A 224,407-nucleotide genomic window follows, 5' to 3' on the forward strand; every position below is an offset into this window, starting at 1 on the left:
TCAATGCCTTCTCCGACGTGTGCCTGCGTGCACTGATGCTGCTTTCGGCGGCGCCGGAAGGCGAATTGATGACCACCCAGGCCATCGCCGATGGCGTGGGCACCCCCTACAACCACGTCAGCAAGGCGGTGCTGAAGCTGCGCTCGCTCGGACTGGTCGAGGCGGTGCGCGGTCGCTCCGGCGGCATCCGGATCAGCCCTGCCGGACGGCTGGCGACGGTGGGCGGACTGCTGCGGACCCTCGACGGGCGGGAGGACCTGGTGGATTGCGAGTCGCCCAGCGGGGATTGCCCGATGAACAACAACTGTGCGTTGCGTGGAGCGCTGCGCCGGGCCCGCGAGGCCTTTTACCGCGAACTGGATCCCCTCGTCGTATCTGCCATGCCGCACCAGTCGCAGATGGAGCCCGTCTTTCTGGCGTTGCTCACGCGCCGCCCGGCGTGATGCACGCCGGGCCACGCCACCTTTGACCACTGCGGCGGCCGGTGATCTGCGGGAACCGCCGGCCGGTGTTCAGGTGGAGTGGCCTGCCCGCCGGCCCGCCCTTGTCCCGGGTCGCCTCAGCCGGTTTGGCGTCCGGAGAGCTTGTCGCGCAACCGGTCCACCATGCCGACGCCGGGTCCCACGGTCTTGTGGAACAGCTCGGAGTGCGGGGCGCTGGGATGGGGCCTGGTCGGCGCGACCTTCTTGGCGCTCTGGACCTTTTGACCCAGATCGACGAGCTTGTCCTGTGGAATGTGTGCGCGCAGCTTCGGGAACTGATCCGTTTCTTCGTCGTTCGCGTGGTGGCGCAGCTGTCCTGCCAGTTCCCTGACCAGCTCCATGAAGGTCGGATCGGAAGAGTCGACGTCCTCCATCCGCTTCATGAGCCGGACGATCTCGTCGTGCTCCTTCTTGTCGTGCTCAACCTCTTCCTTGCCGTTCGGCACGTGTTCTTCTATCACGGGGTAGACAAGCATCTCTTCGGCGACGGCGTGGCGCATAACCTCGGCAATGACGGTATCGGCCAGGTCCCGGCGCTGGCCGGGGTCGGCGGTCTGCTCGATCTGGCTGAGCAGTTCGATCATTTCGCGGTGATCGGTCGTGAGGATATCGATGACATCCCCGCCCTGAGTATCGGCCATGGAACGCCCTCCTTTGGGTCGTGGCTCCTGAGCGTGCGTGGGAGGCCTCAACATACCAATGAGCGGCACCCGAATCCACGATCCGAAGCGCTTTCAGGGTGCATGAGCGCGAAATCGTGGCCGCCGGTCTAGACCGGATGCCGACCGGGTCATCCGGAAACGAAGATTGGCCGTTAAGCGGATGAGGCCCCCGCGCAGCTGCGCGGGGGCCTCATGTCGGGAGCCTGTGGTGGCGTCCCTTCTTCAGTCAATCAGGCGAAGCGAACCTGGAGCTGCTTGAGTTCGGCATCCAGTTCCTCGGGCAGGGAATCGCCGAACTGTGCGTACCATTCCTCGATGCCCTTGAGCTCTTCCTTCCACTCCTCCGGATCCACCTTGACGGCTTCTTCCACCTGCTCTCGGGTCATGTCCAACCCGGTCAGGTCGATCGAATCGCCGGTCGGGATGTAACCGATCGGGGTTTCAGTGGCGTCCGCGGTGCCCTCGATGCGTTCGATGGCCCACTTGAGCACGCGGGAGTTCTCCCCGAAGCCGGGCCAAGCGAAGCCGCCGTCGGCAGTGCGGCGGAACCAGTTGACCAGGAAAACCTTGGGCAGGCGGTTCGGGTTGGCCTTGCCCTCGATGGTGCCCCAGTGCTTGAGGTAGTCGCCGGCGTTGTAGCCGATGAACGGAAGCATGGCCATCGGGTCGCGGCGGACCACACCGACGGCGCCGGAGGCTGCCGCGGTGGTCTCGGACGACAGGGTGGAGCCCATGAAGATGCCGTTGGTCCAGGAGCGGGCCTGGGTAACCAGCGGGATGGTGGTCTTGCGGCGGCCGCCGAAGAGGATCGCGTGGATCTCCACACCGTCCGGGCTGTAGTACTCCTGGGCCAGCATGTCGATCTGCGAGATCGGCGTGCAGAAGCGGGAGTTCGGGTGGGCCGCCGGCCGGCCGGACCCCGGCGTCCAGTCGTTGCCCTCCCAATCGATCAGGTGATCCGGCACTTCGTCGGTCATGCCCTCCCACCAGACGCCGCCGTCGTCGGTCAGTGCCACGTTGGTGAAGATGGAGTTGCCCTTGGCGATGGCGCGCATGGCGTTGGGGTTGGTGCTCCAGCCGGTGCCCGGTGCGACGCCGAACAGGCCGTACTCCGGGTTCACGCCGCGCAGTTCACCCTCCTTGCCGATGCGCATCCAGTTGATGTCGTCGCCGAGGGTTTCGGCCTTCCAACCGTCGATGGTCGGATCCAGCAGCGCCAGGTTGGTCTTGCCGCAGGCCGAGGGGAAGGCGGCCGCAATGTTGTACGCCTTGCCCTGCGGGCTGGTGAGCTTGAGGATCAGCATGTGCTCGGCCAGCCAGCCTTCGTCGCGGGCGATGACCGAGGCGATGCGCAGGGCGTAGCACTTCTTGCCCAGCAGCGCGTTGCCGCCGTAGCCCGAGCCGTAGGACCAAATGGACCGCTCTTCGGGGAAGTGCACGATCCACTTCTCCTCGTTGCACGGCCAGACCACGTCGGCCTCACCGGGCTCCAGCGGGGCGCCAAGGGAATGCAGCGCCGGGACGAAGAAGGCGTCCTCGGCCTCCATCTTGCGCAGCACGTCGGTGCCGATCCGGGCCATGATGCGCATGGAGGCGACCACGTAGGCCGAGTCGGTGATTTCCACGCCGTACTGCGGCTGCTCCGCGTCCAGGGGCCCCATGACAAAGGGGATCACGTACATGGTGCGTCCGCGCATGCTGCCGGCGAAGCGCTCCGTGAGGATCGACTTCATCTCAGCGGGGTCCATCCAGTTGTTGGTGAACCCTGCGTCTGCCTCCTTCTCGGAGCAGATGAACGTCCGCTCTTCGACCCGGGCGACGTCCTTCGGGTCGGAGAAGCCGACGAAAGAGTTCGGGAACAGCTCCGGGTTCAGCCGCTTAAGCGTGCCGACCTCGACCAGCTGGTCGGTCAGGCGCGCGTACTCCTCTTCGGAGCCGTCCACCCAATACACAGAGTCGGGCTGCGTCAGCTCTGAAACTTCGGCAACCCAGGCCAGAAGCTTTGCGTGTGTAGTTGGGGCATCCATAAGTGTTTCCTCAAGAACCGGCTGACGCGTGATATCGCCCATGACTCATCCCTTTCCTGGGCCAGTGGTGTTTCTAGATGCTATGGGTCGATGGCTAGACCAGCTGGCTGCCGAAAAAGCGGATTTACCTGGGCCGGATAAGACCGGCCCGGAATTCCGGGCTTTTTCTACGTGTCAAGGCCCACAGGTGTGATTAAGGTCATATAGACCGGTCTAGTTCATGTGTCCTTTGATGGGTCCGTCACACCGACTTGGCAAGCCCGGCAGGCCGTCCTCGGGGATGAGACCCGACCCCCAAGAGCCGGGATGCGCGGAATTCCGGGGCGTAGGCGGGCGGGGCTCCCTCGATTTGGCGACTGTCCGGCAAACACGCTACAGTTGTATCCGGCCGCGAGGCCAAGCGCCCATAGCTCAGCTGGATAGAGCGTCTGTCTACGGAACAGAAGGCCGGGGGTTCGAATCCCTCTGGGCGCACCAACGAAATGCAGTCCGGTCACCGACCGGGCTGCATTTTTCTTTGCCGCCAATGTGCCGCGGCCCCGGCGGTTTTCCGGCCCGGACGTCCCTTTGGGCCTCATGTCACACCCGCTGCTTCCGCAGAGTCGCCGAGCGGACACACGGCTACCGTCTACACTCAGCTGGAACGCGATGTGCTCGGTTACGCGGAGGCCATGACCGCAACCCCGCCCGCCGTCGCGGATGACCTTGTGGATAGGCTGAAGCAGCATCTGGAGCCGGCCCAGCTGGCGGAGCTGACCTATCTGATTGCGGTCGAAAACCTGCGGTCGAGGGTTAACGCCGCGTTGGGCCCGGCCAGCCAGGGCTTCACGGGAACCTGCAGCGTAGGAGGTTTGAGATGACGACGACCCAGGCAAACCTGGCCGTGTTCCAGCAGCACCGCGGGCTCCTCTTCGGAGCGGCGTACCGCCTCCTGGGCAGCGCCGCCGATGCCGAGGACGTCCTCCTAGAGGCGTGGCTGCGGTTCTCCGACGTGCCGCCGGACCACGTCCGGGAGCCGCGCGCCTTTCTCCTGCGGACGGTGACCAATCTGGCGCTGAACCAGATCCGCGCCCAGCAACGCCGCCGCGAGAATTACGTCGGGCCGTGGCTGCCCGAGCCGGTCAGCTCCCTGCCGGGCGCCCCACCTCCGGCGCCGGACGACGCCGCCGTGCTGGCCGACGATGTCTCGCTGGCCATGCTGGTGGTCCTGGAGCAGCTCTCCCCCTTGGAACGTGCGGCCTACATCCTGGGCGAGGTCTTCGGCTACCCGGCACCGGAGATCGCCCGGACGCTGGGCCGCTCGCCCGCGGCGGTGCGGCAACTGATGTCGCGCGCCCGTGACCACGTCGCCAGCCGGCAGGCCCGGAACCAGGTGGATCCGGCCCTGCACCGGCGGATCACCGAACAGTTCCTGCACGCGGCCAAGACCGGGGCCATCGAGCCGCTGCTGGGCCTGCTGGCTCCGGACGTCGTACTGACCAGCGACGGCGGCGGCCAGAAGTCCGCGGCGCTGCGGCCCATCTTCGGGGTCGAGAAGGTGCTGCGCTTCCTGCTCGGCATCACCAGCAAGCCGGACGCCCCCTTCCAGCTGCACGTCGCCGACGTCAACGGCCTGCCCGGGTTGGTGGCCGTGGACGCGGACGGCGCGGTGGACACGGTGGCGGGCTTCAGGATCGATGAGGGCTTGGTCCGGGAAATCTTCCTCATCCGGAACCCGGACAAGCTTGGCCGCATCAGCATCTAGCTGTACTGACCTCGTGGCGGTTATCACTGCCGGCCGAACCAGCGGGCATGAGACGGTTGAAACAGGCATCCGCTCCGTCGTGTGTGTGCCTGTTATGTGTTGGTCCCGGATTTAGGAGGAGTACCCATGAAGGTCACCGCCGCCGTCGTGCGCGAGACGGGCGCACCGCTTTCAGTTGAAGAGCTGGAGCTCGCCGAGCTTCGGCCCGATGAGGTGAGGGTCCGCATGGTCGCCACCGGTATCTGTCACACGGATTCGACCGCCCGCGATGGGGCTTATCCCCTCCAGTGGCCGGCGGTGCTCGGTCACGAGGGCGCCGGTGTTGTGGACGGTGTGGGAACCGCGGTGACGAGCGTCGCGGTCGGTGACCACGTGGTGATGGCGCCGGCATCGTGCGGTACGTGCAAGCAGTGCCGCCGCGGGGAGATGGCGTACTGCGAGCACTACATCGCCATCAATCTCAGTGGTCGCCGCACCGCCCTCTCGTCCGACGGCGAATCCGTGGCCTCGCACTTCTTCGGCCAGTCATCCTTCTCGTCCTACGCGAACGTGCTCGAGCGCTGCGTGGTCAAGGTCGATCCCGAGGTTCCGCTGGAGATGCTCGCCCCGCTGGGCTGCGGGCTGCAGACCGGGGCCGGGGCCGTGCTCAACGATCTGCGGCCGGAGGCGGCGACATCGCTGGCGGTGATCGGTGCGGGCGCGGTCGGCTCGGCCGCGATCATGGCCGCCAAGATCGCCGGCTGCACGACGGTGGTCGCGGTGGATTTGCACGACAACCGCCTGGAGACGGCGCTTGAACTCGGCGCGACCCACACCATCAACTCCGCCAAGACGGACATGGGCGAGGAACTGAACCGCATCACCGGCGGGGAGGGCGTGGATTACATCGTCGACACCACCTCCGTGCCCGCGGTGCTCAACCAGGCTGCCCGGGCGCTGGCGTTCCGCGGCACGCTGGTGGCCGTGGGCAACACGACCTTCGGCACCGAGGCACCGTTCGAGATCGGCGAGTCCCAGGTCAAGGGATGGACGTTCAAAATGAACGTCCAGGGCAGCTCGGTGTACCAGGTCTTCATTCCGCGCCTGATCGAGTTGTGGAAGCAGGGACGGTTCCCCTACGACAAGCTGGTCAAGACCTACTCCTTTGCCGACATCAACCGGGGATTCGAGGACTCGGCCAACGGTTCCACGATCAAACCGATCCTTCTCTTCTGACCGGCGGAGTCCGCGCCCGGGCAGGCGTGGCCGTGGCCGGTCCGGGCCGCTGAACTTTGGGCCAGGGCGTACCGCTCGGGCACGCGCTGGATGTGCGTCAGCGCAGCACCACGAAATCGGTGACCGCGGCGTCGCGCCCGTCCAGCTCCGCCCAGCTCTTGCCGTGCTGGAGCACGGTCAGGCCTGACGTTGGATAGTGCGTGGCCATGTCCACCACGGCCTCCTCGTCGGATTCCACGGACGCCAACCGCATCGCCAGGTCCTGCACCGCCGGCATGTGGGCCACCACCAGCAGGGACGTGATGGTGTCGGGCAGTTGGTTGATTTCGGACAGGACCCGCACGGCCGGCGCGTCGTAGAGTTCGTCGGACAGCATGGGCGTCGGCGCCTTCTCCCCCAGCTCGCTGCACACCCAGGTGCAGGTCTGGCGGGTGCGCAGTGCCGACGAGCACAGGATGAAGTCCGGGATGCAGTCGTGCTCCACCATCCACCGTCCGATCTGCGGCGCCTCGTCGTGGCCGCGCTGGGCCAACGGGCGCTCGTGGTCCTCGACGCCCAGCGGCCACGCGGCCTTGGCGTGGCGCATGATCATCAGCTTCTTCAGGTGGTGGTCGTTCACACCACGAGTGTAGTGCGGGCCCTTGCCTCCGCCTCCGCGCGGTGCAAGGCTCGGGACATGGCAGAGCGGACGCTGGAAGCGGATGTCGTGGTACTCGGGGCAGGGGCGGTCGGTGAGAACGTGGCGGAGCGGACCACCCGCGGCGGGCTCAAGACCATCCTGGTGGAATCGGCGCTGGTCGGCGGCGAGTGTTCCTACTGGGCGTGCATGCCCTCCAAGGCACTGCTGCGTCCCGGCACGGCCCTGCAGGCCGCACGCAGCGTCAAGGGCGCGGCCCAGGCCGTGACCGGCGGCCTGGCGGCGGAGGCGGTGCTGGCCCGCCGGGATTCGTTCACCTCCGGCTGGGACGACGCCTCCCAGGTGGAGTGGGTCAAGGGCGCCGGCATCGAATTGGTCCGCGGCACCGCCCGGCTCAGCGGTCCGCGCGAAGTGACCACGGACGACGGCGGGACCGAGACCCGCATCACCGCACGGCACGCCGTCGTGCTGGCCACCGGTTCCGCGCCGAACGTTCCGCCGCTCGACGGGCTGGACGGCATCGATTATTGGGGAACCCGCGAAGCCACCTCGGCCCGGGAGGTCCCGGAGAGCCTGCTGGTGCTGGGCGGCGGTGTCTCCGGCTGCGAGCTCGCGCAGGCGTATGCCCGGTTGGGCACCGAGGTCACCTTGGTGGCACGCGGGGACCTGCTCACGAACGTCCCCGACCCCGCACGGCGGCTGGTGGAGGCCGGGCTGCGCCGCGACGGCGTGCGGATCCGGCTTAACACGCCGGCGGCACGGGTGGATGCGCACGACGGCGGCGTCACCCTCACCCTGTCCGCTGCGGGTGCCGACGGGGAGACAGGTGCGGCTGACACCGTCACGGGTGCCAAGCTGCTGGTCTCCACCGGACGGCGGCCGGCCCTGTCTGGACTTGGCCTGGAGGAGCTGGGACAGGATCCGAAGCGGCTGGAGGTGGACGCCAGCGGGCGCGTCGTCGGAGTTGACGGTGGCTGGTTGTACGCGGTGGGCGACGCGGCCGGCAAGGCCTTGCTGACGCACCAAGGCAAATACCAGGCGCGGGCCACCGGGGATGCCATAGCCGCCCGGGCAGCCGGCGAGCTGGACGGCGACCCGGAACCGTGGAGCCGCTTTGCCAGCACTGCCGACGAGGCGGCGGTTCCCTCGGTGATATTCACCGATCCGGAGGTCGCCGTCGTCGGCCTATCCGAAGGCCAGGCCAAGGATCGCGGGCTCAATGTGTCCGCCACCGAGCTGCCGATCGCCGTCGCCGGATCGTCCCTGTATGCCGATGGCTACCAGGGCTGGGCCCAGATGGTGGTGAACGAGGACCGCAAGGTCGTCGTCGGCATGACGTTCACCGGGCCCGGCGTCAGCGAATTGCTGCACTCGGCGACCATCGCCGTCGTCGGCCAGGTCCCGCTAAACCGCCTTTGGCACGCAGTGCCCTCCTACCCCACCATCAGCGAAGTCTGGCTCCGCCTGCTCGAAGAATACGGGCTCTAGCCGAGGCAGCGCAGGCAGGTAGAACCTAGATGGAGTACTCCGGGGCGGCCCAGACCACTACTTCCGGGTGCTCGTAGAACCGGTAGCCCTGGCCGCGTACGGTGCGCACCGTGTTGGCCAGGCGGCCCAGCTTGGAGCGGAGCCGGCGGATGTGCACGTCGATGGTGCGTTCGTTCGGAACTTCCTCGGCGTTCTTCCACAGCCCGGAGAGCAGCTCTTCACGGCCGACGGTGCGGGTGGCGTTCTCCACGAGGTAGTTGAGCAGCTCGAATTCCTTGAACGTCAGGTTCAGGGTGTCCCCGTCCAGGTGCACCTCGCGGCGGGAAAGATCGATCAGGACGCCGCTGGGGCGGTTGGCGTGCGAGGCCGGCTGCGGCTGCCGCTGGATCTCCACGGCCGGGGTCCGCGGACGGCGGCTGACGGTCGGATCGCCCAGGGCCTGGCGCACCACGTCAATGTTTTCGCCCGGGGCGTCGGCCGGAGCCAGGGCCACGGCCCCGTGGGTCTGGGCGTCCGGAGCCAGCGACTGCACGTAGGCGCGCACCTGGGAAGCCAGTTTGCTCAACGTGGTTCCCTGGGCGGCGGCGGCTTCCTCGTCCAAGCCCACATAGAGAACAAACCCGCGGGCAACAGTGTCATTCGACACCGCCTGCGGGCCTGGAATCCCATTGGGGGTGACCACGGGGGTCGGGGCAGTGGTCGGGTTGGAGGCAGCGGCGTCGAACTGGCCGGGAACAGCGCGCAACACGCGGTAGGCCTGCTGGTCCCCCGGGTAAGCCGGCTGCCCGGCGAACTGCGGGTGCTGTCCGGCTGCCTGCCGCTGGGCGGCGGCCGCCCGGTTCTGGGCGTTGCGGACGGAGATGTGGACGTATCCGGATGAAACTGACATTAGAACCTCATGTGTGAAAATGGCCGTCATCGCGGCGCGAATGCATGGGTGTGCCCGCACGGGATGTTTCTGGTGCCCGCCATTGGACAGATGAATTGCCTGAATAACTCGAGGGGTGGTGAGTTAGGCCTGCATTCGGCAACAGTCCGCCAGTCCGCCGGGATACGTCCCGTAACTGAAGGCTGCGGCTGCAGATGCTGTTGCGTTGTTGTTCACAACCATGAGTTTGCTCGTAACAAAGCTTACGTGCAAGTAATATAAGCCTGCTTGTCTCACATAGTGAGAAGAAGTAGTGGTTTTGTGCCACACATCACACCATCGATGTGCATAAATATCAGCCAACGACCGGCCTTGCGGGCCACTCCTGAATAATTATTCATCGAGGCGTTTGGCTCGGCCTCGGACGCGTCAGGTGCAAATCGCGGGGATTTGCAAGCCGTCCAAACTGTGGACACCCCTGGTTCTTGCGGGCCACCGTGTGGCAGCCCACAAAACCCCGTCAGAGCTGCCCCTGGTCGGCAGCGTCAGCCGGCAACGCCGTAGAGCCGGTCGCCCGCGTCGCCCAGGCCGGGCACAATGTAGGCCTTTTCGTTCAGCCGCTCGTCGATGGAGGCCACCACGATGGAGACGTTCCGGTCCTCAAGCTCGTCGCGCAGGGCCTGCAGCCCTTCCGGTGCCGCAAGCAGGCAGATGCAGGTGACGTCGGCGGCGCCGCGGGCGAAGAGGAACTTGATGGATTCGCGCAGCGTGCCGCCGGTGGCGAGCATGGGGTCGAGCACGAACACCTGCCGGCCGGTGAGGTCGGCCGGCAGCCTCTCGGCATAAGTAATGATGTCCAGGGTTTCCTCGTTGCGCGCCATGCCCAGGAAACCCACTTCGGCGGTCGGCACCAGCTTGGTCATGCCCTCGAGCATGCCCAGGCCGGCGCGCAGGATCGGCACCACCAGCGGGGTGGGCTTGGTGAAAGCGGTCCCGATGGTCCGGGTCACCGGGGTTTCGATCTCCACCGGTTCAGTGTGGACGTCGCGGGTGGCTTCGTAGGCCAGCAGGGTCACCAGTTCTTCGGTGAGTTGGCGGAAGACGGGCGACGGAGTGGTCTTGTCGCGGAGAACGGTGAGTTTGTGGGCAACAAGGGGATGATCCACTTCGAGTACGCGCATTCCACAAAACTACCGGCAGCCGGATAGCAGGGACAAACACCGGGCCTGCCAGAATGATGGCATGGGCCCGATTGATCCGCAGCACCACCAGTGGATGGGCCTTGCCCTGGACCAGGCCCGCTTGGCCTTGGAGACCGCCGATGTGCCCATCGGCGCCGTGGTGATGGGGCCCGACGGCGAGGTGCTGGGTTCCGGGCGCAACGAACGGGAGGCGCTGCACGACCCGACCGGCCATGCCGAAATGGTGGCCATTCGGGAGGCGGCCCGCAAGCTTGGCTCCTGGCGTCTGGACGGCTGCACGCTGGTGGTCACGCTGGAACCCTGCGCCATGTGCGCCGGTGCCATTGTGCTCGCCCGCATCCCCAAAGTGGTCTTCGGGGCATGGGATGAGAAGGCAGGCGCCGCCGGCAGCGTTTTCGACGTCCTGCGCGAACGGCGGCTGAACCATTGGGTCGAGGTTTACCCCGAGGTTCGCACCGACGAGTCGGCAGCCATGCTGCGCGCGTTCTTTGCGCGCCACCGCGGCGAACTTCCGGAGGACTAATCCCTACTTCCCCGGGTTGCACGTGCTCGGCTGCCCCGCCCGATTCGTTGCGGCTCCGGGCTCACGCCGCTCGACCAGTGAGGCCGCCCCGCCGGACCGTTTTGGGGCTCAGGGCCAACAGCGGGTAAAGTTGACGCGTTGGTGACGTGTCCGAGCGGCCGAAGGTGCAACACTCGAAATGTTGTTTGGTGAAAGCCAACGTGGGTTCAAATCCCACCGTCACCGCCAACTGAGAAGGCCCTAGATCCTTGCAAACACAAGGGACTAGGGCCTTTTTTATTTCCCCGAAGCGGCTTTTGGGCTCATTTTGGGCACACCCGACAGTGAGATGGCGTTATCCAGGGCATCCGAAATCGTGTCTAGATCCCCGTCAAACAGGTCCGCGTACACGTCCAGGGTCATAGCTGCCGAAGCGTGCCCAAGCATCCTTTGCACCGCCTTGGCGTTGGCATTGGCGCTAACGGCCATGCTCGCCGCCGTATGCCTCAGATCGTGCGGAGTGATCCGCGGAACCCCCGATGCGTCGATAGCTGAAGCGAACCAGGAATAGTTTTCGGAGTGGACCCGCGCCGTCCGCAGATGTCGGCCGTCAGGTCCAGGGAACACCAAATCGTCACGGTGCTTCCCCTCGCAAGCCTTCGCCAGATAATCCACCAGGTAGCGCGGGAACGGGACCGAACGCACTTTATGACTCTTCGGCGTCCCCACGACGATCTTCCCCGACACTTCCACAGCGTTCTGCTCGATGTTCAACCGGCGCCGTAGCATGTTTACGTCTCGCACCCGCAGAGCCGTTGCCTCGCCCCAGCGAAGCCCGCAGTAGGCCAGCACGAGGACTAACGTCGGGTACTTCGATGCTTCAGCCAGCGCGTGCACTTGCTCATGGCTCAGATAAACATGCGGCTTCTTCATCTTCCGTGGGAGATCGACACCACGAGCAGGGTTTATGAGTAGCCGGCGGTCACTTATGGCGTCGTCAAGGATGGCAGCCAGGACACCATAGGCGCGGATCACCGTCGTCGGGGATTTAGGCTTTCGTGGAGGGTCCATCTTCGGATCTCCAACTGTCAGGCTAGTTACCCATGCTTGAACTTCGGTGTGCTTGATCTCGGACACCTTGCGCCCGCCCCACGCGGGCTCCACATAGAGCCGCCAGGCTATCTCTAGCGGCCTGTAAGCGGACGGCTTGAGTTGACGCTTGCGGTCCAGCCAACTCGGTCCTAAATCGGCCACTGTGGCGCGTGCCGCCGTAGCGTCGATGAACTCCCCGCGCTGCTTGGACACCTCAACAGTGTTGGAAAAGGCCTCGGCATCACGTTTCGTCTTGAATCCCCGTTTTTTCGTGGGAGTCCGATCGGGCTTCCGATACCGGACCATGTACCGCTTGCCCGCCTTGGTGTCGTAGGGCTCAATCGTCGCCATATTTGAATCCTTGTGCATCGTCTGCCTTGCCGAACCCGACCTGCCGGAGCATGTCACGAGCATTCCGATCAAGCTGAGGATTATTCCCAAAGTCCTCGGGGGCACGGGGGTCAACCTGAGGTCTTGCCCGGTTGCGGAACGTAGCTATTTCGCCTCGTGAAACTTCTTCGTCGTTCACGGTCATATCCAGAGGCTCTTGGCAAAGGGCCCAAAGCCACTGCGTATTGTGAGAAACTTCCCGGTCTGCCACACCTGTGAGCGTTGAGCGCGTAAACCTGCTCCCATCTTCCGGCAGCAGAAGTGTGAGCGGTGAAACTCCGAAGACTACGGCTAGCGCCATCAGGTCATCAACGTCGACCCGCCTCTCCCCTGCCTCAATTCGACGCAGCCCCAGCGTAGGTATTGTTCGGCCAACCGCTGCCAGCTTTTCCGCCAGTTCCTTATACTGCATGCCGCCGCGAAGGCGTTTCACGTTGGCGCGCACGGTTTCTCCAGTGCCACCCAGTCCTACTTTTTTCTCAGCCATAGTGACACTCTACAGCTCAAAATGATCTTTGGTAACCCATTGTTGACTTCCACGCGATCTTTAATCTAGAGTGATACACGAGAGATCAAAAGGATCTTTCAAAGGTCAAGGAGGGAAAGCATGGAGGACACGCTCCATAAGCCGTCAGATGTGGCGGGGTTCCTCGGAACCACCGTCGGAAGCCTGGCCCAGATGCGCTACCGGGGCATCGGCCCTAGGTTCATCAAGCTGGGGGCAAAGGCAGTGCGCTACCGGGATTCAGATATTCGCGAGTGGCTGGACAAGAACACCAAGGACCAAACCTAAGAACTCCCATCGGGCCAAAGCTCGGGGATTAGCGAGAGGGGCAGACGATGCCCGCTATTGAAGACAAGCGATTTCTCGATATTCGAGAGATCGAACGCTATCTACGCGAGGACCGCGGCCATTCAAAGCGCGTAGCCCGGTACTTGGCACGCGAGGTCTACCGCGACTGGGAAACCTCGCTGCTGGAACTGCCGACCGGATGGCATGAAGTACTGCACCCCCCCAAGGTCAGCTTCGTCCGCCGAACCCGCTGGAGCCCCTTCGAATCAGGAGGCGGCAAGCGCATCACCGATTCAGACAAAGAGAACGGCCCCGGAGCCGAATCCGCCAAGACACGCTCCGAAGCCGCCTAACCACCCCCATAGGAATGATTACTTTGACCAAGCATACCGAATCCCCCAGCCCGCTCAAAGCATCTAGTGAAACGGTTACCCAGCTTGCCAACATGGAACGTGCCGGGATCCTGACCGTACGGGAGTTTGCAAGTAGGGCGTTCGCCATGGGCATCCAGCCTTCCGAACTGTTGGCACACTTCAGTGTGAACGCACCTGAAGGCTTCGCCATGTCCGACAACGACCCCGAGGTGTGGCACGGGCCCACCGAGTACGGCGAAGTCTGGCAGATCGAATCCGACTGGACAGCCACCGAAGGCATCACCTTCACGGTAGAAGGACTAGCCGGCACCCGCTGCTGCTCGCTCACAGCGGACCAAGCCGCCGAACTGGCTAAAGCCCTTGCCGGAGCTGCTGAGAAGGCCGCCAAGTGAACGCGCAGACTTCAACGCACCTCCATCCGTCCCAAGCTGGACAGCGTGCCAAAGTGGCGCACCACATCAATGGTTGGGACAGGGCGGCAGCTATTGTCGACGGGCGAAAAATTCCCACCCGCTGCGGACGCATGATTCACGTGCAAGCCGTACCCGGCACAAACGGACAGTGCGCCCGTCCAGAGACTCCAGAGTGCCCCAACTGTCGGCTACTGGCAGACATAGGAGCCAGCCTGCCGGTAGGCGCTACACCCGAAGGCTAGGCACCCTCCATGACCCAGCTCCCCCAACACGCTGGGCCAGACCCCGAAACCGAATACCTGGAAAAGCTCCTACGCACCGACCGGACAGCGTGGGAGCTTTTCCGTTACGGCTACGAAACAGGTCTCGCCCACTCGATCGACCACGAGCGACTAGCCCGAATCATCCGGGCGATGGAACTCGAATACGCAGAAAACAAATCCCTTGCAAAGTCCGCCGCGGGCTTTGTTGACGTTCTGGCGCACCGGAGAAAAACCGATGCCGCCTATGTACCCATGAGGAGGTCCGCGTGACAGAAACCATCGTCACGAAACGCGTTGTCCTGACGCCCGCCAGCATGATCCGCACGCGCCGCCAGAAATGGTTCTGGGAGCCCGCCAAGGGCAGCGGAGTCATCCCGTTGGGAACCGCCACCATCGCGGCCGGCAAGGGCGGTGAGGGTAAGACAACGTTCATGCTCGACCTCGCAGCCCAGGGCAGCCGGGGAGAACTGCCAGGCGACCTACAGGGCCACACCGTAGCAACAATCATCATCGGCCCAGAAGACGACTGGGAAACCGTGATGATCCCCCGCCTGAAGGCCGCACGAGCCAACCTGGATCTCATCTACAAGATCGACGTGGAAACCACCGTTGACGAGTTCACCCGTCAGCGGTCCATCAAGTTCCCGATGGACGTAGACATGATCGCGGAAGCCATCCACGGCACCGGCGCCAAGATGATCGTCGTTGACCCGGCCCCGTCCTTGATGCACGGCGACATGAACAAGGTCCAAGACGTTCGAGCCTCATACGAACCACTCATAGCCCTTGCTCAGCGTGCAGAACTCGCCCTCATTCTCATCAATCACTTCGGGAAGGGTGCCGGGAGCGTGTCGGCCAAGCTCTCAGGCTCCCACGCGTGGCGCGACCTCACCCGCTCCTACCTGGCTTTTGCCACTGACGACGAGACGGGAGAGCGGATCTTCAGTCAGGACAAGAACAACTATGGCGAGTCCAAAGGGTCCTACAGGTTCACCCTTGAATCCGTGAACGTCACCACCGACGACGGCGACACAGCCAACGTCGCCAAGGTCAACTTCCTAGGCGAAACCGACCAGACCGTAGGCGAGATCATCAACCGGGAAACCAGCCCCGAGCAGGACGATGGAACGACCGGGAACGAGTACGACGAGTTCATTCGGGAATGCCTCGAAGACGCTGGCGGTGAAGCGCCCGCCAAGGAGATCGAAACCGCTGCCAAAGCTGCTGGCCTGGACATCACCAAGCTGCGAAAACGGCGCGGGCGGATGTCAGGGCCGGCGGTCAATTCCCAGCGCGTGGGATTCGGCAAAGGCTCCAAGGTCATGTGGTCCCTCGCCATAGATTCCCCCATAGATGCCACAGATTCCCGTACTCAGGACACGGGAACCTATGGAACCTATGCGGAATCTATACCCGCTTGCACCCTGCACCAAACGCCCCTGGACGGCTGCTACACCTGCGATCTAACAAGGAGCGCAGCATGAGCCACAAGGCAGGTTTCAGGCCCCAAGCCCAGCTTCGGAAGCGCCCATGGCTCGACAAGGACGGGACAAGAACACCAGGCATCGCAATAATGCACGGCGCCAAAGTCCTCGCCCACCTCACCCCAGAAGAGGCGCGCCGAATGGCAGATCAACTACACGACTACGCAGACCAGACAGAACAGGAGAAAGCAGCATGATCAACGTCGTCTACGGAACGAAGGCCGCGACTGCCCCAGCGAGCATTCCTGCTGAGGGGGTCTCCCCGGAATGGGTCCGAAAGTTCGCCAAACACGAACTCGAATGGCTCGCCGCACACCTCCACAAACAGGCGCAGGAAGCCCACCAGGACGCCCGCGAATGGCAGAACCGGGCGACCCTCGCTGAAGCCCAACTGGCGACCCTCAGGGCCCAATACGAACCCCACGGAACGGAGTAGAACCATGACCAGCAACGCCAGTAAGCGCTACGGGGAAGCCCTCGAACGTCTGAGGAACAACAACCCCACCGACTACCGCGCCGTCAAAAGCAGGGTGGAGTCCTGGAAGAGCATCGCGGACAAGTGGCGTGCACGAGCCGAAGAACTCGAAGCGCAGATTGGCGCGCCAACTCAAAGCACGAAACACCCATAAAAGCAACTGCGCGGGCGGATTAGGTGGTAGTCTGTTGGTAGAACGAATCACCAGACGCGATAGCAACGACAAGGTACGAGGAACCCGGCGGGGTCAAGTACCAAGGATCGAAGCTAAGCGTGAGTGAAGGTTCAGGCACAGACGGCCAACGGTAACCAGTCCGCCCGCCAGTCTCACCGACCGGATGGAAGCTCCGCACCGCATCGCAAGCGGCCCGCGTAGAGCGTAAACCCCGGTTCAACTGATTCGATTCTGTGGCACCTCTTCCAAGGGATCTATACCCCCACGGTGCCGCTCCAAACCATTGGAGAAACATCATGTTTGAAACCAAGACAGCCGGCCTGAAGATGGCCGAAGAACGCGCCGAACTTCTCGCCCGCGTAACCACCGTGACCGACAACGCGAAGGCCGCAGCCCGCGACCTCACTGCCAGCGAAAAGACACAGGCAGAAGCTGATCTGGCCCGCGTCAAGGAGATTGACGATTGGGCTGCCAAGGCCAAGGAAGCCGACGACCTCATGGCTGCCATGGGCCGGAGCTGGGTACCCGGCAGCGACCACGACCGGGAAAACACCAAGGGCACCGGATTCGACGCGGAACAGGTCAAGACCGGCCTCGCCTCCGCCATCCGGCAGAAGGGCGCCTACGCCTTCAACATGCCCTTCAAGAAGGAAACCATCACCGCTGCTAGCGTCGGCCAGCCAGCCACCGGCAACACCATCGTCAACGTCCCACCCGGAACCTCAGCAACAGCCCTCCGCGACGTGTTCGACGTGCAGTCGACCGCTAACGCGAACATCAAGTACTACGTCATGGGGCAGGGTTCCGGCGCCGCCATCGTTCCCGAAGGCGGCCTCAAGCCCGAACTGACGTATGACCTGACACCGAAGGAACTGTCGCTCGACAAGATCGCCGTGCGCTTCACCTACACGGACGAGCTCAGCCAGGACGCGAACTTCCTCCTCTCGTACATCCTGCGGGAAGCAACTAGGTCCGTCCTCCTAGAGGAGAACCGGCTTGTCCTCGCACAGCTCGCAGCCGTAGCCGGGGCCCTCACCAGCACCGGCACGAAGGCGCAGGCCATCGACGTTATTGCCGGCGCAATCGGTGCGGCCGAGGCTTCCAACGGACTCAGCCCTACCAGGATCATCGCGAACCCGCTCGACATCGCAGCGATCCGCACGCTCAAGGCCTCAGGGTCCGGGGAGTACACCATGGATCCGCTGAGCAGCACGCCCAGCAGCGTTCACGGCGTCCCGCTGACCTCTACGCCCGCCATCCCCGCTGGCACCATGTACCTCACCACCCCCGGCCTCGGTGTGTTCTACACGCACACGTCCGGCCTGCGGGTCGAATCAGGATTCGCCACCGGGGACTGGGAGCACAACAGGGTCAGCACCCGAGTCGAGGAACGCGTTCACCCGGCGATCATTCAGCCGAGCTACCTCACTAAGATCACGCTCACCGAAGCGTAAACCTCAACACCCCGTGGTCCGGTCCCTCACTCAGTAGGGGCCGGGCCACACCCTTTCTCAGCCCACTACGCCCACGCGATGGGGGGGGGTGGGCTGAGGGAGAGAGGAAGCTCACCGGGCGAACCTTCCCGCCGCGCCTATCGGATGTGATTGCTACGCCCCCTGGGTAGGGGGTCGCAGCCACTAGGAAAGGTGAAGCTCCCTGACTCCGCCCGGTAGTCACTTACACACACAGCATTTTTTCCACTTCGAGCAACACTGAGCCACCTTCACGGGTGGTTCTCCTATTTAAGGAGCATCATGCCTTATCCGTTCAAGCAGATTTTTGCCGCTGACCCATTCCACCCGGACGTGGTGGCGACGACTGGCGCCGAGGTGACGATCTTCGCGCCTGGTGACACAACCAAGAAGCCCCTCAGCATTACGGATGCGTCGGGCCTTCCGTTGCCTAATCCTGTCAAGGTCAACGAGCACGGCTTCGGCCCTGCCTTCATCGCGGATATCCCGCAGGTTGCATGGGAGGGTGCGGGCCTGACCGGGTTCATGGAGTCGTTCGAGGGCATGCGGGTGGAGGCCGCTGCTGCTGCGTCGTCCGCTGTGTCGGCCGAGCACTCGGCGTCTACGGCAGCCGAGAACGCCGCCGCACAGGTGTCCGCGGAACTAGCCGGCGCACTGTCCGCCGTGCAGCAGGCAGCCGCCGACGCAGCCCATGCAGCCGAACTCGTGGACGCACCCGCAGACACCGCCGTGCGAACCCTCATCGAAGGCGACACGCAGACGAAGGCCGCAGTGAATGCCTTGATAGACGATCAAGGCTCCGGCCCGTATTCGAGCCTCACTTCTCGCCTTCAGATCCTTGAACCAGCGCTCGACGCTCGACGGTTTATCGGTGACAACCCAACAGATAACGCTGACTACACAACGCAGCTTCAGGGCTGGCTAAATGCGCTAAGTGAGCCATCCCCAGGAAGGCCCGCCGAAGGCATCCTCCCGGCTGGAACATTCGGGATCAGTTCGTCTCTCAACTTCCCCAACTTTGTGAAGCTCATTGGGCAGGGTTCAAGCTTCGGCGGTCAGGATCGGATCGGGACACGCATCCGAGCCCTTCCCGGTTTCGTCGGTGATGACATGCTACGGCTGTCCACCGCTGGCGTTGTGGGTAGCGCTGGCCGCTCATGGCACTGGGGTGGCATTGAACGTTTCTGCCTGATCGGGTTGGGTCGCACTGGCCCGAACGGAATCAACCCCGGCAGTATGGGCGAGAACTCCTACATCCGGAACGTCGGCATCCGGGACGCCAAGGATGGGTTCTATGTCCGGGGCGTGCAGGCTACAGCGCACCTGGAGAACATTGCTGCACACGGTTGCCGGTACGCGCTACACCTCGACGAGATCCAGTCTACCGTCCGAGTGCTGGGCATCTCAGGGGATAATAACGCGAGTCTGATCCGGGTTAGTGGTGGCGCCAGCGCGAACGTGCTTGTCCTGAGCCCGAAGGTCGAAAACTTCTCAACCTCGACCTTCAGCACGAATAGGGAAACCGGAGACGGCAACCCAGTGTTCCTCATCGATGACCTGGACGGCGGGTTGTTCCATGTCATCAGCGGCTGGGCCGACACAGACGGCGCACTCGCTGATGTTGTGCGTATCCAGAAGACAACCGCAACCCATCGGGCCAAGGTTGTCCTCGATGGATTCGGGGCGAACACGCTCTACACGAACCTCATCAATGACACAATCGACAACAAGGTTCTCCCGTTGCAGCCGCAGGGGCAGACCCGCCCTACCGTGCACTGGAATGTCGGGCAGGTTGTTGGTGGTGCCCAGTCCAGCATCCTCCTTGAGAATGGGCAGGTCATCCGGGGTAGGCAGACTGACGGAACCTACCAAGCGATCATGCATGTCACCTCCGGCAACCTCACCGAGGTCCGTGGGGTAAGTGGTGGTGGTGCTATCCGTGGCGTCAGTGGCGCTGGATCGATCATGTCGTGGGACTCGACTGGGAGCCAGGTCGGCTTCCTTGGTGCAGCCCGAGTTGGGAAACGAACCCTCCCTGCGGCGGCGACTGACGCGACAACCACGCAGGCATTAGCTAACGCGCTGCGCCAAGCCCTGATAGATTTCGGCTTCGCCCAGTAGCCCCGGCTTAGCAGTGGCCCGCCACACCTCGTGGCGGGCCACTGCTAACGGGGCTCTGTGGGCACATTTTGGGCACATTCCCCTGTAATCATGTGTCATCCTGCGTCATTCATGTGACCAATAATCCGCGTAAATCCAACGGTCCGCTGTAACGCCACGGTGCTGGATAGAATTCAAATCCCACCGTCACCGCCACAGAGAACCCCCGGAAATCCGGGGGTTTTCTTCATTCTCAGGTCTTCGTGGTGCACATGTGGTGCATGTTTCTTAGAATCAGGGCCTCTCCGAGGTGCGGAGGCCGCGCGGGCGGTACGTTTTTTCGGTGTTCTCGATCGCGGTGTTGTTCGCCTCTACCTCAGTGACCACCACCATGACTGCGCCTCAGAGCTGGATCATGCTCTCAAGTCTCCGCCATCAGATGCGACAGCTGGACTGAGATTCCCGGTGCAGGGAGCCGTCAACGGCGCTGCGCGCTGCGAGCGGATGAAAACCCGAAGGCAAAGACGCTGCCGACAATCGCCTGTCGCTTCTTAGCTGTAGTGGAGCGGCGCATGGCTGATGCTACCAATCTCCTGTGCGGGCATCTTGATGCAGGTGGAGGAAGCCCCCGTATCCAAACCCGCCACGCCACCCCCATAGCTCCCAAACGTGTACGGGGTACTGCCTCCTGTGGGGACACACCTCTGGGGATGGGAACTTGGGCCGGCACCCGCCTGACCGGTCGTGATGGACAACGCTCCGATAACGAATGCCCATTTTACGACTGACTTCTCAGCCGGCCTGCTAGCTTCAGCAAATGAAGCAACGACTATTGCCGACTCTAGCGATTGGAGGGTCGCTGTCGGCTGCCCTGCTCATCGGATGCGGGGCGGAGAGTGATGTGGAGGCTGGAAGCCAGCCACCGCCCAGCTACCCAGGTAGTACTGCTACAGCAGTCGCAGATCCGGTCTTCGGCACATTCACGGGCACGCAGACTATCGAGCTTGGTGCTCCGCCCGCGGAAGCTACCCACATCTATATAGAGCTGACTTGTCTCAGTGCTGGAACTCTCCTGTTGCATGACACTGACGAAGTAACCTGCACTGATCTGAATGAGGGTACAACCCGCGCATTCTCGTCATATCCGCTGTCACCGGACCAAGTCTTTTTCGAGGTGACGAGCGATCCCGATGTCAGCTACATGGTGAGGGCCGTTTACGAAAACGGCGCATCTGTCCAATGGCTTCTTCCGTCGCGCTCTAAATTGGCGTTTTCAAATCCGTTAAAGCCGTCATGAAGATGATGGCGAACGCCGCAATGCACAGACCTCCGGTAAGGCACAGGGCGAGCATCATCTTTCGTTGCGGCCCGAACGGCTCCCCTTCTCGTCGGGGATGTGCAATGGCGAAGACGGAGGAGATCCCAACCAGTATCAGGCCGACGGTGAGCAGGATCAGCGCTTCCGGTTGCATGGCCCCATACTCCCATCGTTTGTGAGAAGGAGCAGGGTCAGCGCTGCTTAACGGTTGCGTTCCCGTTCCAACCGCTCTCGTCGTGCCGCTAACCCCATGGGCAATGTGACGAGCATCAGAACGCGGAAAGTCCTCCCATCACCAAAAGCGGACTCAGCCCTGAAGGAACAGCAATCAGTCCACGGATGAAGAGCGAAGCGAAGACGCCGATGCAGGTAACCCGGATGTACCGCCTTGCTGCTAGCCCAGGCATGAATGCCCCTTTCACGTGCTAAGCATGTGACCGCTACGTATTGGTGGAGCGGCGGCGATCGGTTCCCAGCCATTCCGCCCGCGTGCCCTCCGGCCGATACATCTGCCCGATCAGCCCGCCGACTATCAAGGGAAAGTACGCGACGGAGAGCAGGTCGCCGGAGTCAATCAGCAGCTGCCATGCAACCGCCGTCGCTGCGACGGCCGCGACTAGGCCGGTGATGATCAGCTGCCACCGAAACGGTTCGAACGCCAGCGGCCGGCCCTTTTGCGTTCCTCGCAGCAAAGACAGGACACCAAATACCCCCATGGTCATAGCGAAGACCACCCAGACAATCCGGAATGCAATCTCCGCTCCGTCATCAGGGCTGGAGACCAAGGCCATCACCAGCGTGGCAAGAGAGAGCAAGCCAATGACCAAGGCGCCCGCCGCCAGCTGACGCCTTCGCTTCGATGTCCCCATCTGCCCATAAAAGTTCATCCGCAAGTGGCCGTCAACGCATGGGTTATGAGGCTGTTGGCAGTTCCACGGCACTCTAAGGGTTGGATCTTCAGTCGAGTTTGCTGCGTCGCCGTTTCCGCTCGATAAAGAGAACTAACCCTGGAGCGATAATCGCCAGGACGGGAAGGGCAAACATCAATGGCCGGAGAGGGTCGGGAAACACGATGGCGAGGACCGCCATGACAATTCCAAGGGCCATGGCAGGAAGACCTATGGATAAGCGCAGCTTCATGTCAATGCTGTTTTGGGTTCCCATTCTGCACGCTCACCCTCTTCTTTAGCGGAGGATTAAAGTGTCAGGCGCTACATCCCAGACGGTTAGGAGAACGGAACAGCCACACTACCGGAACTATGTCGAAGCCGTACTCCAAAACCCAAAAGCTCAAAGCGGGCCGGATGGCAGCTCCGCCTCTGGTCACTTCACGCGTTCGATGAATTCAGCCAGGTCCTTGCCGCACTGACCGTAGTCATAGACCGTCGTTTCCATACGCGGTGAGCACTGCACGTCAATACGTGCAGGCGTGTTCTCGGGCAGGCGAATTAAGATGACTTCTCCCCAGGTCCAGATATTGGGGCGGATGTATACCTTGATCATTGAATGCTGGGTCTGGACCTTGGCGTATTTCGCATAACTCTCGGCAATCGTGAAGATCTTATGGCGCAGAGCATCGTGATCGCCGTGCCATTCGAAAGAACCGACTGCCGATGCCCCTCTCACAGATACCCCTTTGCTGCGCGAGGCTTCGTTCGTTATGCGAGTCCGGCGGCCCAGAAACATCACCAATCCCACGCAGACGACAGCACCAGCGGCCAACAGAACCGGAACGTAAACCGGGATCCCCATGTGTCATATCAAACTCGATGGGGTCGCATAGCGCCAGCGGAGCGGCGCGCCTGATGATGTGCGCATTCCCAATGGGGTGGGTGCAACACCACTCCTCGCTTACTTCTTCCTCTTGCGATCTCCAGGAGCCAAAGCAGCTAGAGAGATCAGCAGCAAGACCATGCCAACCGCTGTGCTCCATAACGCCACGCTGCCACCAGATCGGAGAAGTTTGAAAGGAAAGGTTGCAGCCCTATCTCTTGGCGTAAATTTAAGCTCTGCAATATTCGCGATCGTCACCACGACTCTTGTAACTCTATCGCCGAGCGCGCGCTACAAGTGATGATTTCGGCCCGATCGCCCTCGTTATCTTTTACCTGGCTCTAGGGTTCGTCCTCTGACAACACATTCTTCAGTAAATCTGAAGGCTAAGGGACGAGAATGAAGCATGGTCGCGCCCGAAGCACCGACACGCGCTCCGAAGAGCAAGTTGGAGCGCATCTCTGACCACGCCACTTGGTGGGTACCTATAGTGGCTTTGCTGCCTGCCAATATTCTGCTGCCGAACGCGGACTTGGGCGCCCGAATCTTATCCGGGCTCGTAGTAGTCGTCCTCGTCGAGGCCCTGCTGCTCGTCGGCGTGAGACGCGACAAGCGCAAGCGCCTGACCGCGGATATCGAAGAACACGGGATCATTGACTGCCTCCTCCGCTATCCAAATGCTGTGCCCGGGTCACTGCGCGACCGGTGGGCACCCGGGTCAGCTCAGCTCAAACCAGGCACGATCGTTTTCCGGGAGGGCAACATCATTGACCCCTTTGGCTTAAACAAAGTCATAGGAGCGCCTCGAATCCTCGAAGTGCAGTCATCCCCCGAGCAACGGGCGCTGCCTCCGCAGAGGCGGAAGGAGCTCCGAAGGAACCAGCGGGTGGTGAGTATCCGGACCAAAGACGGTGACGTGGAACTGGCAGCGGATGAGATGAGCCTCAAATCCTTGGACAAGCTCGTCTACGGAACAGACCATGGCTATTAGGTCGACTTCCGCCAGCGGGTGCAGCACTGTGGCGTGGACCGCCCGTCTTGACGACCACCTGTACAGGCCGAGCGCCTTGAGCACCACGCTTTAGGGGCTAGCGACGAGCTCCACCGAGTAGCCTTCCGCTTTTTCATAAAGCTGCCTCAGGTGTCCGCCATGCCATTCCAGCCACAACGCGTCCGCTGCCCGCGTCACCTCTTCCACACGGCCTTCCCTGACTGGCTTCCCATCCTTTCGGATCTGAACGTGCTGGCCCGTCAGCTCTTTCCAGTTGTCTACCGTCATGGGAGACCTTTCCTCAGTCTTGTGCAGTTTTCTTGACTCATAGCGGGTTATAGGAGCGGCAGACCAAGGAATGTCCGTCGCTTAGGAGATGTCGCCCTCGTTCGGCAACATCCCCTGCTGGCTTCGTCCCTGATGCGGGGGGTGCCGGACCCCGCCGACAATTGCGCGCAGTAAGGATCAGGGGTAGAGCCCGCGGGTCAGGTGCGCCTGTGCCACACGCTCGACGGCCGTCACTGTAGCGGCTTCGCGTAGGTTCAGGCCGCGCTTTGACGCAATGGACAGGACGTTCTCCCACGCCGCCAACATTCGGCGTTCCAGCTTTTCTTCAACCTCGGCGGCAGTCCACCAGTAGGCTTGATTGCCCTGCACCCACTCGAAGTAGGAGACAATGACGCCGCCGGCGTTGGCGAGAATGTCCGGGACAACGAGCACGCCCTTGTCCTGCAGAATGACGTCCGCAGCCGACGTGGTGGGGCCGTTGGCGCCTTCCACGATGACCTTGGCGCGCACCTTGTCGGCGTTTCCGCCGTGCAGCACGCCTTCTACTGCTGCGGGGACCAGCAGGTCCACCTCAAGCTCCAGCAGCTCATCCGAAGCGATGGCACCTGCGCCGGCGAAGCCGACGACGCTGCCCGTCTCCTTAACGTGGTCTTGCAGGGCACGGATGTTCAGACCGTCAGCATTGTGGATGGCCCCATACTGGTCGCCCACAGCCACTACCCTGACTCCGGCATCGGCAAGGAACTCTGCAGTTCCGGCTCCCACCTTGCCAAAGCCCTGAACAGCCGCGGTGCTCTGCCTCGGATCAAGCCCGGCGTGGGCAAGCGATGCCAGAGCGACGTGCACGACGCCCTTGGAGGTGGCGCTCGAACGGCCGAGGGAGCCGCCAACGCTGACAGGCTTGCCCGTCACTACGCCTGGAACCGTGTAGCCGACGTTGACCGAATAGGTGTCCATCATCCATGCCATGGTCTGCTCGTCCGTGCCGATGTCGGGCGCCGGCACATCCTTCTCAGGGCCAATGATGGGCAGAATTTCACTGGTGTAGCGGCGCGTTACCCGCTCCAGTTCCTGCTGTGAGTAATTCCGTGGATCAATAGTGATGCCACCCTTGGCACCGCCGTAAGGGACGTCCAGCAGCGCGCATTTCCATGTCATCCACATCGCCAGTGCACGCACCTCATCCAACGACACGTGCGGGCTGTACCGCAGTCCCCCTTTGGCGGGTCCGCGGGAGAAGTTATGTTGCACGCGGTAACCGGTGAGAACCTCAACGCTGCCGTTGTCCCGGCGCAAGGGAATGCTGACGGAAAGCTCCCTGCGAGGCTGGGCCAGCAGTCGGTGCAGCCCTTCGCTGTATCCCAGCGTTCGGATTGCTGAAGCAAGCTGCCTATGGGCGTTCTCCAGTGGTCCCGCGTCCTGGCTGGGAGCCGGCGCGCCTTGCCCGGATTGTGCGGTTGATGGAGATAAGACAGGCGTCGTCATTGACAGATTCTTTCTTGGCGTAGGTGTTCGAAGAGTGCGTATGTGACGCTACAAGGGCACGCGGGGGCCGTCAGTGTGCGACTGCACAATGCAGCGTGACGCAACTAGCAGCTTCGACAGCGCCCACTGCCTTACGACTGGACTGAACGGTGAAACGATGCCCACACCGCTTCACCGCCTGCCTGAACCAGATCAACGGCGCAGCCAGGACAAACCCACATTTTCTCGACCTCAGCACCCGCCGATGCAATCGTCATCTTGCTAGCGGGCAGCCCATGGTGGTCGTCGCCGGAGAGTGAGAGGGGTTGGAGGTCCGCTCATCCAACCCCACTCAAATCCGGGGTCACTTGCCGGAGGTGGTTATGGATGTGTTGGTGCAACAGGAAAGGCACAGCGAAGGCCCGGCAAACCTGGGCGTCCATTTACCGGGTGCATCCTCGGACCGTGTCACTGATCCGGGCTCGGATTGGCGTGCGAAACTCTGGGAGTTGCAGCCTGTCAGGGGGAACTTGGCCGTTTAGATCTTCGGGAGCTCCGGCGGTCGGTGCAGTCAGCGACTGTCGCGGGTTTGGAATTCCTCATCGAGCTCAAAGTGCCGGAACTCCGTCTCTGGGTTGGGTTCACCGTCAGCAATGACCTCGTAGTCGAGCTGACGCTGGATCTGGCTGTCCAGGACCTGTAGCTGCCGATCCATGACCACGGCCAAGTCCTCGGGAAAGTGTTCCTCTGGGGTTAGATGCAGCTTGTCAGTCATGGTGCCTCCGTGCCGGGGTGTGAGATCTGGGCTGCACTAATACTACGGGTGGCGGAACGGCCCGCCCCCCTGCCGGCGGCACGGAGGATGGTGGCGGTGACGGCGTGCTCGTTCGTCAGTGAGGTCTCACTGCTAGCGGAGGAGGGCGTTCTTCTGTCGGGACTTCGTTTTGGAGCTCTGTCCGCAGTTTGTGCAGGTGATGACCAAGTTCTTGGATGTTGTGAAGACGGGAATGAAGAACAGGGTGAGTTTGGTGGCGCGTTCCTGCAGGTGATGGTGGACGAACCGGCCGCAGTACTGGCACGTCGCCATCCGTCCGGGCAGATCGCGAAGGGCGGTCTTAAGACCGAAGAGAAGAAACATGGTGTGTGCCTTTCAAGGTTGTTCCCGGTCTGTCCCGGGTGGTGTGGGCACCGCGAGGTGGTTCTCCTTATCTCCTGGCGAGATCAAGCCGCCCTTCCCAAGGTAGTAAGCATACTTGCTGATTGCCTGCTTAACGCAGAGCGAAAAAATTCGAGGGCACTTAGGTCTGGTCGTTAGCCGCTGCGTGCAACCATCGAAATCGTCGCCGTCGGCCGTCGCCGGGACCCGACCCCCGTGGCCGACAGACTCGTGGCCGTGTCCCTGCAGCACAGCTGCTGCCGAGCCGTTCGCATTCGGCCGCAGCACCAAGATGACAGCGAAGTGTTGACGCGCCCAGCCCAGGGCGGTTCGCGGTCGGCTATATGGCAACGCCCCGCACCTTCGGAGTGCGGGGCGTCGGTTTGAGCAAGTGTTAGAGCGGGTGAATGTTCTCGGCCTGCAGTCCCTTTTGTCCCTGGACGACGTCGAACTCAACTTTCTGGTTTTCTTCCAGGGAGCGGTAGCCGCTCGCGGCGATGGCCGAGAAGTGTGCGAACACGTCCGGCCCGCCGTCGTCCTGGCTGATGAAGCCGAACCCCTTTTCGGCGTTGAACCATTTGACGGTGCCTGTTGCCATGCTGATCTTTTCCTTCTGGAACGGCTGCGCCGACTCCCCCAACGGGAGCTGCCCGCGACCGCCCACCTTTAACCTAAGTGAGCGCTGGACTCGCAGCAAGAGCAAACGACGGGCCGGCAACTGCCATCCGTATCTTTCGAGATCCTGGAAGTGAACCCGAGCCACTGACCCCCGGGACAATGAACCGCCCCGAAGACGATCACCTGAGCCGATAAAGCCCCGTCAGTACACGCCTCCGTCCACAACTAGTGCTTGGCCGGTCATATAGGTGGAACCGTCCGAGGCGAGGTACACCACGATGGGCGCGATTTCCTCCGGTGTTCCCTGACGGCCCATGGGTACGACCTGTTTGACGATGCGTTCCTGCTCCTCCGCACCACCCATAAACTCGATTGCGGGCCGGTTGAACGGAGTGTCGATCCATCCAGGGCAAACACTGTTAACTCTGATGCGGTAAGGCGCGAGCTCCGGGGCTAATGCCTTCGTGAAAGCCACTATGGCGCCTTTGGAGGCGGAGTAGGCAGTCAAGCCAGCACCTCCCTTCACTGCAGCCAGCGACGCCATGTTGATGATCGACCCGCCTCCCTGGTCGCGAAGGACAGGTACGGCATGCTTGACTCCGAAGAAGCAGGAACGGGGGTTGACCGCCATGAGCAGGTCCCACTGATCCTGCTCGAAGCCGGTGATAGCCCCCGAGCGCTGGGCCCCTGCATTGTTGAACAAGACGTCGAGACCACCCATCGTCTCTGCGCCTTGCTTTACGAGCGCCTCTACGTCGCTCTCTCTGGTGACGTCAGTGCGGACGAACTCTGCTGTGCCGCCCTGACTACGGATTTCCTCGACCACACGCCAGCCGTTGTCCTCGTTGATGTCGGCCACAACGACGGCCGCACCTTCTTGAGCAAACGCTCTGGCGGTGACCGCCCCAATGCCCGTTGCTGCCCCTGTGATGATCGCCTTTTTCCCCTGGAGCTGCATGCATTCCTCCTACGAGGTGAGGGCCGCGAGCGCGGCGGCGGCAATCTCGTCGTCCTGGTCAACGGTTCCCCCGGCGACTCCGACGCCACCTACGACGTCCCCCGCGATCTCCAGGGGCCGCCCCCCACCGAAGGTAACGAGTGGGCGCTGGTGTGTGTACTCGAGCCCGTAGAGGGGTTGACCTGGCTGGGTCAAAGGTCCGATGTCCTTCGTTGCCATCTTCATCGAACACGCTGTGTAGGCCTTCCCCACCGAAATCTCGGTGCTAGCCAGGAGGGCTCCGTCCTGCCGCGCGAACGCAACCAGTTCACGCCCGGAGTCGACGATGGCCACGCTGGAGGGGGACCCGATCTCCGTGGCCTTGTCAAGCGCCGCTTCCAGCGCCTGCCGTGCTTGCTCGTAACTCATTCCCATCGGTTTCTCCTTGTCATCGATTGAGATCACTGCCATGGGCCGCAGCCCGAGGGCGAAAGGATGACGTCTTACTCCTGGGGCAGTCCAGGACGCACATGGGTGCGCTCACGGGAGACCAGTGCCCGGTCACGGTCCTTAAACCGACCCACCGTCTCGCGCGTGAACAGCGCAATGATGATTGCCGAAATGATAGCGACCGCCACCAGGAAGTAGAGGCCGTAGAAGTACCCGGTTTCACTTTCAAACCCGCCGCCGAGTCCAATCAGCCATCCGAGGACGAGCGGGGAGACGCCTCCAATGTAAAGGAAGAACAGAAGAATCGAATTCGCCGTCCCCATGGCACCCGGCTCTGCCGAGTCCGAGCCGAAGGCGTAAAGGACGGGGAAGATGGCATTCGTCGCAAGCCCTGCGATGAGCTGCACCACGATCAATACGGTCAGGCTCACCGCCGAAAAACGCAGAAGATAAAGGCCGATCGCCAGCCACACAAATGCGATGATAAGGCTCAGCTTGCGGCCGATGTAATCGGAGACAACACCCCAAAAAATCTGCCCAATACCGCCGGTGATCGTGAACACCGCACTGTACGCGGCGGCTTCCGCGAAACTGAAGCCCCCTACGAAGGCGATGTACTGCGGCAGCCAGAAGCTGATCCCGGTATAGATCATGATCCCGAACATCGATGCCAGCGCGGGAACCAAGATGTTCGGATTGGCCAGGCTTCGGCGCAGCGCACCGGGTTCGGCGTGACGCTGCTCGGCGCCGGCCCCACCTGCCAGAGGCTTCGTCAGCCCGGCGGCCTGGGTGTCGTTTTCGAACTTTTGGTAGCGCTTCGGAGAGCTATACCACCACCAGCCGATCCAAATGGGGATCATTGCCAGCGGAATGATGAGGAATACATACCGCCAGTTCTCCGGACCGAAGGTGGCCAGAATCGCGCCGGTGGCGATGGCACCCAAGCCGGTGCCCCAAGGATACGCGGCATGCTGTATCCCGAGCGCCAGGCCCCGTTTTTCCACGGGGTACCACTCGACCATAGACGTGACCTCGACCGCTTCGCCAGCACCGCCGAAGGCGTTCTTGATTGACTGGATGACGACAACGTGCCAGATCGTCTTCGTGAGGGCGACTATGCCCGTGAGAATGGAGAAAACGAAGTAGCCAGCCGCGACGATCGCGTTGCGGTACTTGCGTGCCCAGCCATGCCCGCCCCGATCAAACCAGGCGCCCGCGGGAATCGCGACCAATGCCACAGCTACCGTCACGATCGTACTGACGACGCCGGCCTCCTCCGGTGTTAGGTCGAACTCTTCGACCATCGGGGGCAGGACGTAGTAGAAGATTTGGCGCGTATTCGCGTTCATCGCATATACGAGCCACAGGAAAATCAGCGCTCCAACTGCGGTTGCGGGAACGCGGCCCCGATTCCTGGGACCTTCCTGCGCCGGCCGGGTGGCCGACTGGTCCTTGTCTGCCATTTCGCCTTCTCCTCTCCAATCAGGCTGTCACCGTAGTGATTTAGGCGCTTTCCAATGGCCTTGGTCCTGGGAGGCCGCCAAGGCAGCGGACGTGCAGGGGGTAGCCTCGGTTTGCGGCAGATAGCGGGCCGCAAGGCTGCTCCGTCTGGGATTGCTGTTCATGCCGGCACCAGAGCCAATGGGCGGACCGGTGATCCTGTCACGCCGACCATCTTGAGCGGGAGGCACAGGAAGATGAATTCCTGATGGCCGGAGGCAGCGAGCTCCTCGAGCTGCAGGTTCTCGATGATGTAAATCCCGTTGTGGACAATAAGGACCACGTGTCCCGGCAGGCTCCCGCGCTGAGGGTCCGGTTGCACGGTGTCCCACGCAACGTTGTCAGCTCCTACAGCCTGCACCCGATGATCCGCGAGCCACTCTGAGGCTTCAGCGGAAAGGCCGGCGCTTTGGAGATATTCCTCCGGTTCGTTCCATAGAGACCCGCCGCCCGTGCGGACGAGGACGATGTCGCCCGCACTCACCCAAACATGCTGCTCTGAGGCGGCCGCCTCCAGCTCATCCGCCGCAACGACTGTGCCGGCCGGAAGCCGATCCACTCCGCGATGCCGCGGGATGTCGACCAGCACGCCGCGGGCGATCATGGGGGCTATTGTCTCCACCCCAAGTTCCGTGAAACCGGTCGAGGTCTGCGTCGTGGCGTCAGCCCGCTGGCCTCCGAACATTCGCATGTCGACCGCCTGGTGGCAGAGTGCATCGATATGTGTGCCGGCGTGCTCTGCGGTGATGATCAATCCGGAGGCACTGGTCCTGGCCTCACCCAGCCCGGTTTCATGGCGTCGGTGGAGTGTGTAAATGAATCCGGGACGGTGCGCGGCAAAAATTGGCGCACCGGCATAACGGGGCTGTTCAAGGTCGTAGAACGTGGCCTGATCAAGCGTCGCCAGCAGCGAAGCCACCGCGGAAGCAGTCATGTCATCGCCCGCCTTGTGCCAGGTTTCGAGCTACGCGGCCGTGCCGGAAAATCGTTCACCAGACAGGACATGGGAGCCACCCATCACGTCTTCTCCGATAACTCGTCCGCGAGAAGCCGGCCCCCCTGACCCCAGCTCCCCGGATCGATCTCATCCAAGAGGACCACTACTCTTTCCCTCTTTGAGCCCAAAACATCTACCACGGCGTCGGTTATGGACTCGATGAGCCTGCGCTTGTCCTCCGCGGACCGGCCCGCCCGCATATGGACCTGTACGACCGGCATCTTTCCCACCTTTCAGCGATGAGGAACTTCGGCGCCCGCCTTCACCCCGGTCCCCGCCCGAAGATGATCAGCAGCCATGTAGGCGAGCGCATAGATCGTCAACGTGGGGTTATAGGCGCCGTACGTGGGGAACTGTCCTCCACCGAGAACGAAGAGGTTGGGCACGGAGTGGCATTGGCCGTAACGGTCCACAACCGAGGTGCCCGGATCGTCGCCCATCCGATGGGTACCTACCTCGTGGGTGGACACATGGTAAGGCGGCGCGGTCGGTGCCTCCCACCATTCAAGCATTCCCATCTCACGTGCGATTTCGCGCTTCTTGCCGATGATGAACTCCACGTCCTGTTCGTCGCGCGACGTCCAGTCGTGGGTGATCCGCAGCGCCGGCTGACCGAACGCGTCCTTAACCTTCGGATCCAGGTCGCAAAAGAACTCTTCGCGGGGGAACGTCGCGGTCTGGTGGTACATGCTGAAAGTACGCCGGTAATTGTCCCGCATCCAGTCCTTGAATCCCTGCCCGAATTTCGGTGCCGAGTCCGGCATATTCCGGGTGGCTTCCACCGGCTGCACATCCCCGCCAAAGCCGATAATCGGGCTGCCCCAGACCGCACCGTGACCGGAGACGAGCTCGGAGGTGTAGTCATCAACCACGCTGGTCGCAACCGCCGGACCGGCGAACGGGTTAGTCCAGTCCGGAAGCGTGCCGGTAAACCAGCCGTAGTTATGCGTCATGAAGTACTTGCCGACGACGCCGTTTCCGTCGATGCCCGAAGCCAATAGCAGCCGGGTGTTCTCCAAGGCGTATGCCGAGAGCACGACGTAGTCGGCGTCGATTTCGCGTTCCTGTTCCCGCACGAGATCGATGTATCGCACACCGGAGGCCCGCCCGGTCGCATCCCGCTTTACCTCAAAAACCCGCGAATACGGGCGGATCTCGAGGTTACCCGTTTCGAGAGCCTGCGGAATGAGGGCGACCGCACTGCTGGACTTTGCGCCAACGTGGCAGGGGTAGTCCCGGCAGAATCCGCAGTACACGCAAGCGCTTCTTCCCTGGTACTCCACGGAGTTGACTGCTGCAGGAGCAGGGAAGGGGTGCAGGCCCAGCCGCTTCGCTGCCTCCGAAAATGGTTTGTCGCCCGCCGTCATGCGCAGCGGCGGCATGGGATACTCCCGCTTCCGCGGCGGTTCGAACGGGTTGCCACCCTCCTGAATTTCCCCGTTGAGATTACCTGCCTTCCCCGCGACTCCGATCTCGTACTCGGCGCGCTCGTAATACGGTTCAAGTTCGTCATAGCCCATCGGCCAGTCAACGATGGCGGTGTCCGCCACAGCTTCCGCGCCTAAACGCTCGGTCAGCGTAGTCCGCAGGCGCAGCTCCGCGTCACGGAACCGCCACGCCCACGCGGCCCAGTGGATCGTCCCCCCGCCCACTCCGATGGAGGGAGGCACGAACAAAGGGCCGATCGCGAGTGGTCCGGCCGACCATGGTAAAACGCTTGCGGTACCGTCCTTGGTGGGCCGCCACGTCACGGGGTCGCTGACCATATTGGGGGAAATTTCCTGCCGGACGAAGTACCGCAGCTCGTCGTGCTTGACCTCGACATCTTCATCCACGTAGCGCGGACCCTTATCAAGGGCCACAACCCTCATGCCGGCTTGCGCCATCTCTTTCGCCATAACCCCGCCGGCTGCACCAAGGCCGACGATCACAATGTCCGCATGCTCAGCCATGGTCCGGCTCTCCTTTACGCTGCTCTCGCTCATGCCGCAGGTCCTGAAGGGTTACGACAGGCAGGGCCGAGGCATCAAACCCGTATTCCATCTCGCCTGCGCCGTACCCCCAATGGGCGCCAGGAAATCCCAGTAAACGCCACCCGACGGCGTTCCTGTTGCCCCCGTAGACAGGGTCTCCGAATGTCCCCTCGACCACATGCTGCCTCACCACCGCGAAAAAATACGGCAGCAATCCGAGGTCGGTCGTCTCCGCCCCGTCAGATTCCGCGCGTTCGGCACCCACCGCGCTATCCAGCCCGCTCCCTGCAAGCTGTTCCAGGACGGCATTCTGCTCTCCGTCGTCAAGCTCGACAAACGTACGCCCCTGTCGCTGAACGCAACTGTCATCAAGGGCAGCCAGGCCCACACGGTACAACTTCTGCAGGTTCCGGTAAGGGCCCGCCAGAGCGCGGTCAATATAGATAACCGCTCCGGCTTCCTGGGCCCCTGGATCGTCCTCCGACCCCGGTATTATCAGTCCGGCCAGCGCATCGATGGTCTCCGCCTCATGCGTGTTGAGGAAGGTAACCGCGCCCCGAGATCCATCCTTCGCGTCCATAGAACGCCTCCTTCGGCGTCGCCCGCGTCGAATCGCGAGATGCGCCGACGCGATGGTTGCCTCAGCGCTACCAGGGAAGACCCGGACGAAGGTTTGCGCCGCTGCAAACAACATCCCCGCAACTGCGCACCTATCGGTATGTCCAGAATTTTCCACCCGCTAATTACCCAGTGTCAACGGGAGCGCGTCGGCTCCTCAAGGTGCCCGCGTAGCGGCGCGGCGGCGGAGTCTACGCTCGGCTTTTGCAGCGGCGGGAAGAGGGCAAAGGAGATGGAACGCCGAGTGGCTTGTCCGGGTCGGCGCCTGTCATCAGTCGTGCTCGGGCTGCCCGGGCGTGGTGTGGCCAGCGTGGTTGACGGCTTCCTGAATCAACCGGTTCAGGTGGTTGTCGCTGATCGAATAAATGACTTTGCGCCCTTCCTTGCGGGCATTGACAAGGCCGCTGAGGCGCAGCTTTGCCAAGTGTTGGCTCACGATGGTGCGGGCAGATCCCGTCGCCTCAACCAGCTCCGCAACACACGCTGGTCCGGCGGTCAGGACCAACAGCAGGTGCAACCGCGTGGGTTCTCCAAGCATCCGCAGTGTCTCAGCGGCACCCTCAAGCTGGTGCCGGTTTAGTGCGACCGGGTGCCCGTGACTCGGTGCCCGCACGGAGTCGATCATGGTGCTTGCTTTCCTCAACACCTACCGGAGGGGGCAGGCCCGCGGGTTGTCGGCGCGAGATTGGTCGCCGTGGCTCCGCGCTGCAGCTATTAGGGCTTGCTCGGCCGTCCCTCAGCGTGCCGCAGGTTCTTTACGGAGAGTCGCCGGGTCCTTCGTCCTGCACCCGGTCGCGGGATTCATCCGCCCGATCGTCGTCCTCGTCCGCGGCGACGGCGTTGGCAATGAGGTCCATGCGGTCGGCCGGGGTAAGACTGTCATCCTGCTGATACTCTTCGATGTTTTCGCTGACGTCGCCTTCGTCGGCAGGCTGAACGTTTTCAGTCATTACTGCTCCTGATCCGGAGATTCTTTGGTTACGGATTACCAGGGAATCGTCAGGGGGTCCTTAACATTGTCCGCGTCGTCGGCGTCGACGGCCAGCACTTCCCAGGCGCCCTCATCCGGCGCGTACGGATTCCTATCACTGTCGCCTATCTGGCACACGTCCACAACCCCTTTGCCGCGACCCCACACCAACCCGGACTCCGCTGGGCCGTTGTCGCGCTGAACGCCATGCTGCGGCGGGACAGCGGGCGTAGCCTTGGTCCATACACTTCCCTGGCTTCAGAAGGTAAGACAATGGCCATTCCTGCCAAGACGTTGAAGCCCGCCGCCATTGGCCGGGTCGTTTCAGTGACCACGGCGGACGGGGACGAGCATGTCGGCGTCCTGACCGCATTCCACCGGAAGCAGGACGGCGAGCATTTCCTGGTTTTCCTGCAGGGAGTTCCGCAACCGGTGTTAGTACACGCCGAAGGGTCGGTCTCGGTTCACCAGCGGGTGCTCTAGCAGCGCCCCTGCGAACAAGCGGCGCCGCGACCAGGGCCTACCGTGGGGCGCGCTCCTTTCGCGCGGCGGCACGCCCGTAACTCCCGCCCAAGCGCCCCGACGGGACAGCTTTTATTAGTGCCGGACAGCGGTCCTGTCAATGCTTTTGGGCGCATTCCGGCCTTTCACATCCATCACAAAACGATGCCCGTGTCACATTTTGACAGCGATCGAAAAGCGTCGGAAAAAGGGGTTGAGTCGTGCCCGATTAGCCGTACGCTAAGACCACCTCACTGGTCGCGGCGGCGTACGAAAGCTGCCTCCTTGAGGTAATTCGTCTGCAGGTTTCCAGTGGTGGCGTCGGGGGACGTCCGGGCCTGCTGAGGGGGACGGGGGCTACGGGTGGAGCAAGTGGGTCGTGATCCAGGGGGCGGCGAGATCCTCGACGTCCGGATACCAACTGCCGGGCAAACGCCGGCTCCTCCGGGCCGGGCCGCCGCTCACATGCGGAGCAGGGCGAAACCGTGGTGGCGCCGTCGGAAGGATACGGTCGGGCTGGATGACCTGCTGCAACAGACGGGCCAACCGGAGCGCATGCCCGGCGCCGTTGTCCGTTTCGCCGGGTGGATCGGTGCGGTCGCGGTCGTTGCGCTCAGCGCCGGATCCTTGATAGCCCCGGGAGCCATCGCCTTCTCGGCAGCGACGGATTCCGTGCTGGACCTGTGGGAAGGCCTGCCCGCCGAGCTTCCGTTGGACACCGCCTTGCCGCAGCATACGGTCCTGCTGGACAGGGACGGCAAGGAGTTCGCCCGCTTTTACAGCGAGAACCGGATCGACGTGGGCCTGGACCAGGTCTCGCCGACGTTTTTGGACACGCTGCTCTCCACCGAGGACTCCCGGTTTTACGAACATCACGGCGTGGACCCCCTGGGCGTCACCCGCGCGATGGTGAGCAACTCCGTGGGCGGCGAGCGCCAGGGCGGCTCCACCATTACCCAGCAGCTGGTACAGAACATCCTGGTCAACAATGCCCGGGATGAAACCGAACAGTCGGTGGCGGTGGGCGAAACGTATAACGCCAAGATCCGCGAGGCGAAGTACGCCGTCCAGCTGGAGAAACGCCTGGACAAGGACCAGATCCTCAACATGTACGTCAACGCCGTTTACTTTGGCAACCGCGCGTACGGAGTCCAGGCGGCGGCGCGGATCTATTTCAATACGACGGCGGCAAAGCTCACCCTGCCCCAGTCGGCCCTGCTCGTGGGACTGCTCAAGGGACCGGTTCACTACGATCCGGTGAAGTACCCGGATCGGGCGCTCGACCGCCGCAACACGGTGCTGAATGTGCTCGAGCGGCACGGCGCGATCACGGCGGAAGAAGCCGCGGAGGCCCGCGAAAGCGGGCTCGGCCTTGACCTGGGATCGGTGCCCTCGGGCTGCGGCGGCTCCGAGTACCCGTTCTACTGCGATCTGGTCCGGGATGAAATCCTCACCGATCCGGCCTTCGGCAAGACCCCGGAAGAACGCGGGGACCGGCTCTCCCGCGGCGGCATGACCCTGACCACGGCCTTGGACCGCAAGGCCATCGACGCGGCGGAAAAAGCGGTGCGCAAAGCGATGGGCAACAAGAACCGCGCGGCGCTGGGCACCGCCGTCGTCGAACCCGGCACCGGGCATGTTACGGCAGTTGCGCAGAACCGTTCATGGGGCGAGGGCAAGGGCAAGACCGAGGTGGTCTTCGCCGACAGCGCCTTCCAGGTGGGGTCGGCGATGAAGCCGATCGTGCTCGCCACGGCCCTGTCCCAGGGGATTTCCCCGAGCCAGAAATTGCTGGCCAACGGCCCCTTTTACTCAGCGCTGGATAACCCGCCGGGCGGTTTCCACAACTACGGCTACCAGAACTACGGCTACATCAACGCCTATCAGGCCGTGCGCGCTTCGGTGAATATCTACTTTGTGCGGTTAATCGAGCGCACCGGTGTGAAGGAAGTCGCCGAGTTCGCGGAAACCCTGGGCATCACCTCGATTCCCGTCAACAAGCTGCATGGGCGGGAGGCATCGCTGGCGCTCGGCTCCTACGAGATTTCCCCGCTGGAGATGGCCAACGCCTACTCCACCTTCGTCAGCGGCGGGGTGCTGTGCCGGCCGGTCACCATCACCGCCGCCATCCGCAGCGATACCGGGGAGAAGCTCCCGGTCCCCGCCTCGAACTGCCACCAGGCCATCGATCCCTCGGTGGCGGCCACGGTGGCCGACGCGCTCAAGGAACCGTTCCACCCGGCCGGCACGCTGGGCGCCTTGGGCATGCCGAAGGGCCGCCCTGCCGGGGCGAAGACAGGTACCACCAATGACTTCGCCGCGAACTGGATTGTGGGCGTCACCCCGCGCTATGCGACGGCGGTGTGGCTCGGCGACCCCCGCGGCGGGGCCCAGTACCCGCTGAAGAAGGTGCATGCCTACGGCAAAACCTTCTACGACCTCACCGGTTCCGAACTGGCCGGCCCGGTGTGGAAGGACACGATGGAAGGCCTGCACAAGGGCCTGCCCGCCGAACCGATGCCCGAGGCCGACCCGCTGACCACCAGCACTGCCGCGTCCCGGTCCATGCCCGACCTGCGCGGACTGGGCGTCAACGAGGCGATCACGGTGCTGCTGCGCAACAATCTGGTGCCGGTGATCGGGAAGGAAACGGCCAAGCCGGACCCCCGGGTGGGCAAGGACGTGGTCACCGCACAGTCGGCACCGCCGGGCAGCAGGTTGACGTTCCGGCAGGAAGTGACCGTCAGGCTCAGTGCCGGCAGCAACACCGCCATCACCGTTCCCGACGGGTTGTAAGGAGCCACGATGTCTACTTTTGAAAAACATCCGGCTCTTGCCCTGGCCACCGGTGCAATCTGCCTGGCTTCGCTCACCGGGTCCGGGCTGGCGGCGCTGCAGGCATCCGGCATGCCGATGTTCTTTACCGAGGAGCAGGCTCCGGCGGTTGCCGAACCTGCCTCGCCGGCGGCGATCAGCGCGGTGCTCACCGATAGCCCTGCCTCCACCTCATTGACCGGGCTGCTGGCCGAACCTCCCAAGAAGTGGAAACCGGAGGGTCCGCTGGAGCGCGGAGTTGCGCTGCCGGTGCCCTATGCGTGTGATGTCGGTACGGCTCCCTCGGTGGCGTTGTCGCGTTCATTCAGGGTGGGCAACGAGAGCGTGCAGGTGCTCGCCGCTGCCTACACCGCCGGCCTTGGCGCCGAAGCGATGGACAAGGTGGTGGAGAACGCGGCCGACTGCGCCGGGCCGGCGATCGGTGTCCGCGGCGAGGAATTGGAAGGCCCAGGGGTCCAGGCCCACCTGGCCTACACAGCTAAGAACGGCCGCGGCGCCATGCAGGTGCTCACCTTCCGGCGCGGGGACGTGCTGGCCTTCGTGGTGGGAGAGGCAGCCGCGCCGCTGGAGAAACTGGCCAAGCAACTGGACAAGAAGCTGGCGGGAGCGCTCGCGGATGTCTGTGCCGACCAGGAATCCACAGCCGGCGACGCTGCCCGGTCCCCCTGGTCGACGGCCGGTTACCAGCCGCTCACGGTCACCAGCACTGTGTCCATCCGCGCCGTCCCGCTGCCGGAGGCACCGGCCGACGCCGACTACGAAGCCGTCTCCTTCCCGGCGCCCGATCTGAAGGTCAAACCGGCCAAGCCGGCGGCAGTGCCGGTCTATCCGGTCTGGCCGCTGATGCCGGAGGCGCGGGAGCTCCCCCGGCCGCCGAAGAGCCCTGCGGAAGAGCCTGCCAGGTCGGCGAAGGTCCACCTGCTGACCGAGGACGCCACCGGGCCGGGCTGCGGCTGGGAGTTCACCGGCATGTCCCCGGTGCCTTTTGACGCCATGGAAGCAGCCGCCGCCAACCGGGAGCGTGTCCACGCCACGGAGTCGAAACTCGCCGCCGGCGCCAGGAAATGGCAACAGAGCGTGCTGGACTATTGGGCCGCCTACGACCGATACCGGACCGATGTGAAGGAGTACAAGGACTACGCCGCCGCGGTCGCCAAAGTGAACAAGGAGTGGGACAAGATCGCGGCGCGGTGGAACGACTACTGGGCCGAATACGCCGTCTACCAGCAGGCGCTGGCGGAGCGCTCGGCATTCTTTACCCAGCAGGACAATGCCCGGGCCGAATATCGGAACGCGCTGGCGCAGTGCGAAGCGGACAACCGGAACGCGGAGGAGGAGTACAAGAACGCGCAGCAGGAGTACAAAATGGCGCAACAGGAGTACGAGAAGGCGCTGGAGGAGTACCGGAAGGCGTTGGAAGAAGCTGAAGAGAACAGGGGCAACGAAGACAAGGAGGAGCAGCAGCCGGAAAAGCCCACGCCGCCCCAGGAGCCCTCGCGGCCCGAGCCCGCGGATTGTGACGCGATAGGCGCGCCCGCCATCCTGAATTGGGCGCCGCCGGCCAAGCCCGTCGCCCCGACACCCCCGGCCGATCCCCGCCCTGCGGGCCAACGATGATCCAAGGGGCAGCGGTCCCGGCGTGGCCGCGTGGAGCCCGCTGTGCCGGAAGCCAGGGCTCCCGCTGGCTTTGGCTAGAGTGGTGGCATGGTTGATTCCACCGCCACCACCGCCACTGCCGACGTCACCGCCGCCACGGAGCACCTCGGCGCCGATGGACGTGCAGTTCCGGACGCCTACTACGTCCGCCTGGACGGCGGGCGCTTCCATTCCACGCTGCATTCCCAAGGCGCGTGGAACGACCACGAACAGCACATGGCACCGGCCTCCGGCCTGATCGTGCATGAACTGCTGCGCAACCATCCCCGCCCCGAGATGGTGATGAGCCGGATCAGTTTCGAGATCCTGGGCATCATCCACGGCGGCGAGTTCGAGATCCAGACCCGGGTTCTTCGACCCGGCAGGACGATCGAACTCTTGGAGGCCACCTTCACCGCGCAGGGCCGCACGGCCATCCGCGCCCAGGCCTGGCGGCTGGTCACCGGCAATACCGCCGATGTCGCCGGCACCTTCAGCCGGCCTCTTCCCGGACCCGATGGCTGTCCCCCGGCGCCCATGACCAGCGTCTGGGACGGCGGCTTTATCCGGGCCACGGAGTTCCGCACCGCGGCCGACCTCGGTCCCGGCAACCGGACAGTCTGGGGACGGACCCTGCACCCGCTGGTGCAGGGCGAGGACAGCGACCCGCTGGCCCGCTTCGTCAGCATCGTGGACACCGCCAACGGCATTGCGGTGCGGCAGGATCCGCGCGAGTACATGTTCCCCAATCTGGATCTGACCATCCACCTGTTCCGCCAGCCGCAGGGCGAGTGGACCGGCCTGGACACCCGCGTGACCTTTGGCGCCGACGGCGTCGGCCTGACGGATACCGAACTGTTCGACGAACAGGGTGCGGTGGGCCGAGCCGCCCAGATCCTGACCGTCCGCAAGGTTCCCGGAACAACCGGATGAGCCTGCGCATCCTGACCATCGGGCGCAAGCACGAGTCATGGGTGGCGGAGGGAATCGACCGCTACGAAAAGCGGATGAAGAAGCCCTTCGACGTCACCTGGCAGCCGATCCCCCATTCATCCCGCGAGCATGACGCGGCGCGCAAGGAAGAATCCGAAACCCTGCTGGCCAAGCTCAGCGGCAAGCACGCCAACGACTTCGTGGTGCTGCTGGATGAACGCGGCAAGAACATCGATTCGCCCACGCTGGCGCGCACGCTCCAACAGCCGCTGGACAGCTCCCGCAACGTCACACTGATCATCGGCGGGGCGTACGGGGTGGACGACTCGATCCACCAGCGGGCCGACTTCGTCTGGTCCCTTTCCAAGCTGGTCTTCCCGCACCAGCTGGTCCGGCTGATCCTCATGGAGCAGCTCTACCGCGCCCAGGAGATCGCCGGCGGGAGGCCCTACCACCATGAATGACCGGCGAGCGCAGTGCCCTTTGGCCGGTGGACGGCAGTCGCCGCGACCCTCCCCTGCGAATCCGGCCGCGGCCCGCCGCCTCCTGAAAGGCACTCCAGTGACTACCATTCCCCGCACTGCCCTTCGCTCCGTACTGGCCGTCGGCGCCATGGCGGGCCTGTTGCTTGTTGGCGCCGGCGCAGCCTCCGCGCACGTCGGCGTCACGCCCGAGGACAACGCCGCCGGCAGCAGCTCGGTTCTGACGTTCTCCTTCGCGCATGGGTGTGAGGGTTCGCCGACCACGAAGGTTGCGATCACGCTGCCCGAGCAGTTGGTGGACGCCACGCCGACCGCGCACCCCAACTGGGAGGTTGAAAAGGTGACCGAAACCTTGGATGCCCCCAAGACCTTGGACAGCGGAGCCACCGTCACCGAGCGGGTCAGCCAGATTGTTTACACGGCCAAGGAACCGGTGGCGGACGGGCTGCGCGACACGCTGCAGCTCCAGGTGCTGCTGCCCAATGCCCCCGGCGAGAGCCTGTCCTTCCCCACGTTGCAGACCTGCGAGAAGGGGGAGACCGACTGGGCCGAGCTGCCCGCGGAGGGCCAGGATCCCCATGAGCTGGACTCCCCGGCTCCGTCGTTCGTGATCGGCGAAGCATCCGTCAACAGCCACGGAGGGCACGACGACGGCGGTGCGGCTCCCGACGCCGGCGCGACCTCGGCATCGGGCAACGGCGCGGCAGCGGTGGCCGGTTGGGCCGGGCTCGGCGCCGGGGTGCTGGGTCTGGCTGCCGGCGTGACCGCGCTGGCCAGAACCCGCAAGAAGGCCTGAGCTTACAGCCCGGTATCGACGGTCCAGCCGGCCGGCAGGAGTCCCACGCGGGAACCGCCCGGCCGGCGGTGTTTAATATGACCATGATGAATCGTTTCCTGATCCGCCCCGCCGCCGCGGCCCTGTTCGTCGGATCCGCCCTGCTGCTGGCCGGATGCGGGCAATCGGCTCAGGAATCCGGCACCCAACCTGCGTCTTCTGCCCCCGCGCCCAGCGCGCCGTCGTCGTCCGCTGCACCCGCCCCGGAAACCGGAAGCGCCACCGAAACCGGAAGCGCCACTCCGTCCCCGGAGGCCGGCGGCAGCGCCGGCGACGGTTCCTGCCGGGCTGGCCAGCTGGAGGCGGCCATCGAAACCAAGGTTGGCGCCGGGGCCGCCGGCAGTGTCTACCGCACGCTGGTACTGACGAACACCGGCGGCGAGTCCTGCACGCTCCAGGGGTACCCGGGCGTCTCCTATCTCGACGCCGACGGTGGGCAGGTGGGGGCACCGGCCGACCGGGACCCGGAGGCAGAGGCGGTGGCCGTCACGCTGCAACCGGGCGGAACCGCCGAGGCGCAGCTCCAGCAAACCAACGCGCAGAACTACGGCGAGGAATGCGGACTGACGGATGTGGCGGGAGTCAGGGTCTACCCGCCGAACCAGAAGGAATCGGTCGTCGCGAAGCAGGAGACGGTCGGCTGCTCGGACGACTCCGTGGTGCTGATGACCGTGGGCACCTTCCAGGCCCCGTAGCCGCCTCTCCACTCTTCGAACTGCACGCCGGGAACTGCACACCGTCGGTGCCGGCCGCTAGGCTCATGACATCGGTATGACGACGTCTGTGCTCGAACGCTTCAGTCCGGCCACCCGCGAGTGGTTCGCCGGTGCCTTCGCCGCGCCCACCAACGCGCAGGCCGGGGCGTGGAACGCCATTTCCGCCGGCTCCCACGCCCTGGTGGTGGCGCCCACCGGTTCCGGCAAGACCTTGGCCGCCTTCCTCTGGGCGCTGGACACGTTCATCTCCAGGGCCCAGACGCAGCCTGAACTTCCCGTCGCTGTTCCGGAAGCGGCCCCCAAGCGGGGACGAGCCCCCCGCGAGGAGTCCCGCGGCACCCGGGTACTGTACATCTCGCCGCTGAAGGCGCTGGGTGTGGACGTGGAGCGGAACCTGCGCGCGCCGCTGATCGGCATCACGCAGACCGCCAAACGGCTCGACCTGCCAGCCCCGTCCATCACCGTCGGCGTCCGTTCCGGAGACACCCCGGCCAATGAACGGCGCCGGCTGCTCACCCACCCGCCGGACATCCTGATCACGACGCCGGAATCGCTGTTCCTGATGCTGACCTCCAGGGCGCGGGAGACCCTGGCGTCGGTGGACACCGTAATCATCGATGAAGTGCACGCCGTGGCCGGTACCAAGCGTGGTGCACACCTGGCGGTCACCCTGGAACGGCTGGACGCCCTGCTGCAGCGGCCCGCCCAGCGGATCGGCCTGTCCGCGACGGTCGAGCCGCTGGATACCGTGGCCCGGTTCCTGGGCGGCAACTCCCCGGTGGAGGTCGTCGCCCCGCCCGCCCGGAAGTCGTGGGACCTGACGGTCACCGTGCCGGTGGAGGACATGACCGCGCTGGCCTCGCCGAGCCAGGAGGAATTGGGGCCCGGCGCGCAGCCCGCCTCCATCTGGCCGCACGTCGAAGAGAAGATCGTGGACCTGATCGCCGAGAACCGGTCCACCATCGTCTTCGCCAACTCCCGCCGCCTGGCCGAACGGCTCACCGCCCGGTTCAACGAGATCTGGACGGAACGCGAGTCCGTCCCGCTGCCCGGCGAAGACGTCTGGGGCCCCGCTGCCAATGACGACCCTGCGGAAAACGGTCCCGCTTCGGGTTCCGGCTCCCGCACCCAAACCAAGCCGCCGGCCCAGATCATGGCCCAGGCCGGTTCGGTGTCCGGCGCGGATGCCGTCCTCGCCCGTGCCCACCACGGCTCGGTCAGCAAGGAGGCCCGCGCCCAGATTGAAGACGACCTCAAGTCCGGGCGTTTGCGCTGCGTGGTCGCGACGTCGAGCCTGGAGCTCGGCATCGACATGGGTGCCGTGGACCTGGTGGTGCAGGTGGAATCCCCGCAGTCCGTGGCCAGCGGCCTGCAGCGGGTGGGCCGTGCCGGGCACCAGGTCGGCGAGGTCTCGCAGGGCGTGCTGTTTCCCAAGCACCGGCAGGATCTGGTCAACACCACGGTGACGGTCGAGCGGATGCTCGCCGGCCGGATTGAGCCCCTGTACATCCCGACCAATCCTCTGGACATCCTCGCCCAGCAGACCGTGGCCGCCACCGCCCTCGGCGCCGTCGACGTGGAGGAATGGTTCGACGTCGTGCGCAGATCCGCGCCCTTCGCCACGCTGCCGCGCTCCGCTTACGAGGCCACCCTGGACCTGCTGGCCGGGCGCTACCCGAGCGACGAATTCGCCGAGTTGCGCCCGCGGATCGTCTGGGACCGGATCGCCGGGACCATCACCGGCAGGCCCGGCGCGCAGCGGCTCGCCGTGACCTCCGGCGGGACCATCCCGGACCGCGGGCTGTTCGGCGTCTACCTGGTGGGCTCCGAGGACGCGAAGAACCGCGGCGGCCGCCGGGTGGGCGAGCTGGACGAAGAGATGGTCTACGAGTCCCGCGTGGGCGACGTCTTCGCGCTGGGCGCCACCAGCTGGCGGATCGAAGACATCACCTACGACCGCGTGCTGGTCTCCCCCGCCTTCGGGCAGCCGGGCAAGCTGCCGTTCTGGAAGGGCGATTCACTGGGCAGGCCGGTGGAACTCGGGCGGGCGCTGGGCCGCTTCGTCCGGGAACTGTCCGGCACCGCCGAGCAGCCGGCCCGCGAGCGGCTGGCCGCCGCCGGGCTGGATGACTGGGCTGCGGGGAACCTGCTGGCCTACCTGGCCGAGCAGCAGCAGGCCACCAACGATGTTCCCAGCGACCGCACCCTGGTGGTGGAGCGCTTCCACGACGAGCTCGGCGACTGGCGCGTGGTGCTGCACAGCCCGTTCGGCATGCCCGTCCACGCACCCTGGGCGCTGGCCGTCGGTGCCCGGCTGCATCAGCGGTACGGGCTGGACGGTTCCGCCATGGCCGCCGACGACGGAATTGTGCTGCGGGTGCCGATGATGGAGGACGAGCCTCCCGGCGCCGAACTGTTCCTCTTCGATCCCGAGGAACTGGACCAGATCGTCACCGCGGAGGTGGGCGGTTCCGCGCTCTTCGCCTCCCGCTTCCGGGAATGTGCCGCCCGCGCCCTGCTCCTGCCGCGCAAGAACCCGGGCAAGCGCAGCCCGCTCTGGCAGCAGCGCCAGCGCTCCGCCCAGTTGCTGGACGTGGCACGCAAGTACCCCACCTTCCCGATCATCCTCGAGACGGTGCGCGAATGCCTCCAGGATGTCTACGACCTGCCCGCGCTCAAGGAGATTGCCGCCGGGATTGACCGCCGCGAGCTGCGCCTGGTGGAGACCACCACCCAGCAGCCGTCGCCGTTCGCCCGCTCGCTGCTCTTCGGCTACGTGGCTAGCTTCCTGTACGAAGGCGACTCCCCGCTGGCCGAGCGCCGGGCCGCGGCGCTGTCGCTGGACCCGGGCCTGCTCAACGACCTGCTGGGCCGGGCCGAGCTGCGCGAACTGCTGGACGAAGGGATCATCGAACGGACCGAGCAGGAGCTGCAGCGGCTGACCGAGGACCGCAAGGTGCGCGGCGCGGAGGGCATCGCCGACTTGCTGCGCCTGCTGGGACTGCTGACGACGGCGGAGATCGCCGCCCGTGTCCTGCCCGCCGAACCGGTGAATGGACCGGTGAACGGACCGGGGAACAAACCGGTGACCGGACCGGTGACCGGTTCGACGGACGAATCGGCAAACGGATCGGTCCCCGCGGCCGGCGCGCCCGTTGCGATCGCCGACGTCGAACCCTTGATCGCCGAACTGGCGAGGGCCAACCGCACCCTGAAGGTGGGCGTCGCCGGCGCCGAGCACTGGGCGGCGGTGGAAGACGCAGCCCGGCTCCGCGACGCACTCGGCGTGCCGCTGCCCGTGGGCGTGCCGCTGGCGTTCATCGAGCCGGTGGCCGACCCGCTCGGCGACCTGGTCAGCCGCTATGCCCGAACCCATGGCCCCTTCACCGCCGCCGAATGCGCCCGGCGGCTGGGCCTGGGCACCGCCGTGGTGCATACCGCGCTGCAGCGGTTGCTCAAAGACGGCCGGGTGGTCGAAGGCGAGTTCCGCCCCGGCGGCGCACCGGCTGCTCCAGAGGGCGGCGCCCAGGGTACGACCGAGGTGGCTTCTCCGATCCCGGCGGATCAGCGCCAGACCGAATGGTGCGACGTCGAGGTGCTGCGCAAGATCCGCCGTCGGTCATTGGCCGCCCTGCGCAAGGAAGTCGAACCGGTTGATCCCGCCACCTATGGCCGGTTCCTGCCGACCTGGCAGAACGTCGGAGCGAAGCTGCGCGGACTGGACGGCGTGGTCACGGTGGTGGACCAGCTGTCCGGGGTACCCATCCCGGCGTCGGCTTGGGAGCCGCTCATCCTGGCCTCGCGCGTGAGCGACTACGCCCCCGCCATGCTGGACGAGCTGACCGCCACGGGCGAAGTCCTGATCGCCGGCGCCGGGTCGATGCCCGGCAACGACGGCTGGATCAGCCTGCATCTGGCCGACGCCGCGCACCTGACGCTGAATCCCCAGCCGGATTTCGAACCCAGCGTGCTGCAATACGAAATCCTCAACGCGCTCTCCGGAACCGGGGGCTACGGCGGCGCCTACTTCTTCCGGCAGCTCACCGACCTGCTCGCGGCCAACGGCACCCAACCGGGTGACAACGCCGTCAGCAGCGCGCTGTGGGACCTGCTCTGGGCCGGACGGATCACCAATGACACGTTCGCCCCGGTGCGTTCGCTGCTGGCCGGCGGGACAACCGCGCACCGGCAGCGCAATGCGCCGCCGCGGGCACGGTCGGCGCGGCTGGGACGGATCGGACGCCTGCACGGACTGCACGGGACCGGGCTGCAACCCGGCGCCGGGGCGGGTGCCGGCAAGGGTCCCGGCCAGCCGCGCAGCGCGCCCCCGACCGTTGCGGGGCGCTGGTCGCTGCTGCCTGCCCCGGAGGCCGATCCCACCGTGCGCGCACATGCCACCGCCGAACTGCTGTTGGACCGCTACGGCGTGGTCACCCGCGGCTCGGTGGCCGCCGAGTCGGTCCCGGGCGGCTTCGGCCTGATGTACAAGGTGCTGGGCAAACTGGAGGAAACCGGCCGCTGCCGCCGCGGCTACTTCATCGAACACCTCGGGGCGGCCCAGTTCGCGGTCTCCCCCACCGTTGACCGGCTGCGTTCCTTCAGCCGCGACGCGCAGCTCGGTGAGCAGCCGCCGGCGGCCGTGGCGCTGGCGGCGACCGATCCGGCCAATCCGTATGGTGCCGCCCTGCCGTGGCCGCCGCAGGACTCCGGCCACCGGCCCGGCCGCAAGGCGGGGGCGCTGGTGATCCTGGTGGACGGAGAACTTGCCCTTTACGCGGAACGCGGCGGCAAGACGCTGCTGGCCTTCACCCAGGACGAGGAGGCGCTGGCGTTGTGCGCCCGGGCCCTGGTGCAGGTGATCCGTCGCGGTGCCGCGGACAAGATGGCCGTCGAAAAAGTCAACGGCTCCACCATCCTGGACACGCCGCTGGCCCGCGCACTGATGGACGCCGGTTTCTATTCCACCCCGCGCGGGCTGAGGTTCCGTGCCTGAGGGCGACAACGTCTGGCGGGCGGCCCGGCGCTTGCACGGCGCGCTGGCCGGGCGGCAGCTGACCCGCAGCGATTTCCGGGTGCCACGCTACGCCACCCTGGACCTGTCCGGGCAGACGATTGACGACGTCCGGTCACGCGGCAAACACCTGCTGATGCGGGTGGGCGCGCTGACCGTGCACTCTCATTTGGGCATGGACGGCAGCTGGCAGATCTACCAACCCGGCGAGCGCTGGCGCAAGCCCGCCTTCCAGGCCCGCCTCGTCCTGACCACCACGGCGACGACGGCCGTCGGCTTCTTGCTGGCGGCGCTGGACGTGGTGCCGCGGGCCGACGAGGACACGCTGGTGGGGCATCTCGGTCCGGACCTGCTCGGGCCCGACTGGGACGCGGCCGAAGCGCTGCGGCGGCTGCGGCAAGAGCCCGACCGCCCGATCGGACTGGCGCTGCTCGACCAGCGCAACCTCGCCGGGATCGGCAACATCTACCGCTGCGAGGTCTGCTTCCTCGCCCGGGTGCACCCGTCGACCCCGGTGGCCCAGGTGCCGGATCTGCCCGGCATGGTGCAGAAGGCCAAGCAGCTGCTGGAGGCCAACAAGGACCGCGGCATGCGCAGCACCACGGGCGCCCCCGCCCGGGGCGGTTCGCTCTGGGTCTACGGCCGGGCGCGCCGCCCCTGCGCGCGTTGCGGCACGCCTATTGCCCACGACCTCCAGGGCAACACGGCCGCGGATCTCCGTGACGTCTACTTCTGCCCGCACTGCCAGCCGCTGACTCCCTGACCGACTCTTCGCCACCGCAGCCCCGCCCCCGAGGACTCGGCCCGACATGACCTCTTGGCGGCCGGGTCAGGGGTCCTCGCGACCTGCCCGCCAGGTCCTCGCAGGCCTGCCGCGACGGCGGTCGGGCAGCACAAACCGTAATATGGTGACGATAACCGACGAAGGGGGCCCATGAGCTGGCTGCAGACGATTCCGGCCGCGCTGCTGGCCATCGTCCTCGTCTTCGGACCCGGCCTGCTCTGGGGCGCAGTGCTTGGCCTGCGCCGGTTATCCCTGGTCGCACTGGCCGGCCCGTTCGGCGTCACCGCCATCGTGGTCGCCGCCGAGCTTGGCCGCCTGCTCGGGCTGGATTGGGCCTGGCCCCAACTGCTGGCCGTGACCGTGCTGGTGTCCGTCATACTCTGGCTGCTCCGCCGCAGCGTTGGACACCGCCTGCACCGCGATCCGGAAGCACCGGACCTTCCGGCGCCCTGGCGGTCGGTCGTGCCGGCCTGGGCCGTGTCGGCGGTGCCGCTGGCGGCAGCCATGATCTGGATCTTCGGCGCACCGGACAACATCGCGCAGTCGCACGACAACATCTTCCACCTCAACGCGCTGCGCTACATTTCCGACTCGGGCAACGCCTCCTCGCTGACGCTGGGCTACCTGGGCACCACGGACCGGGGCACCTTCTACCCCGCGGGCTGGCACGATGTGGTCTCCCTGGTGATGATCACCGCCGGGCTGCAGCCCGCGGCCGCCATCAACATCACCAACCTGGTGCTGATCACCGGCATCTGGAGCAGCGGCTGCCTGTTCCTGGTCAGCCGCATCACCGGTGAACGAACTATGCCGCTGCTGGTCGCCGCCGTACTCTCGCTCGCCTACAGCAGCTTCCCTTACCTGCTGCTGGAGTTCGGCGTCGTCTATCCCTTCATGCTCTCCATCGCCATGCTTCCGGCCGCCCTGGGGGTGGTGCTTCAACTGCTCCGGGTGGGCGTTCACACGCGAGTGTCAACGGAAGGCAACGTGCTGCTGCTGATCGGGCTGTTGCCTGGCATGGCGTTGTCCCATCCCGCCACCATCATGGGACTACTCGCGCTCTCGGTGCCGCCGGTCTTCGCGGCCGCCCACCCGGCACTGCGCTCCGGAGAACAACGACGGCGGCGGCGCGCCTTGGCGGGCACCGCCGCCTACCTGGTGGTGCTGGTCGGGCTCTGGATTTCGCTCCGGCCCGCCCGCAGCAGCAGCACCAACTGGGACAACCTGGGCAACGCCGCCGCGGCCCTGGGCGATGTGGTGCTGCATTCGCCGCTCGAGCGCCCCATCGCCATCCTGCCGACGGTCCTGACAATCGTGGGCGCCGCGGTCGTCTTCAATCTGCGCAAAAACCGCTTTGCGCTGGCAATGTACGCTGTTGCCGCCGCCCTCTACGTGATCGGCAACTGGCACCAGATGCCCGGCCTGCGCTGGTGGGTGACCGGCATCTGGTACAACGACTTCTTCCGTATCAGCGCCATGCTTCCGGTGGCCGGACTGCTGATCGCGGCCATCGGCGGCGTCGCGCTGGCCGGGACTGCGCGGTCCTTCTTCCGCGCCTCGCTGGCCCGCCGCGAGAAGAAGCAGCCGGCGTGGTTCCGGCCGGCCGCCACCGCTGTGCTGGTGGTCGTCATCCTGGCGGTGGTACCGCTGTTTGCTGTGCAGCGGGGCATTTCCGAAGCCGCCGCCAAGTACCGTTTTACGGACAGCTCCCACTTGCTCACCACAGACGAGCTGACGCTGATCAAGCGGATTCCTGACCGCGTTCCGGAAGACGCGGTGATCGCCGGCGACCCGCTGACCGGAGCCTCGCTGTCCTACGCCTACACGGGACGTCCCGCGCTGGTCCCGTCGGGGACCACTTCGCCGCGGGTGGATGGCAAGCTCATCATGGACAAGCTGGACGAGATGCGGACGGATCCGGCGGTCTGCGCGGCCGTCGAGGCGCAGAACGTGCAGTTCGTGCTGGACTTCGGAAACCGCTCGGTGCATCCCGGCGAGACAACCTCGGTGCCGGGCCTGCAGGAGCTGACCGAGGCCAACGGATTCGAGCTGGTGGACTCCGAGGGTGAGGCAAAGCTCTACCAGGTCACCGGCTGCCCCTGAGGGTTGCGGTTCCGGGTGGCGGTCAACCGGTACCCTTGATGGGTGATGGAATCCCCGCTACCGGTGCGCGACGGCGTCAACGCCACCCGCCTGCGCCTGCCCGGGGAGGGACCCTGGGACACGGCGCTGGACTACATGCTGCATCGGTGGGGCCATGTGGATCCGGACGGCATCAGGGACCGGTTCGACCGCGGCGAGATCGTCGGCGAAGGCGGAGCGGTGCTTGACCGGACCACGCCGCTCGATGCCCACACTTTCATCTGGTACTACCGGACCTTGCCCCGTGAGAAGCGGTTGCCAGTCGAGATCAGCATTCTCCACCAGGACGAGAACATCCTGGTGGTGGACAAGCCCCATTTCCTTCCCACCACCCCCGGCGGCACCTACATCCAGGAGTCAGCGCTGGTCCGGCTCCGCCGCCGGCTAGACCTTCCGGATCTGATTCCCATGCACCGGCTGGACCGGCTCACTGCCGGTGTCCTGCTGTTCTCCACCAACCCGGCGAGCCGGGGCCGATACCAGGTGCTGTTCGAAAAGCGCCAGGTGCACAAAGAGTACGAGGCCGTAGCCCCGGTGGATCCGCGGCTGCAGTTCCCGCATACGGTGCGGAACCGCATGGTTAAGTCCCGCACCTACCTGCTGGCCGAGGTCGTCGATGGAGAACCCAACGCGGAGACCCGGATACAGCTGCTGGAACAGCGCGGAAGGTTGGGCCGCTACAAACTGGAACCGCACACCGGGAAGACCCACCAGCTGCGCGTGCACCTGGCGTCGTTGGGTATCGGGATCCTGCACGACCCGTTCTACCCGGTGCTGCTGGACCAGGCTCCTGACGACTTCGAGCGTCCCCTGCAGTTGCTGGCCCGCGGCATCTCTTTCACCGACCCGATCAGCGGGCGCCCGGTGGAGTACCGCAGTCAACTGGAACTGTCCGAGTGGGCAGCGCCAAGCGCCGCCGGCGCGAGTTACGCCAGCGGCGCCTGAGCGTCCACGCGGGCCTAGTGGGCCACGGCCTAGGGCGCCATCAGGCGCAGCCTAGGCTGTTCCGCGCGCGCTGGTGTCCCGCCGACGGTCGAGCAGCAGGCCCAGGGCAATCATGACCACGCCCAGAACCAGATGGAGCCAGTTGGCGGCCGTGTTCACCGGCACGAAGTTGGCTGCGCTCTCCTGGTCGATGAACAGGCCGTACAGCCAGATGACCAGATAGATAGCGCCGCCCCAGATGAAGTAGTTCCGGGCAGTCGGAACACTTCGGGCCAAGACGATACCTGCGATGCCATACAACAGATGGACGAAGTTGTGCAGAATCGAGACCTGGAACACACCCAGCAGCATTGCTTCGGACTGATGGCCGGCGAATGCCATTTGGCCATAGTTCGAGGTGACGCCAGGGATGAATCCCAGGATTCCCACCAAAACAAGAATGGCACCAAAAACAAGCGCCGCCGTCTGGATCGGAGCCCTTGCGGTGCTTCGGGCCTGGATGTTGCCTTCTCGTGCCATGGCGATCTTCCCATCTGACGCCTCGGCAGGTGCGTGCCTCGGCGCCGTTCGATATGGACCCTGATCAAATCACTCTACAATAAGCTTGCTTACTAGTTAACCCCCGCGGCCAGGCTTCAGCCGAATTAGGACCGTCTTGGCTCCGGCGGGCGATTCGGCCACGTCCGGCAGCTCATTGCCGGCCAACGGTTCCGGCCCGGCCGGGCGCCTGAAAGGCCAAGCGGCCGCCGGTTGCATGCTTCGGCTCCTAGCCAGACCAGATGCCGCGGTCTACGCTGATGCCACCTCCGATGGAGGACCAGTTGAGGAGGACCCTTGGCAGAACAATCGCCCCGCGGCCGGGCCACCGGCCCGGTCACCGTGATCACCGGAGCCTCCAGCGGAATCGGCAGGGCCACGGCCCGAAGCCTGGCCAAGCGCGGAGCGTCCCTGGTGCTCGCTGCGCGCAGCGCTTCCAGCCTGGACGAAGTGGCAGCTGACTGCGCACGGGTGGGGGCACAGGCGATCGCGGTGCCCACCGACATCACTGATGAGGGCGGCCCCGAGAGGCTAATCCAGGCTGCGCTGGACCGGTTCGGGCGGATCGACGTGTGGATCGGAGCGGCCTCCGTTTATGGCTACGGGACGTTCGAACAAACGCCGGCCGACGTCTTCAGGAAGATGGTCGAGACGAATCTGCTGGGCCAGGCAGCCAGCATCCGGGCCGTGCTGCCGCAATTCCGCCGGCAGCGGCACGGAGTCCTGATCCTCGTCGGCTCGGTCTACTCCAAAATCAGCACCCCCTACGTGTCCGCGTACGTGGCCAGCAAGTCGGGGCTGCTGGGGCTGGCCAACGCGCTGCGGCAGGAGCTGTTGGGCGAGAAGGACATCCACGTGTGCACCGTGCTACCGGCGACCGTGGACACGCCCATCTTCCAGCATGCGGCCAACTACACCGGGCGCAGCGTCCACCCCCTCCCGCCGGTCGTCAGCCCCTACCGGGTGGCCCGGGTCATCACCCGGATGGCCTTCAAGCCCCGTCGCCAGGTGGTGGTCGGCCGGTTCCAGCATGTGTTCATTCCGTTCCAGCGCTGGTTCCCGGGCCTGCACGACCGCGTGTCGGGACCACTCATGGACACCTTGGCGCTTCGGGGCAAAGGCGTAGCACCGTCGGCAGGGACGGTTTTCGCCCCGGATCCGCCGTCGAACAGGGTTAGCGGGAAATGGCGTTCGGGAAGTGCCCGAGTGATGGCCGGAGGACTGGCCGGGCTGGCGGTGGCCGGTTACCGGAGCGCCCGGAAAGCGCCCAAGCAGCGAGCCAACCGACTTCGACCACGGCGTCGAAAAGATAGATCCTGCTGATGCGCCCGGGCACCGCGGTGAACACGTCGACGGCTGCAAAGGTGGCAGCCGAGCCCATGCCGATCCGCCGGGCAGCGGCGACGCCGCCGGCAGTCCGTGCGCCCCTGATCTGTGCGTGCCCCGCCGCCACCATCAGGCCGCCCACGGTCTTGACCAGCCAGGGCTCCGCTTTCGGCCCTGTGACTGCTTCGAAGCTGCGGTAGTGCAGCAGCGGCCACATCCCGAAGGCCGCATTAAAGGCGCCGTGGGCGATGGCCAGACCTGCCGGGCGCATAGGGGATACCTTTCGCCGTCGGGGTGATCCTGGGCAGTGGATCTGGGGCAATTGTGCCGCACGGGACACTGGAAAACCATGCCTGGGCGTCGCAACCCGCCTGCTTCCGGAGCATTGTTCCCAATCAGAGTCGGGACGCCCCAAGGCCGGTCAGTAAGGTTGCTTATTAAATCCCGCGTGCCTAGCGTGGAAGGCATCCGGCCCGCACGTGGGCCAACCCAGACCGATGAGTTGGCAGTATCGACGGCGGGCCCTTCTCGCGGAGGTCACCGCACATGTTCTTCCATAAACAAGAGCTCCAGTACAAGGCCGAACCAAACCAGCCGGACGCCGTCTACGCCAGGAAACTGCAGGAGGTCCTGGGCGGGCAGTACGGTGAAATCACGGTCGCCCTGCAGTACAGCTTCCAGGCCTGGAACATCCACATCCCGGGCAAGTACAAGGACCTGCTTTTCGGCATCGCCGCGGAGGAGTTCGGCCACGTGGAAATGCTGGCCAAGATGATCGCGCAGCTGCTGGAAAAATCCCCGCTGGGCATCACCGACGAAGCGGTCCAGTCGGATCCGACGATCGCCGCCGTCGTGGGCGGGACGGACGTCCAGCACGCCATCGTCGCGGGCGCGGGCGCCCGGCCGGTGGACAGCAACGGAAACCCCTGGTCCGGAAGCTACATCACCGCCAGCGGCAACTTGCTCGCGGATTTCACGTCCAATGCCAACGCCGAGATGCAGGGCCGGCTGCAGGTGGCCCGCCTCTACCACATGACCGACGACCACGGCGTTCGCGACCTGCTTTCCTTCCTCCTCGCCCGGGACACCATGCACCAGAACCAGTGGATCGCCGCGGCTCGCGAACTCCAGGAGGAGGGCTCCGAGACCCTGCCGGTGCCGAGCAACTTCCCGCTGTCGAAAGAGAACCGGGACGTGGCCTACCAGTACCAGAACTTCTCCGACGGCGCCGCAGCGGCGGAAGGCTCCTGGGCCAGCGGACCTTCCCCCGACGGCAAGGGCGAGTTCACCTACCACGACTCGGCCACCACCAGCGCCCCGATGCCCAAGCCGACCCACCCGGACACCCGCTTTTACGGGACCACCGAGGTTCCTAACCTGGTTGAAAAGACGGCCGGAGCAGTACAGGACAAGCTCCGCAAGGAATAGCAAGGCCACGGATCCCCGCGGCCGCTACGCCGCGGGGATCCTCACTCTGCGAAAGGAAAACATGTTCCAGCGCAACGTCGCCGAAAACATCCACCGCGTCGCCCATGCCGATGTGAACCTTTACATCGTCGAGGACGGCGATGGGATCATGCTGGTCGACGCCGGACTGCCGGCGATGTGGAAGATGACCGTGGCAGCCATCCGGGAGCTGGGCCGTTCGCCCCGCGACATCAGTTCCCTGGTGCTGACGCACGCCCATTTCGACCACGTGGGGTTCGCCGCCCGGCTGCAGCACGACCTCGACGTCCCGGTGTACTGCCATCCGGGCGACTACTACATCGCCGCCCACCCGTACCGGTACAAGCACGAGAAAAGCCGCCTGCTCTACCCGGTCAAATATCCCCGGTGCATCCCGATCCTGAGCCGCATGACCGCCGCCGGCGCGCTCATGGTCAAGGGGGTCAAGGACCTGCGGACGCTCGACGACGGTGCAGCCGCAACGCTGCCCGGCTCACCAACAATCGTGCCGACTCCCGGGCATACCGCCGGGCACTGTGCCTTGCACTTCCCGGAGCGCGGAGCCTTGATCACCGGCGACGCACTGGTCACGCTCGATCCTTATACCGGCACCCGCGGCCCGCACATAGTATCTGCCGCGGCCACCGCCGACACCCGGCAAGCGCTGCAGTCGCTCCAGGCCCTGGCACAGACGGATGCACGAATCGCCCTGCCCGGCCACGGGGAGCCGTTCGCGGGCGGCATTGCTTCCGCGGTGCAGCAGGCCATCGAACGCGGACCCTCCTGATGGCCGCAACCGGCCCTGCGCCTGCGGGAGGCGGACAGGAGTCCGTCGTCCACGCGGACGGCGACGACCTGTTTGGCCTGATCGCCGCCTTGACCGAGAGCCGCTGGCAGTCCTCCCAGGGGAAGTTCAGGCCGACAGTTGCCTACCGCGGCCACACCTCCGCCGCCCGGAAGCTTTCCACCGGGCTGGTCCGGCTGCGCGGGGAGTCCGAAACCGCCGTGGAACGGCATATCCTGCGCAACTTCCGCAAGTACGCCCACCGGGACACCTCGCCCGGGGACTCGGACTGGAATTGGCTCAGCGTGGCCCAGCATCATGGCCTGCCGACCCGCCTGCTGGACTGGTCGCATTCGCCCTATGTGGCGTTGCACTTCGCCACCCGGGACACCAGCAGATATGACGAGGACGGCGCCATCTGGTGCGTCGACTATGCGGCGGCCCACCGCACGCTGCCCGAGGAACTGCGCGCCGCCGTCGAGTCATTGGGCGGCGGCCTGTTCACCACCGACGTCCTCTCCCGGGCGGCCTTCACCCTGGATGAGTTCGACCGTTTCACGGACGCGGACGGGCGAAGCGTGCCCTTGTTCTTCGAACCGCCGTCGCTGGACGAGCGGATCGTGAACCAGGCGGCCATCTTTTCCACCATGTCGGATTCATCGGCGGGCCTGGACGAATGGCTGGAGCGCCACCCCGGCATCTACCGCAAGGTCATCATTCCGGCAACGCTCAAGTGGCGCATCCGGGACCACCTCGACCAGGCGAACGTCAATGAACGGGTGCTCTTCCCGGGCCTGGACGGTCTTTCGCTGTGGCTGCGCCGCTACTACGGCCTTCGCGATAAAGGCTAAGCGCCCAGTTCCGCGTGGACGCTGCGGAAGGTCTCGGCCAGCCCGGCAGAGAACAGGACAAATTCGACCACCCGGATCCCGCCGCCGTCGTACTTTAGAACCTCGCCGATGCCGCGCCGGGCGACCGTCTCCGCATCCCAGCCATAGACGCCGGCACCGATCGCCGGGAACGCCAGCGTTTCGGCCCGCAGTTCATCGGCCACGCGGAGGGATTCCCGGAAGCAGCTGGCCAGCGTCTCCGGATCGGTCTGGCCGGCGCGGCGGTTGGGCCCCACGGTATGGATCACCCACTTGGCGGGCAGGAAGTAGCCCTCGGTGGCCGCCGCGTGGCCCGGCGGCAGCCCGTCCGGCAGTTCGGTGGCGCGCAGCCGGCGGCAGGCTTCCAGCAGCTGCGGTCCCGCGGCTGCGTGGATGGCCCCGTCCACTCCCCCGCCGCCCAGCAGGCTGGAGTTTGCGGCGTTCACTATGGCGTCCACCTGGCGCTGGGTGATGTCCCCTTCAAGGATGCGTATTTCCATCTTTTCCAGTCTGCCACCGGGCCTGAATTCCCGATAGATTGGGCGAATGGAGATTCCCGAGGGGCCGCTGCAGTGGGTGTACTACCCCATGACGCTGCTGCTGGTTATTCTCGATGCCGCGATGCCGGCATCTCCGTCGGAAGTGATGGTGATCGGCGGCGGCACCCTGCTGGCCAACGGCGAGCTGATCCTGCCGCTGGTGGTGCTGGCCGCGGTGCTGGGCAGTTGGCTGGGCGACCTCCTGCTCTTCCTGCTCTTCCAGCGGGGCGTCAACGCCTGGCTTAACCGTTACAGCTGGGGCCGGATGATTGACCGGGGCGTGACGATGGCGCTGAGTAAAGCGGGCGAGTCCTCCACCTATGCCGCGGTGGTGGCAGCCCGTTTCATTCCGGGCGGCCGCACGGCGGCGGTGGCGGCCTCCGGACTGGCCGACGTACCGTTCAAGCCGTTCCTGCTCGCGTCGGCCGCCGGCTCGGTGCTGTGGGCCGCATGGATGATCGGGCTGGGCTATGTCGCGGGCAGCGTGTCCGCCTTCCCGTTCTGGGTCAACATCCTGATCGGGACAGGGGTGGGCGTCCTGGTGGCTTCGGTGACCGCGGCGGTCATCGGCCTCCGCCGGCGGACCTACCGGCCTGCCGGGGGCGCTGCCGGGGGCGCTGCCGACACCGTTGTCCCGCGCCCCGCCGCGTCCCCCGCCGCCGATCTGGGAGCAGAGTGAAACCTGCGCCTGTCCTGGAACCCTTGATGAATGCGGCACTGCCTCCGGCCCGGCAGCTCCGTTCCGTGCTGGCCACCGATCTGGCACGCCAGTGTGCGGTGACCGCCGCTTTGGTAATTTGCCTGCTGGCAGGCTTCAGCAGCGTGGGCCTGCTCGGCGGCACTCCGGCCCATGATGCGGCCGGCGGCTCGCTCTACCCCGACGTGACCCTGCTGTCGCTCGATGCCCGGGCAGCCGAGATCTGGTCGCTGATCTACCTGGGCCTCTTTGGCTACACGATCTTCCAGTGGTGGCCGGCAGTGCGCGAGTCCGCGCGGCAGCGCTCCACCGGGTGGCCGGTCGCGGCGGCGATGCTGCTGAACGCGGCCGGCGTCGTGGCCGGGCAGGCCGGACACACGGGGCTGACGCTGATTTTTACCCTGCTGGTGCTGGCATCCCTTGGCCTGGCGGTCTACGGACTGACGCGCCATCCCGCCCGTGAACCGGCGGAAGCCCTCCTGGTGGATGCTCCGATCGGCCTGTTCACCGGCTGGACACTGCTGGCAGCGGCGGTCAACGCCGCGGGCTGGCTGACCGGTCGCGGCGCCGATTTGTTCGGCTGGGGCGCCGAGGCCTGGGCCGTGCTGGCGGTGGCGGCGGTGTCCTTTGCGGCGGCTGTGGCGGCCATGACCGGCCGCGGTCGGATGGCGGTGGTATTGGCAGTCTGCTGGGGCCTGGGCTGGCTGCTCTACGACCGTTTCCTGGGCGATTCGCCGTCCGCGCCCGTGGCCATGGCGGCCGGCTCCGGCCTGTTCTTCGTGCTCGTGTGCGGCATGTCCCGCCGGTTCCAGGTGGGGCATGCCGAGCGCCTCGCGATCCGCCGGGGCCAACCGCTGGACTGACCCGGCGCGGCGGAGGTTTCCGTTAGCGGATCGGGCCCCACTTGCCGCGTGAGCGGCGCAGTACGGCCAGTCCGGTGGTGCTGGCGACTTCTTCAACCGCGTGGCGCATGTTGGCTCCCGCCTGCAAGGCCTGGCGGTTCTCCACGGCGTAAGCGTTGGCGTCCACCGTGAAGCGGACGGTGATCCGCGGGACGCCGGCCACCACATCCAGCTGGTTTGCTTCCACCACGTGGGCGGAACCAACGGCTGCCGTTGCGGCCTCCATCACCGTTTCCGGACGGTGACCCGGCCGCAGTCCGGTGATGTTCAACTGGGCGCGGAAGGACGGCATCCCTCAACTTTAGCTGCGTCCGGGCCTGCCGAACCGGCGGTCAGCGGCACGTCTTCCGTGTGGCGGACAGGCGTCACGGCGAACCCAGTTCGATCAAAAGCACGCCGGCGCCGATGCACACGATTCCGGCCGCCATCAGCTTGGTGAGCGGTTCGTCGAAGAGGAACTTGCCGGCCACCGCCGTCAGGGCAACGCCGCAGGCGGTCCAGATGCCGTAGGCAATTCCGATTCCCAGCCCGTGCCGGAGGGCGAAGGACAGGCAGGTAAAGGCGACGAGGTAGCCGGATACCACGGCCACCAGCCACGCTTTGTGCCCGTCGATGCTGGCCCGCAGCGAGAGGGTCGCGGCTACCTCTACAACGATCGCGATGGCGAGGAAGATCCAGGCCGTCACGTACGCGCCTGCTCTGCCCGGCGCACCGCGGCCCGGTGCCCTCCCCATTGCACGAGCACCACTCCGGCCACGGCGAGCGCCATGCCGGCAACCATCATGGTCGTCAGCGGTTCCTGGTACAGGACTGCCGCCAGGACAGCCGTGAGGGCGACGCCGAGCGCGCCCCAGATCCCGTAGGCGACCCCGACGGGCACTCCCGCGCGCAGGACGGCGGCGAGGAGCGCGAACGACGTTACGTAGCCGACGACCACCACCGCGTACATCGCCGGCGCTTCCAAGGCTGCCTTCAATGACAGGGACGCCACCACCTCACACACAATCGCGCCCGCGAGGAGCAACCAGTTCTTCATCCATCGACCTCCCCCACCAGCACAGCAGGTTCCTCGGGCCATTGCACGCTCGGAGCAAGGATCGGCGGGGGAAATGTGACGCACGCGGTCCGGGTCATGTGGCCAAAAGGCACGGGGAACGGGAATCCTGGAGCCGCCATCTTGACGTACTAATCCGGCAGAACATCAAATAAAGAGAAACCGCTGGAGGCGGGCTGCCGGGAGCAGCCTCTTCAGCAGCCGGTTTCAGCACCAGGGTTCCGCTGTGCGCAGTTCAAGAGGGTCAACTGTGAAAAAGCAATCGATCACCCCTGCATCCCCCGAACAAGAAAGCGCCTCGCCGGACCAGGCGCAGTCCAGCAGTGGCTGGAATGCCGATACCGCGGCCGGGCCGATGGCTTCCGGCGGCGCGGTAACGGTGGTGGAAGGTTCGTCCTTCTGTATCTCCTCGGCCGGCGGCGACATGTATCCCGGCCTGACACAAGGCGCCTTTTACCAGGACACCCGGATTTTGTCCGGCTGGTGCCTGACCGTCAACGCGCTTCCTCTCGAGCCCCTTCTTTCCCGCGTTTTGGAGCCGTACCGTGCGCTCTTCGTCGGGCGGGCCCGCCGCGCGGACGGGCTCGCCGACTCCCAACTGGTGGTGGAACGCGAACGGCTGGTAGGGGCCGGCCTGCGCGAGGACCTTGTGGTGACCAATCACTCGGCCCTGCCGGCGAAGTGCGTCCTGGAGCTGCGGGTGGAGGCCGATTTTGCCGACCTCTTTGACGTGAAAGGCGGGCGGGTGGCGCCTGCGGCGCAGCTGGTCAGGCAGGTCCACGGTGATGAGCTGCAGCTCGAAGCCGTTCGCCGCGGCCGACGGCGCGGCATCCTCGTGCACGGGCGCGGCGCAGCTGTGAACGAGGATGTGCTCCACTTCGAGGCAATCATCCCGGCGCGCGGGAAGTGGTCCACGAGCGTCGTCGTCACCCCGCTGGTGGAACAGGACCGGCCCGCGGAGCCGTTCGCCGCCACCGGCTCGGTCGCCGACCTTGAAGCGGCACGCCGCCACCGGGCCTGGGGGGAATCGACGCCGCAGCTGGACATTGCCAATACCGCCATCGAGGCGGTGCTCCGGCGAAGCCACGAGGATCTCGGTGCGCTGCGGATCTTCGACCCCGCCCATCCGGGACGCGCCGTGGTTGCCGCCGGAGCCCCATGGTTCATGGCGCTCTTCGGCCGGGACTCGCTGCTATCCGCCTACATGGCGCTGCCCGTCGACCCCTCACTGGCACGCGGGACGCTGCAGACGCTCGCCGCGCGGCAGGGTAGCAAAATCAATCCCGACACCGAGGAGGAGCCCGGACGGATTCTCCACGAGGTGCGCCTGGGCGTGGCGGCCGGAGTGGTTCTCGGCGACCACGCCGCGTACTACGGGACGGCGGACGCGACTCCCCTCTTCGTCATCCTGATGTCCGAGCTGAACCGCTGGGGGATGGAGCAGGACATCCTGCAGTCGCTGCTGCCGCACGCGGACCGGGCGCTGGACTGGATCCGGGACTTCGGGGACCGGGACGGTGACGGTTTTGTGGAATACGACCGTGCCGTTCCCCACGGCCTGCTCAACCAGGGATGGAAAGATTCCTGGGACGGCATCAACTTCGCCGACGGCAGGATGGCCGAGCCGCCGATCGCCCTGTGCGAGGTGCAGGGGTATGTGTACAGCGCCTACATTGGCCGCGGTCTGCTGGCCGCAGCGGCCGGTGATCAGGACCTGGCCGCCGAGTGGGGGCGCCGCGCGGAAAGGCTGAAAGAGGAGTTTAACGAGCGCTTTTGGCTCCCCGACCTGGGGTACTACGCCGTTGCACTGGACGGGAAGAAGCGGCCGGTGGACGCCTGCGCTTCCAACATGGGGCACTGTCTGTGGTCAGGGATCGTCGATGACGACAAGGCACCGCAGGTGGCCGCCCGGCTCATGTCCCCCGAGATGTTCACGGGCTGGGGGATCCGGACGCTGGCATCGGACATGGGCGCCTACAACCCGGTCAGCTACCACAACGGCTCCGTGTGGCCCCATGACAGCACCCTGGTCGCCAGCGGGCTGATGCGCTACGGGTTTGTCGAGGAGGCCCGCAAGGTGGCCGGCGGGCTCTTTGATGCGGCCGCCCGCTTCGGCGGACGGCTGCCCGAACTGTTCTGCGGTTTCGACCGGGATGAATACGACGTGCCGGTGCCCTACCCCACGTCCTGTTCTCCGCAGGCCTGGGCCGCCGCCTCGCCGGTCCACCTGATGCGCATGCTCCTGCGCCTGGACCCGTATCTGCCGGCGGACGAGCTGTGGCTCGCTCCTGAGATTCCGGAAGACTTCGGCTCGTTCCGGGCGGACAACCTGCTGCTCGGCAAATCCCGGGTGTCCCTGGCCGCCACAGGGCAAACCTTCACGGTGGAGGGTCTGGCTCCCGGTGTTAGGGTGCGTCACGGCGCGCGGTCGCCGCTGGCGGAGCTGCTGGTGCTCGGCGGCCGGGAGTCCGAAGGGTCGGAAAGCTCCGCAGGCGACAGATGAGCTGCCTTCGTCGCCGGCTCTGGCGGCCGCGCCGCCCGCGGCTGCTGACCGGCCGCCGCTGGGCAGGTCCGCAGGCGTCGCAGATGCTCCTCGCCAACCCGCGCTGCCCTGTCGTACGCTGGACCTCCTCCGGGAGAAAAGGCCAACGATGCGTATCGGGCTGATCGCGCCACCGTGGTTTCCCATTCCGCCATACGGCTACGGCGGTATCGAACAGGTCGTTGACATCCTCGCCCGCGGCTTCGTGGACGCGGGGCACGACGTGCTGCTGGCCGCCGCTGCCGACAGCAAATGCCCCGTTCCCCTGGTGCCCGGCACGGAGCCGTCTGATCCGGACGCCATCGGAACGAGCTGGTCGGAGCTAAACCACGTCATCCGGGCCTATGAGGGGCTTCACGGGGTGGATCTCATCCACGACCACACCCTGGTGGGTCCGTTCTACGGGGACCGGCGGGCCGGGGTCCCGGGGGTCATGACGATCCACACCGGGCTGACCGCGCAGCTCACCGGCATCTACCGCGCCGCCGCACGGCATGTCTCCCTCGTCGCGATCTCCCACCAGCAGGTCGCCGGTACCGGCCTCGACGTGGCCGCCGTCATTCACCACGGCATAGATACCGCCGCGGTGCCGGTGGGCGGGGGCCGGGGCGGCTACGCCTGTTTCCTGGGCCGGATGTGCCGGGACAAGGGCGTCGCCGAGGCCATCAGGATCTCCCGCTTGGCGGGGATGCCGCTGAAAATCGCCGCCAAAATGCGCGAGCCCGAGGAGCTGCGGTATTTCCATGACGTCATCGAACCCATGCTCGGGCCGGATGAGGAGTTCGTCGGCGAAGTCGCCGGCGGCGACAAATACCGGTTGCTGGGTGAGGCGGTGGCCCTCTTAAATCCCCTCCAGTGGGCCGAACCTTTCGGCCTCGTCATGATCGAGGCCCTGGCCGCCGGGACCCCCGTGGTCGCCACACCGCGGGGAGCCGCCCCGGAAATCGTCGAGCCGGGCGCCACCGGGCACCTGGCCGAGGACCATCGGGAGCTGGCGAAGCTGCTGCCCCAAGCGGCCTCGTTGGACCGCCGCGCCTGCCGCGCCGCCGCCGAGGATCGCTTCAGCGCGGCACGCATGACGGCGGACCACCTGGACCTCTACGCCCGACTGCTGGCCGGACAGTCCTAGCGGCGGTGGATGGACTTGTAGCTGACGTAGGCGTTGAGTCCCTCAATTCCGTACTCGGTGCCGAGGCCCGAGTCGTGCCTGCCGCCGAACGGGGCGGAGTGGTTGGAGGCGAAGAAATTGATGCCCACCGAGCCGGTGTCCATCCGGTCGGCCACGGCGAGCGCGGCATCCTGGTCCTGGCCGAACACGAGTCCGCCCAGGCCGAACCCGGTGTTGTTCGCGAGCGTCACAGCTTCGTCCACGTCCGTGTACTGCAACACGGCCAGGGCCGGTCCGAAGACCTCCTCGCGGGCAATGCGCATGTCCGGTGACACGTCGGCGAACACGGTGGGCTCCACAAAGTAACCGCCCTCGAGCCCGCCGCCGAGCCGCGCGGCCCGCCCGCCGGTGGTGGCCCGGGCTCCCTCGGCCCTGGCCGCCTCCAGATGCTCGAGCACCGTCCGGTACTGCGACTCGGTGGCGGACGGGCCGAAATCGGTGGCCGGGTCCAGCGGGTCGCCCTGGACGCCGGCGGCGATGGTCGCCGTCACCATGTCCACCACCTGGTCATAGCGCGAGGCCGGGGCGAGGATGCGGCTGGAGATGTAGCAGGTCTGGCCCGTGTTGCGCATGCTGGAGCGGATCAGCACCTTCGACATCTCGTCCAGGTCGGCGTCCTCGAGCACCACCGCGCTGGACTTGCCGCCGAGTTCCAGCGTGACGGGACGCAGCAGCTCGCCGCAGGCCGCGGCGATCCGGCGTCCCACCGGAGTGGAACCGGTGAAGGCGACCTTGTCCACGCCGGGATGCTTGACCAGGGTGTCGCCGAGCCTGCCGGATCCGGTGACCAGGTTGACCACGCCTGCCGGCACTCCGGCGGCGGCCACGGCGTCGACGATGAGGCGGAAGGACAGCGGCGTGGGCGAGGCCGGTTTCATCACCACGGTGCAGCCGGCCAGCAGCGCCGGCGCCAGCTTGATGACCATGAGGTTGATCGGGAAGTTCCACGGCGCGATCAGCCCGCACACCCCCACCGGATCCCGACGCACCACTGATTCGCCGCCGCCGAGCGGGAACGGGCGCACATCTTCATGTTCCAGATAGTCGGCCAAGGTGGCGAAGTACCGGAAGATTCCCGCAGCGTTGCCGGCGGCACGGGAGGACTCGGACACCGGCGAGCCGTTTTCGCGGGTGTTGGTCAGCGAGAGCTCCTCGGCCCGCTTCTCCACTTCGTCGGCAATCCGCAGCAGATACGCCGCACGTTCGGACGGCGCCAGCGTCGGCCACGGACCGGAGTCGAAGGCCCGCCGCGCCGCGGACACGGCAGCGTCCACGTCTTCGGGGGTGCCGTCCGGCACCGATCCCCAGACCTCGCCGGTGGCCGGGTCGGTCACCGGGTTGCGGCCGGTGCCGCGGGCGGGGACCCACGCGCCGTCGACGAAGACGTCGTCGACGTGCGTGTAGGGCAGGTGCAACGCCGCGCGCGCGGCGACGGCAGGCGGAGCGGACGACGTCGGTGCTCCCCCCGGTGTGGGGGATGTCGTGCCTGGGGTGGTGGTCATCGGATGACTCCTGTCTTCAGCAGCGCCCTGGAACGCTCCAGGTCGGCCGTTCCCATGGCAAGGGCGGCCTCGGTGATCAGTTCCGGAACGATCTCGGCGCCGAGCCGGTCGGTGTAGACGGCCGGCGTCATGCCGAACCAGGACGACGCCACCGCGATGCCGGCGTGGTCGAACCGCCACAGCCGGTCAGAGTCGCGGACCAGTGCGTCCTCCAGCGAGTACGGCACGTGGCGGGTGTCGTGGCCGTCGATGATGTCGCAGACGCGGTCGATGAACTCCTCCGGATACCCGAGGCCGGGCAGCACCCTGCGCGCCACCTTGCAGCCCTCGGCTTCGTGCTCGAACCGGATGGCCGCCTTGCGCCAGTCGCCGGTGAACCCCTCGGAGAGGATCCGTTCCTCGTCCACATGCGCCCAGCCGGTGTCGTGCAGCAGGACGGCTACCCGGACCAGTTCCGCGTCGGCTTGCGGGTAGGCCCGGCATAGCCGCTCGGCGAAGGCCAGCGAAATCGGCAGGTGAATGTCGTTGGCGCGGGTGCGTGTCTCCTGCACCACGGCCTGCCAGATCGGGTCCAGGTCGGCGGCGGCCGCCGGGGTGGTGGAAATGGGCGCGGTGTCGATGTCGCCCGTGGCCGGCAGCGGCCGCACCGGGTAGGCGGCCGCGAAGGCAGCGGCGCGCGGATCGTCGGCGGGGTTGGGTTGGCCGCCGGTCGCCCACGCTGGGGCTTTGCCTTTGGCCTCCGGGGTCTGCGTCTCGGGGGTGCTCATGGGGTGGGTCTCCTTGTCGTGCGGCCGCGCACGGCGGGCGGTCAGGCGTCCGTCGCGATGGTCTTGAGGACGACGGCGGGGTCAGCCGCGGCGTCCGCGGGAATGTTCTGGCTCTTGGCCAGCGCGTTTTTGACCGCCATGAAGTCCAGCGGGGAATTCACGCAGTCGGCGGCGATGATCCGGCCGCCGCGGTAGTAGAGGACGGAGAACTTGCCGCGCTCGTCGTCGCGGCGGACGACGGTCCGGTCGTAGCCCAGCGTCAGGCCGGCGATCTGCAGCTTCAGGTCCGCCTGGTTGGACCAGAACCACGGGATTCCGGCGTAGTCCTCCCGCCGGCCCATCAGGGAGTAGGCGGCGACCTTGGCGTGTTCGATCGCGTTGTTCACGCTTTCCAGCCGGATCCGCTCGCCCTCCGGTGAGCCGGGCAGCGGGTTCGGCATGTTGGCCACGTCGCCCACCGCCACCGTGGTCCCGTCGGAGGCCAGCGCATGCCGATCGACCACAATGCCGTTGTCCACCTCCAGGCCCAGCTGCTCGGCCAGCTCGGTGTTCGGCACGACGCCGATGCCGACCAGCACCAGCTGGGCGGCGACCACGGTGCCGTCTTCGAGTCCGACGCCGCCCACCCGGCCCCCGCCGTCCGCCGGCACCAGTTCCCGGATGCGGGAATTCAACCGGATGTCGAGGCCCCGTGCACGGTGCGCGGTCAGGAAGTAGTCGCTGGTTTCTTCGCCCACGGCCCGGCCGATCAGCCGCGGGCCGTACTCGAGCACGGTGACGTTCTTGCCCATCTTGTGGAGGCTGGAGGCGGCCTCCAGCCCGATGAAGCCGCCGCCGATCACCACCGCGTCCCGCACGTCCTCGAGCTGGGCCTTCAGCGCCAGCGCGTCGTCGGCGTTGCGCAGGTAGACCACCCCGTCCAGCTCGGCCCCGGGGACCTGGAGCTTGCGGGCGCGGGCGCCCACGGTCAGCGCCAGCCGGCGGAACGGGAACTGCGCCCCGGAGACCGCGTGGGCCACCCCGGAGCCGTCCGCTTCCTTCTCGATCCGCTCGATCCGCTCGCCCTTGACCAGGGCCACATTGTGGTCCTCCCAGTACTGGTTGGACCGGAAGATCAGCGACTCGCTCTCCACCGTGCCCTGCAGGAACTCCTTGGACAGGGCCGGGCGCTGGTAGGGCCGGTGGTTTTCCTCGCCCAGCAGCGTGATGTGCTCGGTGAAGCCGAGCGCCCGCAGCGAAACGGCCAGCTGGACTCCCGACTGGCTGGCACCGATGATCAGCAGCCCGGTTTGCACGGCGCCGTCCGCTGCCTCGGCAGGGACCGCCGTCGTCGTCGTGGTGGTGGTGGTTTCCATGATCAGATCTGCGTTTCGGGAGTGGTGACGTAAACGTCCTGGCCCTCGCAGAGCTTGAGCTGGCAGGACAGGCGCGAATTCTCCTGGCGGTCCACGGCCGTTCCGTAGAGCATTTCGTCTTCCATGTCTTCCATCGCCGGAAGCTGGTCCAGGGTGTCCTCGCGGACGAACACGTGGCACGTGGCGCAGGACAGCGAGCCGCCGCATTCGGCGACGATGCCCGGCACGCCGTTGCGCACCGCGGTTTCCATGACCGAGTCGCCGGGGTTGCCTTCGACGTCGCGGACGGCGCCTTCAGCGTCGGTGAAATGTACCGTAGGCATGGTTCTCCTTCGGGTTGCAGTGGTTCAGATGAACTGGCGGCCGCCGTCGACCACCATGGTTTGTCCGGTGATGTAGGAACTGTCCGGCCCGGCCAGGAACAGCGCCGCGCCCACGATGTCCTCGGGCTGGCTGGCGCGCTTGAGCGCGCCGCGGTCCACGCCGTAGTTCTCGGCGTTCTCCATCAGCCCGTAGCTGGCCTCCGTGAGCGTGAAGCCGGGGGCGATCGCGTTGACGGTGATGTTGCGCCGGCCCAGTTCCTTGGCCAGCACCCGGGTCATCGACACCACCCCGCCCTTCGAGGCGACGTAGTGCAGCCACTGCTCCGAGCCGGAGTAGATGGTGGCGGAGGAGAGGTTGATGACGCGGGCGCCGTCGGGCAGGTAGGGGCTGGCGGCGCGGGTCACCAGCCAGGGGCCCTTGAGGTTCACGTTCATCACCAGGTCCCATTCGGCCGGGTCGATCTCCTCGAACGGGGTGCGGGTCACCGTGGCGTAGATGGCGGCGTTGTTGAGGACGACGTCGATGCTCCCCTGCCCGAAGTCGGCGCACCGCCGGGCGAGGGCCTCGGTGGAGGCCACGTCGGTGACGTCGGCCTCGAAGGCCTCGGCCTCCGCGCCGGTTTCGCGGACCAGCGCGGCTGTCTTTTCGGCACCGGCCAGATTGGTGTCGGCCGCTGCCACCCGGTACCCGCGGGACGCGAAGCCCAGGGCGAAGGCGCGGCCCAGACCGCCGGCGGCTCCGGTGATCAGCACGGTCCTGGTGCCGGCCCCCTGGTCGGGGTTCAGGAAGCCGGGGCCGGCCGTGGCGTCGGGGGGAGGCTGTGTCATCGTCACGCTTTCATGTTGGGGGTGTGCCGGGCCGGGACCCTCTTGGGAAACGGGCTGCGCCCGGCCCGGCACTGAATTCGCCTGAGGCTGCTCAGATACCGAGTGCTCAGGTGTGGCTGTGGGCTCCAGGCCCGGCGACGGCCGGTTCGGCGGATTCTTCGGCATCCAGGATCTGCACGGTGCCCTTGGTGCCGTCCACCCGCAGCCGCTGGCCGGTCTTGATGGTGGTGGAGGCCGAACCGGTGCCGGTCACCGCCGGCAGCCCGTACTCGCGGCAGACGATCGCGGCGTGGCTCATCATGCCGCCGATGTCCGTGACGGTGGCCTTGATCTTGCCGAAGATCGGCCCCCAGCTCGGCGCGGTCACCGTGGCCACCAGGATCTCGTCCTGCTGGACCTCGGAAAGCTGGTCCGAATCGTGGACCACCCGTGCGTACCCTTCGACGACGCCCGGGGACGCGGCCATGCCGCGCAGTCCGCCGCCTTCCACCTCTTCGCCTTCGCCCAGCCACTGCTGGACCTGTTCGGTGGTGATGCCCCAGAGCATCCGGGTGAACGGTTCGGTGATCGAGGCCGGCGGGGTGTTCAGCGCCGGTGCCGGACGCGCGGTCTTTAGCGCGTCCACGATCTTGCGGCGGCGCTCGATTTCCTCCGGCCAGTAGGTTGGGCCGATCGGCTCGGCACCCACGCCCCAGCCGGTGACCAGGTCGAAGAGCGCGTCGCGGACTTCGTTCCGGTTCAGGTACAGCAGGTCGTCCGGTTCGGTCCAGAATCCCTCGGCGTGCATCATCCGCGAAAGCTCGCGGATCTTGCGCCAGAAGACGCCCATGGTCCAGTGCTCGATGTAGAAGTTGTGGTTTTCCACGTACGGGTAGGCGGTGGCGGCCAGCTGGCGCTTGGCATCGAAGACCGCCTGCGCGTCGCCTTCCAGCAGTTCGCGGTATTCCTCCACGATCCGTTCCTTCTCCGCCACCAGCTCCTCGACCGGCCGCATGATCTGCTGGCCTTCGTCCAGCCGGCGGATGTAGTCGGCGATGTAGCCCAACGGGATTTCCTGGTATTCGTTCCAGTACTTGTCGTGCCCGTAGAAGCCGTTGCCCACGGTGAAGTTGAACCACGGGTCCTTGGCTTCCTCGTAGCGGGCGATCCAGCGGTCGCCGCCCGCGGAGGCGCGGACCGCGGCCAAGGTGGCATCGACGTCGTCCGTGTTGCCGAAGGCGGACTGCAGGCCCAGCTCCACGGCCAGCACGGCGAGGTGCTTGAGCTCGTCGTCCGGGCGGAAGAGCTCCATGTCCACGCCCTGGACCATGGTGGCGATCGACTGGTCCGGGATGTTCGGAAAGACTTCCTTGCAGAAGTTGAAGAAGTCCAGGTAGGCGATGTAGCCCAGGTTCAGGAATTCGAAGTGGTACTGCCAGTTCTGGTAGGCCAGCTGGATCAGCCGGTCGTAGTTCTCCAGCAGCACCTCGGAGCCGTCCATCGCCTTGCCCGTGGTGATGTCGTCCATCGGGACCATGTCCGGCAGCTTCTTGAAGGAGAGGGTCTCCATCTCGTCGATGGTGCCGCGGACCTTCGCGTGCCACTGCTGGAGCAGTTCCTCCCAGTTCTGGAAGTAGTGGCCCACCCGCTGCTCGAAATGCGGGACGCGCGCGGCGATCTGGTCCTCCGGAACCGGGATCGGGGACATGTACAGGTACCCCAAATGCACGCGGAACTCGATGCCGTTGGCGTTGGGAATCATCAGGTGGCGGGCGTTGTACTGGCCCAGGCACTTGACCGCGAACTCACCGCCGATCGTCTCGAACGGCTTGTAGACGGTCGGCCAGTGCTGGCTGTCGCAGAACCAGAACTTGGCGTCTTCCTGTTCCTTGAGCTTGTCCTGGAACACCAGATAGTACGGGTAGATCTTCTCCCAGCCCTCGGCGCCGGCTGGCACCGGCAGTTCGGAGGGCTTCGGGAAGGACTTCATAGACATGGCGGTCCTTTCGGTGGCGGCTCTGCGTTGAGCCTGCGGTGGGCGGTTCGGTGGAACGGTGGATCCTTGCGGTGGAGCTGTTGGAACCTTGCTACCTTGCGGTGGAACGGTGGAACAGTTCAGGGCAGGAACGGTCAGGCGGAGGGCTTCAGCAGCGAGGCAGTGATGCTGCCCAGGCTGAAGCTTCCGGTGGCGGGGCTTGAGGTCCCGGCTCCGGTGTTCCCGGATCCGACGGGTGCCGCCGTCGTCATGGGAGCGGCGCCGAGGGCCGCGGCGTATCCGCCGCTTCCCGGTACCGCGGACGAAGATGCCGTCGGCTTCTTGGACGAGTGCACGGTTTCCGGCCGGGACTGCAGCAGCAGCAGGTTTTCGCCGTCGGGCAGGTCCCTGTCCAACGCCCACTCGATGTCCTGCGGGCACTTGTAGTGTTTCTCGGCCCGCTTGGCCATCCGCGCCACCGCGAGCAGTTCGTCGTCGTTCAGGCTGCGCCGGGCCCGCCGCTCGGCGTCGACCTCCCGCTCCACCAGGGTGCGCGCGGCGGCATCGGGCACCAGCTCGGCGTGCTTGTCGCCCAGGTGTTCGGCGACCGGGGCCAGGGTGACCTTGTCCAGCACGATGTTGTCCGGCGTGACCTGCCCCGACACCACCATCTCGCCGACGCCGTAGGACGCGTCGATAGTGATCTTGGAGCGGTCGCCGTTGGCCGGGTCCAGGGTCATGGCGACGCCGGAGACCCTGGCGTTGACCATCTTCTGCACCACGACGGCCATCGACAGGCCCTCGTCCGGGATGTTGTTCTTCAGCCGGTAGATGATGGCGCGCGACGTGTAGAGCGACCCCCAGCAGCTGCGGATGTGTTCGCCGACGGCGGCGAAGCCTTCCAGCCAGAGGTAGGTGTCCTGCTGGCCCGCGAAGGAGGCATCGGGCAGGTCCTCGGCGGTGGCGGATGAACGCACCGCCACCGGAACCGGCGCGTCGAAGCGGGACATCAAGGCGTCGTAGGCCTCGACGGTCTGGGCGCGCATGTCGGCCGGAACCGGGCGGGAGCAGATGTCTTCGCGGATTGAGGCGGACACTGCGTCCACTTGGGCGATGTCTTCCGGGTCAAGGCCGGCCAGCAGTTGGTTGATGTGCTCGGTGATCCCGGCTTCCTGCATGAAGCGGTCAAACTGGGCGGTGGTGACGACGAATCCCGGGGGCACCGGCATGCCCGCGGAGGTCATGGTGACCAGCGAGGCGCCCTTGCCGCCGAGGTTCTCGAGCCTGGGCTCGATGCCGCCGTCGAAGAACTGGATGAATTCGTTGCTGCGCATGGGTTCAGGCCTCCCAGCTGACGGGGACGGTTTCGGGGACACGGAAGGAGATGTTCTCGCGGAACTCGATGTCCTCGGGGTTCTCCAGTTTCAGGTTCGGTGCCAGCCGCGCCACCTCTTCCAGCGCGATCTTGGCCTGCAGTTTGGCCAGCATGTTGCCCAGGCAGTAGTGGATGCCGAAGCCGAAGGACAAGTGTTCGCGGGCGTTGCCGCGCGAGATGTCGAACTCCTCGCCGTCTTCGAAGCGGGCGGCATCGCGGTTGGCGGAGCCCATCAGCAGCAGCAGTTCGCCGCCCTCCGGGATTTTGACCCCGCCGACTTCGGTGTCCTTGAGCGCCTTCCGGCGCCATCCGACGATCGAGCCGGAGAAGCGCAGCACCTCGTCGATGGCCGCCGGGATTTTCCGGGGTTCCTCCACCAGTTGCTGCCATTGGTCCGGACGTGCCAGCAGCACGCGCAGGGAGTTGGCGATCAGGGTGGTGGTGGTTTCGTGTCCGGCGAACAGCAGGGAGTAGAGGATCGAGGCGATCTCGTGGTCGCTAATCTCCGCCCCGTCCTGCTGGGCCTTGACCAGGTCGCCGGTCAGGTTGTCGCCGCCTTCCTCGTGGGCGACGCGGACCAGGCGCAGGCATTCCTGCCAGTACTCCACCAGGTTGTGGGCGTGCGGGATCTGCTCCTCGTCGCTGAGGTCGCCCCAGGTCATCGCCGCGCGGGAATCGGACCAGCGCTTGAACGTGTCCACCTGAGACACATCGGCGCCGATCAGCGTCAGGATCGTGACGGTCGGGACCGTGTAGGCCAAGTCCTTCACCAGTTCGCCGCGGCGGTCCGGGCGGGCCAGCATGGCTTCCAACTGGTCCACGACATTCTGCCGAATGAACGGCTCCAGCGCCTTGTAGCGGCGGGGGGTGAAAGCCTTCTGGGCGACTGCCCGGATCCGGGTGTGCTCCGGCGGGCGGCGGGCCGAAAGCCCCGAGTAGGCGGTGAAGCCGCCCTCTTCCATGATCTTGGTGGCCTGCGGGCCGCGCTTGCGCACCGGTGCCTGGGCGTTCTCGCTGGAGAAGGTCTCCCAGTCTTCGAAAACAGCCTTGATGTCGTCATAGCGGGAAACCACGTAGTAGCCGACGCGCTCGTCAAACATGACGGGCTGTTCGTTCCGCAGCTCGGTGTACGCCGGGAACGGGTCCTTCATTTGGAACGGCTCATAGCCATGGTGTCCTGCGGGGGCCTCGGCACCGTGGCCGAACGGACAAGCTGCCGTTTCGGTCGAAGATGACATCTGGAACTCCTTGGGGTTTGCTCCCGCCGGTGGCCGGTGTCGGTCGACGGGTTGATTAGACTCCAGTGTTGCCCACGTCACTCTCCGAAGCCTAAAGGGTTCTTCCACTGAGTGGAAATGAATAGTGCTTAGCATCTCTTGGCTTGCGCGGGGCGCTTAGGCACTTGAGCGTACGGCGTGGTTGCCCGGGCAAGACGCCACCAGGCATACGCCGCTGCGCCTGTGTGTGAGCGCCCGCCAATTAACCCGGGCGGCGGGCTGTGGCGCGCAGGCTTTTGCGCGCAATGTGGCTGCCCAGCAAGACCCCACCGGCCGCCGTAGCGCGTGGTGCGGCTGGCCGGCAATATGCCCGGGCGGCGGGCTGTGGGCCGGGCACTCAGGCCTTGCGCGCGATGTGGCTGCCCAGCAAGGACTCGAGCGGGATATGCGCGGTGGCGCGCTCGATCTGCGTCGAGACGCCGCGCAGTGCCGGCAGGTGCCGCGTCATCGTCGCGGCCTGCGACGTCAGCAACACCAGCCCCAGCCCGGCTCCGACCCGACCGGTGTGGAAGACCGGCACGGCGATGGAGCAAGAGCCGAGCCGGACTTCCTCCAGCGTGGTGGCGTAGCCCTGCTCGCGGATCTGGCCCAGTTCCTCCGCCAGGCGCCCGGGAACAATGTGGGTGTGGGCGGTGGGACGCTCCAGCTGCCGGTTCAAGTAGGCGGTGCGCACCCACTCCTCCTCGTACGCAAGAATGACCTTCCCGACGGCGGTGGCGTGCATCGGCAGCCGGCCGCCGACCCGCGAGGCACGGGGCACGCGCTTGGTGCCGTAGATGCGCTCGATGTACAGCACCTCATGGCCTTCCCGGACCGCCAGTTGTGACGTCTCGCCGGTGAGCGAGAACAGGTCCTGCACGAACGGGCGCGCGGCATCACGCAGTTGCCGGCCGGCATTCTGCGCCAGCTCCCAGAGGCGGATACCCAGTTGGTAGCGGCCGTTGGCGCCGCGGGAGAGGAAGCCCCATTCCGTCAACTCCGAGACCAGCCGGTGCGTGGTGCTCAAGGGCAGGCCGGAACCCTCGGAAATCTGGGTCAGGCTCAGCGCGCTGCGGGATTGTTCGAAAGCTTCAAGGATGGCCAGCACACGGGACGTGACCGTGCGTCCCGGATCTCGGCTACCGCCGGCCATAGCTGCCTCCCACATTCCGCCGGCGGTCTCGTGAAGCCGGGCGTCGTCGTCCGGGCAAAGCCGGGCACCGCCGTCGTCCCGGCAAAGCCGGGCACCGCCGCCGTCCGGGCGAAGCCAGCACCGCCGCCGTCCTCCGGGCAAAGCCGGGCACCGCCGCCGTCCTCCGGGCAAAGCCGGGCACCGCCGTCGTCAGTACCCCGGTGCTTCGCAGCCGGTACCCTCGCGCACCGGCCGAATCCGAGTCTAGCCGTCGGCAAGCAGCGCCCGGCGCTGGGGCCACAATGTCACCGATTCCAGCGCGGACAGCGCGCGCGCCATGGCCTTGGCCTCCTCGGTGAAGAGATGGCCCAGGACGCGCTGGCTGCAGAGCCGGAGGGCCTGGCCGCGGTCCAGCCCGAACCACTCCATCACGGTGTCGACGCCGTGCGGACTGAGCCGCCACGTTTTGTCTGCATCCTTGACGATCGCGTCCTCGATCGAGAGGGACTCCTTGCGCGAGTCGTGCCCGTCGATGATCTCCAGGATGCGCGGAATGAGCTCCGGCTCGTGGCCGGCCTCTTCGAGGATCCCGGCTGCCAGGCGGGCGCCTTCCTTCTCGTGCAGCAACACGAGGTCGGGCCGGCCGCTGCCCGGGGCGATCGCCGAGAGGACCTGGTCCGGAGGCACCTGGGACCAGCCGATGTCGTGCAGCATGATGGCCGGAAGGACGACGCCGGCGTCGGCCTCCGGGTGGGCGGCCAGCATGGCCTGGGCCAGGCCGTAGGCGTAGAGCGTGTGGGCGTCATTGTCGCGGACGGCCAGCAACGGTGCCGCGTGTTGCCAGATCCGGTCCAAGTGCGCGTCCAAGTGCACCACGCCGTCCGGCTCGGCCTCGATGGCGGCGGCGACGTCGTGGCCGAACAGGTTGGCGGCGGGCAGCAGCTTGGTCATGCCCACAGCATGACGAGCAATCGCCGGCCGGGCAACCGCCTGGTTCCGCTGGACGGAAGGTCTGCGCTGGTGCGCTGGTGGGAGCTGGGTGCGCGGGTCGGTCGGTGGGGTGGGCGGGTTGCTTTGCGGGCCGAGGCCGTCGCGGCGAAGCACCGCCCGGCGTAGCCGGAGGGCGCACAGTCCCCGGTGGTGCGGTTTAGAAACGGCACGGCACCAGACTGTCCATATCTAACCGGATGCTTAAGCATCATGCCTAGTCAGACGCGGGTGGGTCGGGTGAAACATGGACAGTTATGGCTAAACTCGGACAGCTGTGCACTAGGGAGTGCGCTCGCCGGGCTCCGCGCGGCCATCCGACCCCCGCGACGCCCCGCGGACGGCCATCCAACCTCCGCAGCCAGCCATCCGACCCCCGCGGACGCCTCGCAGACAGCCATCCAACCCAGTGACGCTCCGCGGACGGCCATCCGACCCCCGCGGACGCCGCCCGACGGCGCAGACAGGCATCTCAGACGCCGCACTCACCACGCACGCGCGCCCGGCCACCAACACCGGCCCGCGCTAGCCGGTGTTCCGCAGACCCGCGGCGATGCCGTTGACGGTGATCAGCATGGCCCGCTGCAAGGCTTCATCCGGCTCCGACGTCCGGATGCGCCGCAGCAGTTCCACCTGCATGTACGAGATCGGGTCCAAATACTGGTCGCGGACGTGCAGCGAGCGCTGCAGCACCGGCTGGTTGTCGAGCAGTTCGTTTTCGCCGGTCAGCTTCCGGATTTCGGCCACGGTCAGCTCGAACTCGGCGCGGATGTCGTCGAACAGGTGCCGCAGCTGCGCAGGCACCAACGTGGAGACGTAGTGCGCCGCGATCTCCAGATCGGTCTTGGCCAGCGTCATCTCCACGTTCGAGATGAAGGACTGGAAGTAGTGCCAGTTGCTGATCATCTCGCGCAGCTGCGGCTGCAGCCCGGCGGCCCGGGCGGCCCGCAGCCCGCTGCCCACGCCGTACCAGCCGGGAACGATCTGCCGCGACTGGGTCCAGCCGAACACCCAGGTGATGGCCCGCAGCTTGCCGAGTCCCGGACCGGCGGCCGTGTCCGCGTCGGCGCGGTCGGCCGGGCGCGAACCGAACTTCACCGTGCTCAGCTGCTCCACCGGCGTCGACGTCCGGAAGTACTCCGGCAGGTCCGGATGCTCCACCAGCAGGCGGTAGCGCTCATAGGCCGCGCCGGAGATCACCTCCATCGCCGCGTGGTACCGGCCGCGTTCGGCCTCCGAGGTCCGCGGCTCCTGGTGCAGCGCGGAGGCCTGCAGCACGGCCGCGAGCGCCAGCTCCAGGTTTTCCCGGGCCAGCTCCGGCAGGGTGTATTTGTCGGAAATGACTTCGCCCTGCTCGGTGAACTTGATCTCGCCGGCCAGCGCACCGTTGGGTTGGGCGAGGATCGCGTCGTAGGTGGGCCCGCCGCCGCGACCGACCGACCCGCCGCGGCCATGGAAGAAGCGCAGCCGCACCCCGTGCCGGGCGGCCACGTCGCGCAACACCAGCTGGGCTTTGTGGATTTCCCACTGGCTGGTCGCCACGCCCGCTTCCATGTTCGAGTCCGAATAGCCGAACATGACCTCCTGCAGGTCGCCGCGCAGCCGCACAATCCGGCGGTACTGCGGGTCCGAGAGCAGGTCGTCCAGGATCCGCCCTCCGCTGCGCAGGGCTTCCACGCTTTCCAGCAGCGGCGCGAACCCGATCAGCGCCTTCGGCTCGGGCCCATCCAGCGCCAGCAGTCCCGCCTCGCGCGCCAACAGGGCGGCGGCCAGCACGTCGTCGGCGCCGCGTGCCCGGGACACAATATAGGTCTCCACCGCATCCGGGCCGTACTGGCGCAGGGCCTCGGCGATCGCGCCGAATACCTCCAGCGTGCGCGCGCGCTTCTTTTTCAACGACGACGGCGGTGCCAGCGGTCCCGGCGAGAGCAGCAGCGAGGAAAGCAGTTGTTGCCGCGGACCGCGCGCCAAGTCGAGGTAGCCTTCCGGCGCCGAAGCAGCAGTGTCTGCCGCAGCGTCAGTGCCGCCCTCGGCTGTCGCCACACCCGCCGGCGCAGCACCCCCGGCCGCCGGCCCCAAGTGCACCACCGCGCCACCACGCGCGGCCCCCAAGGACGCCGCGTTCCCCGCCGCGGCCCCCAAGGCCGCCGTCGCACCCGCCGGCATCCGCGCCGCATCGCGGGCAGCCAGCAGCGCCGCGACCGCCTTGTGGTGCTTTCCCGCGTTGTCCCGGAAGTCCAGGGTGGCCAGGTGAAGTCCGATGGTCGAGACCGCCCGGCGCACCGCGGCCAGCGAACCGTCCGCCACCAGCGACGCGGTGTGGGCGCGCAGGGACTGCTCGATCGGCGCCAGGTCGGCCAGCACCTCCGCCGTCGAGCTGTAGTCCCGCCCGGGCTCGTGCGGGAGCCGGCGCTGGATCCGGGCACTGGTGTTGAGCAGCTTCGCCTTGATGCAGGTCAGTTTCAGCCGGTAGGGCTCGTTCGCGTTCAGCTCGCGCACCCGGGTGTCCAGGCCCGGCAGGTTCTCCAGGTCCCTGGCCACGGAGTCCAGCAGCTCGTCGCTGGCGGCCACGATCGTCGTCGAGTTGGACAGCACCGCGATCAGGCCGTCCACAAAGCCGATGTTGATCCGCACCGCGTGCTGGTTCTGCAGCTGGAAGACCTCATGCGTCACGTCCACGGTGACCAGCGGATTGCCGTCCCGGTCGCCGCCGATCCAGGACCCGAAACGCAGCGGCGCCCCGTCGGCGGGCAGCGTCACGCCATGTTCGGACAGCAGTTCGGCCAGGTCCCCCATCAGCTCCGGCATGGTGTTGTTGAGGATGTTGCCCAGGTAGTAGACGGCGTTGCGCGCCTCATCCACCGGGCTGGGCCGCACGTGCCGCAGCTCGTCCGTCTGCCACATCTGGTCGATGATCTCGGCCAACCGCCGGTCCTGCCGCCGCCGCGCGGTGCTGCCCTCCGCCGTCGTGGTGGACAGCAGGTCGGAGATGGCGCGCAGCTTGTCCAGCACGGTCCGCCGCGACGCCTCGGTGGGATGCGCGGTGAAGACGGGGCGGACGTCCAGCTGGTTGACGGCGAGCTGCAGCGCCTCGGGCCCCGCTTCCTCGGCAATCTGCGCCACGGTGCGCAGCAACTGCCCGTCTTCCTCCGGCCGGGCACGCAATTGGCGCACCCGGTGCACCTGTTCGGCGGCGTTGGCCAGGTGGAAATAGAAGGCAAAAGCCCGCACCAGGTCGGTGGCCTCGCCCACGTCCAGCCCCGCGAGCAGTTCGCGGACCTGGTCGATCACCTCGCGGGCCGTCCACGGCCCGGTGGCCTCGCCCTCGCCGCGGGCCGCTTCCTTGGACTCCTTGGTCAGCAGCCGCACCTGCTCCACCAGGTCCAGCAGCTCCGGCCCATGCTGGCGCGCCAGCGATGCCCCCAGCAGCGTGCTCACCCGGCGCACGTCGGCGCGCAGGCTCGCGTCGAGGTCCCGGTCGCGGGCGGAGTGCGGCATGGGTGCGTCCTTTCGCGTCCTGCGGGCGGCTGCGGCGGGCGTGCCGTTCCCGGGGACTCCAAGCTTCGGCACGGTCCACCTCAAGCGTACGACGGCGGCGCCTCGCCTTTCGCCGAGAGCGTCCGGGAGGCGCCGGTTACCTCGGCGCCGCCCGGGACCCGTCGGTTGCCTCGCCGCCTGCGGGACCGCCCCGCCTAACGGGACCGGATGTTACTGGGGGGGGCGGTGTTCGCCCGCCTACCGGACCGTTCGGTTACTTGGGCGCCATCCGGATCGCGCCGTCCAGCCGGATGGTTTCGCCGTTGAGCATCGAGTTGGCCACGATGTGCGCTGCCAGCTCCGCGTACTCGGCCGGCCGCCCCAGCCGGGACGGGTGCGGCACCTGCTGGCCCAGCGAGTCCTGCGCCTGTTGCGGCAGCCCGGCCATCATCGGCGTCTCGAAAATGCCCGGCGCGATGGTGACCACCCGGATCAGCGAGCGCGCCAGTTCCCGCGCGAGCGGAAGCGTCATGGCCGCCACTCCGCCCTTGGAGGCGGCGTAGGCGGGCTGGCCGATCTGGCCGTCGAAGGCCGCCACGGAGGCGGTGTTGATGATGACGCCGCGCTCGGGCCCGCCCAGTTCGGTTTCCACCGGTTCGGTGGCGGCCATGGCAGCGGCGGCCAGCCGGATCACGTTGAAGGTGCCGACCAGGTTGATCTGTACCACCTTGGTGAACGCTTCCAGCGGCAGCACCCCGTCGCGGCCCAGCACCTTGCCCGGCGTGGCGACGCCGGCGCAGTTCACCACGATCCTCAGCGGTCCCAGCGCCGCGGCCTGGTTTACCGCCGCCTGCACCTGGTCCTCACTGGTCACGTCCGCGGGGGCAAACACGGCCCGGTCTCCGAGCCCCGCGGCGAACTCTTTCCCCTTCGAGCCGGGCAGGTCCATCAGCACCACCGACGCTCCGGCAGCATGCAGCCGGCGGGCCGTCGCGGCCCCCAGCCCCGATGCTCCGCCCGTGATCAACGCTACGGTTCCGGCAACCTCCACTGAATCCTCCTCAGGGTCCTCAACGCTCGTCCCGACCGCCGGCCTCCCGGCGGCACTGCACACCTCAGCCTAGTGTGGCCCGGCGCACAACTCAGTCACCGGCGGGCCCGTCGGCCAGATTCCCGGCCTGCGCCACCCCCGATCCGCCGCTAGGCTGGTCCACATGCCCACCCTGCCCGGCGGCGGAGCCTTCCGCCCGCCCAACTCCGCGTTGGCGGCAGGACGCGCGGACGAGGCCGCCATCGCCGTCGTCCGTCATTTCGGCCAGCGCTTGCTGGGCCTTCCGTTCACCGTGCTTGGCGCGGTCCGCCGGCCCTCCCCCGGCCAGTCCGGGCCATGGCACTACTGGTGGCAGGCCCACTTCCTGGACTGCCTGGTGGATGCCGGGTGGCGGGAACTGCACCGGGACCAGCATTACGACGGCGGCAACGGGCCGAGCGCCGGCCGCCTCGCGGCGCGACTGCTGCGCACGATCCGATGGCGCAACGGTTTCCGCTTCCCCAACTCCTACTACGACGACATGGCCTGGCTGGCCTTGGCCGCGCAACGGCTGGACACGCTGGCCGCCGCAGCGCACAAACCGCGCTTCCGGAACAGGGCCGCCGCGCGCCGCCTGCTGCCCGAGCTGGAATCGGCCCATACCGCGGACCTGGGCGGCGGCCTGTTCTGGAACACCGCCAAGGACTTCAAAAACACACCCGCCACGGCACCGGCGGCCCTCTATCTGGCCCGCGCGGGCGACCGGGAGGAGGCCGCCCGGCTCCTGGACTGGCTGGACGTCACCCTGTATGCGCCCGGGCAGCGGTTATACCTCGACGGCGTCCGGGTCTCGGGCGGGCAGCCGGTCTTGGTGGACGACATCTACACCTACAACCAAGGGCCGGTGCTCGGGGCACTGCTGGAAACGGGCCGGGACACCGATCTGGGGCGGGCCGCCGAACTGGTGCACGGGATCGCGGCCGGTCTGGTCCAAGGGCCTTCGACACTACCGGATGCAGGCCAGGCCACCGCAGACCAGGACGCCGACAGCCCGGCCGCCGCAGGCTCGGCCACCGCAGGCCAGGCCGCCGCAGGCCAGGCCACCGCGGGCCCGCCCGCCGCGTCCTCAGGGAAGGCCGCCGGCTCCGGCGGCCAACTCGTCCTGCGCACGCACGGCGCCGGCGACGGCGGCCTGTTCACCGGGATCCTGGCCCGTTACCTGGCCCTGGCCGCCCGGTCCGAGCGCTTGCCGGACCCGGCGCGCGAACTGGCCGCGCGAATGGTCTTGGACACCGCGCAAGGCTTTTGGGACGGGCGGGCCATCGAAAACCACCGCAACTGGGAGGTGCTGGTCTTCTCCCCCGACCCCGCGGTTCCTGCCGCCGCGGCTCCCGGGCCCGGCGCCGGCGTCGAACTGTCCACCCAACTGCAAGTCTGGATGACCTTGGAGGCTGCCGCCACGCTGGCCGAATGACGGGCGGCCGGCCCACGCGTTCGGCCGGCCGTCAGGACGGTTTCTTCTGCTGCGGATACGGTGCTTCATGCCGGGCCAGCATCTCCACGAAGCCGGCGATCTTGCGCTGCCGGCCGGCATCGGTCTTCAGCTGGGCCAGCCGGTGGATCAGCGCAAAGCGGTTTTGCGACGTGAGCACCTCGAACATCGCCTGCGCTTCCGGGACGGCGGCGATCGCCGCGGCCAGGTCCTCGGGCACCTCGGCCGTGGCCGGACCGGCGTAGGCCTTCTCCCAGCGGCCGTCGGCCTGCGCCGCGGCCACCGCCGCCCGGCCGGCCTCGTGCATCTTGCCGGCCTGCTCCAGCCGCTCGATGTACCCGACGTTCCGCAGTGACCAGATGCTGCGCTTCGTCCGCGGGGTGAAGCGTTGGAAGGAGCTTTCCGCGTCTCGCCGTCGGGCCTGCCCGTCGATCCAGCCAAAACACAGCGCCTCGTCCAGCGCCGCAGCATAATCGAGGGCGGTCACCGTGCCGCCCTTCTTGCTCAGGATCAGCCACACGCCCGCCGACGAGGCGTGGTTTTCCTCCAGCCAGGCCCGCCACGCGGCGGCGTCTGGCACCAGCAACTCCTGAAGCTCAGCAGGCATGCCCTTATGGCAGCACGGCAGCGCCGCGTCGTCCAGTAGTTTTTTGGTATCGCCGCGTGCCGACCCAAAGGAGAACCCAGATGCTGCGCGTCCGCCCCGTCTTGACCACCTCCCGCATCGGTCCGTGGCGGGACTTGCTGACAGCGGCAGGGCTGGCCTGCGTGGCCGAACACGGCGGCGCCCGACCGGAGTTCGACGCGGGGTCGGGGCGGCTGGACCTGCGCCCGGCCGACGCCGGCGACGCCGCCGACGGCCGCGTGGAACTGGGCTTCGAGGTCCGTGATCTCGACGAGTTTGTCCGCCGCACCGTGGCCGACGGCACGCGGGCGGAGATCGAGGAGGGCGCCCACGGCCGGGCCGCGCGGGTCACCGCACCCTCGGGCCTCAGCTTCCTGGCGAAGGCCGCCGCGCCGTCGTCCGGGCACCTTGCCGGGCAAAACCCGCCGGATCCGGCGCTGTCCGTCATGCCCGTCTGGGTGACGCCGGACGAGCGGGGTGCCGCGGCGACCCTCCGCGGGATCGGCGCGCGTCCCCGCTTCGGCGGCGATGCCGGCGACCGGGCGGACTTCGCGGCGAAGAACGGTGGGCTGGTCGCGGTGCAGCACGGCGGGGCGGAGCAGCTGGGGCTGGCTTTTGAGTACGACGACGACCTGCCCGCCTTGCGGGAACGCCTCACCGCGGCCGGTTACGGCTGCTCCTTGGCGGACGAGGCTGGCCGGCACATCCTTCTGGTGGAGCATCCGGACGGCGCGAATCCTGCCGGCGGAGGCTGCCTGCGGTTCAGCGCCCCGCGAAACGACTCGGCCTGAAACCGCCCGCTGCCGCCGACGCATCGGTCGTGATGGGACCGGCGGTTCCGCGGTTCGGGCGGGTCCGGCCGCGGTTGCCCCACAGTGGAATGGACGCGCCGGGGAGGGCGGCCGGCGTGACTGGCGTCGCAGCGGTGCGGTAGAACAAGTACATGAGCGTACGCACTCCCGACCCGTATCCCGGCTGGCTGTCCCACGAGGATCTGCACGAGGCGCGGCAGCGCCTGCCGATGCTCTATGTAGAGGCAGTGCCGGTACGGCTGGACTCGCTGGGGTACGTAACGGAGATCGGCCTGCTGCTGCAGGCGTCGGACGAAGGCGAGATGGTGCGCACGTTCGTCTCCGGACGGGTGATGTACCGCGAGACGGTCCGTGCCGCCCTGGTGCGCCACCTGGAGAAGGACCTGGGGCCGCTGGCCTTACCGCAGCTGCCGGCCAGCCCGGTGCCGTTTACGGTGGCGGAGTACTTCCCGTCGCCGTCCGAAACCGGGCTGACCGATGACCGGCAGCATGCCGTGGCCCTGGCCTACGTCATCCCGGTCACCGGAGAATGCAACCCGCGCCAGGATGCCCTGGAACTGAGCTGGATGACGCCGGAAGATGCGCTGAGCCAGGCGGTCCAGTCCGAATTCATCGGCGGCCGCGGCAACCTGCTGCGCCAGGCGCTGGCGCACGCGGGCTGGTGCCGCTGACCGCCGGTCCTGCCTCGGCGGGGACGGGTTGACCGTCGACGGTGACGGGTTGACCGCCCCCGCTACTTCGGCAGCATCCAGGCGTACATCTGGGCGGCCAGGTCCCGGGACTGCTCCCGGTGCTGGTCCTGGTAGCGCAGCCGCTTCAGCGGGACCGGCCGCTGGCTGCGGCGGTTGGCAAGATCCGTCAGGACCGTGCCCGCGGCCCGCAGCAGAACGGTCAGACGGCTCCTGCTGCGGAACTGCTCGGGATGAACGGGGGCGTGCGTCGGCACTTCGCCTGGGTGGGCCTCCGGGGCAAGAATAATGCTCATGGCTGTATTCAGCTTTCACAAGATGTAGGGCTGCTGTGCGTGAGGTTCTTCGTCGGAAGAACTGACGAGGGACGGTTCCGGAAGGAACTTTTCGATATCTTGGACGCTATCGGCGATCGCGGTCATCTTCGGTCCTCGATCCCGAGCCGGATACCGATTTTTTTGGGCCCGCGGTACCCGATGCCGAAACCAACGCCAGTGCGCAGCATTCCTATTCCCGCGATGGGAAGCGCGTGAGACTCCGCTCACAATCCATCGTTTCATCACGTCGGCATACTGGACACCGGGCCTAGCCTCCCCCCGGAAAGATAACGGATTCATATACTGTTCAGACGATCGCGAGCGTGACTAAGGATTTACCCATGACGGAACAGCAGGCCGAGACATACATCCACCATGTCAAGGCCGAGGCAGTAGCCGCCGGCTCCCGCTTTCTGACCCGTTCCGGCGAGCACTCGGCGCCGGTGGCAAGCACCGCCGTCGTACCCGACGATTTCGGCACGCCGGCGCTGGTGGTGGCCACGCTGGAAGACGGCAGCAAGGTGCGCATCGCCCACGGTTCGCGCATCCGCGTCGCTTCCTCCCGCAGGCCCGCCCCGTTGCCCGGCGCGCTGGCACTGGCTGAACTGGAACTGATTCCGGCCGAGGACGGTACTCCCGAGGCGGTGGTGGTCGAGGTCGCGCGCGCACACGCACGCAACGCCCGGGTCCAAAGGCTGGCCGCCCGCTTGAGCCGTGGCCTCAACACCAAGGCCGGCAGCCACCTGCAGGATGTGCGGGACCTGGCCCATATCTTGTTCGTGGAGCTGGACGACCGGGAACGCGCGCTCACGGTCTGCCGGCTGATCATCGACCAGCCGTTCGACGGGAACTTCGGCCGGTGGAAATGGATCGAGTCGACGCTGGCCATGGCCGCCCACATGCTGCGGGAGTCCGGCGACGAGGATGACCAGCAGGAAGCCCTGCGGTTGGCCGAGGCGCTGCGCACCCCGGACGACTCCGACGAGGACCCCTTCCGCGCGAAGGTCAACGCGGAGGTCCGCCAGCGCCAGCTGAACGAGCCGAACCTCTATGACAAGGAGATCCACCGCGCCATGGCCGCCGCCGACCGCGACCTGGAGCGGGAGTGGCGCGAACTCCGACTGAGCTCGTTGTTGTACCTGCGCGCGCACGGCGGATCCGAGACCCTGGAACCGGTCGAATTGGACCGGCGGATCAGCAACGAACTGGTGGCGATCCGCGCGCTGGACGCCCAGCAGCGGAACTCCTAGGTACGCAGGGCCACACTCTGGCCACCCCTGCGGCCCGCGGGTAAAGTCGGCCGCATGACGGATAGCGGTGTTGAACCGGCGACCGATCCCCTGAGCGTCCACATCAATGCGGACGCCCGCCAAGTCTGGGTCATGCTGCGCGAGCCCAAGTCCATCGCGCAATGGCACGGCTGGGACATGAAAGGCCTGGACGAGGAGATCCGCGAGATCTACTTCACCGGTGCCACCGAATCCGAAGACCACAAACGGCTCACCCTGAGCAACGGCGATGCCTTTATCCTGGACCCGGTGGGCGACGGCGTGCGGCTCACCCTCGAGCGTGGCCGGGAGTCCGGCGAGAAGTCCGACGAATGGTGGGAGGACGTCACCGAAGGCTGGCTGACCTTCCTGCAGCAGCTGCGGTTCGCGCTGGAGCGGCACCCCAACGACTCCCGCCAGACCACCTACCTCGGCGCGGACTCACTGCCGCCCGACGGCCTGCTCGCCAGCCTGGGACTCGACAACCTGCCGGAGCCGGACGAGCCGTACTCCACGACGCTGGCCACCGGCGAGGCTTTGTCCGGCAAGGTGTGGTTCCGGTCGGAACGCCAGCTCGGACTGACCGTGGATTCCTACGCCGACCATGGCGGCGGCCTCCTGATTGTTGCGACGACGCCGCCGCATCCGGAGGGCCGGCCGGAGGGAGGCTGCCAGGTGCTGATCAGCTGCTATGGCTTGGGTGCCCGGCGGCTCGCTGAAATCCGGGATGCCTGGGAGAGCTGGCGCAGCGCCGCGCTGCCCGGCGCCGACCCGCTGGTACCCGGCAACACCGCGGGGCCGGTCGTCGAATAAACCACCTGCCCCCGGCCGGACGGCGGCCGGGCGAACCGCTCATCCCTCGCCGCGGTGCTTGCGCTGGAACCGCCGCCGGTTCTTCATGCGCACGGTGCGCTGGTGCATCAGGTACACCAGGCTCAGCCCGACCAGCGCACCGATCGCGGTCTGCAAGGCCCGGTCCACCATCAGCTCCTGCGGATCCGTGGGGGCAGCGAGCTCGGTCATGATCAGCGCCAACGGCGTGATGAAGATCAGCGCGAGGGCATAGTGGCGCAGCACGAACATCTCGGCCCCGAACTGCAGCACCACCACCATCAGCACCAGGACCCACGGCGCCGGATGCGGGGCCAGCAGCACCCCGGCCACCGCCACGCCCGCAAAGGTGCCCAGGATGCGGTGCACGCCCTTGTTCACCCGCTGGGCCAGGCTGGGGCCGGCGATCGGGGCCACCGCGGCCACCATCGCCCAGTAGTTGTGCCCCAGCCCCACGATGGTGGCGAGGGTCCCGGCCGCCAACACCGCCACGGCATTCGCGGCGGCCTCCACCCCGAATTCCCGCCAGTGTTCGGCCGTCAGCTCCTGTTTCGGCGGCGGCGCCATGGACGTCCGCCAGGACGGCACCAACCGGCTGCTGATCCCGATCAGCATGGCAAGCACCACGCTCACCAGTCCGGTCAGCATGGCCTGCCACAACGGCGCCGTCAGCGGAATCGAGCCGATGGCGGCATAACCGAAGGTGAAGAAGATGACCCCAGCCGGCCGCAGCCGGAAGTAGTTGACAGCCAGGGACCACAGCCCAGCCACCGCGGTCGTGCCGAACACGATCCCCCACGGCCCGGGGTCGGCCCGGGCAGTGAGCGCGCCGAGGAACATGACCAACAGGATCAGGACGCCGAACTGGCTTTGATGCCGCAGCCTGGAGCCGTGTGCTTCGCCGCGGCCGTAGATCCCTGTGAAGGCGCCGAAGGCGGCGAAAACCATCAGGTCAAACCGGCCGAACGCCAGCAGGGCAAGCAGCGGCAGGCCCACGCTTAGACCGCATCGCGTGGCCACGATATGGTCCTGGCGTGCCGGGCCCACCCGGAAGAACTCGCGCACGTGCTGCTTCAGCATTCTGTCCGCCCCTTCGGTTGCCCACTGTATCTACGTTGCAGCAAGGCCTCTTCTCAAGCCTAGGACGCTTGCCCGAAGCAACCGTCATCCTGTGGGAGACCCGACTTGCCGGTGTTGGCCCGGCCACACGGCCGAGGATCCCGGCGCGGACGGCGGCGGAGGCTCGGAGCAGCCATGCCGCCGCCCCCGCACCCAGCACCCCGGCCCCCGCACGCTGGGCCCCGGAGTCCGGCCGCCGCCCGGTAAGGCAAAATGGTGGGGTGCCCCAGTCTGATTTTTCCTTCCGCGTCGGCAGCCGCCTGTCCGACACCTCCAGCCCCTCACCCGCCCAAGTGGAGGACAACGGGGGCGAATTCCAGGGCCGCACCGGAACCATCACCACCCCGCACGGGGAGATCCAGACCCCGGCCTTCATCGCCGTCGGCACCAAAGCCACGGTCAAGGCCGTGCTCCCCGAGTCGATGAAGGAGCTCGGCGCCCAGGCGCTGCTGGCCAACGCGTACCACCTGTACCTGCAGCCCGGGGCGGCGGTGCTCGATGCCGCCGGCGGGCTGGGCAGGTTCATGAACTGGGACGGACCCACCTTCACCGATTCCGGCGGCTTCCAGGTGATGAGCCTGGGCTCCGGGTTCAAGAAGGTCATCAGCATGGACGCGGCCGCGGCCGGCAGCGGCTCCGATGACCGGGTGGCGCCGGGCAAGGAACGCCTGGCCCACGTGGACGACGACGGCGTCTGGTTCAAGTCGCATCTCAACGGCGACAAGCACCGCTTCACGCCGGAAATCTCCATGCAGGTGCAGCACCAGCTGGGGGCCGACATCATGTTCGCCTTCGACGAGCTGACCACGCTGATGAACTCGCGCGGCTACCAGGAGGAGTCGCTGGAACGCACGCGGCGGTGGGCCGAGCGGTGCGTCACCGAGCACGAGCGGCTCACCGAGGAACGCTCCCACCGGCCGTACCAGGCGCTCTTCGGGGTGATTCAGGGCGCCCAGTACGAAGACCTGCGGCGCAAGGCCTGCCGCGACCTCGGAGCAATGAACTTCGACGGCTTCGGCATCGGCGGCGCGCTGGAGAAGGAAAACCTGGGCACGATCGTGCGCTGGTGCACCGAGGAGCTGCCCGAGGACAAGCCCCGGCATCTGCTGGGCATTTCCGAACCCGACGACATCTTCACCGCGATAGAAAACGGTGCTGACACCTTCGACTGTGTCTCCCCCACCCGGGTGGCGCGCAACTCCGCGTTCTACACGCCCGACGGGCGCAAGAACCTGTCCAACCGGCGGTTCAAGTTGGACTTCACTCCCTTGGTGGACGGCTGCGACTGCTACACGTGCGCGAACTACACGCGCGCCTACATCCACCACCTGTACAAGGCCAACGAGATGGTCAGCCACACGCTGATTTCCATCCACAACGAGCGCTTCACCGTGAAGCTGGTCGACGATGCCCGGCTGGCAATCGACAGCGGTTCCTTCTTTGATTTCAAGGCCGAGGTGCTGGGCCGCTACTACGCCTGATCTGCCCGGACGTGCCCGGGACAGGGCCCCGGCAGGCCCGGGGCTGGGACAGGTCCCGGCACGCGGAAGGCCGCCGTCGTTTCCGTGAGAACGACGGCGGCCTTCCGCGTCTGGGCGCGCGCCTGTGTCAGGCAGCCAACGCCACGTCGGCCAGCTCCGTACTCGGAGCCAGGATCCTCAGCCGGCAGTCGGCCTGCCCGGGATCGGCATGGGCGGGCAGTGCTCCGGCCTCCGCGCACTCTTGCAGGCATGCCAGGACTGCCCCGTCCACGGAGGCGTTTTGCAGGTCAATGGTTATCTGGAGTCCCGCGGCCAGCGAGTTCGCCCGCTTGGCCAATGAGTAGACGGCCAAAACGTTCCGCTCGTCGACGCGCCCGCGCACCTCGATGTGCGCGGCTGAACACTCCAAGTCGACCCGGACCGTGACCTTGAGTTTGCCACTCATCGGGCCGCAGCCTTCGGCGCCGTGGAACTTCGGAGTGCGCCGGTGGAGGCCCGGCGCCGACGACGGTCGGCCTTGCCCTCCAGGGCCCATGACTTGTGGAACCGGCTCCGCTGTTCCTGCGGTACCAGCCGGAGGAATACGGGGTGGTTGAACACTTGCTGCCTGGCTTCCTGGCAGAACGGCAGCACCCGGAGCCGGCGGCGGTGCGCTTCAACGAGTGCCCGGCGCACCAAGTCGCCGGCGAGGCCCAGTCCGCGGTGCCAGCGGTCTTCGTCAATCTGGAGGAGCCACATCTCGCCGTCTTGGATCTTGTACTGCAGCGACGCCGCCACTTCCCCGTCCACATAGGCGTCGAAGCGTGATGCGTCGTAGTTGTTGCGTATTACCTGCATGCCTCTCCTCACTTAGCGTCTCCAACCGAAGGTGCGGTCGTGACGCGACCGGCTCCCTGGCTGGGAACCACAGACCCGGCGGTGCCGGCCTGAACGGTAATCATGCTTACGATGTAAGCAAAGCATGCTTATTATCAATCTGCAAAGTGGCGCAGCTAAATTGCTTCACCGCGGAGGGAATGAAGCACGACGCCGGAAGCGCGGCAGCGGCAAGGTGCGGGCCGTGTCCGCGATCAGGTCAGCTGACTGTCCAGGCGCTCAAGGAGCCAATCCAGCGAAGCTTCGAATTCCTGCTTGGCGCGGTCCTGGGACAGCAGGCCCTGCAGTTTCTGCAGCAGCGGATAGTCGGTCAGGTCGGTTTGTCCGGGCGGCGGTGGCGTACCCTCCTCGACCGGCCCTATGTCGGCACCGAGCGCAGCCACCTCCAGCAGCAAGTGGCCAATGAGGAAACTGCTGAAGGCCCGGTAGGCCTCCACGGCCTGTTCGTTGCTGAACCCCGCGCCGGTCATGGCCTTGAGGAACGATTCCACCCACTTCAGGCTGCGCAGGGGCGGCTGCACCCAGGGGGCCTCGGTCGGGCGCGTGGCAATCAGCGGGAACACCTGCGGATGCTGAACGGCAAGCCGGCGCAGCCCGTGGGCAAGCCGCAGCAGGTAGTCCTGCCACCCGTGGCGGGGTTCCACATACACTTCCGGGTCCCTGTACAGCTCGTCGACCACTATCTCCACGATGCCGTCGAGCAGGTGCTCCCGCGACGGGACGTAGCGGTAGAGCGACATGGCCTCGACATCCAGCTCCGCACCGAGGCGCCGCATACTCAGTTGACGGACCCCGTGCTGCTCAATGAACGCTGCGCCAGCCTCCAGGATCCGCTGTCGATCCAGTCGCTGCCTGTCGTGGCCGCCGTGGCCCGCATCAGCCGCCGAAGATTGTTCGGGTTCGACCATTGACCGCTCCCTCCTGCATTCGCGCCCCAGCCTACGCGCCGGGCTTCACTGTGTCCTCCCGGCCGCCGGCCCGAGCCCCTGGGCGGGCCGGATAATTCGGTACCGGAAGTACCTGATTTTCCGCGGTAACCCGCGGTTTTGCCGCCGTTGGCCGAAGTATGAAAAGTTTTGGGCAGGAGACGCCGGAAAATCGGCGGCGGGACTCGATTCCCAAGGCCTTACATTGTAAGCTGGGCCTTCCGGGGCCCCGGACTCCGCATCACCGATGCTGACATGCCCTGCGGGCGGGATTCGTCCCTCGGCAAGATAGGAAGTAGAGCAATGGATGAGCACTTGAAACAGGTCTGGACCGCCTCGGCCGCGGTAGAAACGCTGCAGGGCGAAATGGATCAGGCTGAGACGGTTCTGGACTCTGCCATCGACGAAGCGCTCAAGGCCGGGGCTGCCCCGGAGGAGATCGGCGGAGCAGCGAACTTGTCTCCGACGGAGCTCAGTGAACGCGTCCCGGCGCTCGCCGCCGAGGATCAGCCTGCGGAAGAAGACGGCGCACCCGTGTAGGACGGTTCGCGTTTCTTCACCCGTCCGATGACGGCGGAAGTGACGGGAACGAAGAGGAATTCCACCGCTGTCTTGTAGATGAAGCCGACGGCCACGTAGTTAACGAACGTGGGAACATCGCCGATGCCGATCACCGAGGCGGCGATGGAACAAAAAATCAGCGTGTCCGCGAATTCGCCGACACCGGTCGAACCCATCAGGCGCGCCCACAGCCGGCGTTCACCCCAGCGCTCCTTCATGCGCACCAGCACCCAGGAGTTCAGCGTCTGGCCCACGAGGAAGCCCAAAAGGCTGGCCAGCACGATCAGCGGCACCGGGCCGAGCGCACCTTCCAGAGCCTCTTGTTTCATCTGCCCGAACTCGTCGTCAAAGCCGGGCAGCGCGATGATCACCCAGTAGCACAGCGAGGCGAAGACCGATAGCGCGAAGGTGGTGAGGATGGCTTTCCGCGCCACCTTGAAGCCGTAGACCTCGCTGATCACGTCGCCCAGAATGTACGCCAGCGGGAACAGGAAAAATCCGCCGTCGGTGACGATGGGACCCAGCGCAACGCCCTTGGAAGCGCCGATGTTGGACAGGATCAGGACCACGGCCATGACGGCAAGCATGATGCCGAAGTAGGGGCTGCCGATCGAGGCAAAACGGGCAGGCGCGCGGGATTGCAGTTCAGTCATGGTGGTGTTCACCCTCGTAGTAGTGGTTCGCGCAACGTTTCGCACCTCCCGGTGACTTGGTGAAACGTCCGCTGTATTAGCACTAGTGGTCCGTCTGCCACCCGGACCGCCAACCATTCTCCCATGCGCGCGGGGCTTTTCTGCACGAGCCTGTTCCCCTGGCGCATTCTCCCGCGCCTGCGCCGCCCGGCTGCTCCACGGCCGCCGCCGTCCTATTCTGGCTGTATGAGCGAGGACCCCGAACCCGACGACTTCGAGGACAACAACCCGCGCCACCGGGTGACGTTCGGGTTCGCGGCCTTCGTGGTCGGATTCCTCGTGGCCGTCTCCGTGTTCGCGCTGGGCGCCCTGCTGCTCACCCTGGCCGGTGGTCCGCTGAGTTGGCACCAATTCGCCTCGGCGGCACTCCTGGCGCTGGTCGTCGGGTTGTACGCCGGCGGCGTCGGCCTGGTCATCGGCGCGCCCATCGCCTTCGTGCTGGGCATGTTGCTCCGGCCGGTGGCCAACCAATGGCTGCACGTGCTGGCGTTCTTCGCGGTCATGACGGCGGCTTCGTTCCTGATCCTGGTCTCGCTCTCCAGCGGCGACCCGCTAGGAACGCTGGAACTGGCGGCACTGATCGGGTTGGCCGCGGCGATCGGCCGGTTCAGCGTGTGGCGGATGGTGGACATCCGCTGAGCCGGCGCGAACCCAAGGGCGTCCCCCTGCTCCCCGTCAGCGCCCCGCTGGTTCACCCCGGCGGTGAGCGCCGCCGTCGTTATTAGGAGCCTGAGGGCGTGTCAGTGGAAAATGGGCGCATGTCTGTTTCCACTACCGAAACCAAGCGGCCCGCCATCACGCTGACCATCGCCGGCTCCGAAGCCACCGGAGGCGCGGGAGCTCAGGCGGACCTGAAGACCTTCCAGGCTTTAGGTACCTACGGCATCACCGCCCTGACCTGCATCGTGTCCTTCAATCCCAAGGACAACTGGAACCACCGCTTCGTCCCGGTGGACGCCGGCGTCATCGCCGATCAGTTGGAGGCCATCCAAACCTGTTATGAAGGGTCGCTGAAAACGGTAAAGCTGGGCATGCTCGGCTCGCCCGCGACCATCGACACCGTCGCGGCGGCACTGCAGAACCAGGAATGGGACAACATCGTGCTGGACCCGGTACTCATCTGCAAGGGGCAGGAACCCGGCCACGCGCTCGACACGGACCAGGCACTAAAGGCGCAGGTGCTGCCGCTGGCCACCTTCGTCACCCCGAACCACTTCGAAGCCGAGTCCCTCTCCGGGATCACGATCACCGACGTCGAGGACCTGAAACGGGCCGCCAAAATCATCCACGAGGCCTCTGGCGCCGCGGTGCTGGCCAAGGGCGGGGTGCGCCTGGCCGGCCCGGACGCGGTGGACGTCTTCTACGACGGCGAGACGCTCGAAGTGCTGTCCGCGCCGAAGGTCGGCGAAGTGGCCGTCTCCGGCGCCGGCTGCTCCCTGGCCGCCGCGGTGACGGCCGAACTGGCCAAGGGCGCCACCCCGCTGCAGGCGGCCAAAACGGCGAAGGACTTCGTCACCGAGGGCATCAAGGCCCGGGTTTCCTCCAACGCCCCGTTCGACGCACTCTGGCAGGGCGGCGCCGCGCTGTCCTGACCTGCGCGCCCCGGCGAGCGCCCCGTTTCCGGGCCAGGTGGCCTTCTTAAAAGCCGACGGCGGCGCCCTCCCCGGGAAGCCCGCAAGCCTCCGGTGGGTGGGCACCGCCGTCGTCAGCGGTTGACGGAGTCAGACCGTCTGGACGGCGATCTCCGCGTCCAGGCGGGGCAGCCGCGGGAACCAGGGGTTCTCGCCCGGGGTGCCGACGTTGACCACCATGAAGGTGCGGTGGGAGGTACCGGCGTTGAAGTCCTCGTCGATGCCAGCGGCGTCGAACGCGCCCATCGGGCCGGCGTGCAGGCCCACGGCGCGGATGGCCATGATGAAGTAGCCGGCCTGCAGCCACGCGTTGTTCTTGGCGACCTCTGCACGCATTTCGGCGTTGTCGTCGAACATTGCCTTGCGCTCGGGAGCGTGCGGGAAGAACGTCTCAAAGTGCTCGTGCCAGTCGGCGTCGTAGCTGAGCACTGCGACCATCGGAGCCGTCAGCGTCTTGGCGCGGTTGCCTTCCGCCATGCGGGCGCCCAGCTTTTCGCGGGCCTCGGCGGAGCGGACCCAGGTGATGCGCAGCGGCTGGTTGTTCATCATGGTCGGGCCCATCTTGGCCAGCTCATAGATGGCCGCGAGCTGCTCGTCCGAGACCGGCTCGGTGGAGAAGGTGTTCGCGGTGCGGGCTTCCAGGAACAGCTGGTTCGCGGCCTCGCGGTCCACGGACAGCTCGTTCTCCAGGCTGACGTCAACGGTTTCGACGCTCATGTGACTCCTTAGTTGAGGGATGGGTCTACAGGGTTGAACACCGCCTCTCCACGCCGGAATTTCCTGCCTGCCTGTGAGGTTCGTTACGTCTCCGGCCCCCTGGGCCGCGGCATGGCATGCCGACACGCCTGGATGGTGGCCGCCTGCGGGAGCTCATGCCCCGTTCCGTGCGCCCTTGTTGCATCGGCAAGACCGCAGCCCACCACTAGGGTGGAGCGAAACAGGAAGGCGGCATTCGTTGGTTAAGACCATGCAGGCCATGACCTACTCCCGTTACGGCGGGCCGGAGGTGCTGGAGCAGTCGGAGGTTTCGCGGCCGAAGGTGGCACCGGGTTCGGTGCTCATCCGGGTCAAGGCAGCCAGCGTGAACCCGGTGGACTGGAAGGTGATGTCCGGCGGACTGGACTCGATGCTGGACGTCCACTTCCCGGTGATCCCCGGCTGGGACGTGGCCGGGGTCGTCGAGGAAGTAGGACCGGATACCCCCGAATTCACGCCCGGCGACGAGGTCTATGCCTACGGCCGCCGGGACACCGTAAGCGGCGGCACGTACGCGGAGCTCGTGGCGCTGCCGGTATCCATGGTGGCGCGCAAGCCGGAATCGCTGAGCTGGGAGCAAGCAGCCGGCCTGCCGCTTGCAGGCATGGTGGCGCAACGGACCCTGAACGCCTTGGCCCCCGCAACCGGCGAGACGCTCCTGATCCACAACGGTTCCGGCGGGGTCGGTCGAATTGCCATCCAGCTCGCCGTCGAGCGCGGCCTCCGGGTCATCGCCACCGCCTCGAAGCAACACCACCAACGGCTCCGGGACCTGGGGGCCGAGCCAGTGGAATACGGGGACGGGCTGGTGCACCGCGTGCGCGGGCTCGCCCCGCAGGGCGCGGACGCCGTCGCGGACTTCGTGGGAGGCGTCCTGGAGGACACATTGGCCGTGCTGCGCAACGGCGGACGGCACGCGTCGATCGCCGATCCGACCGCGGCAAAACGCGGCGGCCACTATATCTGGGTACGTCCCGACGGTACCGAGCTCGCGCGGCTGAGCGAACTGGCCGACGCCGGCAAGCTCACCGTGGACATTGCTCGCACGTTTTCGATGGACCAGGCCGCGGACGCGATGCGCTACAGCCAGGAAGGCCATGCCTCCGGCAAGATCGTGCTGACAACGTTCGCGGGACACGCCGGCTAAAGGGCAACGCCGAATAAGGGGTCACGCCGTAGAAGGCGGCGCGGCCACGACACGGACGCCTGGACCCCTCACGACGACGGGCCCGCCTGCAGCGGTTAAGCTGCGGGCGGGCCCGTCGGCGCAGTCGGCGCAGTCAGTCCTTCTGCGACGCCCGGCCCTGCGGCGCCAGCTCGGCCAGCAGTTCCTTGAGCCGCGCGTCCGTCAGGTACGTCATGCCGGTGAGGACGTCGGTGATCCGGCGTCGGTCTTCGGGCCTGAACCGCGTGCTGTCCAGCATGTCGGAGACCCACAGCCCGTCCATCGCCAGCCTGACGATGATCCCGATGATGCCAACGGGCTCGCGCGGGTCAAGATCCTGCCGATCCAGCCGCTGGTTCAGGTAGACCAGCGATTCGGCCAGGTTCGGTTGCCGTATCGCCGTGGACAGCAACGCCGTCTGGTTGCGGTCGTTGTTGGCCTGGGCGTCGGAAAACGCCGCGATGTAGGCGCGCTCCTCGGCGCCCAGCGGCTCCGGATCGGCGTCGGCACGCTCGCCCAGCTCGTGCACCAATTCCATGATGATCGCCTCGACGTCGCGCTCGACCTCGTCGATCGGCGCCCCAGGTTCGAACATGTTGCCCTCCCGTAGTTCCCGGCGGGTTTGCCGCCTTGGCCAGTCTATCCACCGCGGCGCGGCGCTGCCGCCCCTCGGTTTTGTCCGCCGCTCCTGCCCGGCTCCGCCCACATCGTAGTCAACTATTACGACGCCGAAGCCCGTCTTACGTGCCGCGCGTCACCCCGTCACGCGCCGCGGATAGTCTGTACAGGCAACTAATCAACTCCCGCGGGGAAGGAGCAGCGTGGCCACCACCAGCGCCGTCCGGCCGCGGGCCGACGCGGCATGGATCGTCGTCGTTCTCGCCGGCGTTACAGCCGCGATGCACATCTGGAAGCTGCCTTCCGCCATTCCCGTCATCCAGGACGAGCTCGGCATGTCCCTGGTGCAGGCCGGAGTGCTGCTGGGAGTGGTGCAGGTGGCCGGCATGGTCGGCGGCCTGGCGGTATCCCTGCTCGCGGAGATGATCGGCGCGCGCCGCTGCCTGCTCGCCGGCCTCTGGCTGCTCATCATCGGATCGGTCATCGGGGGCTTCGCCGACTCGGCCGCCCTGCTGATGGCCTGCCGGGCCCTCGAAGGCGCGGGCTTCCTGCTGACCACGGTGGTGGCGCCCGGGCTGATCCGGGCGAACACTCCCGGCGTCCGGGTCAACCTGGCGGTCGGCTTCTGGAGCGCGTACCAGGGCTTCGCGACCTTCGCCGGCCTGGTGGCCAGCGCGCTCATCCTGCAGGCCACAAGCTGGCACACGTGGTGGTGGATCATGGCCGCCCTGACGCTCATACCGATCCCGCTGGTGCTGAAGTTCGTGCCGCAGGACCCGGCGCGCGGCCGGTCCGGCCTGCCTGCGGCCACCCGTCGCATCGGCCGCACCGTCCGGTCCGGCAAGCCGTGGATCGCCGGCGTGGTGTTCGCCTGCTACACCGTCCAGTGGATGGCCGTCGTCGGCTTCCTGCCCACCATCTACGAGCAGAACGGGGTCACCGGCATCTGGCCGGGCATCCTGTCCGCGGTGGTGGGCGGCCTCAACGCGTTGGGGGCCATCGGTACCGCTCCCCTGCTGCAGCGCGGCGTCCCTCCGCGTCTGCTGATCATCCCCACCTTCATCCTGATGGGCACGACGACGGTGCTCACCTTCGGCATCGACTGGACCGTGGCGCCGGGCGGCATGGCCATCCAGTTCGCCTGTGTGGCGCTGTTTTCCATGGTGGGCGCGGTGATCCCGTCCACCCTCACCCGCATGGCCGTGGACCTGGCGCCGGCGGACGGGTCGCCCCCGGCCGCCATGGGATTGATGCAGCAGATCTTCAACGTCGGCAACTTCACCGGCCCGGCCATCGTCGCCTGGCTGGCCACGGTCACCGGCGGCTGGCAGTCCACCTGGTGGATGACCTGCACGTTCGCGGCCCTTGGCATCGGCCTGAGCCTGTACTTGAGCGAGAAACGCCTCGGGCTCAGCTTCGCCCACCGGTAAGGTCCGCGGCCGGCGGCCGGGCAGCGGGGTCCGGGCAGCGGGGTCCGGGCAGCGGGGTCCGGGCAGCGGGGTCCGGGCTGCGGGGCCGGGTTACGGGGGCCGGCGTGGACCTCGGGTCCGGGGGCTTCGCTCCCAGGTATCGGACTATCTGCCCATCTTTGGCGACCGGTAAAGCGCGCTGACTAGGCAAAACGCCAGGAGCCGCCGCCTATACGTGGGAGCGAGGAACGCCGGGGGCGCGAATCCCAGCCATTCCCAGCGAAGTCCAGTGGGCCGCCTTCGAACCCCTGCCACCCTTGCCACCCGACGCAGAATTCGCCCTGCGGTGGCGCACCGCCGTCGGACTCTTGCCCTCGCCCCTGCCGAGGAGGAAGCTGGAATCACGGCAAGCGGCCATCCCCTTTTCCACAGGAGTGATCAGTCATGACCGATGCGGCCCAGTCCCCGGACCAGCCCCTGACCAACCGCCAGGGCCACAAGGTCTACGACAACCAGAACACGCGAACCGTCGGCGCCCGCGGCCCGGCGACTCTGGAAAACTACCAGTTCCTGGAGAAGATGAGCCACTTCGACCGCGAGCGCGTGCCCGAACGCGTGGTGCATGCGCGCGGCATCACCGCCTTCGGCTACTTCGAGGCCTACGGCAAGTGGGGGGACGAGCCGATCTCCAAGTTCACCCGCGCCAAGCTGTTCCAGGAAGCGGGCAAGCGCACCGACCTCGCCATCCGCTTTTCCACCGTGGCCGGCGGCCGTGATTCCTCGGAGGTAGCCCGAGACCCGCGCGGGTTTGCCGTGAAGTTCTATACCGAGGACGGCAACTGGGACATGGTGGGCAACAACCTGGGCGTGTTCTTCATCCGCGACGCGCTCAAGTTCCCCGACTTCATCCACTCCCAGAAGCCGGACCCGGTGAACTTCGAGGCGTCGGTGCCGAACCGGGCAATGGACTTCTTCAGCCAGTCCCCCGAATCCATGCACATGGTCATGTTGGTCTTCAGCCCCCGCGGCATCCCTGCGGACTACCGGCACATGCAGGGCTTCGGCGTGAACACCTACAAGTGGGTCAACGCTGCCGGCGAGACGGTGCTGGTGAAGTACCACTGGATGCCCAAGCAGGGCGTGAAGTCGCTGACCGCCGAGGACGCCGCGAACGTGCAGGCGCAGACCCTCGGCTCACACACCAAGGACCTGTACGACGCCATCGAAGCCGGTAATTACCCCGAGTGGGAGCTCGTGGTGCAGATGATGTCCGACGACGAGCATCCCGAACTCGACTTCGACCCGTTGGACGACACCAAGGTCTGGCCCGAGGAACAGTTCCCTCCCCAGCCGGTCGGCCGGATGGTGCTGGACCGCACCGCCCAGAACTTCTTCGCCGAGAGCGAGCAGATTGCGTTCGGCACCGGCGTGCTGGTGGACGGCCTGGACTTCTCCGACGACAAGATGCTGGTGGGCCGCACGTTCTCCTACAGCGACACCCAGCGGCACCGGGTAGGCCCGAACTACCTGCAGCTGCCGGTCAACAGCCCGAAGGTGCCGGTGGCCACCAACCAGCGGGACGGCCAGTTGACCCACTTTGTGGACACCGTGCCGGGCCAGAACCCGCATGTGAACTACGAGCCCACCATCACCGGCGGACTGCAGGAGGCGGAGAAGGATTCCGGCTACCACCACGCCATCGGGCCGGAGATCAGCGGCCGGCTGACCCGGGAACGGATCGAGCGGACCAACGACTATCTGCAGGCCGGCCAGCGGTTCTACCTGCAAGAGGGCTGGGAGCGCGAGGACCTGATCACCAACCTGACCAACGCCTTGTCCCAGTGCGACAGACCCGTTCAGGAACGCATGCTCTGGCACCTCTACATGATCGCGGACGAGCTCGGCGCGGGCGTGGGCGGCGGCATCGGCATCTCGCTGGACGAGGTGAAGGACCTTGGGCCGCTGGCCAGCCAGAACCTCTCCGAAGCGGAGCAGCAGTGGATGGCCAACCTCGGCAAGAACGGGCCGCGGGACGTCTCCGGGCTGACCATGACGCACTGCGTGCCCAACGAACGCGTAAAAGTGGAGCGGTAGCCTTCACCCCGCAACTGCAGCATCAGGCGGCCGTTGACCTGCGGCGATGTTTGAGGCAACTTCCGAATCCCGCACGGATTCCCGGGCGGCCACCACCGCACCGGCCCTCGCCAAGCCGTGGCATCCGCGGTAGCGTCTGTGCATGCGAGTCGCGGTGGTCGGAGCCAGCGGAAACGTCGGTACAGCAGTGCTGCGCCGGCTGCAGAAGGCGCGGGGCGAACGTGCTGACGACGTGGAAATCGTCGGCATTGCGCGGCGCGTGCCCGATGCCACGACGGAACCGTACGACGGCGTCACGTGGGTGTCAGTGGACATCGCCTCCCGTGATGCCCGGGAAAGGCTCACCCAGGCTTTCAAGGGATGCGACGCCGTCGTCCATCTCGCGTGGCTTCTGCAGCCGAACCACGATGAATGGCAGTTGCGCCGGGTGAACGTGGACGGCACCTCGAACGTGCTTGCCGCTGCCACCAGCGCCGGCGTCGGGCAAGTGGTCTGCGCATCGTCGCTCGGCGCGTACAGCCCGGGTCCGAAGCACTCCCGTGTCCGCGAGGATTGGCCGGCCAGAGGCATCGCCAGCTCGCACTACAGCCGGTTCAAGGGCCAGCAGGAAGCGCTGTTGGACCGGTTCGCCGACGACCACCCGGAAATCAAGGTGGCACGGCTGCGGCCCGGCCTGATATTCCAAGCCGAGGCAGGCAGCCAGATCGGCCGCTACTTTGTGGGCCGGTGGATCCCCAAGTTCTTCATCAATCGGCTGCGGCTGCCGCTGTTCCCGTTTCCCGAGGAGTGCATCTTCCAGGCATTGCATGCCAATGACGTGGCGGACGCCTATTGGCGGGTGCTGGACCAGGGCGCGAGGGGCGCCTTCAACGTTGCGGCCGAGCCGGTGGTAACGCCCGGCCTCGTCGCCTCCCTGTTCGGCGCCCGGCGCTGGCTGCCCGTTCCCGTGCCGCTGGTGCGACAGTTGGTCGGCGCCGCGTGGTCCGTCCGGCTGCTGGCCAGCGACCCCGGCTGGGTGGACATGGCCCGCTACGCTCCGGTCATGGACACCAGCCGGGCCAGGGACGAACTCGGCTGGGTGCCGCAGGTGGATTCGTTGTCGGCGATCCGTGAAGTCCTGGCGGGAATGGCCAAGGCCGGAGGGGTTACGGAATCCCCCGCGATGCGCCCGCGCAGCCGCTGGACCCGTGCGAAGCCGAGGACCGGCGCGTAGTGTGGCCCCATGGGCATGCCGCGCGATGAGCGCAATGCCCGGTCTGATCCCACAGGACGACCCGCTCGAGAAGGAGAACCTGATGAATCCGAATGAGAATCCGCGCCCGGAACACCCGGACGACCTGAATGAAGAAGATCCGAGCCAGCCCGCCGGCGCAGGTGGCCTCGACGACGGCGACGACAAGGAAGCCGACGAGGCCCACATCCCGGTCCACGGCGACGAGAAGGTCGCCGACGACTTGGTCAAGAAAGCGTACGGAGAGGACGCACCCAACGCGCCTTTCCCCGGCTGACCTGGCAACGCCCACCAACGGTCTACCTAGCACCGCCCACCAACCGTCTACTGACAGGAGCACGCTGTGAAAGGGAAACTCACATTCGGCACCGGCATCGCCCTCGGATTCGTCCTCGGCTCGAAATCCGGAAGGTCCGCCTACGATTCGCTGAAGGCCAAGGCCCAGGAGTTCTGGCAGAATCCGGCGGTTCAGGAAAAAGTCCACGAAGCCACCGGCATGGTCAAGGAGAAGGCCCCGGGTGTCGCTGACCGTGTCACCGAAGCGGCCAAGAAGGCCGGGTCTGCGGCATCCGCCAAGCTGCCCGGCAACCACGGTTCGGGGAAGGACGGCGGCGGCACCACTGCCACCACCGGCCCGACGACCACCCTCGGCGACACCGTCTCCGATCCGGCGCACAGCGACGAACTCGGGCAGAGCTGGACGGGCGAGGGAGGCGCCATGCCAGGGGGACCCGCCACCAGTAACAGGGACGACGACCTGCGCCCGCCTGGCGTGTGACCTGCTCGGGACTTGGGCAAGCGAGTCCCTCTCCGGGCTTGGCTTGCAGCAACGGCAGAAGGAAGGACTGGCATGACCGAGAACGACAACGGCCAGGTCAAGGGTCCGCGGGACCAGTCGGGAACCGGGGCAGATCCGTCGGCGCCGGACACTCAAGAGGAGACGGTTGATTCCGCCCCCGAGCCCGAGGGCAAGGAGGGCATGAACATCGCGCCCGGACCGGCCGAAGAGAAAGACCGGGAAACCCCGGACGACCGCGGGCTTACGACCGACACCAGCCCGAGCGACTGATCAACCGCGGGCATGGCAGCGGCCGCCGAGATTCCGGCCGCTGCCATGCCCCGTTTCGTTCGTGGATCAATCCGCCTTGACCACGGGCAGGTCGCTCCACTCGGTGGTGTAGCGCGGCGAGGAGAACTCACGTTTCATTGACCACGCCGCCGGGGCGGCCAGCCCGCCCTGACCGAGACCGATCGCGGCTTCGCCGAACTTGGAACGCACGGCGCCCAACAGGTCGCCGATGTTCCGCTGTTCCAAATCGCTGACGAAGGGGTCGAAGGTCTGCTGCCCGGCGGCAGGCTCCAGCCCCGACAACAGCACCCCGGCCCGGACATAGTGGGCGCCGGGCACCAGGCAACCGCGCATCGCAGCCACGGCAGCCTTGGTCAGCTGGATTGGGTCCTGCGTAGGCGTCGACAAGTGGACGCTGGCCGCGGGAAACGCCGCCTCGCCACCGGCGAACCTGCTGGTCCCCGCCGTCACCGTCAGCACCGAGGCACGCAGTCCCTCGGCTGCCATCCGGGCCGCCCCGCGCTGGGCGTAAACCGCCATCACTTGGTCCATCTCCTCGAGCGTGGTCACCGGCGTGGAGAAACTTCGCGAGAACATGATCTGCTGCTTGTCGGCCCGCTCCTCCGTGTGCGGGATGCAGGGCGTCCCGTTCAGTTCCAGCACGGTTCGCTGCAGCACCACGGAGAACTTCTTGCGGATCGCCTGCGGGTCCGCGGCCCTCAGGTCCGCGATCGACTCGATCCCGAGGGCGTTCAGCCGTTTCCCGGTCCGCCCGCCCACGCCCCACAGCCCGGTGACCGGCACCCGCGACTGGATCCATGCGATGTCGGAAGCGGGCATCGAGCCCAGCGAGCACACCCCGGCCATCTGGGGATTCCGCTTGGCAACGTGGTTGGCGAACTTCGCCAACGTCTTGGTCTGGGCCACGCCAACGCTGACCGGCACGCCCACCTGCCGGATCACGGAGGCCCGGATCCGGCCGGCAGTTTCCACCAACTGGTCCTCATCGCCGGGCAGGCCCAGGAAAGACTCGTCGATCGAATAGACCTCCTGCCACGCCCCGAACCGGCCTAGCACTTCCATCACCCGGGCGCTCAGGTCCCCGTACAGCTCGTAGTTGCTGGAGCGCGCGACCAGCCCCCAAGCCTTGGCCCGCGGCGCCACCTGGAACCACGGCGTCCCGGTCTTCAGCCCCAACTGCTTGGCTTCCTCGGAGCGCGCCACCACGCAGCCGTCATTGTTGGAGAGCACGACGACGGGGCGCCCCTCGAGGGATGGATCGAAGACCCGCTCGCAGGAGACGTAGAAATTGTTGACGTCCACCAGCGCGATCCGTTCGCCGGGCCGGGATCCGGGCGGCTGGCCGGAGGTTACGCCGGACGCAGGCGGTTGGCCGGGGGCCGCGGCGCCGGACCCCAATGCGGGGCCGCTAGACATGGTGCAGGCAACGGGTGGCGACGCCCCAGATGCTCAGCTCCGCGAGTTCGCCCACCTCGGTGGGGACACCGCCGTCGTCCGCCTGCAACCGCACGCCGTCCGTGGTGAGATGCAGGCGCCGCACCACCAATTCCCCGTCCAGCACCGCGATCACCACCGAACCGTCGCGCGGGGTCAGCGAGCGGTCCACGATCAGCTCATCGCCGTCGCAGATCCCGGCGGCCGCCATCGAGTTCCCGGCCACCCGCATCACAAAGGTGCTGGTCCGGTCGCGGATCAAGTGCCGGTTCAGATCGATGCCGCCGTGGAAGTAGTCCCGCGCCGGCGACGGGAAACCGCGCGCGTCCTCGGGCGTTCCGGTGCCCGTTTCGGGGCCGGCCGACGCATTCCACGGCTGCTCCAAACCGAACATCCCGGACCCCCGTCTTCGAACAAAGCTTCGAAGACAACACTAGCACCGGCCCTCCGCCGGGCCCATCCCCCGCTGCCCGAACCGCCCGCCCGTTGCATCGCTCACCGGGAACGTCGCACGAGGTGGACGGGGCCACCAGCCCCGCGCAGGTGAGTCGCCTTCGCTCAAGTTTGCGGAACTTCTGGAATAATCATCACTCGAAGGCGTTAACATGAGTCGAAGGCACTCACGTTCACAGGAGGATTATCCATGCCACTGTTCTTCGGACCAGCTTCCGGCAACGGTTCATTCGACGAGTTCCTGGCCCGCTACCTGCAGGGCCAGCGGGCGGCCCAGTCCCGCACCGTTGACCTCACCCGCCTGCTCAGCCGCCGCACCCACGAAGTGCTGGCACAGTCAGCCCGGTTTGCAGCGGGCCTCGGCCACATCGAGGTGGACGCCCTGCACATTTTGCACGTCATGGCCCGCCAGGAGCCGGCCGCCAGCCAGATCAAGCTGGCCGGCGCCGACCCGCAGGCCATCGCGCGCTCCGCCGAGCAGGGTTTGCCGGAAAAGACCGCCCCGACCCGTGAAACGCCGTCGCTGACGCCGTCCGCGCAGCGTGCCCTGCTGGACGCGCACCAGGTGGCCCGCGCGTTCGGCTCCACGTACATCGACCCCGAGCACCTGTTCGGGGCTTTCGTCCTGAACCAGGAAACCCCCGCCGGCCAGCTCCTGGCCGGCGCTGGCGTGACCCCGATGGCGCTGCAGCAGGCGGCGGAGGAAGCTGCGGCGCAGGCCGTCGGCCCCACCACAACCGCCGGGCCGCAAACGGGCGCCAATCCCCAGGCGGAAACGCCCATGCTGGACCAGTTCGGCACCGACCTGACCGCCCAGGCCCGGGAGGACCGGCTGGACCCGGTGATTGGCCGCGCCGACGAGATCGCCCAGACCATCGAGATCCTCGCCCGCCGGACCAAGAACAACCCGGTATTGATTGGCGAGGCCGGCGTGGGCAAGACCGCCATCGCCGAAGGCCTCGCGCAGGCCATCGTGGCCGGCGACGTCCCGGAGCAGCTGCGCGGCAAACGCGTGGTATCGCTGGATCTGCCGGGCATGCTGGCCGGCACCCGCTACCGCGGCGATTTCGAGGAACGCCTGACCAAGACCCTGGACGAGATCAGCGCCGCCGACAGCGAGCTGATCGTGTTCATCGACGAACTGCACACGGTCGTCGGCGCCGGCGGGGGCGGCGAGGGCGGCATGGACGCCGGCAACATCCTCAAGCCCCGGCTGGCACGAGGTGAGCTGCACCTGGTCGGCGCCACCACGCTGGGCGAGTATCGCAAGGTGGAGAAGGACCCCGCCCTGGAGCGCCGCTTCCAGCCGGTCATGGTCGGCGAGCCCTCGGTTGAAGACGCCGTGCAGATCCTGTCCGGGCTGAAGGACCGCTATGAGGAACACCACCAGGTGGCCTACACCGACGAAGCGATCCGCGCCGCCGTCGAGATGTCCTCCCGCTACATTACCGACCGGTTCCTGCCGGACAAGGCGATCGACCTGATCGACCAGGCCGGAGCGCGGCTGAGCCTGCGGCGCGGCCCGCGCGTCGACGTGGAGGCTTTGCGCGGCCGGCTGGCAGAGCTCGAATCGGCCAAGAACGCCGCCGTCGCCGAGGAACGCTACGAGGACGCCTCGAAGCTGCGCGACGAGATCGAAGAGCTGCAGGCCAGGCTGGAAGCCGCCTCAGCCCACCAGCCGGCCTCCGAAACCGCCGAAGACCACGACGGCGGGGCCCGCCCCGGCGTCGCGCCCACCGATGTGGTGGGCGAGGCCGAGATCGCCGAGATCATCTCCCGCGCCACCGGCATTCCGGCCGCCCGGCTGACGGAGGGCGACCGGCAGCGGCTGGCCCGGCTGGAGGAGGACCTGCACGTCCGGGTTATCGGTCAGGACGACGCTGTGACCGCTATCGCCAAGTCGGTGCGGCGCAACCGCACCGGGATGGGGGACGAGGGCAGGCCCGTCGGCAGCTTCTTGTTCCTGGGTCCCACCGGCGTGGGCAAGACCGAGCTGGCGAAGGCACTGGCGGAGTCGCTGTTCGGCGACGAGGACGCCATGGTCCGCTTCGACATGAGTGAATACGGCGAGCGCCACACCGTCTCGCGGCTGGTCGGCGCGCCTCCGGGCTACGTGGGCTACGGCGAGGCCGGCCAGCTGACCGAGCGCGTCCGCCGGCGCCCGTACTCGGTGGTGCTGCTGGACGAGGTGGAGAAGGCCCATCCGGACGTGTTCAACCTGCTGCTGCAGGTCCTCGACGACGGACGCCTCACCGACGGGCAGGGCCGCACCGTGGACTTCCGCAACACCGTGGTGATCATGACCTCCAACCTCGGGTCGGAGTTCCTGGCCAGCAAGGGCGGAGCGCTGGGCTTCACCGCCAACAACGGCGTGAACGGCTTCGGGAGCGCGCAGGATCTGCGCGCCCGGGTGATGGGCCGGCTGCGCGAAACCATGCGGCCGGAGTTCCTGAACCGGATCGACGAGATCGTGCTGTTCCGCAAGCTGGAGCAGGAGCAGCTGCGTTCCATCGTGCGGCTGCAGTTGCGAAAGACCGAGGCCCGGCTGGCGGCCCAAGGCATCGAGCTGGAGGTTGGCGAGGACGCCGTGGCGTGGATCGCCGAGGCCGGCTACGAGCCCGAATACGGCGCCCGGCCGCTGCGCCGAGTGATCCAGCGAGAGCTGGATGACCGGATCGCGGACCTGCTGGTGGCCGAGGCCGTTACCGAAGGCGGGCGGATCCGCGTCGCCTCCGGCGACGATGGGCTGCGGGTCGCAGCGGACAGCATGGCCGCGGCGGCGTAGCTGCGGCGACCGCACGACAGGGGCTGGCCGCGATGGGGCGACGGCGGGGCACTCCACCGGATGGGGTGCCCCGCCACCGCTGCCTCCGGCTCACGCCAGCGACAGTGCGTAGGACAAAACGAACCCTGCGGCCGTGCTCATGGCGACCGCCGGGCCACCGTGTTCGTAGGCCTCGGGCATAAGGGTGTCGGCCAAGGAGGCAATCACCGCCCCGGCCGCGAAGGCCAGCGGCAACGAGATGGATTCCGGGTCGGTGGCGGACAGCGGGCCCGCACCGATGATGACGGCGATGACCAGCAGGACTCCGCAAGCGCTCCAGAGCCCGATGACCGCGAGCGCCGACTTGCCCTGGCTGCGCATGGAAGCGGCTCCCACCAGCGCCTCGGGCAGGTTGGAGACGAAGATCGCAGCGAGCAGGGCCAACCCGCCGGTACCCTCGCCCAAAGCCACACCCATCGCGAGGTTCTCCGGCACGCCGTCGAGCGTGACCGCGGCCAGCAGCGCCAGGCCTGCAGTGCCCCGGGTGGTCTCGGCCGTAGGTGCATGCTCCGCGGCAGCCGCATTGGTATCCAGCTTGGCGCTGCCCTGGTACTCGGCGGCCGGCGTGGAACGGGACGAGGGCTGCGCCCATCGGTCCAGCAGCGCGCTCAGCGCTGTGAACACCGCTGCCCCAACGCCCAGGCCGATCACCGCGCGCCAGATGCCGCCACGCTCGTAGGAGTCTTCAAACAGTTCAAATGCCAACGCCGTAATCAGCGCACCGGCCGCAAACGATAAAAGGATCGCCAGCACACGTTTGGGCAGCTCGAACTTCACACCGATGAACGCGCCCAGCACCAATGCGCTGGAAGCCACGACGCCGAATAGCACCGGCATTCCCATCCCGCCAGTATAGGAAAACGGCAGCAGCCGCGGAACATTGGCGGGGCACCGGCGGCTCTTCGACCCCGGATCCGGATTCCCCGGTGCCAGCCGCTACGGCTTTCCCCGCAACCCCATGGTTCAGGGCGAGGGCGCTTCGGCCCTCTCTGATGATTCTTCGCCGGGCCCGGAGCCGTGCAGGGACGCTGCAAGGCCGCCGATTATGAGGTCGAGGCCGAAATCGAACTCGTCGCTGAATTCGTATCCGGGCTGCAGCACATGCTCCACGGCCAGCTCGCGCAGGTGTGGATAGTCCTGGGCGGTGAACATCTCCACCATTGGCCCGGCGACCTCCGCCAAGCTGTCCGGGCCGTCGAAAGGCAAGGACGCCTCCTGAAGAGCCGTCCCGTAAACGTATGCATCCAGCAGCGCATAGGCGTGGGCTGCCAGCGGCAGCGAGAATCCGGCGGCTCGAAGGGTGCCCAGGGTTGCATCGTGGTGGCGCAGGTTTGCCGGTCCGGGCGTCGTGCGCGATTCCATCAAGGCGATGGCCCACGGATGGCGTCGCAGCACGGCGCGGGCCGAGGCTGCGCGCCGCCTCAACTCAGCCTTCCATTCCCTCCCGGCGACCGGCAGTTCTATCTCTTCGAAGACGGCATCGACAATGCCGTCGAGGATCTCGTCCTTGTTGCGGACGTGGTGGTAGAGCGACATCGGCTTGGCGTCCAGCGCCTGGGCAAGTGAGCGGATCGTGAGGCGGGCCAACCCGCCGCCGTCGGCGATCTCGATTGCGGCGCGGAGCACCCGTTCCCTGCTGAGCGGAACGCGTTCTGCGGGGGCGCTGCCTGGTTTTTTGATCATTGTTCCCGCGACTATAGCATTCCCGTACTTTGTACGGTACCTTCGTACTTTGTACGGCAGTACTTGGGCTCCACGTCATCCACATCCTCGAGAAGGAAGTCCCATGGAACCAGCAGAATCCTCCCCTTCGGCGGCCAACACGGAGCCGCTGCGTGACAGCGTCTCCCCCGCCCCGGCACGACCCACCATGCGCGCAATAGTGCAGACCCGGTACGGAATTACCGACGCCTTGCACCCGGCCGATATCGCCGTACCGGAGGTCGGCGAAAGCCAAGTCCTCATCAAGGTTCGCGCCGCTGGTCTGGACCGCGGCACGTGGCACATGGCCACCGGCCTGCCGTATCCGGTCCGCGCTGTATCCGGGTGGAAGTCCCCCAAGAATCCGGTCCCCGGGCTTGACGTCGCGGGAACGGTAGCGGCCGTAGGCAGTGCCGTCACGAAATTCTCGATCGGGGACGAGGTCTTCGGTTTCGGCAAAGGCTCCTTCGCGGAATTTGCGCTGGCAGCGGAGTCGTTGCTGGCCCCCAAGCCCGCAGAACTCACTTTTGAGCAGGCCGCGGCCCTTCCGGTCTCCGGCGTGACAGCACTGCAGGCGCTGCGGGACATCGGCCGTGTCCAGGCTGGGCACCGGGTACTGATCACCGGAGCCTCCGGCGGCGTCGGCACCTACGCCGTGCAGATAGCCACGGCCCTGGGCGCGACGGTAACCGGCGTGTGCAGCGCCGCCAAGGTGGAGCTAGTGCGAAGCCTCGGCGCCGAGACCGTCATCGACTACGCCCGCGAAGACTTTGCGGCAGGAGGACACCGGTACGACGTGATCGTGGATATAGCCGGGAACCCGTCCCTGTCGCGCGTGCGCCGGGCCCTCGCCCCTGCCGGCACGGCGGTTATTGTCGGCGGCGAACACGGCGACCGGTGGACCGGCGGCCTGTTCAGGCCGCTGGGCGGAATGTTCCTGTCCCTCTTCAACCGGCAGCGTGTTGTCATGTTCATGGCGCGCCAGACCTCCTCCGATCTCGAACGGCTGAGTGAGCTGATCGACTCGGGGCAGCTGAAACCAGTGCTCGACCACACCTATCCGCTGGAGCAGATGCCGGAAGCACTACGCCGCCTGGAGGCGGGCGAGGTGCGGGGCAAGGTGGTCATCACGTTGTAGCCGGAGCGTCAGGGGGCTAACCTGCCAATGCTCCGGGCCGCCGGCTCCGGTTACGGCGAGCTGCACGCTTAGGGGAGCCGACACACAACGCCAAATAGTGGTGCTCGGCGTGGACGGGTCGCAGACTGGGAGCGTCACCAGTTCCGGCAGACCGCGAAGGAGCCACGGCCATGCTCAAGACCCATCTGCGTCTCAAACCTGTCCTCGAGATTCTGGCGGCCGCAGCCGCGACCGGCACCCGGCCGGACGCCAGGGAGGTCATCAGCGAGGCGCTGCGGCGCGTGCCGCCAACCGCGCACGAACAGGAGTTGCTCAGCGGCGGCGTGCCCCGCGGGTTTAAAAACCTGACGACGGCGACCGCCCGGCTGGTGAAAGCCGGCTGGATGGCCAAGGGCCGCGGCGGGTGGGCCATCACCGAGGAGGGACTGCGGGCGGTCACCGCGTTTCCCGACGCGGCAAACCTGGCCACGGCCCTCGCCGCGGGAACCCCGCTGCCGGAACCGTCGCCGCCGGCAGCGGAGCCCACGCTTCCAACCGGGCAGCCTGCGGGAGTCGCCGTAGTTGGCGACTTTGGCGTGCTGCTCGGCGCCGAACGCGATTGGGAGCCGGCCGACGGGGCGGTGCAGATGCTCTTTGATGCCTCCGACGGCCTGTGGAAGCTGGACGCCGAGCTGCCCGCCGGCCGGTATGCCTTCAAGTTCGCGCTGAACGGCTCGTGGGAGGAAAACTACGGGGCGTATGGCCTCCCGGACGGCGCCAACCACGAGTTCGAGCACGACGGCGGCGCGCTCACCATCGCGTACGACCACGCCACTCATGACCTGGCTGCGGCATCCCGGCTGGTCCGCGCCTGACGCCGTCGTAACCCGCGCCTGACCCGTCGCGAGTCGCATGATCCGCGGCCGGTCGCACCGTCGTCGTGCGCCGTCGCCGTGTGCCGTCATGCGCACCGCCATGCGCGCCGTCGTCGTTCAAGCGCTGGCGGCCAGCTCCTCCGCCGCCGGCACCGGGCAGGTCGCCACGGCAACGAGGATCTCTTCGGCTTCCTGCGGCTCAATGCCTTTGGACAGGGCAATCTCCGTGACGAGCGGCTTCTTGGCGTACTGCAGCATGTCCTTCTCGGCGTGGGACATGGTGCCGTTGGCGTGCAGCCGCCGGGTGAGGTCGCGGACCAAGCCGGCGATCACAAAGATGTCGCCGGTGCGGAGCCGTTCCTGGTTGTCCTTGAAGCGCCGGGACCACTGCGGATCCTCCTTCTGGGAGGGGGCGCGCAGCACGTCGAACAGTGCTTCCAGCTGTCCCTCGTCGAAGACTGCCCGCAGGCCGACTTGCTCGGCTTTCTCGACCGGAACGCCGACCGTCAGGTTCGAGTTCTTGACCTCCAGCATGACGTAGCGGCATTCCGCGTCCTGCCGCGAGGCCCGGGTCCTGATGCCTTGGACAATGGCCGGACCGTGGTGTGGGTGAACAAGGGTTTGACCTTCAGCAAAATGCATTCAAGAGTCCTCTGATTCGCACGAGCGCCACACTCGACATCAGTGGACGGAGGGCAGCAGAGGCCCTCGCGCCAGACGGTCGTCCCACCTCCGAACCTGCGGTCCGTAAACCGGGGATTCGGCATCAGTGAGCACGCGGACCGGATCGAGACCATGCGGATGGACCCGCCCCGAATCCGCGAGCTTGGCTGTCTTAATTATCTCACGCGTGCCGCCTATGTACCCGTGGATCCCGGCTGGTGGAGCCCCTCGCGGGGCCTGGGTCGCGCGGGGGGATGGGACGCTGCGGCGCGGGCAGGCGGTCGGGGCTACCCCTTGACTCCCCGGTGGCACGACTGCCACGATGGCAGTCTCACATGGCGCAAAGTTGCGCACCATGCGCAACTTACTTCAGGTCCGGCTGGCGCCAGAACCTCGAAGGAGGAAGCCCACATGTCGGAGATTCTCGATTCTGGCTCCGCCCAGATCAACGGCACCGATTCATCCCGCGTCAATCCCAACCCGGCCGTCACGCTTTACACCCGGCTGCGCAAGTCCCCTTATTTCTGGAAGTCGCGGGAGCACGGCGTCGCGGCGTACAGCGTCTACAACCACACGTACCACCCGCGCCACTACGGCGACCCGGTCAGCGAGTACTGGTCACTCCTGAATGACGTCACCCTGTGGGACGTCGGCGTGGAGCGGCAGCTGCAGATCAGCGGCCCCCAGGCCTTCGACTTCACCAACATGCTCACCCCGCGGGACCTGACCAAGTGCGAGGTGGGCCAGTGCAAGTACGCCTTCATCACCGCGGCCGACGGTGGCATCATCAACGACCCCATCCTGCTGCGCGTCGAGGAAAACAAGTTCTGGCTCTCGCTGGCGGACAGCGACGTGCACCTATGGGCCATGGGCCTGGCGCACGCCGGCGGCTGGGACGTCACCGTGGAGGAAGTGGATGTGGCCCCCGTCCAGATCCAGGGCCCCAAGGCCAAGGGGTTGATGTCCGACCTGTTCGGCCCGCAGATCCTGGACATGCCGTACTACTACATGCAGCACCACACCCTGAACGGCATGGACGTGGTGGTCAGCCGGACCGGCTACACCGGCGAGGTCGGCTACGAGATCTACCTCTACAACGCCACCGAAAATGCCGGCCGCCTCTGGGACACCATTTGGGAAGCGGGCCAGGCGCACGACCTGCGGGTCATCGGGCCCTGCCACATGCGCCGGATTGAGGCGGGCATGCTGGCCTACGGCTGCGACATCACCCTGAAGACCAACCCGCTGGAAGTCGGCTACGACTACAACTGGATGGTGGATCTGGACCAGGAAGCGGACTTCGTGGGCAAGGAAGCTCTCGGCCGCATCCGGGAAAAGGGCATTGACCGGCTGATGGTCGGCGTGGAGATCGGCGGCGAACCGCTGGGCAGCTACAACGACGGCTCCATGATCGAGCCCTTCCCGGTCTCGATCGGCGACGGCTCCCCCGTGGGCGAGGTCACCAGCGCCTGTCACTCCCCGCGTCTGGAACGCAACATCGGCCTGGCCATGGTGCCGATCAACCTCAGCAGCGAAGGCACCACGCTGTCCATTCACACGCCCCAGGGAGTCCGCGAAGGCCAGGTCGTCCAAAAGCCCTTCGTCGACCCCGCCAAGGCCACGCCCAAGGACTGAAACAGTAAAGCCACAACGACGGCGGAGCCCACCTCCCAGAGGCGGGCTCCGCCGTCGTTCGAGGCTACGTCCAGGCGACGGCGCGGACCGGAGCGCCATCTGTTCCGGTCAGCTTGAGCGGGAAGAAGCCGACCCGGCAGCGGGCGGGCAGCGTGGTGGCGTGCCGAATGTTTTCCACGATCAGGCCGTCTGATCCCAGCACCAGCTCATGAACCGGGAGGCTGAACGTCTCGGCAGGCTGCAGGGTGCGATCGGGATTCAGCGTGTCCACGGCCAGCACGCGCATGCCCCGGTGGCTGAGTTCATCCGCTGCCGCCCGGGACAGCACCGGGTGGTCCAGGTAGGCCTCGGTGCCGAAGTGGCGGTCCCACCCGGTAGCCACGACGACGATCGCGGGCACGTTGCCCGGCACCTGGCTGGCCAGCTGGTGCCAGCGGATTTCTTCCCCCGCGGCAAGGCCCGGAACCTGCAAAACCAGGGCTTCACCGACAAGTTCGTCGAGCGGCACCTCGGAGGTGGTCCGGCCGCCTTCGATGCTGTGGCACGGTGCATCGAAGTGGGTGCCGGTGTGGCTGCCCAGCTGCAGTTCGGAGACTTCCACTCCGTTCTCCGTGATGGTCAGCGCACGCGCGATCTTCACCTGCGGGTCCCCGGGGAAGACCTGCATCCCCGAGGAGACGGGATGGGTCAGGTCCACGCACCTCACGGCCCGCTCAGTCTCCCCCGGCGCTGGGCAATTCGGCGCCGGGCACCGCTCCCGGCTGCTCAGCGAGGTGGCCGGCCCGTTCGCCGGCGAAGCGTTCGCGGCTCTTGATGGACAGGGCCAGGTACAGCAGGAAACTGAGCAAGAAGGCAGGGATGGTGGCACCGACCGGGCTGGGCCACAGGTAGGTCAGCACGTAGGAGGCCGCGGCACCGATCACCCATACCGCGATGGCCGCCCAGTTCACCCCGCCCGTGTACCAGTACCTTCCGCCCCCTTCGCTCAGGATGTCGCGGCTGTAGCTCCGGCGCTTGATGATGTAGTAGTCCACGATCATGATCGCGAACACCGGCACGAAGAACGCGCTGATCGTGACCAGGAAGTCGGTGAACTGGTTCAACAGGGCCAACCAGGTGGAACCGGCTATCGAGGTGACGCCGACCACCAGGGCTGTGGGCAGGAACCGGAGCTTCCACCGGGACTGGGCGTTCACGATCGTGGTGACCATCCCGTAGACCACCATCGTGTTGGTGGCCATGACCGACATGAAGATCACAATGGCCAGCGGCGTGCCGAAGGCAGCCACGATGACAGTGGGATCGAACTCGGCGGCCGGCTCGCCGGAGAGAATCACGTAACCAATGGCGGTGGCGCCCAGCGACATGGCCAGAACCGTGGAAACGGTGTAGCCGATGCCGGAGCCAAGGATGCCCGCGCTGCTGGACTTGGCCAGGCGGTTGAAGTCCGCGGACAGAACGGTCCAGGAAATGGCCGTCGCGATCACGATGTCCAGCACCACGAAGCTGGTGTAGCCGAGCGACGCGTCGACGCCGATGCCGCCGAACTCTGCCGGGCCGAACGTGGTGAAGGCGGTGGTGAAGACGTACACCATGATCGCGAGAATGACGACGGCGAGCCACGGCTCTACCTTCGCGATTCCCTCGTGCCCGAGGATGGCAAGGCAGACGACCAGGGTTTGGCACAGCACGGCGAACAGGATGGGGTTTGAGAAGCCGGTCAGCTGCGCCACCACGTAATTGACGGTGACTCCGGCAAGCATGGCCTGCACCCAGCTCCAGCCCATCAGGATGATCACGTTGGCGGCCACCGGCAACAGGCTGCCGCGGGTGCCGAAGGCGCCGCGGGTGATGGCCATGGTGGGCAGGCCGGTCAGGGTACCGATGTTGCCGATCAGCGTCAGCACAACGGCGCCGGCCAGGGTGCCGATGACGATCAGCCAGATGGCGGCGCCGAAGTCGATGCCGGGGATGAACAGCGTGCCGGTCAGCAGGGTGGTGACCACGAAGTTGGCGGCCAGCCAGATCATTCCGATGCGGGGTGTCGACAACGTGCCGCGGATGGGACCGAAGCCGTCCGCATTCTGCTGCAGGTGGGTATCGAGGCGCTGGTAGAGGTTCATGATGGTCCTCGGACGAACGAAATTAAGGTGGCGGGGCCTGGACTTGCTCCGCGGGCGGCATGGGTGAGAGGTGCTCGTGCACCGCGATTAGACCGCCGTCGCCGTAGCGGAAGACGATCGTTTCACGCTCAAGGTACGAGTCCTCGCCGTCTGGCAGGGCAACGGTCGTTGCCACATCGTGCACGAAGACCGCGCCGCCGGGGAAGGCCGTCACGTGCTGGTTCGTGGATCCGCAGGCGAGCACGCGCCACCCCTCGGCGAGCCACCCCGCCCACAGCACCTCGTACCTGTCGCGACTGTCCAGGCGCGCGGGTTCCGTGTGGAAAACGAAGCTGGCATCCGGGGCGAACGCCGCGAAGTAGCGGTCGGTGTCGGTAGCTGCGAAAGCCCCGACAATGCCCGCCGCGGCCTCAAGGACCTGATCATCGGAGGGAGTATGCGGTGCGGCGGCGCCCATGGCGGCCTCCTTGTTGCAGCATGGCCAACTGCGACGGGGAGTTTCCCCGGTGAAACAAGTGTTGCCAAGAGTGAACTCCGACGCAAGGGGCAGCGGACGCTCCCGAAGGGGTCACGGCTCGTGCCGGGCGCCAACGGTGGTGCTTTGGTCGCTGGCGTCAGCGGCTTCGAGTTCATTTTCCCGGGGCGGTCCGGCGACGGGCAGCGCAACAGTGAACACGCTCCCAACGCCGCGCTTACTCTTGCACGTAATCGTGCCGCCATGGCGTTCCACGATGTCCTTGGACAGCGCAAGCCCCAGGCCCAGCCCAGGAATGGAACTGCGGCGCGCCGCGGCGCTGCGGAAAAAACGTGTGAAGACGTTGTTGCTTTCCTCAGCGTCCATGCCCATGCCCCGGTCCGCCACCCTGCACTGCACCACTCCGTCGACTCCGGTGCAGCTGACCGTGACGTCGCCGCCCTGCGGGGAATACTTAATGGCGTTCGAGATCAGATTGTCCAACACCTGCCGGATGCGCGCCGGATCGCAGACCACGTCCATGTTCCGCGGCAAGTGGGCGGACAGCTGGACTCTGCCGGCCGCAGCCCGGGGTTCTGCCGCCGCCACCGCCTGACCGGCAATTTCCCCAAGGTCCGCCAGCACCGGCTGCAGCTCCGACACGCCTGCCGCTGTGCCCAGCAGATCGTTGACCAGTTTAAGCAGTTGGTCCGAATTTCGGATGATGGTTTCCAGCCCTGCAACCATTTTTGGCGGCAAGTCCGGCCCCATGGCCAGCAATTCGGCATACCCCTGGATGGAGGTCAGCGGCGTCCTCAGCTCGTGGGAAACGTTGGACAGGAATTCGTTTTTCGCGTCCATCGCTGCTGCCAGCTCGGTAACGTCGCTGAAAGCCAGGACGGTTCCTTCTCGCCGGCCGCTGTCGTCAACCATTGCTTGGGCGGACGATGAGAGCACGCGCTGCCCGGGCGGCCGGCCCATCCACACGAGGTACTCGGAGAACGATTCGCCCCGCACTGCGCGGGAGATGGGCCGATCCTGGGCTGGGATGACCGTAGTGCCGCCGTCGGTGTAGAGCTCGAGCCGGGACTCCGGCGCGTCCTCGTCGCCATGCGGCAGCACCAGGCGGCGCAGCTCTTCCTGCCGGCGGTTGCGCAGGATCGTATTGCCGTCTTCATCGACCGCGAGGACCCCCACATCCACCGCTCCCACGACGGCGGAGAGGAGCCGTTCACGCCTGCCACTGGCTTCCAGCAGACTGCGCAGCTCGGCGTCCTTGGCCTCGACCACCCGCTGCTGTTCCATCATGCTCGCCGTCATCATGCGCACCGTGATTCCGATGGCCAGCATCATGAACGGGATGAGCAGCGGGTGGATTAACGCTTCGAAAGTGACGGCAGGCTGCTTGAGGAACACTGGAATCCACACCATCGCCAGGGCGGCCAGCGCACCGCCGATCACGCACAGCCGCGGGAATTGACCGGAGGCTGCCAGCCAAATCACGGGGAACGCGGCCAGCAGCCCCACCCCGGTCAGGAGCGACCCGGCGCTTTCGCGCAGCAGGCCGATGGGAATGAAATCCAGCAGCGGAATGATCAGGAAGGACGGGTGGGGCAGCTTCTCCCACGGAACGAGGAAACAGGCCGCCAGCAACACGGCGTTGCACACCATGCTGAGACCCAACAGCGGGTTCGCCAAAAGCGACGGAGAAAAAAGCCAGATGCCGATCCACAGGAACAGCATCGTGGCCGACAGCGGCAACTGGCTCATCACGACCCGCCCGCGCAGTGAGAGGGCGTGGAACTTCACCCGATGCAGGGTCAGCAGGTCGAGGACTTTATCCACGGCGGCGAAACTCCAATGTGTGGTCGCGGACGGGTTTCTGCAGTGATGGATGTGACAAATGGGAGGATTGACGCCTTAATGAAAGCATGTCTGCAGTCCCCAGCAACCGCCGCGCCGTCATAGTCGAGGACAATCCCGACATTCGCAGGCTGTTGATCGAAATTGTAGCCGACCAGGGCTTCACCGTCGCGGAGGCGGAAACCGGGCAGGACGGGCTTGACCTCATCCGAGACGGCGGGGCCGACCTCATCACCTTGGACCTGAATCTGCCGGATCTCGACGGCATCGACGTCTGCAGGCGAATCCGCACGTTTTCGGACGCCTACATTCTGATGGTCACCGCCCGCGTGGACGAGATCGACCGGCTCAAGGGGTTGGAAACCGGCGCCGACGACTACATCAGCAAGCCGTTCAGCCCTCGTGAGCTGCAGGCGAGGATCGCAGCGCTCTTCCGCCGTCCGCGCTCCCAGCCTGCCGACGCGGCTCCAAGCAGCGCCGATCAGGAACGCGCCGCCGAGGTCCAGCGCAGCCTGCTGCCCGGTGAGCCGCTCCGCCTCACTGACTATGAAATGGATGGCCGTTGCCGGCCGACCCGGAATGTGGGCGGTGATTTCTTCGACTGGTGCGCCACGGAAAACGGTTTGCAGGTCACCGTTGCCGACGCGATGGGCAAGGGCATGGGCGCTGCCCTCATCGCGGCCACAGTGCGCGCGGTCTTGCGTTCCTCCAATCGGCATGCGGACCTCAATCGGGCTTTCGAAGCGGCCAGTCAAGCGCTGGAGTGGGACTTGGGGCAGTCATCCTCGTTCGTGACCATCTTCCACGCCCGGCTGGACTCCGACAGCGGAACCGTGGAGTACGTGGACGCCGGCCACGGCCTCGGGCTCCACCTGTACGACGGCGGACTGCGTCGCCTGCCCTCGGGCGGTCCGCCGGTGGGTGCTGTGCCTGGCAGCACGTGGACCGCGGGCACCCTAATGTTGGCCCCCGGGGATTCGCTCCTGGTTCTCAGCGACGGGCTCTTGGACGCCTTCGATTCGGTGGATGCGGCCATGAACGCTGTGGCCGACGTTGCGATGGTGCACGACTCGCCACACGATGTGTGCGAGGCAGTGCTGGACTTGGCGGGCACCGCCGTGGCCGACGACGTCACTGCAGTGATGTTGCGCCGCTGCCCGCCAATCAGCGCCGAAGTTGGGCCATAGTGAAAGCTTTCGCCACGCGGGTTCTGGTCGTCCTGACGGTCATCTTGGGCACCAATTATCTGATGTGGCGCTGGCTGGAATCGCTCAACTGGTCTGCCTGGTGGATTGCCGTCCCCTTGGTTCTGGCCGAAACGTTCAGCTTGATCGACGTCGCCCTCTTCGGCCTGACAGTCTGGCGGGTCCGAGAGCGCAAAGCGCCGCCGCCACCTGCGGACGCCACCGTCGACGTTTTCATCACCACCTACAACGAGCCGCTGGACCTGGTCATGGCTACCGCGCTGGCGGCGCGGGACATCCGTTACCCCCACAGCACCTGGATTCTGGACGACGGCGCCAGGCCGGAGCTCGGCGAACTCGCCGCCAGTCACGGGCTGGGGTACCTGACCCGCACCGGCGACTGGTCGGACAAGCCGCGGCACGCCAAGGCCGGCAACCTAAATAACGCGCTGATGATGACCCAGGGGGAATTCCTCCTCATCCTGGATGCCGACCAGGTCCCCCGGCCCGACATCCTGGACAGGACGCTGGGGTATTTCAACCGGCGCCGGGTCGCCCTCGTCCAGACCCCCCAGTACTTCAGCAACGTTCCGGCCGACGACCCGCTGGGCAGCCAGGCCCCGCTGTTCTACGGGCCCCTTCAGCAAGGCAAAGACGGATGGAACGCAGCATTCTTCTGCGGCTCCAATGCCCTGCTTCGGCGCGAAGCCCTCATGCAGCTGGGCCTGGCCGGTTATGTGACCGAAGTGGACCGCGGCGTCCACCGCGCCTTGACTGGGGCCCGAAGAGCCATCCGGAAGGCCCGCAAGTCACCGGAAGCGGCCGATCCGCTGGTCGCCCGGCTGCTCGACGACGTGGAAGGCGCCACCGATACCGCCCGCATCAGACTCCGCAACGGCGGCTCCCTGAGTGAGATCACTTACGAGCTCCGGAACAAGGTCGACAGCGCGGTGCGGACCCTTGTTGCCGAAAACTTCGCCGCGGTGGAAGCGGATTTGGCCGAGATCGCCGCCATGGACCTCGGGCGCACGTCGGGTACCTCTGAACCGGATGAACTGGACGGGGCGGTCGAGCGAATGTCACGGCGGGACTGGTCCCCGCTAGGGGCGCTGGGATCGGTGCAGGCTGTGCTGGACGCCGTCTCCGTCGAACGCCCCGACGAAGCACAGCCGGTGATGCCGCTGGCCACTATCTCCGTGACAGAGGACATGGCGACCTCGATGCGGTTGCATTCGATGGGCTGGGAAAGCGTCTACCACCACGAGGTCCTCGCGCACGGCCTGGCCCCGGAGGACCTCAAGACCATGCTCACCCAGCGGCTGCGCTGGGCCCAGGGCACCATCCAAGTCATGCTGCGCGAGAACCCGCTGGTCCAGCGGGGGCTGAAACTTGGTCAGCGGCTGATGTACTTTTCCACGATGTGGAGCTACCTCAGCGGGTTCGCCGCCGTGGTCTACTTCGCCGCGCCGATCATCTACCTCACCCTGGGCATCCTCCCCGTCAACAGCCTGAGCACGGACTTCTTCATCCGGTTCATCCCGTTCATGGTGGTCAACCAACTGTTGTTCGCCGTCGTCGGCAAGGGCGTGAGCACCTGGCGCGGGCAGCAGTACAGCCTCGCCCTTTTCCCTACCTGGATCAAGGCATGCACGACGGCGGCCCGCAACGTCTGGCTGGGACGACCCCTCGGATTTGCCGTCACCCCCAAGGCCCGTCAGTCCGAGGGAAGCAGCTGGAACTTGATCATGCCCCAGTTGGTCACCATGGCATTGCTGGCGGTTGCCCTCGTGGCAGGAGCGGCAAGACTGGCCGCCGGACTGAATGAACCCTTGGGCACGCTGGTGAACGTGGCCTGGGTTATCTTTGATTTGCTGATTCTGAGCGTGCTGGTCAAGGCCGTCAGGTACAAAGGGTTCAAGCCCGACGAAAGGAACTTGGATGCAGTTCACCGTTGAGACCACGCCCGCCTATGCCGAAGTCAACGGGAGCGGCCGGCTGAACATGGTCGCAGCACCCCGCCTCCGCGAAGTCGTGGCGGCTGTTGTGGCCGAAGGGAACCACCATGTGGTGGTGAACATGGCCGGCACGGAGTTCATGGACTCCTCAGGTCTCGGGGCCCTGATCGGCTGCCTGAAGATCGCCCGCCAAGCCGGGGGCGACCTCCGCATCGCCAACGTGCAACCACAGGTCAAGATGGTGCTTGAGCTGACCAGCATGCACCGCGTCTTAACCCCGTACGAGAGCGTCGACGCGGCGTTTTCCGATGACTGAGATCCTGGCCCGAAGCTCCCGCCAGGGGTTGGCCACTGCCGAAACCGTCGATGCATTGCATGAAGATTTCGAGGCCCTCTGGGCCAAGGCCGGCTTCGTTCCGGAGATGGACCGCATGGCCTTCTCGACAGCCGTCATCGAGGCCGCCACCAACGTGGTCCAGCACGCCGTCCCTGCTTCCAATGCGCCGCTCCAGCTCGGCGTCGACATCACCATCTGGTCCCGCCGGTTGGAGGCACGCATTTCCGAAATCGGAGCAGCACCATCCAGTCCGGACATCACCGACCCGCAAAGGCAAAGTATCGACGCAGAGTCGGAGTCCGGCCGGGGGCTCAACCTGATCCATGCCCTGGTCAGCACTGTCACCTTCGAGCGCCACGGCGAGGACAACGTCTGGGTTCTCCGCCGCAATGCTTCGGAGGACAGCCCCTAATCGCGCCGGAGTGCTATTGCGTCGTGAGCTCCCCGCTAGCCAGCCGCCGCGCGACTTCGGTCAGCAGCTCCACGCCGCGCAGGGCGTCGTCGTCCCGGGTGTATTCGGCTTCGTTGTGCGAGATGCCCTCGACGCTGGGGACGAAGAGCATGACCGTCGGCACGACATCCTTCATGTTGGTCGAGTCGTGCCCGGCCACGGTCATGATGTCCGTGTGGCTGAACCCGAGCCGCTCGGCGCTGGCGATGCCGAGCGCCACGCCTGCGGGCTGGTAGGACACCAGTCCCCACCGGTGGGTCAACTCGAGGGCGACCGTCGTGCGGGAGGCCGCCTCCGCCTCGGCGATCCTTTTGTCCAGCAACTCCATGGCGCGGGCCAGGACGCCCTCGTCCGGCGACCGCAGGTCCAGGTTCATGACGGCCTGGCGCGCAATGGTCACCGGCGAGTTGGGCAACACATACATCTCGGAGACCGAGGTGTGCAGCTGCCCGGGGGCGAACTCCGCGGCGAGGTCACGGGCGGCGGAGATGACCAGCGCGGCCCCGTAGAGAGCGTCCCGGCGGTCCTCCATCCGGGTGGAGCCGGTATGCGACTGCTCCCCGTCGACCGTGACGCGGTACTTGCTGGCCGCCCACGTACGGTCCACGATTCCGACCTGCGTGCCGGTCTCCTCGAGGCTCCTGCCCTGTTCGATGTGGATTTCGGCGTACCGGGCCACCTCGGCCAGCCGGGGGGCGCCGTCATCGGCAGTGCGGTGGCCGGCGGCAAGGGCCGCGGCGACCGTCGTCCCGGCCGGATCCGTGGTGGCGAGCGCCTGTTCCAGGGGCAGCTTCCCGGTGTAGACGGAGCTGCCCATCATGCTGGGCGCGAAGCGGCTGCCTTCCTCGTTGAACCAGTTGACCACGGCCACGTTGTAGACCGGGTCGATCCCGCCGGCGGCAGCTTCGGCCGCCACGCGGGCCGCGGCGTGTGCACCGGCCAGCACACCGTAGGCACCGTCGTACCGCCCGGCCAATGGCTGGGAGTCCAGGTGCGATCCGAGCAAGACATAGGGAGCACCGGGAACAAGTTCGAGGGTGCCGAACTGGTTTCCGGCGGCGTCTACCTTTTCGGTGAAGCCATGCCGTGCCAGCCACTCGCCGAACCACCGGCGGGTGGCGTGGTCCGCCGGCGTTCCGGCCTGCCGGTCCACGCCGCCGCCGTCGGTCGCGCCGAACCCGGACATGGCGGCGAAGTCGTCAAGAAATTCCTGGCCGGTCGTGCTCATCGGGTTTCCTCCCCGGTCGATGCCATGGCCGCATCCGCGGTTTTCTGGGGCGGGAAGTTCTCCGCGCCGAAGCGGATCTCGCCGCCCACCATGGTGGCGAGCACCTGCGTGGCGCCGATGCGCGATGGCTCGACGGCGGTGGGATCCTGGTCCAGGAAGACGAGGTCGGCCAGCATGCCCGGCACCAGCCGGCCTTTGGTGTCCGCGGTTCCCGTTGCCGCCGCGGAACCAACGGTGTAGGCGGCCAGCGCCTCGGCCGCGGTGATCCGCTCGTCGGGGCCGTAGACCTCGCCGGACGGGGTCAGCCGCTGCACGAACGACTGCATCACGTCGAGCGGCCGGCCGTTGGACACCGGTCGGTCCGAGCTGCCCGGCAGCGTGGCGCCGCGCTGCAGCAGGCCCTTGGCCGGGTAGGACGTGGCCGTCCGTTCCGGGCCAAGCAGCTTGGCCATGCCGTCGCCGAACTCGGTGATGAAGTGCGGCTGAGGGACCAGGACAATACCGGCCGCGGCAATGCGGTCCAACTGCTCCGGCCGGATCACGCCGCCGTGCTCAATCCTGTTGGGCACGGCCTTGCGGCCGTAGGTTTCCTGGGCTTCGGTAATGATGTCGATTGCGTGGTCGATGGCGTGGTCGCCGATCGCGTGCATGGCAATGGACCAGCCGGCCCGGTACGCCTCAAGCGACGATGCGCGCAGCACCTCGGCGTCCATTTGCAGGTAGCCGTGGTTATGGGGACAGCCAACATACTCTTCGGTGACGTAGGCGGTGCTGCCCAGCAGCGATCCGTCGCTGAAGATCTTCACCGGTCCCAGCCGGAGCCAATCGTCCCCCAAACCGGTGCGGATGCCGGCGTCGAGCCCGCGCGAGACCGGGTCTGCCGCGTGCCCGGGCACCTGATGCAAGGCGTCCAGCACCAGCATGGGTTGCATCCGGACGCTCAGCAGCCCCTTGTCGCGCGCGCTCTGGTAGGCGGCGAACTCCCGCGGCGAGTACCCGATCCAGCCGCCGGCGATGCCTGCGTCGGTGACGCTGGTGATGCCCTCGCTCAGATAGTGCGTGGTCGCAAGGTCCAGCGCGCGTTCGATGGTCGCCAGCGGGTAGGGCAGCATGATGTCCTGCACCAGCCGCATGGCGTTCTCTTCCAGCAGCCCGGTGGGCCGGCCCTGGGCATCCGTGACCACGACGCCGCCATCAATCGGCGCGGCAAGGTCGGCACCGTGTTCGGCGATTACCTCGAGTGCGACGCCGTTGACGTTGCAGGCGTGGCCTGAGGAGTGCTTGATCCATACCGGGCGGCCGCCGGAGGCAGCATCGAGCCGGTCACGGTCAGGCTGGGCGCCGCCGTGCAGCAGCGGGCTGTACCCGGAGGCCACCACCCATTCGTCCTCCGCCAGCGTGGATGCGGCGTCAGCGATGACAGCGTAGGCCTCTTCGAGGCTCGCGACGGTCCCCAGGTTCGCTTCCATCAGGCCGAGCCCGAACCATACGCTGTGGGCGTGCACGTCATTGAAGCCGGGCACGATGACCGCACCGGCGGCGTCGACGACCCGCCGGGCGCCGGGGATGGACTGGGGCTCGACGTCGAGGGCCAGCACCTTCCCGTCGTGGATCAGCAGGCTTTCAGCCACCGGTTGTCCGGGGTCCTGGGTGAGAATGCGGGCGTTGCGGATCAGGAGATCGACGAGCATGAGTCCTCTTCGTGCTTTCGCTGCGGCGTGCCCGGAGCGGTAGATGGCGCACCGGAAGGTGCCGGGGGCCGTCTCCATTTCAACACTGGAGCAATGTCACGCTCAATCGACAAAAGACGCCATATTCTTCAGAAGAATTAGGCGATTGCATAAGATAGGTAGATGAGCGAGCCGCGCGTAGAACCCTTCCCCGACAGCGCCAGCCAGCCGCGGAACTTCGATCCCGACCCATCTGCCGAACCCCAGTGGACCGGCCTTATCCGGCGCTTGTGGCAGGAGCGCGATCTACTGGTCCGCGACTTCCTGGAGCGCTTCGCCACCATCTCCTATGACGGAGCACTGGTTCCGGACGAGGACGTCCGCCGGACGGCGGTCGACACGATGGAGATGTTCCTGTTCCAGATGGCCGGCCTGGAGCTGCCCCCCGATCTTCGGTCGCTGCCGAGGGACGTTGCCGCCCGCCGGGCGCGCCAGGGGGTTCCGCTGGAGGCCTTTCTCAGCGCCGTGCGCAATGACTTCAGGGTTTTGTGGAAAGGGCTTGAACGCGTTGCGCGGGGGGATGGCACCGATGTCCTCGTTGCCAACATGGACCGCGTCCTGGACACGGTGGAGAGATACGTCAGCAGCGTCCAGCAGGCTTTTTCGGAGGAGGAAGCCCTGCTGGCCCGCGACAAGCAGCTGCACCGGCAGCGGCTCCTTTCGCGGCTCTTCAATACCGACACGCGAAACACCGGCGAAGTCTCCGACATCGCTGCCGGCCTGGAAGTAGAGAGCTCGGACGTGTTCGAACTGATTGCAGCGACCAAGGAGACCGTGGCGAAGTTGCAGCTGCAGCCCGCTGCCGACGGTCAGACGTTTTCCTACGAACGCGCGGGCGCCCTTTATCTTTTCCGCGTAACCCGTGCGGGACGAACCTGGCAGGACGATCCGCCCGAGTTTCCGGCAGGTTACATGCCCGGCGTGGAAGGCCTGGCCGCGATTCCGCAGGCGGCAGCGGCGGCCCTGGTGCTGGCCGCCAAGCACGGGGCCGAGACGGGGCTGGCCACGATCGCCGGCACCTGGATGTCCATTGCCCGGGACCTCCTGGAGAACGCGCTCCCCGGGTTCTCCCTGCCCGTCACCACGGCACTGGACCACTGCACGCCGCATGAGCGCCAGCGGTTGCTGCAGGTGGCGCAGAGCTACGGCCGCACGGGGTCGATCAAGGAAACGGCGGAGGAACTGTACTGCCATCGGAACACGGTGGTCAACCGGTTGCATTCGCTTCAGGAAGTCATTGGACTGGATATGACGGTTCCGGCGCAGGCTGCGCTGGCACTGGTCGCGCTCGCGGACTACCAAAACGGCCACAAGTTGTGAAAAAGCACAAGTGAGCGTTGTCAAGCCGGTGTGTATTGTCATTGTTCAGGGGAATGGCACTACCTTACAGTCGAGAGGTACTTCACAGCTCTACCTCGGGATGTCCTCCGTTCAGGGCCATAGGAATTACGGGCTGCCGCTGCCTCCTCCAACGGTGCCGGCCCCGCACAGCTTGAAAGGCAACACGTGACGACGCCGCAATCTCTCAACACCCCCGGTGCCCCGCCCAAAGTCTCCGGCAAGGACGCAGGCAAGATCGCCCGGGCCGCCTTCGTCGGGACGGCTCTCGAGTGGTACGACTACTACCTCTTCGGCACGGCCGCAGCTTTGGTGTTCAACCGCCTGTTCTTCACGGAACTGGATCCCACGGCCGCGTTGCTGGCTTCGTTTGCCACCTTCGGTGTCGGCTTCGCCGCCCGTCCGATCGGCGCAATGCTCTTCGGCTACATCGGCGACAAGTACGGCCGCCGGCCCGCCCTGCTGACCACCATCGTCATGATCGGCGTGGCCACCGGCCTGATCGGTTTGCTGCCTGACTTCGGCAGCATCGGCCTGGCGGCCCCGATCCTGCTCGCCGTCCTGCGGCTCGTCCAGGGACTGGCCGTGGGCGGCGAATGGGGTGGCGCGGTCACGATGGCGGTCGAGCATGCCCCGGCCGAGAAGCGCGGCCGTTATGCCGCCTTGGTCCAGATCGGCTCGCCGGTGGCGACCCTGCTGGCCTCCACAGCGTTCACCCTCGTGCTGCTCTTCCCCTCCGACTTCTTTGACGCCTGGGGCTGGCGCATTCCCTTCCTGCTGGCCTTCCCGATGCTCCTGATCGCCCTGTGGATCCGGCTCAAGGTGGAAGAATCACCGATCTTCAAGGATCTCCTGGCCCAGGAAGAGACCTCCAAGGTCCCGGCCTTCGATGTCTTCCGCAATGCCGGCGGCCGCCTGGTGGTTGCCGTGCTCGCCGCCCTGCTGGGCGTGGGCGGCTTCTACATGATCACCACCTTCGTGGTCAGCTACGGCGTCAACACCTTGGGTGTGGACCGCAACGTGATGGTCAACGCCACCTTGATCGCCGCCGTCGCGCAGATCATCGTCACCATTCTGATGGGCCGGCTCGCGGAAAAGATCGGCCCGGGCAAGGTCACCATGTGGGGCGGCATCCTCACCGCCGCCCTGGCCTTCCCGCTGTTCGCCATGATCGACACGAAGTCCCCGCTGCTGATCACCCTGGCCATCACGCTGGGCATTATGCTGATCGCCGTGGCGTACGCGGTCAACGGCGCGCTGCTGACCGAACTGTTCCCGGCGAAACTGCGCTACTCCGGCGTGGCCCTGGGCTACAACATCGCCGGCGCCACCAGCGGCTTCATGCCGATGATCGCCACCGCAATGCTCGGTGTCTCCGGCAACCAGTCCTGGGGCGCGGCCATGATCCTTGCCATCATCGCGCTGCTCACGGCCGTTGGCGGATTCCTCGGCGAGCGGCTGCGCGTCCAGGACAAGCAGATCGTCGCCGACAGCTAAACCCCCATGCCCGCCCCAACCCGGGGCGGGCTCCGGCCTCCGGTGGCACCGCCGTCGGAAGCAAGACTCTCCAACACCTCGCGGGGGAGCCGTCCAGCCGGGCGGCTCCCCCGCGCCATATCAAGGAGCATTCGGATGATCAATGACGAACAGTCCCAACGTATTCTCGATGCCGTCGACGCCGCGTTCGACGCGCAGCTGGCCTTCACCCAGGAACTGGTGAAGCACCCGTCGCTGCGGACCCGGGAGGGCAGCGCCCAGGACCTGCTGCACACCGCGATGGCGGCACGCGGGCTGGAGATGGACCGCTGGCAGCTTGACCCCGACAAGCTCGCGACGCACCAGGGCTTCGGCCCGGTCACCGTCTCCTACGACGACGTAACCAACGTCGTCGGCACCTACCGGCCGGCCGCCGAAACCGGCCGCTCGCTCATCCTGAACGGTCACGTCGACGTGGTGCCGGAAGGGCCGGAAGAGGCGTGGTCGCGCTCCCCCTGGGATGCCCCCATCATCGACGGCTGGATGTACGGCCGCGGCGCCGGAGACATGAAGGCCGGCCTGGCCGCCAACCTCTTCGCGTTCGACGCCGTCAAGGCCGCCGGTCTTGACCCTGCCGGCCGCATCCACTTCCAGTCCGTCGTCGAAGAGGAATGCACCGGCAACGGTTCCCTGTCCGCACTCATGCGCGGTTACCGGGCGGACGCGGTCATCATCCCCGAGCCCGAAGAGGACATGCTGGTCCGGGCCAACGTCGGGGTCCTCTGGTTCAAGGTACGGGTCACCGGCAACCCGACCCATCCGCGCGAGATGGGCACCGGCTTCAACGCCATCGACGCCGCCTACACGGCCATCACCGCCCTGCGCGAGGTCGAGGAGAAGTGGAACGCGGACCGGGGCCGGCACCGCTACTTCGAGGACCTGGAACACCCCATCAACTTCAACTTCGGGCAGATCGTCGGCGGCGATTGGCCCTCCAGCGTGCCCGCATGGTGTGAATTCGATGTGCGGGCGGCCATCTACCCCGGGATTCCGGCGGAGCAAGCCTGGACCGAACTGCAGGAATGCCTCGCCCGGCTGGGCACCGGACCGGCGTCGATCCACGCCGTCGCCACCAAGACCGGATTCTTCTCCGAGGGTTACGTGCTGGAACCCGGCAGCGAAGCCGAGTCCCTGCTGGAGAGCACGCACCAGCAGGTCTTCGGCAAGGAGCTTGGCAGTTTCACCACTCCCGGCTACCTGGACGGCCGCGTCTTCGCGCTCTACGCCGACACGCCCGCACTTGTTTACGGCCCGGTCTCCGAAGCGATCCACGGATTCGACGAGCGCGTCTCCATCGAGTCGGTCCGCCGGATCACCAAGAGCATCGCGCTGTTCATCGCCAACTGGTGCGGCGTGGAAGAGCGGGCCTGACGCCCTGTCGCCGGCACTTGCGCTTTGGCCGGTGCCGGCGGCCGCCTACTGGCCCCGCTTCTAAATGGACACCGTCCGATGCCGGTTGTCCCACCACGTCACCGTGTGGTTGATCAGTGATCCCAGCACCAAGGACACGGCGATGGCGAGCAGCACCGCGAACTCGGTGGACAGCTGCGGCCAAACACCCGACACGGCGCCGACGCCCACCGAGTAGGCGGACCACAGCACACCGGCCAGGGCGGAGTGCGCCAGGAACCGGCGGCCGGGCTGGGGAATCATCGCGGCGGCCACGTTGAGCGTCACCCGCCCCATGGGAACAAACCGGGACGTCAGCACGAGCGGCAGCCCCTTGCGCCCCAGCCCGGTGCGGGCCTTGCGGAAGCCCGACTGCCAGTGTCGCCCGGAGAACAACTTCCGCTCCGCGAGATTGAAGCGGCGCACCAAGAAGAACGTGCCGGCGTCACCCGCTACCGCGCCGGCCAGCATGGCGGCCGCCAACACGTAAGGGTCGAGGTGGTCCGAGTGCACCGAGAGCGATCCCAGCGCGACGAACAGCGTGGTGCTCGGCACCGGAGGAACCAGCGCGGAGACGGTCACGAAGAGCGCACCGGCAGGATAGATCCACCAGTAATCCAGGCTGCGCAGCAGTTCGCCGAGTTCGTCCATCCCTCCATCCTCCCCGATGCACCGTGGCGCTGGTGCAACGGTGCATCCGGCGGCACGGCGTTGACGCCCGTCTAAACTTGGGCCATGAGCAACTTGGAGGCTGCACCGAGGGAAGTTGTCTGCTCACTGGAAGCAGAATCCGCCGACATGGAGGTCCTGACGCCGCGGGACGTGCCGCTGGGCGGCGTCCGGGCCATGAACGTCCGCCGCACCCTGCCGCAGAAACGGCGCAGCCTGATCGGCTCCTGGTGCTTCTTGGACCATTACGGGCCCGACCTGGTGCCCGGTACCGGCGGCATGCAGGTTCCCCGCCACCCGCACACCGGCCTGGCCACGGTCAGCTGGCTGTTCTCCGGAAAAATCGCGCACCGGGATTCCGCCGGGTTTGAAGCCATCGTGCGGCCGGGGGAAGTGAACCTGATGATCGCCGGCCGCGGCATCTCCCATCAGGAATTTTCGACGCCGGACACCACCGTCCTGCACGGCGCGCAGCTCTGGTTCGCCCTTCCCGACTCGACCCGCAACATGCCGCCGACCTTCGAACATTACGCACCGGAACCCGTCGTCGGCGACGGGACCGAGTTGCGCGTCTTCTTCGGTTCGCTGGCCGGCTCCACGTCGCCGGTCAACACTTACACACCTCCGCTGCTCGGCGCCGAAGCGACGCTGCGTGCGGGTTCCCGGCTGGAACTCGACCTGGACCCCGATTTCGAACACGGAATCCTGCTGGATACCGGCGATCTTCGGCTGGACGGGGACGAGGTCCCCGTGGACCACTTGGTCTACCTCGCCCCCGGACGACGGCATCTCGTCCTCGAGGCCGGGGACGGGCCGGTGCGGCTGCTTCTCATCGGCGGCCAGCCTCTGGGCGAGCAGATCATCATGTGGTGGAACTTCGTGGGCAGGAGCCATGAAGAGATCGTGGCGTACCGCGCCGCCTGGCAGGCGGAGATCGACGTCGACCCGGCGCCGCAGCCCGCAGGCGGCACCTATCCGGACGGTGCCCCGTATCCCCGGTTCGGCCCCTTCCCCGACGGGATGCCCGCGCCGCTGCCCGCCCCAACGTTGCCCACCGTCCAGCTGAGACCCCGCGGCTGAGCACTGCCAGGCCGACCACACCCAGGAGGATCCGTGGAATCCGACGCACCCATCACCGTCCGCCTCAATACCGAACGGCGCCGTTACGAACTGGTGGACGGCGGCAAGGTCATCGGCAAGGCCCACTGGCTTCCATCCGAGGGGCCGGCCGGACCCGAACGGATTTTCTTCCACACCACCGTCGACGAGGCGTACGCCGGCCAGGGACTGGCCGGACGCCTGGCCCGCTACTCGCTGGATGACACCGCCGCCGCCGGGGTGTCCGTGGTGACCGTCTGCCCGTATTTCAAGGCCTACGTCGAAAAGCACCCGGAGTACCAGGCCCGGACCACCCCGGTGCGGCCCGAACACGTGCAAGCGGCCGAACGCGTCGCCGGCTAGGGAAACCGCCGGAACTCTCTGCGGTCGCCAACAGTTCTTAACGGGGAGAGATAACCCGTGCACCGGCTTCCACCGGGCAGGCAAGGAGCGCAACCGTGGGAATGTTCGACAAGCTGGTCCAAAAGGGCAAGCAAAAGGCGGTCCAGTACGCCAAGGAGCAGTTGGCCCAACGCACCGGGCAACAGCGCCAGCCGCGGCCCCAGGACTCCGGCCGGGAGCCCGGCTACGGCCAGGACGCGGGCTACGGATACGGCCAGAACCGCGGCTACGGCCAGGACCGTGGTTACGGACAAGATCGCAACTATGGCCAGGACCGTGAGTACGACGGCGGGTACAACTCCGGCGGTCGTGACGGCAGCCAGCGGTATCCGTCCCGGCCGCAGCCCCGTGACGGCAGGCCCGGGCAGACCGCCGGGCGGGACGCCGACCAGGCGGCCATCGCGAAATACAAGTACATGCTGCAGACGGCACCGCCCCAGGACATGGAGCGGGCCCACGCCGAAGCCTTCAACCGGTTGACGCCGCAGCAGCGCGCGATGCTCCGCGACGAGCTCAACAGCCAACTTCCCGCCGCCGAGCGGGCCGCCTCCGACCGGCCCGAGACGCTGGCCAGGACCGCCACCCGCGCCGAGCTGGCGCAGCCGGGCTTCATGGAACGAATCCTCGGCCGGACCGGAACGGGCCGGGGCGGCGGTCGCCTGGCCGCCGGAGCCGCCGGTGCCGCCGGAGGTTTGGGCGCCGGGCTGCTGGCCGGCGTGGCTGCCGGCTTCGTCGGCTCGGCCATCGCCGGTCCCCTGCTGGAAGGGTTCTCCGGTATCGGGGAAGGACTGGCCGGCGCCGCCGAAGGATTCGGCGATACCGTCGCCTCCGCCGGTGAGGGCTTTGCGGAAGATGCAGGCTTCGGCGGCTTCTTTGGTGACGGCGCCGAAGGCCTCGGCGACTGGGAGATTTAGTACCCCGCGCGCCTATCCGATGGGCGGGCCCCCCGGTTAGGACGCGGAGTAGACCACTTCACCGCCGATCACGGTGGTGATGACAGTGGTGCCCCGGATGCGGGCGGGAGCCAGCTCGAAGAGATCGTCGCTCAGGGCGATAAAGTCGGCCAGCATGCCGACCTTGATGGCCCCCTTGTCCGCCTCCTGACCCACGGCGTAGGCGGAGCCGTAGGTGTAGGCCCGCACTGCTTCTTCCACTGTGAGCCGCTCATCCGGGCCGAGGATCCGGCCACTGGCCGTGGTGCGGTTGACCATATCGTGGATGGACGTCATGGGGTTGCCGTCGGAGACCGGCGAGTCCGTGGAACCGGGAAGCACCATGCCGGCGTCCAACAGCGACTTCATCCGGTAGATCAGTGGTGCCAGCTCCGGTTCAACGGCGTCCATCATGCCGTCGCCGAAGTCGGAGATGAATACCCCCTGCGGCACAGCTGTCAGGTTCAGGGCCGCCGCCCGGGCGATTTGATTGTCGGAGGCCAGGGCAAAATGCTCGATGCGGTGCCGCACGTCCGGCCGTGGCGAGCGGCGCTGGGCTTCCTCGACTGCATCTATCACGTGGTCGATCGCGGCGTCGCCGATAGCATGCGTCGCCACGGTCCATCCTGCTTCATGGGCGCCGATGATCATGTCATTCAGCTGTTTGGGTGCGAAGGCCAACACGCCGTGGTTATCCGGCTCCCCGTGGTAGCAGTGGTGCATGGCCGCTGAGCGGCCGATAAAGGAACCGTCGGAAAGGATCTTGACCGGCCCCACCCGCAGGCGGTCATCACCGAGGCCGGTGCGGATGCCCAGGTCCAGCCCCAGCCAGGTGCGGTCGCGGAAACCTTCCAGCTCGTGCAGGGTGGAGCAGTACGGCATGAGCGTGGTCCGGGTTTTCAGCACACCGGCCTCCACAGCCTGCTGGTAGGAGTGGAAGTCCGCCGGGGTGTTGCCCAGCATCGTGTATTCGCCGATGCCGGGCTCGGTCACCGACGTCAGGCCGTACCGGAGGGCCTGTTCACTGGCCAGGCCCAGGTTTCGCTGGACTTCGTCGAGGCCCATCGGCCGGACCAGCCGGTAGACCATCTGCATGGCCGCTTCCTGCAGCAGTCCAACGGCCCGGCCATCGGCGTCACGCAGCACTGCCCCGCCATCCACCTCCGGCACGCCGGTGCGACCCGGATACCCGGCCAGCTCCAATGCCCTCGTATTGGCCACTATCATGTGCCCGGAAACGTGCTCCAGCAGCACCGGCCTTCCGGCGGCTGCCTTGTCCAGAGCGTCTGCCGTGGGATGGCCCTCCAGGAAGTTTTGGTCGTATCCCGAGCCGCGCACCCATGCGCCTTCCGGCAAGGTTGCGGCGTAGCCGGCTACGGCCTCGTAGAGCTCCGCCAAGGAGGATACCTTGCCCGGCCGCAGATCCAGCGCGGCCAGCCTGGCCCCGGTCAGGGAAAGGTGGTAGTGCGCGTCATGGAAACCAGGCAGCACCGGGGCGTTCCCCAGGTTCACGGTCCGATCGGCGGCAATCCCGTCCAGTTCTTCGTCCAGCCCTACAATGCGTCCGTGCAGGACACCGATCCGGCTGGCTGTCGGGCGCTGGGGATCCAGGGTTCGGACGCGGGCATTGGTGAAGATGGCATCGATACGCATGTTGATCCTGTTCGTGAGTGGGTGGAATGTGAGCGGGTGCCTGGAATCGCCGGGCAGGGAACGCAAGCACCGCCGTCGTCATGGGGAACAGAGGCGACGGCGGTGCCCGGTGCCGGCGTCAGACGGTCGGTAACAGCGCTGCCTCTTTGGCGGCCCTGCGGGTGCTCACGCGGTTGAGCCCCAGCACGCCCGCGACCGTAGCCAGCAGCATCACCGCGTAAAAGATCGCAACGCCCCAAGGGCTGCCGTTGGAGTTGTTCAGGATCCACTGGGCAACCAAGGGAGTGGAACCGCCGATCAGTGAGGAGCACAGCTGATAAGCGAGGGAAACCCCGGTATACCGGATGTTTGCCGGGAAGGCAGCAGCGAGGGCGTTCGCCAGCAAGGCGTAGTAGGCGGTGCCGCCCAAGCAGGTCATGTAGAGGGTGATGGCGATCAGCACTGGGTTGGCGGTGTCGATGGCCAGGAAGAACGGGACGGTCATGACCACCGCCAACAGCAGGCCCCAGACCATGACCTTGGTGGCGCCGATCTTCTCCGCAACGAGCGCGGCCAGCGGCTGCCACAGGAACTGCAGGATGGCCATGCCCAGCAGCACATTGAGCATCACCTGGCGGTCAATGCCCAATGACCCGGTCGTCCAGGAGAGCAGGAAGGTGTTGGTGAAGTAGGCCAGCGAGATGCCCATGATCGAGGCGACCAGTCCTACGGCCACCAGGCCGGGGGCGGTCTTGAACACCTGGACGATCGGAGCCTTGACCACCACGGCCGACTTCTTGACCTCCATGAAGTCCTGGGACTCCTCGACCTTCAGCCGGATCACCAGTCCGACAATGACCAGCACCGCCGACAGCAGGAACGGGACCCGCCAGCCCCAGGCGAGGAACTGATCGTCGGGCAGTTGGCCCACCAACATGAACATCAGGGTCGACAGAATGGCGCCGGCGGGCGAGCCCTGCTGCACCCAAGCTCCGGCGATGCCCTTCTTCTTCTCGGAAGCGTTCTCGGTGGCCATCAGGACGGCGCCGCCCCATTCGCCGCCGACCGCGATCCCCTGAAGCGCGCGCAGCAGGATGAGCAGGACCGGGGCCATGACACCGATCTGGGCATAGCCGGGCAACACGCCAATGAGCGTCGTGGCAACGCCCATCATCATCAGCGTGATGACCAGGATGTTCTTGCGGCCCAGCTTGTCACCGAAGTGGCCGAAGATCGCCCCGCCGAGGGGACGCGCCAGGAATCCGACCCAGAAGGTGGCGAAGGAGGCCATCAGCGCTGCTCCCGGCGCCGCCCCGGGATAGAACACGTGGCCGAAGACCAGTGCAGCGGCGGTGCCAAAAATGTAGAAGTCATACCATTCGATGGCGGTGCCCACGAAGGCGCCGACTGTCGAACGCCGTTGACGGGCTGCCTGGGCAGCGGTGGCTGTCTGTGACATGGGGGATCCTTTTCCAGCTGTTCATCGAGACGTCGGAACAAATTCGCCTCCCAGAATGTGGGATGCAACCTATGCGCGTCTAATGACTTTTTGGCAGGGAGGTATAAAATTCGCTTATGTTTGACGCCCGTGCCCTGACTTACTTCCTAGCTGTAGCGGAGACGGGGTCAGTGAGCGCCGCCGCAGAAAAGTGTTTTGTTACGCAGCCGGCAGTCTCCCGGCAAGTCGCTGCCTTGGAACGCCAGTTGGGCATCCGGATTTTCCGTCGGGTAGCCTCCGGTATGGTGTTGACGCCGGGCGGGGAGCGCTTCCTGGAGCTGGCCCAAGACATACTGAACCGGCACCACCGGGCTACGGAGGTCATGAACGCCGTACGTTCGGGCCACCAGGATTTCACCGTCGCCTGCCCCGAGACCACCGGAAATTTCTTTTTGGCGCCATTCGTCGCCTCCGGCGGAGGCATCGCAGACATCGTGCCGGCCGCCCCGGACGAGGTCTACGCCCTGCTGCGGCGCGGCGTAGACATGGCAGTCAATACGTCGGCGCCACCGCCGCAGCTGGCCTCGCGGATGGTCCTGTCCGTGCCCATAACGTGCCAGGCTGTTCCCGACCTGTTTCCGCTCCCTGAGGCCGGTACGGTGGAGCTGCGGGAGGTGGCAGGCTCCCCGCTGCTGTTGCCCGGCGCCGGGAGCGCCGTAACCCGGGCGGTGCAACGCGAGGCCGGCCGTTACGGTATTGAACTGAGCCTTGGCACCCTCACCAGCAACGGAACCTTGGCCCAGGCCCGGGCGGCCGCCGGCTACGGGAGCGCCCTGGTGATCGAACCTCCACAGTACGGCCTGGCCTCAGCCACGCTGGTCAACAACGGCAGGCCGATGATCATCGACCTTCATGCCGCATGGGAGCCGGACCATTACGCCGCCGACCGGCTTGAGGAGATCGCCTTCGAATTGGGCGATTGGATGCCCAGGATATTCAAGGAATCGGCTGTACGCTAACGCCGGCCCTACGCCTCGGTGCCGGCGCCCGCGGTGGAGGCAGCGGCGTCGTCCTCCTCTGCGACCGGCGGGGTGACCAGCAGGGCGGTGCCGGCGTAGGGTCCCAGGTGGAGATAGAAGCTGTGCAGGTCATCCACCGTCCCGATGGTCTCGCCGCTGAATGCGTCGGTCACCTCGGAGCCCAGCTCCAGTGCCTCGGAACGGACGGTACCGGCGATCTCCTGGCCGGAGAAGTTCAGGACCGTGACCTCCTGCCCGCCCGAGACCAGCTGATGGACCATCACCAGCATGCCCCGATGGGAGACATCGGGAACATCGATCAGGGCGCTCTTGGCGATGCCATGCTCTTCCCGGACGGCCAGGATCCGTGCCAGCTGCCGGGCGAACGACGATTCGTCCTCGAGCTGCTCGGGCAGCGTGCCGTACAGCGCCTTGGCCATGGGCATGCCGGAGGTTGACGTCTCGGCGGTCGGATCGAATCCCATCAGGTCGTGGGCGCTGCGGTTGATCCAGCGGGTGTCCCCGCGCGACATCAGCCGGGCCACCCGGCTGCGCTCCAGCGGCAACATCCCGCACAGATCCCAGCCGGAGAGCGCGAAGACCCCCGGCTGCAGCGCGTTGTACATGGCCAGCAGGAGGTGCACCCGGCGGATCTCCGCCGACTGCTCCTCGGTGATCGTGTCCAGGTCGGTGATGCCCAGCACCGCGGTGATCACGCTGGCCGTGGTGCAGGCGATGCCGTTGGCGGTGAAGACCAGGTTGTATGGGGCGGCTTCCCCGGTGATCCCGTCCCGCAGGGTCTGCTGCACCTTGTGGGCCAGCTCCGCGCCGGTGAGTTCCTCGCCGTCGAGCTCGTAGACGTCGTCCTTGTGCTTGGTGGTGAAGTGCACCAGTTCATAGGTCAGCTCGTCGTGGTTCTGCAGCGCGTGCACCAGCGATGCCTGGTCCACACCGATCTCCATGGCCAGGCGCAGCGTCAGCCGGAGGAACTCGGTGTCGGCGGTGACCAGGGCGTGGTGGTACGCCGGACGCGTCACGAAGTCGTAGGACAGGTCCGGACCGGTTTCGGAGGTGGCCTTGATGTCGTCGATGCTGAGGTTCAGCTCCTGGAAGGTGAAGCCGCCGACCTTGCGGACCATGCTGCCGATGATCTGGTTGGCGGCCGCCGAGAGCGGATGCCCCTCGGACCAGCCGGGCGTTTCCTCGGCACTCTTCTCCACGCCCAGGAAGCCGTTGGCGTCCAGGCGGAGCGCCCCGGTCCCCAGGTCGACCAGCGAATGCAGGGCATCCCCCATCACCAGGCGCATGCCGGAGAACGTGGGATCCAGCCAGTTGATCGACGGCTGGCCGGCCTTGAAGTAGTGCAGATACACCCAGCGGTGGGCCTTGCCGTCTATGTCCAGAACCGGCGGGGTGGCGCTCCAGTTGGTTTCCTTCACGCCGGGTTCGTAGAAAATGACCCGCTGGAGTTCGCCGATGATGTAGCCCGCCTGCTGGAGCCGGCGCTCGGTCGCGACGTCGATGTTGACCGCGTCCTCGCCCTCGGGGACATCCGGCAACAGGTCCCAGTCGGACTCCGGGATGTCGATCATGTGGTAGATGCCCGGGTAGTCGCGGAAGTTCATCTCCGCCAGCCGGAAGTCCGCGCCCTTGCCCGTGTGGCCGGGCACAATATCGTCGACGATCGTGCCGCCGTGTTCGGCGGCCACCTCGCACATGCTCCGGAACTCGTCCTCGGTGCCGAACAGCGGATCGATCGCCATGCTGATGCGGTCGAAGTGCCCGTCCACGCTGGGGGTATGGTTCCAGCCGGTCAGGCCGCCGGCCAGCTTCACCGGCCCGATGTGGATGGCCTTGATGCCGATCTGCTGGAAGGCCTCCCAGAGCGCGGCATCGCCCAGCGCCGCCAGGAACGTCTGCCCCGGCCTGGTGATCAGCGACAGCGGGTAGGCCGTGAACCACACCGAGGCCCGCTCCACCGCCGCCCGCGGGTTCGGATACGCGAACGGGTTCTGCCACATGCTGGCCTGCCCGGAGAGCTGGCGGCCCAGCACCTTCGCGTCGCCGAGCATGGACTGGTTGCGCAGCCACTCCACATAGACCTTGTTGCGGGCGTCGGGCTCGAACGGCGGGTGGCCGGGCACAAAATGGCGGCGGCGGGCCCGCGGCCGCAGCGAACGGGGACGAGCCGGGTAGAACTGCTCGTCAAAGCTGATGTCCGGCACCGGGGGTTCGGCGAGGGGCTCGACGGCGGCGCTCCCGCCGTCTGCGCCTGCGACAGCACCGCCGTCGTCGCCCGCGGCAGCACCGTCTGCGCCCGCTACGGCACTCCTGTCCGCGCCCGCGGCAGCACCGCCGTCGTCATAGTTGGTGCGGTCAAGGACGGGCTCGTGCCCCAGAACCGAATCGTTCATGGCGTCATCTCCTTTGTGCTCGACAACTGGAATTTTCCAGACGGGCTCTACCCCCAACATTGCCAGACCGCCGGGGCCACCACTACCCCGCACCACGGTCAGCCGGGCAGTTCCAGCTCTTCCACCCGGCGCTGCAGGTGGCGGCGCTCCACCTCGTTCCGGCAGAGTTCCAGTGCCAGCCTGTAGTGTTCGGCGGCTTCGACATCGCGTCCGCAGCGGCGCAGCATTTCGGCGCGGACTCCCGGCAGCCGGTGGTTTCCGCGCAGTTGGGCGTCCAGCCCGCCCAGCAATTCGAGGCCGGCCAACGGTCCGTCCGCTTCGGCGGCAGCCACCGCCCGGTTGAGCCGGACCACGGGTGAACCGGTGAGGGCGTCAAGCCTGGCGTAGAGGCCGGCGATGCTCGTCCAATCCGTTTCTTCGGCGGTGGCAGCCGAACAGTGCGCGCCGGCGATCAGTGCCTGCAGCCGCAGTTCCTCGGCATACCCGCTGTCCGGCGGCTGGTCGATCAGCAGTCCGAGCGCCTCCGCAATCTCCCGGTGGTGCCACCGGCTGCGGTCCTGGTCCGGCAGCAGCACCAGTTCCCCGTCCCGGATGCGTGCGTCCCGCCGTGCATGCTGCAGCATCAACAGCGCCTTCAGGCAGCGCAGCAGCGGCGTGTGCGGCATCAAGTCGTCCAGCAGTCCCGCCAGGCGCACCGCCTCCCCGGCTTCTTCGACGCGCAGCAGGTCCGCGCCGTCGCCCGGGAGGTAGGCGCTGGTGAAGGCCAGATAAACCGTTCGTGCCGCGTTTTCCAACCGGCCCGGAAGGTCGCCGGCGTCCGGCAGGGCGAATGGTAGGCCGGAGCCGGCGATCTTCTTCTTTCCGCGGGTTATCCGGGCTGCCATGGTGGCGTCGCTGACCAGGAACAGCCGCGCAATCCGCGCCGTCGGCAGGCCCATGACGAACCGCAGGGCCAGCCCGGCCTGCACCTCGGGAACCAGGGCCGGATGCGTGGCCAGGAAGATCATCGGCAAGCGCTCGTCCGGATACTCCACGAAACCGGCGCCGCCGGCGGAACCCGCGTCATCGGCCGCCCGTGGCCGGAGCCGGTCGGCCACGAGCAGCGGCAGTTTCCGGCTGGCCACCTGCTCATGCCGCAGCCCATCCAGCACGGTGCGCTCTGCGCTGCGGTAGAGCCAGGCGGGCGGGTTCTCAGGGGTGCCCTCGGCCGGCCACCGGGCAGCAGCCCGGGCGAACGCCTCGGCAAGCGCATCCTCGACCAGGTCCAGCCGCTGGAAGCGTGAGAAAAGCAGCGCCAGCAGCCGGCCCCATTCGTCCCTGTGGATCTGCTCCAGCCGCTCCATGGCTCAGGCCGAGTCCGGGGCCACCATCGCGCGGACCTCCACCGGGGCGTCACCGGCCAGCAGGCCGCAGATCGACATCAGGTCGTCCAGGTCGTCCGTCTCCACGGTGTAGAAACCGCTCAGCTGTTCCACCGACTCCGCATAGGGCCCGTCCGTGACCACCACCCCGTCCGGGGTCGCCCGCACGGTCTTCGCCGTCCGTGAATGCCGCAGCTCTGCGCCGCCGGTGATCGTGTGCCCGTGTTCCTTCAGCAGGGCGGCGAATTCCCCGTGCCGCGCATAGGCAGCCTCGCGCTGCTCCGGCGTGCTCTGCTCCCAGCTGTCCTCGTTATCCGGCAACAGCACCATGTACTCGGTCATTTCAGCGTTTCCCTTCGCCGGCCGCGCATCCTCTGCGCGGCGCCCGTGTCGACGTGATCGGTTCGACACTATGATGACGCGCGGCCTGCTGCGGTTTCGACAACCCTGCCGCGTCACGTCCCGTGACGGCACACGACGGCGGGCCGCCTGCGAACCTGTCAGCTGGCGCGGACGTTGCGGTTCTCGTCGACGTATTCCGCCGTCACCAGGATCGGCAGGTGGTCGGACTGGCCCCGCGGCAGGGTTTCCACGCTCTGGATGTCCAGGCCAAGCGAGGTGGCGAAATCGAAGTGGCCGCGGAAGAGTTTGTAGCGCGTGTAGGTCCGGCGGTTGCTCAGGGTGAGTTCGTAGCCCGTTTCCTTGAGGTGCTCGATGAGGTTCTTTGTGAAGAAGGGGTAGTTGAAGTCCCCCACCATCAGCGTCATCTGCTCGCCGTTGCCGCCCATGCCCAGCAGCGCTTCGTGGCCGGCCTTGATCTGGTGCCGGCGCAGGGAGTTGGTGGCCGTCAGCGGCGCGGCGTGAAAATCACCCACGACGATTTCGTGTTTGCTCTCGTTGTCCACCATTTTGACTCCGAGCAGCCGCTCGTGGGCCGGCGCCAGCACGTAATCGTGCAGCGACTTCTTGAGTTCGAAGGTGTTGGTATCGAGGGCGGAGAACCTGTTCTCGTCGTAATAGACGGCCAGCCCCAACCTGTTTCCCTTGGTCGAATTAGCCAACCGCAGGTGTCCCAGCGTGTGCGGAAGTTTCTCAGTGTCCGCTTCCTGCAGGCACATGACGTCGACGTCGTAGCGGTCGGTCAGGTCCTCAAGTTCCGCGCTCGCACTGTGTTTCCGCAGGTTGTAGCTGATGGCTCTCAACAAAGAATCACCCTTCCGTCGCGGTCGCTGTAGCCTGCGCCCATACTACAGAGCCAGCCTTGCGGTTACAGACGGCTGCCGCAGGCCGGGGCGGCCAAAAAGGCGGATTCGCCCTGCAATGACGTCCGAAAGCCAGGAGCGGATTTCCTGCGACGGCGGGTGCCGCCCGCGACCACCGTGGGTGTGTCACGGGCCACGGCACTTGTCCCGTCGTGGCCTAACGGGGCGTGCGTCCTCAGGTTCCGCAGAACGTCCGGTAGCTGCCGAAGTCGTCCGGCGCGGCGACGGCGTAGCGCTCCAAACCGGGACGCTCGTCGTAGGGGCGGGTCACCGCGTCCAGCAGGCGGTTCAGCGGGTCCAGGTCTCCGTGCGTGGCGGCGTCGAGGGCCTCCTCGACCAGGTGGTTGCGGGGAATGTAGACGGGGTTGACCCGGTCCATTAAGCCGGCATCCGGTTCGAGTGGAAGCCATCGCGCCACCCAGTCATCGAACCCAGCGGGGTTCGGAAACAGGCGCCGTGCCGCTTCGCTCTGGCCCCGGGCGGCCGCTCCGAGGCTGCGGAAGAACGACGTGTGGTCTACCTTGCCCTCCTGGAGCAGTGCCAGCAGGTCATTCACGAGCGGCGAGGCCGCGGCGGGATCGACTTCGCCGTCCAGTCCGATCTTGGCCTTCGCGCCGGCCAACCAGGCGGCGCTGTACTCGCTCCTGAAGGCGCCGAGCGCTTCCGACGCCAGTGCGCCCGCCTGCTCTTGATCGTCGTGCAAGAGCGGCAGGAGGGCCTCGGCGAGCCGGGCGAGGTTCCACTCGGCCGCAAGCGGCTGGTTGGCATACGCGTAACGTCCGCCGTCGTCGATGGAACTGTAGACGGAGGCCGGGTCGAAGGCGTCCATGAAAGCGCAGGGCCCGTAGTCGATGGTTTCACCCGAGATGGTCATGTTGTCTGTGTTCATGACCCCGTGCACGAATCCTACGAGCATCCACTGCGCCACCAGCGAGGCCTGGGCGCGGATCACGGCCTGGAACAGCGCCAGATAGGGTTGCTCGGCCTCGGCAGCGGCCCGATGGTGACGGGCGATGGCGTGGTCGGCAAGGCGGCGCACAAGGCCCGTGTCACCCGTGGCCCGGGCGTACTGGAAGCTTCCCACGCGCACATGGCTCTCGGCGACCCGCACCAGAACGGCTCCCGGCAATTCGGCGTCGCGGTAAACCGAAAGCCCCGTGGCGACGACGGCAAGGGAACGCGTCGTGGGAATGCCCAGGGCGTGCATTGCCTCGCTGACCACGTATTCGCGGAGCATCGGGCCCACCGCGGCCTGGCCGTCACCGCCCCGGGCGAACGGCGTGGGCCCCGAGCCCTTCAGGTGGACGTCGCGAAGGCGGCCGCCCGCATCGGTAACCTCGCCCAGCAGGAGGGCCCGCCCGTCGCCCAGCCGGGGCGAGTACCAGCCGAACTGGTGCCCGGCGTAGGCCTGCGCCACCGGGGTGGCGCCACCCGGGACCAGGTTGCCCGTCAGCAGAAGCAGACCGTCGGGACTGCGCAGGGCGGCCGGCTCGATTCCCAACTCGATGGCCAGCGGCTCGTTGAGGACCAGCAGCCGCGGGTCGCGGACCTCCTGTGCGCGCCAGGGGACGGCCAACTCCGCAAACTCGCGGGCGAAGCGCCCATCAAAAGCGACGGTTGATTGTGCTGGAGCACTCATCCTCCAAGAATAACTAGGACACCATGGTCGGCGTCACCCCCAACCGGCGGGTGCCCAGAACCCCCAAGGAAAGACCACGATGAGCACGCACATCCACAACATCCTGAACCGGGCCGGAGAAGAGATGGTGTACATCGGACCGGACCACCCCTCGTACGAGCTGCTGGCCGGGCTGGTGGCTTCCGTGCATCAAGCCTGGCAGGAAGGCTATGACCAGGGTCGGGGCGGCGGCGCCGACGAAAACCCGTATCGCGGCTACTGAAGCCTTGGACCGTGGCAGCCGGCAGCAGCAGCCCCGGCCATCCCGCACACGGTGGGCCCACCTCGGGGCGGCACACCAGCCGGAAAATTAGGCGCACAACCCCTAGCACTCCCTCCGCGGATAGGCAAAGCTGAAGGCAGGGGGAAACGGGCGCCCGCCATGCTCATCCGGTTGTTCACCGTGAGCCGGCCGGGGCGCCGACGCTGAAGAACGTCGCTCCTGCAGTTCCGGCATGGGACCGGAACGGTCAAAACACAGAGAGGTGTTGCGAGATGACTGACGTAGCAAGCACTACCGGCGAGACCGGCCAGGTCACTACCGGGCTCTATATCAACGGCGAAGTCCGGGATTCCGGCGAAAAATACGCGGTAGCGGATCCCGGCAAGCCGGATTCAGTGGTCGGCTACGCGGCGGCCGCCACCAAGCAGGACGTGGCAGACGCCGTCGCCGCCGCGAAGTCCGCGTTCCCCGCGTGGGCGGCGATGGGCGCCAAGGAACGCGCCGACAAGCTCGCCGGGGCCATCGAAGGCATCGCCGATCTCCGTGACGAGGATGCCGCGATCCTGTCGCAGGAAAACGGCAAGATCCGGATGGAGGCCTGGGTGGACGCACTGGTCTTCGAGATCCGCTTCCAGCTCGCCCTGGCGCTCGCGGACGAGGTGGACCAGGGCAAGGTCCTGGAACCGGCGCCGGGCATCCCGGTGACCACCTCCGTGGCGTATCAGCCGCTGGGCGTGGTCACGGTGATTGTTCCGTTCAACTGGCCCATCGCCATCCTCGGCGCCTCGCTGCCGCACGCCCTGCTGGCGGGCAACACGGCGATCGTGAAGCCGCCGCCCACCACGCCGCTGGCGATCACCCGGGTAGTGCAGCGCGTGGCAGAGAAACTGCCGCCGGGAGTGCTGAACATTGTCACCGGCCAGGACAGCGAGATGGGCGGCCTGATCCAGAACGACGACGTGGCGAAGGTCTGCTTCACCGGCAGCGTTGGCGGCGGCAAGAAGATGATGGAAATGGCGTCCAAGAGCCTGACCCGGGTCACCCTGGAGCTCGGCGGCAACGACCCGGCGGTGGTCCTCGAAGACGCCGTCCTGGACGACACGCACCTGGACCGGCTGTATGCCGCGGTCTTCGACACCACCGGGCAGATCTGCATGGCCGCCAAACGCATCTACGTGCACCGCTCCCGGCTGGACGAGCTGGTCGCGGGGCTGTCCGAGCGGCTGGAGAAGGCCGTCGTCGGCTACGGCTTGGACGAGGGCACGACCATGGGCCCGCTGCACCAGCCCGCGCAGAAGACCTTCGTCGAAGAACTCATCGCCGAGGCAAAGGCGGCCGGCGCCGACGTCCGGGAATTCGGGGAACTGCCGGCGGACCCGGAGCTGCAGGGCGGCAACTTCCTGCGGCCGGCGCTGGTGGTCGATCCGGACCCCCAGCTGCGCGTGGTCACGCAGGAACAGTTCGGGCCGGTCATCCCGATCCTCCCCTTCGACACCGAAGAGGAAGCGCTGGCCCTGGCCAACGACACCTGGGCCGGCCTCTGCGGCTCGGTGTGGACCGCGGACACGGACAAGGCCAACGCCGTCGGCTCGCAACTGGTCTGCGGCTACGTCTGGGTCAACGACCACGGCGCCACCCGGCTGGACCTGCGCGCGCCGTTCGGCGGCATGAAGCACTCCGGCTTCGGCCGCGAACAGGGCATCGAAGGCGTCCGCGCGTTCCAGGACACCCGCTCCATCGCCCACCTGGATGAAGCGGCGGCGGCCGCCGGCCACTGACAACGATGGCGGCGGGCCGGCTCAGACCGCCTGGGCCGTCCGCCAGCCGCCGCGGTATTCCTTGCGGGCGGTCACGGAGTAGGGCGCGGGGCTGACCACGGCCCGGACTTCCAGCTGCCGGTGCGGTTCCACGGTGGTCTTGCGGGTGCCGCCGTCGGGTTCGCCCCAGACCACGTTCACCTCGGTGCCGATCTCGACGTCGGGGTTTACCGTGGCCAGGGACAGCGCCCGCCGTTCGTTGGCGCTGTAGCCGGTGAACAGGGACAGGCCCACGTTCGTGCCGCCGGCGTCGACGATCGAGTCGTAGTTCGAGGAGCCGTAGTTGGCGTTGGGCAGGTCGAAGTACTTGTAGGGCGTCCCCTCCGTGTCGAACAGCGAGGCGAAGATCTTGGTCATGTCCTCGGCGTTCCAGGCCAGCGTGACCTTCTTCCGCTGCGCCTGGGGGTCGATCTTCTCCAGCGCCTCGCGGCCGATGAAGTCGTGGTCGAACTTGACGAAGGATCCGTAGCCCAGCTCCCACGGGTTCAGGTAGTAGTCCTCGATGTTGCCGGAGACGAAGCTGCCGGCCACGGCGTTCACGGCCTCGTAGCTGTCCGCACCCAGCCATTCCCGGTACGGGCGAAGCTCTTCCCCGGAGTAGATGGCCGGCAGCGGGGACGGAATCCAGCCCGATTCCAACGTATTGGACGAGTAGGCCCGGGCGCCGACGGCCAGCAGGCCGAACTCCCGGCCGGCGTCCAGGATGAACTCGCGGACGCGGTCGTAGGACTCGTACGGCCCCCAGAGCTCCAGTCCCGGAGCCCCGGCCATGCCGTGGCGCAGCGTGCGCACCTGTGCCCCGGCCACCTGCATGTGGTCCATGCTGAAGAATTTCAGCTGCTCCACGGTGCCGCCGTTGAGCTTCTCGATGACCTGCCACGCGTTGGGACCCTGGATCTGGAACCGCCAGTACCTGCGCTGTACCGGCTTGCCCATCGGCCGCGACGGCGACCGCCGGTCCACCTGAAGCTCCACGTCGTACCCGCCGGTCTGCCCGTGGAAGAGCAGCCAGTTGGCCGCGGGGGAACGCCCCACGTAGACGAACTGGTCCTCGGCTTCATGGAAGAGGATGCCGTCGCCGATGACATGCCCGGACGGCGTCGTCGGGACATACTGTTTGGCCCTGTTCACCGGAAAGGTGGCCACCGAATTGATCGCGGTGTCGGAGATCAGCCTCAGCGCATCCGGGCCCTTGATGAACAGGTTGTCCATATGGTGCGACTGGTCGTAAAGGACGGCGGTCTCCCGCCAGGCCCGGACCTCGCTGCGCCAGTTGGTGAATTCGGGTGCCACCACCGGATAGACATAGGCGCCGAGCTGCGAATTGCGCAGCAGCTCCACCGTGTTGCCGGCCTGGTCCAGGACGTCCTGCAGGTTCTGTGCACTCATGATTCCCCTATCCCCGCCGGCCGGGGCCGGCGTCTCTTCCATGCCTCCGTTGGCGGAAGGCATGCTGTTCGATTGCGGGCGGCAGGGGAACCGGCGTTTCTTAGCGGCCGGGGTCCTCGGCTGCCCGCATGATGGCATTGGCGACGCTCTTGAGGTGCTTTTCCATGGCTGCGGCGGCCCGTTCCGGATCCTTGGCGCAGACCGCGTCCACAATCTCCAGGTGTTCGGGCAGCGATACGGCAGGCCGCCCCGGCTGCATGGCCAGCCGGAACTGGAAGCGGACGCTCTGGCCGCGCAGGCGCGCGATCAGTGCCGCCGCCGTTTCGTGCCGGCTCAATTCGACGACCCTGCGGTGCAAGGTCTTGTTGAGGTCCGAATACTTCAGCAGGTCGCCGGCGTCCACGGCCTGGCTCATGGCCTCGCCCAGGGCCTGGAGTTCCTGCACGTCCTCGTCGGTGACCTGTTCGGCGGCCTTGGCCGCACAGATGGCTTCCAGGGCGGCACGGACCTCGGTGATCTCCACCGCTTCCTCCACCGCGACCGCGCGCACCCGGGCGCCGCGGTTCTGGATGCGCTCCACGAGCCCCTCCAGCGTCAGCTCCGCCAGCGCCGCCCGGACCGTGGCCCGGCTGGCATGGTACTCGGCGCAGATATCCGCCTCCACCAACCGCTGGTTGGGCACGAGTTCGCCCCGGTCGATCGCCCTCTTGAGCCCGGCGACGACGGCGGCCGAGTCGGTTGATCGGGGTATGGCAGTCTGGCTGGCGGTGCTCACGGGAGGTTGCTCCATGCTGGATAGTGTGCTGACAAAGTTGTTGCCAATAACCTAGCCCATCGGTTCTCAGTGGGTGTCCGGCACCTCGACGGGCGGCGTGCCGTGGGTATGGAACGTCGAGATGGTCTGCATGCCCCAGGCCTGGCCCTTCTTCCGTTCCGTCTCGGTCCAGACCACCGGCTCCCAATCCGGCGCCAGCAGGAGCCGCGCGCCGGCATTGGCGAACTCGATGCGGTTTCCGCCCGGCTCGTAGACGTAGAGGAAGAACGTCTGGTTGATGGTGTGCTTGTGCGGGCCGGACTCGATGTGGATGCCGTTCTCCAGGAAGATGTCGGCGGCCTTGAGGATGTCTTCACGGGTGTCCGGGGCGAAAGCGATGTGGTGCAGCCGGCCGGAAGCCCCCAGGTTGTCGGCCGAGTAGACCAGGTCATAGGACTTCTGGCCGAACCGGAACCAATGGGCCGCGATGCGTCCGTTGTCCAGCCGGATCAATTCGCTGTCCTTCAGGCCGAGCACTTCGGCGGAGAACTTCGCGTTCTCCTCCACGTTGGCGGCCAGGTAGTTGATGTGGTCGAGCCGGCGGGCGTTGACCCCGTGGCCGGGGAAGCGGGAGGCCTGGTTCTTCAGGGCCGGCTTGTCGTCCGTGGCCCGGTACCACTCGGTCTCGTAGTAGACGGACATCGGGTGGCCATCCGGGTCCGCGAAGTGGAACGACGGTCCGACACCGAATTCCCCGTCCCGCCACTGACCGCCCTGCCCGGACTCCCGGATCGAAGCGACCAGCCGGTCCAGCGCCTCGGGTGAGGCCGCCCGGTGCGCCACCAGCCCGACGCCGGAGGCCTGGCGCGGGGTGAGCTTGATGCTCCAGTTCTCGTAGTCGTCCCACGTGCGCAGGAAGACCGAGTCCCCGGCGCGGCCGATCTCCCGCATGGCCAGCAGGTCGTTGAAGAACCAGTAGCTCTGGTCGAATGTATCCGTGAACAGTTCGATGTTGCCCAGGTGGGCGATATCGCGGTGGTGGGGTGTCATGGTCTTCCTTCACGTGGTTGCGGGGCCACCCGGTCTCGGGGGAAGACGGTGCCGTCGAACAGTTTTCGCGCCGTCCGCAGCACCGTGGAGGAAGTGGTGGTGATGCCGGCGGGGCCTTCGGCCAGTTCCGCGCCGACGTCCAGGTAGCCGGTCGGATGTTCCAGCCGCAGCGGCCTCCCGTCCGCGGGCAGCCGGGCCAGTTCGTGTCCGACGGCGTTCGGCAGCTGGATGCCGGCCGCCACGGTGGTGCCGCCGAGCACGCCGATGGACGTGTGGCAGCGCACCGGCAGGAAGCTGCGGGTGTTGACCGTGCCCCCGTTCCGCGGTGCGGAGAGCAGCACCAGCTTCGGCACGGTCTTGCCGGACACGTCCCCCATGCCCATCAGCTTCGCCGCCTCAAACCGGATTCGGGCCAGCCGGTCCGCCAGGGCGGCGTTGGCTTCCAGCTCGGCCGGGTCCTCGTAGCCGGTGACCCCGAGATCGGCCGCGCGCAGCAGGACCGAGGGCATGCCGTTGTCCACGCAGGTGACGTCGACGCCGTCCGCCACGTCCGTCTCCTGCCCGGTGGGCAGCAGCGCCCCGGTGGAGGAGCCGGCAGTGTCGGCAAAGTCCAGGGTGATCGGGGCGGCGGTACCGGGCACGCCGTCGATGGCCGCGGCCCCGGCGTAGTCCACCCTGCCGCCGGGCGTCGCGAAGGTTGCCGTGGCCATGCTGTCCGAATTCACCATCCGGATGCGCACCGCCGTCGTGCTTCCCTGTGCCGGAAGCAGGCCTCGTTCGACGGCGAAGGGGCCGACGCCGGCGAGGATGTTGCCGCAGTTCTGGCTGTCCGTGACCGTCGCCTCGTCCACGGCAACCTGCAGGAACAGGTAGTCCACGTCGGTCTCTTCACCGGCCGACGGCGAAATGACCGCCACTTTGCTGGTCAGCGGGTGCGCCCCGCCGATCCCGTCGATCTGGCGGGCGTCCGGGCTGCCCATGATCCGCAGCAGCAGGTCGTCGCGCTGGGCAGGATCGGCCGGCAGGTCAGCGGCCAAAAAGTAGGCGCCCTTGGACGTGCCGCCGCGCATCAGCATGCAGCGGACGCCGTCCCCGTGGTCCCCGCCGGCGCCGAAAGGTGCAGCCGCGCCCGTCGGCCGGGCATCGCCGTCGTGATCAGCCGTCATAGTCCTCGGCCGCCACGTACTGAACGCCGAGCTTCTCCAGCAACGGCCGCAAACCGTAGTAGTCCAGCCCCAGCGTCCCCTCCTGGAACCTGGACCGGGTCTTCTCTTCCTTGTCCAGGCGTGCCTGCGAAGCCTCGATCGCTGCCCGTGCTTCCAGCCGCGGCACGCAGACCACGCCGTCGTCGTCGGCCACGATCACGTCGCCGGGCCGGACCGTGACCCGGCCCAGGGTGATGGGGACGTTGACCGCGCCGGCGCTCGCCTTCACCGTGCCTTGGGCGTGGACGGCCGCCGACCAGGCGGGGAAGCCCATTGCCTGCAGTTCGGCCACGTCGCGCACCCCGGTGCTGGTGACCACGCCGCGGACGCCGCGGTACTGCAGGGCGGTGGCGAACAATTCGCCGAACAGGCCGTCGGTGCATTCGGACGTGGTGGTGACCACCAGGATGTCGCCGGGGCGGCACTGCTCAATGGCCGCGTGGATCATCAGGTTGTCGCCTGGCCAGCACAGCACGGTGACGGCGGTGCCGGCCACCCGGCTGCCGGACTGGATCGGCCGGAACTGCGGGCCGGCCAGGCCGGTGCGGCCCATCGCTTCGTGGACCGTGGCGACGCCGAAGCCGGCGAGCGCGTTCGCGTCGGCCAGGTCGGCGCGGGGCGGGTTGGTGACGATGACGTTTTTCATGCCAGCGTGCCGGTCACTTGGGGGTAGTAGCGCATGTAGGCCTCGCCCTTGGTGTCCGTGGTGAGGCCGAGGTTGGGGCCGGCGTTGCGCTTAACCTGCACTCCGCGGCGCGTGGCCAGGTCCGTGTAGTAGTCCCACATGTGCTGCTGCGCCGGCAGGCATTCCATCGCCTTGCGCTTGGCCGGGAAGGCCTCGGTGATATCGAGCAGCACGTTCGGCTTGAAGTCGCTTTGCTCCGGCTGGTGCGGTTCGAAGAAGAACACCGGCGGGGCGCCCAGTGGGTCGCCCGGGGCGTCGTAGCCGATGGCCTGCGCCAGCACCCGGGCGTCCAGCGCCATCCGGGCCGCGGCCGGGTGGTCCCCGTTGTACGGGTCGGCCAGCGGATGGGTCAGCACGACCGTGGGCTTGACCTCGCGGTAGATCTTCACCAGCTCGTCCACCAGTTCCCGCGTGGGCACCAGCGGATAGTCGCCGGCGTCCAGGAACCGGACCTCGGCCCCCAGCGCGGCGGCGGCGTTCTCCGCCTCCTGCCGGCGGATCGCCTTGATTTCTTCAAGCTTCTTTCCTTCGCGCCAGGCCTTGGCGGACTCGCCGCGTTCGCCGTAGGACAGGCACACGACGACGGCGCGCTCGCCCCGCTGTGCAGCGGCCGCAATGGCCCCGCCCGCCCGCCACACAAAATCTCCGGCGTGCGCGCTGACCACCAACAGGGCCGGCTCGGTGTCGCTCAAAAGTCCTCCCGGAGTGGTTGTCCTAGGGGAAGTCAACCACCGGGAACCAGAATCGTCAACAATTCTGGTTCCACTTCCCGCACACACCCAGCATCGGCAAAATCGTCCCCTTTTGGCCTCCGCCTCCGGGGCGCGGGCCTGCTAAGTTATTGGCAACAAATTTGTCGCTGCACCGGCCGACGAATCGAGACGCAATGAGCACCTACCCGCAGAAGCCCCCGGGGGCAGGCGCGCCGTCGGCAGAGGACCAGGGTCGACTGATCGTTCAGGGCACCGACCGGCCGGGCATCGTCGCCAGCGTTTCCACCCTGCTGACCGAGGCCGGCGCCAACATCGTCTCGCTCGATCAGCACTCCACCAATCCGGAAGGCGGCCGGTTTTTTCAACGAACGGTCTTCCATTTGCCCCATCTCACGGCCCGGGTGGAGCAATTGGCGCACAGCCTGGACCAGCAACTGTCCGGCGACCCCGACCTGTCGTGGCGGCTGGTGGAAGTCAGCCGCCAGAAGCGGGTGGCGATCTTCGTTTCCAAGTCCGACCACTGCGTGCTGGACCTGCTCTGGCGGCAGCGGCGGGGCGAGCTGCCGGTGAACATTGCCATGGTCGTCTCCAACCACCCCGACCTCAGCTCCGATGTCCGCCAGTTCGGGATCCCCTACTTCCACGTACCGGTGGACAAGGAGGACAAGGCCGCGGCGGAGCGGCGCCACCTCGAGCTGCTGAAGGGGAACGTCGACCTGGTGGTCTTGGCCCGGTACATGCAAATCATCTCGCCGGGCTTCCTGGAGGAGGTGGGCGTCCCGGTGATCAACATCCACCACTCGTTCCTCCCCGCCTTTATCGGTGCGGCACCCTACCGGAAGGCCAAGGAACGCGGCGTCAAACTCATCGGAGCCACGGCCCACTACGTCACGGAAGACCTGGACGAGGGGCCGATCATCGACCAGGACGTCATCAGGGTCTCGCACAGCGATTCCGCCGAGGACCTCGCACGGCTGGGCGCCGACGTGGAACGCAGCGTCCTGTCCCGAGCGGTGATGGCACACTGCGAGGACCGGGTGCTGCGCGACGGCAACAGCACCATCGTGTTCTAGGAGGCGCCGGCGCAGCCCGGCTCCCGTTGCCGCCTCCGATGGCCCGTGACCATCGACGGCACGGCCGCGCATCCGGGTCAGGAGCGGTAGGCCTTCCGCGCGAAGTCGGAGTACGGCACCGGGGCGACCGTCGCCCGGATCTCCACCTGGCGGTGCGGCTCGACCTGGGGCTTGCGGGTGTTGGGCTCCTCGCCCCAGAGCAAGGTGACTTCCGTGCCCGGCGCGCTGTGCCGCTTGTCGAGGGTGGCCAACGAGAGGAAGGCCTGCTCGTTGGTTGCATAGCCGCAGTCGAAGGACAGGCCGGCGGGCTCTCCGCCTGCCAGCACCTGGTCCACCTGGTAGAACGCGTAGCGGGCCTTCGGCATGTCGAAGTACTTGGCCGGCAGCCCGTCTTCGCCGAGCGACTTGAACACGTTGGCCACGTCGTCGCTGTTCCAGACCAGGGTGACCTTTTCGCGGGCCGGGTTCTCCCGCATCCGCTCCAGGGCCACGCGACCGATGAAGTCATGGTCGAAAGAGACCACGCGGCCGTAGTTCAGGTCCCATGGCGTCAGGTAGTAGTCCTGAATGTCCGGGGAGGCGAAGCTTCCACCGAGCGACCCGGCGGACGCGAGCGGCAGCCACTTCCGGTAGTCGGCAAGCCGGTCCCCGCTGAAGATGGCAGGCACCGGCGTCGGCACCCACCCGGAGCCGAGCGGGGACGTGGAGTAGGCCTTCGCCCCCACTTGGCGCAGCTCGAGCTCTTCGCCCGCGTCGAGGATGGCCTGGTGGACGCGTTCGCCCTCCTCCCACGGGCCGAAGACCTCGAACCCGGCCTGGCCGGCGATCCCGTGCCGGATCGCCCGGACCCGGCAGCCCGCGATCGTGAAGTCGGTCATGTGGAAGAACTTCACGTCGGGAACCGGTCCACCGATGAGTTTCTCCACTAACGGAAGCGCCTGCGGCCCCTGCAGCTCATACCGGTAGATCTTCGGGTTGCCCTTGCGGACCAGGGAGTTGCCATCGCGCTCGGCGGTGGCGTCGTAGCCGCCCTTCTCCAGGTGGAACTGCACCCAGTCCAAGACCATGTGGTGGCCCACCAGGTTGAAGCTGTCCTGGGCCAGGTAGGCCAGGATGGCGTCACCGATCAGGTGGCCGTCCTCGTTGACCGCAACGAACTGCTTCGCGGTGTTCGGCCTGAAGTTCGCGAACTTGTTCACGCCCAGGCCGCTGAGCAGCGTCAGGGCGTCCGGCCCGTTGAGGTACAGGTCGGTCATGTGGTGGGACTGGTCCAGCAAGGCGACCGACTGGTCCCAGGCACGTTGCTCCGACCGCCAGTTGGTGAACTCCGGCTGGATCGGAAAGACGATGGGAAGCGCGGGCAGGTTCCGCAGCAGCTCCACCGGGTTTCCGGTGCGCCGGATGGCATTTTCGAGGTTTTCGGCAGGCATGTTGCTCTCCATTCCGTGATCTGGTTCTGCAGCCGGGCCGCCGGCTCGCGGCGAGGGCGGCGGGCCGCCTGTTTCGTTTAGCCGGTGGTTTCGGTGAACACAGGGATCACCAGGTGCGAGGCGGACTGGCCGCCGGTGTGGATGCGGTGCTCCCCGCGGTTGACTAAGTCCTCGTGGCGGGCGTAGAGGTCGGGCTTGGGATAGCGCATGACGTCGGACCCCTGCACCACCAGGACCAGGGTGTCCCCGGCCTCGAAGCGGGTACCGGAGGGCAGGATCTCGATCTCCAGCCGGACCGGGCCCTCCTGGGGCAGCGGCAGTGCCCGCCGGTGGGCCAGCACCGGCAGGTAGTCGGTGGAGCGGTCCGGATCGAGTTCGCGGTGGGAGGCGCGCTGCCAGCCCACGGCGACGGGGCCGTCGTCGAAAATGGCGTAGTAGGGGAAGCCGACCACCGTGCCGTCCCGGTCCTTCTTGAACAGTGCGACGAAGACGTCCATGTCCTCGGCATCCGGGGCCGACAGGAAAAGCACGGCCTTGGCGTGGCCCACGAGCATGGTTTCCTCGTGGAAGGCCAGGCCAAATTCCGCCCGGTGCGGCCGCAGCCCGCTGGCCAGCGAGTCGTAGCCGGCGGTGCCTTCCGCCGCGGGCGGCTCGTCCGCGAGCGCACGCCCGGCGGCATCCAGGTAGAGGGTGCGGTACCGGGTCTGCGGCGGCGGCCAATGGGCGGCAGCATGGGTGCTCCCCTCGTAGTAGCGGTCCCGCACCTCCAGCCGCACCGGCGGCCAGTCCGCCAGGCCGCCGTCCCGCCCGTGGAGGAAGTGGTCGAAGAAGATCCGCTGCTGCTCCACCATGTCGGGTCGGTAGTACTCGGCCCACTTCTTCCGGCCGTGCACGTAAAGCCATTTCTGCGCGGAGGCGATCCGGCGGAAACCCTCCAGGGTCCCCCGCGTGTGCAGCCCCTGGTCCGACCAGCTGGCGACGACGAACGCCGGGACGGTGACCTTCTCCAGGTCGGCGCTCTTGGACTCCCAGAAGGCGTCGTAGAACGGGTGCGCGGCCGTTTCGGCTTCCAGGTCTTCGATGGGGCCGGTGGCGTACCCCCAGCGTTCCCAGATGTAGGGCCAGAACCATGTTTCCGGGATGCCGCCGTGGCGCGCCACTTCCCGGTAGGTGTCGGTCCAGCCTTCCCAGGGGTTGATCGCGGCAAGGTGCGGCGGGTTCAGCTCCGCCACGCGCCACTGGGACACGGTCAGGTAGGAGACGCCGGACAGCCCGACCTTGCCGTTGCTCCATTCCTGCCCGCCGGCCCACTCGATCAGGTCGTAGAAGTCCCTGGCTTCTTCCGGAGAGCAGTAGGTTGCCGCGCCTTCCGAGTACCAGGTGCCCGGGATGTCGGCCACGACGACGGCGTAGCCGTGCGGCACCCAGTAGGCGGGATCCGGCGCCTCGAAGGTCGTCAGGTCGCTGGTGTAACCGGCCTGCACGCCGCTGGTGGGGCGGACCGCGCCCAGCTGCTCGGTGATGTGCTTTCCGTACGGCGACCAGCTGACCAGCGGAGCGGCGGGCTCAGCGCCGTCAGGCCGGTACACATCCACGCGGATCACCGCGCCGGACGACGCGGCCACTGCGACGTCCCGCTCGATGACCATGCCCGGCAGACGTTCGATCCGCGGCTGTGGCGGACGGCCGCCGCGCTCTTCGGGAGCGTGGCGGTGTCCCCTGAAGAGATACGGGATGGAGCCAGACATCGTGTCTGCCTTTCCGCGGTGCAGCCTTGGCGGCCGCCGAACGCCTGTTGTTTCCCCTGCCTTGCGACGGCGGCCATAACGTTCCCGTAACCGCCTTGACATGAGATAGATCACATCGTTAGCTTCAATGTCAACATTCTTGTTAGCAGCAGCCGGCCAACGGCGCCGGAATTGAGCAGTCTCCCGCCTCCAGGAAGCGTTAAGTCCATGTGGCGTATGGCAGAGAGTGTGCGGCCATGACGGCCAGGCTGACCGTCGAGGATGTTTCTCTGCACTTTGGCGGCATCAAGGTGTTGGATTCAGTTTCGTTCGAGGTGGAACCGTCGACGGTTTTCGGGCTCATTGGCCCCAACGGCGCCGGCAAGACGTCGTTGTTCAACTGCGTCAGCGGGCACTACAAGCCATCGTCGGGGTCCATCGGCATCGACGGCGCGGACGTCCTCTCCCGGGCACCGTCCGCCCTGGCGCGGATGGGGCTGGCCCGCACGTTCCAGCATCCCGCGCTGCAGTTGGACAAGACGGTGCTGGACAACGTTCTCCTCGGCGGCCACTCAAGGTTGTCCGGCGGCGCGCTGTCCTGGGCGCTCCGGCTCCCGCACGCCGTCCGCGGCGAGCGCACGCTCCGGCGGCAGGCGCATGACGTTCTTGCACGGTTGGACCTGGACTGGGCCACCCGCCTGCCGGCCGGCGAGCTGGCCCACGGCTTCCGCAAGCGCGTGGAGTTGTGCCGGGCGCTGCTGAGCCAGCCCAAACTGCTGCTGCTCGATGAGCCAGCCGCCGGGCTTTCCCACGCGGAAGTCGAGGACCTGATCGGCTGGATCAGGAACCTGCGCGCGGAATTCGAGCTGACCATCGTCGTCGTCGAACATCACATGGGCCTGATTTCCGCGGTGACGGACCGCCTGGCGGTGCTCAACCAGGGGCGGAAGCTGGCGGAGGGCACGGCGGCCGAGGTCCGGCAGGACCCGCGGGTGATCGAGGCTTACCTCGGGCAGGGGGCGGCGTAATGGGCCTCCTCGAACTGACCAACGTGCGCGCCTGGTACGGCCGGGCCATGGCGCTGCACGGCATCAACCTGAGCGTGGCCGACGGCGGTGCGACCGGCATCCTGGGTGCCAACGGCGCCGGCAAGACCACGACGTTGCGCACCATCAGCGGGATGGTCAAGACCAGCGGGGACATCACCTTCGAGGGCCGCAGGATCACCGGGATGCGGCCCGACCAGGTGGCCCGGCTGGGCATTGCCCACGTGCCGCAGGACCGCGGCACCCTGGCCAACCTCAGCGTGCAGGACAACCTGCTGGTCGGTGCTTACCGGCGCAAGGACCAACGCGGGGTCGCCGCCGACCGGGACCACTACTTCGATCTCTTCCCGCAGCTCGCGGCGCGGAGCAAGACCCCCGCCGCCGCGCTGTCCGGCGGTGAGCAGCAGATGCTCGCGATCGGCCGCGCCTTCATGTCCGGCCCCAAACTCGTGCTGCTGGACGAGCCGTCCCTGGGGCTGGCGCCCAGCACCGCCAGCCAGGTCTACGCAGCGATCACCAAACTGCGCACCGAAACGGGGTTGTCCATGGTGGTGGTGGAACAGAACGCCGCCCTGGCGTTCTCCATCGTGGACGAGGCCACGGTCCTGGAAACCGGGCACACCGTGCTGTCCGGACCGCGCGAAGAGCTCATGGGCATGGACGCCATCCGCAAAGCGTACCTGGGAGGGTGAGCCGTGGATTCGCTGTTCCTGCAGCTCATCATCGACGGCCTGGGCAACGGGGCCATCTACGCCGCCCTGGCGCTGGCCATCGTCCTGGTGAACCGGGCCACCGGGCTGATCAACTTTGCGCAGGGCGCCATGGCGGTGTTCTCCACCTTCCTGGCCTGGACCCTGTGGCAGGCTGGCGTCCCGCCGGCGCTGGCCATTCCGCTGGCCATTCTGGTCTCCGCGCCGCTGGGCGCCGGGGTGGAGCGCCTGATCATGCGGCGCTTCGAGCGCGGACTGCCCGACACGGCCATCATCGTCACGGTCGCCCTGCTGGTGCTGTTCACCGGGCTGGCCGGCCTGTTCTGGGGCTACAACTCCCAGCAGTTCCCCTCGCTCTTCCCGCTGGGCACCTTCCAGGTCGCCGGGGCCTTCATCAGCTATCAGTCGCTGGGCAACATCGTCGTGCTGCTGCTGGTGGTGCTGGTGCTGCAGCTGCTGTTCAAGAAGACCAAGCTCGGCCTGGCCCTGCGGGCGGTGGCGGACAACCCGGAGTCCAGCGCCCTCTCGGGCATCCCGGTGGGCCGGCTGCTCATGGTGGGCTGGGCCCTGGCCGCGGTGCTGGGCGCCATCGCCGGCGTGCTGATCGCGCCGAAGGTCTTCCTGTCCCCGCACATGCTGGACCAGGTGCTGGTCTACGCCCTGGCCGCCGCCATCCTGGGTGGCCTGAACAGCCCGCTGGGCGCGGTGGTCGCCGCCGGCCTGATCGGCGTGGTGGAGAACCTCGCCGGCGCCTACATCGGCTTCATCGGCGACGACCTGAAGATCGCCGTGCCGCTGGTCGCCATGTTCATCGTGCTGCTGGTCAGGCCCCAGGGCCTCTTCGGACAGAAAGAGGTGGTGCGGGTATGAGGCGCCAGGTGTTCGCCTCGCGCTGGTTCCGGATCGCGGCCACCGTCGTCGTGCTGGTGGTGGCGGTCCTGGCACCGCTGCAGCTCATTCCGTACGTGAACTACCAGCTGACCGTGGTGGCCGCCTTTGCCGTCGCGATCCTGGGGCTCAACCTCGTGACCGGTTACGCCGGGCAGATCTCGCTGGGCCAGAGCGCGTTCGTGGGGCTGGGCGCCTACGTCACCGCGTACGGCGTCACCGAGGGCTGGCCGGTGCTGCTGACCTTCGTCCTCGCCGCCCTGATCCCCGCCGTCGTCGGTTTCCTGGTCGCCCTTCCCGCGGTCCGGCTGCGCGGCGTGTCACTGGCCATGGTCACCATCTCGCTGCCGATCATCGCGGACCGGCTGGCGAAGCGGCTGGACGATTTCACCGGCGGCTCCGTCGGCATCACCGTGCAGTGGATGAACGCCCCGGACTGGACCGGCCTGGCCGACGACCAGTGGCGGTACTACGTAGTGCTCGGCATCGCCGCCGTGCTCTTCCTGCTGGCGGCCAACCTGACCCGTGGCCGGATCGGACGGGCCTTCGCCATCGTGCGCGAGAACGAGGCCGTGGCCACCGCGATGGGCGTCTCCAACTACCGGTACAAAGTTCTCGCGTTCACCGTCGCGTCCCTGTACGGCGGGGTCGCGGGCTTCCTCTACCTGGCCGCCGTGCAGTACATGTCCCCCGCCACCCTCAGCTTCGTGGTTTCCATCAACATGCTGGCGGCCATGATCATCGGCGGGTCGGCCAGCATCGTCGGATCCCTGCTCGGCGGGCTTTTCTTCGTTTTCATTCCGGTCCTGGCCGGGCAAATCGACCCCTCCCACACGCCGATCATCTACGGCGCCGCCCTGCTGGTCATCCTGTTCCTGGCCCCCGGCGGGCTGGTGACCCTGCCGGCGCTGCTGCGGCGGATGCGCCGCAAACGCACCGAGCCGGAGGCCGGAACCAAGGCTCCGGACACCGGCCCGGAAGTCCATACCCCGACCACCACAGCGATGTGAGCCGGCAGGGGGCCGGCTTTTCCACCCAGCACAAGGCCCACAAGGCTAAGGAGAAAACAATGCGAACACGGCAGATCGGACGCGGCGCCAAGGGTGCCGTGGCCGCCGCGGCAGCCCTCGCCATCGCGCTCAGCGGATGCGGCCGGGGCGACGGCGGCAACTCGCCCGAGGGCAGCCCGGGCGCCACCGAAGGCGGCGGCGCAGCCCAACAGGGCATCACCGACACCAGCATCCTGCTCGGCAGCACCACCTCGCTCAGCGGTGTGGCCGGAGCGCCGGGCAGCTGCCTGGTCGCGGGCATGGAGGCCTACTTCGGCGCGGCCAATGCCGACGGCGGCGTGGAATTCGGTGACGGCAAGACCCGCAAGGTGGAGCTCAAGGCGTACGACGACGCCTACGATCCCGGCCGCGCCGTGGCGAACTTCCGGCAGATGATCGCCGAGGGCGTCTTCGCCAACGTCAACGGCCTGGGCACCCGGACCAACCTGGCCGTCATGCCAGTGGCCACCGAGGAAGAGTTCCCGCAGGTGTTCGTGGCCTCCGGAGACTCGGTGTTCAGCGAAGACCCCGAGGCCAACCCGTGGACCATCGGCTGGATGCCCACCTACTACGCCGAAGGCAACTCCTTCGGCAAGTTCCTGGTGGATTCCGGCGACGCCGTCACCGTCGCCGTGCTGGAACAGAACGACGACGCCGGCAACGAGTTTGTCGCCGGGCTCGAGGACGCCATCGAAGGCTCGGAGGTGGAGATCGTCCAGCGGGCCACGTTCGAGCCGGGCGACCCGACCGTGGACGCGCAGATGGCCCAGCTGGCGGACAGCGAGGCCGACGTCTTCTTCTCGGCCAACACGGTGCCGGCGCTGACGGCGTCGTCGATGGTCCGCGCCCAGGACCTTGGCTGGACCCCGTCCATTTTCCTGGCAGCCGTCGCCGCCAACGAGCGGGACGTCCTGGAACCGGGCAATGCCAGCGCCTTCCCGAACGTGTACAGCACCGGCTTCACCAAGCAACCCACGCAGACCGACGACGAGGAAGTGAAGCAGTTCCTGGCCGACATCGAGGAGTACGCCCCGGATACCGCCGACCAGATCATCCCGCATTGCCTCTGGGGCTACGCCACCGCGGCCACCCTCGAGGAGGCGTTCAAGAACATGGCCGAGCCGACCCACGAGGCCCTGATGGAAGCGGTCCGCAACGTCAAGGGCTTTGAGCCGCCGCTGCTGCTCGACGGGCTGAGCGTGGACACCACCACCAACATGGCCCCGATCTCCGAGGTACAGGTCCAGGAGCACACGGGCGAGGGATACGTGCCGGCGGAGTCCTACACGCCGTAACGCAAGTCCATGCGCCGGGACAGATCGGCGGTTTCCCGCGGTAGGGCCGTCCGCTGAACAGGACACGCCACCGGCAGGGCGGCGTTTCCCGTTCAACAGTGGCGCGGCGTAGATGCGATATGCATAAATTCGGTTTGCCTAACCAAACCAGTTTGGATAGGCTTGTGGTGTCCCGCCCGACGTGGAAGAACCTGGCATCGAACGTATTTCGGTATGCACCCAACACGTTCTTGGACGAACGCTTAATTTTGTCAAAAGGAGTATTGATTGGCGGTTAACTTCTCTCAGAATCAGTTTGGACCCCTTCGTGAAGCACTGAGGCGCACACGGTCGGAGAAGCGGTTCAGAACGCCCTTCGAAGCCGCGTTCCTGGCGCAACTGGCGCCAAGTGATGCACCAGGCTCAGTATTTGGACAGTTCAAGGGGCAAAGCGCCGAGGAAGTTGGTTCAGAATTTGACGCTGCCGGGCTGACACACCTCTGTGGTTTCTTGCGGCAGCCTCGGGCAAGGACTGCGTCGCACTAAGCAGTGCTTTTGCCGACAGATGAATCACCCGGGCAGCCAAGCCCGCTGGGACGTGCGACCGCTTGGCCCTGCCTGCCTGAGCGCCACCGGCAAACGCAGTGATGTGCCCGGCACCCCCAAGGTGTGAACCGTCCCGCCGAGCAGTCGACAGAGCACTGCGGGTACGGAGCGTGACTCCCTTCTGTGGCCAGACCGAGTCAGGAGAGGATGCTTATGAACGGAACGGATGCGGTGGCTACTTCCATCCCCGAGGACCCCGTGGGGCAGCTGAACTACGCGATGCAACTGGTCGGCCAAACGCTCGTGGGAACCCTCATCGCGGTCGCTATAGTCCACCTCTTGAGTGCACTCCTCGTGCTGACAGTCGCCGGAAGGGGGCGACCCTTCATCCGGATTGGCCTCACAGCCGCGGCATTACTGATCCCTGTACTGGGCCCTGTGGCGGCAGTGATGGTCCTGTGGGACAGGATCGGCGGCAGCCCTCACCTGCGCTGACCGCAATATATCCGAAACGCTAAGAGCGTCTAGGCCGGAAAATTCGTTGCCGCCGCAGTCGGCCCCGGGTAGGCTCGCGCTTGTTTCCACCCACCCCGCGGAACAGGAGCCAGCCATGCCCAAGCCCACCATCGCCCCCGGTGCACCCTGCTGGGTGGACCTGATGACCTCCGATCCGGAGAGAGCCAAGCAGTTCTATACGGAGCTTTTCGGCTGGACCTATGAGACCGGCGATCAGGAGACGGACGGCGGCTACACCATGGCCTTTAAGGACGGCAAAACCGTTGCGGGCATCATGCAGAGCCAGGAGGCCGGCAACCCGGATACGTGGAGCACCTACCTGCGGGTGGACGACATCGACGCCATCACCCGCATCGCCGCGGCCCACGGCGGCCAGGTATACATGGAGCCGATGGATGTCCCGGAGCAGGGCAAGATGGGCATGATCGCCGATCCGGGAGGGGCCGCCGTCGGCCTCTGGGAGTTCGCCGGCCATACCGGCTACCAACTGGCCGCCGAGCCTGGCTCCCCCGCCTGGCACGAACTCTTCACCCGCGACTACCCCGCCACCGTGAAGTTCTACCAGGACGTGTTCGGCTGGGACACCGACGTCATGAGCGACACCGACGAATTCCGCTACACCACCCTCGGCTCCGGCGACACAGCGGCGGCCGGCATCATGGACGCCGGCGCCTGGCTGCCCGAGGGCGTCCCCGCGCACTGGCGCATCTACTTCGCGGTCGAGGACACCGACGCGGTCGTCGACAAGGCCACGGCCCTGGGCGGGAGCGTGGTCCAACCCGCCGAAGACACGCCCTTCGGCCGCGTCGCCACCCTGACCGACCCGACCGGCGCCATGTTCCTCGTTGTCCAGGCGCTGCCGCAACAGTAGCCCTTTCGCGTGGTTCTGCCCCTCAGCCCAGGCGCGGGGTCCGGGGCGGCTCCGTGCGGCGGGCGCCGGTCGCCTCGAAGGCGGCCGCCACGGCCAGCAGGGCGTTGTCGTCGTAGGCCCGCCCCGCAAAGGTGAGTCCCACGGGCATGCCGATGTCCGCCGTCGTGCCCATGGGCACGGTGACGGTGGGAATGCCCAGGTGGCGCGGGACGAGGTTCCCGTTGGCCACCCAGACGCCGTTGCGCCAGCCGAGGTCCGCCGAAACCTGGTTGACGTCCATGTCCGCGGGGCCGATGTCCGCCACCGCCGGGAAGACGACGGCGTCCAGCGCGTGCTGGTCCAGCCAGGCTTCCAGGTCCACCCGGCGGGTTTCCTCGAGTCCCCGCAGCCCCTCCTCCAAATGCGGGATGTCGGTGAACGAGGCAACGCCGTGTTCCCGCACGTGCGCCGGATAGGCGGCGATGTCGTCGAAATCGTCGTAGGGGTCCGGCAGGGCTCCGGGCGGGTGCGGAAAAATCTTCGACCCGTCCACATCGGCCAGGGTCCGAAGCGCCGGGTCCCCGTTGGCCTCGAGGAAGTCATCCCATGCCCACGCGGAGAGATCCATGATCTCCCGCCGCAGGTACTCCGGGCTGACCAGGCCGCGGGTGCTGATTTTCGCGGCACCGGGCCGGTCGCCCTCGTAGTTGGAGACGACCGGGAAATTTACGGGAACCACCTCGGCCCCCGCGGCCTCGAGGTCCCGGCGGGCAGCTTCCCACAGCTCGATGATGGAGGCCCGGGTCTCGATCCGCTGCCCGGTGGCACCGCCGATGCCGGGGTCTTCGCCGGTGCCGGCCTCGGGGTCGGCGTTGATGTACATCCGGGGCACGCCGAACCGTTTGCCCTGCAGCGCGTCCCGTGCCTGCTGCAGTCCGCGGGGCGCCAGGGCCGGGTAGGAGGCGGGCCGGACCGATGAGGCGGCGGGGATGGGCACCCAGGGCTGCAGGCGCCAGAAGTCGCCGCGGGTTTCGGGGTCGTCCGCCACGATCACGTCCAGCACTTCCAGCAGGTCGGCCATGGTCCGGGTGTGCGGCACCACCACGTCCATGGTGGGAACCAGCGGCCAGTTTCCCCGCACCGAGATGAAGCCGCGCGACGGGGTGTAGGCGCACAACGCGTTGTTCGACGCGGGCGCCCTGCCGCTGGACCAGGTCTCCTCGGCGAGGCCGAAGGCGGCGAAACTTGCCGCCGTCGCGGTTCCGGATCCGTTGGATGAACCGGAGCCGAAGGCGGCCGTCAGGAAGTCGGGGTTGTAGGGGCTTTCGGCACGTCCGTAGAGACCCCGTTGCATGCCCCCGTTGGCCATCGGCGGCATGTTGGTGAGCCCCAGGAGCACTGCCCCTGCCGCGCGCAGCCTTTCGATGGCGAACGCGTCACGCCGGGCCACCAGGTGCTCGAAGGCGGGCGAACCTGCGGCGGCGGTGAGGCCTTCGGCCAGATAGCTGTCCTTCGCCGTGTAGGGAATTCCGTCCAGCGGTCCGAGGGTTTCTCCGCGGGAACGCCGCCGGTCGGAAGCGCAGGCGTCCGCGAGTGCCGCGGGATTCATGACGACGACGGCGTTCAACCGGATGCCGCCGTGGTCGTAGGCGGCGATGCGTTCCAGGTAGGCGTGCGTGAGTTCCTCACTGGTCGCCTGCCCCGTTTGCAGCGCCTCGCGCAGCTGCGCAATCGAGGCCTCCACCACGTCGAACCGGCTCATACTGCCGCCTTCGCGCCGGGCTTGGGTTGCTGCTGCGTGATGCAGTGGATTCCGCCGCCGCGGGCCAGGATCGGCCGCGCGTCCACCGTGACCACGCGGCGGCCGGGATAGGCTTCGGCGAGGATTTCGGCCGCCAGCGCATCCGCGCGTTCCTCGCCGTAACCGCAGGCAATCACGCCGCCGTTGACCACCAGGTGGTTGACGTAGCTCCAGTCGACGAATCCCTCCTCGTCCTTCAGGGTGTCCGGGGCTGGCAGCTCAACGATGTCGAACGGCTTTCCTGCCGCGTCGACTTGGGTCTCGAAGAAGGACCGCAGGGACCGGCTGACGTCGAAGTCGGGGTGTGCCGGGTTGTTTTGCATATGCAGCAGGATCCGTCCGGGCGAGGGCAGCGTGGCCACCATGTCTATGTGCCCGCGCGTGCCCAGGTCCTCGTAGTCACGGGTCAGTCCCCGCGGTACCCACACGGTATGCGTGGTGCCAATGGTGCGGGCCAGTTCCGCCTCAACCCGTCCCTTGTCCGCATACGGATTCCGATCCGGATCGAGCTGCACGGTTTCGGTCACCAGCACCGTCCCCTCGCCGTCAACCTGGATGGCGCCGCCTTCGTTCACCAGCAGGGAGGTGACGAGTTCGGCGTGGGCCTGCGCGGCGACAAAGCTTCCGATGCCGCGACTCTTCTCCCACCCGGCCCAGGCCGGCGCGCCCCAGCCGTTGAAGGTCCAGTCCACCGCTCCGAGCACGTCCGGCCGTTCGTCGTCGACCACGAAGGTCGGGCCGATGTCCCGCATCCAGAACTCATCCAGCGGCGCCTCGAGCCGTTCGATGCCGCTGTCCAGCATGCGGCCGGCGCGCTCCCGCTCCGTCGGGTCGACCACCATGGCAACCGGCTCGAACTCCGCGACGGCGTGCGCCACGGCGACCCAGGCGCCGTACGCTTCCTCGGCCGACGCCGCATCCGCGCCCAGCGTCAGGCCGGCCCGGGGAAAGGACATCCAGGTGCGCTCATGGGGATCGGTTTCCGCCGGCATTCTCCAAGCCACAGAGGCCTCCGTCTCGTCAGGAACAGGAAGGGACGTCCGCCCGCCTTGTTGATCGCATGATCAATAATGCAGCGAAAGCTACTCTAGACTGTTCTGTGATGTCAAGCACACCCAAACGGACCCCGCGCAAGGCGCCCGCCGAGCGTGCCGCGGAAATCGCCGAAGCCGCCCGGGCCATCGGGCTCGAGCAGGGCCTTTCCGCGATCACCCTGCGCAACGTGGCGGGCAGGGCCGGGGTAGCCCCGGGCCTGGTGGCGCACTACCACCCCACCATCGACGTCCTGGTGGCCGGAGCCTTCACCTCCATCGTGGCCGCGGAAATCGATGAGGTGCAGGCCATGGTGGCAGGGATGCCCGCGCCGCGGCAGGGCCTGGGCCTGCTGCTCGACACGCTCCTGGACGACCGCCGGCTCGATGTCACGGCGGTGTGGGTGGAAGCGTGGTCCTTGGGCCGCCGCAACGAGGCGCTGGCAGTCAGCGTGCGCGCCCAGATGGATGCGTGGCAGGCGGTGATCCGGGAGCTGCTCGAGGCGGGCGTCGCCGCCGGCGAGTTCACCACGCCGGACGCGGAAACAGTGGCCTGGCAGGTTCTGGGCATGATCGACGGGCTGAATGCCCAGGGCCTGGTGCGGTGGAACGGGGTCAGCGACCGGAACACCCACCTCGCCCGCGCCGTGGAAGTGATGGTCGGAGCGGCGCCGTCGTCGTTGTTGCCCCACCCGGCGCCCGGCGCGGACAAGTGACGCGCGGGTGCCAACGTGCGGGACGACGGCGGCACCCGGCTTCTGCTCTTTGCGTCGGAAGGCTTGGGGAAGGTTTCTACGCCATGGCTGCGTCGGGCACCAACCCGTGGTTGGGGAGAGTCTGATTACGCGTCAACCTGGGCATGGTCGCGGACCACTTCGATCCAGCGGTCTGTGACGAGCGACCATTGTTCACGGAGCGCGGGTTCGGCTTTCACAAACCGCTCAATTATTTCCGATTCCGGGTTGATACCCAGATCGGCCAGGATGTCCCCGCTCTCCAGACTCCATTGACTCGCCGTGCGTGCGACTGCTTCGAGGTGGAATTGCACACCCCAGGCATTCCGACCGACCCGGAACGCTTGGTTGCGGCATCCGTCGCTTGAGCACAAGGAGACAGATCCCGCCGGAAGCATGACCACCTCAAGCCAGTGCCATTGGAGCGCTTGCAGCGGCCCGTCGAAGCCGTAAAGGAGCGGGTCTGCGGCCCCCTCGGGAGTCAGTTGCATCTCCACAAGCCCAATCTCCGGCCCAGCGGCGATCGCATCAACACGCCCCCCGGCCACATGAGCGAGCAACTGTGCTCCGAGGCAGATCCCCAAGAGCGGGACCTCCCTCACCAAGGCGTCGTTAACCAGGGTGCGAACCCCAGGCAGCCACGGGGCGGTCTCGTCGTCGACGGGCCCGGGAGTACCACCGAGCACTACGATCCCGTCCCAGCCGGCGCTGGAAATGGGCACTGAATTCGTAGTTTCAGGCCCCACGACGGTCGTTTCCACCTCAGCCCGAGCAAGTCGTTCTCCCACCAGCGCTGCGTCGGCGCTGCGTTCGTGTTCGACGATGAGGATTTTGAGCTTGCCGCCTTCGGCGGCTTCCGGCATTTCAGAGCCTCCCTGCTGCGATAATTTTCTTGAGGAATTCCTGAGTCCTGGATTCCGCTGGATTGCCGAAGATTTGCTCGGGCGGCCCAACCTCCAAGACCTGCCCCTCATGGAGAAATGCCACCCGGCTTGAGACTTCCCGGGCGAATGACATCTCATGGGTGGCCATGAGGATAGTCAGCCCATCGTTGGCCAGATCCCGGACGATGTTCAGCACCTCGGCGACAAGCTCCGGATCAAGGGCGGAGGTAATCTCGTCCAGCAGCAGCACGTCCGGGTTCATTGCCAGCGCCCGCACGATGGCCACGCGCTGCTGCTGGCCACCTGAGAGCTGATCCGGAAAGGCCTTGGCCTTGTGATCCAAACCCACCCGTGCCAGCAGTTCATGTGCCTGGTTTTCCGCTTCCGCTCTCGGCATTCCCAAAACCCGGATCGGGGCGAGAGTTATATTGTCCAAGGCCGTCATGTGGGGGAATAAGTTGAAGCTCTGGAAGACGATGCCCACCCTGCGCCTCAAGGCATTGACGTCGATGCCTTCCCCGGACACCACGTCATTGTCCAAGGAAATTTCCCCGCCTTGGATTGTTTCCAACGCGTTTACGCAGCGCAGCAGGGTCGACTTCCCGCAACCCGAGGCGCCGATGAGGCAAACAACCTCGTGCTTGTCGATGTGAAGGTCGATACCACGCAAGACAACGTTGTCTCCGTACGCCTTAACCACACTGTTCATTTCAAGAAAGGGCATGATTATCCTTGCAGCCTTTGTTTTTTTTCGTCCCGTTCCAATAGCCGGTCAACAAACCGGGTTTGCGGAATAGTGATCAGGATGAAAAGAATCGCCACGACGGTGACCGAGGACAGGTTGAAGTAATTGCTCGCGTACGTTTTAGCTTGCGTGAATGCGTCCACCGTTCCGATGATCGTGACGAGTGCGGTATCTTTCTGCAGCCCGATGAAATCGTTGAGCAGCGGCGGCGACACGCGCCGGAACGCTTGCGGGACGACCACGAAACGCAGGGTTTTGCCGTAGCTGAGACCGAGCGACCGGGCGGCCGAAACCTGCGACCAATGAATGCTCGAAATGCCAGCCCGATAGACTTCCGCCACGTACGCACTGTAGGTCAAGGTCAGCGCAAAGATGGCCGCCCACATGGGACTCATATCGCTGAGCAACGGCACATTGGCCAGCGGCAGACCGAACCCGATGAGGTAAATGACGATGATCGACGGGATCGCACGGAACACGTCCACGTACATCATCGCGAGCCAGCGGATGGGCCTGCCGGCCTGGCCGGGCGCCATCCTCGCGATGGCAATGACCAGACCGAAAATCAGGACGAACAGCTCAGCCGTCACAGCAATAATGATGTTGTTGGTAAAGGCCCTGGCCACGTCGCCCAGGCTCTGTGCCATGAAGGAGATATCGAAGAAGGTGGACTGGACTGCATGATCGTTCGCCAGAAGGAACAACACGAAGACGCTGACGATGCTGACCGGCATAGACGAACCGAGCGTGATCCAGCCGCAGTTGGCTCCCCGGAACCGTAAGCGCCGTCCCTCCACCAGATCGCCGGCCCCCAGCGCCGCCGAGCCAGCCCTGGCGAAACGGTGCCCGCGCACGAGCGGGATTCCTGTCGCAAGGGCCAACGCTACGAGTACGGCCCCGACGCCGGTCAGGATGATGGTCCAGAGCCCTTCTGTCGCAGCCGCGTTCAACATAGCCGCGGTGTACGCGGTCAGGCCGAGCGCCAGAAAGAAGATGACGGTGGCGGCCAGCAAGACTGCACTGGTCGCATCGGCAGGCTTGGCCTCAGTCCCCTTTCCTGTCCTTGACGCGGAAGTTATGGGCGGGAAAACACCCGTCATTTGATGTCGTCCCAGATTGGGATCGTGGCCGGGTCCACTCCGTAGGCGTCGGCAAGGTAGGTAGAGCCCAGCTTGTCGAGGGTGCCGTCCTCGCGGAGCTCAGCAAGTATCTCATTGACTGTGGCGACGTTTGTTGATCCCTTGGGCATCATCACTCCGTACGACTCGTCTGTCGGGATCTGGCCAGCCACCTTTAACGCGCCACCGGAATTCGCCGCCGCTCCCAGCACAATGCTGAGGTCCTGAATACCCGCATCGATCCTGCCTGCTGCGACGGCTGCCTGCTGTTCGGGGTCTCCGGGGAAAACAGCCACTTCAGTCTTAGGCTTGATCACATTCGCGACCAGCATCTGGCCCACAGTCCCCTGCTTAACTCCGATCATGGAGTCGGCAAGGCTCTGCTCGTTGACGGAAGAGTCCTTCTTGACCAGCACGCCGGCTGTGGACTGGAAATAAGGTTCGGAAAATTCCATGACCTGCTTGCGCTCGTCGGTGATCGTGATCTGATTCAGCGTCATATCGAAGTCACCCGCCTTTCCTGCCACGAGACCGTCAAACGAAGTGTTCTGCAGGACGATATTCTCGACTCCAGCCCTGTGCGCGATGTTGGCAAGCAAACAGAAATCAAAGCCGCTTGCAATGCTCTCGACGGTGTCGCCGTTGTACCAGCCCGGCGACGGGAGGTCCGCCTTAACCGTGATGGTCCCCTCCTTTATCAGGTCAAGCTCGTGTGTGCCTGCTGGGCCGGACACAGCGCAGTCGCCGTAGGAAGCCGGATTCCCGTCAGCGGCAGCATCCTCGGAATCAGCACCGGCGCCCCCTGCAGAGCTTCCGCAAGCCGCCAAGACGAACGCCAGTGCCACAGCACCGGAGGTTGCCACCATGTCAGTCAGTCGCATATCGAGTCCTTTCGCGCCGTGCCTAAATCGATTTAGGCCATCGCTTAGAATTGTAGGTGCACATGCATGGAAAGTGTCAACTACGTCACACAAGAGAGAGATCTGGATCGCATGAACGGCAGGGCGGGCACCGGCGCTGCGGCACCGCGCGTTCGCATCAAGGACGTTGCTGTTGCTGCCGGGGTTTCGACGGCGACGGTCTCGAACGTCTACAACAAGAAGGGTGAGGTGGCGCGGACAACGCGTGCAAAGGTCCTGGCGGCCGGCAAAAGCCTCGGGTACCAGCCGAACCCATCGGGCCGAGCGCTGCGGATGGGCCGGACCCGGGTCTTAGGTGTCCTCGTGAGCTACCGGAACTCCCCTGTGTGGCGCTACACGTACCTGCCCTATTATCGGGGCATTATCTCCGACGCCGCCATTGAGGCAATGGACCATGGCTACTCCGTGGTCGCAGCGTCACCGAAGGCAGACGATCTCGCCGATTCCTTCCCGCTCGTCGACGGGGTAATCGTAGTCGACCCCTTGGACAACGACCCTATAGTTGCCTTCTGCGCCGAACGCGGTATTCCGCTGGTCGCCGACGGTGGCTTCGTCGAGGGCCTCCGAGGCGACCTGCAGATGGCGGTCTTGGACAACGTGCATCGTTCTGTGCATGACATCCTCGACCTCACCGCCCGGCAAAGCCAAGCCATGATCGGGCGTGCACCCTCCCACATGGCACTCTTCACCGGATCCATCATTGACCGCTACACGGCAGAAACAGAAACGGCATTTTCCTCCTGGTGCGATTCACATGGAATCGAGGCGCAAATTGCGGCTCTCGGGCCTAACGGAGATGCGGGGCAAACGGCCCATCGGCTACTGTCCAACAACCGGCCGGATGCGGTCTATTGCCTCAACGAAAGTTACTCCGGGGCCATCATCACAGCGGCAGCAGTGCTGGGAGTGAAAATCCCCGGGGATGTAGTCGTCTCCTCCGCGGCGACCTCCGAGCAAACCATTCACGACCCGAGGGTCAACTACATTGAATCTGCAGACCCCGAGGGTCCCGGACGAAGTGCCGTCCGCCTTCTCGTCAATTTCCTGGAAAAGGGAGTCCGGGAAGATGCCCATCGCGCATTCCGGCTGCGGCCCGCGGAACAATGGACCATGCCGCCGCACAGCTAGGCCCGCATCAGGGGCAATGGCTCATACGACGGGCGCACTATTATAAGGATTCCCCCGCGATCCGACGGGAAGCCCCGTCTCCCGGCCGTGACCAGGCGGCGCCGTCGTCGCTGCTGCCGCGCCTTGGCAGGTGAGCCGCCGCCGTCGTTCTGTTGGGGTTACTTGCTCTGGTTGATGCGGATCATGTTGCCCGAGGGGTCCCGGACGGCGCAGTCGCGCGGCCCCCACGGCTGGTCCATGGGCTCCTGCAGGACCTCCGCCCCGATCGACACCAGCCGTTCGAAGGCGGCGTCCAGGTCATCCGTGCGGAACACGAGCATGGGCAGTACGCCCTTAACCAGCAGCTCCTGCAGCTGGTCGCCGTCGGCCTGCGAGCGCCCGGCGTGGGGTGCGGACAACACCAGCTCCAGTTCGGGTTGGTCGGGGCTGCCCATGGTGATCCAGTGGAAGCCGTCGTTGGCGACGTCGTTGCGGACCTCGAGCTCTAGGCCGTCCCGGTAGAACGGGATCGATTCCGCGGGATCGTTCACGGTGATGTTGCAGTACTGAAGTGAAATAGTCATGCGGCCAAGCTACGCCCGGGCCGGCGCGGCCGCTTCTTCGATCCTGCTCGATCTCGGGTCCACGGGTCGGGTGAGCAGCTTCGCGATGCACGGCGGCAAGGCCTCCGCCGCCGGATGCTCCCGGGCCCGATAGGCGCTGGGGGTTTCGCCCACCAGTTGGGTGAACCGCGTGCTGAACGATCCCAGCGACGTACAGCCCACCTGCATGCACGCGTCCGTGACGCTCGCGCCGGCGCGCAGCAGCGCCATTGCTCGTTCGATCCGGCGGGTCATCAGGTAGTTGTACGGCGTCTCCCCGTAGGTGGCCTTGAAGCGACGCGAAAAATGCGCCGGCGACATCAGCGCCTTCGCCGCCATCACCGGCACATCGAGCGGCCGGGCAAATTCCCGGTCGATCAGGTCCCGCGCCCGGCGCAGATGCGCCAGATTGGCCAGCTCCTCAGGAGTCACACGTCGAGGTTAGCCCCTGTCTGCATCGGCGGGTAGCCGTGCCGCGACGGCAGGCAGCCGGCGCGGGCTTTCCGGCCCCCGGAGGGCAGCCATCGCGGGCAGTTGGACGTCGCTGCCGCAATTTCGGATCGGTACACCCGAATCCGACCCTGGACTCTGGCGCAATCCCGGGAACCACGGCTAGCGTCTCGTTACCGGCAGTTCTCTCGAGCTGTCGATCCCGCCAGCTCAGCCGCATTACCCGGCTGCGCTGGCGCATGAATCGCTCAACCTTTGGAGGACATGCAGTGACGCACCAGCCCAAGAGCAGCACCAACCACGGTTCGACCAAACCCCGGCGCTACCGCAGCCTGGCCGCGGCGGGGGCCCTCGCCGTCGTTATTCCCTTCAGTGCAGCCACCCCGGTCCTTGCCGATGCCAACTTTCCTTCTACCGAGGGCAAGACCAATACCGCCAGCATCCTGACCTACGACGACCTCGTAAAGGAACTGCGGAAGCTGGACAAGAACAGCCGCTTCGGCGTGGACGCCTTCACGCTCGAAGAAGCGGGCACGCAGGTCAACAAGTCCGAGCAGGGCCGGGACCTCTGGGTGGCCACCGTCGGCACCGGCGCCGAGCATGTGTGGATCCAGGGCCGCATCCACGGCAACGAACCCTACGGCACCGAGTCGATCCTGTCGCTGCTGAAGGACCTGGGCACCAACGGTTCGGCGGACTATCAGCTGCTCCGCGAGAAGTTCACCTTCCACTTCATCCCGATGTACAACCCGGACGGATCAGAGGCCAACATCCGCCACACCGTTCTCTGGGACCAGGCAGCCGATCTGCCGGAGTTCGGCGCCAATGGGCGGGAACAGCGGATCGACCTGAACCGGGACTGGACGCCCACCGGATTCGTGGCCAACGAGTCGCTGGCCTTCTACGAGTACTGGACCGACGTGAAGCCGGCCTACGGTATCGACATCCACCACCAGGGCCTGAAGAAGGAATGGGGCACCGGCGACGATGTCACGCTGTCGTTGGGCATCTCGCTCGCCCCGGGCGGCCCGACCCTGCCGGGGATCAAAGACGGCGCCTACGACGAACTGACCCGCCAGATGCACGTCCACGTCTACGACGAACTCTCCAAGTACGGATTCATCAACATGGACCGCTACCAGGTGGGCAACGGCCTGGAGATCGACATCAAGGGCGGCGTGGTCTCGGCGATGATGCTGGGCCTGGACTATCAGGGCCTGAACCCGGAGGGCCACTCCAACCCGGTGGTCTTCTTCGAGACTTCCGGCAACACGTCGGACGGCAGCCTAGGCCAGAAGGCAAGGGGCAAGAGCGTCAAGCAGAATCTGCTCGCCATGAAGGAACTGCTCCTCGGCCTGGCCACCGGCGAAGTCCAGCAGGAGGACGCCGACCGCTGGGAGGAGATCCCACATCAGCCGGTCACCGGCTACAACACCGACTACGCCGGGACCATCCCGGTCCCGTAGCCGGCCTCGCCAGCAGTGGCGCGGTGCTTTGCAGCGCTGCGCCACTGCGCCAACAACGACGGCGGTGCGAGCGCACCAGCGGGCCGCAGTCCCGACCAGAGGCGGGCGCCGCCGTCGCGCCTTGCACCCATCGCATAGTGTCCACGGTTTGCGCCACGCTGATCTCGTGGCACAACCCCGGGACGACGAACCGCCCGCACACGGCGCGGGCACCGAAGACTCGGCGGAACGTTCCGAACCGCTGGAACGCAATTCCGCCAGGTTGGCCCGGGAGTCCAGCGAGTTTGACCGCGGCATCGGCTTTTACCACGGAATCTACGGATTCGCCATCACGCTGCTGATCACCAACCTGGACGCTTCTTCGCCGGAGGCATGGCAAGACCTCCGGTCGCTGGCGGGCTCCGGCCTCGTGCATCAGCTTGCCGGTTTCGTCCTGAGCTTCGTGGTGATCGCCGTGTTCTGGCGGACGAACCTCCGCCTGATACAACGGCTCTCGGCTCTTGATTCCGCAACGACGACGGCGAACCTGGTGGCTGCCTCATTCGTCATCCTGATTCCGTTCACCACGCAGGGCATCAGCGACCCCGAGACGTCGTCCTTGGAACTGTCGACTGTGCTGTACGCGGCCAACCTTGGGTTGGCGGCCTTGGCCCAGCTCGCCATGTTCGAGATCGCCCGCCGGAACCGCCTCGAGATCGAGCCGATGCACCGCAGGCAACATCGGGCGTTCGTGCTCGATTCCCTCGTCCCGCCGCTGGTCTTCGCGATTTCGATTCCGGTGGCCTTCGCCGCAGGCGGGACAGCAGGAAAGCTCACCTGGGCCTCGCTCATCGTCCTGGGGCCGCTTTCGGGCAGGCTCGCCGCGCGGGGAAGCCGGCGGCCAACGGCTGAGACACGGCGGAAGGAGCGCCGGTGACCAAGAATTCCTCCACGGACAAGCGGAACTCGCCGAACCTCGGCCCGTGAACCTGAGGCGGGAGGGCTTTAAAGGTGAAGGGACGGACGAGCTTGTGCCCGTCCGTCCCTCCCCGCTTCTTCGCTGTGGCGAATCCGGCCGGCTACGCCTCCACGATGATGACCGTGACCACGGGCTTGCGCCGCAGCGCGCGGTCGGACCAGCGGATCAGGGCCTGGGCGATCGCCTTCTCGGCGTCCGGGCCGGTCTTGTCGCCGCGCAGTTGCATCAGCGTCTTCTCCACGATGCCGGTGGCCTTCTCCAGCTGCTCGACCGCCGGGGCGAAGCCGACCGGGAAGAACTCCGGCTCTTCCTCAAGCCGCCCGGTGTCCGGGTTGACGATCAGCAGCGCGGTGACGGCGCCATCTTCGGCCAGCCGCAGCCGGTCCTGCAAGGAGGCTTCGGTGGCCGCCCCGGCCACCATGTTCTCCACATAGACGTAGTCGGCGGCGATCTGCCCGGAGACCCGTGCCACGCCGTCCTTGAGGTCCACCACTATGCCATCTTCGCCGATCAGCGCCCGCTTCGGGTCCACGCCGGTGCGGACGGCCAGTTCGGCGTTGGCCTTCAGGTGCCGGTGCTCGCCGTGCACGGGCAGCACGTTCTTCGGGCGGACCAGGTTGTAGCAGTAGACCAGCTCGCCGGCCGAGGCGTGGCCGGAGACGTGGACCTTGGCGTTGCCCTTGTGCACCACGTTGGCGCCGCGCTTGGTCAGGTCGTTGATCAACCGGTAGATGGAAGATTCGTTGCCCGGCACCAGCGAGGAAGCCAGCAGCACGGTGTCGCCTTCGGTCAGGTCGATCATGTGGTCGCCGCCGGCCATGCGGGCCAGCGCCGCCATCGGCTCGCCCTGCGAGCCGGTGCAGATCAGCACGGCCTTGGTGGGCGGCAGCTTCTCCAGTTCCTTGAAGTCCACCAGCACACCGCGCGGGATGTTCAGGTAGCCGAGCTCGCGCGCCGTCGTCATGTTGCGCACCATGGACCGGCCTACGAAGGCGACCTTGCGACCGTACTTGTGTGCCACGTCGATGACCTGCTGGATGCGGTGCACGTGGCTGGCGAAACTGGAGACGATCACGCGGCGCGGGGCGGTGCGCATGACCGTATCAATCGCCGGCACCAGATCGGCCTCGGCAGCGAGGAAACCCGGAACTTCGGCGTTGGTGGAATCCGGCAGGAACAGGTCCACGCCCTCGTCGCCCAGCCGCGCGAAACCGGCCAGGTCGGTGATCCGGCGGTCCAGCGGGAACTGGTCCATCTTGAAGTCGCCGGTTGCCAGCACCAGCCCGGCGCCGGTACGGATGGCCACGGCCAGTCCGTCCGGGATGGAGTGGTTGACGGCCAGGAATTCCAGGTCGAACGGACCGAACTTCTTCCGGTCGCCTTCCTTGACCTGCACCATCTTGGCGTTCAGGCGGTGTTCCTGCAGCTTGGTCTTCACGAAGGCCAGCGTCAGCTTCGCGGAGATCACGGGAATGTCGGCGCGTTCCTTCAGCAGGTACGGCACGCCACCAATGTGGTCCTCGTGCCCGTGGGTGAGGACAATGCCGACGACGTCGTTGAGGCGTTCGCGGATGTAGGAGAAGTCGGGCAGGATCAGGTCCACGCCCGGGTGCTGCTCCTCGGGGAACAAGACGCCGCAGTCCACGATCAGCAGCTTCCCGCCGAACTCGAACACCGTCATGTTCCGGCCAATCTCGCCCAGTCCGCCCAAGGGGACTATGCGCAAGGCGTCCTTGGCGAGTTTCGGAGGAGTTTGCAACGGCTTGGTGTTCATGTAATCCGATCTGTGGTGCGGTGTGTTGCCGGGCGTCAACGCCCGAAGCCGGAGTTGCCGGCACTGAAGTCTTGGGTGGCCGAGGCGCCCAGGGCGCTTCGACGGCGTTCCGCGCAGCGGGTGCGGGCGGAAAGCATACTTGTCCCGACTTTACCACCGGGCAGAAGGAATGCCGCCCCGGTTCATGCCTGCCAGGAATAATGACGGCACCGGCAGCCTCCAAGCCGGCGGAGGCACCGATCGCTTCGGCTAGGGTGGCTGGGGAGATTTCCCGTTGCCGCCCTACGACCCGAAGGAGCCAGCCACGGTCCGCGCATTCGCCTCCCGGCCGGCGTTGCCGTGGGTGATCCTGGGCATTGTCGTTCTGGCTTTGAGCCTGCGCGCACCGATCATCGCGCCGACCGCCGTCGTCGGGGACATCCGTGCCGACACCGGCCTGTCGGCCGCGGGGGCGGGCCTGCTCACGGGACTGCCGGTGCTGCTCTTCGCCCTGGCCACTCCCCTGGCGACGCAAACGATCCGGCGCTGGGGCCCGGAAGCTACCGTGGTGCTGTGCCTGGGCGGCGTCCTGGCCGGCACCGTCATCCGATCCCTGGGCCCGGTGTCAGTGGTGCTCGCAGGCACGGCAATCATCGGTGCGGCACTCACGCTCGGCAACATCGTGGTTCCCGTGCTGATCCGCCGCGATGTGCCGTGGAATCGGGTTTCCGCTGTCACGGGCGTATACACGGCCACGATGAACGTCGGGTCCATGGCAACCCTGCTGGGCACCGCACCGCTCGCCGCGCTCGTCGGATGGCGGTGGGCACTGGCGGCCTGGGGTGTGTTGGCCGTCCTCGGCCTCGCCTATTGGCTGCCGGCGGCGCGGCGGCGGCGCGCCGCTTTTGCACCCGGGCCGAACGGCACGTCCGATGAGCCGCCCGCCGACAACGCCGCAGCCAGCCCCGCTGGCGCCGATGGCTCCGGGGCGGTGGCGGTACCGCGCCCGAAGACCGGTGGGCGCGGCGACCGGTGGGTCGTCTGGCTGCTGACCCTGGCTTTCTGTGGCCAGTCTGCCGCCTACTACGGAACGACCACCTGGCTGCCCCTGCTGCTGTCCGAGGTCCGCGGCCTGTCCATTGCCGCCTCCGGAGCCACCGCCTCGCTCTTCCAGATTGCCGCGATTGTCGGCGCCTTTGGGGTGCCGCTCCTGGCAGCACGAACCCGGCTCTGGGTGCCGACGGCTGGCATCGCCATCTTGTGGATGTCACTCCCCATCGGCCTGCTCTTGGCACCCGACGCCTACATTCTCTGGTCGATTACGGGCGGCATCGCCCAAGGCGGTGGATTTACGGCCATCTTCTCCGTCATCCCGCGGGTCGCCAGCAACGACCAGGAGGCCGCCTCCGCCTCCGCCCGGATCCAGACGGGCGGATACCTTGCCGCCACCTGCGCCCCGCCGGTGGCCGGATGGCTGAACACGGTCACCGGCGGCTGGACCGCTCCCCTGTTCCTCGTCCTCGCGTGTACGGTGGCGTTCGCCGCGGGCGGGCTGCTGGCCGTGCGGGCGTCCGAGCCGCAGTAAACGCCGCGGGATTTATTTGCGACGGAAGCACCGGCAGATGCCGCACCCTATGGTCGATCTCCTTTGATGAATCGTATAATTACGTGGTCGTTCGGCGAGGCCGAATCGGGGTAATTGGGGGAAGCAGATGCAGCACCGGGCAGAGGGACTGGCAAGGGACTCGTCCCCCGGCGCGAGAACCCCGCCAAGACAACCGGACGTCAGGCGCTCACCTAGCGGGCGAATTCCTCAATGGGCCTTGGACGAGGCACTCGGGACCCAATCCCCGCCCTGGCCTGACGAAGGCCTCGCCGCGGGCAGGACGCGGCCACAAGCAAAGACACGGCACCGAGCAACATGGCGCCGCACTTCCTCGCAGCGCCGCACCTCCTCCCAGCGGCGCACCTCCCCGCACCGCGCCGGCCGCCTGTCGACCGGGCTCGCCATCGCCTTCGTCATCGCTCTGTGCTTGGCCCCGGGTGTGTTCAGCCGGCACGTCATGCCGGCGGTTGCCCCCTATCTTCCCGGTGCGGAGATTCCACCCCGCGGCGTCGAAGCCGCCGACAGTCCCCTGGGCCAACCGCCAGCCGTCGAGGAGTCGGACGCCTACGAGTTGTACGCGCCACCGCCGGGGTCCTCGCAGCCCTTCCTCGCCTATGACCCCTGCCGCCCCATCCACTACGTGGTCCGCCCGGACAATGCACCGCCGGGTTCCGACACGATCATCCACGAAGCCATCGCCGAGGTCTCCGCGGCCAGCGGACTGCAGTTCCTTTACGACGGACATACCGACGAGGCATTCGCCGAGGAAGGCCGCGAACGCTTCCAACCGGACCGCTATGGCAAGCGGTGGGCGCCGGTGCTGATCACCTGGTCGGATCCCAGCGAAGTGTCCCGACTCGCCGGCGATATCGCCGGACTTGGTGGCAGCTCCTCGGTCGGCGCACGGGGAACGCCGCACGTGCTCGTCGCGGGCCAGATCACCTTGGATGCGCCGGCGCTCCGGAACGTCCTCACGTATCCCGACGGGCGGGAGCATGTGCGCGCGGTCATCATCCACGAGCTCGGCCACGTGCTGGGGTTGGCGCACGTGGATGATCCGGAGCAATTGATGTTTGCCGGAGCAAACGGCGTGACGTCATTGGCCGACGGCGACCGGGCCGGCCTGGCGCTGCTGGGCACCGGACCGTGCGTGCCGGAAGTATAGGCCCAACGGCATAATCAGGACTGCCGGTTAATCCGGGGAGCTGGGACAACGACGACCGGCCTACGCAGGCAAGGAGGCCGCCCGCATGCAGGAGAAGCTGTGGAGCAGGAACTTCGTGCTGGCGATCGGCGCCAACCTGTTCATCTACATCGTGTTCTACCTGCTGATGACGTCCATGGCGCTCTACGCGGCCCAGCAGTTCCTGGCATCCGACACCGCGGCCGGTTTCACGTCCAGCGCATTCATCGTGGGGGCGCTCGTCTCGCGGTTCTTTGCCGGGCCGCTGATCGACAACGCGGGCCGGCGGCGGATGCTGCTGGTCAGTTTGGCCGCCTTCGTCGTGGCTTCCCTCTTGTATATTCCGGCGGACTCCCTGACGTCGTTGTTGGTGCTGCGGTTGGCCCACGGCGTGGCTTTCGGCCTCGCCAACACTGCCGTCACGGCCGGTGCACAGGCGCTGATTCCGCCTGTCCGCCGCAGTGAAGGCACCGGCTACTTTGCCGTTTCCACCACGCTGGCAACCGCCTTGGGACCGCTGCTGGCGGTGGTACTGGTTGTTGACGGCAGTTACGAGGGCGCGTTCTTCTTTTGTGCGGCCTGTTCCGTCGCGGCTTTGCTGGTGACCCTGATCCTGGAACTGCCCGAAGCGCCGGCGGAGCCGGCCGCCGTCGTCAAGCAGCGCGGGCCGGGCGGCGACCCGGAAAAGAAACGCCGGACGCCCGCAGCCTTGCTGGGAAAGGTATTCGCGCCGGAGGTCCTGCCCATCACCACGGTCCTGCTGGTGAGCGGGCTGGCCTTTTCCGGCCTGCTCTCGTTCCTGACCTCGTATGCGGACGCGGCCGGTACGCCGGATGCGGCGGCGCTGTTCTTTATGGTGTTTGCCGCCGCAGTGCTGGTGTCGCGGCTGAGCATCGGAAGGGTTCAAGACCGCCGCGGCGACAACGTGGTGCTGTATCCCGCGCTGGCGCTGTTCGCCGCCGGCCTGGCGCTGCTGGCGCTCGGACCGGCCATCTGGATAGTCGTCGTCTCCGCGGTGCTGAGCGGCCTCGGGTTCGGGACCCTGCTGCCCGGGACGCAGGCCATTACCGTCCGGTTGGTTTCGGAGCGGAGGTTCGGCACTGCCCTGGCCACCTATTACCTGATGCTCGACATCGGCACCGGCTTCGGCCCGGTGCTGCTGGGCCTGCTGGTGCCGCTGACCGGCTTCGACGGCATGTACGGCTGGCTTGGCCTGCTCATGCTCGCCTGCGTCCTGCTGTACTACCTGGTGCACGGCCGGGCGGCCAGCCGGGCGGCCGCCTGACCCGGAGCTCGGCGCCTACCGTCGTGCCGGCAATTACCTCACAGTCTTATGCCTTTTTGATCGGCCGTAACGCGCCTACCGTAGTGAGTGGAGCCGCTCAACCGGGGCGGCCCCAGGATGGAAGGAAGTGCCATGACCGTGACTTCACACGTCAGCGAATGCGCAGTAACCAACTGTTCCTTCAACGATCACAGCGAATGCAATGCCGCCGCAATCACCGTGGCGGGCGGCGAGAACCACGCCGAATGCGCCACGTTCATCGATACCGGTGTGCACGGCGGGCTTCCCAAGGTGCTGGCCAGCGTCGGCGCCTGCCAGCGGAGCGAGTGCACCCACAACGACCACCTCATGTGCCAGGCGCCGGAAGTGCACGTGGGTCCCGGCGCGGACAACGCGGACTGCCTCACGTACGAACACCGGTAACGAGGGCCTCGCGCGGGTTTCGTAATAACCCAGGCCGCGCTCCCATCGGCCCCTCGCCTGCGGAACCACCTGCCGCGCCGGCATGCCACGGCCATGGCCCGTGCCCGCGCACTCGTCGTCGGCCGCCCGGAGCCCGCCGCCCTGATCCGACCATGCCCCGGGCCTACCCTTTGGCGCGACGCGGTCGCCGACATCACACCCATTTCCGGAATGCAACCGGTTTTTATGCGTTTGCATAGATGTGGGCACCTGTACGAGCGCCCACTCCATTCAGGAAGAGGGAAAGTATCATGCAGAGATTCTCTGGCAAGTCGATCATCATCACTGGCGCAGGTCCGGGCCTGGGCCGGTCGGCAGCACTGCAGATCGCCAAGGAACAGGGCAACCTGACCCTGGTCGACCTCAACGAGGCCGGCCTGAAGGATGCGGTCGAGGAAATCCGCCAGGTCGCTCCGGACGCCGACGTCCTGACCGTCACCGCGAACGTGGCAGACGAGTCCGCCGTCGAGAATTACGTGGCCCAAGCCGTCGAGCGCTTCGGCAGGATCGACGGCTTCTTCAACAATGCCGGCATCGAAGGCAAACAGAATCCCACCGAGGACTTCGGTTCCGACGAATTCTCCAAGGTCGTGTCCATCAACCTCAACGGCGTATTCTACGGCCTCAAGCACGTCCTGAAGGTCATGAAGGAACAGGGCTCCGGCGCCGTCGTGAACACCGCATCCGTCGGCGGCATCCGTGGCGTCGGCAACCAGTCCGGCTACGCAGCCTCCAAGCACGGCGTGGTCGGCCTGACCCGCAACTCCGGCATCGAATACGGCCAGTACGGTATACAGGTCAACGCCATCGCGCCCGGCGCCATCATGACCCCGATGGTCGAAGGCTCGCTCAAGCAGATGGACCCGGAGAACTGGGAAGAGGTCGGCAGGGGCTTCGTCGAGCCCAACCCGATGAAGCGCTTCGGCAAGCCCGAAGAGGTCGGCCAGCTGGTCGCCTTCCTGCTGTCCGGCGACGCCGGCTTCATCAACGCCGCCGTCATCCCGATCGACGGCGGCCAGTCCTACAAGTACTGATCCATAGCTTCTGGTTCTGATCGGCACCTCATTCGAGGGCGATCCCCCGGAAGGAGGACGACGGCGGCGCCCGAGCACCGCCGTCGTCCTTTCGTTTAAGGATCTCCAACCGCAGTTCGGGATCCGGGCAGACGCGCGATCCCACGCCGCCCGGCCCCTTCCGTTACCCGGGTTACTTGTTAGCTGCGTCATGTTTGCCGTACAGTATCTGCAACCGAACGGTTATTCAGTTATAGAACCCGGTGTTCAAATACAGAACAACGGCGACGGCCGCAGATGGCAACAGAAGTGAGGACACCCGTGCAGTTCCACCACCACGGTTACGTATCCGGAGACCCGCGCGTCAAGCCGGCAGCCGGCGTAGGCATCGACCGCCCCGAAGAGCTTCCCGACGAGGTCGATGTGCTCATCGTGGGCTCCGGTCCCGCGGGCATGCTCGCGGCCGCTCAGCTGGCCCAGTTCCCGAATATCACCACGCGGCTGGTGGAGCGCCGGGACGGGCGGCTGGTCCTCGGCCAGGCCGACGGCATCCAGGCCCGCAGCGTGGAGACCTTCCAGGCCTTCGGCTTCGCCGAGCGCATCACCGCCGAGGCCTTCTGGCTCACCGAGATGAACTTCTGGCGCCCGGGCACCGAGAACCCCAAGCACATCGTCCGCGGCGGTCGCGCCGTCGACGACGAGATGGGCATCAGCGAGTTCCCGCACCTGATCGTCAACCAGGCCCGCGTGCTGGACTACTTCGCCGAGGTCGCGGCCAACTCGCCCACCCGACTGACGCCGGATTACGGCTGGGCATTCAAGACCCTCGAGGTCACCGACGAGGGCGACTATCCGGTGAAGGTGACGCTGATCCGCAGCGCCGGCCCGGATGAAGGCACCGAGCGCGTCGTCCACGCCAAGTACGTGGTCGGTTGCGACGGCGCACGCAGCAAGGTCCGCGCCTCGATCGGCAGCACCCTTGCCGGCGACAGCGCCAACCACGCGTGGGGCGTCATGGACGTGCTGGCTCAGACCGACTTCCCGGACATCCGCACCAAGTGCGCCATCCAGTCGCACGACGGCGGCTCCATCCTGCTGATCCCGCGCGAGGGCGGCTACCTGTTCCGCATGTACGTGGACCTCGGCGTAGTGCCCGACGACGACAACGGCAAGATCCGCCAGACCTCGATCGAGCAGATCATCGCCAAGGCCAACGAGATCATGACCCCGTACACGGTCGACGTGCGCAGCGTCGCCTGGCACAGCGTGTACGAGGTGGGCCACCGCCTCACGGACCGGTTCGACGACCTGCTGCCCGAGGACGTCGGCACCCGCACGCCGCGCGTCTTCATCACCGGCGACGCCTGCCACACGCACAGCGCCAAGGCCGGCCAGGGCATGAACGTCTCCATGCAGGACGGTTTCAACATCGCCTGGAAGCTGGGCCACGTGCTGGAGGGCCGCAGCCCGGAGAGCCTGCTCTCCACCTACTCCGCGGAGCGCCAGGTCGTGGCCAAGGACCTGATCGACTTCGACAAGGAGTGGTCGACGATGATGGCCAAGAAGCCCGAGGAGTTCTCCGATCCCACGGAACTCGAAGACTTCTACGTCCGCACCGCGGAATTCCCGGCCGGCTTCATGACCGAGTACGCCCAGTCGATCCTGACCGGCGCGCGCAGCCACCAGGACCTGGCCACCGGCTTCCCCGTCGGCAAGCGGTTCAAGTCGGCCAAGGTCTCCCGCGTCTGCGACACGAACCCGCTGCATCTGGGTCACTTGGCCGAGGCCGACGGGCGCTGGCGCATCTACGTCTTCGCCGACCAGGCGAAGGCCGGCGAATCCACGGCTGTTGCGAACCTGGCCGAGTGGCTGGTGACTGCACCGGATTCCCCGCTCGCCGCCACGCCGGAGGGCGCCGACCTCGACGCCTGGTTCGATGTGAAGGTGGTCTACCAGCAGCATCACGAAGAGGTGGACATTAACGCCGTGCCCGCCGTGTTCAAGCCCGAGGTGGGCCCGTTCCAGCTGACCAACCTCGAGAAGGTCTTCGGTACCGCCAAGGACGAGGACATCTTCGACGTCCGCGGCATCTCCCGCGACGGCGCCATCGTGGTGGTCCGGCCGGACCAGTACGTGGCGAACGTGCTGCCGCTATCGGCGACTGCGGAACTCGCCGGGTTCTTCGCGCCCCTGCTAAAGGCCCGCGAGCCGCAGCACTGACTCAGCCTAAAATGGAAGAACGACGACGGCGCGAAAGTGCCGTCGTCGTTCTTTTCTTAAGGACAGACCACCACCATTGGTCCCGCGCTGCCCACTCCCTGGCGCGGGCATGAGGAGATGGATATGAAACGGCCCGTTATCGCCGCGGCGGCGCTTGCCCTGATGCTGACCGCCTGTGCGCCGGCCCCCGAAACTACCCCCGCAGGGGAGGCCACGGACGCCGGGTTCCTCGCCGGCTACGGACTTGAGGGCATGGACGCGGTTGGCATCATCGACCACCTCGACCGGCTGGACACTGACGAACGGCCCACCGACTTGATGGCATCTGTCCGGCAGGGCGATTTACTCCTCACAGACGGCGGCCACAACGAGCTGACGCTGGAGCTGCCGGAGGACAGTTCGTACATCTCGGTCGCCCCGCATCTCAGCCAGACCCACGACTGCTTTTACCACAGCCTGACGACCTGCCTTGGCGAGCTGGGCAACGAGGACATGAGCGTCAAGATCATCGACGACACCACCGGGGAGACGCTGGTGGATGAGCGGATTGAAACCTTCAGCAACGGGTTTGCAGGGTTCTGGGTTCCCGGCGACATTCACGGCACCATCGAAGTGAGTTACGACGGGCACTCCGGCTCGGCGGATTTTTCGACGACCGACGGCAGCGCCACCTGCATCACGGATCTCCGGCTGACTTAAGGACGCCGGGACCTGCCGTCGCGCCGGGGGTCTTGGGCTACGCCTGCCTGCTGACCCCGAGGAGTTCGCCGATCCGTCGGAGCTCGAGGACTTCTACGTAGGGACCGCTGAGTTCCCGGCCGGCTTCAGGACCGAGTACGCCCAGTCGATCCTGACCGGCGCGCGCAGCCACCAGGACCTGGCCACCGGGTTCACGGTCGGCAAGCGCTTCAAGTCCGCCCACGTCTCCCGTGTCTGCGACACCACCGGCTTCTGCCCGTTACATCGGAGTGACGTAGGCTCCCGCGATTCCGCCGTCAACCAAAAACTGGCTAGCCGTGATGAAGGAAGAGTCATCCGAGGCCAGGAACGCCACGGCGGCAGCCAGCTCTTCGGGTTCCGCGAAGCGGCCCAGTGGCACGTGAATCAACCGGCGGGCTGCGCGCTCCGGGTCCTTGGCGAAGAGCTCTTTGAGTAGCGGGGTATTCACCGGCCCAGGACACAACGCGTTCACACGAATGCCTTGCCGGGCGAATTCAACACCAAGTTCCCGGCTCATGGACAGTACCCCGCCCTTGGACGCGGAGTAGGAGATCTGCGATGTGGCGGCACCCATGACCGCGACAAAGGATGCCGTGTTGATGATCGAGCCTCTGCCCTGCTCTTGCATGTACGGTATGACCTGCTTGCAGCAGTAGTAGACGGAGGTGAGGTTCACTTCCTGCACCTTGCGCCACGCCTCGATGCCGGTATCCAGAATCGAAGCGTCATCGGCCGGGGAAATTCCCGCGTTGTTGAAGGCGATGTCCACACTTCCGTGGGCCTCCTTAGTGGTCTTGAAGACGTTGATGACATCGGCCTCGTTCGTCACGTCGGTGCGCACGAACATGCCACCGACGGACTCAGCCGCTGCCGTCCCCACCTCCTCAGAGCAGATGTCGGCGATGACCACACTTGCACCTTCATGGGCAAGTCGTTTGGCAGCCGCCAAGCCAATGCCTGAAGCTCCTCCGGTAATGACGGCGCTGCGGCCCTGCAGCCGGTTGCTGACAAGCCCGTTGTAGGGGGCCGTGTTCGTTTCAGACATGGGATGCTCCTTGAATTGTTCCGCGCATTCAATAAGTCCTCGTGATCTTTTGCGCGGGTAGCGCACTTACGTAACGGCGGGGCACTATCGGGTGGATATGAAGACGTTCTTCACTTCAGTGAAGGCGTCCAAGGCGTCCGGCCCTAGTTCCCGGCCCAGGCCTGATTGCTTGAAGCCGCCGAACGGCGTCGAGTAACGGACCGAGGAATGGGAATTAACCGAGAGGTTTCCCGCTTCCACGCCACGCGAGACTCGCAGTGCCCGGCCCACATTCGAGGTCCAGATCGATCCCGACAGGCCGAATTCGGAATCGTTGGCAATCCGCATCGCATCCGCCTCATCGTCGAAGGGCACGACGGCGACCACCGGTCCGAAGATCTCCTCACGCAGGGAACGTGCCTCGGGGTCGGTGGGCGTGAGCACAGTGGGCGGGAACCAAAAGCCGCCGCCCTGCGGCGCCGATCCCTGGAAGGCGACCTCGGCGCCGGCCAAGCCTTCGCCGTCGTACACGAAGGATGCCACGGTATCCCGCTGTCCGGCGGAGATTAGCGGTCCCATGTCTGTGGTCTCATCCGCGGGATCCCCAACCCGGAAAGCTTTCACTGCAGGTTCGAGCAGCCCGAGGAACTTCTCGTAGACATTGCGCTGGATCAGGATGCGTGACCGCGCACAGCAGTCCTGCCCCGCGTTGTCGAACACCCCGCCCGGCGCACTGGCGGCTGCCTCTTCCAGATCGGCGTCGGCAAAGACGATGTTGGCGCTCTTGCCGCCGAGCTCAAGGGTGACCCGCTTGACCTGCTCCGCGCATCCCGCCATGATACCCTTCCCGACTCGGGTGGATCCGGTGAAGACGACCTTGCGGACCGCAGAATGCGTGACGAACCGCTCGCCGACAACCGATCCCTTGCCCGGGATCACCGTGAAGACGCCTTCGGGTATCCCCGCTTCGAGCGCCAGTTCGCCCAGCCGGATGGCCGTCAACGGGGTGAGTTCGGCGGGCTTGAGGACCACTGTGTTTCCGGCCGCCAAGGCGGGCGCGAATCCCCAGCCAGCGATCGGCATGGGAAAGTTCCACGGAACAATGACGCCCACGACGCCCAGCGGCTCGTGCAACGTGATGTTGAGTCCCCCACCCACGGGGATTTGCTGGCCGAGGTGCCGTTCGGGCGCCGCGGCGTAGTACGTCAGGACATCGCGCACGTTGCCTGCCTCCCAGCGCGCGTTCCCGATCGTGTGCCCCGCGTTCGCGACCTCAAGGCGGGCGAGGTTCTCCAGATCCGCGTCCACGGCAGCGGCGAACCGGCGCAGCAGCAGCGCGCGGTCGGCCGGGGCCACGGCGCGCCAGGTCTTGAACGCGGCGGCAGCCCGTTCGATCGCCTCATCGGTCTCTTCAACATCGGCAAGCGAAACCTCGCGGATCCCCTGGCCCGTTGCCGGGTTCAGGACGGTGACGGTGCCCATGCGTGGTTCTCCTGTCGTTTTCTCTGGTAGGCGACGGCTGCTGTGATGAATCCGGCAAACAACCGGGCATCGGCGGGGTTTTCCTCGGGGTGGAACTGCACGCCCAGGGCCCAGCCCGGTACCTGCGTGCACTCGACGGCCTCGATGGTCCCGTCCGGAGCCCAGGCGGTGGCTTTCAACCCCTCGCCCAGCCGGTCCACCGACTGGTGGTGGTAACACGGGGAGGTGGCGGATTCCCCGAGCAGTTCCGCGATGAGCGATTCAGGGGCGGTGGCGAATTCCACTGTGCCGAATTCGCCCGGTGAGGGCTGGTAGCGCGATTCGGGCAGCAGATCGGGAACGTGCTGGTAAAGGGTTCCGCCGAGGGCGACATTGAGGATCTGGGCGCCGCGGCAGATCGCGAACAGCGGAAGTCCCGCGTCCAGTGCCGTTCGCGTCAGCCGGATGTCGTGGTCGTCGCGTTCGGGCTGGAATGCGGTGCTGGGGTGCGGTTCGGCCCCGTAGTTAGCGGGGTCGACGTCCACCCCGCCAATCACGATCAGGCCATCCAACACCTCCAGGACTGATTCATCGGTGCCCATGGGCGGCAAGAGCAGCGGCGTGCCCCCTGCGGCGACGACGCCTGTCACGTACTTGCCCGGAACAATGGCGGCAGGACTCGACCAGACACCCCAGGACGCCTCTTGCCAATAGGTGGTCAGGCCGATTCTTGGCCTGACCTGCACAGGGCGTCCCATCAGTGGCGTTCGAATCCGCGGCGGACTTCCCAGTCCGTGACGGCCGCGTTGTACTGATCGATTTCCACTTCGGCGTAGTGCGTGTAGTGTTCCACGACCTCCTGCCCGAAGACTTTGGCGGCTATCGCGGAGTTCGCGAACAGTTCACACGCCTCCGCCATCGTGTGCGGAACGTGTTCCGCATCCGAATCGTACGCGTTGCCTGCCATCATGGGCGGAAGCTCCAGCTGGTGCTCGATCCCGTAGAGTCCGCCCGCCAGCATGGCGGACAGTGCGAGGTACGGGTTGGCATCCGCCCCGGGGAGCCGGTTTTCCATCCGGGCCGATGGCCCCTCTCCGACGAGGCGTACCGAACAGCTGCGGTTGTCCAGCCCCCAGGCGACGGCGGTTGGTGCGAAGGAGCCCTTGGCGAATCGCTTGTAGGAGTTGATGTTGGGCGCGTAGAACAGGGTGAATTCGCGCATGGTCGCGAGCACGCCTGCAATGAAGTGGTCGTAGAGCGCGCTACGCTCGCCGCGGTCCGCGTCCCAAAAGGCGAGATCGCCGTCGAGGCCGCGCAGGGACATGTGGATGTGGCAGGACGACCCGTCGCGTTCATTGGGTTTGGCCATAAAGGTCACGGCCTGGCCGCGCTGGGCCGCCATCTGCTTTGCGGAAAGCTTATAGAAGGTGTGGTTGTCCGCGGTGGTGAGGACGTCGTCGTAGCGGAACGCGATCTCGTGCTGGCCGAAGTTGCATTCGCCCTTGGCCGATTCAACAGTCATCCCGGCCTCGAACATGATGTTGCGGATGTCGCGCAGCAGGGGCTCCACACGCATGGAGCCGAGAATGGAGTAGTCCACGTTGTACAGGTTCGCAGGCGTCAAATTCAGGTAATGCCCGTTCTGGGCGTCCTCGTAGCTGGTGTTGAAGATCATGAACTCGAGCTCGGTGCCCGCCACGGCCTTGAAGCCGAGCCCTGCCGCCTTTTCCTGCTGCGAACGCAGAATGCTGCGCGGGGAAACAGCCACGCGCTCTCCGGTGGTGTAGTTGAGGTCGGCCTGGATCATCGCGGTTTTTTCCAGGTAGGGAACTCGGCGGATCGTATCCAAATCCAGGTCGAACTCCATGTCGCCGTAGCCCTTGTCCCAGCTGGTCATGGCGTAGCCGCCCACAGTGCTCATTTCGGTGTCAACGGCCAGTAGGTAGTTGCAGGCTTCGGATCCGTCCTCAAGCGCGGAGTCCAAGAAGAACCCGCCGTGGATGACCTTGCCCTGCAGCCGTCCCTGCATGTCCGTGAATGAGACGATGACGCTGTCGATCTCCCCGGTCTTGATAGTTTCCCGTAGCTGCTCGACGGTGAGCATCCTGTCACTGCGCGGATGTGGAGTCATAATTTTTCTTTCCTCGGTGGATTCGGAGGTCAGGATAGGTCTCACTTGAGGGCCTTCTCGGAGTTCTCCAGCATGGCGAACTCCTCTTCGGGGGCGCTCGCGACAAGCCGGTGACGGCTATAGAACCAGAAGTAGGCGATGGCGACGAGGAAGACTCCGGCGGTGACGCCAGCGGCGACGGCATCCAGTACGAAAGTGGCGATTAGTGCAACGACGGCAAGGACGAGGGCAATGCCGGTGGTCACAATGCCGCCCGGGGTCCGGTAGCCGCGGGGCAGGTCGGGTTCCTTGATGCGCAGCATGATGTGGCTCAAGTTCAGCAACACGTAGGAGAGTGTCGCGCCGAAGACTGCGATATTGATCAGCAGTCCGCCATTACCCGTGACGGCGGCCAGGACGAACCCGATGCTGCCCGGGACCAGGAGGGCCACCCAGGGAGTGTGTCGATTTGAGGTGACGGAGAGGAAACGCGGGAGGTAGCCCGCCCGTGAAAGGGCGAAGAGTTGCCGCGAGTAGGCGTAGACGATCGAGAAGAAGCTCGCGACGAGTCCGGCCAGTCCGGCGTAGTTCACGATGTCTGCGACTAGTGCGTTCTCCCCGTAAGCGCCTCGTAGCGCTTCGGGAAGCGGCGACTCTGAAGTGCTCATAACGCTCGCGCCAGCCGTTCCTGGAACCAAGATGAGCATCGCTGCACCGGAGGCCACGAGGAACATCACCGCAAAAATAATGCCGCGCGGCATGTCCTTTTTTGGGTCCGCCGTTTCCTCGGCGGCCAGTGGAACCCCTTCTACGGCAAGGAAGAACCAGATGCCGAACACCAGCGCCGCGAGAACGCCAGGGATTCCGAAGGGCAGGAATGCGCTTGATCCAGCCGAACCGTCGGGGACGATGTCAAAAAGCTTCGCAACATGGAAGTGCGGGATGAGTGCTATGACGGTGATGACCAGCGCCACGATGGCAATAGCCGTAATGCCGAACATGAGCTTCAGTGCCTCGCCCACACCCCACATATGGATGCCGATGAAGACGAGGTACGTGACGAGGTAAACCGGCCACGAGTTGGTCAGCCCGAAGAGCCCCAGCGCCTCTATATAGCCGCCGATGAAGGTCGCTATCGCGGCGGGGGCCACGGCGTATTCAATCAGCACCGCCATACCGGTGGCGAAGCCCCCAAGGGGCCCTAGGGCGCGGCGGGCGAAGCCATAGCCCGCTCCAGCGGTCGGGAGCGTCGACGACATTTCGGCCAGCCCGAACACCATGCAGGTATACATCAGGCCCATGAGCATAAAGGCAATGAGGAGACCTCCCCAACCACCGACAGCTAGGCCAAGATTCCAGCCGGAGAAGTCCCCGGAGATGACATACGCGATGCCAAGTCCGGCAAGGAGCACCCAGCCGGCCGCCCCGGGCTTCAGTTGACGATGTTTGAGGTAGTCCTTGTCAACCACGCCGTAATCGATGTGGGATTTTCGTGCCATGGGATCGCCTCGCTGATCTGTGAAGGATGTAGCTAGGAAGGCCGGAATCTTCAATGGGTTGATTTTAGTCCATTAACATCTTCCACTGTGATTGAGAGCACTCCGCTACGTCAATAGCCAAAAAGGAAATCTTTGATCAAGGGTTACTTTCCGACCCAATGGAGCATTGGGTCCCAACGTGGCATGCTGGTGCAATGGACATGGCCGCCAGGCGTGAGGCGCAGGCCCCCGCCACTTACCAACTGCTGGGCAGGGCTCGAAACGGCAACGCTTTCGAGGAGACCGTCGAACATCTGTTGCGCGGCTTCAGAAATGGGATCTTCCCTCCCGGAGGGCGGCTTCCGCCAGAACGAGAACTGGCCGAGGCACTGGGGGTCTCGCGTGCAACACTGCGCGATGCTCTAGCAGAGCTGCAAAGGGCCGGGTACCTCACCATCCAGCGCGGCCGATATGGCGGCGCCGTGGTCGCCACCGAATTGCCCACGACCGAAACGACTCTGAGCAAAGAGGACCAGGACATGGTCGAGGATGTCCTTACGTTTCGAGCCGTGGTAGAACCGGCCGCGGCAGCCCTTGCGGCGGCGGCGACCCTGACCGCGACACAACGCACAAGGTTGCTGGATGCCTTGCGCGCCGTCAGTACGGCGGATCCGGGGCAGTACCGCCCGCTAGATGCACGACTGCACATCACCATCGCTGGACTTTCTCCATCACCGCGGCTCACCGCGTCGGTGGCAGAGGCCCGCGCGGCAACGAGCGATCTGCTGGATAGGATTCCGTTCCTGACGCCGAACATAGAGCATTCGGATATTCAACACCAGGCCATCATCGACGCGATTCTTGCTGGCAATCCGACGCGCGCGCACGATCTCATGACCGAGCACTTGGAGGGAACGGCCTCGCTCCTCCGCGGCTTCCTGTCAGGGGAGGACATCGGCGGTGGAGCATAGCGCGACGACACTTTGGTTACGGCTCGTGGTGGGCGTCCGGCCATAGTCCGGAGCCCGGTCCACCAACCCGTAGCATTGCAGCGCTCGGCTCGGGCGCTTCGTCAGCCGCAGCAAGCTGTATCGCCGCAGTTGTTCTAAGGTCGACCGTCCCCGAGTCGCCCCGATTGAACCCGGCCCGCGGCAGCTGCCCGTACTGAATCAAAATCCTATGAAAAGTAGACTTAGGGGCCGTCTTTTGGGGAACTTTCGGCAAAGCTTCGCTGCTGGCGCTGTGGAGGTATTCATGGTCGACAAATCTCCCGACGCACGGCGTCTAAAATTAGGCAAGGTCATCAAGGAAAAGCGCAGCGACAAGGAGGCCAAGAGAGCCGACGCCGCAGCGACCGATCCCCTGGCCAGCATCAAGAAACGCTATGCGCATTCCGTCGCTTGACCCTCGGGTCGCTACCCAAGACTCGCTGAAAGCGGCAGCGATCCGGTGCAGGCTTTCGCGACGGCATCGCTGCCGTGCCTTCAGGCGTTCGGCTGCCTGCTCACCATTTCGTTGATCCAGATGGGCGCGAACGGGGACGTGCAGTTCGGGGGCGTCGGGTAGTCCTTGAGTACCCCGAGGCGTTCGCCGATGTCGATCGCGCGGGCGCGGTGCTCGGCGTGCTCGATCCCGATCTGGGCGAGGGTGTGGTTCATGGCCCATTGCAGGCGGTCCGGTGCGTCCTTCAACTCCGCCTCGACGGTGTCCAGCAGTCCCGCGAGGTCCAGTCCCTCGGGCTTCTTCGCCACCCGCTCGGTGGTCAGCGCCCACCCGGCGCTGGCGACTACAGGGTCCGCGTCGCCGGTCCAGGCCACACGGAGCTCCTCGGCGTGCGGGCTCTTCTTGACCACGTAGTTCACCAGCCAATCGTGCACCTTGGGGGCGCGCGCCTCGCGCAGCATGGCGTCCAGGTCGTCGCGTCCGAAATCCTTCGGCCGGCAGATCAACAGGGCCAGCAGCCGTGCGGCCGTGTTGCCCGTGGCCCACAGTCCGCGCGCCAAATCCTGCTGGGTCTTCAACCGCTTGGCGACAGCGCGCAGCTTGCTGAGGTTCACGCCGTGGTCGTCACCGCGCTTCTCATTCGCCTCGCGCACCTTCGGGTCCTCAAGGGCAGCCAACTCGGCCATCACCTCGGCCACCGCCGTCTCGGACAATCAACCCTCCCGGTTAGTCGTGTCTGAGTTCCAGCGTACTGGCGTCTTTTAGGAGGGCGTAACCTCCGTTCACTGCCTCACCGCTGCTGCCGCTTAGCGAACAGTCTTGACCGATCTGCCCGGCCGGCCGGGCAGGGCCGACAGGACGTGCGCGTAGGGCGTCATGACCAGAAAGGCTCCGGCGCGCGCTGCAAGCAGTCCCGGAATTCCGAGGACCAGCGGGGCTTGGCCGGTGTATGCCTGGAAAACGCTCGCCGGCGCCGCCCATCAGACCAAGGGGCCTGATGCACCAGCCAGCCGAGCAGCGGCAACATCTGAACGGAGTGCAGAGCGATGCCGTGCAGACCCTGAACCATGCCGGAACGCCGATGATTTCTTCCACGGAGTCGCCCGCCCGATGCCAGAAGAGAGTTCACTTTGACGTCATTCCGAGTCTTTCATTCTCGTATTTCCCTGCAATTTCGGACCTCCATTCTCGTTAGGACCGGCTTCGCGGCTGCTCCTGCTCGACCGCCTACCCCTGCGGCAACGTTCCCTGCCGTTCCTGACTGCGAGAAAGGCCCCCCCATGTTTCCCCACGCCCACGGCCGCCGCCTTGCCGGCACCGCCGCCGTTCTGACCCTCGGTACCCTCGCCCTCGCCGCCTGCGGAAGCGCGGAGTCTTCCGCCGACGCCGCAGAGGACAACACCCTGGTTTTTGCGATGCCGCCCGGCACCGACGATCCCGACATTCTGTCCGAAGCCACACTGATCCAGGACTTCATTAAGGAGGCCACCGGGCGTGAAGTGAGCCGGGAGATGCCGGCCGATTACCTCGGCGTGGTCGAAGCCGTTCGCCAGGGGCACGTGGACGTTGCTGTGATGAGCCCGTTCTCCACCGCCCTGGCGGTTAAGAACGGGTCGGTTGATCCATTGGTCGTCTGGACCAAGGATGCGGACAAGCCGGCTTCCAACTGTTACTCAAAGCCGGGCAGCGGAATCGAGTCCATCGACGACGTTGCCGGAAAATCCGTGGCGTTCGTCGATCCTGGCTCCACCACTGGATACTTCATGCCCAAGTCACTGCTGGCCGACAACGGCTTGGTGGACGGCGAAGACTACGAATCCACCTTCGCCGGCGGACATGACTCCGCCCTGCTCGCGATGGTCAACGGCTCAGTAGACGTCGCCTGTTCCTCCATCGCCGACATGATTATCGAATCCGGCGCATTGAAAGAGAGCGACCTGCAGCTGATCGGGGAAACCGACCCGATCCCGGTCGGCATCGGCGTAGTCGTCAGCCACGACCTAGACCCCGAGATCCGCCAGCAGCTGCTCGACGACCTCCCGGAAAAGATGACCAATAACCCAGAGATCGCCACTCTCGGCGGCACCTCGGAGTACGTCACCGATCCGGGCATCGCGCCTTACGAGCCATTGCTCAAGGTCGCCGAAAACGTGGGCGTGGACCTCGAGGACATGCGGTGACCATCGGGTTGCCTGCAGGAGGAGGTACGACGGCGGCGCGGACCCACCTCGCGCCTCCTGCGGACGACGCGCTCAGCCTGCCTGCCCCGGTGCTGGTGGCCAAAGACCTCACTGTTACCTACCCGAACGGCTTTACCGCGTTGCAGCAGTTCACGCTGGACGTGCGTCCGGGCGAGGTGGTGGCGTTGCTGGGCCATTCCGGTTCCGGCAAGTCCACGTTCATGAAGGCGGCAACCGGAATAGCGCCCGCCACCGCGGCACAGTTGACCATCGACGGCCGGGACGTGCTTACAGCAGCTGGAGCGGATTTGCGCCGGGTGCGCGCCACGGCCGGCTACGTGTTCCAGCACTTCAACCTGGTGCCGCAGCTGAGCGCGCTGACCAATGTACTGACCGGCGGCCTTCACGCAGCTGGTCCGATTAACCGGCTGGGCATGTTCTCCCGGCACCAGCGCGAACACGCGCTGGTGTTGCTGGACCGCGTGGGTCTTGCAGATAACGCACGGCAGCGGGCCGACAGTCTCTCCGGCGGCCAGCAGCAGCGGGTGGCGATCGCCCGGGCCTTGATGCAGAACCCCAAGATCATTCTGGCCGATGAGCCGGTGGCGTCGCTGGACCCGCGGCTGGCTGGCTCCGTGCTGGGCCTGATGCGCCGGATCGCCCGTGAAGACGGCATCCCGGTGGTGGTCAGCCTGCACGTAGTGGACCTGGCCCGACGCTATGCGGACCGGTTTGTTGCCCTCCACGACGGCCAAGTGGCCCATTCCGGCAGTGCTGCCTCGCTGACGCCGGACATGGTCGACAACATTTACGGACAGGACGGTGAATACGGTGAAGACGACTGACAAAAGAGCTGAAAACCCCTCCGCCGTCCCGGTGGGACAGGCCGCGCTGGATGAGAAGGACCGGCTGCGGCTCTCCCGTCCCTTCCAAGCCCCCGGCGCATCGGGGATCGTTTCGCTCATCGTGGTGGCCGCGGCGGTCTGGTGGTCCATGGCCGGTTCGGGCTTCAGCCTGCAACGGCTCGCCGAAGGCCTGCCCAAGATGGGCGACTACCTTGTCCGAATGTGGCCGCCGACCTTCGACAAGATGGACGTGGTGCTGTCCCTCCTGGCCGAGACCCTGCAGATGGCCATCGTCGGCACCCTGCTTGGAGCGCTGTTGTCCCTGGTGGTGGCGTTCGGGGCAGCCTCAAACATCGCCCCGGCATGGTTGTACGCGGTCACGCGCGGGGTGCTCAACGTGCTCCGCTCCATCCCCGAACTGATCTTCGCCCTGATGTTCGTCTCCGCAGTGGGACTTGGCCCGTTCGCCGGAATCCTGGCGATCATCCTGGGATCCATCGGCTCTATCGGCAAGATGTATGCCGAGTCAATGGAGTCAGTCCCCGAGGCCCCGCTGAGCGCACTGCGAGCCACCGGCGCATCCCGCGGGCAGGTCATTCGCTATGGCGTGCTGCCGCAGGCATCACCCTTGCTGGTCAGCTACACCCTGCTGCTGTTCGAAGGCAACGTCCGCGGCGCCACAGTCCTCGGCCTGGTCGGGGCGGGCGGCATCGGACTAGAACTAACCAACGCCATGCGGCTGTACGACTACGGCCACATGTTCGCCATCATCATTTCCATTGTGGTGCTGGTGACCATCATCGACCGCGTTAGCGCACTCATCAGAAAGAAGCTCGCCTAATGTCCGCTATCCTGACCGGCTCCCCGCTGGCCAACCTCCGCGACTTCGGCGGACTGCCCGTTGCCGGTGGTCAGGTCCGCCCGAACCTTCTGTGGCGTGCCGACGACATTTGCGTTGCGCCGGCCGATCAACTGGCCGAACTGGCCGCGGCTGGACTGCGCGCCGTCGTCGACCTCCGCTCCCCCTCCGAACTGGACCGCACCGGACGCGGCCCCGCGGCGGACCATGGCATCGTCCACCACCACCTACCCTTGACGGAGGACGCAACGGACCCGCAGGCGTTGGCCGAGCTATTTGCAGCCATCCGCACCCCTTCCGACGTGGGTGCCTGGTACGCCGCGCTCTTCCGCCGCCAAGCACCGCGGCTCGTGGAAGCGCTCGGCGTGATTGCCGGGACCGATGGGGGTGTGCTCTTCCATTGCGCCGCCGGCAAGGACCGCACCGGGGTGCTGGCCGCGGTCCTCCTGTCGGTGCTCGGCGCGTCTCAGGAGACAATCGTCGCCGACTACGCCGCCACTCAGGCCAATCTCGAGGCCGTGCTGGCCCGGCTGGCGGCGATGCGCAGCGCCGTGACGGACGGCGGGACGTTCGGCAGCTTCGCTGGCCACCCCATGTTAGGCGCTGAAGCCGGAAGCATGGCGGGCATGCTGGCGGAGCTGGAGAACGACGGAGGCCCGGTAGCCATCCTGCGGAGCGCAGGGTATGACGACGGGCTCGGCACGCGGTTGCAGGAGCGTCTAGTTGAGCGCTGAAGTTGTGAACGCTAGGCCGGCCAGAACCATCGGACGCCCAAGGGACGACACGATCGAGGATAAGGTGCTGCGCGCCGCTGTCGAGCTCTTGCGCGAAAAGCCGACCGGCGAGGACTTCACGCTGGCCGAACTGGTGGAACGCAGCGGAACCAGTCGGGCCGCGATCTACCGCCGCTGGGAGAACCGGCGTGCCGTGGTCGTCGCGGCCCTCGACGCAGATCGCCGGCCGCTCGCCGTCGTTGAACGGGATAGCGTGCTGGAAACGATGCTCGCGTCCTACGAGCAGACCATGCTCGAGGTCGAAGCAACGGAAGACGGCAGGAGGCTCATTAACCAGCGACTGGTCCTCGGCCTGCAGGACCCTGCTCTACAGGAAGCCTATTGGCAAGGCCACGTCCGCCGACGCCGGGCATCATCGCTGGCCATCCTCGAACATGGCAAGGGCAGTGGCGAAATCCGCGCCGATGCCGACCTCGAAATCGCTCTGGACTTAATCAACGGCGCGGCGTACTACCAAAGCGTGGTCCGCGGCGATGCAGGCAGCGCAGAAAGCCGGGAACGCGTCCGGAACGCGATCCGCATGGTGTTCGACGGGATCTCGGCACTATAACGTGCGGGACGTCGCCACCGAAGCATCCGCTTGAGGCGGAATGGCGTATGGTCAGGGGTACGGAGCAAATTTGTGCTCCCGTTGCAGCGCAGCATTCTTGCTGGCGCTGAGGAGGCACTCATGGCCGACAAATCTCCCCGACAGACCGCATCGAAGAAATCGGGCAAGTCCATCAAGGAAAAGCGCAGCGACAAGAAGGCCAAGGCCGCAGGCGCCGCAGCCTCCGAGACCTTGACCTCCATCAAGAAGCGCTGAGGCTTTTGACTCTGCTGTCGCTCGGAGTCCTTGCAACGACGCGCAAGCCCGATGAGCGCAGGCTGGCCCTCCACCCTGCGCACATCGAGCGCCTCGACGCCGACCTTCGCGAGCGGATCATCCTCGAGCAGGGCTACGGCGAGCGCTTCGGCGTTTCCGACGCGCACCTGGAACAACTGGTGGGGCGGATCGCGCCGCGCCAGGAGCTCATCGAAGCAGCGGACGTGGTGGTGCTGCCTAAGCCGCAGCCGGAAGACCTTGCCGAACTCCGTGACGGCCAGATCCTCTGGGGCTGGCCGCACTGCGTGCAGGACCGTGCCATCACCCAGCTGGCCATCGACAAGCGGCTGACGCTCATCGCCTTCGAAGCCATGAACCACTGGGCCGCCGACGGCAGATTCGCCCTCCACGTCTTCCATAAGAACAACGAGATGGCCGGCTACTGCTCGGTGCTGCACGCGCTGGAACTGGCAGGATCCACCGGCGACTACGGCCGCCCGCTCACCGCCGTCGTCATTGGTTTCGGCGCCACCGCCCGCGGCGCGGTCACCGCGCTGAACGCGCAAGGCATCCACGACGTCCAGGTCCTGACCAACCGCGCGGCGGCCGCCGTCGGCTCCCCGATCCACTCCGCACGGATCACCCAGTTCGACCAGGACGCCACCGCCCCGCATCTCAGCCACGTCATCACCGACGACGACGGCCGGGTGCCGCTGGCTCCGTTCCTCGCGGAGCGGGACATCGTGGTCAATTGCACGCTGCAGGACCCCAACAACCCGCTGATCTACCTCGACGAAGCGGACCTGGACGGCTTTCGCCCGGGCAGCCTGATCGTCGATGTCTCCTGCGACGAAGGCATGGGCTTCAGCTGGGCGAAGATGACGACCTTCGCCGAACCCACCTTCGAGGTCGGCAACCACGTGAGCTACTACGCCGTGGACCACACACCGTCGTACCTGTGGAATTCCGCGACCTGGGAGATCAGCACGGCCCTGATCCCGTTCCTGCGCACCGTGATGAGCGGACCCGACAGCTGGCTCGGGGACGACACCATCAGCCGGGCCATCGAAATCCGCGAGGGCGTCATCGCCAACCCGGCGGTTCTCGCGTTCCAGAACCGCTCGGACGAGTACCCGCACCTGCCTGCTTAACGACGACGACGGGTCGCGGACCGGCGTCCGCGTCGCCCGGGCGGCACGTTTCGCCGGAATAAGTTGATCCTTCAATCGATTGCACCAAGCAGAGGCCAAGCCTTTAAAAGACACCACGCCAACGTAAGGACAGCATGAAGATCGGAATTATCGGAGCCACGGGCAACGCCGGACGCGCCCTCTTCCACGAGTCGGCCAAACGCGGCCACCAGGCTACAGCCATCGTCCGGAGCGCCGCCAAGGCCGCGGAGGTCCTGGGCGCGGACGCCTCGGTGCTGGAACGCGACGCCTTCTCCCTCGGCGCCGAAGACCTCGCAGCCTTCGACGTCGTCGTCAATGCCTTCGGCACGGCTCCCCACGAGGCCTACCGGCACGTTGACCTCGCCCGCTCGCTGGTCGAGCTCGCCGGGGAAACCACTCCCCGCCTGGTCTTCATCCTGGGCGCCGGCAGCCTGACCACCGGCGACGACGACCACCTGTTCGTCGAGGACATCCGCAACATCCCCGGCGCCGAGGCGTGGATCTCCATCCCGGAGAACCAGCTGAAGGAACTGGAATACCTGCGCGGTGTCACGGACGTCGACTGGGTCGGGGTGTCCCCCTCGGCGCTGTTCACGCCCGGCGACGCCACCACCCCGGTGCTGGGTACAGACCGGCTCCTCTATGCCGGCGACGGCGAATCACACACCACCACCGGCACGATGGCCGTGGCCATCCTGGACGAGATCGAAAAGCCTGCGCACCGGCAGACCCGCTTCACGGTCAGCGACAGCTAAACCTCCCCAGCCACAACACGACGGCCGCCGCCGCTGGTCCGGCCCGGGCATCCTGTCCGGTCGCAGGCAGCGCGGCGGCCGTCGTTCGCCGTCTCGACCGGCCCTCGTCCACGCGCCCCCGCCCGCTGGAAGATCAGCGCCGGTGCCCGCGGCCGGCCCTGCGGGTACCGGCCCGGACCGGTGCTTTCTTCTGCATGGCCAGCAGCTTCGCCAGCGCGTAGCGGTTGACGGTTCCCGCCTTCTGCCCCTGCAGCAGCCAGTGGCCGATGCCGTCGACGCCGGCCTGCACCCCCGTGATGGGGATGCCGGTGGGAGAAATCTGGTGCCCGGGCGTGAACGTGATCGGCCCCGGCGCGTTCGGATGGGCGATGACGTGGCAGGCTACCTCGGCCGCAACCCCAGCCGTGCGCGGGTCGGTCTGCACAACGTCCATGTGAATGGTCCGCCGCCTGAACCCGCGCGGATGGACGGAGGCCAGCGTCTCCCGGTCGATCCACTGGTATTGCCCGGGTTTCCAGAACTTGGAGTCGATATAAACCACCCGGTCCCCAATGATGACGGCGTGGTCGATGTCCGCCACGTGGCTGCCCAGGAACCGCAGCCCGTGGAAGATCCGGGTCCCGGGGATGGCCAGCAGGGTCTCCAGTGCCTGCGCCGTCCACCGCTCGCCTTCCGCGCCCTTGGCGATGTCCTCGCGCCGGAACCGGGACCAACCGCCCGACAGGGCCGCGCCGCCCGCGCCGAAGACCAGTTGCCGGGCAACCTTTTTCGGCGCCGCAACGCCCCAGTGCCTGCCAATCGCGCCAAGGCTCAGGAAACAGGCTGCCGCCAGGACGACGGCGACCGGCAGCTGAGGGGGAGCGTCGCCGGCGACGGCCATCGGCATCGTACCGACGATGCCGAGCACCAGCCCGAAGCAACTCCACAGCAGGATCAGAACAACCAGGACGCGAAGGCCGTTGTAGCCGCGGCCGATGCGCTCCGCGGGCGCGGGCTGGTTCCGCCACGACAGCTGGCCCGGATTGAATTCCATGAACGGCGAATAGAAAGTTTCGGGCGCCATCGGCCGCCGGGCGGCCCCCACCTGTTCGGGACGTTCCATGCTTACCCCCGTTCACGTATCAGCAACGAGCCCCCAGTATGTCCCCACGCCGCGCCGTGAGCCATAGGTTCCGGGCGCTGAAGCTGTCGCGAGTGCCAAATCGATAAACCATGGGTAGTCGTCCCCATTCAGTTCCGCGTTGCCGCGTGGGACAGTGTGAGGGAAACGGTTAAGCAGGAGGGCGGCGGGATGGGCAGCTGGCGGATCAATCCGAGGCAGCTCCACATGGTTCTGGTGGACGTAGCCGCGGACGGCCAGTCGCTGGACAAGGCGGCAGGTGACACGGCGGCGGCAGGCGACGAGGCGGCGTCGTTGTTCGGCAGCGCCACGGACGTGGCCGACGCGTTCGCTGGGTTCTGGTCGTCGCGGCGGGACGTGGGCCACAGGATTGCCGGCCTCGTGTACAACAAGTCCCGGGTGGTGGCCGAAACCGCCGAGCTGTTCGTCGAGGCGGACGGACGGATGTCCGGCGATGCCGCCGCTTTCGCCGAGTCCCTGAACGCCGGCCACTCGGCCGTCCTTACTTCGCGCGGCTTCGGGCCGGTGCCGCAGCCGTGACCGTGCGGCTGGGCAGCGTCCCGGAGATCAAAGTCCCCTGGGACCGGCTCGGCGATGCGGTCCAGGAGATGTCCCTGCGCGCCGCGTCCGCGGCGAACTACCTGGCCGATGCCGGCGCTGCGTGGGCCGGGCTGAGCGTTGCCTATCAGCAACCGGACACCGAGCTGGAGGTCTATTCCGCACTGAACGAGCTGGAGGGTCCCTCGCAGGAATGGACTGCGGCGTTGGCCGCGGCCCGGGAAGCCGTCACGGCCTTCGTCTCCTCGGGCCGGGCGCTGCAGGCGGAGGCCGAAGAACTCGCGGCGGCACGCCCCGGTCTGGCCAGGGAGCTGAGCGGCACCGGCTCACAGGAGGGGGCCGAGGCGGACCACGCGGAGCAGAGGGCGGAGGCCTTCAACGGCCGCGTCCGCTCCCTCCGGGCCGACTGGCAGGCGCTGACCACGGAAACCGCAGCGGCTCTGCGGGCCATCAGCGGCGGGACCGTCGACGCGCTGCCGCCCACCCCGCTGCTGGCCGCTGCCGCCGCCGCTCCGTCCTCCCCGCCGTGGGCCCACTTCACCAGCGGGCTCGACGAGCGGTTCGGTCCGCTGTCGCCGCAGTCATACCTGCCATCCCTGGCCGGCCTCACCGACGCGGAACTGCGGGCCTGGGCCGCCGCAAACCCCGAGGGCGCCGCCCTGCTGGCCGCCAACAAACTCCCCGCGTGGCGGATGCCCGGCTCGGCCGAGGCCGTCATGGCGGAGGCGATGGCCGGCGACGCCGCACTGACCGAGGGCGGGATCGCAGGAATCCGCGAGGCCTGGCTCACCTTGGCGCCGTCCGAGCAGGAACGGCTGCTGTTGCTCTACCCGGCAGTGTTCGGGGCCCTGAACGGCACCCCCTTCGCCGACCGGATCCGCGCCAACACCGTCACCGCCGCCGGCTACCGCGAAACAGTGGCGACCCGGCAGGCACAGCTGGGGCCACAGCCCGAGCTCAACGACTACCTCGTGGCCGCGGGGAATCAGCCGGGCCACCCGCGGATGGTCTACCAGCAGGCCTATCGGCAGTACACCGCCGACCTCGAAACCTGGCAGGCCGAACACGACCGGCTGGCAACGCTGAAAACGGGACTGGACTACGCCGTCGGCCATCACTCCCAGGTGGTCCTGGTCAGCCTGGAGGGCGACGGCAGGATCGTCACCATGAACGGCACTCTGACGCCGGACACCAGGACCGTGGCCGCCCTGGTCCCGGGCACCGGCGCCGACCTTGGCCAGCTGGAGGCCTACTCGCGCCGGCTTGACGCCGTGAACGGCGAACCGCTCACCGGCACGGTCTCCTTCTACTGGCAGGGAACCGACCTGCCGGATGAGGTCCCCGACAACATCACCACCTCGTTCAACGAGCAGGGCGGGCCCCTGCTGGCCGCCTTCGACCACGCCCTCGACCTGGAGACCCGGTCCGACGCCCGCACTACGTACATCGGCTACAGCGCCGGTGGCTCGCTGCTGGGCACCGCCGAACGCGAGGGCCTGGATTCCACCAACATCGTCTACGTCGCGCCGGCCGGCACCGGGCACAACGTGGGCAGCCCCGCGGACACCGCCAACCCCGATGCCCACCGCTACTGGTTGCAGACCCGCGACGACCCCATCAGCGCGGCCCAGATCCTCGGCGGCGGCTACCACGGAGCCTCGTTCTGGCGCGGCGGCAGCCCCACGGCCATGGACCCGGTCCGGCTCGAGACCGGCTTCCTCAAGCCCGAGGACCCCGGTTCGCTGATGAACGGGCACACCGACTACTTCTGGCCCGGCTCCACCTCGGCCACCAACATCCAGGGCGTCGTCGAAGGCACGAGCGTCAGCCCGTTCGTCGAAAATCGGATTCAGCAGACCTACTCCCCCTACGGCCCGCTGATCACCAGCCCGCTCGAGCAGAATCCCGAGGACTACGCATATGGCAACCTTGAAACCGTGACGGTCGAAAGTCTGGAGAAATGAACATGCGGGCTCACTCCCCCCGGCACCGCCCGGCTCGCCCGCGCGGCGAAGAACGACGGCGGCGCCCCGGCTTCGCCGCCGCCCTCACCGCGATTGCCGCCCTTTCCGCCGTCATTTTAGGAGGCTGCGCCATGACGCAGGAGAACCAGCCGCAGCAGATACAACCGACCTCGCAGGACTACGGACGCCAGCTCGAGCAACTGCTCCCCCAGGCCATCGCGGAGGCGTCCACCGCCGCCGACCTAAAGGTTAACCTGCTGCGAGAACAGACCTGCCTGCGCCCCGAGGACGAACAACCGCAGACCCAGACCGCCTGGATCGCCCGGGCCACCGGCAAGGTCGCCGACGCCGACCAGGCCAACGCCGCCCTCGACGCCGCGGCCGGCTACCTGACCGCGCATGGCTGGGAGCAAATGAACGAGGCCACGGCCGAAACCGGCGACGTCCGCACGCTCTACTTCCGGAACGGCGACCTCGGCGCCACCGCCGCCCACCACGTTGCCGGCGGCGTTGGGGCCGTCGTCCTCTCCTTCACCAGCCCCTGCCTGGAGCACCCCGAAGACCACCGCATGGTCCGCTCCGAACAAGACCCGGAGTTCGGGATGAACAGCCAGTACTACGACGACGGCGCCTGAGACCTGAGGAAGAACACGCCGGCAGGTGCGGCCTCCGGCGCGCCTGATTAACCTGAGGGCCCGCAGATTACCTCACGGGCGTCCATTCAGCAGAGGCAGAGGCGGCAGAAGCGGGATGTCCCATTGGCCTATTCCGCTTCCTGGCTCAGCTGCTTACCGGCGCGGTCAGGCTCCTGCGGTGACCGCAGACGAAGCGCGGTACGCGGTCAGCCCGCCGTCGACCCGGATATCAGATCCGTTCACCCAGGCCGCGTCACTGGAGAGCAGGAAGGCCACTACACCCGCGATGTCCTCGGGCTCGCCAAACCTGCCCAGAAGTTTGGCCGCCCCCTCGACTTTGTCCCGCCCGTGGTCGTTCTTGAAGTCCTCCAAAATAGGCGTCTGCACCGGACCCGGGCTGACCGAGTTCACCCGGATGCGGCGCGGCAATAGCTCCGCCGAGAGCTGCTCGGTGAGAAAACGAACGCACTGTTTGGAAAAGAGGTAGGACTCCCCGGTGGCGTGTGGGTCGTCCGCGACGGCTTCAAGGGCAGCCTCGGTGTCCACGGCAAGGGCGAAACGTGCACAGGAGTCGACCAAGCTGCGCCATTGGAAGGCCACTGACGAGGCCAAGTTAACGACGCTCGCGCCCTCGACCAGGGCGGGCGCCAAGCCGCGTGTCAGCTCACGGAGCCCATAGACATTAACTCCAAGGACCGTGCGCCATGGTGCTGTCCCCGGAACGCCGGCGATATTGGCCAAGCCCTGCACTCCTTCGGGCGCGGATGCTGCCACCTGTGCGGCGGCTTCGCGGGCACCTTCAGGCGTCGAGAGGTCCGCTTGAATGAAACTTCCTTTGAACGACGCCGGCACGGCCCTGTCAATGCCAATGATCGTGGCACCCTGCTCGCTCAATAGCCTTGCGGTGGCCGCACCGATTCCGGAGGCGACTCCTGTGACAGCGATCGGCAGATTGGTGGTCATGTCATCCCACTCCTTCACCCCACAGGGGCGCGTCGGCTAGTTCTCTCTTCGCTCCTATCGTGCATCCCTTCGCGAGGCGGCCCACACCTTCTTTCCACCCAATGGAACAGCGGGATACACGATATTCCGCCGCACGGGATGCTATGAGGAAGCACGCCCGATCCGGAAGGACCACCATGCCGCACGCCGTCTACGACGTCCTCGATCCCGCGACCCTGGAAGTCGTTGGCCAAGCCCCGGAGCATTCCGAGGAGGACGTCCGCCAGGCCATAGGAGCGGCACAGTCCGCCGCCGCGGGCTGGGCCACTGACCGCGACGCCCGGCGCGCAGCACTCCGGCGCATCGCCGAGCTGATCCGCGCGGACGCAGACCGCCTGGGACGCATCCTGTCCTTGGAACAGGGCAAGGTGCTGGCAGAAGCAGTGGGAGAATTCCGCGTCGCGGCAAGCCTCTTCGACTACTACGCCGACTTGCAGTGGGACGAGGTGGAGCCGCTGCCACCGCGCGCCGACCGCTCCCTGGAAGTCCATTACCGGCCGGTCGGGCTGGTCGGGACGATCACGCCGTGGAACTTCCCGATCTCACTGCTCTGCGTGAAACTTGCCCCGGCTCTGCTCGCTGGCTGCACCGTCATCTCCAAACCGTCGGCCAGCACTCCCCTTTCGACCTTGGCCCTCGCGGAGGTCCTTAACACGGTCCTTCCGGCTGGCGTGCTGCAGGTGCGCACGAGCAGCCGGCGCACGGTCAACGTGGCGCTCAGCTCCCTGCCGGGCGTCCGGAAAATCTCCTTTACGGGCTCCACCGACGTGGGAACCTCCGTCGCAGCGCAGGCGGCGGCCACGGTCAAGCGCGTGACCCTGGAACTGGGCGGCAACGATCCGGCCATCGTCCTCGACGACGCCGACGCGGAGACCACGGCCCGCGGCATCGTCGGCAGCGCCTTCCGCAACGCCGGCCAGGTCTGCATGGCAGTGAAGCGCGTGTACGTGCCGCGCAGTCGCGCCAGTGAGTTCACCGAGGCAATCGTCGCTGTGGCCTCGGAACATGTGCTGGGACGCGGAGTTGCCGAAGGTACGACGATGGGCCCCATGCACAACGCTTCACAACTGCAGACCGTCAACGGTCTGGTGGAGGAAGCCGTTGCCTCCGGCGCGCGGATCGCCGCCGGCGGCTCCCGGGGCTGCGACCTCCCCGGCTACTTCCTGTCGCCCACGGTTGTCATTGACGCTGAACCCGGTATGCGCCTCGTGGATGAGGAGCAGTTCGGCAGCGCCCTTCCAATAGTGGCCTATGACGACCTGGACGCCACGGTGGACTCGGCCAACGCCGGGGAGTTCGGCCTGGGTGCCTCGGTCTGGTCACCGGACACGGCCCGCGCCCACGGAATAGCCTCCCGGCTTGAAGCAGGCACGGTCTGGATCAATCAACACACCGTCGTCGAACCGGATGCACCGTTCGGCGGCTGGAAGGCCTCTGGAGTGGGCCGGGAACGAGGCCGCTGGGGCCTCGACGAGTATCTGGAGACGCGCACCCTCAACATGCGTCCCCACGCCTAGCCATGCTGCACACGACGAAGGAAAGTCCATGACACCCATTCCCACCACCGAACTCGTTACGCTGGGTACCGCGGCCGGACCCGCTATCCGCGGCCCGGAAAACGGTATCGCCAGCGCCGTCGTCGTCGGGGATTCTTTTTACATGGTGGACTTTGGCCTGGGCTGTGTCCGGGCAGCTCATCAGGCGGGGCTACGCGGCCGTGACTTCGTTGCAGGCTTCGTAACCCATCTGCATTCCGACCATGTTGTGGAACTTCCCGGCTTCCTTCTCTGGAACTGGGGAGAGCCCGTGGAGGGTTTTACCCGCGAGGTCGGAATATACGGGCCGGGCCGGGACACCACGCATCCCGACGGCCACCGCTTGGCGGGCACCAGCGAATTGGTGAACCATACGCTCGAGGCGTTCTCCTACGATGTCAACATCCGCGAGACGGATGAGGCACGTCCGGATTTGAAGCGCCTGGTCAAGGCCACCGAAATCCAGACTCCGGCATACGACTCGGTCGAAGCCGGGGCGCCGTTTCCTGTATACGAAGACAACCTGGTCCGGGTCACCGCGGTCCTCGTGGACCATCCTCCGGTGAGGCCGGCGCTCGCGTTTCGCTTCGACACCGCAGCAGGTTCCGTCACGTTCTCAGGCGACACCGCAGAGTGTGCCGCACTGAGCCGCCTGGCCGAGGGTACGGACATCCTGGTGCATGAAGCCGTGAATCTTGAGTTTTTTGCCCGGCGGGGATTCGATCCGGCTTTCCTCAATCATCAAAGCGTGTCGCACACTTCCCCCGAGGGCGCCGGCCGCATCGCCGCCCAGTCGGGAGCCAAACGCCTGGTGCTGTCACACTTGGCGGGGGTCGCGAGCACCGAGGAATGGGGACAACGCGCGCGCAGCACCTTCGCCGGGCCTGTGGACGTCGCCCTCAGCGGCGATCGTTTCACCCTCGCGCCCGCCTTGGCGGAGGCCGCGAACTAATCCCAACTAACCCCGCCGTGCGGTGTCAGGGCCAGCCCTTCGGGGCTGGCCCTTGCGCTGTCGGGCATGGCTGCAGGTGCGAAAAGGCAGCGCCGCCGCCCCTCGGGGCGGCGGCGCTGTCCGGCATCAGTAAGGAGGAGCCTTGCTGGGTCAGGCTGGCTGGGCGATGTCCAGCCCCAGACGGCGTCGGTCACGCTGCTGGTTGATGAAAACGGCTCCGAGGATGCCCGCGGCGGCCAGCATTCCGCCTGTTAGGAGGAAGGCGTCGGCATAACCGGCAGGGGCGCTCGCCGCCCGTCCGATAATGAAACCGACGACGGCGGGGGCCAAGAGGCCACCGGCTGTCAGCACCGCGTTCGTCACCTGGAGCACTGCGCCACGCTGCCCGACGGTCGTAGTCTCGGATGCGACAAGATATGTCAGGGCAAACAGGGCAGGAGCGGTACCGAATCCGAAGGTGAAGCAAAGGACCGCGAGCCAGGCGACCGGAGCCAATGTTCCCAAGACGACCATGCTCCCGGCAAAGGCCGCGGCGCAACCGAGGACAACCCCTCGCGAACGCCTCGTCGGAATACCTCTGGCGGCCAGTTTTTGGGGTAGCACACCCAGCCCGATCGTTGCGATCGTGCCCCAGAGCGCCGGCAGGGTAATGAGCGAACCGGCCTCCTGCGTGCTGGCACCATGCACTGTTTCGAAGTATGCCGGCAGCCATGTTGTGGCCACCGTAAATGTCCAGTACCCGAGGAAGGAGCACAACACCGCGAGCAGCCAGGTCGGCGTCGCGAAGGAGCGACGATAGGAAACCTTGGTGTCGGCGGCAGCCGCGGCCGCAGCCGCAGCCGCAGCCGAGGCATCTTCGCCGGCCCCTTGGTCGTTGCCGTCCATCTCCCGCTCGGCCTGGGCCGAGACATACGGGCCTTCCTTGCCCACAAAGATCCACGCGACGGCCCAGACCACGCCAATGAAGGCCAAGAAGACGAAGGTGGCTTTCCAACCGAACTCGGCGGCGATCCATGCCAGGACCGGTGCGAAGGCCACAATGCCCAGGGTGACCCCTGAGGACGTGACGGCGGCTGGCGCTGCACTGCGCGCCGCGGGAAACCACTTATAGGTGGCGTGCATCGAAATCGGCGCCAACGGCCCCTCGCCCAGTCCCAGCAGCAGACGGCTGAACCACAAGGCGGGCAACGAGGCGAAAACGAAGATTGGCACTTGGGCCACTGACCAGGTCAGGCACAGGACCAGCAGAATCCACTTGGACTTGACCCGGTTGGCGATCGGCGCGGCGACGAGCTGCGCCACGCCGAACAGCATAAAGACGGCGCTGCCGAGCAGGCCGAACTGCTCCGTTGTCAAATTGAGGTCCGTCATCAGCGGCACCGCAACGATGCCGAGAATCGCCTTGTCCGCCCAACTGATCATCATCAGCACCAGCAGCATGCCGGTTATGCTCCAACCGTACGCGTTGCGTTTCCGTGGGCTCCAGCGGGCCGGGTCCCGGTGGTCTGCGACGGCTGCGTCGGACGACGCGGAGGTATCGATAGCCATGGTGGCTCCTTCTGGGGAGGACGGTTCGCGTCGGCCGCTGGCAAGTGGCCGCGACGGCGTCCGGAGGCGGGAAGTGGCGGGGGGCCTGGCTCTGGGCAGCGGCGGGGAGCTCCGCTGTTGGGAGTGGCGGGGCTCCTCGCAGGGGCGAACTGCCGGAACCGTGCGGACGCGGCAGACGCCGTCAGGCAGAGTCAGGCTGCGGTGATGCTCACGGGCAGGGACTCGAAGCCACGGAGCACGTTGTGCACGATGGGCACCGGTGCGCCTGCCGGCTCGATCGTGGCGATCCGCTGGAGCAGTTCCTGCAGGACGATCTCCATCTCAAGCCGGGCAATCGGCTGGCCGACGCACTGATGCAGGCCCATGCCGAAAGCGACGTGTCCGGACGAGCTGCGTTCGAAACTGAACGAATCGGCGTCGTCCCCCCACTTGCGCGGATCCCGGTTGGCTGCCCCGATGAAGACCAGGACCTTGGAACCGGCCGGGATGCGTACACCGCCCAAGGTGGTGTCCACGGTGACGGTGCGGTGGAACTTTTGGAACGGTGATTCCAGCCGCAGCGCCTCGTCGATGGCGAACTTGGCCATGGTGGGGTTCTCGCGCAGCTTGGCCCACACGTCTGGGCTGCGGGACAGTACGGACAGGGTATTGCCGATGCCGAACACCGTCGTGTCTACCCCGGCGGACAACAGCGCGCGCACCAGCAGCGTTGCTTGCTGTTCCGTGATCAGCCCTTCGCCGACCTTGTCCCAGATGCGGGCGCCGAAACCGACATCGTCGAGGGATTCCCGGGCGCAGCTCTTCATCACGGCGGCCGCGTGCTCGTCACCGTGGGCAAATGCCTGCTGGAAGATGTAGTTCTCCGGTCCGAACGCGTTGAACACCATGTTGCCGTAAGGCAGCAGGTGCTCACGGCCTTCGTCCGGAATGCCGACGGCGTCGGGGAAAACTCGCAGCGGATATTTTTCAGCGAGATCCTTCACGATATCGAACCCCGGGCGCCGGGCCAGGTCGGCGGCCAGCTCCTCTGCCGGGGGCGTAAAGGGAGCGCGCAGCGCCCGCACGGTGCCGGGATTGATGACGCCGGTCAGCGCCCGGCGCATCACGGTGTGGATCGGCGGGTCCGACTCGAGGATGCTCGGCGGCCGCCACCCCTCGTCCTTGCGAATGTCCCGGGGACCGAGGCCACCGGAGGAGCAGTACGTCTCAAAATCAGTGAGGACCTCGTACACTTCCTCGTAGCCGGCGACCGCGTAGCTTCCGGCGGATTCAAGCCAGGTAACGGCCCCGGCATCGCGCAGGCGGGTAAGGAACGGGTACGGGTCCGTGATGACTGCCGGGCTGAATGGATCCTCAGCAATGACTGCGGGTTCGTGCGATGTGATGGTCATGATTTGCTCCTGGAACGGTCAGAGGTCGAGGACGAGCCGGTTACAGCCGGCAGCTGCACGGGAGACGCAAACCAGCATGATCTCGCCGGCATCCTTGTCTTCCTGGGTGAGGACGGCATCGCGGTGCTCCGGCTCGCCGGAGACGATCCGCGTTTCGCAGGTTCCGCATAACCCCGCGCGGCAACTCGACAGCACCCGGGCCCCGACCTGCTCCACTGCCTCCAGGATCGTCTGGTTGGCCGCCACTGTGACGGTACCGCCAGTGCGGGCGAGCTCGACGTCGAACGGCTCGGCGTTGGCACCGGCGCCGAGGGAATCCGCGACAAACCGCTCGGTGTGCAGGGCACCCGGCGGCCAGCCCATGCAGAAGTCTTCGACCGCGTTGAGCATCCCTCCGGGGCCGCAGGCGTAGACGAGCATGTGGGCCCGCGGCATTCCCAGGATTTTCTGCAGGTCCATCCGGCCGTCAGTGTCCTCGGCCACGATGCGCACGCGCTCCTCGCCGTATTGAGCGACCAAGCGGTCGGCGAAGGCCATGGTGTCCCGGCTGCGCCCTCCGTAGTAGAGCACCCATGCCCGGCCAGCAGTCTCCGCTGCCTCGATCATCGGGATGATGGGTGTGATGCCAATGCCGCCCGCGAGAAACAAGTACTTGCGTGAATCTGCCAACGGAAAATTGTTGCGCGGGGCCGAGATGGCCAATGGCGCCCCGGCGGCAAGTTTTTCATGCACATGCTGTGAGCCGCCCCTTGAGTCCGGTACGCGGAGCACTCCGATGCGCAAGGTGTTGAGGTCGTTGGGCGTCGAGCACAACGAATACTGCCGAATCAGCCCCTCCTCCAGAAACACGTCAATGTGAGCTCCGGGTTCCCAGGGGGAGAAGGGCTGGCCGTCGGTGCGGCGAAGCACCAGGGAGGCAACACCGTCGGCAACGTGTTCCACGGCCTCGATGGTGGTGTCAATGATCGCTGGAGCCATCACTGGGGCAGTGGTTGTCATGCTGTACCGCTCCTAGATATTGGGTAATTCGCGCCTGCCCCGCAGTGCGGGTGAGGCAGTGATCACCATGCTAGGTGCGCGGCGCCACAGTCCCCTGCGCCCTTTCCGGCCAATGGAAAACGGTACGGCAGTCGGAGGCAGCAAGCTCCCGTCAGTACCCGCTGCCGACAGCAAGCCGGCGGGCGATGCTCCGTGCGGCAATCCGAAGCACCGGAACCACGGATCCAACGGACGGCGGTCCTCCCTGGGCGACTACACCCAGGGCCGCGGTGCACGTGCCGTTGGGCGTCAGGACCGGCACGGCCACGGCAAAGTTGTCCAAGCCGGCTTCTTCGTTCGTGGTCGCGAAGCCGCGGGAGCGAACCCGTTCCACCTCGGTTTTCAGCGCCATCGGATCAGTGATGGTGTGTGCGGTCTGGGCCTCCATCCGCCGTCCGGGTATCTCCCGAACGTGCTCGGGTCCGAAGGCCAGAAAGACCTTGCCCGCGGCGCTGGCATGCAGCGGCATGCGCGCCCCGACCCTGCGGAACGGCAGACCCGCCCTGGTTCCTGAGATCCGTTCCAAGAGCAGCGCCTCTTCGCCGTCGAGAATGAAGAGATTGACCACGTTCTGGGTGACGAACAGGACGTCCTGCATATAGGGGGCAGCCAATTCGGTAATGTTCTGCCGCACCGGCGCCAGGAGGCCCAGCCTCCAGATCCGGTGTCCGACTACGTACGCGCTGCCGACGCGTTCCAAAGCCCCCCAGGCCACCAGCTCGTTCGCCAAGCGGTGCGCGGTGGCCACGGGCAGGCCAGCGCGCCGGGCCATTTCACTGAGCGAATGCCGGCTGTTTTCGGGGTCGAAGGTTGCCAACAGCGACAAGGCCTTGGCTGTCACCGTATTCTGCGGCTCCGGCGCTTCGGCGTCCATCGGCTTCGGCCGGCGTGGGTATGGATTGGCCAAGAAACCTCCTCCGGCGGCGTCCCGGCGATCGCATGTTTTCGAACAGAACCCGGCCGGACGCACGTGCACGCCCGGCCGAGAGGTTCCGAATCTACTTCAGGATCGAGCCCTCGACGTCCACGTCGGTGGTCAGGAAGCCGTTTTCCTTCATCTTAGCCGCCAGGACTTTCATGCCTTCGATGTTGAAGTCCGTCTCGTACGCGGGCAAATTGACGCTTTCCGCCGTGGATTCTGCCATGCCGCCGTGCTCTACCAGAGCGGCACGGAGTACCGATGCGTCCTGGGAGATTAGGTCGTTTGCCTTCGCCACCGCGTCCCGGAAGCCAGCCATGGCCCCGGCATTCTCGGCGGCGAATTGCTTCGACGCGAAGTACAGTGTGTGGGTTGTTCCAGCGGGGTAAACATCCGTGTAGAGCGGGGAGATGCTCTTGGCCCCTGCCTCAAGGCTCTGTGACATGAAGGGCTCCACCGGAAGGATCGCATCCACCCTCTTCTGCTCCAGTGCGGCCAGCATGTCGGTGAACGGCATGGCAACGAACTTCACAGCGTCCACATCGCCACCGTCGGCAGCGATGCGGGCAGCCGCGGCGACGTGAGGCAAGGAGCTCAGCGCATTCACCGCGACCGTCTTGCCCTCGAGGTCGCTCGGAGACGTGATCGCACTGTCGGCAGCCACCATAAACGCTCCGGTGTCTTCGCCCGCCACCGACGTCGTGTTGCCGGCGTTGGCGACGGCGGTAACGGGAATGTTCTTCTCGATAGCGGTAAGGAAGGGCGGCGTAGCGGCAGTTCCGATGTTCAACTGTCCGTTGAGAACTGAAGGAACGATCGAGGCAGCATTCGACATGGATTCAATGGTGACATCCAGTCCTGCCTCATCGAAGAACCCCTGGTCTTCCGCGACGTAGACCGGGAAGAATTCGGCTACCGGAATCAGCCCGACCTTGATCTCGGTGGCAGTAGCTCCCCCGGCGGCGGCAGTGGAATCGCCGGCCGGTGCCGAACCGCCGCAGCCAGTTAGGAAAAGCGACAGTGCTGCTGCGGCGGATGCCGCAGCGAAGGATGTCTTGGTTACTCGCATGGGAATGTAATCCTCTCAGGACGTGATGTTGGGTCGGCGTTTCCGTTAGGCGTCGGCGCGGTTGCGCACGGCGTTGGACTTTGCAGCCTGTATTTGTTCGAACACGAAGGAGCGAAGCTCGGCGAAGCGCGGTTCCCGCTTTGTCTTTACCTGGTGACGGGGGCGCGGCAAGTCGACAGAGATGTTGTGGCTGACACTCGTCGGAGCTCCGGACAGGATGATGACGCGGTCCGCGAGATAGACGGCCTCGTCGATATCGTGCGTGACAAACAGGACTGTCGTGTTGTACTTGGCACGGATCTCCAGGACCAGGTCCTCCAGGTCGATCCGCGTCTGGGCGTCAACTGCCGCGAACGGTTCGTCCATCAGCAGCACGTCCGGCTGGTAGGCGAGCCCGCGCGCGATGGCTGCACGTTGCTGCATGCCGCCGGACATCTGCCATGGGTACAAGTGGCCCTTGCCTGCCAGTCCCACACTTTCGAGTGCCTCCTCGATGCGGGCATCCCGTTCCCCTTTAGGGAACTTGTTGCGCAGCGGCAAGGCAATGTTGCGGCGAACGGTCATCCACGGCAGCAGGCTTCGGCTGTAGTCCTGGAAAACGACGGCGAGCTTGGCCGGCGGTTCAACGACTTCCTCGCCTTCGAAGACTGTGCTGCCGGCGGTGGGCTTGAGGAGGCCGGCGATGCACTTGAGCAGCGTTGTTTTGCCGGAACCGGATGGGCCGACAACGCAGACGAATTCACCGCGGCGGACCTCGAAATTGACCCCGTCGAGGATGGGAACGGCTGAGTTGCCCGTTCCGTAGGATTTACGCAGGTCGCGGAGTTCGACGACGGCCTGCTCCGGCTGGCGCCCGAGCTCAACCGATGCTTCGGTGGTTGATTCTTGCATTTTCATTCTCCTCCTGCGGCACGGCGCATGCCGTGCTGCCAGCTCAGAACGCGTTTCTCGACGGCGAGAAAAACGAGGGTGGACAGGTAGCCGATAACACCCAAAACCAGGGTGCCCGCCCACGTTTCGGCCACGGCAAAGGTCTGTTGTGAATTGAGCACGTAGTAGCCCACTCCGCTGACGGCCGCGACCATCTCGCTGACGACGATGAGGATGATCGAAAGCTGCAGCGTGGTGCGCAACCCGGCGAAGATCTGCGGGGCAGCGTTGGGAAGCACCACGGACAGCAGCCGCTGTGTGAAAGTAAGGCGGTAGCTGCGCGCCATGTCCGCCACCTGGCCGTCCAGGCTGCGGACGCCGTCTGCCGTGTTGAGCACGGTGGGCCAGATGGCGCCCATGACGATGATGGCGACGTTCATGGTCCCGGTGATGCCGAAGAACAGCAGTCCAATCGGCAGCAGAACAGGTGGCGGAAGCGATCGAAGGAACTGGACGACGGGCTCGGCGGCTTCCCGTGCCGCTGGTGACAGGCCCAACCAGGTGCCGAGCGCAATACCGCCCAGCGCCGAAATCAGAAATCCCAGGCCGAACTTTCCCAGCGACGGCAGCAGATCGGTGGTAACGCGGCTGCCCAGCCAGTCATGGGCGAAGGTTTCAATGATGGTGGCCAACGGCGGGAAATAGATGTTCTGGCTGCCAGCAGAAGTGAACCACCACGCGACAACGAGCAGGACGGGGAGCCACAGTCGCAGAGCAGCGGTGCGCAGGACTGGAAGTGTGCGGTTCATCGCTCGGCATCCTTTCGCTGGGAGGGGTGCCAGAAGAGCAGAGGACGTTCTGCCGCGGCGAAGGCGAAATTAATGAGCAAACCGAGTAGTCCAGTGGTCAGGATGAGGGCATACATGGCGGGTAGGTTTCCGGAGGACTGAGCGATCATGATGTCGCGGCCGAGGCCGGCCGCGCCGCCGATCAACTCAGTCACGACCGAGACCACGACGGCGATGGAAGCGGAAACGCGCAGCCCGGTGGCCGCGAAGGGCAGCAGGCTCGGAACCACTATCCGGCTGGTGGTCAGCCAGGCCTTCAGCCGGTAACTGCGGGCCATGTCCAGGGCGACGTGATCGACCTGTCCGATGCCGTAAACCATTTGGGTCAGGAACGGCCACAACGCACCGAAGCATATGAGCGTGAGCTTCATCGTCTCTGACGGCCCCCAGAGCAGCAGTCCCAGCGGGATCATCGCGACCGGCGGTATGGGCTTCAGGAACTCGATCACGAGCCAGGTGGATTCGCGGGCGAAACGGCTCAGTCCAATGGCCAAGGCCAGCGGTACCGCAATGAGGACTACTATTCCCAATCCGCCGAGGGCGCTGGCCAAGGTGTGGCCCACCGCTGTCCAGAAGGCGGGTGCGGCGGCGAGCGCCGGCCAGGCGGCCAGCACGTCGCTGGCTGGAGGCAGCGAAGCTGCCGGCATCAGTCCGGTGCGCGAAGCCACCTCCCAGATGAGGAGGAGGGCGGCAACGGTGGCGGCGCCGCGCCACGGCAGTCGGCGGGAAGTGCCCCGCCTGAGTAAGCGCGGCCGCCCAGCGACCGGTTCCGGTCCACCGACCGCCCGGCCTTTCGCCGGATGCCGCGTGGAAGCGTCGGCAACAGAGAATGTCACGGCGTGTCCTTAAGGATTAAAGAGAGGAGCCCAAGAGTTCCAGAGACTTGCAGATCCAAGTGTGATTCGTCACTCACTCATTCGTCTATTATTTTTTAGGCCGGGGTGCCATATATTCCATATATGGAACTGCGCCAGCTTGAGTACTTCCTTCGGGTCGCCACCGAAGGGTCTATTTCCCGCGCCGCGGAGTCGCTCCACATGACCCAGCCGCCCCTGTCCATTTCAATCGCCAAACTGGAGGCAGACCTAGGCCGCCCCCTGCTGGCCCGCGAGTCCAGAGGGGTCCGGCTGACGGAAGCTGGCTCTCATTTCGCGGAGGAGGCCGAGCGGATCCTTCAGGATCTGTACCAACTGCGGGATGACATGCGCAACGGCGTCATCGGCACGAGTGGCCGATTGTCCATCGCTTCAGTCCCCACCATTACGTGGTTCCTTCTTCCGCGGCTGCTCCGGAAATTCGTCTCAGACTCCCCCACTACCGACATCACCGTGGCAGATCCACCCCCCGCCAAAGTTCTCGAGATGGTGCTGTCCAACGAGGCGGACGTCGGCCTGATCGCAACACTCAGCTGCGAGCAATTACAAGATTCCTATCGCTCTTCGCTGCACGTTCTTCACGCCGGAGATCTTCCGATGCTGCTGGCCTTGCCGCCATCGTTCTCGGATGCGCCACAGCGGCTTAGTCTGGCCGAACTGCATGGCCAGACCTGGATCATGCCGCGCAGGTCGCTCCGGATCCGCGGATTGCCGGAGCTCTTCGATACGCTGTGGGACCGGCTGGGCCTCACCCCGCCGCAGACGCGGAGGGTGGCAACGCTTCAGACGGCCATTCCCTTGGTGGCATCCGGCCTGGGCGTTTCCCTCGTACCTGATTCCGTGCGCGGCATGGGGACGACGCCGGTCGTCCTCCGGGAGCTGGCAGACGATATTCCGCCGTTGCAGGCCGCCGCCCTCTGGTCCAGCGAGCGCCAGCCCAGCCACGTTGTTGACTTACTCGTGAGTATCCTGCGCGAGGGAGGACTCGGCACCAGCAGCTGACCCCGGTTTCAAACACCGCGGGCCGCCCTCGCGCCTTCCATTGGACGGAAATCCTCCACTGGGCGCGCGCCGCCTGCGGCAAACTGGTGGTCAGACCATCCCAAGGAGCTTTATCTTGCCGCAGCCGCCCCCACGCACCGGCCACGCGCAGGCGTCCGGGCTGGCTGTGGGTGGGCTTGTCCGCACCGAAGGCAACATCGGGTGGATCGTCGTCGTTCTCGCCGGCATTGCGGCTGCGACCCACATTTGGAAGCTGCCGAATGCCCTGGCGGCCATCCAAGCCGAACTTGGCATCTCGCTGGTCCTCGCCGGCCTTCTCGTGGGGATCATCCAGGTGGCAAGCATGCTCGGGGGCCTTCTGGTCGCTTGGTCGGGTGAAGTCTTCGGGCTCCGTCGCCTGCTGATCCTCGGCCTCCTGCTTCTGGCCGGCGGTTCCCTGCTCGGCGCGGCGGCACCCAGCGCCGCGGTTCTCATGGTTTCGCGGACCGTGGAAGGCGTCGGGTTTCTGCTTTGCACAGTGTTGGCACCTCCTCTGATCCAGCGGAGTTGCGCTCCGGAACGCATGAATATCGCCATGGCGAGCTGGGGTGCCTTCCAGGGCACGGCTGCGTTGCTCGGCTTTTCCACCGCTGCACTGGCACTGCAAGCCATGGACTGGCGCGCGTGGTGGATTGTCATGGCGGCCCTTGCTCTGGCCCCGGTAATCCCGGTGCTTCGCTGGGTTCCACGGGACCCACGTGCCGTTATGACAGGGGGCAGCATTGCCGAATCGGGTCGACGCATCCGCGCCACCTTGCGCCACCAAGCACCGTGGACTGCCGGCGCCGTCTTCGCTTGCTACACCGTCCAATGGATGGCGGTCATGGGGTTCCTCCCGTCGGTCTACAGCGCAGCCGGACTCGACAGGCCTTGGCCTGGCCTGCTGTCCGCGGCCGTGGGAGGCGTCAACGCCATCGGCGCGCTGGCATCGGGGCTGCTTTTGCAACGCGGCTACCGCCCAAGAGCCCTGCTGATGGTTACGTTCGGCACCATGGCGGTCACCTCGGTGGCGATCTTTGCCGTGCCATGGCCGGCAGGATCCCCCGGCCTCGCGGGGCAATTCACCTTCGCCATGATCTTCTCGCTGGTCGGCGGCATGGCGCCTGCCATCCTGACCCGCGTCGCTGTGGGGCTCGCACCGCCCGATGGGTCTGTTCCCGCCGTCATCGGTTTGATGCAGCAAATCTTCAACGTCGGAAATTTCGCCGGTCCGCCGCTCATGGCGTGGATAGCAACAATATCCGGAGGGTGGCATTCGACGTGGTGGATGACGTGCGCTTTCGGCCTGCTGGGGGCCATGTTGACCTGGCAATTGACGCGTGCCGCAGGCCAACGTCGGGGACGTGGCATCAACGTCTCAGTAGCTCGCGAAGGCTTGTTGGAAAAGTGAACGTGTCGCATGGCGCGGCCGTCCCGGCTAACCCCATTACCGCCCCACCAAGCGGTCCGCTCTGAACAGGACCCCGAGTATGGGATGTCCAGCCAGCATGTACGACGACGGCGCCTAAGAAGGCCTGAAGAGTAGGGCGGAGACTCGACAGGATGGCCGCACGCGAACTGACCGCGAACAGGCGTGCGGCACCTGCCTGTGGCGCGCCCGAACTTCCCTTACCCTCCCGTAAACAGAACACGCGGGGAGATAGGCGTGAGTCTCCCCACTTAACCGGGTAACCTTCCTCACTTAATCCATGTGCTATACGCGCGCAGGCCGCCTAATTCCTGCTCTTGCTAGCGTCGAGAGTTGCCCTCACCCGGCGAAGACAACAGCGAGACCGCCACCAGCACTCCTACGATGCGAGGTACGAGACCGATATGAGTACGCCGCCCGAAACCGGCGAGCCCACGCTCGACGACGAACACAGTAAGCGCTCGGCGCCCGGATCCGCTCCGCCGGAGCCTCCCCCCGGCACCGACGCCGCACCCGAGCCGCGGACACGGGTCAACTGGACCGTCTTCATCGGCTCCGCGGCAGGTGTCCTCGGCATCGCGCTGTGGGCCATCCTCGACCGGGAGTCGGCAGACGCGGTGATCGGAACCGCCGTGGCATGGGTGGGCGAGACCTTCGGCTGGTGGTACTCGCTGATCGTCGTTGCGGTCCTGGCCTTCGTCCTCTTCGTAGCCGTCTCCCGGGTGGGCAAGACCCGGCTGGGGCCGGACCATTCGCGCCCGACCTTCAACATCTTCACGTGGACCGCGATGCTCTTCGCCGCGGGCATCGGCATCGACCTGATGTTCTTCTCGGTCGCGGAGCCGGTCACCCAGTACCTGGCACCGCCCACGGGCGACGGCTCCACCGTCGAGGCCGCCCGGCAGGCCGTGGTCTGGACCCTGTTCCACTACGGCATCCTCGGCTGGGGTCTCTACGCCCTGATGGGGCTGGCACTGGGCTACTTCGCCTTCCGGCACAACCTGCCGCTGAGCATCCGCTCGGCGCTCTACCCGATCCTGGGCAAGCGCATCCACGGACCGGTGGGACACGCCGTCGATATTGCCGCCATGCTCGGCACCATCTTCGGCATTGCCACCAGCCTGGGCATCGGCGTCGCCCAACTCAACTACGGCCTGAGCTTCCAGTTCGGCATCCCGGAGAACACGGTGGTGCAGATCGCCCTCATCGCCGTCGCGGTGCTGATGGCGACCATCTCGGTGCTCACCGGGATTGAGAAGGGCATCCGCCGGCTGTCCGAACTCAACGTCGTCCTGGCGATCTCGCTGATGGTCTTCATCCTGATCACCGGCTCCACCCGGTTCCTGCTGGACGGGATCGTGACCAACATCGGCGACACGCTCTCCCGCTTCCCGTCGATGGCCCTGGACACCTTCGCCTACGACCGGCCGGACGACTGGCTGAACGGCTGGACGCTGTTCTTCTGGGCCTGGTGGATCGCCTGGGCGCCCTTCGTGGGCCTGTTCCTGGCGCGCATCTCGCGGGGACGCACGCTGCGCGAATTCGTCATCGGCGTGCTGGTGGTGCCGTTCGCGTTCATCCTGCTGTGGATCTCGATCTTCGGCAACAGCGCCCTCGAGATCGTGATGAGCGGCAACACCGCCTTCGGCGAGGTGGCCATGAGCCAGCCGGAGCGCGCCTTCTACGGTCTGCTGGAGCAGTACCCAATGGCCCCGCTCAGCGCCGCGATCGCCACCTTCACCGGGCTGCTGTTCTACGTCACCAGCGCCGATTCGGGTGCCCTGGTGATGAGCAACTTCACCTCGTACCTCAAGGACGCCGATTCCGACGGCCCCAAGTGGCTGCGCGTCTTCTGGTCCGTCGCCACCGGGCTGCTGACCCTGGCGATGCTGCTCGTGGGCGGGGTGCCCACGCTGCAGAGCGCCACCGTCATCATGGGCCTGCCGTTCTCGGTGGTGCTGGTCTTCATCATGCTGGGCCTGTACAAGGCGCTGCGGCTGGAGACCGCCCTCGCGGACAGCTACCAGGCCGGCCTGCACGCCGTGCTGAACTCCCGCACCAACGTGCCGCACGGGGCGGACGGCCGCCGCGGCTGGCGCCAACGCCTTGCCCGGGCCATGAACTACCCGGGCCGCCGGCAGGCCCAGCGCTTCGTGTCCGAGGTTGCCGTTCCCGCGCTGTCCGACGTCCGCGCCGACCTCGCCGCCCGCGGGCTGGAAGCCACGCTGAAGACCAGCACCGTGGAGGCCTTCGGGATCGACACCGCCGACCTCTGCGTGGAGCTCGACGGCGAACGCACCTTTAAGTACCAGATCTATCCCGTGCAGAACGATGTCCCGTCCTACGCGCGCTCCTCCGCCGCCGGCGGCAAGTACTACCGGATCGAGGTGTTCTCGCTCGAGGGCAGCCACGGCTACGACCTCATGGGCTACAGCAAGGACGAGGTCATCGCGGACGTGCTGGACCACTACGAGGTGCACCTCGAGTTCCTGCACCAGCACCGCGCCACCCTGCCCTACAGCACCGCCGCGGAAAACGTTCCGCCCAAGGCGGACTGGGAAACCGACTACGACACCGTCGACGAACCCGTCGCCGCACTTCCGAAGGAGACACCATGACCACAACCGCCTCCACCTTGTTCATCAACGGCGCCTGGGAGGCGGCCGCCTCCGGCGCCACCCGCGAGATCCGCAACCCGGCCGACGGCCAGGTCGTCGCCACCGTGTCCGAGGCCGGCCGGGCCGACACTGAGCGGGCCATCGCCGCGGCCCGCGCCGCCTTCGACTCCGGAGTCTGGGCGGCCGTCCCGGCGCCCGAGCGCGGCGACTTCCTGCTCAAGGTGGCCGCCGGGCTGCGCGAACGCCGCGAGGACTTCGCCCGCGCCGAGTCGCTGGACACCGGCAAGCGGATCATCGAAAGCCGCATCGACATGGACGACATCGCCGCCTGCTTCGAGTACTTCGGCAAGATCGCCTCGCAGCAGGCCGGCCGCGTGGTCGACGCCGGGGACCCCGCCGTCGTCAGTCGGATCGTCCACGAGCCGGTGGGCGTCTGCGGCATGATCACGCCCTGGAACTACCCGCTGCTGCAGGCCGCGTGGAAGATCGCGCCCGCGCTGGCCGCCGGCTGCACCTTCGTGCTCAAGCCCGCCGAGCTCACCCCGTCCACGGCCATCCTGACCATGGAACTGCTCAAGGACCTGGGCCTCCCGGACGGCGTCGCGAACCTGGTCACCGGCCCCGGCGCTGAGGCGGGCGCACCGCTCTCCGAGCACCCCGACGTCGACCTGGTCTCCTTCACCGGCGGCCTGGTGACCGGCAAGGTGGTCGCGGCGGCCGCCGCCGGCACCGTGAAGAAGGTGGCCCTGGAACTCGGCGGCAAGAACCCGAACGTGGTGTTCGCCGACGCGGACTTCGACGCCGCCGTCGACAACGCGCTGAACGCAGCCTTCGTCCACTCCGGGCAGGTCTGCTCCGCCGGCGCGCGCCTGCTGGTCGAGGAGTCGATCGCGGAGCGCTTCGTGGACGAGCTTGTCCGCCGCGCCGAGGGCATCCGCCTGGGCGGCCCGTTCGACGAGGCCGCCGAAACCGGGCCGCTGATTTCGGCCGCACACCGGGAGAAAGTGGACGCCTACGTGAAGCGCGGCGTGGAGGAGGGCGCGCGGCTGCGCTGCGGTGGCGCCGCCCCCGAGGGCTCCGAGTACGACGACGGCTTCTACTACCTGCCCACCGTCCTGGACCGCGTGGAACGGGGGATGTCCGTCGTCGTGGACGAAGCCTTCGGCCCGGTGGTCACCGTAGAGACGTTCCGCGACGAGGACGAGGCCGTGGCCACCGCCAACGACACGATCTACGGCCTGGCCGGAGCCGTCTGGACCCAGGACGCCGGCAAGGCCCAGCGCGTGGCCGGCCGGCTGCGCCACGGCACCATCTGGATCAACGACTTCCACCCCTACCTCCCGCAGGCCGAATGGGGCGGCTTCGGCCAGTCCGGCGTCGGCCGCGAACTCGGCCCCACCGGTTTGGCCGAGTACCAGGAAGCCAAGCACATCTACCAGAACACCAGCCCGCAGGTGACCGGCTGGTTTGCTGACCACGGCAAGGAGAACTGATGCACATCGACATCGTCGAGAACCTCATCGATCGGGAATTCGACTACATCGTCGTCGGCGGGGGATCCGCCGGCGCCGCCGTCGCCGCCCGCCTGAGCGAAGACCCCGCGGTGTCCGTGGCCTTGGTCGAGGCCGGCCCTGACGACCGCGGCGTGCCCGAGGTCCTGCAGCTGGACCGCTGGATGGAGCTGCTCGAATCCGGCTACGACTGGGACTACCCGATCGAGCCGCAGGAGAACGGCAACTCCTTCATGCGCCACTCCCGGGCGAAGGTCATGGGCGGCTGCTCCAGCCACAACTCCTGCATCGCCTTCTGGGCCCCGCGCGAGGACCTGGACGAGTGGGAGTCCAAGCACGGCGTCACCGGCTGGAATGCCGAGGACGCCTACCCGCTGTACAAGCGGCTGGAGACCAACGAGGACGCCGGCCCGGATGCCCCGCACCACGGCGACTCCGGCCCCGTGCACGTCATGAACGTGCCGCCGGTCGACCCGACCGGCGTCGCGCTGCTGGATGCATGTGAACAGGCCGGCATCCCGCGGGCCAAGTTCAACGACGGCACCACCGTGGTCAACGGCGCGAACTTTTTCCAGATCAACAGCCGGGCCGACGGCACCCGCTCCTCCAGCTCGGTGTCCTACATCCACCCCATCATCGAGCGCGAAAACTTCACCCTGCTGACCGGCCTGCGGGCCCGCCAGCTGGTGTTTGACGCGGAGAAGCGCTGCACCGGCGTGGACATCGTGGACTCGGCGTTCGGCCGGACGCACCGGCTCTCCGTGCGGCGCGAGGTCGTGCTGTCCACCGGCGCCATCGATTCGCCGAAGCTGCTGATGCTCTCCGGCATCGGCCCGGCCGCACACCTCGCCGAGCACGGCATCGAGGTCCTGGTCGACTCCCCCGGCGTCGGCGAACACCTGCAGGACCATCCCGAGGGCGTGGTCCAGTTCGAGGCGAAGCAGCCGATGGTTGAGACCTCCACCCAGTGGTGGGAGATCGGCATCTTCACGCCCACCGAGGAGGGCCTGGACCGGCCGGACCTGATGATGCACTACGGTTCGGTGCCGTTCGACATGAACACCCTGCGGCACGGCTACCCCACCACGGAGAACGGCTTCAGCCTCACCCCGAACGTCACGCACGCCCGCTCGCGCGGCACCGTCCGGCTGCGCAGCCGCGACTTCCGCGACAAGCCCATGGTCGATCCCCGGTACTTCACCGACCCCGAGGGCCACGACATGCGCGTGATGGTCGCCGGCATCCGCAAGGCCCGCGAGATTGCCGCGCAGCCGGCGATGGCCGAGTGGGCCGGCCGGGAACTCTCGCCGGGCATCGAGGCGCAGACGGACGAAGAGCTGCAGGACTACATCCGCAAGACGCACAACACCGTCTACCACCCGGTCGGCACCGTGCGCATGGGCCCCGACGACGACGCCATGTCGCCGCTGGACTCCGAGCTGCGGGTCAAGGGCGTCACCGGCCTGCGCGTCGCCGACGCGTCCGTCATGCCCGAGCACGTGACGGTCAACCCGAACCTGACCGTGATGATGATCGGCGAACGTTGCGCCGACCTCATCCGCGGCAGCCGGGCTGCGGAAACAACGACGGCGACAGCCGGCTCCGGCGCGGCGCACGCCTGATCTGTGGTTCAGCGAGGGTGGCGGAAGCAAACACTGCTTCCGCACCCACTGGTTGCGACAGCTGTCCCAGCTTCTACCACTGAGGATCATGCTCGTGCTCGACAGCACAAGGCCTTTTGATTGCTCTTGCTACCCTGTGAGGCGAGAGAAATTCGAGTCGATTACCGTTGTTGTCCCATAGGTAGAACCGGCGCATACCCGGGAAGTTGTCATCCCACTCGGGGGTATGCCCATGAGCTTCTATTCGCCGGGCCAGTGCATCGATGTCCTTCACGAGGATTCCGGGATGCGCCTTCCGCTGAGGACGGAAATTCTCCTCTATTCCTAGATGAATCTCTAAGTTATCGGAGCGCACCCACAGCCCGCCGCGGGCAGCCAGTATCGGTGGCTTTTGCACCTCCGTGAGCCCGAGGACTTCGACGTAAAACTTTCGGCAATCATCCTCACCGCCCGGCGGCAGTGCGAGCTGAATGTGGTGTAACCCGAAACCGAAGTCAGTGGCTTGAGGTTTTGCCTCGTATGGTTCGGTGACCATGCCCCCTCTTTCCCGCAGTACGCGTCGTCCCTGTGAACTTACCGCGGTCGGAGTAACCATCCATCAGGAACACCAGAATTTCTCCGGTATGAACAACGGACCGCAGCAGGTTCACTTCAAGAACTTGGACATGCGCCGGTCGGCCAGCAGCTTCCCGCCCGTCTGGCAGCTGGGACAGTACTGCAGCGAGGAATCGGCGAAGGACACTTCCCGAACCGTGTCCCCGCACACCGGGCAGGGCTCGCCGGTTCGGGCGTGCACGCGCATGGCCTTGCGCTTGGAGTCCTTCAGCTGGCTGGCCGGTCGGCCGGAGGCGTGGGCAATCGCCGACTCGAGCACCTGGTGCATCGCCCAAAACAGGCGCTCCACGTCCTCGGCGTCCAGCTTCGAGGCGTTGGCGAACGGGGAGAGCTTCGCCGCGTGCAGGATCTCGTCGCTGTAGGCATTCCCGATGCCCGCGATCGCCGACTGGTCCCGCAGCAGGCCCTTGATCTGTCCCGAGTGGGAGGCGAGCATCTCCGCGAAAGCCGCGTGGTCGACGTCGAGCGCGTCGGGTCCGAGCCGGGCGATGCCCGGCACGTCCATCGGGTCCTTGACCACGTAGGCTGCCAGGGATTTCTTGGTGCCGGCTTCGGTCAGGTCGAATCCGGGCTGGCCGGCGCCGTCGGCAGCGGCGAACCGCACCCGCAGCGCAATGGGGCCCTTGCCCGGCCTCAGGGGTTCGGGCTTCAAGGCATCCGACCAGCGGAGCCACCCGGCCTTGGCCAGATGCATCACCAGGTGCGTCTGTCCGGCGGTGATGACGATGAACTTTCCGCGGCGCGAAACCGCGGACACCGGCTCTACTGCCATCGTCTCCGGCGGCACGTCCGCCGTTTTTAAGACGGAGAAGGAGAGCACCTCCACCTTGGCCACCTGGGCCGGCGGGGCGTCGGGCGGGATGAGCTTCAGCCGCAGGAAGTCGACGAGTCCCTGCACTTCCGGCATCTCGGGCATGCACACACCCTAGTCCGGCGCAGCCTCACGAGCTAAGAACGGTCGTCCGAAATCGGGAGCGGCGGCCCCAATAATTCGGTCTGGTTTTCCAAAGAAGCCATGAGGCGGCGCAGCGTCCGTGCCAGATGGGGCTTTTCATCGTCCACACTCGCGATCAGCCCTCGTTCGAAGGCGTAATGCTGTGGCAGGTATTCATCCAACCGCTTCAAACCGTCCTCGGTCAGTTGGACGGCGACCGACCGGCGGTCGGAGGCTGAGGGAACCCTCTGTACCCACCCGTCGGCGGCCAGTCGTTTCAAGCGTCCTGAGATACCGGCTGATGACACCAGCATTTCGCGCTCCAGCTGTCTCGGGGTGCGGGAATATGGGCTGCCGGCGCGGCGCAACGTCCGCAGCAGTTCAAAATCGCCCAGGTTGTCGATTCCCTGCACGGTCCGCAGTTGGCGCGCTTGCGCCTCGTCCAGCAGCCGGCCTAGGCGGTGGATGCGGGCCAAGATGTCGCCGGGGCCCACGTCTAGATCCGGCCAGGCCCGCGCCCACTCTTCGGCGGCCTGATCGACTGCGTCCGCCTCCACCTCGTTTTTCCTCATGAGGAAAGTATGCCATCGTTATGGATAGCTCGCGAGCGAGCTATCCATAAAGGAAGACAGGGGAAGCATGAATTCGATCGCGAGCTACACGGACAACCCGCAATCGGCACCCGCCCACGTGGCGACACGGTCGAAAGGCCGGCTGGTGGTGGACTGGATGACGTCCACGGACCATAAAAAGATCGGCTACTTGTATCTGATCTCGTCCTTCATCTTCTTCTGCATCGGCGGCGTCATGGCCTTGGTGATCCGTGCCGAGCTGTTCGAACCGGGGATGCAGATCCTGCAGACCAAGGAACAGTACAACCAGCTGTTCACCATGCATGGGACCATCATGATGTTCATGGTGGGCACGCCGCTCTTTGTCGGCTTTGC

General features: G+C 66.4%; 214 protein-coding genes, 2 tRNA genes and 1 pseudogene (2 of these 217 only partly in view). 112 read left to right on the plus strand and 105 right to left on the minus strand.

Translation table 11 applies throughout. From position 1 onward, the window contains the following. Nucleotides 1-443 carry the 3' portion of an RrF2 family transcriptional regulator gene (locus tag AC5RV3_RS09835; RefSeq protein ID WP_494111891.1) on the plus strand. 7 nt of this gene lie to the left of the window's left edge, so only the last 443 of its 450 coding nucleotides appear in the window; the start codon falls outside the window, past its left edge; it ends in the stop codon at nucleotides 441-443. Between the two features lie 116 nt (nucleotides 444-559). Here AC5RV3_RS09835 and AC5RV3_RS09840 read toward each other — a convergent pair whose 3' ends face one another. Further along, nucleotides 560-1,123, minus strand: coding sequence for a hemerythrin domain-containing protein (locus AC5RV3_RS09840; RefSeq protein ID WP_494111890.1), 564 nt, complete (start codon nucleotides 1,121-1,123; stop codon nucleotides 560-562). 251 nt (nucleotides 1,124-1,374) lie between these two features. Further along, the gene (locus tag AC5RV3_RS09845) at nucleotides 1,375-3,213 is read right to left on the minus strand and encodes a phosphoenolpyruvate carboxykinase (GTP) (protein WP_494121965.1); all 1,839 of its coding nucleotides are present in this window, start codon (nucleotides 3,211-3,213) and stop codon (nucleotides 1,375-1,377) included. A gap of 358 nt (nucleotides 3,214-3,571) precedes the next feature. Here AC5RV3_RS09845 and AC5RV3_RS09850 point away from each other — a divergent pair. From AC5RV3_RS09850 to AC5RV3_RS09865, 4 genes are all read left to right on the plus strand, one after another. After that, nucleotides 3,572-3,648 (plus strand) — tRNA-Arg (locus AC5RV3_RS09850). 194 nt (nucleotides 3,649-3,842) lie between these two features. Next, complete coding sequence (locus AC5RV3_RS09855) at nucleotides 3,843-4,031, plus strand: carboxymuconolactone decarboxylase family protein (RefSeq protein ID WP_494121966.1); 189 nt, start codon at nucleotides 3,843-3,845, stop codon at nucleotides 4,029-4,031. Next, nucleotides 4,028-4,915 (plus strand): RNA polymerase sigma factor SigJ, encoded by an 888-nt coding sequence (sigJ, locus tag AC5RV3_RS09860; RefSeq protein WP_494121967.1) that lies wholly within the window; start codon nucleotides 4,028-4,030, stop codon nucleotides 4,913-4,915. The genes AC5RV3_RS09855 and sigJ overlap by 4 nt, the downstream gene beginning before the upstream one ends. Before the next feature lie 126 nt (nucleotides 4,916-5,041). Next, nucleotides 5,042-6,130: an NAD(P)-dependent alcohol dehydrogenase gene (locus AC5RV3_RS09865; protein WP_494121968.1), complete on the plus strand. Its 1,089-nt coding sequence runs from the start codon at nucleotides 5,042-5,044 to the stop codon at nucleotides 6,128-6,130. A 97-nt stretch (nucleotides 6,131-6,227) separates the two neighbouring features. Here AC5RV3_RS09865 and AC5RV3_RS09870 read toward each other — a convergent pair whose 3' ends face one another. Beyond that, nucleotides 6,228-6,749 (minus strand): SixA phosphatase family protein, encoded by a 522-nt coding sequence (locus AC5RV3_RS09870; RefSeq protein ID WP_494121969.1) that lies wholly within the window; start codon nucleotides 6,747-6,749, stop codon nucleotides 6,228-6,230. 57 nt (nucleotides 6,750-6,806) lie between these two features. Between AC5RV3_RS09870 and AC5RV3_RS09875 the strand changes: the two genes are divergently transcribed. After that, a complete protein-coding gene (locus AC5RV3_RS09875; RefSeq protein WP_494121970.1) occupies nucleotides 6,807-8,255 on the plus strand; it encodes a dihydrolipoyl dehydrogenase family protein in 1,449 nt (482 codons plus the stop codon). Nucleotides 8,256-8,280: 25 nt separating this feature from the next. On the opposite strand, the gene AC5RV3_RS09880 is transcribed toward AC5RV3_RS09875, so the two are convergent. Continuing rightward, a complete protein-coding gene (locus AC5RV3_RS09880) occupies nucleotides 8,281-9,144 on the minus strand; it encodes a winged helix-turn-helix domain-containing protein (protein ID WP_494121971.1) in 864 nt (287 codons plus the stop codon). Between the two features lie 524 nt (nucleotides 9,145-9,668). Then, a complete protein-coding gene (gene upp, locus AC5RV3_RS09885; protein ID WP_493988841.1) occupies nucleotides 9,669-10,304 on the minus strand; it encodes a uracil phosphoribosyltransferase in 636 nt (211 codons plus the stop codon). A 61-nt stretch (nucleotides 10,305-10,365) separates the two neighbouring features. On the opposite strand from upp, the gene tadA reads away from it, so the two are divergent. Together tadA and AC5RV3_RS09895 are read left to right on the plus strand one after the other, a co-directional pair. Next, entirely contained in the window at nucleotides 10,366-10,848 is a 483-nt protein-coding gene (gene tadA / locus AC5RV3_RS09890) for a tRNA adenosine(34) deaminase TadA (protein WP_494121972.1), read from the plus strand. 140 nt (nucleotides 10,849-10,988) lie between these two features. Continuing rightward, nucleotides 10,989-11,076, plus strand: a tRNA-Ser gene (locus AC5RV3_RS09895). 48 nt (nucleotides 11,077-11,124) lie between these two features. Here the strand turns inward: AC5RV3_RS09895 and AC5RV3_RS09900 are convergent. Further along, complete coding sequence (locus AC5RV3_RS09900; RefSeq protein ID WP_494121973.1) at nucleotides 11,125-12,270, minus strand: tyrosine-type recombinase/integrase; 1,146 nt, start codon at nucleotides 12,268-12,270, stop codon at nucleotides 11,125-11,127. Next, entirely contained in the window at nucleotides 12,257-12,796 is a 540-nt protein-coding gene (locus AC5RV3_RS09905) for a helix-turn-helix domain-containing protein (protein WP_494121974.1), read from the minus strand. Before AC5RV3_RS09905 ends, AC5RV3_RS09900 begins: the two co-directional genes overlap by 14 nt. Nucleotides 12,797-12,916: 120 nt before the next feature. Here AC5RV3_RS09905 and AC5RV3_RS09910 point away from each other — a divergent pair, with 120 nt between their 5' ends. From AC5RV3_RS09910 to AC5RV3_RS09955, 10 genes are all read left to right on the plus strand, one after another. After that, a complete protein-coding gene (locus AC5RV3_RS09910; protein WP_494048814.1) occupies nucleotides 12,917-13,102 on the plus strand; it encodes a helix-turn-helix transcriptional regulator in 186 nt (61 codons plus the stop codon). A 47-nt stretch (nucleotides 13,103-13,149) separates the two neighbouring features. Next, nucleotides 13,150-13,455 (plus strand): hypothetical protein, encoded by a 306-nt coding sequence (locus AC5RV3_RS09915; RefSeq protein WP_494121975.1) that lies wholly within the window; start codon nucleotides 13,150-13,152, stop codon nucleotides 13,453-13,455. Nucleotides 13,456-13,478: 23 nt separating this feature from the next. Then, nucleotides 13,479-13,868, plus strand: coding sequence for a hypothetical protein (locus AC5RV3_RS09920; protein ID WP_494121976.1), 390 nt, complete (start codon nucleotides 13,479-13,481; stop codon nucleotides 13,866-13,868). Between the two features lie 272 nt (nucleotides 13,869-14,140). Continuing rightward, nucleotides 14,141-14,422, plus strand: coding sequence for a hypothetical protein (locus AC5RV3_RS09925; RefSeq protein ID WP_494121977.1), 282 nt, complete (start codon nucleotides 14,141-14,143; stop codon nucleotides 14,420-14,422). After that, complete coding sequence (locus AC5RV3_RS09930) at nucleotides 14,419-15,636, plus strand: AAA family ATPase (protein ID WP_494121978.1); 1,218 nt, start codon at nucleotides 14,419-14,421, stop codon at nucleotides 15,634-15,636. Before AC5RV3_RS09925 ends, AC5RV3_RS09930 begins: the two co-directional genes overlap by 4 nt. Beyond that, complete coding sequence (locus tag AC5RV3_RS09935; RefSeq protein WP_494121979.1) at nucleotides 15,633-15,833, plus strand: hypothetical protein; 201 nt, start codon at nucleotides 15,633-15,635, stop codon at nucleotides 15,831-15,833. The genes AC5RV3_RS09930 and AC5RV3_RS09935 overlap by 4 nt, the downstream gene beginning before the upstream one ends. Next, the gene (locus AC5RV3_RS09940) at nucleotides 15,830-16,072 is read left to right on the plus strand and encodes a hypothetical protein (RefSeq protein ID WP_494121980.1); all 243 of its coding nucleotides are present in this window, start codon (nucleotides 15,830-15,832) and stop codon (nucleotides 16,070-16,072) included. The genes AC5RV3_RS09935 and AC5RV3_RS09940 overlap by 4 nt, the downstream gene beginning before the upstream one ends. Nucleotides 16,073-16,076: 4 nt before the next feature. After that, the gene (locus AC5RV3_RS09945) at nucleotides 16,077-16,265 is read left to right on the plus strand and encodes a hypothetical protein (protein WP_494121981.1); all 189 of its coding nucleotides are present in this window, start codon (nucleotides 16,077-16,079) and stop codon (nucleotides 16,263-16,265) included. Between the two features lie 317 nt (nucleotides 16,266-16,582). After that, a complete protein-coding gene (locus tag AC5RV3_RS09950; protein WP_494121982.1) occupies nucleotides 16,583-17,740 on the plus strand; it encodes a phage major capsid protein in 1,158 nt (385 codons plus the stop codon). 300 nt (nucleotides 17,741-18,040) lie between these two features. After that, entirely contained in the window at nucleotides 18,041-19,879 is a 1,839-nt protein-coding gene (locus AC5RV3_RS09955) for a hypothetical protein (RefSeq protein WP_494121983.1), read from the plus strand. Between the two features lie 1,238 nt (nucleotides 19,880-21,117). On the opposite strand, the gene AC5RV3_RS09960 is transcribed toward AC5RV3_RS09955, so the two are convergent. The 3 genes from AC5RV3_RS09960 to AC5RV3_RS09970 form a co-directional block, all read right to left on the minus strand. Next, a complete protein-coding gene (locus AC5RV3_RS09960) occupies nucleotides 21,118-21,330 on the minus strand; it encodes a hypothetical protein (RefSeq protein ID WP_494121984.1) in 213 nt (70 codons plus the stop codon). Between the two features lie 286 nt (nucleotides 21,331-21,616). Then, nucleotides 21,617-22,045 carry a hypothetical protein gene (locus tag AC5RV3_RS09965; protein ID WP_494121985.1) on the minus strand — a complete coding sequence of 143 codons (429 nt, stop codon included), beginning with the start codon at nucleotides 22,043-22,045 and terminating at the stop codon, nucleotides 21,617-21,619. Between the two features lie 454 nt (nucleotides 22,046-22,499). Then, nucleotides 22,500-22,928, minus strand: coding sequence for a hypothetical protein (locus AC5RV3_RS09970; RefSeq protein WP_494121986.1), 429 nt, complete (start codon nucleotides 22,926-22,928; stop codon nucleotides 22,500-22,502). A gap of 427 nt (nucleotides 22,929-23,355) precedes the next feature. Between AC5RV3_RS09970 and AC5RV3_RS09975 the strand changes: the two genes are divergently transcribed. Beyond that, a complete protein-coding gene (locus tag AC5RV3_RS09975) occupies nucleotides 23,356-23,940 on the plus strand; it encodes a hypothetical protein (RefSeq protein ID WP_494121987.1) in 585 nt (194 codons plus the stop codon). 90 nt (nucleotides 23,941-24,030) lie between these two features. Here AC5RV3_RS09975 and AC5RV3_RS09980 read toward each other — a convergent pair whose 3' ends face one another. The 14 genes from AC5RV3_RS09980 to AC5RV3_RS10045 form a co-directional block, all read right to left on the minus strand. Continuing rightward, a complete protein-coding gene (locus AC5RV3_RS09980; protein ID WP_494121988.1) occupies nucleotides 24,031-24,228 on the minus strand; it encodes a hypothetical protein in 198 nt (65 codons plus the stop codon). A gap of 177 nt (nucleotides 24,229-24,405) precedes the next feature. Next, nucleotides 24,406-25,713 carry a Glu/Leu/Phe/Val family dehydrogenase gene (locus AC5RV3_RS09985; RefSeq protein WP_494121989.1) on the minus strand — a complete coding sequence of 436 codons (1,308 nt, stop codon included), beginning with the start codon at nucleotides 25,711-25,713 and terminating at the stop codon, nucleotides 24,406-24,408. 550 nt (nucleotides 25,714-26,263) lie between these two features. Continuing rightward, nucleotides 26,264-26,467: a hypothetical protein gene (locus AC5RV3_RS09990; RefSeq protein ID WP_494121990.1), complete on the minus strand. Its 204-nt coding sequence runs from the start codon at nucleotides 26,465-26,467 to the stop codon at nucleotides 26,264-26,266. 132 nt (nucleotides 26,468-26,599) lie between these two features. Then, nucleotides 26,600-26,830, minus strand: coding sequence for a zinc-ribbon domain-containing protein (locus tag AC5RV3_RS09995; RefSeq protein ID WP_494121991.1), 231 nt, complete (start codon nucleotides 26,828-26,830; stop codon nucleotides 26,600-26,602). Nucleotides 26,831-27,242: 412 nt separating this feature from the next. Next, nucleotides 27,243-27,446: a cold-shock protein gene (locus tag AC5RV3_RS10000; RefSeq protein WP_493976944.1), complete on the minus strand. Its 204-nt coding sequence runs from the start codon at nucleotides 27,444-27,446 to the stop codon at nucleotides 27,243-27,245. Nucleotides 27,447-27,668: 222 nt separating this feature from the next. After that, nucleotides 27,669-28,424 carry an SDR family NAD(P)-dependent oxidoreductase gene (locus AC5RV3_RS10005; RefSeq protein ID WP_494121992.1) on the minus strand — a complete coding sequence of 252 codons (756 nt, stop codon included), beginning with the start codon at nucleotides 28,422-28,424 and terminating at the stop codon, nucleotides 27,669-27,671. A gap of 9 nt (nucleotides 28,425-28,433) precedes the next feature. Then, nucleotides 28,434-28,838, minus strand: a complete 405-nt coding sequence (locus tag AC5RV3_RS10010; protein WP_494111874.1) for a GlcG/HbpS family heme-binding protein — start codon at nucleotides 28,836-28,838, stop codon at nucleotides 28,434-28,436. Nucleotides 28,839-28,906: 68 nt separating this feature from the next. Further along, nucleotides 28,907-30,316 carry an MFS transporter gene (locus AC5RV3_RS10015; protein ID WP_494121993.1) on the minus strand — a complete coding sequence of 470 codons (1,410 nt, stop codon included), beginning with the start codon at nucleotides 30,314-30,316 and terminating at the stop codon, nucleotides 28,907-28,909. 158 nt (nucleotides 30,317-30,474) lie between these two features. Beyond that, nucleotides 30,475-31,272: a cyclase family protein gene (locus AC5RV3_RS10020; RefSeq protein ID WP_494121994.1), complete on the minus strand. Its 798-nt coding sequence runs from the start codon at nucleotides 31,270-31,272 to the stop codon at nucleotides 30,475-30,477. 98 nt (nucleotides 31,273-31,370) lie between these two features. Continuing rightward, nucleotides 31,371-31,571, minus strand: a complete 201-nt coding sequence (gene thmT, locus AC5RV3_RS10025; protein ID WP_493976949.1) for a 2-hydroxymuconate tautomerase — start codon at nucleotides 31,569-31,571, stop codon at nucleotides 31,371-31,373. 12 nt (nucleotides 31,572-31,583) lie between these two features. After that, nucleotides 31,584-33,302 (minus strand): GMC family oxidoreductase, encoded by a 1,719-nt coding sequence (locus AC5RV3_RS10030; RefSeq protein WP_494121995.1) that lies wholly within the window; start codon nucleotides 33,300-33,302, stop codon nucleotides 31,584-31,586. After that, nucleotides 33,295-33,903 (minus strand): gluconate 2-dehydrogenase subunit 3 family protein, encoded by a 609-nt coding sequence (locus AC5RV3_RS10035; RefSeq protein WP_494121996.1) that lies wholly within the window; start codon nucleotides 33,901-33,903, stop codon nucleotides 33,295-33,297. Before AC5RV3_RS10035 ends, AC5RV3_RS10030 begins: the two co-directional genes overlap by 8 nt. A gap of 309 nt (nucleotides 33,904-34,212) precedes the next feature. Then, nucleotides 34,213-34,566: an ArsR/SmtB family transcription factor gene (locus AC5RV3_RS10040; RefSeq protein ID WP_494121997.1), complete on the minus strand. Its 354-nt coding sequence runs from the start codon at nucleotides 34,564-34,566 to the stop codon at nucleotides 34,213-34,215. A gap of 130 nt (nucleotides 34,567-34,696) precedes the next feature. Then, nucleotides 34,697-34,891 carry a hypothetical protein gene (locus tag AC5RV3_RS10045; protein ID WP_494121998.1) on the minus strand — a complete coding sequence of 65 codons (195 nt, stop codon included), beginning with the start codon at nucleotides 34,889-34,891 and terminating at the stop codon, nucleotides 34,697-34,699. A gap of 293 nt (nucleotides 34,892-35,184) precedes the next feature. On the opposite strand from AC5RV3_RS10045, the gene AC5RV3_RS10050 reads away from it, so the two are divergent. From AC5RV3_RS10050 to AC5RV3_RS10100, 11 genes are all read left to right on the plus strand, one after another. Continuing rightward, the gene (locus AC5RV3_RS10050) at nucleotides 35,185-35,394 is read left to right on the plus strand and encodes a hypothetical protein (RefSeq protein ID WP_494121999.1); all 210 of its coding nucleotides are present in this window, start codon (nucleotides 35,185-35,187) and stop codon (nucleotides 35,392-35,394) included. A 573-nt stretch (nucleotides 35,395-35,967) separates the two neighbouring features. Next, a complete protein-coding gene (locus tag AC5RV3_RS10055; protein ID WP_494122000.1) occupies nucleotides 35,968-38,208 on the plus strand; it encodes a transglycosylase domain-containing protein in 2,241 nt (746 codons plus the stop codon). Between the two features lie 9 nt (nucleotides 38,209-38,217). Continuing rightward, complete coding sequence (locus tag AC5RV3_RS10060) at nucleotides 38,218-39,864, plus strand: hypothetical protein (RefSeq protein WP_494122001.1); 1,647 nt, start codon at nucleotides 38,218-38,220, stop codon at nucleotides 39,862-39,864. Nucleotides 39,865-39,951: 87 nt separating this feature from the next. Continuing rightward, nucleotides 39,952-40,815: a thioesterase family protein gene (locus AC5RV3_RS10065; RefSeq protein WP_494122002.1), complete on the plus strand. Its 864-nt coding sequence runs from the start codon at nucleotides 39,952-39,954 to the stop codon at nucleotides 40,813-40,815. Next, the gene (rlmH, locus tag AC5RV3_RS10070) at nucleotides 40,812-41,279 is read left to right on the plus strand and encodes a 23S rRNA (pseudouridine(1915)-N(3))-methyltransferase RlmH (RefSeq protein WP_494122003.1); all 468 of its coding nucleotides are present in this window, start codon (nucleotides 40,812-40,814) and stop codon (nucleotides 41,277-41,279) included. Before AC5RV3_RS10065 ends, rlmH begins: the two co-directional genes overlap by 4 nt. A gap of 97 nt (nucleotides 41,280-41,376) precedes the next feature. After that, a complete protein-coding gene (locus tag AC5RV3_RS10075) occupies nucleotides 41,377-42,093 on the plus strand; it encodes a YcnI family copper-binding membrane protein (protein WP_494122004.1) in 717 nt (238 codons plus the stop codon). Nucleotides 42,094-42,176: 83 nt separating this feature from the next. Then, nucleotides 42,177-42,827 carry a DUF4232 domain-containing protein gene (locus AC5RV3_RS10080; RefSeq protein ID WP_494122005.1) on the plus strand — a complete coding sequence of 217 codons (651 nt, stop codon included), beginning with the start codon at nucleotides 42,177-42,179 and terminating at the stop codon, nucleotides 42,825-42,827. Nucleotides 42,828-42,903: 76 nt separating this feature from the next. Then, nucleotides 42,904-47,841, plus strand: a complete 4,938-nt coding sequence (locus AC5RV3_RS10085) for an Lhr family helicase (RefSeq protein ID WP_494122006.1) — start codon at nucleotides 42,904-42,906, stop codon at nucleotides 47,839-47,841. Further along, a complete protein-coding gene (locus AC5RV3_RS10090; RefSeq protein WP_494122007.1) occupies nucleotides 47,834-48,622 on the plus strand; it encodes an Fpg/Nei family DNA glycosylase in 789 nt (262 codons plus the stop codon). The genes AC5RV3_RS10085 and AC5RV3_RS10090 overlap by 8 nt, the downstream gene beginning before the upstream one ends. Before the next feature lie 171 nt (nucleotides 48,623-48,793). Further along, the gene (locus AC5RV3_RS10095; RefSeq protein ID WP_494122008.1) at nucleotides 48,794-50,746 is read left to right on the plus strand and encodes a DUF6541 family protein; all 1,953 of its coding nucleotides are present in this window, start codon (nucleotides 48,794-48,796) and stop codon (nucleotides 50,744-50,746) included. A 45-nt stretch (nucleotides 50,747-50,791) separates the two neighbouring features. Further along, entirely contained in the window at nucleotides 50,792-51,730 is a 939-nt protein-coding gene (locus AC5RV3_RS10100; protein WP_494122340.1) for a pseudouridine synthase, read from the plus strand. A gap of 51 nt (nucleotides 51,731-51,781) precedes the next feature. On the opposite strand, the gene AC5RV3_RS10105 is transcribed toward AC5RV3_RS10100, so the two are convergent. Further along, nucleotides 51,782-52,249: a DUF4383 domain-containing protein gene (locus tag AC5RV3_RS10105; RefSeq protein WP_493976964.1), complete on the minus strand. Its 468-nt coding sequence runs from the start codon at nucleotides 52,247-52,249 to the stop codon at nucleotides 51,782-51,784. A gap of 315 nt (nucleotides 52,250-52,564) precedes the next feature. Between AC5RV3_RS10105 and AC5RV3_RS10110 the strand changes: the two genes are divergently transcribed. The 4 genes from AC5RV3_RS10110 (at nucleotide 52,565) to AC5RV3_RS10125 (ending at nucleotide 56,674) form a co-directional block, all read left to right on the plus strand. Continuing rightward, nucleotides 52,565-53,590 (plus strand): SDR family NAD(P)-dependent oxidoreductase, encoded by a 1,026-nt coding sequence (locus AC5RV3_RS10110; protein WP_494122009.1) that lies wholly within the window; start codon nucleotides 52,565-52,567, stop codon nucleotides 53,588-53,590. 549 nt (nucleotides 53,591-54,139) lie between these two features. After that, on the plus strand, nucleotides 54,140-55,021 hold the full coding sequence (locus tag AC5RV3_RS10115) for a manganese catalase (protein ID WP_493988788.1): 882 nt from the start codon (nucleotides 54,140-54,142) through the stop codon (nucleotides 55,019-55,021). Nucleotides 55,022-55,082: 61 nt separating this feature from the next. Continuing rightward, the gene (locus AC5RV3_RS10120; protein WP_494122010.1) at nucleotides 55,083-55,826 is read left to right on the plus strand and encodes an MBL fold metallo-hydrolase; all 744 of its coding nucleotides are present in this window, start codon (nucleotides 55,083-55,085) and stop codon (nucleotides 55,824-55,826) included. Then, nucleotides 55,826-56,674 carry an FRG domain-containing protein gene (locus AC5RV3_RS10125; RefSeq protein ID WP_494122011.1) on the plus strand — a complete coding sequence of 283 codons (849 nt, stop codon included), beginning with the start codon at nucleotides 55,826-55,828 and terminating at the stop codon, nucleotides 56,672-56,674. The genes AC5RV3_RS10120 and AC5RV3_RS10125 overlap by 1 nt, the downstream gene beginning before the upstream one ends. On the opposite strand, the gene AC5RV3_RS10130 is transcribed toward AC5RV3_RS10125, so the two are convergent. Next, complete coding sequence (locus AC5RV3_RS10130; RefSeq protein WP_494111853.1) at nucleotides 56,671-57,192, minus strand: O-acetyl-ADP-ribose deacetylase; 522 nt, start codon at nucleotides 57,190-57,192, stop codon at nucleotides 56,671-56,673. The genes AC5RV3_RS10125 and AC5RV3_RS10130 overlap by 4 nt on opposite strands. Nucleotides 57,193-57,238: 46 nt before the next feature. Between AC5RV3_RS10130 and AC5RV3_RS10135 the strand changes: the two genes are divergently transcribed. Further along, the gene (locus AC5RV3_RS10135) at nucleotides 57,239-57,910 is read left to right on the plus strand and encodes a DedA family protein (RefSeq protein ID WP_494122012.1); all 672 of its coding nucleotides are present in this window, start codon (nucleotides 57,239-57,241) and stop codon (nucleotides 57,908-57,910) included. Nucleotides 57,911-57,936: 26 nt separating this feature from the next. Then, nucleotides 57,937-58,791: a TspO-related membrane protein gene (locus tag AC5RV3_RS10140; RefSeq protein WP_494122013.1), complete on the plus strand. Its 855-nt coding sequence runs from the start codon at nucleotides 57,937-57,939 to the stop codon at nucleotides 58,789-58,791. 22 nt (nucleotides 58,792-58,813) lie between these two features. Here AC5RV3_RS10140 and AC5RV3_RS10145 read toward each other — a convergent pair whose 3' ends face one another. From AC5RV3_RS10145 to AC5RV3_RS10155, 3 genes are all read right to left on the minus strand, one after another. Beyond that, nucleotides 58,814-59,122, minus strand: coding sequence for a hypothetical protein (locus AC5RV3_RS10145; protein ID WP_494122014.1), 309 nt, complete (start codon nucleotides 59,120-59,122; stop codon nucleotides 58,814-58,816). 73 nt (nucleotides 59,123-59,195) lie between these two features. Then, complete coding sequence (locus AC5RV3_RS10150; protein WP_494111849.1) at nucleotides 59,196-59,516, minus strand: DMT family transporter; 321 nt, start codon at nucleotides 59,514-59,516, stop codon at nucleotides 59,196-59,198. Then, nucleotides 59,513-59,866 carry a DMT family transporter gene (locus tag AC5RV3_RS10155; RefSeq protein ID WP_493988780.1) on the minus strand — a complete coding sequence of 118 codons (354 nt, stop codon included), beginning with the start codon at nucleotides 59,864-59,866 and terminating at the stop codon, nucleotides 59,513-59,515. Before AC5RV3_RS10155 ends, AC5RV3_RS10150 begins: the two co-directional genes overlap by 4 nt. 373 nt (nucleotides 59,867-60,239) lie before the next feature. On the opposite strand from AC5RV3_RS10155, the gene AC5RV3_RS10160 reads away from it, so the two are divergent. Next, nucleotides 60,240-62,387, plus strand: a complete 2,148-nt coding sequence (locus tag AC5RV3_RS10160; RefSeq protein ID WP_494122341.1) for an amylo-alpha-1,6-glucosidase — start codon at nucleotides 60,240-60,242, stop codon at nucleotides 62,385-62,387. Between the two features lie 148 nt (nucleotides 62,388-62,535). Further along, entirely contained in the window at nucleotides 62,536-63,555 is a 1,020-nt protein-coding gene (locus AC5RV3_RS10165; RefSeq protein WP_494122015.1) for a glycosyltransferase family 4 protein, read from the plus strand. Here AC5RV3_RS10165 and AC5RV3_RS10170 read toward each other — a convergent pair. From AC5RV3_RS10170 to AC5RV3_RS10225, 12 genes are all read right to left on the minus strand, one after another. Continuing rightward, complete coding sequence (locus tag AC5RV3_RS10170; protein ID WP_494122016.1) at nucleotides 63,552-65,096, minus strand: aldehyde dehydrogenase family protein; 1,545 nt, start codon at nucleotides 65,094-65,096, stop codon at nucleotides 63,552-63,554. The genes AC5RV3_RS10165 and AC5RV3_RS10170 overlap by 4 nt on opposite strands. Continuing rightward, the gene (locus AC5RV3_RS10175) at nucleotides 65,093-65,863 is read right to left on the minus strand and encodes an HD domain-containing protein (protein ID WP_494122017.1); all 771 of its coding nucleotides are present in this window, start codon (nucleotides 65,861-65,863) and stop codon (nucleotides 65,093-65,095) included. Before AC5RV3_RS10175 ends, AC5RV3_RS10170 begins: the two co-directional genes overlap by 4 nt. A gap of 41 nt (nucleotides 65,864-65,904) precedes the next feature. Beyond that, nucleotides 65,905-67,218 carry an NAD(P)/FAD-dependent oxidoreductase gene (locus AC5RV3_RS10180; RefSeq protein ID WP_494122018.1) on the minus strand — a complete coding sequence of 438 codons (1,314 nt, stop codon included), beginning with the start codon at nucleotides 67,216-67,218 and terminating at the stop codon, nucleotides 65,905-65,907. 2 nt (nucleotides 67,219-67,220) lie between these two features. Beyond that, entirely contained in the window at nucleotides 67,221-67,541 is a 321-nt protein-coding gene (locus AC5RV3_RS10185; protein WP_494122019.1) for a 2Fe-2S iron-sulfur cluster-binding protein, read from the minus strand. 24 nt (nucleotides 67,542-67,565) lie between these two features. Further along, a complete protein-coding gene (locus AC5RV3_RS10190; protein ID WP_493988917.1) occupies nucleotides 67,566-68,369 on the minus strand; it encodes an SDR family NAD(P)-dependent oxidoreductase in 804 nt (267 codons plus the stop codon). Between the two features lie 106 nt (nucleotides 68,370-68,475). Continuing rightward, the gene (locus AC5RV3_RS10195; protein WP_494122020.1) at nucleotides 68,476-70,344 is read right to left on the minus strand and encodes a PEP-utilizing enzyme; all 1,869 of its coding nucleotides are present in this window, start codon (nucleotides 70,342-70,344) and stop codon (nucleotides 68,476-68,478) included. A 134-nt stretch (nucleotides 70,345-70,478) separates the two neighbouring features. Then, nucleotides 70,479-71,657 (minus strand): PEP/pyruvate-binding domain-containing protein, encoded by a 1,179-nt coding sequence (locus tag AC5RV3_RS10200; RefSeq protein WP_494122021.1) that lies wholly within the window; start codon nucleotides 71,655-71,657, stop codon nucleotides 70,479-70,481. A gap of 4 nt (nucleotides 71,658-71,661) precedes the next feature. After that, nucleotides 71,662-72,936, minus strand: a complete 1,275-nt coding sequence (locus tag AC5RV3_RS10205) for a cytochrome P450 (RefSeq protein WP_494122022.1) — start codon at nucleotides 72,934-72,936, stop codon at nucleotides 71,662-71,664. A 376-nt stretch (nucleotides 72,937-73,312) separates the two neighbouring features. After that, the gene (locus tag AC5RV3_RS10210) at nucleotides 73,313-74,107 is read right to left on the minus strand and encodes an IclR family transcriptional regulator (protein WP_494111840.1); all 795 of its coding nucleotides are present in this window, start codon (nucleotides 74,105-74,107) and stop codon (nucleotides 73,313-73,315) included. 243 nt (nucleotides 74,108-74,350) lie between these two features. Then, a complete protein-coding gene (locus tag AC5RV3_RS10215) occupies nucleotides 74,351-75,037 on the minus strand; it encodes an HD domain-containing protein (protein WP_494122023.1) in 687 nt (228 codons plus the stop codon). Nucleotides 75,038-75,598: 561 nt separating this feature from the next. After that, nucleotides 75,599-78,571 (minus strand): phosphoenolpyruvate carboxylase, encoded by a 2,973-nt coding sequence (locus tag AC5RV3_RS10220; protein ID WP_494122024.1) that lies wholly within the window; start codon nucleotides 78,569-78,571, stop codon nucleotides 75,599-75,601. A gap of 253 nt (nucleotides 78,572-78,824) precedes the next feature. Beyond that, entirely contained in the window at nucleotides 78,825-79,601 is a 777-nt protein-coding gene (locus AC5RV3_RS10225) for an SDR family NAD(P)-dependent oxidoreductase (protein ID WP_494122025.1), read from the minus strand. 163 nt (nucleotides 79,602-79,764) lie between these two features. Here AC5RV3_RS10225 and AC5RV3_RS10230 point away from each other — a divergent pair, with 163 nt between their 5' ends. After that, on the plus strand, nucleotides 79,765-81,054 hold the full coding sequence (locus AC5RV3_RS10230; protein WP_494122026.1) for a glycoside hydrolase family 76 protein: 1,290 nt from the start codon (nucleotides 79,765-79,767) through the stop codon (nucleotides 81,052-81,054). Nucleotides 81,055-81,085: 31 nt separating this feature from the next. Here the strand turns inward: AC5RV3_RS10230 and AC5RV3_RS10235 are convergent, their stop codons facing one another. Then, the gene (locus AC5RV3_RS10235) at nucleotides 81,086-81,679 is read right to left on the minus strand and encodes a YdeI/OmpD-associated family protein (RefSeq protein WP_494122027.1); all 594 of its coding nucleotides are present in this window, start codon (nucleotides 81,677-81,679) and stop codon (nucleotides 81,086-81,088) included. Between the two features lie 80 nt (nucleotides 81,680-81,759). On the opposite strand from AC5RV3_RS10235, the gene AC5RV3_RS10240 reads away from it, so the two are divergent. After that, the gene (locus tag AC5RV3_RS10240; RefSeq protein WP_494122028.1) at nucleotides 81,760-82,488 is read left to right on the plus strand and encodes a VOC family protein; all 729 of its coding nucleotides are present in this window, start codon (nucleotides 81,760-81,762) and stop codon (nucleotides 82,486-82,488) included. A 152-nt stretch (nucleotides 82,489-82,640) separates the two neighbouring features. After that, nucleotides 82,641-83,180: an NUDIX hydrolase family protein gene (locus tag AC5RV3_RS10245; protein ID WP_494111833.1), complete on the plus strand. Its 540-nt coding sequence runs from the start codon at nucleotides 82,641-82,643 to the stop codon at nucleotides 83,178-83,180. Between the two features lie 62 nt (nucleotides 83,181-83,242). Here AC5RV3_RS10245 and AC5RV3_RS10250 read toward each other — a convergent pair whose 3' ends face one another. Then, nucleotides 83,243-83,494, minus strand: a complete 252-nt coding sequence (locus tag AC5RV3_RS10250) for a hypothetical protein (RefSeq protein WP_494122029.1) — start codon at nucleotides 83,492-83,494, stop codon at nucleotides 83,243-83,245. Between the two features lie 362 nt (nucleotides 83,495-83,856). On the opposite strand from AC5RV3_RS10250, the gene AC5RV3_RS10255 reads away from it, so the two are divergent. After that, nucleotides 83,857-84,765, plus strand: a complete 909-nt coding sequence (locus AC5RV3_RS10255; RefSeq protein ID WP_494122030.1) for a DUF6707 family protein — start codon at nucleotides 83,857-83,859, stop codon at nucleotides 84,763-84,765. Between the two features lie 54 nt (nucleotides 84,766-84,819). Next, a complete protein-coding gene (locus AC5RV3_RS10260) occupies nucleotides 84,820-85,596 on the plus strand; it encodes an SRPBCC family protein (protein WP_494122031.1) in 777 nt (258 codons plus the stop codon). 39 nt (nucleotides 85,597-85,635) lie between these two features. Here AC5RV3_RS10260 and AC5RV3_RS10265 read toward each other — a convergent pair whose 3' ends face one another. After that, nucleotides 85,636-86,694, minus strand: a complete 1,059-nt coding sequence (locus AC5RV3_RS10265) for an FUSC family protein (RefSeq protein ID WP_494122032.1) — start codon at nucleotides 86,692-86,694, stop codon at nucleotides 85,636-85,638. Between the two features lie 260 nt (nucleotides 86,695-86,954). On the opposite strand from AC5RV3_RS10265, the gene tgt reads away from it, so the two are divergent. Continuing rightward, on the plus strand, nucleotides 86,955-88,214 hold the full coding sequence (tgt, locus tag AC5RV3_RS10270) for a tRNA guanosine(34) transglycosylase Tgt (protein WP_494111828.1): 1,260 nt from the start codon (nucleotides 86,955-86,957) through the stop codon (nucleotides 88,212-88,214). 127 nt (nucleotides 88,215-88,341) lie between these two features. On the opposite strand, the gene AC5RV3_RS10275 is transcribed toward tgt, so the two are convergent. The 3 genes from AC5RV3_RS10275 to AC5RV3_RS10285 all read right to left on the minus strand — a co-directional run bounded on the left by AC5RV3_RS10275 (nucleotide 88,342) and on the right by AC5RV3_RS10285 (nucleotide 89,998). After that, the gene (locus AC5RV3_RS10275; RefSeq protein ID WP_494122033.1) at nucleotides 88,342-88,659 is read right to left on the minus strand and encodes a hypothetical protein; all 318 of its coding nucleotides are present in this window, start codon (nucleotides 88,657-88,659) and stop codon (nucleotides 88,342-88,344) included. Continuing rightward, on the minus strand, nucleotides 88,656-89,051 hold the full coding sequence (locus AC5RV3_RS10280) for a GNAT family N-acetyltransferase (RefSeq protein ID WP_494122034.1): 396 nt from the start codon (nucleotides 89,049-89,051) through the stop codon (nucleotides 88,656-88,658). Before AC5RV3_RS10280 ends, AC5RV3_RS10275 begins: the two co-directional genes overlap by 4 nt. A gap of 233 nt (nucleotides 89,052-89,284) precedes the next feature. Beyond that, nucleotides 89,285-89,998 (minus strand): TetR/AcrR family transcriptional regulator, encoded by a 714-nt coding sequence (locus tag AC5RV3_RS10285; RefSeq protein WP_494111825.1) that lies wholly within the window; start codon nucleotides 89,996-89,998, stop codon nucleotides 89,285-89,287. 321 nt (nucleotides 89,999-90,319) lie between these two features. On the opposite strand from AC5RV3_RS10285, the gene AC5RV3_RS10290 reads away from it, so the two are divergent. Further along, nucleotides 90,320-90,556 (plus strand): hypothetical protein, encoded by a 237-nt coding sequence (locus tag AC5RV3_RS10290; protein ID WP_493988754.1) that lies wholly within the window; start codon nucleotides 90,320-90,322, stop codon nucleotides 90,554-90,556. On the opposite strand, the gene AC5RV3_RS10295 is transcribed toward AC5RV3_RS10290, so the two are convergent. Next, nucleotides 90,523-91,230: a queuosine precursor transporter gene (locus AC5RV3_RS10295; protein WP_494106736.1), complete on the minus strand. Its 708-nt coding sequence runs from the start codon at nucleotides 91,228-91,230 to the stop codon at nucleotides 90,523-90,525. The two genes, AC5RV3_RS10290 and AC5RV3_RS10295, sit on opposite strands and share 34 nt — an antisense overlap. 225 nt (nucleotides 91,231-91,455) lie before the next feature. Here AC5RV3_RS10295 and AC5RV3_RS10300 point away from each other — a divergent pair, with 225 nt between their 5' ends. Next, complete coding sequence (locus tag AC5RV3_RS10300; RefSeq protein WP_494111822.1) at nucleotides 91,456-91,908, plus strand: hypothetical protein; 453 nt, start codon at nucleotides 91,456-91,458, stop codon at nucleotides 91,906-91,908. Nucleotides 91,909-92,027: 119 nt separating this feature from the next. Beyond that, the gene (thiD, locus tag AC5RV3_RS10305) at nucleotides 92,028-92,861 is read left to right on the plus strand and encodes a bifunctional hydroxymethylpyrimidine kinase/phosphomethylpyrimidine kinase (RefSeq protein ID WP_494122035.1); all 834 of its coding nucleotides are present in this window, start codon (nucleotides 92,028-92,030) and stop codon (nucleotides 92,859-92,861) included. A 129-nt stretch (nucleotides 92,862-92,990) separates the two neighbouring features. Here thiD and AC5RV3_RS10310 read toward each other — a convergent pair whose 3' ends face one another. Next, nucleotides 92,991-93,617, minus strand: a complete 627-nt coding sequence (locus tag AC5RV3_RS10310; RefSeq protein ID WP_494122036.1) for a malonic semialdehyde reductase — start codon at nucleotides 93,615-93,617, stop codon at nucleotides 92,991-92,993. A gap of 250 nt (nucleotides 93,618-93,867) precedes the next feature. Here AC5RV3_RS10310 and AC5RV3_RS10315 point away from each other — a divergent pair, with 250 nt between their 5' ends. Then, nucleotides 93,868-94,803: an NADP-dependent oxidoreductase gene (locus AC5RV3_RS10315; RefSeq protein ID WP_494122037.1), complete on the plus strand. Its 936-nt coding sequence runs from the start codon at nucleotides 93,868-93,870 to the stop codon at nucleotides 94,801-94,803. Between the two features lie 133 nt (nucleotides 94,804-94,936). Here the strand turns inward: AC5RV3_RS10315 and AC5RV3_RS10320 are convergent, their stop codons facing one another. Further along, nucleotides 94,937-95,416: a TetR family transcriptional regulator gene (locus AC5RV3_RS10320; RefSeq protein ID WP_494111819.1), complete on the minus strand. Its 480-nt coding sequence runs from the start codon at nucleotides 95,414-95,416 to the stop codon at nucleotides 94,937-94,939. A gap of 226 nt (nucleotides 95,417-95,642) precedes the next feature. On the opposite strand from AC5RV3_RS10320, the gene AC5RV3_RS10325 reads away from it, so the two are divergent. The 6 genes from AC5RV3_RS10325 (at nucleotide 95,643) to AC5RV3_RS10350 (ending at nucleotide 101,242) form a co-directional block, all read left to right on the plus strand. After that, nucleotides 95,643-96,869, plus strand: a complete 1,227-nt coding sequence (locus AC5RV3_RS10325; RefSeq protein ID WP_494122038.1) for an MFS transporter — start codon at nucleotides 95,643-95,645, stop codon at nucleotides 96,867-96,869. 423 nt (nucleotides 96,870-97,292) lie between these two features. Next, the gene (locus tag AC5RV3_RS10330) at nucleotides 97,293-98,942 is read left to right on the plus strand and encodes a catalase (RefSeq protein WP_494122039.1); all 1,650 of its coding nucleotides are present in this window, start codon (nucleotides 97,293-97,295) and stop codon (nucleotides 98,940-98,942) included. A gap of 142 nt (nucleotides 98,943-99,084) precedes the next feature. Next, nucleotides 99,085-100,155, plus strand: coding sequence for an NAD-dependent epimerase/dehydratase family protein (locus AC5RV3_RS10335; protein WP_494122040.1), 1,071 nt, complete (start codon nucleotides 99,085-99,087; stop codon nucleotides 100,153-100,155). A gap of 82 nt (nucleotides 100,156-100,237) precedes the next feature. Continuing rightward, on the plus strand, nucleotides 100,238-100,450 hold the full coding sequence (locus AC5RV3_RS10340; protein ID WP_494122041.1) for a hypothetical protein: 213 nt from the start codon (nucleotides 100,238-100,240) through the stop codon (nucleotides 100,448-100,450). Between the two features lie 66 nt (nucleotides 100,451-100,516). Continuing rightward, complete coding sequence (locus AC5RV3_RS10345; protein ID WP_493988742.1) at nucleotides 100,517-100,951, plus strand: hypothetical protein; 435 nt, start codon at nucleotides 100,517-100,519, stop codon at nucleotides 100,949-100,951. A gap of 72 nt (nucleotides 100,952-101,023) precedes the next feature. Further along, complete coding sequence (locus AC5RV3_RS10350) at nucleotides 101,024-101,242, plus strand: hypothetical protein (RefSeq protein WP_494122042.1); 219 nt, start codon at nucleotides 101,024-101,026, stop codon at nucleotides 101,240-101,242. Between the two features lie 66 nt (nucleotides 101,243-101,308). Here the strand turns inward: AC5RV3_RS10350 and AC5RV3_RS10355 are convergent, their stop codons facing one another. Both AC5RV3_RS10355 and AC5RV3_RS10360 read right to left on the minus strand, forming a co-directional pair. Next, on the minus strand, nucleotides 101,309-102,679 hold the full coding sequence (locus AC5RV3_RS10355; protein WP_494122043.1) for a Y-family DNA polymerase: 1,371 nt from the start codon (nucleotides 102,677-102,679) through the stop codon (nucleotides 101,309-101,311). Then, nucleotides 102,672-103,091 carry a LexA family protein gene (locus AC5RV3_RS10360; RefSeq protein ID WP_494122044.1) on the minus strand — a complete coding sequence of 140 codons (420 nt, stop codon included), beginning with the start codon at nucleotides 103,089-103,091 and terminating at the stop codon, nucleotides 102,672-102,674. Before AC5RV3_RS10360 ends, AC5RV3_RS10355 begins: the two co-directional genes overlap by 8 nt. Nucleotides 103,092-103,340: 249 nt before the next feature. On the opposite strand from AC5RV3_RS10360, the gene AC5RV3_RS10365 reads away from it, so the two are divergent. Then, nucleotides 103,341-105,935 carry an ATP-dependent Clp protease ATP-binding subunit gene (locus AC5RV3_RS10365; protein ID WP_494122045.1) on the plus strand — a complete coding sequence of 865 codons (2,595 nt, stop codon included), beginning with the start codon at nucleotides 103,341-103,343 and terminating at the stop codon, nucleotides 105,933-105,935. Between the two features lie 90 nt (nucleotides 105,936-106,025). Here AC5RV3_RS10365 and AC5RV3_RS10370 read toward each other — a convergent pair whose 3' ends face one another. Both AC5RV3_RS10370 and AC5RV3_RS10375 read right to left on the minus strand, forming a co-directional pair. Then, the gene (locus AC5RV3_RS10370) at nucleotides 106,026-106,817 is read right to left on the minus strand and encodes a ZIP family metal transporter (protein WP_494111810.1); all 792 of its coding nucleotides are present in this window, start codon (nucleotides 106,815-106,817) and stop codon (nucleotides 106,026-106,028) included. A gap of 120 nt (nucleotides 106,818-106,937) precedes the next feature. Then, nucleotides 106,938-107,657, minus strand: coding sequence for a TetR/AcrR family transcriptional regulator (locus AC5RV3_RS10375; RefSeq protein WP_494122046.1), 720 nt, complete (start codon nucleotides 107,655-107,657; stop codon nucleotides 106,938-106,940). 103 nt (nucleotides 107,658-107,760) lie between these two features. On the opposite strand from AC5RV3_RS10375, the gene AC5RV3_RS10380 reads away from it, so the two are divergent. Then, nucleotides 107,761-108,813, plus strand: coding sequence for an NAD(P)-dependent alcohol dehydrogenase (locus AC5RV3_RS10380; RefSeq protein WP_494122047.1), 1,053 nt, complete (start codon nucleotides 107,761-107,763; stop codon nucleotides 108,811-108,813). 170 nt (nucleotides 108,814-108,983) lie between these two features. Beyond that, nucleotides 108,984-109,667, plus strand: a complete 684-nt coding sequence (locus tag AC5RV3_RS10385; protein ID WP_494122048.1) for a pullulanase X25 domain-containing protein — start codon at nucleotides 108,984-108,986, stop codon at nucleotides 109,665-109,667. A 117-nt stretch (nucleotides 109,668-109,784) separates the two neighbouring features. Here AC5RV3_RS10385 and AC5RV3_RS10390 read toward each other — a convergent pair whose 3' ends face one another. Next, nucleotides 109,785-110,309, minus strand: a complete 525-nt coding sequence (locus tag AC5RV3_RS10390; protein WP_494122049.1) for a CarD family transcriptional regulator — start codon at nucleotides 110,307-110,309, stop codon at nucleotides 109,785-109,787. A gap of 432 nt (nucleotides 110,310-110,741) precedes the next feature. On the opposite strand from AC5RV3_RS10390, the gene AC5RV3_RS10395 reads away from it, so the two are divergent. After that, nucleotides 110,742-111,965, plus strand: a complete 1,224-nt coding sequence (locus AC5RV3_RS10395; RefSeq protein ID WP_494122050.1) for a glycine cleavage T C-terminal barrel domain-containing protein — start codon at nucleotides 110,742-110,744, stop codon at nucleotides 111,963-111,965. 64 nt (nucleotides 111,966-112,029) lie between these two features. Here AC5RV3_RS10395 and AC5RV3_RS10400 read toward each other — a convergent pair whose 3' ends face one another. The 4 genes from AC5RV3_RS10400 to AC5RV3_RS10415 form a co-directional block, all read right to left on the minus strand. Continuing rightward, nucleotides 112,030-112,662 (minus strand): cyclase family protein, encoded by a 633-nt coding sequence (locus AC5RV3_RS10400; RefSeq protein ID WP_494122051.1) that lies wholly within the window; start codon nucleotides 112,660-112,662, stop codon nucleotides 112,030-112,032. Between the two features lie 16 nt (nucleotides 112,663-112,678). After that, nucleotides 112,679-114,088, minus strand: a complete 1,410-nt coding sequence (locus AC5RV3_RS10405) for a purine-cytosine permease family protein (RefSeq protein WP_494122052.1) — start codon at nucleotides 114,086-114,088, stop codon at nucleotides 112,679-112,681. A gap of 22 nt (nucleotides 114,089-114,110) precedes the next feature. Further along, the gene (locus AC5RV3_RS10410) at nucleotides 114,111-114,545 is read right to left on the minus strand and encodes a nuclear transport factor 2 family protein (protein WP_494122053.1); all 435 of its coding nucleotides are present in this window, start codon (nucleotides 114,543-114,545) and stop codon (nucleotides 114,111-114,113) included. Between the two features lie 111 nt (nucleotides 114,546-114,656). After that, on the minus strand, nucleotides 114,657-116,387 hold the full coding sequence (locus AC5RV3_RS10415) for a sensor histidine kinase (protein ID WP_494122054.1): 1,731 nt from the start codon (nucleotides 116,385-116,387) through the stop codon (nucleotides 114,657-114,659). Between the two features lie 86 nt (nucleotides 116,388-116,473). Here AC5RV3_RS10415 and AC5RV3_RS10420 point away from each other — a divergent pair, with 86 nt between their 5' ends. The 4 genes from AC5RV3_RS10420 to AC5RV3_RS10435 are packed head-to-tail and all read left to right on the plus strand — an operon-like array spanning nucleotide 116,474 to nucleotide 120,293. Continuing rightward, on the plus strand, nucleotides 116,474-117,592 hold the full coding sequence (locus tag AC5RV3_RS10420) for a PP2C family protein-serine/threonine phosphatase (RefSeq protein WP_494122055.1): 1,119 nt from the start codon (nucleotides 116,474-116,476) through the stop codon (nucleotides 117,590-117,592). After that, a complete protein-coding gene (locus tag AC5RV3_RS10425) occupies nucleotides 117,592-119,544 on the plus strand; it encodes a glycosyltransferase family 2 protein (protein ID WP_494122056.1) in 1,953 nt (650 codons plus the stop codon). The genes AC5RV3_RS10420 and AC5RV3_RS10425 overlap by 1 nt, the downstream gene beginning before the upstream one ends. Beyond that, nucleotides 119,528-119,860, plus strand: a complete 333-nt coding sequence (locus AC5RV3_RS10430) for an STAS domain-containing protein (RefSeq protein WP_494111798.1) — start codon at nucleotides 119,528-119,530, stop codon at nucleotides 119,858-119,860. The genes AC5RV3_RS10425 and AC5RV3_RS10430 overlap by 17 nt, the downstream gene beginning before the upstream one ends. Further along, nucleotides 119,853-120,293, plus strand: a complete 441-nt coding sequence (locus AC5RV3_RS10435; protein WP_494122057.1) for an ATP-binding protein — start codon at nucleotides 119,853-119,855, stop codon at nucleotides 120,291-120,293. Before AC5RV3_RS10430 ends, AC5RV3_RS10435 begins: the two co-directional genes overlap by 8 nt. 13 nt (nucleotides 120,294-120,306) lie before the next feature. Here AC5RV3_RS10435 and AC5RV3_RS10440 read toward each other — a convergent pair whose 3' ends face one another. Together AC5RV3_RS10440 and AC5RV3_RS10445 are read right to left on the minus strand one after the other, a co-directional pair. Beyond that, nucleotides 120,307-121,560 (minus strand): M20 family metallo-hydrolase, encoded by a 1,254-nt coding sequence (locus tag AC5RV3_RS10440; RefSeq protein WP_494122058.1) that lies wholly within the window; start codon nucleotides 121,558-121,560, stop codon nucleotides 120,307-120,309. Further along, on the minus strand, nucleotides 121,557-123,251 hold the full coding sequence (locus AC5RV3_RS10445) for an amidohydrolase (protein ID WP_494122059.1): 1,695 nt from the start codon (nucleotides 123,249-123,251) through the stop codon (nucleotides 121,557-121,559). Before AC5RV3_RS10445 ends, AC5RV3_RS10440 begins: the two co-directional genes overlap by 4 nt. A 162-nt stretch (nucleotides 123,252-123,413) precedes the next feature. On the opposite strand from AC5RV3_RS10445, the gene AC5RV3_RS10450 reads away from it, so the two are divergent. The 3 genes from AC5RV3_RS10450 to AC5RV3_RS10460 all read left to right on the plus strand — a co-directional run bounded on the left by AC5RV3_RS10450 (nucleotide 123,414) and on the right by AC5RV3_RS10460 (nucleotide 127,535). Continuing rightward, complete coding sequence (locus AC5RV3_RS10450) at nucleotides 123,414-124,610, plus strand: helix-turn-helix domain-containing protein (protein ID WP_494122060.1); 1,197 nt, start codon at nucleotides 123,414-123,416, stop codon at nucleotides 124,608-124,610. A 186-nt stretch (nucleotides 124,611-124,796) separates the two neighbouring features. Continuing rightward, complete coding sequence (locus tag AC5RV3_RS10455; protein ID WP_494122061.1) at nucleotides 124,797-126,125, plus strand: MFS transporter; 1,329 nt, start codon at nucleotides 124,797-124,799, stop codon at nucleotides 126,123-126,125. A 135-nt stretch (nucleotides 126,126-126,260) separates the two neighbouring features. After that, nucleotides 126,261-127,535, plus strand: a complete 1,275-nt coding sequence (locus tag AC5RV3_RS10460) for an ArgE/DapE family deacylase (RefSeq protein WP_494122062.1) — start codon at nucleotides 126,261-126,263, stop codon at nucleotides 127,533-127,535. Nucleotides 127,536-127,595: 60 nt separating this feature from the next. Here AC5RV3_RS10460 and AC5RV3_RS10465 read toward each other — a convergent pair whose 3' ends face one another. Then, nucleotides 127,596-128,204, minus strand: coding sequence for a DedA family protein (locus tag AC5RV3_RS10465; RefSeq protein WP_494122063.1), 609 nt, complete (start codon nucleotides 128,202-128,204; stop codon nucleotides 127,596-127,598). A gap of 84 nt (nucleotides 128,205-128,288) precedes the next feature. Between AC5RV3_RS10465 and AC5RV3_RS10470 the strand changes: the two genes are divergently transcribed. The 3 genes from AC5RV3_RS10470 (at nucleotide 128,289) to AC5RV3_RS10480 (ending at nucleotide 130,636) form a co-directional block, all read left to right on the plus strand. Then, a complete protein-coding gene (locus AC5RV3_RS10470) occupies nucleotides 128,289-129,302 on the plus strand; it encodes a pirin family protein (protein ID WP_494122064.1) in 1,014 nt (337 codons plus the stop codon). A gap of 33 nt (nucleotides 129,303-129,335) precedes the next feature. Further along, on the plus strand, nucleotides 129,336-129,683 hold the full coding sequence (locus tag AC5RV3_RS10475; protein ID WP_494122065.1) for a GNAT family N-acetyltransferase: 348 nt from the start codon (nucleotides 129,336-129,338) through the stop codon (nucleotides 129,681-129,683). Nucleotides 129,684-129,784: 101 nt separating this feature from the next. Continuing rightward, nucleotides 129,785-130,636 (plus strand): hypothetical protein, encoded by an 852-nt coding sequence (locus AC5RV3_RS10480; RefSeq protein ID WP_494122342.1) that lies wholly within the window; start codon nucleotides 129,785-129,787, stop codon nucleotides 130,634-130,636. A gap of 36 nt (nucleotides 130,637-130,672) precedes the next feature. On the opposite strand, the gene AC5RV3_RS10485 is transcribed toward AC5RV3_RS10480, so the two are convergent. After that, nucleotides 130,673-132,307, minus strand: a complete 1,635-nt coding sequence (locus AC5RV3_RS10485) for an amidohydrolase (protein WP_494122066.1) — start codon at nucleotides 132,305-132,307, stop codon at nucleotides 130,673-130,675. Nucleotides 132,308-132,425: 118 nt separating this feature from the next. Next, a complete protein-coding gene (locus AC5RV3_RS10490) occupies nucleotides 132,426-133,745 on the minus strand; it encodes an MFS transporter (RefSeq protein ID WP_494122067.1) in 1,320 nt (439 codons plus the stop codon). A 116-nt stretch (nucleotides 133,746-133,861) separates the two neighbouring features. Here AC5RV3_RS10490 and AC5RV3_RS10495 point away from each other — a divergent pair, with 116 nt between their 5' ends. After that, nucleotides 133,862-134,743 (plus strand): LysR family transcriptional regulator, encoded by an 882-nt coding sequence (locus AC5RV3_RS10495; protein WP_494122068.1) that lies wholly within the window; start codon nucleotides 133,862-133,864, stop codon nucleotides 134,741-134,743. Nucleotides 134,744-134,751: 8 nt separating this feature from the next. Here AC5RV3_RS10495 and treS read toward each other — a convergent pair whose 3' ends face one another. From treS to AC5RV3_RS10520, 5 genes are all read right to left on the minus strand, one after another. After that, nucleotides 134,752-137,157 (minus strand): maltose alpha-D-glucosyltransferase, encoded by a 2,406-nt coding sequence (treS, locus tag AC5RV3_RS10500; RefSeq protein WP_494122069.1) that lies wholly within the window; start codon nucleotides 137,155-137,157, stop codon nucleotides 134,752-134,754. Nucleotides 137,158-137,255: 98 nt separating this feature from the next. Continuing rightward, entirely contained in the window at nucleotides 137,256-138,500 is a 1,245-nt protein-coding gene (locus tag AC5RV3_RS10505) for an RNA polymerase sigma factor (protein WP_494122070.1), read from the minus strand. 3 nt (nucleotides 138,501-138,503) lie between these two features. After that, complete coding sequence (locus AC5RV3_RS10510; protein ID WP_494122071.1) at nucleotides 138,504-138,860, minus strand: YciI family protein; 357 nt, start codon at nucleotides 138,858-138,860, stop codon at nucleotides 138,504-138,506. 158 nt (nucleotides 138,861-139,018) lie between these two features. Further along, nucleotides 139,019-139,720 carry an endonuclease/exonuclease/phosphatase family protein gene (locus tag AC5RV3_RS10515; RefSeq protein WP_494122072.1) on the minus strand — a complete coding sequence of 234 codons (702 nt, stop codon included), beginning with the start codon at nucleotides 139,718-139,720 and terminating at the stop codon, nucleotides 139,019-139,021. A gap of 235 nt (nucleotides 139,721-139,955) precedes the next feature. After that, on the minus strand, nucleotides 139,956-141,419 hold the full coding sequence (locus tag AC5RV3_RS10520) for a protein adenylyltransferase SelO (RefSeq protein ID WP_494122073.1): 1,464 nt from the start codon (nucleotides 141,417-141,419) through the stop codon (nucleotides 139,956-139,958). A gap of 79 nt (nucleotides 141,420-141,498) precedes the next feature. Between AC5RV3_RS10520 and AC5RV3_RS10525 the strand changes: the two genes are divergently transcribed. Further along, nucleotides 141,499-141,681 (plus strand): hypothetical protein, encoded by a 183-nt coding sequence (locus AC5RV3_RS10525; protein WP_494111780.1) that lies wholly within the window; start codon nucleotides 141,499-141,501, stop codon nucleotides 141,679-141,681. 272 nt (nucleotides 141,682-141,953) lie between these two features. Further along, complete coding sequence (locus AC5RV3_RS10530) at nucleotides 141,954-143,459, plus strand: aldehyde dehydrogenase family protein (protein ID WP_494122074.1); 1,506 nt, start codon at nucleotides 141,954-141,956, stop codon at nucleotides 143,457-143,459. A 21-nt stretch (nucleotides 143,460-143,480) separates the two neighbouring features. On the opposite strand, the gene ligM is transcribed toward AC5RV3_RS10530, so the two are convergent. The 6 genes from ligM to AC5RV3_RS10560 form a co-directional block, all read right to left on the minus strand. Next, on the minus strand, nucleotides 143,481-144,887 hold the full coding sequence (gene ligM / locus AC5RV3_RS10535; protein ID WP_494122075.1) for a vanillate/3-O-methylgallate O-demethylase: 1,407 nt from the start codon (nucleotides 144,885-144,887) through the stop codon (nucleotides 143,481-143,483). 100 nt (nucleotides 144,888-144,987) lie between these two features. Continuing rightward, entirely contained in the window at nucleotides 144,988-145,662 is a 675-nt protein-coding gene (locus tag AC5RV3_RS10540; protein ID WP_494122076.1) for a GntR family transcriptional regulator, read from the minus strand. 66 nt (nucleotides 145,663-145,728) lie between these two features. Then, on the minus strand, nucleotides 145,729-146,691 hold the full coding sequence (locus tag AC5RV3_RS10545; RefSeq protein ID WP_494122077.1) for a VOC family protein: 963 nt from the start codon (nucleotides 146,689-146,691) through the stop codon (nucleotides 145,729-145,731). After that, nucleotides 146,688-147,857 (minus strand): 4-oxalomesaconate tautomerase, encoded by a 1,170-nt coding sequence (locus tag AC5RV3_RS10550; RefSeq protein WP_494122078.1) that lies wholly within the window; start codon nucleotides 147,855-147,857, stop codon nucleotides 146,688-146,690. Before AC5RV3_RS10550 ends, AC5RV3_RS10545 begins: the two co-directional genes overlap by 4 nt. Beyond that, complete coding sequence (locus AC5RV3_RS10555) at nucleotides 147,847-148,542, minus strand: 4-carboxy-4-hydroxy-2-oxoadipate aldolase/oxaloacetate decarboxylase (protein WP_494122079.1); 696 nt, start codon at nucleotides 148,540-148,542, stop codon at nucleotides 147,847-147,849. Before AC5RV3_RS10555 ends, AC5RV3_RS10550 begins: the two co-directional genes overlap by 11 nt. Further along, nucleotides 148,539-149,273, minus strand: coding sequence for a PIG-L deacetylase family protein (locus AC5RV3_RS10560; protein ID WP_494122080.1), 735 nt, complete (start codon nucleotides 149,271-149,273; stop codon nucleotides 148,539-148,541). The genes AC5RV3_RS10555 and AC5RV3_RS10560 overlap by 4 nt, the downstream gene beginning before the upstream one ends. 194 nt (nucleotides 149,274-149,467) lie before the next feature. Here AC5RV3_RS10560 and purU point away from each other — a divergent pair, with 194 nt between their 5' ends. Then, on the plus strand, nucleotides 149,468-150,367 hold the full coding sequence (purU, locus tag AC5RV3_RS10565) for a formyltetrahydrofolate deformylase (RefSeq protein WP_494122081.1): 900 nt from the start codon (nucleotides 149,468-149,470) through the stop codon (nucleotides 150,365-150,367). A 77-nt stretch (nucleotides 150,368-150,444) separates the two neighbouring features. On the opposite strand, the gene AC5RV3_RS10570 is transcribed toward purU, so the two are convergent. Further along, a complete protein-coding gene (locus AC5RV3_RS10570; RefSeq protein WP_494122082.1) occupies nucleotides 150,445-151,797 on the minus strand; it encodes an aminomethyl transferase family protein in 1,353 nt (450 codons plus the stop codon). Between the two features lie 77 nt (nucleotides 151,798-151,874). Continuing rightward, nucleotides 151,875-153,545, minus strand: coding sequence for a CocE/NonD family hydrolase (locus AC5RV3_RS10575; RefSeq protein WP_494122083.1), 1,671 nt, complete (start codon nucleotides 153,543-153,545; stop codon nucleotides 151,875-151,877). Between the two features lie 236 nt (nucleotides 153,546-153,781). On the opposite strand from AC5RV3_RS10575, the gene AC5RV3_RS10580 reads away from it, so the two are divergent. The 7 genes from AC5RV3_RS10580 to AC5RV3_RS10610 all read left to right on the plus strand — a co-directional run bounded on the left by AC5RV3_RS10580 (nucleotide 153,782) and on the right by AC5RV3_RS10610 (nucleotide 160,424). Then, nucleotides 153,782-154,552 carry an ABC transporter ATP-binding protein gene (locus AC5RV3_RS10580; protein WP_494111770.1) on the plus strand — a complete coding sequence of 257 codons (771 nt, stop codon included), beginning with the start codon at nucleotides 153,782-153,784 and terminating at the stop codon, nucleotides 154,550-154,552. After that, nucleotides 154,552-155,262, plus strand: a complete 711-nt coding sequence (locus AC5RV3_RS10585) for an ABC transporter ATP-binding protein (protein ID WP_494122084.1) — start codon at nucleotides 154,552-154,554, stop codon at nucleotides 155,260-155,262. The genes AC5RV3_RS10580 and AC5RV3_RS10585 overlap by 1 nt, the downstream gene beginning before the upstream one ends. 3 nt (nucleotides 155,263-155,265) lie before the next feature. Beyond that, nucleotides 155,266-156,150: a branched-chain amino acid ABC transporter permease gene (locus AC5RV3_RS10590; RefSeq protein WP_494122085.1), complete on the plus strand. Its 885-nt coding sequence runs from the start codon at nucleotides 155,266-155,268 to the stop codon at nucleotides 156,148-156,150. Next, the gene (locus AC5RV3_RS10595) at nucleotides 156,147-157,178 is read left to right on the plus strand and encodes a branched-chain amino acid ABC transporter permease (protein WP_494122086.1); all 1,032 of its coding nucleotides are present in this window, start codon (nucleotides 156,147-156,149) and stop codon (nucleotides 157,176-157,178) included. Before AC5RV3_RS10590 ends, AC5RV3_RS10595 begins: the two co-directional genes overlap by 4 nt. A 59-nt stretch (nucleotides 157,179-157,237) precedes the next feature. After that, nucleotides 157,238-158,512: an ABC transporter substrate-binding protein gene (locus AC5RV3_RS10600; RefSeq protein WP_494122087.1), complete on the plus strand. Its 1,275-nt coding sequence runs from the start codon at nucleotides 157,238-157,240 to the stop codon at nucleotides 158,510-158,512. Between the two features lie 738 nt (nucleotides 158,513-159,250). After that, a complete protein-coding gene (locus AC5RV3_RS10605) occupies nucleotides 159,251-159,532 on the plus strand; it encodes a hypothetical protein (RefSeq protein ID WP_494122088.1) in 282 nt (93 codons plus the stop codon). Between the two features lie 115 nt (nucleotides 159,533-159,647). Further along, nucleotides 159,648-160,424: a VOC family protein gene (locus AC5RV3_RS10610; protein ID WP_494122089.1), complete on the plus strand. Its 777-nt coding sequence runs from the start codon at nucleotides 159,648-159,650 to the stop codon at nucleotides 160,422-160,424. 22 nt (nucleotides 160,425-160,446) lie between these two features. Here the strand turns inward: AC5RV3_RS10610 and AC5RV3_RS10615 are convergent, their stop codons facing one another. Continuing rightward, nucleotides 160,447-162,165 carry an amidase gene (locus AC5RV3_RS10615; RefSeq protein WP_494122090.1) on the minus strand — a complete coding sequence of 573 codons (1,719 nt, stop codon included), beginning with the start codon at nucleotides 162,163-162,165 and terminating at the stop codon, nucleotides 160,447-160,449. Beyond that, nucleotides 162,162-163,208 carry an agmatine deiminase family protein gene (locus AC5RV3_RS10620; protein WP_494122091.1) on the minus strand — a complete coding sequence of 349 codons (1,047 nt, stop codon included), beginning with the start codon at nucleotides 163,206-163,208 and terminating at the stop codon, nucleotides 162,162-162,164. Before AC5RV3_RS10620 ends, AC5RV3_RS10615 begins: the two co-directional genes overlap by 4 nt. 98 nt (nucleotides 163,209-163,306) lie before the next feature. On the opposite strand from AC5RV3_RS10620, the gene AC5RV3_RS10625 reads away from it, so the two are divergent. Further along, complete coding sequence (locus tag AC5RV3_RS10625) at nucleotides 163,307-163,951, plus strand: TetR/AcrR family transcriptional regulator (RefSeq protein WP_494122092.1); 645 nt, start codon at nucleotides 163,307-163,309, stop codon at nucleotides 163,949-163,951. Between the two features lie 125 nt (nucleotides 163,952-164,076). Here the strand turns inward: AC5RV3_RS10625 and AC5RV3_RS10630 are convergent, their stop codons facing one another. The 4 genes from AC5RV3_RS10630 to AC5RV3_RS10645 form a co-directional block, all read right to left on the minus strand. After that, the gene (locus AC5RV3_RS10630) at nucleotides 164,077-164,832 is read right to left on the minus strand and encodes a type 1 glutamine amidotransferase (protein WP_494122093.1); all 756 of its coding nucleotides are present in this window, start codon (nucleotides 164,830-164,832) and stop codon (nucleotides 164,077-164,079) included. 1 nt (nucleotide 164,833) lies between these two features. Further along, nucleotides 164,834-165,577 carry an amino acid ABC transporter ATP-binding protein gene (locus tag AC5RV3_RS10635; RefSeq protein WP_494122094.1) on the minus strand — a complete coding sequence of 248 codons (744 nt, stop codon included), beginning with the start codon at nucleotides 165,575-165,577 and terminating at the stop codon, nucleotides 164,834-164,836. A 2-nt stretch (nucleotides 165,578-165,579) separates the two neighbouring features. Then, nucleotides 165,580-166,611: an amino acid ABC transporter permease gene (locus AC5RV3_RS10640; protein ID WP_494122095.1), complete on the minus strand. Its 1,032-nt coding sequence runs from the start codon at nucleotides 166,609-166,611 to the stop codon at nucleotides 165,580-165,582. Nucleotides 166,612-166,694: 83 nt separating this feature from the next. Further along, on the minus strand, nucleotides 166,695-167,597 hold the full coding sequence (locus AC5RV3_RS10645) for an ABC transporter substrate-binding protein (RefSeq protein WP_494122096.1): 903 nt from the start codon (nucleotides 167,595-167,597) through the stop codon (nucleotides 166,695-166,697). A 66-nt stretch (nucleotides 167,598-167,663) separates the two neighbouring features. Between AC5RV3_RS10645 and AC5RV3_RS10650 the strand changes: the two genes are divergently transcribed. After that, on the plus strand, nucleotides 167,664-168,764 hold the full coding sequence (locus tag AC5RV3_RS10650; protein WP_494122097.1) for a LacI family DNA-binding transcriptional regulator: 1,101 nt from the start codon (nucleotides 167,664-167,666) through the stop codon (nucleotides 168,762-168,764). Nucleotides 168,765-168,922: 158 nt separating this feature from the next. Here the strand turns inward: AC5RV3_RS10650 and AC5RV3_RS10655 are convergent, their stop codons facing one another. Together AC5RV3_RS10655 and AC5RV3_RS10660 are read right to left on the minus strand one after the other, a co-directional pair. Further along, entirely contained in the window at nucleotides 168,923-169,327 is a 405-nt protein-coding gene (locus AC5RV3_RS10655; protein WP_494122098.1) for a VOC family protein, read from the minus strand. 9 nt (nucleotides 169,328-169,336) lie between these two features. Further along, the gene (locus AC5RV3_RS10660) at nucleotides 169,337-169,777 is read right to left on the minus strand and encodes a helix-turn-helix transcriptional regulator (protein WP_494122099.1); all 441 of its coding nucleotides are present in this window, start codon (nucleotides 169,775-169,777) and stop codon (nucleotides 169,337-169,339) included. Nucleotides 169,778-170,064: 287 nt separating this feature from the next. On the opposite strand from AC5RV3_RS10660, the gene AC5RV3_RS10665 reads away from it, so the two are divergent. Both AC5RV3_RS10665 and AC5RV3_RS10670 read left to right on the plus strand, forming a co-directional pair. Continuing rightward, nucleotides 170,065-171,261, plus strand: coding sequence for a M14 family zinc carboxypeptidase (locus tag AC5RV3_RS10665; protein WP_494122100.1), 1,197 nt, complete (start codon nucleotides 170,065-170,067; stop codon nucleotides 171,259-171,261). A gap of 166 nt (nucleotides 171,262-171,427) precedes the next feature. Beyond that, the gene (locus AC5RV3_RS10670; protein ID WP_494122101.1) at nucleotides 171,428-172,177 is read left to right on the plus strand and encodes a TMEM175 family protein; all 750 of its coding nucleotides are present in this window, start codon (nucleotides 171,428-171,430) and stop codon (nucleotides 172,175-172,177) included. A 142-nt stretch (nucleotides 172,178-172,319) separates the two neighbouring features. On the opposite strand, the gene AC5RV3_RS10675 is transcribed toward AC5RV3_RS10670, so the two are convergent. Beyond that, nucleotides 172,320-173,993: a ribonuclease J gene (locus AC5RV3_RS10675; RefSeq protein ID WP_493969597.1), complete on the minus strand. Its 1,674-nt coding sequence runs from the start codon at nucleotides 173,991-173,993 to the stop codon at nucleotides 172,320-172,322. Between the two features lie 274 nt (nucleotides 173,994-174,267). Between AC5RV3_RS10675 and AC5RV3_RS10680 the strand changes: the two genes are divergently transcribed. The 8 genes and pseudogenes from AC5RV3_RS10680 to AC5RV3_RS10715 form a co-directional block, all read left to right on the plus strand. Then, nucleotides 174,268-175,557 carry an MFS transporter gene (locus AC5RV3_RS10680; RefSeq protein WP_494122102.1) on the plus strand — a complete coding sequence of 430 codons (1,290 nt, stop codon included), beginning with the start codon at nucleotides 174,268-174,270 and terminating at the stop codon, nucleotides 175,555-175,557. Between the two features lie 478 nt (nucleotides 175,558-176,035). Then, nucleotides 176,036-176,743: a matrixin family metalloprotease gene (locus tag AC5RV3_RS10685; RefSeq protein WP_494122103.1), complete on the plus strand. Its 708-nt coding sequence runs from the start codon at nucleotides 176,036-176,038 to the stop codon at nucleotides 176,741-176,743. Nucleotides 176,744-176,828: 85 nt separating this feature from the next. Continuing rightward, nucleotides 176,829-178,046, plus strand: a complete 1,218-nt coding sequence (locus tag AC5RV3_RS10690) for an MFS transporter (protein ID WP_494122104.1) — start codon at nucleotides 176,829-176,831, stop codon at nucleotides 178,044-178,046. A 138-nt stretch (nucleotides 178,047-178,184) separates the two neighbouring features. Next, on the plus strand, nucleotides 178,185-178,469 hold the full coding sequence (locus tag AC5RV3_RS10695) for a DUF1540 domain-containing protein (RefSeq protein WP_493977268.1): 285 nt from the start codon (nucleotides 178,185-178,187) through the stop codon (nucleotides 178,467-178,469). A 290-nt stretch (nucleotides 178,470-178,759) separates the two neighbouring features. Next, nucleotides 178,760-179,542 (plus strand): SDR family oxidoreductase, encoded by a 783-nt coding sequence (locus AC5RV3_RS10700; protein WP_494122105.1) that lies wholly within the window; start codon nucleotides 178,760-178,762, stop codon nucleotides 179,540-179,542. 300 nt (nucleotides 179,543-179,842) lie between these two features. Continuing rightward, entirely contained in the window at nucleotides 179,843-181,741 is a 1,899-nt protein-coding gene (locus tag AC5RV3_RS10705; RefSeq protein WP_494122343.1) for an FAD-binding monooxygenase, read from the plus strand. A gap of 123 nt (nucleotides 181,742-181,864) precedes the next feature. After that, a complete protein-coding gene (locus tag AC5RV3_RS10710) occupies nucleotides 181,865-182,440 on the plus strand; it encodes a CueP family metal-binding protein (RefSeq protein WP_494122106.1) in 576 nt (191 codons plus the stop codon). A 55-nt stretch (nucleotides 182,441-182,495) separates the two neighbouring features. After that, nucleotides 182,496-182,705 (plus strand): annotated as a pseudogene (locus AC5RV3_RS10715) (3-hydroxybenzoate 4-monooxygenase); the annotation flags it as partial. Here AC5RV3_RS10715 and AC5RV3_RS10720 read toward each other — a convergent pair. From AC5RV3_RS10720 to eat, 5 genes are all read right to left on the minus strand, one after another. Further along, complete coding sequence (locus AC5RV3_RS10720) at nucleotides 182,700-183,506, minus strand: 3-oxoacyl-ACP reductase (protein WP_494122107.1); 807 nt, start codon at nucleotides 183,504-183,506, stop codon at nucleotides 182,700-182,702. The pseudogene AC5RV3_RS10715 and the gene AC5RV3_RS10720 sit on opposite strands and share 6 nt — an antisense overlap. An 84-nt stretch (nucleotides 183,507-183,590) precedes the next feature. Continuing rightward, the gene (locus AC5RV3_RS10725; protein WP_494122108.1) at nucleotides 183,591-184,967 is read right to left on the minus strand and encodes an aldehyde dehydrogenase family protein; all 1,377 of its coding nucleotides are present in this window, start codon (nucleotides 184,965-184,967) and stop codon (nucleotides 183,591-183,593) included. Further along, nucleotides 184,946-185,704: a gamma-glutamyl-gamma-aminobutyrate hydrolase family protein gene (locus AC5RV3_RS10730; RefSeq protein ID WP_494122109.1), complete on the minus strand. Its 759-nt coding sequence runs from the start codon at nucleotides 185,702-185,704 to the stop codon at nucleotides 184,946-184,948. Before AC5RV3_RS10730 ends, AC5RV3_RS10725 begins: the two co-directional genes overlap by 22 nt. Next, entirely contained in the window at nucleotides 185,704-187,077 is a 1,374-nt protein-coding gene (locus tag AC5RV3_RS10735; RefSeq protein WP_494122110.1) for a glutamine synthetase family protein, read from the minus strand. Before AC5RV3_RS10735 ends, AC5RV3_RS10730 begins: the two co-directional genes overlap by 1 nt. 41 nt (nucleotides 187,078-187,118) lie before the next feature. Beyond that, nucleotides 187,119-188,555: an ethanolamine permease gene (gene eat, locus AC5RV3_RS10740; RefSeq protein WP_494122111.1), complete on the minus strand. Its 1,437-nt coding sequence runs from the start codon at nucleotides 188,553-188,555 to the stop codon at nucleotides 187,119-187,121. Between the two features lie 194 nt (nucleotides 188,556-188,749). Between eat and AC5RV3_RS10745 the strand changes: the two genes are divergently transcribed. Together AC5RV3_RS10745 and AC5RV3_RS10750 are read left to right on the plus strand one after the other, a co-directional pair. Next, nucleotides 188,750-189,505, plus strand: a complete 756-nt coding sequence (locus AC5RV3_RS10745) for a FadR/GntR family transcriptional regulator (RefSeq protein WP_494122112.1) — start codon at nucleotides 188,750-188,752, stop codon at nucleotides 189,503-189,505. Nucleotides 189,506-189,788: 283 nt separating this feature from the next. After that, nucleotides 189,789-189,938 (plus strand): hypothetical protein, encoded by a 150-nt coding sequence (locus tag AC5RV3_RS10750; RefSeq protein WP_494122113.1) that lies wholly within the window; start codon nucleotides 189,789-189,791, stop codon nucleotides 189,936-189,938. Between the two features lie 80 nt (nucleotides 189,939-190,018). On the opposite strand, the gene AC5RV3_RS10755 is transcribed toward AC5RV3_RS10750, so the two are convergent. Then, nucleotides 190,019-190,663: a DNA alkylation repair protein gene (locus AC5RV3_RS10755; protein ID WP_494122344.1), complete on the minus strand. Its 645-nt coding sequence runs from the start codon at nucleotides 190,661-190,663 to the stop codon at nucleotides 190,019-190,021. Nucleotides 190,664-191,257: 594 nt separating this feature from the next. Between AC5RV3_RS10755 and phnD the strand changes: the two genes are divergently transcribed. The 8 genes from phnD to AC5RV3_RS10795 all read left to right on the plus strand — a co-directional run bounded on the left by phnD (nucleotide 191,258) and on the right by AC5RV3_RS10795 (nucleotide 197,387). Further along, nucleotides 191,258-192,157 (plus strand): phosphate/phosphite/phosphonate ABC transporter substrate-binding protein, encoded by a 900-nt coding sequence (gene phnD, locus AC5RV3_RS10760; RefSeq protein WP_494122114.1) that lies wholly within the window; start codon nucleotides 191,258-191,260, stop codon nucleotides 192,155-192,157. Then, nucleotides 192,154-193,002 carry a phosphonate ABC transporter ATP-binding protein gene (gene phnC, locus AC5RV3_RS10765; protein ID WP_494122115.1) on the plus strand — a complete coding sequence of 283 codons (849 nt, stop codon included), beginning with the start codon at nucleotides 192,154-192,156 and terminating at the stop codon, nucleotides 193,000-193,002. The genes phnD and phnC overlap by 4 nt, the downstream gene beginning before the upstream one ends. Further along, nucleotides 192,989-193,843, plus strand: coding sequence for a phosphonate ABC transporter, permease protein PhnE (gene phnE / locus AC5RV3_RS10770; RefSeq protein ID WP_494122116.1), 855 nt, complete (start codon nucleotides 192,989-192,991; stop codon nucleotides 193,841-193,843). The genes phnC and phnE overlap by 14 nt, the downstream gene beginning before the upstream one ends. Further along, nucleotides 193,843-194,595, plus strand: coding sequence for a tyrosine-protein phosphatase (locus tag AC5RV3_RS10775; protein ID WP_494122117.1), 753 nt, complete (start codon nucleotides 193,843-193,845; stop codon nucleotides 194,593-194,595). Before phnE ends, AC5RV3_RS10775 begins: the two co-directional genes overlap by 1 nt. Beyond that, a complete protein-coding gene (locus AC5RV3_RS10780) occupies nucleotides 194,585-195,205 on the plus strand; it encodes a TetR/AcrR family transcriptional regulator (protein ID WP_494122118.1) in 621 nt (206 codons plus the stop codon). The genes AC5RV3_RS10775 and AC5RV3_RS10780 overlap by 11 nt, the downstream gene beginning before the upstream one ends. Nucleotides 195,206-195,325: 120 nt before the next feature. Then, nucleotides 195,326-195,460 (plus strand): hypothetical protein, encoded by a 135-nt coding sequence (locus AC5RV3_RS10785; protein ID WP_493988910.1) that lies wholly within the window; start codon nucleotides 195,326-195,328, stop codon nucleotides 195,458-195,460. 5 nt (nucleotides 195,461-195,465) lie between these two features. Beyond that, complete coding sequence (locus AC5RV3_RS10790) at nucleotides 195,466-196,611, plus strand: N(5)-(carboxyethyl)ornithine synthase (protein WP_494122119.1); 1,146 nt, start codon at nucleotides 195,466-195,468, stop codon at nucleotides 196,609-196,611. A gap of 134 nt (nucleotides 196,612-196,745) precedes the next feature. Further along, nucleotides 196,746-197,387, plus strand: a complete 642-nt coding sequence (locus AC5RV3_RS10795; protein ID WP_494122120.1) for an NAD(P)-dependent oxidoreductase — start codon at nucleotides 196,746-196,748, stop codon at nucleotides 197,385-197,387. Between the two features lie 133 nt (nucleotides 197,388-197,520). Here AC5RV3_RS10795 and AC5RV3_RS10800 read toward each other — a convergent pair whose 3' ends face one another. After that, nucleotides 197,521-198,489, minus strand: coding sequence for a nuclease-related domain-containing protein (locus tag AC5RV3_RS10800; protein WP_494122121.1), 969 nt, complete (start codon nucleotides 198,487-198,489; stop codon nucleotides 197,521-197,523). A 156-nt stretch (nucleotides 198,490-198,645) separates the two neighbouring features. On the opposite strand from AC5RV3_RS10800, the gene AC5RV3_RS10805 reads away from it, so the two are divergent. From AC5RV3_RS10805 to AC5RV3_RS10815, 3 genes are all read left to right on the plus strand, one after another. After that, nucleotides 198,646-199,047: a hypothetical protein gene (locus tag AC5RV3_RS10805; protein WP_494122122.1), complete on the plus strand. Its 402-nt coding sequence runs from the start codon at nucleotides 198,646-198,648 to the stop codon at nucleotides 199,045-199,047. Then, the gene (locus AC5RV3_RS10810) at nucleotides 199,044-201,029 is read left to right on the plus strand and encodes an alpha/beta hydrolase (protein ID WP_494122123.1); all 1,986 of its coding nucleotides are present in this window, start codon (nucleotides 199,044-199,046) and stop codon (nucleotides 201,027-201,029) included. Before AC5RV3_RS10805 ends, AC5RV3_RS10810 begins: the two co-directional genes overlap by 4 nt. 131 nt (nucleotides 201,030-201,160) lie before the next feature. Continuing rightward, the gene (locus AC5RV3_RS10815) at nucleotides 201,161-201,664 is read left to right on the plus strand and encodes a hypothetical protein (protein ID WP_494122124.1); all 504 of its coding nucleotides are present in this window, start codon (nucleotides 201,161-201,163) and stop codon (nucleotides 201,662-201,664) included. 165 nt (nucleotides 201,665-201,829) lie between these two features. Here the strand turns inward: AC5RV3_RS10815 and AC5RV3_RS10820 are convergent, their stop codons facing one another. Beyond that, entirely contained in the window at nucleotides 201,830-202,627 is a 798-nt protein-coding gene (locus tag AC5RV3_RS10820) for a coniferyl-alcohol dehydrogenase (protein ID WP_494122125.1), read from the minus strand. A gap of 176 nt (nucleotides 202,628-202,803) precedes the next feature. Between AC5RV3_RS10820 and AC5RV3_RS10825 the strand changes: the two genes are divergently transcribed. Next, nucleotides 202,804-204,183, plus strand: coding sequence for an aldehyde dehydrogenase family protein (locus tag AC5RV3_RS10825; RefSeq protein WP_494122126.1), 1,380 nt, complete (start codon nucleotides 202,804-202,806; stop codon nucleotides 204,181-204,183). A 28-nt stretch (nucleotides 204,184-204,211) separates the two neighbouring features. Next, entirely contained in the window at nucleotides 204,212-205,153 is a 942-nt protein-coding gene (locus AC5RV3_RS10830) for an MBL fold metallo-hydrolase (RefSeq protein WP_494122127.1), read from the plus strand. 150 nt (nucleotides 205,154-205,303) lie between these two features. Here the strand turns inward: AC5RV3_RS10830 and AC5RV3_RS10835 are convergent, their stop codons facing one another. From AC5RV3_RS10835 to AC5RV3_RS10870, 8 genes are all read right to left on the minus strand, one after another. Continuing rightward, a complete protein-coding gene (locus AC5RV3_RS10835) occupies nucleotides 205,304-206,701 on the minus strand; it encodes an MFS transporter (RefSeq protein WP_494122128.1) in 1,398 nt (465 codons plus the stop codon). Nucleotides 206,702-206,892: 191 nt separating this feature from the next. Beyond that, nucleotides 206,893-208,092, minus strand: coding sequence for a cytochrome P450 (locus AC5RV3_RS10840; RefSeq protein WP_494122129.1), 1,200 nt, complete (start codon nucleotides 208,090-208,092; stop codon nucleotides 206,893-206,895). Between the two features lie 18 nt (nucleotides 208,093-208,110). After that, nucleotides 208,111-209,091 (minus strand): PDR/VanB family oxidoreductase, encoded by a 981-nt coding sequence (locus AC5RV3_RS10845; RefSeq protein ID WP_494122130.1) that lies wholly within the window; start codon nucleotides 209,089-209,091, stop codon nucleotides 208,111-208,113. A 151-nt stretch (nucleotides 209,092-209,242) separates the two neighbouring features. Next, the gene (locus AC5RV3_RS10850; protein WP_494122131.1) at nucleotides 209,243-210,037 is read right to left on the minus strand and encodes an IclR family transcriptional regulator; all 795 of its coding nucleotides are present in this window, start codon (nucleotides 210,035-210,037) and stop codon (nucleotides 209,243-209,245) included. 91 nt (nucleotides 210,038-210,128) lie between these two features. Next, nucleotides 210,129-211,118, minus strand: coding sequence for an ABC transporter substrate-binding protein (locus AC5RV3_RS10855; protein ID WP_494122132.1), 990 nt, complete (start codon nucleotides 211,116-211,118; stop codon nucleotides 210,129-210,131). 45 nt (nucleotides 211,119-211,163) lie between these two features. Further along, nucleotides 211,164-212,009 carry an ABC transporter ATP-binding protein gene (locus AC5RV3_RS10860; RefSeq protein ID WP_494122133.1) on the minus strand — a complete coding sequence of 282 codons (846 nt, stop codon included), beginning with the start codon at nucleotides 212,007-212,009 and terminating at the stop codon, nucleotides 211,164-211,166. A gap of 2 nt (nucleotides 212,010-212,011) precedes the next feature. Next, nucleotides 212,012-212,797, minus strand: coding sequence for an ABC transporter permease (locus AC5RV3_RS10865; protein ID WP_494122134.1), 786 nt, complete (start codon nucleotides 212,795-212,797; stop codon nucleotides 212,012-212,014). Beyond that, nucleotides 212,794-213,504, minus strand: a complete 711-nt coding sequence (locus tag AC5RV3_RS10870) for an ABC transporter permease (protein WP_494122135.1) — start codon at nucleotides 213,502-213,504, stop codon at nucleotides 212,794-212,796. The genes AC5RV3_RS10865 and AC5RV3_RS10870 overlap by 4 nt, the downstream gene beginning before the upstream one ends. 291 nt (nucleotides 213,505-213,795) lie before the next feature. Between AC5RV3_RS10870 and AC5RV3_RS10875 the strand changes: the two genes are divergently transcribed. The 5 genes from AC5RV3_RS10875 to AC5RV3_RS10895 all read left to right on the plus strand — a co-directional run bounded on the left by AC5RV3_RS10875 (nucleotide 213,796) and on the right by AC5RV3_RS10895 (nucleotide 221,911). Further along, nucleotides 213,796-214,713: a LysR family transcriptional regulator gene (locus tag AC5RV3_RS10875; RefSeq protein ID WP_494122136.1), complete on the plus strand. Its 918-nt coding sequence runs from the start codon at nucleotides 213,796-213,798 to the stop codon at nucleotides 214,711-214,713. A gap of 40 nt (nucleotides 214,714-214,753) precedes the next feature. Continuing rightward, entirely contained in the window at nucleotides 214,754-216,142 is a 1,389-nt protein-coding gene (locus tag AC5RV3_RS10880) for an MFS transporter (RefSeq protein ID WP_494122137.1), read from the plus strand. A gap of 422 nt (nucleotides 216,143-216,564) precedes the next feature. After that, a complete protein-coding gene (gene betT, locus AC5RV3_RS10885; protein ID WP_494122138.1) occupies nucleotides 216,565-218,778 on the plus strand; it encodes a choline BCCT transporter BetT in 2,214 nt (737 codons plus the stop codon). Then, nucleotides 218,775-220,271 (plus strand): aldehyde dehydrogenase family protein, encoded by a 1,497-nt coding sequence (locus tag AC5RV3_RS10890; RefSeq protein ID WP_494122139.1) that lies wholly within the window; start codon nucleotides 218,775-218,777, stop codon nucleotides 220,269-220,271. The genes betT and AC5RV3_RS10890 overlap by 4 nt, the downstream gene beginning before the upstream one ends. Then, nucleotides 220,271-221,911 (plus strand): GMC family oxidoreductase, encoded by a 1,641-nt coding sequence (locus AC5RV3_RS10895; protein ID WP_494122140.1) that lies wholly within the window; start codon nucleotides 220,271-220,273, stop codon nucleotides 221,909-221,911. Before AC5RV3_RS10890 ends, AC5RV3_RS10895 begins: the two co-directional genes overlap by 1 nt. Nucleotides 221,912-221,984: 73 nt before the next feature. Here the strand turns inward: AC5RV3_RS10895 and AC5RV3_RS10900 are convergent, their stop codons facing one another. The 3 genes from AC5RV3_RS10900 to AC5RV3_RS10910 all read right to left on the minus strand — a co-directional run bounded on the left by AC5RV3_RS10900 (nucleotide 221,985) and on the right by AC5RV3_RS10910 (nucleotide 224,032). Next, nucleotides 221,985-222,446 carry a VOC family protein gene (locus tag AC5RV3_RS10900; RefSeq protein WP_494122141.1) on the minus strand — a complete coding sequence of 154 codons (462 nt, stop codon included), beginning with the start codon at nucleotides 222,444-222,446 and terminating at the stop codon, nucleotides 221,985-221,987. A gap of 111 nt (nucleotides 222,447-222,557) precedes the next feature. After that, complete coding sequence (locus AC5RV3_RS10905) at nucleotides 222,558-223,442, minus strand: DNA-formamidopyrimidine glycosylase family protein (RefSeq protein WP_494122142.1); 885 nt, start codon at nucleotides 223,440-223,442, stop codon at nucleotides 222,558-222,560. Between the two features lie 32 nt (nucleotides 223,443-223,474). Continuing rightward, entirely contained in the window at nucleotides 223,475-224,032 is a 558-nt protein-coding gene (locus AC5RV3_RS10910) for a MarR family winged helix-turn-helix transcriptional regulator (protein WP_494122143.1), read from the minus strand. A gap of 67 nt (nucleotides 224,033-224,099) precedes the next feature. Between AC5RV3_RS10910 and ctaD the strand changes: the two genes are divergently transcribed. Beyond that, nucleotides 224,100-224,407, plus strand: the 5' end (the start) of a protein-coding gene (ctaD, locus tag AC5RV3_RS10915; RefSeq protein WP_494122144.1) for an aa3-type cytochrome oxidase subunit I. Its footprint extends 1,378 nt past the window's final position; the window shows 308 of its 1,686 coding nt (coding positions 1-308); its start codon is at nucleotides 224,100-224,102; the stop codon falls past the right edge of the window.

Source organism: Arthrobacter sp. Y3221114 (assembly GCF_059092625.1).

Bases quoted from the DNA above. Each gene is read 5' to 3' on its own strand.
- AC5RV3_RS09840 (WP_494111890.1), bottom strand. From the start codon at position 1,123: ATGGCCGATACTCAGGGCGGGGATGTCATCGATATCCTCACGACCGAT.
- AC5RV3_RS09845 (WP_494121965.1), bottom strand. From the start codon at position 3,213: ATGGGCGATATCACGCGTCAGCCGGTTCTTGAGGAAACACTTATGGAT.
- AC5RV3_RS09855 (WP_494121966.1), top strand. From the start codon at position 3,843: ATGACCGCAACCCCGCCCGCCGTCGCGGATGACCTTGTGGATAGGCTG.
- sigJ (WP_494121967.1), top strand. From the start codon at position 4,028: ATGACGACGACCCAGGCAAACCTGGCCGTGTTCCAGCAGCACCGCGGG.
- AC5RV3_RS09865 (WP_494121968.1), top strand. From the start codon at position 5,042: ATGAAGGTCACCGCCGCCGTCGTGCGCGAGACGGGCGCACCGCTTTCA.
- AC5RV3_RS09875 (WP_494121970.1), top strand. From the start codon at position 6,807: ATGGCAGAGCGGACGCTGGAAGCGGATGTCGTGGTACTCGGGGCAGGG.
- AC5RV3_RS09880 (WP_494121971.1), bottom strand. From the start codon at position 9,144: ATGTCAGTTTCATCCGGATACGTCCACATCTCCGTCCGCAACGCCCAG.
- upp (WP_493988841.1), bottom strand. From the start codon at position 10,304: ATGCGCGTACTCGAAGTGGATCATCCCCTTGTTGCCCACAAACTCACC.
- tadA (WP_494121972.1), top strand. From the start codon at position 10,366: ATGGGCCCGATTGATCCGCAGCACCACCAGTGGATGGGCCTTGCCCTG.
- AC5RV3_RS09900 (WP_494121973.1), bottom strand. From the start codon at position 12,270: ATGGCGACGATTGAGCCCTACGACACCAAGGCGGGCAAGCGGTACATG.
- AC5RV3_RS09905 (WP_494121974.1), bottom strand. From the start codon at position 12,796: ATGGCTGAGAAAAAAGTAGGACTGGGTGGCACTGGAGAAACCGTGCGC.
- AC5RV3_RS09910 (WP_494048814.1), top strand. From the start codon at position 12,917: ATGGAGGACACGCTCCATAAGCCGTCAGATGTGGCGGGGTTCCTCGGA.
- AC5RV3_RS09915 (WP_494121975.1), top strand. From the start codon at position 13,150: ATGCCCGCTATTGAAGACAAGCGATTTCTCGATATTCGAGAGATCGAA.
- AC5RV3_RS09925 (WP_494121977.1), top strand. From the start codon at position 14,141: ATGACCCAGCTCCCCCAACACGCTGGGCCAGACCCCGAAACCGAATAC.
- AC5RV3_RS09935 (WP_494121979.1), top strand. From the start codon at position 15,633: ATGAGCCACAAGGCAGGTTTCAGGCCCCAAGCCCAGCTTCGGAAGCGC.
- AC5RV3_RS09940 (WP_494121980.1), top strand. From the start codon at position 15,830: ATGATCAACGTCGTCTACGGAACGAAGGCCGCGACTGCCCCAGCGAGC.
- AC5RV3_RS09945 (WP_494121981.1), top strand. From the start codon at position 16,077: ATGACCAGCAACGCCAGTAAGCGCTACGGGGAAGCCCTCGAACGTCTG.
- AC5RV3_RS09950 (WP_494121982.1), top strand. From the start codon at position 16,583: ATGTTTGAAACCAAGACAGCCGGCCTGAAGATGGCCGAAGAACGCGCC.
- AC5RV3_RS09955 (WP_494121983.1), top strand. From the start codon at position 18,041: ATGCCTTATCCGTTCAAGCAGATTTTTGCCGCTGACCCATTCCACCCG.
- AC5RV3_RS09960 (WP_494121984.1), bottom strand. From the start codon at position 21,330: ATGCAACCGGAAGCGCTGATCCTGCTCACCGTCGGCCTGATACTGGTT.
- AC5RV3_RS09965 (WP_494121985.1), bottom strand. From the start codon at position 22,045: ATGGGGACATCGAAGCGAAGGCGTCAGCTGGCGGCGGGCGCCTTGGTC.
- AC5RV3_RS09970 (WP_494121986.1), bottom strand. From the start codon at position 22,928: ATGGGGATCCCGGTTTACGTTCCGGTTCTGTTGGCCGCTGGTGCTGTC.
- AC5RV3_RS09975 (WP_494121987.1), top strand. From the start codon at position 23,356: ATGGTCGCGCCCGAAGCACCGACACGCGCTCCGAAGAGCAAGTTGGAG.
- AC5RV3_RS09980 (WP_494121988.1), bottom strand. From the start codon at position 24,228: ATGACGGTAGACAACTGGAAAGAGCTGACGGGCCAGCACGTTCAGATC.
- AC5RV3_RS09985 (WP_494121989.1), bottom strand. From the start codon at position 25,713: ATGACGACGCCTGTCTTATCTCCATCAACCGCACAATCCGGGCAAGGC.
- AC5RV3_RS09990 (WP_494121990.1), bottom strand. From the start codon at position 26,467: ATGACTGACAAGCTGCATCTAACCCCAGAGGAACACTTTCCCGAGGAC.
- AC5RV3_RS09995 (WP_494121991.1), bottom strand. From the start codon at position 26,830: ATGTTTCTTCTCTTCGGTCTTAAGACCGCCCTTCGCGATCTGCCCGGA.
- AC5RV3_RS10000 (WP_493976944.1), bottom strand. From the start codon at position 27,446: ATGGCAACAGGCACCGTCAAATGGTTCAACGCCGAAAAGGGGTTCGGC.
- AC5RV3_RS10005 (WP_494121992.1), bottom strand. From the start codon at position 28,424: ATGCAGCTCCAGGGGAAAAAGGCGATCATCACAGGGGCAGCAACGGGC.
- AC5RV3_RS10010 (WP_494111874.1), bottom strand. From the start codon at position 28,838: ATGGGAATGAGTTACGAGCAAGCACGGCAGGCGCTGGAAGCGGCGCTT.
- AC5RV3_RS10015 (WP_494121993.1), bottom strand. From the start codon at position 30,316: ATGGCAGACAAGGACCAGTCGGCCACCCGGCCGGCGCAGGAAGGTCCC.
- thmT (WP_493976949.1), bottom strand. From the start codon at position 31,571: ATGCCGGTCGTACAGGTCCATATGCGGGCGGGCCGGTCCGCGGAGGAC.
- AC5RV3_RS10030 (WP_494121995.1), bottom strand. From the start codon at position 33,302: ATGGCTGAGCATGCGGACATTGTGATCGTCGGCCTTGGTGCAGCCGGC.
- AC5RV3_RS10035 (WP_494121996.1), bottom strand. From the start codon at position 33,903: ATGGACGCGAAGGATGGATCTCGGGGCGCGGTTACCTTCCTCAACACG.
- AC5RV3_RS10040 (WP_494121997.1), bottom strand. From the start codon at position 34,566: ATGATCGACTCCGTGCGGGCACCGAGTCACGGGCACCCGGTCGCACTA.
- AC5RV3_RS10045 (WP_494121998.1), bottom strand. From the start codon at position 34,891: ATGACTGAAAACGTTCAGCCTGCCGACGAAGGCGACGTCAGCGAAAAC.
- AC5RV3_RS10050 (WP_494121999.1), top strand. From the start codon at position 35,185: ATGGCCATTCCTGCCAAGACGTTGAAGCCCGCCGCCATTGGCCGGGTC.
- AC5RV3_RS10055 (WP_494122000.1), top strand. From the start codon at position 35,968: ATGCCCGGCGCCGTTGTCCGTTTCGCCGGGTGGATCGGTGCGGTCGCG.
- AC5RV3_RS10060 (WP_494122001.1), top strand. From the start codon at position 38,218: ATGTCTACTTTTGAAAAACATCCGGCTCTTGCCCTGGCCACCGGTGCA.
- AC5RV3_RS10065 (WP_494122002.1), top strand. From the start codon at position 39,952: ATGGTTGATTCCACCGCCACCACCGCCACTGCCGACGTCACCGCCGCC.
- rlmH (WP_494122003.1), top strand. From the start codon at position 40,812: ATGAGCCTGCGCATCCTGACCATCGGGCGCAAGCACGAGTCATGGGTG.
- AC5RV3_RS10080 (WP_494122005.1), top strand. From the start codon at position 42,177: ATGATGAATCGTTTCCTGATCCGCCCCGCCGCCGCGGCCCTGTTCGTC.
- AC5RV3_RS10085 (WP_494122006.1), top strand. From the start codon at position 42,904: ATGACGACGTCTGTGCTCGAACGCTTCAGTCCGGCCACCCGCGAGTGG.
- AC5RV3_RS10095 (WP_494122008.1), top strand. From the start codon at position 48,794: ATGAGCTGGCTGCAGACGATTCCGGCCGCGCTGCTGGCCATCGTCCTC.
- AC5RV3_RS10100 (WP_494122340.1), top strand. From the start codon at position 50,792: ATGGAATCCCCGCTACCGGTGCGCGACGGCGTCAACGCCACCCGCCTG.
- AC5RV3_RS10105 (WP_493976964.1), bottom strand. From the start codon at position 52,249: ATGGCACGAGAAGGCAACATCCAGGCCCGAAGCACCGCAAGGGCTCCG.
- AC5RV3_RS10115 (WP_493988788.1), top strand. From the start codon at position 54,140: ATGTTCTTCCATAAACAAGAGCTCCAGTACAAGGCCGAACCAAACCAG.
- AC5RV3_RS10120 (WP_494122010.1), top strand. From the start codon at position 55,083: ATGTTCCAGCGCAACGTCGCCGAAAACATCCACCGCGTCGCCCATGCC.
- AC5RV3_RS10125 (WP_494122011.1), top strand. From the start codon at position 55,826: ATGGCCGCAACCGGCCCTGCGCCTGCGGGAGGCGGACAGGAGTCCGTC.
- AC5RV3_RS10130 (WP_494111853.1), bottom strand. From the start codon at position 57,192: ATGGAAATACGCATCCTTGAAGGGGACATCACCCAGCGCCAGGTGGAC.
- AC5RV3_RS10135 (WP_494122012.1), top strand. From the start codon at position 57,239: ATGGAGATTCCCGAGGGGCCGCTGCAGTGGGTGTACTACCCCATGACG.
- AC5RV3_RS10140 (WP_494122013.1), top strand. From the start codon at position 57,937: ATGAATGCGGCACTGCCTCCGGCCCGGCAGCTCCGTTCCGTGCTGGCC.
- AC5RV3_RS10145 (WP_494122014.1), bottom strand. From the start codon at position 59,122: ATGCCGTCCTTCCGCGCCCAGTTGAACATCACCGGACTGCGGCCGGGT.
- AC5RV3_RS10155 (WP_493988780.1), bottom strand. From the start codon at position 59,866: ATGAAGAACTGGTTGCTCCTCGCGGGCGCGATTGTGTGTGAGGTGGTG.
- AC5RV3_RS10160 (WP_494122341.1), top strand. From the start codon at position 60,240: ATGGCTTCCGGCGGCGCGGTAACGGTGGTGGAAGGTTCGTCCTTCTGT.
- AC5RV3_RS10165 (WP_494122015.1), top strand. From the start codon at position 62,536: ATGCGTATCGGGCTGATCGCGCCACCGTGGTTTCCCATTCCGCCATAC.
- AC5RV3_RS10170 (WP_494122016.1), bottom strand. From the start codon at position 65,096: ATGACCACCACCCCAGGCACGACATCCCCCACACCGGGGGGAGCACCG.
- AC5RV3_RS10175 (WP_494122017.1), bottom strand. From the start codon at position 65,863: ATGAGCACCCCCGAGACGCAGACCCCGGAGGCCAAAGGCAAAGCCCCA.
- AC5RV3_RS10180 (WP_494122018.1), bottom strand. From the start codon at position 67,218: ATGGAAACCACCACCACCACGACGACGACGGCGGTCCCTGCCGAGGCA.
- AC5RV3_RS10185 (WP_494122019.1), bottom strand. From the start codon at position 67,541: ATGCCTACGGTACATTTCACCGACGCTGAAGGCGCCGTCCGCGACGTC.
- AC5RV3_RS10190 (WP_493988917.1), bottom strand. From the start codon at position 68,369: ATGACACAGCCTCCCCCCGACGCCACGGCCGGCCCCGGCTTCCTGAAC.
- AC5RV3_RS10195 (WP_494122020.1), bottom strand. From the start codon at position 70,344: ATGTCTATGAAGTCCTTCCCGAAGCCCTCCGAACTGCCGGTGCCAGCC.
- AC5RV3_RS10200 (WP_494122021.1), bottom strand. From the start codon at position 71,657: ATGCGCAGCAACGAATTCATCCAGTTCTTCGACGGCGGCATCGAGCCC.
- AC5RV3_RS10205 (WP_494122022.1), bottom strand. From the start codon at position 72,936: ATGTCATCTTCGACCGAAACGGCAGCTTGTCCGTTCGGCCACGGTGCC.
- AC5RV3_RS10210 (WP_494111840.1), bottom strand. From the start codon at position 74,107: ATGGCCGGCGGTAGCCGAGATCCGGGACGCACGGTCACGTCCCGTGTG.
- AC5RV3_RS10215 (WP_494122023.1), bottom strand. From the start codon at position 75,037: ATGACCAAGCTGCTGCCCGCCGCCAACCTGTTCGGCCACGACGTCGCC.
- AC5RV3_RS10220 (WP_494122024.1), bottom strand. From the start codon at position 78,571: ATGCCGCACTCCGCCCGCGACCGGGACCTCGACGCGAGCCTGCGCGCC.
- AC5RV3_RS10230 (WP_494122026.1), top strand. From the start codon at position 79,765: ATGCCCACCCTGCCCGGCGGCGGAGCCTTCCGCCCGCCCAACTCCGCG.
- AC5RV3_RS10235 (WP_494122027.1), bottom strand. From the start codon at position 81,679: ATGCCTGCTGAGCTTCAGGAGTTGCTGGTGCCAGACGCCGCCGCGTGG.
- AC5RV3_RS10240 (WP_494122028.1), top strand. From the start codon at position 81,760: ATGCTGCGCGTCCGCCCCGTCTTGACCACCTCCCGCATCGGTCCGTGG.
- AC5RV3_RS10245 (WP_494111833.1), top strand. From the start codon at position 82,641: ATGAGCGTACGCACTCCCGACCCGTATCCCGGCTGGCTGTCCCACGAG.
- AC5RV3_RS10250 (WP_494122029.1), bottom strand. From the start codon at position 83,494: ATGAGCATTATTCTTGCCCCGGAGGCCCACCCAGGCGAAGTGCCGACG.
- AC5RV3_RS10255 (WP_494122030.1), top strand. From the start codon at position 83,857: ATGACGGAACAGCAGGCCGAGACATACATCCACCATGTCAAGGCCGAG.
- AC5RV3_RS10260 (WP_494122031.1), top strand. From the start codon at position 84,820: ATGACGGATAGCGGTGTTGAACCGGCGACCGATCCCCTGAGCGTCCAC.
- AC5RV3_RS10265 (WP_494122032.1), bottom strand. From the start codon at position 86,694: ATGCTGAAGCAGCACGTGCGCGAGTTCTTCCGGGTGGGCCCGGCACGC.
- AC5RV3_RS10275 (WP_494122033.1), bottom strand. From the start codon at position 88,659: ATGAGTGGCAAACTCAAGGTCACGGTCCGGGTCGACTTGGAGTGTTCA.
- AC5RV3_RS10280 (WP_494122034.1), bottom strand. From the start codon at position 89,051: ATGCAGGTAATACGCAACAACTACGACGCATCACGCTTCGACGCCTAT.
- AC5RV3_RS10285 (WP_494111825.1), bottom strand. From the start codon at position 89,998: ATGGTCGAACCCGAACAATCTTCGGCGGCTGATGCGGGCCACGGCGGC.
- AC5RV3_RS10290 (WP_493988754.1), top strand. From the start codon at position 90,320: ATGGATGAGCACTTGAAACAGGTCTGGACCGCCTCGGCCGCGGTAGAA.
- AC5RV3_RS10295 (WP_494106736.1), bottom strand. From the start codon at position 91,230: ATGACTGAACTGCAATCCCGCGCGCCTGCCCGTTTTGCCTCGATCGGC.
- AC5RV3_RS10300 (WP_494111822.1), top strand. From the start codon at position 91,456: ATGAGCGAGGACCCCGAACCCGACGACTTCGAGGACAACAACCCGCGC.
- thiD (WP_494122035.1), top strand. From the start codon at position 92,028: ATGTCTGTTTCCACTACCGAAACCAAGCGGCCCGCCATCACGCTGACC.
- AC5RV3_RS10310 (WP_494122036.1), bottom strand. From the start codon at position 93,617: ATGAGCGTCGAAACCGTTGACGTCAGCCTGGAGAACGAGCTGTCCGTG.
- AC5RV3_RS10315 (WP_494122037.1), top strand. From the start codon at position 93,868: ATGCAGGCCATGACCTACTCCCGTTACGGCGGGCCGGAGGTGCTGGAG.
- AC5RV3_RS10320 (WP_494111819.1), bottom strand. From the start codon at position 95,416: ATGTTCGAACCTGGGGCGCCGATCGACGAGGTCGAGCGCGACGTCGAG.
- AC5RV3_RS10330 (WP_494122039.1), top strand. From the start codon at position 97,293: ATGACCGATGCGGCCCAGTCCCCGGACCAGCCCCTGACCAACCGCCAG.
- AC5RV3_RS10335 (WP_494122040.1), top strand. From the start codon at position 99,085: ATGCGAGTCGCGGTGGTCGGAGCCAGCGGAAACGTCGGTACAGCAGTG.
- AC5RV3_RS10340 (WP_494122041.1), top strand. From the start codon at position 100,238: ATGAATCCGAATGAGAATCCGCGCCCGGAACACCCGGACGACCTGAAT.
- AC5RV3_RS10350 (WP_494122042.1), top strand. From the start codon at position 101,024: ATGACCGAGAACGACAACGGCCAGGTCAAGGGTCCGCGGGACCAGTCG.
- AC5RV3_RS10355 (WP_494122043.1), bottom strand. From the start codon at position 102,679: ATGTCTAGCGGCCCCGCATTGGGGTCCGGCGCCGCGGCCCCCGGCCAA.
- AC5RV3_RS10360 (WP_494122044.1), bottom strand. From the start codon at position 103,091: ATGTTCGGTTTGGAGCAGCCGTGGAATGCGTCGGCCGGCCCCGAAACG.
- AC5RV3_RS10365 (WP_494122045.1), top strand. From the start codon at position 103,341: ATGCCACTGTTCTTCGGACCAGCTTCCGGCAACGGTTCATTCGACGAG.
- AC5RV3_RS10370 (WP_494111810.1), bottom strand. From the start codon at position 106,817: ATGGGAATGCCGGTGCTATTCGGCGTCGTGGCTTCCAGCGCATTGGTG.
- AC5RV3_RS10375 (WP_494122046.1), bottom strand. From the start codon at position 107,657: ATGATCAAAAAACCAGGCAGCGCCCCCGCAGAACGCGTTCCGCTCAGC.
- AC5RV3_RS10380 (WP_494122047.1), top strand. From the start codon at position 107,761: ATGGAACCAGCAGAATCCTCCCCTTCGGCGGCCAACACGGAGCCGCTG.
- AC5RV3_RS10385 (WP_494122048.1), top strand. From the start codon at position 108,984: ATGCTCAAGACCCATCTGCGTCTCAAACCTGTCCTCGAGATTCTGGCG.
- AC5RV3_RS10390 (WP_494122049.1), bottom strand. From the start codon at position 110,309: ATGCATTTTGCTGAAGGTCAAACCCTTGTTCACCCACACCACGGTCCG.
- AC5RV3_RS10395 (WP_494122050.1), top strand. From the start codon at position 110,742: ATGTCGGAGATTCTCGATTCTGGCTCCGCCCAGATCAACGGCACCGAT.
- AC5RV3_RS10405 (WP_494122052.1), bottom strand. From the start codon at position 114,088: ATGAACCTCTACCAGCGCCTCGATACCCACCTGCAGCAGAATGCGGAC.
- AC5RV3_RS10410 (WP_494122053.1), bottom strand. From the start codon at position 114,545: ATGGGCGCCGCCGCACCGCATACTCCCTCCGATGATCAGGTCCTTGAG.
- AC5RV3_RS10420 (WP_494122055.1), top strand. From the start codon at position 116,474: ATGTCTGCAGTCCCCAGCAACCGCCGCGCCGTCATAGTCGAGGACAAT.
- AC5RV3_RS10430 (WP_494111798.1), top strand. From the start codon at position 119,528: ATGCAGTTCACCGTTGAGACCACGCCCGCCTATGCCGAAGTCAACGGG.
- AC5RV3_RS10435 (WP_494122057.1), top strand. From the start codon at position 119,853: ATGACTGAGATCCTGGCCCGAAGCTCCCGCCAGGGGTTGGCCACTGCC.
- AC5RV3_RS10440 (WP_494122058.1), bottom strand. From the start codon at position 121,560: ATGAGCACGACCGGCCAGGAATTTCTTGACGACTTCGCCGCCATGTCC.
- AC5RV3_RS10445 (WP_494122059.1), bottom strand. From the start codon at position 123,251: ATGCTCGTCGATCTCCTGATCCGCAACGCCCGCATTCTCACCCAGGAC.
- AC5RV3_RS10450 (WP_494122060.1), top strand. From the start codon at position 123,414: ATGAGCGAGCCGCGCGTAGAACCCTTCCCCGACAGCGCCAGCCAGCCG.
- AC5RV3_RS10460 (WP_494122062.1), top strand. From the start codon at position 126,261: ATGATCAATGACGAACAGTCCCAACGTATTCTCGATGCCGTCGACGCC.
- AC5RV3_RS10465 (WP_494122063.1), bottom strand. From the start codon at position 128,204: ATGGACGAACTCGGCGAACTGCTGCGCAGCCTGGATTACTGGTGGATC.
- AC5RV3_RS10470 (WP_494122064.1), top strand. From the start codon at position 128,289: ATGAGCAACTTGGAGGCTGCACCGAGGGAAGTTGTCTGCTCACTGGAA.
- AC5RV3_RS10480 (WP_494122342.1), top strand. From the start codon at position 129,785: ATGTTCGACAAGCTGGTCCAAAAGGGCAAGCAAAAGGCGGTCCAGTAC.
- AC5RV3_RS10485 (WP_494122066.1), bottom strand. From the start codon at position 132,307: ATGCGTATCGATGCCATCTTCACCAATGCCCGCGTCCGAACCCTGGAT.
- AC5RV3_RS10490 (WP_494122067.1), bottom strand. From the start codon at position 133,745: ATGTCACAGACAGCCACCGCTGCCCAGGCAGCCCGTCAACGGCGTTCG.
- AC5RV3_RS10495 (WP_494122068.1), top strand. From the start codon at position 133,862: ATGTTTGACGCCCGTGCCCTGACTTACTTCCTAGCTGTAGCGGAGACG.
- treS (WP_494122069.1), bottom strand. From the start codon at position 137,157: ATGAACGATTCGGTTCTGGGGCACGAGCCCGTCCTTGACCGCACCAAC.
- AC5RV3_RS10505 (WP_494122070.1), bottom strand. From the start codon at position 138,500: ATGGAGCGGCTGGAGCAGATCCACAGGGACGAATGGGGCCGGCTGCTG.
- AC5RV3_RS10510 (WP_494122071.1), bottom strand. From the start codon at position 138,860: ATGACCGAGTACATGGTGCTGTTGCCGGATAACGAGGACAGCTGGGAG.
- AC5RV3_RS10520 (WP_494122073.1), bottom strand. From the start codon at position 141,419: ATGAGTGCTCCAGCACAATCAACCGTCGCTTTTGATGGGCGCTTCGCC.
- AC5RV3_RS10525 (WP_494111780.1), top strand. From the start codon at position 141,499: ATGAGCACGCACATCCACAACATCCTGAACCGGGCCGGAGAAGAGATG.
- AC5RV3_RS10530 (WP_494122074.1), top strand. From the start codon at position 141,954: ATGACTGACGTAGCAAGCACTACCGGCGAGACCGGCCAGGTCACTACC.
- ligM (WP_494122075.1), bottom strand. From the start codon at position 144,887: ATGAGTGCACAGAACCTGCAGGACGTCCTGGACCAGGCCGGCAACACG.
- AC5RV3_RS10545 (WP_494122077.1), bottom strand. From the start codon at position 146,691: ATGACACCCCACCACCGCGATATCGCCCACCTGGGCAACATCGAACTG.
- AC5RV3_RS10550 (WP_494122078.1), bottom strand. From the start codon at position 147,857: ATGACGGCTGATCACGACGGCGATGCCCGGCCGACGGGCGCGGCTGCA.
- AC5RV3_RS10555 (WP_494122079.1), bottom strand. From the start codon at position 148,542: ATGAAAAACGTCATCGTCACCAACCCGCCCCGCGCCGACCTGGCCGAC.
- purU (WP_494122081.1), top strand. From the start codon at position 149,468: ATGAGCACCTACCCGCAGAAGCCCCCGGGGGCAGGCGCGCCGTCGGCA.
- AC5RV3_RS10570 (WP_494122082.1), bottom strand. From the start codon at position 151,797: ATGCCTGCCGAAAACCTCGAAAATGCCATCCGGCGCACCGGAAACCCG.
- AC5RV3_RS10575 (WP_494122083.1), bottom strand. From the start codon at position 153,545: ATGTCTGGCTCCATCCCGTATCTCTTCAGGGGACACCGCCACGCTCCC.
- AC5RV3_RS10580 (WP_494111770.1), top strand. From the start codon at position 153,782: ATGACGGCCAGGCTGACCGTCGAGGATGTTTCTCTGCACTTTGGCGGC.
- AC5RV3_RS10585 (WP_494122084.1), top strand. From the start codon at position 154,552: ATGGGCCTCCTCGAACTGACCAACGTGCGCGCCTGGTACGGCCGGGCC.
- AC5RV3_RS10595 (WP_494122086.1), top strand. From the start codon at position 156,147: ATGAGGCGCCAGGTGTTCGCCTCGCGCTGGTTCCGGATCGCGGCCACC.
- AC5RV3_RS10600 (WP_494122087.1), top strand. From the start codon at position 157,238: ATGCGAACACGGCAGATCGGACGCGGCGCCAAGGGTGCCGTGGCCGCC.
- AC5RV3_RS10605 (WP_494122088.1), top strand. From the start codon at position 159,251: ATGAACGGAACGGATGCGGTGGCTACTTCCATCCCCGAGGACCCCGTG.
- AC5RV3_RS10610 (WP_494122089.1), top strand. From the start codon at position 159,648: ATGCCCAAGCCCACCATCGCCCCCGGTGCACCCTGCTGGGTGGACCTG.
- AC5RV3_RS10615 (WP_494122090.1), bottom strand. From the start codon at position 162,165: ATGAGCCGGTTCGACGTGGTGGAGGCCTCGATTGCGCAGCTGCGCGAG.
- AC5RV3_RS10625 (WP_494122092.1), top strand. From the start codon at position 163,307: ATGTCAAGCACACCCAAACGGACCCCGCGCAAGGCGCCCGCCGAGCGT.
- AC5RV3_RS10630 (WP_494122093.1), bottom strand. From the start codon at position 164,832: ATGCCGGAAGCCGCCGAAGGCGGCAAGCTCAAAATCCTCATCGTCGAA.
- AC5RV3_RS10635 (WP_494122094.1), bottom strand. From the start codon at position 165,577: ATGCCCTTTCTTGAAATGAACAGTGTGGTTAAGGCGTACGGAGACAAC.
- AC5RV3_RS10645 (WP_494122096.1), bottom strand. From the start codon at position 167,597: ATGCGACTGACTGACATGGTGGCAACCTCCGGTGCTGTGGCACTGGCG.
- AC5RV3_RS10650 (WP_494122097.1), top strand. From the start codon at position 167,664: ATGGAAAGTGTCAACTACGTCACACAAGAGAGAGATCTGGATCGCATG.
- AC5RV3_RS10655 (WP_494122098.1), bottom strand. From the start codon at position 169,327: ATGACTATTTCACTTCAGTACTGCAACATCACCGTGAACGATCCCGCG.
- AC5RV3_RS10675 (WP_493969597.1), bottom strand. From the start codon at position 173,993: ATGAACACCAAGCCGTTGCAAACTCCTCCGAAACTCGCCAAGGACGCC.
- AC5RV3_RS10685 (WP_494122103.1), top strand. From the start codon at position 176,036: ATGCCGGCGGTTGCCCCCTATCTTCCCGGTGCGGAGATTCCACCCCGC.
- AC5RV3_RS10690 (WP_494122104.1), top strand. From the start codon at position 176,829: ATGCAGGAGAAGCTGTGGAGCAGGAACTTCGTGCTGGCGATCGGCGCC.
- AC5RV3_RS10700 (WP_494122105.1), top strand. From the start codon at position 178,760: ATGCAGAGATTCTCTGGCAAGTCGATCATCATCACTGGCGCAGGTCCG.
- AC5RV3_RS10710 (WP_494122106.1), top strand. From the start codon at position 181,865: ATGAAACGGCCCGTTATCGCCGCGGCGGCGCTTGCCCTGATGCTGACC.
- AC5RV3_RS10720 (WP_494122107.1), bottom strand. From the start codon at position 183,506: ATGTCTGAAACGAACACGGCCCCCTACAACGGGCTTGTCAGCAACCGG.
- AC5RV3_RS10725 (WP_494122108.1), bottom strand. From the start codon at position 184,967: ATGGGCACCGTCACCGTCCTGAACCCGGCAACGGGCCAGGGGATCCGC.
- AC5RV3_RS10730 (WP_494122109.1), bottom strand. From the start codon at position 185,704: ATGGGACGCCCTGTGCAGGTCAGGCCAAGAATCGGCCTGACCACCTAT.
- AC5RV3_RS10735 (WP_494122110.1), bottom strand. From the start codon at position 187,077: ATGACTCCACATCCGCGCAGTGACAGGATGCTCACCGTCGAGCAGCTA.
- eat (WP_494122111.1), bottom strand. From the start codon at position 188,555: ATGGCACGAAAATCCCACATCGATTACGGCGTGGTTGACAAGGACTAC.
- AC5RV3_RS10745 (WP_494122112.1), top strand. From the start codon at position 188,750: ATGGACATGGCCGCCAGGCGTGAGGCGCAGGCCCCCGCCACTTACCAA.
- AC5RV3_RS10750 (WP_494122113.1), top strand. From the start codon at position 189,789: ATGGTCGACAAATCTCCCGACGCACGGCGTCTAAAATTAGGCAAGGTC.
- AC5RV3_RS10755 (WP_494122344.1), bottom strand. From the start codon at position 190,663: ATGGCCGAGTTGGCTGCCCTTGAGGACCCGAAGGTGCGCGAGGCGAAT.
- phnD (WP_494122114.1), top strand. From the start codon at position 191,258: ATGTTTCCCCACGCCCACGGCCGCCGCCTTGCCGGCACCGCCGCCGTT.
- AC5RV3_RS10775 (WP_494122117.1), top strand. From the start codon at position 193,843: ATGTCCGCTATCCTGACCGGCTCCCCGCTGGCCAACCTCCGCGACTTC.
- AC5RV3_RS10785 (WP_493988910.1), top strand. From the start codon at position 195,326: ATGGCCGACAAATCTCCCCGACAGACCGCATCGAAGAAATCGGGCAAG.
- AC5RV3_RS10795 (WP_494122120.1), top strand. From the start codon at position 196,746: ATGAAGATCGGAATTATCGGAGCCACGGGCAACGCCGGACGCGCCCTC.
- AC5RV3_RS10800 (WP_494122121.1), bottom strand. From the start codon at position 198,489: ATGGAACGTCCCGAACAGGTGGGGGCCGCCCGGCGGCCGATGGCGCCC.
- AC5RV3_RS10815 (WP_494122124.1), top strand. From the start codon at position 201,161: ATGACGCAGGAGAACCAGCCGCAGCAGATACAACCGACCTCGCAGGAC.
- AC5RV3_RS10820 (WP_494122125.1), bottom strand. From the start codon at position 202,627: ATGACCACCAATCTGCCGATCGCTGTCACAGGAGTCGCCTCCGGAATC.
- AC5RV3_RS10825 (WP_494122126.1), top strand. From the start codon at position 202,804: ATGCCGCACGCCGTCTACGACGTCCTCGATCCCGCGACCCTGGAAGTC.
- AC5RV3_RS10830 (WP_494122127.1), top strand. From the start codon at position 204,212: ATGACACCCATTCCCACCACCGAACTCGTTACGCTGGGTACCGCGGCC.
- AC5RV3_RS10835 (WP_494122128.1), bottom strand. From the start codon at position 206,701: ATGGCTATCGATACCTCCGCGTCGTCCGACGCAGCCGTCGCAGACCAC.
- AC5RV3_RS10840 (WP_494122129.1), bottom strand. From the start codon at position 208,092: ATGACCATCACATCGCACGAACCCGCAGTCATTGCTGAGGATCCATTC.
- AC5RV3_RS10845 (WP_494122130.1), bottom strand. From the start codon at position 209,091: ATGACAACCACTGCCCCAGTGATGGCTCCAGCGATCATTGACACCACC.
- AC5RV3_RS10855 (WP_494122132.1), bottom strand. From the start codon at position 211,118: ATGCGAGTAACCAAGACATCCTTCGCTGCGGCATCCGCCGCAGCAGCA.
- AC5RV3_RS10860 (WP_494122133.1), bottom strand. From the start codon at position 212,009: ATGCAAGAATCAACCACCGAAGCATCGGTTGAGCTCGGGCGCCAGCCG.
- AC5RV3_RS10865 (WP_494122134.1), bottom strand. From the start codon at position 212,797: ATGAACCGCACACTTCCAGTCCTGCGCACCGCTGCTCTGCGACTGTGG.
- AC5RV3_RS10875 (WP_494122136.1), top strand. From the start codon at position 213,796: ATGGAACTGCGCCAGCTTGAGTACTTCCTTCGGGTCGCCACCGAAGGG.
- betT (WP_494122138.1), top strand. From the start codon at position 216,565: ATGAGTACGCCGCCCGAAACCGGCGAGCCCACGCTCGACGACGAACAC.
- AC5RV3_RS10890 (WP_494122139.1), top strand. From the start codon at position 218,775: ATGACCACAACCGCCTCCACCTTGTTCATCAACGGCGCCTGGGAGGCG.
- AC5RV3_RS10895 (WP_494122140.1), top strand. From the start codon at position 220,271: ATGCACATCGACATCGTCGAGAACCTCATCGATCGGGAATTCGACTAC.
- AC5RV3_RS10900 (WP_494122141.1), bottom strand. From the start codon at position 222,446: ATGGTCACCGAACCATACGAGGCAAAACCTCAAGCCACTGACTTCGGT.
- AC5RV3_RS10905 (WP_494122142.1), bottom strand. From the start codon at position 223,442: ATGCCCGAGATGCCGGAAGTGCAGGGACTCGTCGACTTCCTGCGGCTG.
- AC5RV3_RS10910 (WP_494122143.1), bottom strand. From the start codon at position 224,032: ATGAGGAAAAACGAGGTGGAGGCGGACGCAGTCGATCAGGCCGCCGAA.